Here is a 180,974-nt window from a genome sequence, read left to right as displayed (position 1 = left end):
TCCTCAAACGCCGGACAGGCTGAAAGATGCGCGCCAGCGCCCTTTAGGGGCGCGGGGAACTGCGCGCCAAACCCCCACCGGCCCCACAGCCAAACGAACCGGGTGGGTGGGGAATGCGGGGCGCAGCCCCCGTCCGTCGAAGGATCAGTTGGTGCCGCAGATTTTCAGGCCCACCGGGGTGCCGCACGGGAGGTGGCCGTGGGTGCGGATGACGTCCTGGCCGTTGCCGCGGCTGATGTAGGTGAGGAAGCTGGAGGCGAGGGAGTCGGCGGGCGGCTGGCCGTAGGTGTAGGCGTACTCGATCTCCCGGTACGGGTAGGCGGACGTGCCGTGTTCCAGGTCCTCCACGGACGCGGCGTGTCCGTCGAGGGTGAGCTGGTGCAGGCCCTTGTATCCGGTGGCGAGGTTCAGCTCGCTGTAGCCGATCGCCCCGGGCAACCCGGCCACGGTACTCAACACCTGCCCGGTGGAGTCGAGTTCGCACCGCACCACGGGCGCCGTCGCGTCGTCCTTGTGGACGCAGTCCAGGGAGGAGTTGGCGATTTCGCCCCGCCCCAGAACCCGGCGCTGAAAGACCTGGCGGGTACCGGAGTTGGCGTCCCGGCTGACGAGGAGCACGGGACGGTCGGGGCCGCCGAGCTGCTTCCAGTTCTTGATCTCGCCGCGGTAGAGGCGGCGTACGTCGGCGAGGGACAGGTTCCGCACGGGCAGGTCGTCGTTCACGACCAGGACGAAGACCGAGACCGCGACCCGGTTCTCGCGCAGTTGCGGGAACCCGCTCGGCTTCGGCCCGTCCGAGAGGGCGATGACGGGCGGCGCGCCCTTCGAGGACTTGGCGCCGGCCTCGCCGAGTTCACGCACCCCGGCCGTGCTCCCGTGCGCGTCGACCACGATGTCGGCGCCCTCGCAGTCCTGCTCGTACTTCTTCGCCAGCTCGCTCATCACGGGCGCGAAGGCGGTCGAGCCGGTGACGGTGAGCGTGCCCTTCTCGCAGCCGATCGGCGGCGGGGAGTCGTCCCGCAGCACGACGATCAGCGCGAGCGTGACGACACACGCGGTCAGCAGCACGGTGATCAGCCGGGCCGCACGGCTGAACAGGGGCGGCTGGTCGTCCGGTGTCGTACTGCGGTTGGGGCTGACCTCGCCGTCCCGCAGCCCGCCGATCAGCCGTATCTCGCGCCCCACGTCCCCGCCCGACAGCAGCACGAGGAGCTTGAAGTGCTCGCCCCGGTTGAGCGGGACGCGCGGGATGCGCAGGACGCCGTCCTCGTAACTGAGCCCCGCGGCGGGGGTGAAGTGGTCCATGAGGTGTTCGGTGCCGGGCGGCTGGGTGACGGACACACCGCGGATGGTGCGGTCGGTGAACACCGCTGTCAGACCGTGGCGTTCACGGCTCGTGTAGTCGTCACCGGCGATGCTCTGCGAACCGTCGTTCTCGATCCGCAGCAGCACGAGGGTGGCGTCCGTCATGCCCGGCGTCTCGTCGAACAGCCCGAGCCGTACGTTGGCGCGCCCCGAACGCACGTCGTCGCCTATCGGGTTGTCCATCTGCACCCGGTAGCCGATCCGCTTGCGCCGCGGCACCCGGCGTTCGTACCAGACCATCACCGCGGAGGCGACGACACCGATCACGGCGGTCCCCACGGCCACAACGTTCTCCGCGCTCAGCCACTCCATCGCGAGCCACTCCCCCGAGCCCAAGGTGCGGTCACCGTACGGCTCGAGGCGGGAACACCCGGCGTACGCCGGGTGAAGTTCAGCGGCCGTTCAACTGAACTGACGCGTCGTCAGCCACTCTTCGTGTAAGTCAACGACTCGCCCGAGCCCGTGTTCACCCGGCGCAGCCGCCCGTCGGGCAGAAGGGTGATCTCGGAGGCGGCGCCCGGGGAGCACGAGGAGATCGGTGCGCCGCCGGTGACTTCGGAGGGGCCGATCACCAGGGGACCCCCGGCGCCGGGGGCGGTGGTCAGTTCGGCCTGGAAGACGCAGTGGTAGGTGCTGCTGCCGGACGGACCGTCCGCGACGAGCGAGAGGACCGTGTCGCCCACCGCGCCCTGCTGGATGGTCAGTCGGCGGGTGTTGCGGCCCGTCGCGTTGTCGATGGAGGCGTCCCAGGTGCCGAGGAACCCCTCCGGGATCGTGCCGCCCTGGGATGTCCGGGGCGAGGGGGAATCGGAAGGGGAGGAGGAGGGAGTGGAGGAGGAGGGCGGGGGCGAGTCGGGGGAGGTCGGGCTCGTGGACGCGGCCGAGGACGCCTTCGCGTCGTCGGTGCCCTTGGCCGTGCCGCCCTGCATCAGCGCGTAGACGGAACCGCCCGCGCCGAGCGCGACGACCAACGCCACGACGATCAGGGCGGCGGTGGAGCGGCCGCTTCGGCGCGGCGGCTCGGGCTCGGGGACGCCCGCGGGGCCGTACGGCGTGGTGGGCATGCCCGGTCCGTACGGCGGCGTGGGGCCGTACGAGCCGGGCGCGCCCCAGCCGCCCTGCGGATAGCCGTACGCGGGCGGGCCCGTGGGACTGGGATGCTGCTGGGGATGGCCGTACGCCGGGTGCGCGGCGGGCGGTGCGGCCGGCGGGGCCGTCTGGTCGGCGCCCGCGACCAGCGTCGGGAGGTGGTCCGCCGAGGCCGGTCCTCCCGGCGGGGGCGGGGTGGCGGTGTGCTCCGGGGCGACCTCGGGAGCGGGGGTGGACTTGGACAGGTCCAGGGCCGCCGGGGCGGATCCCGGGGCCGGTTCCTGAGCGGGGGCGGTGGCCTGGCGCGCGGGCGGCGCCGGAGCCGGTGCGGGGCGCTCGTCCGGGTTCTCGGTGTCCAGCAACCGCACGGCGTGCCGTCCGAGTTGGGCCACCAGGGCGCTGGGCAGCCACGGGTCGCGGGAGCGTCCTTCCACGACGGTGTCCTCCGCGCCGATGCGCTCCAGGATCTCGTCGAGGCCGGGGCGGGCGGCGGGGTCCTTGCGCAGACAGTGCCGTACGAGGTCGGCGAGGCCCTCCGGTACGCCGTCCAGGTCGGGATCCTCCTGTGCGATGCGGAACATCATCGCGTGCACCCCGCTGTTCGCCGCCCCGAAGGGCAGGGCGCCGGTGGCGGCGTACGAGAGGACCGAGCCCAGGCAGAAGACGTCGCACGCGGGCGTGACGCGGTCGCCGCGGACCTGCTCGGGCGCCATGAATCCGGGTGAGCCGACGAGGGCGCCGGTGCGGGTGAGGCCGCCGTCGGTGACGGTCTCCAGGGCGCGCGCGATCCCGAAGTCGATGACGCGCGGGCCGTCGATGGTCACGAGGACGTTGGAGGGCTTCAGGTCGCGGTGGATGAGTCCGGCGGCGTGGATGTCCTTGAGGGCGTGGGCGAGTCCGGCCGCGAGGATGCGGACGGAACGTTCCGGGAGCGCTCCGTGGTCGTGGCCCACGACCGTCTGGAGGGAGGGTCCGGCGACATATCCGGTCGCGACCCACGGGACGGCGGCCTCGGTGTCCGCGTCGAGGACGGGGGCGGTCCAGAGGCCGCCGACCCGGCGCGCGGCCAGCACTTCCTGGCGGAAGCGGGCCCGGAACTCCTCCTGCGCGGCGAGTTCCTCGCGCACCAGCTTCACGGCGACGGTACGGCCCCGGTCGGAGCGGGCCAGATAGACGCGTCCCATGCCACCGGCACCGAGCCGCGCGAGCAGTCGGTACGCCCCGATCTGCTGCGGTTCCCCCGCCCCCAGCTTCTCCATCGTCGTGCCGCCCTCCCCCGTGCCGGTGCAACCGCCCGAGGCCGAGGATAGTGCGGCCCCACCAGGAGGTGGGTGGGGCGGTGTCTACGGTTCAGTAACAGCACCTGGCGTTTTCGTGACGCCCGTCGCGGCTCCGTCGATCTCGTCGAGAACCGCCGACAGTCGCTCCAGGATCCGTACGGTCTCGGCGAAGCCGTCCTCCCCGAGCGCCCGTGCCAACCGGTCGGCGAGGGTCGCGTGGCCGGGGCCGATCGCGGCGACGGCGGTGCGGCCGGCGGCGGTCGGGGAGAGCAGTTTGGCGCGGCGGTGGGCGGGGTTGGGCAGGTACTCGGCGAGGCCCTTGCCGACCAGCAGGTCGGCGACGCGCTGCACGCTCTGCCGGGTGATGCCCATGGCGCGGGCGATCCCGGCGACGGGGAGCGGCTCGGGGAGCACCGCGCCCAGTACCTGCCACCAGGCGGCGGTCAGCCCCGCGGGGCGGGCCAGTTCGTCCGCCACGGAGAGGAACTGGCCGTTGAGCCGGAAGACGCCGAGGGCGGCGCGGCTGAGGAGGTTCTGCCGTTCCCGGCTCATCGGGCGGCCTCCCCGGCGGCCCCTGAGGCCTTCTCCAGTACGGCGTACGCGGACGCGTCGGAGTCGTGGAACAGGCGGTACCAGGCGTCCAGGACCTCCCCCTCGTACACCCCGAGGAGCCGCAGGACCTCCCGGGCGAAGGCGACGGGCTCGGTCGGTCCGGCGGTGACGAGGTTGCCGTCGGTGACGGCGTCCGTGTCGACGTACCGCCCGCCGCCCCGGTAGCCGGTGGCGGCGAGGTAGAAGGACACGGCGCTGGTGTGGTCCCGGTCGTCGAGGAGTCCCTCGCGGGCGAGCCCGGCCGTCGCCCCGCAGATCGCGGCCACCGGCACGCCCGCGTCGAGGAAGGCGCGGGCCTTACGGGCGAAGGGGGCGAGGTCGTCGGAGCCCGCCGCGGTAGCGGCTGATGTCTCGGTCCAGAGGTCGGCGCCGGTGAGGATCAGCAGGGAACTGTCCTCGGGGCGGAGTTCGTCGAGCGCGAGGTCGGGCTGGATCCGGAGACCGCCGATCGTCGTCACCGGCTCCCGGGTGGGGCCGACGGTCCGGATCTCGCGGCCGGCGCGGGCCAGATACGCGGTGGTGTGACCGGTCTCCCAGTCGGCGTAGGTGTCGTAGACGGCGAGGTGGACGGGACTGCCGTGGCCGTTCGTCGCGCTCATCGCTTCTCTCCTCGCGTAGACCATGACGGTGCACTACGTCAGCATGCTGTCATTTCGACAGGATGCTGTCAATGAGCCGTTGTCGGCGGCCAAGCCCGACAGACTGTCGTGGAAAGCCCCCGGTCACAGACAGGACGCCGATGTCGCGCCCCCTCCGGGGACATTTACGCTTCGGCGCATGACCCCTCAGCCCAACCCCCAGGTCGGCGCCGCCGTGAAGGCCGCGGACCGCGCGCACGTGTTCCACTCCTGGTCCGCTCAGGAGCTCATCGACCCGCTCGCCGTCGCCGGCGCGGAGGGGTCGTACTTCTGGGACTACGAAGGCAAGCGGTATCTGGACTTCACCAGCGGGCTCGTCTTCACCAACATCGGCTACCAGCACCCGAAGGTCGTCGCCGCGATCCAGGAACAGGCCGCGACCCTGTCCACGTTCGCGCCCGCCTTCGCCGTGGAGGCCCGTTCGGAGGCCGCCCGGCTGATCGCCGAGCGGACCCCGGGCGACCTGGACAAGATCTTCTTCACCAACGGTGGCGCGGAGGCCGTCGAGAACGCCACGCGGATGGCCCGGCTGCACACCGGGCGTCCGAAGGTGCTCTCCGCGTACCGCTCGTACCACGGGGCCACGTCCACCGCGATCAACCTCACCGGTGACCCGCGGCGCTGGCCGAACGACAGCGGCGCGGCGGGCGTCGTCCACTTCTGGGCGCCGTTCCTCTACCGCTCCCCGTTCCACTCCGACAGTGAGCAGCAGGAGTGCGAGCGGGCGCTTCAGCACCTGGAGGACACGATCGCCTTCGAGGGGCCCGGGACCGTCGCGGCCATCATCCTCGAGACGATTCCGGGAACGGCGGGGATCATGACGCCGCCGCCGGGCTATCTCGCCGGGGTGCGGGCGCTCTGCGACCAGTACGGGATCGTCTTCGTCCTGGACGAGGTCATGGCGGGGTTCGGGCGTACGGGGAAGTGGTTCGCGGCGGACCACTACGACGTGACGCCGGACCTCATGACCTTCGCGAAGGGCGTGAACTCGGGCTACGTTCCGCTCGGCGGCGTCGCGATCTCCTCGGCGATCGCGGAGACCTTCGCCCGGCGGCCCTACCCCGGTGGGCTCACGTACTCCGGGCATCCGCTGGCCTGTGCCGCCGCCGTCGCCACCATCAACGTGATGGAGGAGGAGGGCATCGTCGAGCAGGCCGCGCGCATCGGGGAGACGGTGCTCGGGCCCGGGCTGCGGGAGCTGGCCGCACGGCATCCCAGCGTGGGTGAGGTGCGCGGTACGGGGGTGTTCTGGGCGCTGGAGCTGGTCAAGGACCGGGAGACCCGGGAGCCGCTGGTGCCGTACAACGCCGCCGGTGAGGCCAATGGGCCGATGGTCGCGTTCGGGGCGGCGGCGAAGGCGCGAGGGCTGTGGCCGTTCATCAACATGAACCGGACTCATGTGGTGCCGCCGTGCAATGTCTCCGAGGGGGAGGCGAAGGAGGGGCTCGCGGTGCTGGACGAGGCGTTGTCGGTGGCGGACGAATACACCGTGTGACGCGTGGGGGGGGCGTGCGGGGCGTGTGGGGCGGCTGCGGGTGGGTGGGGGCTGGGCGCGCAGTTCCCCGCGCCCCTTGGGGCGGGGCTTCGCCCCGCATGCGCCGCGCCCCTGGGGCGGGGCTGGGACCCGTCTTCTCCGGCCCCTGAAAGGCTCGCGTCCGCGTAAGGTGACCGTGCTTGTAGAGAAGCGCACGCACGTGCACCCGTACGCGATGAGGGAGCGAGAGACCATGCCCGGCACCGGCGGCAACGGCGCCGTAACCCGTAGCACCCTGCGGCAGCAGCTCGCGGACGCGCTCCGCGACGAGGTGCTGGCAGGCCGGCTCCGGCCCGGGCAGGCGTTCACGGTGAAGGAGATCGCCGAGCAGTACGGCGTCTCCGCGACCCCCGTCCGCGAGGCCCTCGTCGATCTGTCGGCCCAGGGCCTCCTGGAGGCGGACCAGCACCGCGGCTTCCGCGTGCACGAGTACTCGCTCGACGACTACCGCGGCATGATCGAGGCCCGGAGTCTCGTCACCGACGGGATGTTCCGGAGTCTCCTCGTGTCAGGCATGGCGCAGGCCGACGATCCGCGCACCCTCGCCGCCCTCGCCGGGGTCCGCCGCCGCGGCGAGGAGGCCCAGCGCGCCGCGACGGCCGGCGTCCTGAACATCCTCATCGGCTACGACCTGCGCTTCTGGCGCGAGCTGAGCGCCCTGTTCGGCAACGCCTACCTCGCCGACTTCCTGCACCGCCTGCGCGTCCAGTCCTGGGTGTGCACGGTGCAGCACCTGCGCCGGGTGGAGGATCTGAAGGGCCACCTGTGGGCGGGCCACACGGAGCTCGTGGACGCGCTGGCCCGCCGCGACCCGGGCGCGGCGCACGCGATCGTCGCCGCGTACAACGAGCACTCCCTCGCCCTCCTCGAGCGCCTGGCCGCCGGATGAGCGCGACGTGAGATCGTGGCGGGAGGCCTGTGCGTCGGTGCGACAGGTGGGCGCTCGGGGTGTGGGTATGGGATCCGCACGAGGGGGACCGAGGACGGGTCCCACCCATTACGCTTCCCTGACCACCGTGCTTCCCAAGGAGCTAGAGGAGCCGTCTGTTGGCATGTGACCTGTGGCTGGTCCCGCTCGTCGACGTGTTGTGCCACACCCCCGACAATCCCTTCGCCGAGGAACTGGCGCTCTACGACAAAGCGCTGGGCGAGGCCGGACTTCCGCCGGTCCCGGTGTACGCGTACATGCCGGGGCTTTCCGGCGACGTGGCCCCGGTCGCCGGATTCGACTACGACGCGCTGCACTTCCTGCGCCGGGCGTATCTGCTCCAGATGTGCGGCCTCGCGGTGACCCCGGTGGACGAACTGGGTGGCGACTACGAGCAGTTGCTGGAGATGTTCGAGACGAACGTCCAGCAGTCGCACCTCGTGTGGCACTACGACCACGCGGGCGCGTACGTCCCGGTCGACTTCCCGCACCCGCTCGCCAATGACGAACTCCTCGCCGGGGGCGGCCCCCTGGGCTCCTCCCAGACGCTGCTGCGCGAGCTGGAGTTCGTCGCCCCGTCGATCGGTATCGACCCGGCGAACCCGCCGGCCGCCCCGCAGCCGCCCATGACTCCCACGGAGCTGGAGGAACCGGCCGCGCCCGCCCCGTACGACGCGAGTCCGTTCGCGCGCGAGCGGCATGTGTGGCTCGGCCTGCACGCGGCGGCGACCCGCAGCCTCGCCCAAGGGTCGATGATCATCTTCAGCTGAGGCACACGCCGGCCGGACAGGGCCTGGGGATGAGGATGGGGGCCGTCGGCCGGGTGATCCGGTCGGCGGCCCCGGCCTCAGGAGAAAGAGGGCGCTACGGCTCAGAACACCGGCGTCCCGTCCTGTGTCAGCTTCCAGTTGGTGACCGCGAAGTCGGCCGGGTCGAGGGTGCCCTTGGACGTGACATAGTCGATCATCAGCTGGCGGATCTCGTTGGTGGAGCTGTACGCGATGTCGGCGGCCGCGATGTGCGGGTAGCCGCTGCCGCCGTTGGCGCGGTAGTTGTTGACGGCGACGACGAAGACCTGGTCGTCGGCGACCGCCACGCCCTTGTAGGTGAGGTTCTTGATGCGGGAGCCCTCGGCCTGCGCGATGTCGATGTCGTACTCGACCCCGGCGGCGGTGTCGTACATGTAGTCCCAGAAGTTGTTGGCGTTGGTGAGGGTGGCCGTGTCCACCTTCGTGCCGGACGCGAACTGGTGGTAGTACTTCGCCGCGTACTCCAGGTAGTCCTTGAGCTGGGCGCCCGTGAGCTTCTTGCCGTACAGGGTGTTGTCGTAGATGTAGAGCCCGGCCACGTCGCGGATGGTGACGTTGCCCGCCGGGATGTCGGCGGTGCGGCTGAAGGGCGCGGCGACGGAGATCAGGGGGAGGGCGGCGTCGGCGGTGGACAGGCCGGAGGCCACCGTCGCCATCTGGACCTGGTGGATGAAGTCCATCACCGGGACGTCCTTCCAGCAGGCCTCGGCCGCGGAGAGGTCCACGGTGCAGGTGCCCACCGGAGTGTTGACGTACTTCACCACCAGGTCGTGGTCGGCCTTGAGGAGCCTGGTGATCTCCGGGTCCTCCTCGACCGTGTTGCTGTTGAGGGTCTGCGCCTTGGTGCTCGTCACCTCCCACTGGCCGTGGTGGAGTTCGAGCTCGAAGTCGAAGACGGTCAGGCGCATGCCCCAGCAGTACGGCTCGGAGAGGACGACGTCCTTGCCGGTCTCCTCGTTCTTCACCGTGTACGACGAGACCTCGACGTGCGTGTGACCGACGAGGATCGCGTCGATGCCGGGCCTGCTGGGCGACGAGGTTCGAGGCATTCTCGACGTACGGCAGCTCACTGCCGTACGACGAACTGCCGTCCAGGCCCGAGTGGTCGGTGAGGAACACGACGTCGCAGCCGAGGGCCCGCATCCGCGGGACGTACTTCTTCGCCTGCTCGACGAGCCCGGTGAACGCCATCTTCCCGGAGACGTTGTCCTTGTCCCACAGGGCGATGCCCGGGTTGGTGAGGCCGAGGATGCCGACCTTGATGTCCGGGGCGCCGGGGACACAGATGCGCTTCACGGTGTACGGCTGGAAGGCCGGACGCAGCGTCTTGGCGTCCAGCGCGTTGGCGCCGAGCAGCGGGAAGTGACACTGCTTCTCGAACTTGCGCAGGGTCTCGATGCCGTAGTTGAACTCGTGGTTGCCGAGGGCGGCGGCGTCGTAGCGCATGGCGTTCATGGCTACGGCCATCGGATGCTTGGGGCCGTGCTTGCCGGTGGCGGGCACGATCGGGTCCACGCGGGCGTAGTAGTACGCCAGCGAGGTGCCCTGGATGATGTCGCCGGCGTCGACGAGCAGGACGTGCTTCTCGCCCTTGGCGGCGCGCTGCTGCTTGATGAGGGTGGCGACGCGGGCGACGCCCACGGAGTTGCCCTTGCTGTCCTTGTACGCCGCGTCCGTGTAGTAGTCCCAGTCGAAGACGTGACTGTGCAGGTCGGTGGTGCCCAGGATGGAGAACGACCAGGTACGGGGCGCCTTTTCGGGCTTGTGGTCCACGGTCCGGGCCTGGGCCGGGGTCGCGGCGACAGCCCCCGCGACCGTGACGGCCGCCCCGGTGACGGCCGACTTCTTCACGAACTCCCGGCGGTTCATGGGATTGACGGGCATACGTGTCTCCTGGGACTGGCTGGGACTTGGCTGACGGGAGCAACTGCGCGAGTCGTGCGGGGACTTCGGGCACTACACGCGTAGATGGTTGTCGGGTCCCAGCCGGTCGGGAACCAGGAACAGGCCATGTCCAGGTCAAGGATGGGCATGGCGTGGGCGGCGCCCTCGGGTCGGCCGAAGCTTCGCCGGGGGCGCCGTCGCGCCGTCGGCCCTACTCGACGACGCGGATCGTGCGGATGCCCGTACCCCGGTATCGGGTGGGGGTCCTGGTCAGGACGGGGCGGCCACGAGGCCAGTCGACGGTGGGCAGAGCGAGGTGCAGTACATGGGCGCCGCTCCAGTCCGGCTCACCCTTGTCGCTCTGCTCCTCACTCCCGGAGGCAGCGGTCCTCAGGCGCTTACCCACGGCGGCCGCCGCCGCGAAGTCGAGGCTCTCGATGTGGACGGACGGCAGCGCACCGACGTGTTCGGCCACTCCCGCCCGCTCGCGTTCGGCGACGGCCAGGCTGAGCGCCGGAACGTAGACCCGCAGGGCCGGGTCCTTCTCAGCCTCGACGACGAGCCGGGAGGCCATGCTGTTCCCCGCGCCGAGCGCGAGCGCGGCGGTGTCGTCGAGGATGACGGCGCGCGGCAGAGGGTACCGCTCCTTCTCCGTCACTGGACCTCTCCGATGCGTCCGGCCTCAAGGTCGGCCCACAGCTCCTCACCGGCCTTCTCGTCCTCCTCCGTGTACGGCCTGCCCAGGAAGTGGTCCTCGACGTACGCCCTGGTCTCCTCATACCGCTTCCGCAGCTCTTCCTTGGTGGGCGTGGCCCCGGCCAACTCCGTCACGAGGTCGCGCATGGTGATGCCGCGCTCCCGAGCCAGCTCCAGGAGGCGGTCCCGGACGGCGGGGTCGACCTTGATCGTGGTGTCAGCCATAACGCCAGTATACCGACGGTATACCGCCTCTGGGCGTGCGAGTGTGACGGTCATCGGCAGTCCGTTTCTCTTGGTTTCTCTCGGGGACCCGGCCGCACGGTTGCGCACCGGGAGTCTTCTCGGGCCCTATGCCAGCTCCGGTCGCCCACTCAGCAGCGCGCGGGCCAGTGCGGCGCCCCGCCGGGCGGACTCCCGGTAGGCGGTTGCACCGGGCCTGCGGAAATCGACGGTGTGGATCTCGACGGTCGTGACCGGAGCGGCTGTCGGATCGGACGGCTCAGCACCCCCGGACGGCGCGATCGGCCCGGACGGCGCGATCGGCTCCGGGGCCGCCGGGCGCTTGCGGCGCAGGCGGTCCTCGACGAGGGCGCGAGGCGAGTACACACGGGACGGCAGCCCCTGTGTCAGCGCCGACCGCACCTGGGCGCTCGTCGCGCCCCGCTCCCACCACTCCTCCACCAGCGGCGCGAGCCGCAGCGCCTCGGCGCCACCGAGGGCGAGCCGGGGTTCCGCGCGGCCGAGCGAGCCGAGCAGCTTCGCGGCGAGCGCCGTGCGCGCGGTCGGCACGACCTCGCGCTCACCCTTGCCGTTGCCCTCGGTCCCGGTTTCGGGTGGCGGGGAGGGAGGTTCTTGTTCCCGGGTCTTTTCTCCCGAAGGGAGAGCGCCCGCCCCGGCGACGTCCGACTCACCGGAGGCCAGGTTCTCGACTTTTTCGGGTTCACCCGCAGGGGGCTCGTCGTCGTACGGAGTGTCGAACACCTCATACACGGTGAAGAGTTGGCCCGACTCCCCGTCCTTGCGGACCACCCGTCGCAGATACCGGGATTCCTCCAGTTCGTGCAGGGCTGCCGCGATCCGCGCCCGCCCCTCCTTGCGCTGCTCGGCGAGCGTGCGGATGGTGGCGCGGGCGCCGTTCGGGAGGCTCAGGAGGTACGTCAGTACGCCTACCGCACACCAGGAAAGGCTCCGGTCGCGAAGGAGGGCGTTGCTGAAGACCGAAAAAGCGCGCGTGGGCGTCGTACGATGAATGCGCATCTGGAGGTGCTTCTCCTGGTGTCGAGCCCCCGGGTGTTGGCGCACCGCGGGGGCGTTTCGTTGGCGTGACTCTATGGGTACTCAGAGCGACCGACGCAAGCCGAACTCCCTTTTCCCTGGTGGACGTTCGCGTTCTTCACCCCTGGGAGTGAAGCGCGGAGCGCAGGAGCAGGTTGTGGACGAGACGGCCGTCGACGCCGGGGCCGTAGCGCCAGCTCAGGGGCCAGGTCCGGCCGCCGAGGGCGGGGACGGGGACGTACGAGATCCGATGCGGGGCGGCGGTGAGACGGGTGACTCCGTCGGGCCACGTGCGATGCGCGGTGCTGCCGACGGGGACCAGGAAGTACACCGCGCGGCACCCGTTCGCCTCCTCGACGACCGGGCCGGGATCACCACCCGACATCTTCGCGAGGGCGTCGGCGACTTGACGGCCGGTGTCGCCGTCCACACGTACGGCGTCGAACTGGACGCCCGCCTTGCGGAGTTGGATGCCGGCGACGGGGATCCAGTCAGGGATGAATGAGGGTTCGCGCCGCCAGACTCCCGTCCTGGTGGGCGCCCTACGGCGACGAGGTCGGCCCCGAGTTCGCCGAATACCTGGGGTGCGAGGAAGCTGCCACCTCCCTGCACGCCTACCATCCGGTCGTGATCCCAGGGCTGCTGCAGACAGCGGACTATTGCGCGGCGCTCATGCCCGGCATCCGGTCCCCGCAACGGTCAGCAGAACGGTCGAGTTGAGGCAGTACCGCCAGGAACGAGCCTTCGACGACACGGATGACGAGACGGGCATCGGCCGACTCTTCTTCGTGGTCGACGAGGCGGCACTGCGTCGACGCATCGGCGAACCGATGGTCATGCGCGGACAGTTGCGGCAGCTCAAGGACATCGCGCAACATCCAAGAGTGGATCTCCGTGTCCTGCCGTTCTCGGCCGGCGCCCACCCCGCTCTTCAGTCGCCCTTCGTCCTGCTGGGATTCGAGGACGACGATGACGTGCTCTACCTGGAGGGCTGGTCCGGCCGCACCTCCGTGCACGACCAACTGGAGATGGTCGCCCGGCACCACGAACACTGGGCGCAGTTGGAGACCATCGCCCCCGGCGGCGCCGAGGCGCTCGCACTGATCGACGAGGCCCTGGAGAGCTTCACCGGGACGTGAGCCCCCGGTCGACCGAAGCCGACCGGGGGTCCTCATCAAGAACGCGCCGAAGCGACGTACTGGCCCTACTGGATGAACGAGTTGATCTCGATCGTCTCGGTCCGGCCCGGACCGACGCCGATCGCGGAGATCGGGGCGCCGGACATGTCCTCCAGCGCCTTGACGTACGCCTGGGCGTTCTTCGGGAGGTCGGAGAAGGACTTCGCCTTGGTGATGTCCTCGGACCAGCCCGGGAGGTTCTCGTAGACCGGCTTCGCGTGGTGGAAGTCGGTCTGCGAGTACGGGAGTTCCTCGACGCGCTTGCCGTCGATCTCGTACGCCACGCAGACCGGGATCTCCTCCCAGCCGGTCAGGACGTCCAGCTTGGTGAGGAAGAAGTCGGTCAGACCGTTCACACGGGTCGCGTAACGGGCGATGACCGCGTCGAACCAGCCGCAGCGGCGGTCACGGCCGGTGGTGACACCGCGCTCGCCACCGATACGGCGCAGCGCGTCGCCGTCCTCGTCGAAGAGCTCGGTCGGGAACGGGCCCGAGCCGACCCGGGTCGTGTACGCCTTGAGGATGCCGATGACCCGGCTGATCTTCGTCGGGCCGACACCCGCACCGGTGCAGGCACCGCCGGCGGTCGGGTTCGACGACGTCACGAAGGGGTACGTGCCGTGGTCGATGTCGAGAAGCGTGCCCTGGCCGCCCTCGAAGAGCACGACCTTGTCCTGCTCCAGCGCCTGGTTCAGGATCAGGACCGTGTCCGCGACGTACGGCTTGAGCCGGTCCGCGTAGCCCAGCAGCTCCTCGACGACCTGCCCGGCCTCGATGGCACGGCGGTTGTAGAGCTTGGTCAGCAGCTGGTTCTTGACCTCGAGGGCCGCCTCGACCTTCTGGGTCAGGATCGACTCGTCGTAGAGGTCCTGGATACGGATGCCGACGCGGTTGATCTTGTCCGCGTAGGTGGGCCCGATGCCACGCCCGGTCGTGCCGATCTTCCGCTTCCCGAGGAAGCGTTCCGTCACCTTGTCGACGGTGACGTTGTAAGGCGTGATGATGTGAGCGTTTCCGCTGATCAGAAGCTTGGAGGTGTCGACGCCGCGCTCGTTCAGTCCGTTCAGCTCGGAGAACAGGACCGACGGGTCGACGACGACTCCGTTTCCGATCACCGGAGTGCACTCCGGCGTGAGGATTCCGGAAGGGAGGAGGTGGAGGGCGTACTTCTGATCGCCCACGACTACCGTGTGGCCGGCGTTGTTGCCGCCCTGGTAGCGCACCACATAGTCCACGGATCCACCGAGCAGGTCGGTGGCCTTTCCCTTGCCTTCGTCACCCCACTGAGCACCGAGCAGCACAAGTGCGGGCACAGGCGTACACCCCTTCCGGGCGGGGCATGTCCAAGGTCGGGGACGTACGCGGCTGGTTTTCGATACGGCTGCGTACGCCGGCGACCTCCTTTGGCCGCGACCGTCGGACCGGATGCCCCGGAATAGACGAAGCCCCTGGCGCAATAGCGCAAGGGGCTCTTGCACAAAGATGCTACCCGAGGAAGCGAGGCAGGACCGAGGTGGCGGCTTCCGACCAGCTCCTGGTGGTCATCGACCCGGTCGCCCGTCGGACGGACGGCGAGTCTGTACGGATCGCAAAAGACGTGCTCAGCGCGGGTGCGGCGACGAAAGTATGCCTGCCGGAAGGGCCCGAGGAATTTGCCCGGGCGCTGGCCCGGAGAGGTTCCCGGCGACCGGTCGTAGTGGGCGACGACCGTGCCCTCTTGCGCGCTGTGTCCCTTTTGCACCGACAGCGGGAGCTGGCCGGATGTGGGGTGTCGTTGGTGCCGGTGGGGGGTGTGCTGTCGCTGGCGCGGGCGCTCGGGGTGCCCGTCGGGGCCGTCGCGGCGGCCCGCGCCGTGCTCGACGGGGTCGAGCGGCGGCTCGACCTGCTGGTCGACGAGAGTGACGGGGTGGTGTTGGGGGCGTTGCGGATTCCGCCGGTGGGGGCAGGTGGGGGGATGAGGGGTGCCGAGGAGGTCGACATGGGCGGTGTCGGCGGTATCGGCGGTTTCGGAGATTCTGGCGGTTCTGGGAGCTCTGGGGGTTCCGGCGGCTTCGGGAGTTTCGGGGGTGGTGCTTCCGGGCTCGGGGGGCATGCGTGGCTGCGGACCTGTCAGTCACTGGTCCGTACGCTCGCGGCGCGGCCCGCGCGTGTGGCTTCCGTGCCGGGGCCCGGGCCTTCGCGGCTGAGGGTCGAGGTCGACGGGGTCACCCTGGTCGATCTGGATCAGCCGGTCGAGGCGGTGTCCGTGACGCCCGGCGTTGCCGGGGGTGCGGAGGTGGAGGTTCGGCCGGTTTCCGTGGGGGCGGAGGCTTCGCCGTTGCGGGTGGTGGGACGGCGGGTGACGGTGTCCGGGGCGGACTTTCGGTATCGGGCGGATTCTGTGGTGTCCGGGCCTGTGCGGACGCGGACGTGGACGGTTCGGGAAGGGGGATGGGGGCTTACTCTGCCGAGCTGAGCCCCCGGGGGTTTTCTCGCCCCCGCCGCCCCTACCCTCCCCCAAGCTCTCGGCTTCGCTCGAGCAGGGGGGACCCTCATCATCCCCAGGGGCTCCGCCCCTTCGACCCCGGGTGTGTTGGTCGACTGCGGGCTGGTGGGGGCTGGTCGCGCAGTTCCCCGCGCCCCTGAAAGCGGGGCTTCGCCCCGCCCCTTCAGCGCGTCCGGCACGCTACGGCTGGGGCAGTGCGGGGGTGGAGTCGTCCTTCAGGGATATGCCGGTGCAGCCGAGGTCGCGTGCTCTGCGCATCAGTGTCGCCAGCTTCGTCGCCGCGGCGGTGTGGGACAGGCCGAGGGGCGGGCGGATGTTGGAGAGGCAGTTGCGGTCGGCGTCCGTGGTGCGACCCGGGCGCGGGTCGTACGTGAGATACGCGCCGAGCGAGTCCGCGGCGGACATCCCGGGCCGCTCCCCGATGAGGACGACGGCCATCCCGGCCCCCAACACGTGCGCGATGTCGTCGCCGAGAGCCACCCGCGCCTGCTCGGCGAGTACGACGGGAGCGACGCGCCAGTCGGAGGGCAGCCGCTGTGTCGTCGCGCGCACGACGGCCGCCGCGTGCTCGTGCACCGCCCGGCTGGACAGCCCGTCGGCGACGACGAACACCACGTCCCAGCCGTCGCGGGGCAGATGCGCCCGGTCCACGTCGTGGAGTCTGCGTCCGAGGTCGGGGCGCTGGAGATAGGTGAGCCGGTCGGGGGCGGCGCTGCGCACCCGTATCGTCGCCGCACCCGCCAGCGCGGACGCCACCACGTCCGGGTCGAACGGCGAGTGCACCGCGTCCCGCGCGGCGGCGTGCGCGGCCTGCAGTTCGAGCCGGTGCCGCGTGGGCAACGCCGAGCCGGCCCGCCCGAGCCCGATCCGGGCCTGGGTGTGCCGACGCAGGGAGTTCCAGAGGGCGGTGTCCGAGTCCAGCGCCATTACCTGACGTTCCGTCATGCCGCCAGCCCCCGCCCGATCGCCGTCAGTGGATGCCCCGTACCCGCCACGTCCCGTATCCCGCCCCCTTCGTCCAGCAGGCCGATCCGCCCCAGCCACGTCTCGAACTCCGGTGCCGGGCGCAGCCCGAGCACCTCGCGCAGGTACAACGCGTCGTGGTACGAGGCGGATTGGTAGTTGAGCATGATGTCGTCGCCTCCGGGGGTGCAGATCACGAAGGAGGCGCCGGCGACACCGAGCATGGTGAGCATCGTGGCGATGTCGTCGTCATCGGCGTCGGCGTGGTTGGTGTAGCAGATGTCGAGGCCCATGGGCAGGCCGAGCAGTTTGCCGCAGAAGTGGTCCTCCAGGGCCGCGCGGAGGATCTGGCGGCCGTCGTAGAGGTACTCCGGGCCGATGAAGCCGACCACCGTGTTCACGAGCAGCGGGTCGTAGCGGCGGGCGACCGCGTACGCCCGCGCCTCCACCGTCTGTTGGTCCACCCCGTGGTGCGCGTCGGCGGAGAGCGCGCTGCCCTGCCCCGTCTCGAAGTACAGGGCGTTGGAGCCGACCGTGCCCCGAGCCAGCGAGCGCGCCGCCTCGTACGCCTCGTCCAGGAGTCCCAGCGTGACCCCGAACGAGGCGTTCGCGGCCTGCGTACCGGCGATGGACTGGAAGACGAGGTCCACCGGGGCGCCGCGTTCCATCAGGTCGATGCTGGTGGTCACGTGGCACAGGACGCAGGACTGGGTGGGGATGGAGTAGCGGTCGATCACTCCGTCCAGGAGGTCCAGCAGGTCCAGTACCGCCCGGGGGCTGTCCGTGGCCGGGTTGATGCCGATCACCGCGTCGCCGGAGCCGAGGAGCAGTCCGTCCAGCAGGGCCGCCGCCACGCCGGCGGGGTCGTCGGTGGGGTGGTTGGGCTGGAGGCGGGTGGCCAGGCGGCCAGGGAGACCGATCGTGGAGCGGAAGGCGGTGACGACCCGGACCTTTCGGGCGACCGCCACCAGGTCCGCGTTGCCCATCAGTTTCGACACCGCGGCGACCATCTCGGGGGTCAGCCCGGGGGCGAGTGCGGCGAGCGTCGGCGCGTCCGCCGCGTCCGACAGCAGCCATTCGCGCAACTCCCCCACCGTGAGGCCCGAGACGGGGGCGAAGGCCGCCGCGTCGTGGCTGTCCATGATGAGGCGGGTCACGTCGTCGGTCTCGTACGGGATCACCGGCTCGGCGAGGAACCGCGGGAGCGGGACCTCGGCCAGCGCCCACCGCGCGGCGACGCGCGCCTGCGCGGAGTCGGCGGCGAGCCCGGCGAGACGGTCGCCGGAACGCTCGGGGCTCGCGGCGGCGAGCAGCCCCGCGAGACCGGCGAAGGAGTGCGTCCGGCCGCCGAGGGTGGCGGAGTAGGTGCTCATGCCAGGGACCGTACGGAGGCGCGTCGGGCGCGGTCCACGATCCGGCGCAGAGTTAACAAGGACGTTCGCTCCACCCGGGCTCCTAAAGGTCTGGTTGACGCACATTTAACGTTCCGACCCGTGACAGGACTCATTTCTCGTGCAGCATTCCGGTTCGTAATCCACTCCGCTGCACCCAGGGTGCGGACGGCGAGCGACCACGGGAAGGGGCCACTCGATGGCAGTGCAAGAGGGCGTGGTCCCTGAGGCGGCGGGCACTCCGGAGGTCCCCGGAGGCGCAGTTCACCGGCTCAAGCCGAACGCGATCGGACTGCTGGGCGTGGTCTTCATGGCCGTCGCCACCGCCGCCCCGATCACCGCCATGACGGGCAACGTGCCCTTCATGGTCTCCGCCGGCAACGGCATCGGCGCCCCGGCGAGCTACCTCGTCGCAATGGTCGTCCTGGCCATCTTTGCGGTCGGCTTCACCTCGATGGCGAAGCACATCACGTCCACCGGCGCCTTCTACGGTTTCATCTCCTACGGCCTCGGCCGTACCGCGGGACTCGCCTCGGGACTCCTCGCGACCTTCGCGTACGTCGTCTTCGAGCCGGCCCTGATCGGCATCTTCTCGACCTTCGCCACCGGAACCCTCAAGGACCAGACGGGACTTGACGTGCCCTGGTGGGCGTTCGCGGTCCTCATGCTCGCCGTCAACGCGACGGGCACGTGGTTCGGGGTGTCCGTCGCCGAGAAGCTGCTCGTCGTCCTGCTGGCCACCGAGGTGACGATCCTGGCCGCCATGGCCGTCTCCGTCGCCCTGCACGGCGGCGGCCCGCACGGCTTCACCTTCGGCCCGGTCAACCCGGTCAACGCCTTCAAGGGGACCTCGGCGGGCCTCGGCCTCTTCTTCGCCTTCTGGTCGTGGGTCGGCTTCGAGTCCACGGCGATGTACGGCGAGGAGTCCCGCGACCCGAAGAAGATCATCCCCAAGGCGACGATGATCTCCGTCCTGGGCGTCGGTGTCTTCTACGTCCTCGTCTCCTGGATGGCCATCATCGGCAACGGCGAGAGCGAGGCCGTCACGGCCGCCTCCTCCTCGAACCCGCTCGCCCTGTTCTTCAACCCCACCGAGCACTACGTCGGTCACTGGGCCGTCGACGTCATGCAGTGGCTGATGATCACCGGCTCACTGGCCTGCGGCATGGCCTTCCACAACTGCGCCGCCCGATACATGTACGCACTGGGCCGCGAGGGCGTCCTCCCCTCGCTCCAGCGCACGATCGGCCGCACCCACCCCCAGCACGGCTCCCCGCACATCGCGGGCCTCGTCCAGACGGTCGTCAGCGCCGTCCTCATCGCCGCGTTCTGGCTGGCGGGCAAGGACCCGTACACCGGTACGTACGTCCTGCTCGCCATCCTCGGCACGATGGCCATCCTGGTGGTGCAGGCGGTCTGCTCCTTCGCGGTGCTGGCGTACTTCCGCAAGAACCACCCCGAGAGCAGGCACTGGTTCAAGACCTTCACCGCCCCGCTCATCGGCGGCCTCGCGATGCTCGGCGTGGTCGTCCTGCTGGTGTCCAACATGGGCGCCGCGGCCGGCACGGAGTCCGGCTCCCTCGTGCTGAAGGCGACCCCCTGGATCGTCGCCCTGATCGCGGCGGGCGGCGTGGCGTACGCGACGTACCTCAAGCGCCGCGCACCGCAGCGGTACGCCCTGCTCGGGCGGACGGTCCTGGAGGAGACCAAGGAGCGGTAGGACCCAAGCAGCGGTAGGACCAGGAAAGCGGCGGGAAAACATTTCTTCGGCGAGGGCTCTCAGCCCTCGCCGAAGTGCTGCTCCCGGTGGACCCGCCAGCGGTCCATCATCGACTCCAGCTCGCCCTCCATGAACTCGAAGAAGGCGAGGGTCTCCGCGAGCCGACCGCCCGCCGGGGTGTCCGCGCCCAGGCTGACGACGCCTTCGCGCAGCGCGTCCTCCCAGCGCTTGATGATCGCCTCACGGTTGGTCAGCGCCTCGTACCACTGGTCGCTGTGCACGCGGTACCGCTCCCGGCGCGATCCGGGTTCCCGCTCGCGCGACACCATGTGCACCTGCGCCAGATAGCGCACCGCACCGGAGACCGCCGCGGGGCTGATCCGCAGTTGCTCGCCCAGTTCGACCGAGGTCAGAGCACCGGTGTCCGAGGCGAGCAGCGCCCCGAAGACCCGGGACGGCATCCGGGGCATCCCGGCCTCCACGAGTTGCGCCGCGAAGTGCTCGACGAACCGCGAGACCGCCTCCGCGTCCCGGCCCACCGCTCCTGCCGCTTCCACCGCCTCCGGTTCTGCCATCCCTCGATTGTATCCGAGCATTTATACAATTCGTTAACTTCACAAATTTCTGAAAGAAGCGTACGTTCTCAGGCATGACGAAGGGCAGGGCCAAGGGAATGACGAAGGCCACGACGAAGGCGATCACCGTCTCCGGGCTGCACAAGTCGTTCGGCGGGACACACGCGCTGGAGGGTCTCGACCTGGACGTCGAGGCCGGCGAGGTGCACGGTTTCCTCGGTCCCAACGGCTCCGGGAAGTCCACCACCATCAGGGTCCTGCTGGGCCTGCTGCGCGGCGACGCGGGCGCGGCGCAGGTGCTCGGCCGGGACCCCTGGGCGGACGCGGTGGAGCTGCACCGCCGGGTCGCCTACGTTCCCGGTGACGTCACCCTGTGGCGCAACCTCTCCGGCGGCGAGGTCATCGACCTGTACGGGCGGCTGCGCGGGGGGCTCGACCCGGCACGCCGGGCGGAACTGATCGAACGCTTCGAACTCGACCCCACCAAGAAGGGACGCACCTACTCCAAGGGCAACCGGCAGAAGGTCGCGCTCGTCGCCGCCTTCGCCTCGGACGTCGACCTGCTGATCCTCGACGAGCCCACGTCGGGGCTCGACCCGCTGATGGAGGAGGTCTTCCAGCGGTGCGTCGAGGAGGAGCGCGACCGTGGGCGGACCGTCCTGCTCTCCTCGCACATCCTCAGCGAGGTGGAGGAGTTGTGCGACCGCGTCAGCATCATCCGCAAGGGCCGCACCGTCGAGAGCGGCACCCTCGCCGACCTGCGCCATCTGACCCGTACCAGCGTCACCGCCGAACTCGCGGGACCGCCCAACGGGCTGGCGCACCTGCCCGGCGTGCACGACCTGGACATCCGGGGCCACCGGGTCAGGCTCCAGGTCGAGACCGACAAGCTCGACGCCGTACTGCGCTCGCTCACCGACTCGGGCGTACGGTCACTGACCTCGACGCCGCCGACCCTGGAGGAACTGTTCCTGCGGCACTACCAGGACGACGTCCAGGGCGACGTCCGGGACGACATCGGGGGCGACGTCCGGGTGAACGGCGAAGGGACGAGGGCGCGATGACCACCGCGACCACCGCGACCACTGCCGTACGGGGTGGGGTACGGGCCCGGAGTGCCCGCCAACTCACCGGAACCAGAACGCTGTTGAGGTTCTCCCTGCGCCGCGACCGGCTGATGATGCCGCTGTGGGTCGGCGTGATCGGCCTGCTGGTGGTGTCCATGCCGAACTCCCTGAAGTCCATCTACGGCACCGCCGCCGAACGCGCCGACCTCGCCCGCCAGATGCTCACCAACAGCTCCCTGCGCGCCACGTACGGGCCCGTGTTCGACGACTCGCTCGGCGGACTCACCGCCTGGCGCATCGGCGGCTACGCCGGTCTGTTCGCCGGGATCATGAGCCTGCTCGTCGTCGTACGGCACACCCGCGAGGAGGAGGAGAGCGGGCGTCAGGAACTCCTCTCGTCGGCGATGGTGGGGCGCCGGGCCCCGCTGACGGCGGCGCTGCTGGCCGCACTCGTCGCCAACGGCGTGCTCGCGCTGCTCATCGCGGGCGGGCTGGCAGGGCAGGGCGGCGCCGGTGCGCTGGCCCTCGGGCTCGGCGTCGGGGGCGTCGGCATGGTCTTCGCCACCATGGCGGCGATCGTCGCCCAGCTCACCGAGAGCGCACGGCTCGCCAAGGGGCTGACGGGCGCCCTGCTCGGCGCGGCGTTCGTGCTGCGGGCGGCGGGCGACTCGTCGACGAACGACGGTTCCTCCGTGCTGACCTGGGTGTCGCCGCTGGGGTGGCTGGAGAACGAACGCCCCTTCGCTCACGAGCGGTGGTGGGTGCTGCCGCTGTTCGTCGCGGCCGTGCTGATCCAGGGCGCGGTCGCCTACGAACTCGCCGGGCGGCGCGACGTCGGGATGAGCTTCCTGCCGACCCGGCCGGGGCCCGCACGGGGGCGGCTCGGGTCGGCCGGGGCGCTGGCCTGGCGGCTGCAGCGGGGGGCCGTGCTGGGGTGGAGCCTCGGGTTCCTCGCCGCGGGGGCCGCGTTCGGCGGGATCACGAAGGGGGCCGCCGATCTCGTCGGGAGCAACGACAAGACCCGGCAGATCATCGAGCGGATGGGCGGGCAGTCCGGGATCACGGACGCGTTCCTCGCGGCGATGGTCGGCATGTTGGGGATGGTGGCCGCGCTGTACGTCGTCTCGTCGGTGCTGCGGTTGCACGGTGAGGAGACCTCACAGCGGGCGGAACCGGTGCTGGCGAACGCGGTGGGGCGACTGCGGTGGGCCTGCGGCCATCTGGTCGTCGCCTTCGGCGGCGCGGCGCTCATCATGGCGCTGGGCGGGCTCGGCCTCGGACTCGGGTACGGCCATGAGTTCTGGCCCGTGCTCGGCGCCTGCCTCGTCCAGGTCGCGGCGGTCTGGACGCTGGGCGGGCTTGCGGTCCTTCTCTACGGGGTCTCGCCCCAGCTGGCCCCCGGCGCCTGGGGCGCGGCCGGGGTGGCCCTCCTGCTGGGCTGGATCGGCCCCGCCCTGAACGTCCCCCAGGCCGCCATGGACCTCTCCCCCTTCGGTCACCTCCCCAAGCTGCCGGGCGGGGATATGGCATGGACACCGGTACTGATCCTGACGGCGATCGCGCTGGCCCTGACCGCCACGGGGCTGGCGGCGTTGCGGCGCCGGGACATGAGCACCTGAGGGCCGGCGCACGCGTGCCTGGTGCGGGGACCGGGGAACCCCGGGTCCCCGCACCACGTCCATGAGGGGCATGGGGCAAAGGATGCGGGCCGCGGGCGGTTGTCTGATCGCTGTCGTCGGCGCGGGGGCGGGGCTTGCGGTCTGGGCCGTCAACAGCCGCGACCGGTTCCAGCGGTTCGAGCAGGGGCCCGACTGGAGCGTGCTCTATGCCGAGTTGCCCCTGATGGTCCTCGGCGGGACGGCCGCCGCGCTGGGACTCTGGGCCCTGGGACTCCGGGCCCTCGGCCGACGGGTCAGAGCACGACGCTTAGCCCCTCGAGCCCGCGGATCACGAAGTTCGGCTTGCGCTCCGGCTCCGCGGCGAGGGCGAGCGTCGGTGCCTTCTCCAGCAGAGCGCCCAGGGACGCGGCCAGTTCGAGGCGGGCCAGCGGGGCGCCGATGCAGTAGTGAATGCCGGCGCTGAAGGAGATGTGGGGGTTGTCGGCGCGGGAGAGATCCAGACTCTCCGGGGACGCGAAGACCTTCGGGTCGTGGTTGGCGGAACCAAAGAGCAGGGCGATCTCCGCGCCCCGGGGAACGGTCGTGCCGTCGATCTCGATGTCGTCCAGAACCCACCGTTCGAAGAGCTGGAGCGGGGTGTCGTAGCGCATCAGCTCCTCCACCGCCGTGGGGATCAGCGAACGGTCGCCGCGCAGGGCCGCCAACTGGTCGGGGTTGCGGAACAGCGCCCACCACCCGTTCACCGTGGCGTTCACCGTCGCCTCGTGGCCCGCGTTCAGCAGCAGGACACAGGTGGAGATCATCTCCTGTTCGGTCAGGCGGTCCCCCTCGTCGTGCGCGGCGATGAGGCCCGAGATCAGGTCGTCGCCCGGCTCCTCGCGGCGCGCGGCGATCAGCTCCCGGAGGTACTCGGTGAACTCCACCGACGCCCGGACCGCCTTCTCCGCCGTCTTCTCGGAGGGGTTCAGCTCGTACATCCCGCAGATGTCCGCCGACCACGGCCTGAGCGGCGCCCGGTCCGCCTCCGGGATGCCCAGCATCTCGGCGATCACGGCCACCGGGAGCGGCTCGGCGACATCGGTGAGCAGATCCCCGCCGCCGGCCGCCACCAGGCCCGCGACCAGCTCGTTCGCCAGCCGGTCCACATACGGCCTGAGCCGCTCGACCGTGCGCGGTGTGAACGCCTTGGAGACCAGCCGTCGGATCCGCGTGTGGTCCGGCGGCTCCAGGTCCAGCATTCCGTGGTCGTTGAGGACGTGGAACGGCTCGTGCTCGGGCGGCGGGGCCGTCCGCCCGAAGTCCTCGTGCGTGTAACGGTGCTGGTAGGTCCGGCCCAGGCGCCGCTCCCGCAGCAGCGCCGACACGTCCGCGTGGTGCGGGACCAGCCACTGGTCGGTGGGCTCGTAGTAGTGCACCCGGCCGCGCTCACGCAGCTCCGCGTACGCGGGGTACGGGTTCGCCACGAACTCCGGGTTCCAGGGATCGAAGGCCGACGGTGTCCGCGGAGACTGCGAGGACTGCGGGGTGTGCGAGGCTGCCATGGGCGGACGCTAGCCCGACTCGGCCCCGCTGAACAGGGGTGTCCCGGCGGCCGAGCCGTCGGCGGGGACCCCCGTACCCCGCCATCGGCCCGGCCACCGCGCCCCCCGGTCAGGGGTCACCTGGGTCACCTGGGTCACCTGGGTCACCTGGGTCACCTGGGGATGATCAGCCGCGCCTCGTACGCGAACACCGCCGCCTGTGTGCGGTCCCGCAGGCCCAGCTTCACCAGGATCCGGCTCACATGGGTCTTGATCGTGGACTCGGCGACGAACAGCTGCGAAGCGATCTCCGCGTTCGACAGACCCTGGGCGATCAGGACCAGCACCTCCGTCTCCCGCTCGGTCAGCTCGCCGTAGGCCGCCTGGGCCGTGGCCGAGAGCCGCGGAGCGTCCGAGAGCTTGGAGAACTCGGTGATCAGCCGCTTGGTCACGGACGGGGCGAGCAACGCCTCACCGGCCGCCACCACCCGCACCCCGTCGGCGAGTTGACGCGCCGAGGCGTCCTTGAGCAGAAAGCCCGAGGCTCCCGCGCGCAGCGCCTGGTACACGTACTCGTCGAGGTCGAAGGTGGTCAGCACCAGCACCTTCGCGGCGCTGTCCGCGGCGACGATCTCCCGGGTCGCCTCGATGCCGTTCATCTCCGGCATGCGGATGTCCATCAGCACGACGTCCGGCCCGAGCTCACGGACCCGCTCGACCGCGTCCCGGCCGTTGACCGCCTCGCCGACCACCTCGATGTCCGGCATCGCGCCGAGCAGCACCGAGAAGCCCTCGCGGACCATCACCTGGTCGTCGGCTATCAGGACGCGGATGGTGCCGTTCGTCATCCGGACTCCTCCGCCGCCCGTAGCGGCACCGGCAGGAAGACCGTCACCTCGTAGCCCCCGTCGTCCGTCTCGCCCGTCGTCATCTCACCGTCCAGCATCGTGACCCGCTCGCGCATCCCGGTGATGCCGTGCCCCGCGCCGTGGGTGGACTTCACCAGGGTCGTGGTCTGCGCGGGGCCGTTGACTATGCGCAGGCCGAGCCCGCCGAGAACGTAGCCGATCTCGACGCGGGCCGTCGCGCCCGGCGCGTGTCGCAGGGTGTTGCTCAGCGCCTCCTGGACTATGCGGTACGCCGACAGCTCCACGCCCTGCGGGAGTTCGCGCACCGCGCCCGTGACCGTCTTCTCCACGCTCAGGCCCGCCTCCCGCACATTGGCGAGGAGCGCGCCGAGGTCGGCGAGGGTGGGCTGCGGGGCGTCCGGAGCCTCGTAGTCCGCGGCCCGTACGACACCGAGGACGCGGCGCAGCTCGGTGAGCGCCGCCACCGCGTTCTCGCGGATCGTGACGAAGGCCTGCTCCAGCTCGGGCGGTGGGTTCTCCACCCGGTAGGGCGCGGCCTCCGCCTGGATGGCGACCACCGACATGTGGTGGGCGACCACGTCGTGCAGCTCGCGGGCGATCGTGGTGCGCTCCTCCAGGAGGGTGCGCTTGGAGCGCTCCTGCGCCGTCTCCGTCTGGTGGGCGGTCACCTCCTGCTCGGCCGCGCGGCGTACGTGCAGGACGGTGACGACCAGGAGGGCGAGGGCGGAGAGGAACAGCAGCGGAGCCGCGTTGCCCCCCATGTGCCCGGCGCCGAAGAGGGACTCGGACATGAATCCGTACCACGCGGTCAGCACCCACATCCAGGCGGCGGTGCGCGGCCGCGTCCGCAGCGCCACGACCGTCAGCACCACCAGGTGGGTGATGAAGGCACCCTCCGACCAGGGCCATTCGCCCCAACTGCCGCTGAACACGGCCGCGACCGGTGTCGCCGCCATGGAGAACCAGAATGCTCCGACCGGCCGGACGAGCGTCAGCAGGACCGGGAGCAGCGCGAGGAGGCTGGGCACCAGACTCTCGATGCCGGGGCCGCCTTGGTTCGCGGTGCTCGCGACGGACATCGCGAGCAGCCCGCACGCCGTGATCACGGCGTGCGGAGTCCAGGCCGCGTACTCCCTGACGCGCTCGGGGAGGCGTCGGGCGAGCGGACCGTCCACCCGCATCCGCGGCAGGGGGCGGTAGGCGAAGGCGTCGTGGAACAGGTCCTGCCGCAGCCCGCGCAGGGCGTCCGCGGCCAGCCGGAACTCCGGGCTGCGGGGCTTGGCCCCGCCCGGCGGCTTCATCTGCGTCTGGGTCGTCTCGGTCACGTTCAAAACGGTAGGCCGCCTGCCGGGTCGCGGTCGTCACCAGTGAGAAGGGTCCTGCGGGATCCGTCTCAGGTACTACGGGTATCCCCAGGGTGTCCCCCAGGAGGGATCCGGGAGGGATCCGGGAGGGATCCGGGAGGGATCCGGGAGGGATCCGGGAGGGATCCGGGAGGGATCCGGGAGGGATCCGGGAGGGATCCGGGAGGGGACACCCGGGGGACGGGGTGGGCGCGCGAGTGCGCGGGCTCAGTAGCCGGACGGGCGCACGAGGCCCGACTCGTAGGCGAAGACCGCGGCCTGGGTGCGGTCGCGCAGGCCCAGCTTCACCAGGATGCGGCCCACATGGGTCTTCACGGTCTGCTCGGCGACGACCAGGCGCTCGGCGATCTCCGCGTTCGACAGGCCCTGCGCGATGAGGGCCAGCACCTCCGTCTCCCGCTCGGTCAGCTCGCCCACGCGCTGCTTGAGCGGGGCACGGGGTGTGGAGTCCAGGCGGGAGAACTCGGCGATGAGACGGCGGGTGATCCCGGGGGCGAGCAGCGCGTCGCCCGCCGCCACCACCCGTACCGCCTCGGCCAGCTGGTCGGCGGACGCGTCCTTGAGCAGAAACCCGGAGGCGCCGGCCCGCAGCGCCTCGTACACGTACTCGTCGAGGTCGAAGGTGGTGAGCACCAGCACCTTGATGTGCGGGGTCTCGCCGGTGATGCGTCTGGTCGCGTCGATGCCGCCGAGCTCGGGCATGCGGATGTCCATCAGCACGACGTCCGGGGCGAGTTCGGCGACCTTGGCGATCGCGTCCAGGCCGTCGACCGCCTGGCCGACCACCTCGATGTCGGGCTGGGTGTTGAGCAGCACGGTGAAACCCTGGCGGACCATCTGCTGGTCATCGGCGATCAGTACGCGGATGGTGCTGCTCGTCATCGGCTCTCGTCTCCTGTGCGGCCTGAACGATCGACGTCGGTGAAAGGGGGAGGGGAAAGGTCGGTGGAAGGGGCATCGCCCGTGACCGCGCCGTCGCGGGGCAGGAAGGCCGCCACCACGAACCCGCCGTGCGCGGTCTCGGAGGTCACGAGGGTGCCGCCCAGCATCGCGGCGCGCTCCCTCATACCGAGCAGCCCGTGCCCCGCGCCCGGGGACGGCGGAGCGGGACGCTCGGGCCTGGAGTTGATCACCCGCACCTGAAGCCCCCGCGGGAAGTGCCACAGCTCGACGCGGACCGCCGAACCGGGCGCGTGCCGCAGGGCGTTGCTCAGCGCCTCCTGGATGATCCGGTACGCCGACAGCTCCACGCCGGGCGGCAGTGGGAGCTGCTCGCCGGTGATCTCCGTGGTGACCTGGAGACCGGCGGCGCGGGTGTTCTCGACGAGGGCGTCGAGGCGGTCGAGCGTGGGCTGCGGGGAGTTGGGGGCCGCACCGGTGCCGGCACCGAGGCCGTACGGGTCCTCGAGGTTCTCGGAGCGCAGCACGCCGAGGACGCGGCGCAGCTCGGTGAGCGCCTCCAGGGCGTTCTGCCGGATGCCCTCGAGGTTCTCCTTCAGTTCGTCGGAGGGGTTCTCGACCAGGTGCGGGGCGACCTGGGCCTGGATGGAGATCACCGACATGTGGTGGGCGACCACGTCGTGCAGCTCGCGCGCGATCCGGCTGCGCTCCTCGAGGAGGGTGCGGCGGGCGCGCTCCTCCTCGGTCTGCGAGGCCTGTGCGACGAGCTGGGTGCGGGCCTCGCGGCGGCCGCGCAGGGCGATGCCGAGGAGGACCACCGCGGCGAAGACGACGACTGCGAGCAACCCTGTCGGGTGGTACAGCTGTCCGCCGATCAGACCCTGCATGACGTACGTCAGCAGGGCGGTCACGGACAGCGCGCCGATGGCCACCCGTGCGGGCAGCCGCAGGGCGAGGAGGAAGAGCACGAAGGCGTGCGCGATCAGCGCGGACATACTCCACGGCCAGTCGGGGCCCGGGGCTGGGAAGTCCACGGGGATGTCCATCATGTGCGGCTTGGCCGCGGCCGCGGCCGATACCGCGGCGCCGAGCGAGAGCCACCAGGCCGGCACCGGCCGCCACAGAGCCAGGACGACCGCCACCCCCTGCGAGGCACCCGTCACCACACCCAGCGGGAAGCCGATTCGGTAGGTGTCGTTCATCTGAGCTACCTCAGCGAGCCCGAGGGCGAGGGCGATCCAGCACAGCACGACGTGTGGCAGCCGACGCAGCCATCGGGGCCGGGACAGCGGCGGCAGCGGGGCGGCCGACGGTGAGGTGAGGTCGGCGAGGACCTCACGCAGGAGGCTGCGTGTGCGGTCGGTGTACGAGTCCCCGGACTCGGCGCTGGTCACCCGGTCAACCCTAGGCACGGCGGGCCGTTCGCGACCCCGCCGGACCACCACGACGGTGGACGCGGACGACCCGGGAGGGACGGCCGGACCGGCGGCGCGGACCCTGCTCGTAGGAGTGAAAGGCGACCCAGCAGACGCCGAGCGCGAAGGCGAAGACCGGAAGCCAGGCGAGGCGGGCAGCCACCCAGCCCGAACCGTCGGGAACCAGGTGCAGACCGGGCAGCCTTCCCACCAGCAGACCCACGGCGGTGACCGCCATCATCGACGTCTGGTGCCAGAGGAATATCGTCATCGCCGACAGATTGACCAGGGCCACCACAGCCCACGCCAGGGGCCGCCGCAACCACCGGCGCAACGGCTCACGCAGCAGAAGAGCGAGGCCGCACTGGGCCACGCCGAAGGTCACCGCGGCCAGCGTCGGCGGGTTCAGGTTCGAGACCGCCGCGCCCGGGACGCCGACCATCGACGCCGGGTAGCCGGCCCACGTCACCAGCACCGCGGTCGCCGCCGCGCCGCACAGGAGCAGCACCCAGCCCGCACGCCGTCGGTCCAACTCGCCGCGCGTCCAGGCCGCGCCCAGTGTGTACGGGACCATCCAGCCCGCCGCCACGTTCACCCAGCCGAGCCAGGACGGGCCGCCCAGTCCGAAGCGCATCAGGTCCACATGGAGAACGACGGCCAGCGGCCACAGCGGGTTGAGCCGGGTGAGCAGGGGCGTGGCGGCCGTCAGTCCCGCGAAGACCAGGAGGAACCACAGCGGGGACAGGGCGAGTTTGACGAGGGTGTGGACCGTGCCGACTCCCGTGCCCGACGCGAGCAGGCCGACGGTGGCCACCGTCCAGAGGGTCAGTACCGCGGCCACGGGTTTGAAGAGCCGCGTGAGGCGGGCGCGCAGCCACCGTCCGTACGTCGTGCCGCGCGCCCGCGCCGACGCGTAGCTCTTCGTCGCCACATGGCCGCCGACCAGGAAGAACACCGCGAGCGTCTGGAAGACCCAGGAGATGGGTGCCAGCCACGGCATGTGCTGCAACGGGCTCGCCGTGTGCAGCGCGCCGCCGTCCGCGACCAGGGCCGTCACCAGCCAGTGGCCCAGGACCACGCCGAGGATCGCGAAGGCGCGCAGGGCGTCGACCGCGCGGTCCCGCTCCGCGGGGGTGGCGGCGTCGATACGGCGGGCGCCGTCTCCCATGGCGTGGGTGACGGTGCGCAGGGCGGCCGTGCGCGTGATGGTGGAGGGGCGTATGGAAGTGGAGGGGTGCATGGGGGTGGCGGGGGGTGTGCGTCGCTTCGGTGCGGTCTGTGGGGTCGTTCGGCGGGTGGCTGCCTCTTCATGAACCGTCGACTCACGCACGGGTTACCTCCGAGGTGTCTCCGAGGACGATCCGGGCGAGGTTGTCCAAGGACACGGAGCCCGGTTTGAAGTAGTCGCTGTGGCCGCCGGTGCCCGCCGCGAAGACGTGGGCGCCGAAGGCCGGGGACACCGGGTCGGCGCCGAGGCCGACGGTGGAGCCGAAGAGATCGGCGTGGACGTGCGGCACGTTCACGATCCAGTCGTCGGCGCCTCGGGCCGCCCAGATCCGGGCGGAGGTGCGCAGTGCCGACACGGAGTCCGCGCCGGTGCCCGGGCTGCCGACGAGGGCGATGTCGTCCACGTCCAGCCCGCGTGCCGCGCGGCCGCAGACGACCGTGCCGTACGAGTGGCACAGCAGGGAGACGTGCGCCTTCTCGCCGACGACGCCCCGCAGTTCGCGTATGAACCGCTTCAGCGGCGGGGCCGCGTCCTCGGCGCGACCGGTCGTCAGGACCGTGGTGCTGACCGTGCCCGGTGTCTCGTAGCCGAGCCAGGCGATGACCGCCGTACGCGGACGTGAGCTGGATCCGTGGGTTCCGTGGCGATGGTCGAGGCTGTTGAGGTGGTCCTGGAGGGCCCCCGCTCCTGCTCGGAAGCGGCCGTAGGTCTCCAAGGTCGTGTCGGAACCCGGGACCAGGACCGCGACGCGGTCGGCGTGGGCGAGGTCGCCGAGGACCTCGACGGCCAGGCCCTGGCCGCGGCCGTCGAAGGTGAGGAAGTGGCGGGAGGGGGCGGCCATGGCGTGGTCCGCGGCGGCGCGGGTGCGGTCGCCGTGGGCGGCGGCCATGCGGGACGCCTCCGCGGCGTTCGCCCGGTTCGCCGTGTACGCCTTGTCCAGCGTCGCCGGCGTCGGCGGGGCGAGGGCGGCGGGGGCCGGGGCGGGGATCCGCGGGCGGGCCGCGGCGGAGACGGGGACGACCACGGCGGCCGTGACCAGGGCGGCGAGCAGGGTGCGGCTCAGGCGTCGGAGGAATCGGGCGCGGGGGGTGGGGGGTGGCTCGGGTGGCTGAGGTGGACCGGGCCGCTCAAGAGCCGGATCAGGTGGTGTTGTTCGGGCGGCTTTCGCCCTTCCCGCCGCGGGCGGCTTCCCCCGGAGCTCCATGGCGTCCTTCCCATCCGGTCCACCCGCTCATCGGGCGCCTCTGGATGGGAAGTTACGGATCGTGAGGTGTCGTTCGCGTCCCGCCAGGGAGCTCACCTTGGAGGTAGCTCTCAGGTACTACGGGTATGACCGGGGGACGCTACCAAGCCAGTTGGGCGATCTCCTCGGCCACCACCGCGCACGCGTCCGCCGCCGGGTCGATCAGCGGGAAGTGGCCCACGCCCTCCAGGAGCGTCAGGCCGACCACCTCGCCCGCCTTCGCCGCCGCCTCCGCGTACGACTCGGCGACCGCCTCCGGGACGATGACGTCGGTGCGGCCCTGCACGAGGGTCGTGGCGATGCCGGTGGGGAGCAGGAACGCCGGGTCGGCGTACGGCTGCCGCTCCGCGAACCTGGCCTCGCCGCCGAGGAGTTGGCGGGAGGCGCCGGAGCAGACGTTCAGCTTCTCGGCGACCGTGAAATCCGCGATCGGAGCGAGGGCCACGACACCGCGCAGCGGGGCGGGGCGGTCGATGCGCCAAGGAGCGTCGGCGGGCAGGACATGGCGCGCGGCGGCCCACAGGGCGAGGTGGCCGCCGGCCGAGTGGCCGGTGATCACCGTACGGCGGAGGTCCGCCCTCGGCAGGTGCTCGCGGGCGAGCGCCGGCAGCGCGTCGAGTGCGGCCGCGATGTCGTCGAAGGTGTCCGGCCAGCGGCCCGCGACCGGGCCCTCGCCGCCCTGCGCGGGGATCGCGGCGCCCCGGCGGTACTCCACGTTGGCCACGGCGAAGCCCCGGCGGGCCAGGAAGTCCGCGAACGGGGTGATGTGGCGACGGTCGTACGGGGCGCGCCAGGCGCCGCCGTGCAGGACGATCACCAGCGGGGCGGGGACCTCGGGGTCGGGTTCGCGCGGGGTGTAGAAGTCGATCAGCTGGTCGGGATGGTCGCCGTACGTGGCGGTGACGTCGGGGTCGACCGACGGGTGGGAGAAGGCCGAGGCCTCCTCGGCGGCGTCCCGTGCTGCGGCGTCGTCCGGCATGCTCCAACCTCTCAGCGGTGAAACGGATTTGGCGGACCAGGAGTGAATTCGGCCGTTGGCGGGGACGGTATCAGGCCCGTGACGTGCGTCTACACCCGGATGTCACGCTCGGTGAGGGGTAAACGGATCTGATGTTTCGTTACGCTGGGTGGGGTTACTTGAACGGCATTGCTAAGGAGTCCGTCATGTCCGCCGAGTCCGGCACCGTGGGTCGTGGCGAGCCTGACACCGTGGGTTCTGGTGAACCCGGCACCGTACCCGGCACCGTACGTCCTGGTGGGCGTACCGCCCGGGTTCGTGCGGCCGTGTTGCGTGCCGCGGGGGATGTACTCGCCGAGGAGGGGTTCGCGCATCTCGATCTCGCCGATGTGGCGCGGCGGGCGGAGGTCGGGAAGACGACGGTGTACCGGCGGTGGGGGTCGGTGACGGGGCTCATCGCCGATCTGCTGAGTGACATGGCGGAGCAGTCGTCGCCGCGTACGGAGACCGGGTCCGTACTCGGTGATCTGCGGGCCAACGCCGCGTTGGTGCGGCGGACGCTGGCCGATCCTCGGCAGGGGGCGTTGTTTCGGGCCGTCATCGCCGCGGCGACGTGTGATGTGCGTACGGCGGAGGCGTTGCGACGGTTCTACGACGTGCGGGTGAGTGAGTGGGTGCCGTGTGTCGAGGACGGGGTGGCTCGGGGGGAGTTGCCCGTGGGGACCGATGCGGCGATGGTCGTGCGGGCGGTGTCAGCGCCGCTGTATTACTCGTTGCTGACGGTTGGGGTGGTGCCGGACGAGGGGGCCGCCGTGCGGGCGGCGGAGGGGGCGTTTGCTGCGGCGGTGGCGGGGGTGTACGTCGTTGGGGAGTGAACCGGCGTGGGGGTCGGCCGGGGGTTGATCGCCCCCGCCGCCCCGACCCTCCCCCAAGCTCTCGGCTTCGCTCGAGCAGGGGGACCTCCATCATCCCCAGGAGCTCCGCCCCTTCAACCCCACCGGGGGCTGCCGCCCCCGAACCCCCGCATCGGCCTGAACGGCCTCGTCCTCAAGCGTCGGACGGGCTGGAGGTGCGGGCCGGGCCGGGGTGGGTGGGGTGGGGTGCGGCCTCGTCCCTCGAACACCGCACGGCCCGAGGCTTTTGGGGGCGCGGGGAACTGCGCGATCTGCCCCCACCGGCCCGCACCCGAACGACTGCGGCCGGGCGGGGATCCGGGGCGCAGCCCCGGCCCCAGGGGCGCGGGGAACTGCGCGATCAGCCCCCACCCAGCCGCGGGCGGACAAAGCGCCGGGCTACACCCCCTACCTCACCCTCCGCTCAGCGTCTCCCCCAGCACCCGCGCCGCCCGTTCCACGTCCCCGAAGCCCACGTACAGGGGGGTGAAGCCGAAGCGGAGGACGTCGGGGTGGCGGAAGTCGCCCACGACGCCCCGTTCGATCAGGCGCTTCATCACCTCGCCCGCGTCCGCGCAGCGCAGGGCGACCTGGCTGCCGCGTTCGGCGTGGTGGGAGGGGGTCAGGGACTCGACGCGCCCCCGGGGGACGTACGCCTCGACGCATTCCAGGAAGAAGTCGGTCAGGGCAAGGGACTTGGTGCGGACGGAGTCGATCGAGACGCCCTCCCACACCTCCAGCGCGGCCTCCAGGGCCAGCATGGAGAGGATGTCCGGGGTGCCGACGCGGCCCCGCAGGGCGCCCGGGGCCGGTTCGTAGGCGGGGCTCATGCCGAAGGGATCGGCATGGGAGTTCCAGCCGGGGAGCGGGGAGTCGAAGCGGGGCTGGAGGGAGGAACGGACGTAGAGGTACGCGGGGGAGCCCGGGCCTCCGTTCAGGTACTTGTATGTGCAGCCGACGGCCAGGTCGACCCCGTGGGCGTCGAGGTCCACCGGCAGTGCCCCGGCGCTGTGGCACAGGTCCCAGACCGCCAGGGCGCCCGCGTCATGGATCGCGGACGTGAGGGCCGGGAGGTCGTGCAGACGGCCGGTGCGGTAGTCGACGTGGTTCAGCAACACCGCCGCCGTGCGGGGGCCCACCGCCGACGGGATGTCCGCAGGTTCCAGGGGGCGCAGTTCGCAGCCGGTGAGGCGGGCCGCGGACGCCGCGATGTAGCCGTCCGTCGGGAACGTCGTCGCGTCGACGATGATCTCGTCACGCCCGTCGGAGGTCAGGGCGGCCAGGCGGACCGCTCCCACCAGGGCCTTGAAGACGTTCACGCTCGTGGAGTCGCCCACCACGATCTGGCCGGGGGCCGCTCCGACCAGCGGCGCGATGCGGTCGCCGATCCGCTCCGGCGCCGTCCACCAGCCGCTCTCCTCCCAGGAGCGGATGCGCATTTCGCCCCACTGGCGGCGCACGACGTCGTCGACCCGGCCGGGGACCGACGCCGGGAGCGCGCCGAGTGAGTTCCCGTCGAGGTACACCACGTCGTCCAGGACGAACTGCGCGCGCAGTTTGGCGAGTTCGTCGGAGGCGTCCAGCTCGGCGGCCCTGACACCCAGCTCAGAACGCAGTTCGGACCGCAGTTCAGACCGCTCAGACATGAGACCTCGCCGTCCACAGCTCGGGGAACACGTTCTTCTGCGCCCGCTTCTCCAGCCAGGCCACCCCGGCGGAGCCGCCCGTGCCCGTCTTCGCGCCCATCGCGCGGCGCGTCGCGACAAGGTGGTCGTTGCGCCATCGCCACACCAGTTCGGCGACGTCCGTCAACGCCTCACCCAGGCGGGCGAGTTCGTCGTGCTCGTCGCCCGCGTACAGGGCCGTCCACACCGCCTCCACCTCCGGCGAGGACTCGTAGCGCCGGGACACGTCCCGGACCAGCACGGACGTGGGGACCGCGTGGCCGCGGCGCGCCAGCAGCCTCAGGACCTCGTCGTAGAGGCTCGGTTCGTGCAGTGCCTTCTCCAGTTCCGCGTGCACGCGCGGCGCGCCCCGGTGCGGGACCAGCATGGACGCGGACTTCTCGCCGAGCAGGAACTCCATCCGGCGATACATCGCGGACTGGAAGCCGGAGCCCTCGCCGAGGGCCGAGCGGTACGAGTTGAACTGGGCGGGGGTGAGCTGGGCGAGGGGCCGCCAGGAGGCGTTCAGCGCCTCCAGCTCCCGTACGGACCGCTTCAGCGCGGCCACCGCGACCGGCACCCGGTCCTCGCGGAGCGCGTTCGCCGCGGTCTCCCACTCGTGGACGATGACCGTGAACCACAGCTCCATGACCTGGGTGGTGACCAGGAAGACCATCTCTCCGGGGTCGTCGGAGAGGGTGTGCTGGAGGTGGGTCAGAACGTCCGCCTGGACGTAGTCCTCGTACGGGGTCGTTCCTTGGAAGTCGAGATGCGGGGTCTCGGGCTCCTGAGCCTCGACGGGCCGAGCCTGCTGGGACGACATCGCTGTCTCCTGATGCGTACTCCGGGTAGCGGTCCGCCCCTGCCGTTTTCGACACGGGGGCCCCGGTCCCCACCGGGCATCCTCCACAATCGTCACCCGAAACCGCAAGGTCCGCCCGGTCACATCGACCAGGCGGACCCGTACGACCTGCGAGTACACCGGGATGGCTACACGACGGCTACACGACGGGTACACCCTGGGAGGGCTCGGCCACCCCGGGGCAGACTCAGCCCAGCGTCTGCGCCGCCGTCGGCGAGGAGTCCTTCAGGAACTGGCTGCAGCGCTCGTACTCCTCCTGCTCGCCGATCGTCTGCGCGGCGCGGGCGAGGGCGTGCAGGGCGCGCAGGAAACCGCGGTTCGGCTCGTGCTCCCAGGGCACCGGGCCGTGGCCCTTCCAGCCGCCCCGGCGCAGGGAGTCCAGGCCGCGGTGGTAGCCCGTACGGGCGTAGGCGTACGACTCGACGACACTGCCTCGCTCGAACGCGTCGTCGGCCAGCTGGGCCCAGGCGAGCGAGGAGGTGGGGTACTTGGCGGCGACATCCGCGGGCGGCGTGCCGTTCGCGAGGAGCTCGCGCGGCTCCGGGTCGTCGGGGAGGTGAGTCGGGGGCGGGCCCCCGAGGAGGTTCTCGTGAATCGTCATACGTTCCAGTCTGCGGCACCCTCCGGGGGTTGTGCCGTACGGGGTACCCGGCGCCCGGACAGCCGCCCCGGAGCCACTGCGGGCGGCCCCGCCTCCCGGTCTCACCGGGGCGGGGACGGGCGCGGGCGCGCGGGCTCCAGGGGCGGGGCCGTCACACAGCCGTGCGTACGGCACTGAGGGCGCCGGCAGTCGGGGGCCGGGCGGCGCACGATCGTGAAGGCCAGCACCGCCCCCACGACCAGCACCCCGGCGCACAGGGGCATCGCACGCCGGAAGGCGGCGTTGAAGGCGTCCGCCGAGCGGTACGCCTCCGGGCCCATCCCGGTCAGCAGGGGCAGCGCGGCCACCGCGATCAGTCCGGCCGCGCGGGCCGCCGCGTTGTTGATCCCGCTGGCCAGGCCCGCCCGCCCGGCGTCCACGGAGGCGAGGACGGTCGCGGTCAGGGGCGCGACCAGGGTCACCATGCCCGCGCCCATCACCACCAGCGCGGGAAGCACATCGCCGAGGTACGAGGCGTGCGGGCCCACCCGCAGCATGAGCAGCATGCCCGTCGCGCACAGCAGCGGGCCGACGGTGAGCGGGATGCGCGGGCCGATGCGCTGGGCGAGCTCGCCGGAGCGGGCGGAGAAGAGCAGCATCAGGACGGTCGTCGGCAGCAGTGCCGTACCGGCGCCCAGGGCCGAGTAGCCCGCCACGACCTGGAGCTGGAGCGCGGTCAGGAAGAAGAAGCCGCCGAAGGCCGCGTACACGCACAGCGTGACGAGGTTGACGGCCGTGAACTGCCGCGACGAGAAGATGTCCGGCGGCATCATCGGGTCGGGTCGGCGCCGCTCGACGTACACGAAGGCCACGCCGGCCGCCACGCCCGCGACCGCCGACACCCAGACCAGTACGGAACCGCTCGTGGCCTCGATCAGGGCGTACGTCACCAGGGCGAGCGCCAGGGCGCCGAGGACGGCGCCGAGGACGTCGAAGCCCCGGCCGTGCGCACGTCCGTCGGACGACTCGGGGACGTGGCGCACGGCGATGGGGGCGCAGATCAGCGCCACCGGAACGTTGAGCAGGAAGACCCAGCGCCAGCCGGGACCGTCCACCAGCCAGCCGCCCAGGAACGGGCCGACCGCCGCGCCGACGCCGCCGAAGCCCGACCACAGGCCGACGGCCCTGGCCCGGTCGTCCGGGTGGAAGGACGCCTGGATGATCGCGAGCGAACCGGGGGTGAGCAGGGCTCCGCCGATGCCCTGCAGGGCGCGGGCCGCGATCAGCACGCCCCCGGTCGGCGCGAGGCCGCACAGCAGCGAGGCGGAGGCGAACCACACCACACCGAGGACGAAGATCTTGCGCCGTCCGAAGCGGTCGCCGAGTGACCCGCCGAGCAGGATCAGGCCCGCGAGGGTCAGCATGTACGCGTTCACGGTCCACTGGAGTGCCGCGAGGCCCGTGCCCAGGTCACGGCCGATCGTGGGCAGCGCGACGTTGACGACCGTCGAGTCCAGCATGGCCATGCTGGAGCCGAGGACGGTGGTCAGCAGGATCCACTTGCCGGTGGGACTGGAGATCCGCACACCGGGACCCGGTCCCGCTCCCTCACCCGATGTCTTCTCCAGAGGCGCAGCCATACTTCGGAGCATACGGAAGGGCCCGGCACCGTGGGCGGTGCCGAGCCCTTTCTCGTACGGTCCGAACCAGGGGAACCCGGATACCGACCGGGGAAACCCGGGGAAACTACTTGAGCTTGTTGCCCGCGGAGCGCAGCATCTCGCACGCCTCGGTCACACGGCCCGCCATGCCCGCCTCGGCGAGCTTGCCCCAGGTGCGCGGGTCGTAGGTCTTCTTGGAGCCGACCTCGCCGTCGACCTTCAGGACACCGTCGTAGTTCTTGAACATGTGGTCCGCGACGGGACGCGTGAAGGCGTACTGGGTGTCGGTGTCGAGGTTCATCTTCACGACGCCGTTCTCCAGCGCGGTGGCGATCTCCTCGGCCGTGGAGCCGGAGCCGCCGTGGAAGACGAAGTCGAACGGGGACGGCTTGCCGTACTTGGCGGCGACGCCGTCGTTCAGCTCCTTCAGGAGGTCGGGGCGCAGGACGACGTTGCCCGGCTTGTAGACGCCGTGCACGTTGCCGAAGGACGCTGCCAGCAGGTAGCGGCCCTTCTCACCCAGGCCGAGCGCCTCGGCGGTGCGCAGCGCGTCGTCGACGGTGGTGTAGAGGGAGTCGTTGATCTCGTGGCTGACGCCGTCCTCCTCACCGCCGGTCGGGGTGATCTCGACCTCGAGGATGATCCTCGCGGCGGCGGCCTTGGCGAGCAGCTCCTGGGCGATGGCCAGGTTGTCGGCGAGGGTCTCGGCGGAGCCGTCCCACATGTGCGACTGGAACAGCGGGTTCTCGCCCTTGGCGACGCGCTCGGCGGAGATGTCGAGGAGCGGACGGACGTACGTGTCCAGCTTGTCCTTGGGACAGTGGTCCGTGTGCAGCGCGACGGTGATGTCGTACTTGGCGGCGACGATGTGCGCGAACTCGGCGAGCGCGACGGCGCCGGTCACCATGTCCTTCTTGTGCTGGCCGCCGAGGAACTCCGCACCACCGGTGGACATCTGGATGATGCCGTCGCTCTCCGCCTCCGCGAAGCCGCGCAGTGCAGCGTGCAGCGTCTGGGAGGAGGTCACGTTGATGGCCGGGTAGGCGAACTTGCCTGCCTTCGCCCGGTCGAGCATCTCGTTGTAGACCTCGGGGGTTGCGATGGGCATCTGTCCGCTCCTTGTATGTGCGGGTCTGCGTACCGCTGCTGCGGCACGACGGGACTGGTGCTTACGGCCCTGACCTAGGGGGGCGACGTCATCGTCGTCCCCATCTTTCCAGACTTGACCGGATGCTCCAGACACCCTGTCCGGGATACGGGACCCCGTGTTCCGCGGGGTCCCGTGCCGGGAGTCCTAGTCCAGGCCCAACTCGTCCTTGGAGTAGGCGAAGAGGTACGGCACTCCGGCGCCGGCCTCGATCTTCTCGGCGGCACCGGTCGCGCGGTCGACGATGGTCGCCACGCCGACGACCTCGGCGCCGGCCTCGCGCACCGCCTCCACGGCGGCGAGCGGGGAGCCGCCGGTGGTCGAGGTGTCCTCGACCACGAGCACGCGCCGACCCCGGATCTCCGGGCCCTCGACGCGGCGCTGCAGGCCGTGCGCCTTGGCGGCCTTGCGGACGACGAAGGCGTCGAGTCGCTTCCCGCGGGCCGCGGCGGCGTGCAGCATGGCCGCGGCGACGGGGTCGGCGCCCATGGTGAGGCCGCCCACCGCGTCGAAGTCCAGCTCGTCGGTCAGGTCGAGGAGGACCTGCCCGACGAGCGGCGCGGCCTCGCCGTCCAGCGTGATCCGGCGCAGGTCCACGTAATAGTCGGCTTCCAGACCCGACGAAAGGGTCACCTTGCCGTGCACCACGGCCTTGTCCTTGATCTGCTGCAGCAGCGCGCCGCGTACGTCACTCATGTCCGCCAGCTTAGAGGCGCCGCCAGCTCCAGGTCATGGTCGCCTCGAGGGGGTCGATGGGGGTGACCAGGCGCGGGTGGGTGTTCAGCCCGTTGGGCGGGCCGGTCTGCGGCTCGACGCAGACGGCGGCCTCCTGCTCGTCGTACACCACCACCCACTCCTCCCTGCTGGCGACCTTCAGCTCCAGCTGCCCCGGCCAGGTGAGCGTGACGTCGACGCCGTCGGGCATGCCGAAGCAGTCGTCCCAGGGGCTGGGCTTCGGCTCGATGCGGTGGCCGGTGGGCAGGTGGTCCGCGCCGCGTTCCTCCTGCCAGGCCGGGGTGAAGTCGACCTGGACGTCTTCTTCACCGAGGTTCCTGTTGAACCACGGGTGCCAGCCGACCTGGGCGGGGAACGAGTCCTCGTACGTCTCCACGGACATGGTGACCGTGAAGGCGTCCTCGGTCAGGGTGAAGAGCTGGGTGACGCGGCCGGGGTGGGGCCAGGGAGCCACGAGGTCGTACGTGATCACGGCCTCGGACTTGCCGGCGCGGGCGGTGCGCCAGGCGCCGTCCCGGGCGGTGCCGTGGATGGCGTGCGGTGGGGCGTTGAGCGGCATCTGCTGGATGGTGGCGCCGTCCAGGAAGCGGCCGTCGCGGATTCTTCCGCACCACGGGACCATCGGGAAACAGCCGAACTTCTGGCCCTGGCGCAGTAGTTCGGCGTCGCCGATTCGTAGACTTCCGATCCGTCCGCCGTTGCCGGGTGTGACGGTCACTTCCGCGTCGCCCGCGGTCAGCGTGATGTCTTCGTTACTCACGGAGTTGACCCTACTGGGCCGGATTCTTTGTTCGCCCCCGCCGCCCCTACCCGTCCCATCCCAAACCCGGGGGCTCCGCCCCCGGGTCCCCCGGGTGGGGTTGTCGACCACGGGACGGTAGGGGCCGGTCGCGCAGTTCCCCGCGCCCCTGGCGGGGCTCGGTCAGCGGCGTTTGCGCAGGGCTCGGGTGACGGCGATGGCCGAGGCCAGGGCGACGGCCGCGGCGGGGGCCGCCCAGCGGAGCGTGGCGCGGGCGTCGGCGGTCTCCGGCGCCGGGACGGGGGCGTAGCGGCCACGCGGCGGGGCGTGGTCCACCTCCTCCGCGCTGCGGCCGATCATCGTCCGCCGCGCATGCGCCGCCTCGGCCACGGCATCCTCCCTGTTCACACGGCTCGGGGCGGGCGGGGCCTGTTCCTCCTCCTCGAAGAGGGCGGAGGACTCGGCCTCCGGGGCGGGCTCGACCTCCGCTTCCGGCTCCGGCTTCTCCGGCTCAGTCTCCCGCTCCGGCTCGCGTTCCGGCTCCCGTTCCGTCGCGCCCTGTGGCGTCTCCGGCGCCTCCGCCAAGTTCTCGACGAACCGGTTCAGCAGGCGGTCCGTGGTCGCGGAGACCGCGTCCGGGGGGAGATCCGCCACGCGGCCGTCCGCGGTGGTGGTTCCGGTGATGGTGACGGTCGTGCCGCCGTCGGAGGGGGTGAGAGTGAGGGCGAGGGCGAGTTTCACGGTGCCGGGGCCGCGCGCCTCGGCGGCGTCGCCCTCGACGGCGTACGAACCGTCGTCCCGGGCGGTGACCCGGACCGTCCCCCGGTAGGTGATGGTGTGGCCGCCGACGCGGACTTTCAGGCGCCCGGAGACGGGCGGCGTCCCGGCGTCCTGCTGGAGTCCGGGGACCGCCCGGGCCACTCGTACGGGATCGGCCAGCGCCTCCCTCAGCCGTTCGGCCTGAACCGGAACGAACACCTCATGCTCCATGTCGGCCGAGCCTACCCAGGACGGCCCGCACCGCACCCTCGTATCCGGGGATTCGTCCGTCCGCCGTCTCAGTCGGCGTAGCGCGGATGGACCAGTGTGGAGGGCGCCAGGCCGGTTACGCGGGTACGCCAGGCGGCGTAAGCGTCGGCGGTGAGGGACGGCTGTGTGAGCGTACGCAGGCGCGGTCCGTGCGGGGCGAGGCGCAGGGGCGTGCCCGCGACGGAGGCGAGGATGAAGCCCCAGTCGCGGGGAGCGCTCGACGCGCCCGCCGTGCGGTCGGGGCCGGCCGCGAAACCGGAGTCCCGGCCGCCGACGCAGTAGGGGGCGGTGCGCAGACCGGCCGCCCGGAGTGTGGACTCGACCGTCCAGAAGACGCGGGGGCGGGAGGAGACGGGGCCCGCGTGGACGGCCAGGCGGCCACCGGGAGCGAGGACGCGGCGCGTCAGGCCGTAGAACTCCTGCGAGTACAGCTTGGTGCTCGCCGTGATCCCGGGGTCGGGCAGATCCGAGATGACCACGTCGTACGTCGACGTGGCCCCGCGCAGCCAGCCGAACGCGTCGGCGGTGAACACGCGCACGCGTCGGTCGTCGAACGCGTGCGCGTTGAGCGCCGACAGGGCCGGGTCGGTGCGCGCCAACCGCAGCACCCCCGGGTCGAGTTCGATCACGTCGACGCGGCGCACGCCCGGGTCGCGCAGTACCTCGCGGGTGGCGAGTCCGTCGCCGCCGCCGAGGACGAGCACGCGCGCGTGGGGGCCGTTCATCGCGGGGTGGACCAGCGCCTCGTGGTAGCGGTGCTCGTCGCGGCCGCTGACCCGCAGGCGCCCGTCGAGGAAGAGGTCGAGCGGGCGGCCGTGCGTGCCCCCGGTGAGCACGACCTCCTGGACACCGGTCTGCAGGGCGACCCGTACGTCCTTGCCGTAGACGGCGCGCCGGGCCGCGCGTTCGAAGTCGCCGACATGGGCGGCGGCCGCGGCGAGCAGGGCGAGGACCAGGACGTTGGCGATGAGCAGGAACCAGCGTCCGCGCCGGCTCAAGTCCCGGCGGAACAGGCCCAGTACGAGGGCTCCGCCGGCCAGCGCGTTCACGGTTCCGGTGAGCAGCGCGCCCTCCAGTTGCCCGAGGAGGGGGAGCAGGAGGAAGGGGAAGGCGAGGCCGCCGACGAGGGCGCCGACGTAGTCCGCCGCGAAGAGGTCCGCCACCGCACCGCCCGGGTCCTGGCGACGGATGCGCTGTATCAGCTCCATGAGGAGGGGGACTTCGGCGCCGATGAGGAGACCGATGGCGAGGGAGAAGGCCGCCAGGAGGTAGCGCGAGCCGCTCGTCCACACTCCGCCCCAGTCGCCGGTCCACGCGAACACCGCGTACAGGGCCATCGCGCTGCAGCCGCCGATCAGGGCGAGCGCCGCCTCGACCGCACCGAAGCCGGCCGCGGCGCGGGGGCGCAGACGTTTCGCGGCGAGGGAGCCGATGCCCATGGCGAAGACCATCACGGAGAGGACCACGGAGGCCTGGGTGACCGAGTCGCCGATCAGGTACGAGGCGAGGGCGACGAGTTCGAGTTCGTACACGAGTCCACAGGCCGCACAGACGAACACGCCCGCGAGGACCAGGAACCGCCCGATGCCCGGGCGGACGGGCAGCCGCGCCTGGCCCTGGACGCCCCAGGGCGGCGGCGCGCCGGGGGGAGCAGGCGCGTGCGGTTCGATCACGCGTGGAACGCTACGTCACGCCACCACGACGCTTCGTCACCCACACGTGTGGAAGTGTCGTCCCGATGTGTGGCGTCCGGCGCTGATGACGGGTTCGTCGGCGGCCGAAGCGGCGGGCGAATCGGCAGCCGAAGCACCACCCCCCTCAAAGCGCCCCCGCCGTCACGCGTACCCCCACCCTCGTGCGTGTCGCCACCAGCTGGCCGTCCTGCGGGTAGGCGTGCCACGTACGCCAGTGGACCTGCCCCTCGTGGCGCTGGGCGAGCAGCGCGGTGAAGGCGTGCGGGCTGCCGGGGAAGACGCCGGCGAGTCCGTTGGGGTGGTCGGAGACCAGGGCAAGTAACTCCTGCGCCCGCCCCGCGAAGGACCCGCGGGAGAGCGTCTCGACGCGCGCCGCGAACTCGTACTCCCAGTCGCCGACCCGCTTGGCCACCCCGAGCGGAAGTGGCGTGCTGCTGCCGGCGATGCACGCGACGGTTTCCGAACAGCTGCCCCGCTCCTCCTCCAGGAGGACCTGGTGGGACGCGCCGAGGAGCCGCAACTGCAGTCTGGCCCCGTCGAGTTCGAGGTCGAGGGTCGCGAGCGCGGGGAGCGGTTCGCGCCCCAGGGCCCAGGCGAGATCGGCCGCGCGCGTGTCGGTGTACGAAGTATTCAGGGTCGTGAGCATGGGTCGGCTCCGCTAGCACGCAAAAAGGGAGGTGGGGGTCCGGCGCACCCGGTCGGTACCTCGGTACCGGGGGATCGGCCCGGTCAGCCCGGTCTGCCCTGTGGGGAAGGGACGATCCGAGGGCTGCTTTGGTGTTTTAGAGGGAATCATGAACTGTGGCGCCACCACAGCGTTTTTACCCAACTTCGTAGGGTTTCCATCCCCCCGAGGGCTCCACAGTTCAACTGTTCAACTACGGCGTGCGCCGGGGCGCGCGGATCGAAGCGCCCCGGCGCACCGTAAGGGGCGCGGGGCGGTGACATCTTCGGCTCCGCCCCGCGGGCGCGACCAGCCCCCACCGACCCGCTGCAGAAGCCCCTTCCCCGGCCCCGCGCCCCACACCCCCGGCGAGGCTCAACTGCCTCCGCCGCACCCCCCGCCGCCCCCGCACGACGACCCGCCTCCGCAGGACGAGCCGCCCCCGCACGACGAGTGCCCACCGCACGAGTGACCCCCGTGGTGCCCGCCGGACGAACCGCTGCCGCAGGACGACGCGGCTCCCCCGGCCCCGCCGGCCCACCAGCTGCCGGAGCTGTCCGAGGACCTGCCCCGCGAGCGGCGGCCCCGCGCCGAACCCGACAAGTTCTTCGAGAGTCCGACCTTCTTCCGGCCGCGGGCGGCGGCACGCAACGACACGACGAACAGGATGAAGACGACCGCCAGGATGAAGCCGATGAACATGGCGTCACCCTCCTTTCGTTACCCCGAAGCGACCCCCCGTGGGCGCCTCGCTTCTTGCGTGCCAGGGGGATGCCCTCGCGTCTCACCGGCCAAAGCCGAGTTGAGGAAGTTCAGAGGGTTCCGCAGCGTCAGTGCCGGGTCGAAAACTTCCGTGAAAGAGGTGAGCGGCGGGGCAACCCTGCCCTCGCCTCATGAGTCACACACGCGCCACCTGTTTCACCTGTTTCCCATTGGTCCGGAAGGGGCCCCACTCTCTGTGATGACTCGTACCCGGCTGACCGCGCTGGCCGCGACGGCCACCCTCGCCGCCACCGGCGGCCTGATCACCGCCTCCCCGGCCTCCGCGGCCGTCACCTGCACCTCTCCTGTCTGGAAGGCGCAGTACTTCGGCAACTCCACCTTCAGCGGCACGCCGAAGCTGACCGCCTGCGACTCCGCCATCAGCGAGAACTACGGGTACGGCGACCCGAGCGGCGTGACACTGCCCAAGGACAACTTCTCCGTCCGCTGGGCCCTCACCCGGGACTTCGGCTCCGGCGGCCCCTTCCGGCTCTCCGCCGCCACGCAGGACGGCATGCGCGTCTACGTCGACGGCGTGCGGAAGATCGACCTGTGGAAGAACGTCTCCACCACCGCCCGCAAGACCGTCGACCTGACCGTCCCGGCCGGCAAGCACACGATCCGCGTGGACTACGTGGCCTGGACCGGCGTCGCCAACGCCGCGTTCACATACGCCCCACGCACCGAGGCCGCCGTCGACAAGGTCAAGCCGCTCGCCCCGACCGGCCTCACCGCCGCGTACGACCGGGACACCACGAAGACCACGCTGCGCTGGGCCGCGAACAAGGAGATGGACCTCGCCGGTTACCGCGTGTACCGCCGGCTGAGCACCACCCAGTGGGCGAAGGCCGGCGGCCCGTCGCTGCTGACCTCCCCGTCGTTCGTGGACGCGACGCCCGCCACGGGCCAGACGTTCCTGTACGAGGTCCGCGCCGTCGACAAGGCGGGCCACGAGTCCGCCGGCAGCCCCGACGCCACCGCCGCGACCGTGGACCGCACGGGCCCGGCGGCGCCGACCGGTCTCACGGTCACCAGCGACGCGTGGTGGGCCACGCTGGCCTGGCATGGGGGCGCCGACGCCGCGAAGTACGAGGTGTACGCCGCCTCCGCGGCCACCGGCCCGTTCACGCTGCTGGGCACGACGACCACGACGTCGTACCGCACCGACGCGCCCATGAACACCGCCCGGTACTACCGGGTCCGCGCCCTCGACGCGCTCGGCAACCCGTCGGCGTACGCCACCGTCACCGGCGACGGCGTCGACCGGACGCCACCGAAGTCCCCGACCTCCCTCGGCTCCGTCGTCCGCCCCGGCTCCACCGAGGTGTACTGGAAGCAGCCCGACGGCTTCTACGAGGACTTCGACAACGGCGGGACCTACCGCGTCTACCGCTCGCCCGGCAAGACCCTCGACCCGGCCGCGCTCACCCGCGTGACCTGCGCCGAGGGGAGCGACGCGACCAGCAGCGGCGGGGACTGCCACGACCTGGGCATGCCCGCGGGCACGTACGTGACGTACGCGGTCGCGGCGGTGGACCCGGTCGGCAACGAGTCGGCGCTGTCCGCCCCGCTCGTCGTCCGCACCGGTGACCGCGTCGCGCCCGGCCCGGTCACCGGCGTGAAGGCCACCCCGCGCGCCGACGGCGTGCTGGTGAGCTGGGCGGCCTCGACCGAGGACGACGTCGAGGGCTACGTGGTCCGGAACGGCACCCGGCAGGCGGACGGCACGGTCAAATGGCTCGGCACCAGCGACTGCTGGGAGGGCACGAGCGACCCGCTCGCGGTGCTGTGCGGCGACGTGCCGGACGGCGAGACGTACGTGTACTCGGTCGTCGCCAGGGACCGCTGGGGCAATGCGCTGCTCCCGAGCGACCCGAAGGTCACGGTCGTCGAGGCCACCGAGCTGGACGTCCGGCCGTCCGTGACGGTCACCCGGGACTGGGACCTCGGCACCATGGGCTACGACACCCTGAAGGGCGGACCCGGCGTGAAGGGGCCGTCCATCAACTGGGAGTGCACCAAGACAGCCGAGTGCGACACCATCGCGGGCTACCGGGTCAGCCGGTGGAACGCGGCCACGGAGGCGTACGAGCCGCTGCACGCCGGACTGCTGCCGACGGATACCCGTGCCTACACGGACACCACGGCCGCGCTGGGGACCACGTACTTCTACACGCTGGAGGCGGTGCGCGCCGACGGCAGCGTCGCGGGCACACACGTGTGGAGCTGCGTCTTTCAGGACCGCGTCTAGTCCAGGACGGCCGGGGACGGCTCTTCCCCTGCTCAGAGGTGGTGCCTTCGGTACCACCTCTGAGCAGGTACCGAATCGTGAACGTAAGTTGAGGAAGTCCAGAACTTCGGCGCAGGATGACCGGCATGACCTCCAACGGCCGCCGCCCCCTCCTCAACCGCCGACTCGCCGAGTTCGGCACGACGATCTTCGCCGAGATGTCGGCCCTGGCCCTGAGTACCGGGTCGATCAACCTGGGCCAGGGCTTCCCCGACACGGACGGGCCCGAGGAGATCAGGGAGGCGGCCGTACGGGCGCTGCGCGACGGGCGCGGCAACCAGTACCCGCCGGGCCCCGGCGTGCCCGAGCTGCGTACGGCGATCGCCGCGCACCAGAAGCACCGGTACGGACTGGCGTACGACCCGGACCGCGAGGTGCTCGTCACGGCCGGTGCCACGGAGGCCATCGCGGCGTCGCTGCTCGCGCTGGTCGAGCCCGGTGACGAGGTCATCGCCCTGGAGCCGTACTACGACTCGTACGCGGCCAGCATCGCGATGGCGGGCGGGGCCAGGATCCCGGTCACCCTGCGCCCGCACGAGGAGACCCGCGACGGAGTCACCCACCGGCGCTTCCGGCTCGACCTCGACGAGCTGCGCGACGCGGTCACCGACAACACCCGGCTGCTGCTCGTCAACACCCCGCACAACCCGACCGGCACCGTCCTGACCCGCGAGGAGCTCGGGGAGATCGCGAAGCTCGCCGTCGAGCGGGATCTCCTCGTCATCACGGACGAGGTGTACGAGCACCTGGTGTTCGACGAGGCCGAGCACCTGCCGCTGGCCTCCTTCCCGGGGATGCGGGAGCGGACGGTCACCATCGGCAGCGCGGGAAAGACCTTCTCCTTCACGGGGTGGAAGGTGGGCTGGGTGACGGGCACGCCGGACCTCGTCACCGCCGTACGGTCGGCCAAGCAGTTCCTGACGTACGTCGCGTCGGGGCCGTTCCAGTACGCCGTGGCCGAGGCGCTGACGCTGCCGGACACGTACTTCGCGGCGTTCCGTGCGGACATGCTGGCCAAGCGGGACGTGCTGGCGGCCGGGCTCACGGAGGCGGGGTTCAAGGTCTTCCAGCCGGCGGGCACGTACTTCATCACCACCGACATCCGGCCGCTCGGCGAGTCCGACGGCTTCGCCTTCTGCCGCGCGCTCCCGGAGCGCGCCGGGGTCGTCGCCATCCCGAACGCGGTCTTCTACGACCACCGGGAGGCGGGCGCGCCCTTCGTGCGGTTCGCGTTCTGCAAGCGTACAGATAAGTTGCGCGAAGCAAGCGAGAGGCTGGCTGAGCTGCGGAAACAGCACTGAAGCCCCGTCCACGCGCACGGGGGCAGCGCACGAACGGGGCTGTACCGGCCGCTGAGTGTTGCTCGCCGTCCGGAGGACCGGGGCCTACTCCTCCCGCGTCACGCGGGCATGGTCGGTGAACACGCGCCGGAAGAGTCCGTGACCAGTTTGGCCGGTGTGCCGCAGACACCAGTCCTGCGCCATTTCCTGATCTTCCTGCGGTCCGGACTCCTCGCCGCACCCGACCGTGACGCAAAACGCTTCGTACGTGATCCCGCCCTCTGGTGCATGCCGGATCGTGTGGGGCACGTACCGCAAGACTGCACGCGTCATAGACACTCCCCGCGAGCATGGTTACGGATCTCCACGTTCACGTCAGAGACGCGGGAAAGGTCCCCCCGCATCCTGGCTTCTGTGCGCTGTAAATCGAGTGCTAAGCACACCCGACAACCGGCCGTAGGTTCAGGTTCGGGCTCCAGCCGCAACGGCAACTCGACCGGTGCTGTGCTGTATCTCGTCGGCTCGGTCATACCCCGATGCTTCCGGCAGCGAGGGACTCCCTACAGGGACGCAACGGCCTAGTTTCACCGCCTTACTTGGCGACCCCCAGGAACTCAGCGAGTTTCCGCAGACCAGGGGGGTGCGCCGGTCCCGCCCAAAGGTCACTAACGATGGCCACCGCGAGCGTGTGATGGCGCATCCACGCCGGGGCGATCTGCCGCAACTTCTCAAGAGCCTTCACAGCACCTTCGGCATTGCCTAGGTCCGCGTGGGCCCGCGCCACGTCGAGCAGTAGCCATGTACGCCATGAGGGCGGCGTATCCGTGCTGAGGCGCATTCCCTTGGCCAGCGCTAGGGCTTCCTCGGGGCGCGCGTGCTGAACAGCGAGCCGAACGCGCTCAATGCGAACGGATGAGCGACTGAAGACGCTGACCATCTTCCCGTCAACAGGGGGCGGGAGTGTCGCCAGTCGGCGCGTCGCATCCTCGGCCGTCGTCATCATTTCCGAGGCTTTGGTGTAGTCGCCAGACCGGGCGGCGGAAGTGGCAGCGGACATGATGAGCCCACCCCACACGCGTACACCCTCGGCGGTATCAGCACTGTCCCGCTCAATGCCATCGGCCATGTGGACGGCGATTCCCTCGGCGTCATCTAGCCGGTTGGTCCGCTGGTACGTCCATGCCACCGAGTTCCCCACCATGGGAGCGAGTAGCGGGTCTGACGACTGCTCGGCAGCATTCATCGCGCGTTCGAGGGCCGAGAGCGCTAGATCATTCTTGCCCAGCCTCACAGCCAAGTGACCGGCTAGCTGTAGCGACTTGCCCAAGGCCGCCTGTCCCGCTGCTCTCTCGTCAACATTGCCCACGGCAGCAACGAAACGAGCGTCAGTGATGATGCCCGGTAGCACGTCCATAAGACGGCCAAACTCAGCATCGTGGTAAAGCGTCCAGGCATCGGCAATCTCGCGCCTGAGGAGCGGTAGGGACAGCCGCTCAGCGCCGTTCGGCTCGGGTGGTGGGGCGAACAGTGGCGGCATGATCGCGCGGCGCACAGCAACCAACTGAGGCGGGTCTGCTTCGCCGGTGGACGGCACGCCGGGCGGGTCCCCGAGTAGGGCCGTCAACTCCACGCCAAGCCCCCGAGAGAGAGCGTGCAAGGTCGGCAGTCGTGCGCTGTGCTTCCGCTTCTGCTCAAGTTTTCGGACAACGTCCACGGACACGCCTGAGCGCTCCGCCAACCCCTCTTGCGTCAGGTCTGCCAGTCGGCGCAGACGTGCCAGCCGGTCGCCCAGGTGCTCAGCCATGCCTTCGAGGCTACGCCGAGCATGGACAGCACGTCAGCGGCGCGGATCTACCAGGGCTGCCACACATATCTGACGGATCGCCAGGGCAATAAGGCCGCCGTACACCACCAGGCAAGCCGTAGCGACGGCACGGACTCTTCCGCATCGATCCTGCGCACCCGCCACGTCTACAAGTGGCACGGCGACGCCCTGAACTGGGTTGTCAAGAACCAACCGCACTGCCCAAAAGATGATCGATCAAAGGTGTCCGGAAGGTCACAGGGCACTTCCGCAGACAATTGGGACCGGGGCAAGGTGCAACGGGAAAGGGTCAAAGCGAGGACTTTGGCGGCACTCAGTGCCACGAATGGACCCGATGCCCGACCCCGAGTGCACTCTCCTGAGCCAAATAGGGGATGGTAGAGACAGTCAGGGAAATCAACAGCCGCGACCCGTGGGGCACTTGACGGAGGGGTAACGAATCATGAGCGACCGCAACGCCTCGGGAATCGATCGCAGTACGCCCGCACTAGACATCAGGATCGGTGGATTCCGCATGACCCTCCAGCGACTCCCGGTACGGCTACTGACGTTCCTGGCCACCTGTGTCGGATCTGCATTTACTGCATGGATGACAACCCGGTGAATCCGTTGGGCCCGAGTGTCACTCAGTTGCAGCCCAGTCCGATACGCGCTCGGGGAACTGGAATTCGTCGTCCCGGGAACGCTGGGCAGGCGCTCTTGACCATCTGCCTTCAAGGCCAGCAAGGTTGGGCCCATGGATGCAGGATTGGCCGCAGTACTCGGGGCGTTGGCAGGCTCGGTAGCGACGATTGGCGCAGCGCTGGCAACAGGTTGGGCGCAGCGGGAAGGCGCGCGTATTGCTGCTCGCTCAGAACATCGCCGGGAACGGAGAGGGCCACGCCACGCTGTCTACAGAGACCTACTGGAAGCGGCAACAACGTTCCACCGGGTAGTAGGTCACTATGAGTTCTTCGACGCAGAGGTGCCCGACGATCTGCACCTTCAGGAAGAAAATATTGCCGGTCTCTTGCAGAAGCAGGCGGCAGTCAAGAAGACCGCCATTGAGGTAGCGTTGGCAGGCCCCAAGGAGGTCGGCGAAGCCGCTATGAAACTTGCCACATGGAGCGATGACCTATTCATGTATGTGGCGGCGCTTACCGCTCTCGGCGACGCACGGGAGCCAGCAGATCAGCGAACTTGGAGATTCACTACCCAAAGAGCAACCAATGCGAGCAAGCGGTACGGACGCGCTTTGGAAGAGTTCGTCCCTCGTGCGCAAGCCGCGTTGGATGATGACGGCAGTCGGAAGTAAGCGCCCTGTACAGATGGGGCAGACATTTACGCGACGCATGGATCTGCCTTTCGCTGTTTACGTTCTTACGCTCTGTAAGGGGCCAGCCGGCTCGGATTTCTCATTTCTATGCAGTTCCGGCAGGATTTTGGCCCAGACCCCCGGGTCTGAATTTCGCAGCGGTGTCCCCTGTACGCGGGATTCTTGGCTACCCGGTAGATGTACTGCGGCGACCAGTTACCGCCGCTCGGGCATGGGATGCTGTCAGCGGTGAGGCGTGCTGCAATCTTCGGGGCGGTCGCTCCTTCGGAGAGCTGAGAAACAATCCGCCGGATCACGTCGGCTTTCGTCGGGCCGTCCGACTTTCCAGGGATAGCCAGGGTGTGGTCGGCGACGAGCTTCCGCCCTTTGGTCTTGCTCAGCCCGTAGGGAACGCGCGGGGCCAACCAATATCCCTGGTCCTTCGAGTAGCGCCATGAATCCGAGACGCGGCCCGAGAGCTGGTCGCTGAATTCCTTCGCATCTTCGGCGCGCCACATAATCATGCGGCGGTCCTTCTGTTCGCTCGTGTCGAGATTGTCAGCGCCGAAGAAGATTCGCCGACCTTCGAGCCGTTCCATGATGGTGAGAACGGCCAGCGCACCACGACGGCTGAAACGGTCCAGTTTGTACGACCAGAGGCAGCGAACTTCGCCGGTCTCCAGCGCGTTCAGCCCAGCGTCATAGCCAGGCCGCTTCACGTCCTTCGAGCCGCTGATGCCGTGGTCTACCCACACGTGGCGGGGCGTGTACCCGTTCCACTTGGCCCAGCGGATGCCGTCTTCGATCTGCTGGCCGACGCTCAGTTCTGTGTCCCACTGACCCTTACGGGCGACGGACTTCCGGGCATAGATGTCGAGATCCCCGTGCGGGTCAATCGTCTTGTCTGGCGTCGTCATCGGCCGGAACGTCGGAACGCTCACGGGCCCCCCTTGCGTCCTGGTGAGACCCGCAGGCGAGCGGGCTTGCTCGCACTAGAGGGCAAACACTTCCCGTTGCCGCTCATGTCTTCACCGTCTGCAAGCGGACCGAGGTGCTGGAGGAGGCGGCGGAACGGCTCCGCAAGGCATTCGCGCACTGACCGCCGCCCTACGGGGAGCTTTCGCGCCGGAGGCCGCCCGGTCACGGCCGTCATTCCGGCGCTTGCCGCGCTACAGGGACAGACGTACAACTTCTTGCACGTGAAGGGATGGCCGATCGTGAAGACCATGACGTATTCCGAGTCGCGCGCACGCTACGCCGAGGTGCTCAACGCAGTCACCGACGACCGCGAAGAGGTCGTCATCACCCGGGCCGGGCATGAGCCGGTCGTCATCGTCTCCCTCGAGGACTACGAGTCCCTGAAGGAGACGGCGTACCTCGCGGACATTGCCCGGAACGGCAACGAGGGATCGACAAACCGGACCCGCTCAAGCACGGATTCCAGGGCTACTGGTCGCGCCGCATCAACGACGAGCACCGACTGATCTACAAGGCCACCGAGGACGCCGTCCTGATCGCGCAGTGCCACTACCGCTACGAGAGCTGACAGGACTCAAGGATCGAGCAGGCCCGCGATGCGCGTTCGGCAGCGCCACCCTGCGCAGCTCCTCCCGGCCGGTCGCGGCCTCCGTCGTCCCGCGGATGACGTTCCGGGCCGAGGCCGACGCCACCGAGCGGACGGAGTGCTTCTCTGAGCCGGCCGAGGCGCCGTTGATCCGGTCGGTCGCCCGCCACGAGACGATCGCGCGGTGCCCTGGATGAGCGGCCGCATCACGCGACCCTGCCCGTCGGCGGACACGCTTCCCTCAGCGATCAACCGACGCTGTCTGGGCTCTGGCCTGCTCGCCCTCACGATTCTCGTGGCCGGTACGTGGACTTTCCGCTGAGTACAGGGAAGCCGCGGTCGCGGGGGAGACGGGTTCGGCAGGACGCGGTTCCGGGTGTTCGTACAGAGCGGTGACCTCCTCGACCATGCGGACGTTCGAGGGGGGGAGGCCGAGTCGGCGTTCCGCCCTGGACAGCCGACCACGAGCAGCAGGGGAAGCCATCGCGGAGGCCCCTTTCGCGCAGGCTCAGAAGCTTGTCAGCGTCCCCGGCAGGTTGAACGTCCGGGACGTCCCGTCGTCCAGGTTCACCACGGTCGCGGTGTTGTCCGAGACCATCACCCAGCCATCCCGCGTGTGCCGCAGCAGATACGAGTTGTCCATGCCCTTGACCGCCACGCGCCGCAGTTCACGCCCGCTCGTCCGGTCCAGCTCGATGAGGTCGCTGTCCTCCCCGCGGTTCACCGCGACCACGACGGCGTTCTTCGACGCCTGCACGGCATCGACCCGTCCGCCGTGCACACTCACCACCGTTGCCTCGTCCGCGTGCTTGAGGGTCACTTTCACCGTGGTTCCCCGGTTGTTCCCGGCGGGGGTACCGGCCAGGACCGGGGTGCCTGCCCGACATGCCAGTTGCTGCACCTGAACACCGCCGGCCCCGCCGGCCTGCCTGGTCCTGCCGGTGGTGAGGTCGAGCACACTCACCTTCGTGTCGGATCCCTGTCCGGTAGCCAGGCACACCGTGTCGCTGGACGGATCGGACGCCGCCAGCGTGACCGATCCCGGCACCCGCACGTCCCGGACCTTCTTCCACGTCTTCGCATCGCGTACCAGCACACTGGTGGATTCGCTGTCCGCCGTGGCAGCGCCCTGATCGCTTCCGGCGCTTTCGGAGGAGCCGTGAACGGCCGCGACCAGGCTCTTGCCCGGCACGAGTTCACGCAGCCGATCCGTAGTGTCATCGTCCTTCTCAGCCAGGGCGTGCCCGGCGGTGTCCAACGTGAAGAGCCGGTCCGGACGCTTTCCCTTGCGGGGCGTCGACAGCCACCATGTCCCGTCGGCCAACTGCACGAGCTGAGGAGCCTGCACGTCGTCGTCGCCGTCCTTCTGCGGCACAACAGCCAGCGCCTGCGCGTGGTGGGCCTCGGGATCGATGCCGACCAGCACTGTGTGTCCGGCGACGCTCGCCGTCACAAAGGTCTGCGATCCCTTCCAGTCCGTTCCCAACTCCACATCGTCGGAACCGGAACAGGAGGCCAGCAGGGCAGCGGACACCGCGAGCGCGGCGTACGACATCTTGCGCCGCATCACAGGGATCACCAATCCTTCATGGCTTCGGTGGGGGACATGCGCGCGGCACGACGTGCCGGGAGCACGGCGCCGGCGGCTACGACGACAACTGTGGCGACCGACAGGGAGATCAGCGTCGACGTCCCCGGCAGCGGCACCGCGTCGCGCACATACGGGGCGATGTCTCCGATACGCCGAAGACCGGCGGCCGCCGCGCTGGAGGCTCCCACCGCCAGCACCACACCGGCCGCGGCCGCCACCACCCCGGCGATCGCCATCTCCGCCACGAGCATGCCCATCACCGAGCGGCCACGGAAACCGACTGCCTTGAGAATGCCCACTTCCTGGGCCCGCTGCCGCCCCAGTGCACCCGTCACCGTGACCGCGCCGGCGAAGGCGAGCACGCCCAGGACGCCGAGCAGTACGTTCCCGGTCAGCCTGACCAACCGCAGCACTCCGGGAAGCGCCTGAAGCTGCTGCTGCAAGGTGACGGCCGGGTAGTTCATCCTCTGCACGGCCTTGAGCACGCCCGGTACCTGAGAGGCACTGTCAGCCACCACCGTCAGCTGATCCCAGCCCGACGTGCGCAGATAGTCGTCGGTCGTCTTGCCGGCCGCGGCCGCCGCCCACTTCACCACGGTGGCGTCGTCCGCATACGCGACGTCCAGGCCGTCGAACTGCCAGCTCGGGTCGTACAGGCCCACCACCTTCACCCGGTCACTCACCGTGTCCCCCACGCCGGGCCGCACATATCGGTGCGCGTCCACCGTCACCGTCCTGCCCACCATCGAAGACAGGTCCACCCCGTGTGTGGAGGCGGGGAAGACCACCTCTCCACGGTGCAGCGGGAACAACTGCTTGCGTATCGACTTGACCACGGGGGGCGTCAGCGCCTCGCGATAGGTCGTCGCGTACAGCAGATCGGCCCCCTCGGGGTTGTCCCGTACCGGCATGGACACCTGAAGCCTGTGCTGGACCGACTCCACGTGAGCGATCCCCGCCAGACGCTTCTCCGTCGCCTCCGTCAGCCGAGCCGTATCAGGACCCCCGTCCGGCGAGTCGACCGTGACCGACCGGTTCGCCGTCGACTCCCCGACCTTGCTGGTCGTCGTCCCCTGCGCGTTCGAGGCGATCCCGATCGCGCTCAGGCACACCGCGCCGACAACCGCGACCATCGCCACCAGCCCCAACAGCCGCCTGCGCAGCGCCTGTACGTTCCACCACGCCACCTGGAACAGGTTCACAGCTCACCCTCCCGCGAACCCCGGGAGTGCGCCCAGGAGCGGCCGTTGGTCTCGTCCTGTGCCGAAAGAGCCGCGTCCCGGCCCAGTCGGTGAACGATGTCGGCCGCATCCGCGACCGCCTGGTTGTGCGTGACGACCAGCACTCCCCGCCCGCCTTCCGCCAACTCCCGGAACAAGCCCAGCAACAGGGCCTCGCTCTCGGTGTCCAGGTTTCCGGTGGGTTCGTCGGCCAGCAGCAGCGGTGGATCGTTCACCAGCGCCCGGGCCAGCGCCACGCGCTGCTGTTCGCCCCCGGACAGCTCGCCGGGCCGGTGCTCGCACCGGTCTCCCAGCCCCACGCGCTCCAGCAGACCGCGCGCCCGGGCCTCTGCCTCCCGGCGCCTGCCGGTGTACGGAAGCAGGACATTGCGCAGGGCGCTGTGCTGCGGCAGCAGGTTGTAGGACTGGAAGACGAACCCCAGACGTCGGCGCCGTAGGTCCGCGAGCGCGCCGTCCGACAGGCCGCGGGTATCGTGGCCCTCCAGATCCACCCGGCCGGTGTCGGGTTTCGTCAGCAGCCCGAGAATGTGCATGAGGGTGGATTTACCCGATCCGGAATGTCCGACGAGCGCGGTGACACATCCCGGCGCGACAGCAAGATCGATGTCTTGGAGGACGTCGACCCGCTGGCCGCGCAGCGTATAGGACTTGCCCACCCCACTCGCCGTCAACAGCGTGCTCAAGGAGGTTCTACTCACTTTCTGTATCGAGGAGTCGTACGAGTTCTGTCTCAAGGAGTCCTGAGGAGCCCTACGAGGGCAGAGCCCCGAGCTTTCCGTCCAGTGCCTTGTCCAGGTCCCACACCGCCAACGTCGTCTTGAGGTCACAGCCGGGCTCGTCATCGGGTCGGTACAGGCCGGGCAGCCCCGGACAGCCCCTGTGCGCCTTGAACTGACCGGTGAGGTGTTCGACGAGGGACTCGTCGGCATGGCCGCCGAGCAGCAGGTAGGCGCGGACGATCACCGCACGGTCATAGACGCTTGCGCGAGGCCCCGGGTCGTCTGCCCACCGCCTGAGCGCGTCCGCGGTCAGCCAGCCGGGTATCCGGTCCCCCCGGCCGTCCTGGTGCAGGCCGACCACCAGCGTGGCGGCCGCCTGCGCACCTTCCAGACCGTCAACACTCCAGCGCGTGACGGAGGGAATCGGTACCGGTACGCCGGACTCCTCGCAGTTCCACACCGCACGCTGCCAGTCCGCCACGTTGTCCGCGGTGACCGTGGCCGGCACCGTCGACGGATCCTGGCACAGCGCAGCCTCCTGACGGGAAAGCGGCTCACCGCCGGCGCTGTGATCGAGCGCGGCCATGGTCAGCCGTGCGGCGCCGTCGCGGGGTGCGTCCTGGGAGCCGGCCTGTTTCTCGGCCGCGGCCAGCAGACGTTTGTCCCGCACAGTCCATCCGGCCACGCTCCGCAGCCGCTGCACGAACAGCGACGCGTCGGGCGTGCCGAGGTAGGAGGACGGGTCACGCACCGTTCCGTCCGGCATGCGCTCCCGCTCCAGGCGGCGGGTGACCGCCGGGAACGCCCTCTGGGGGCTGCCGGTGGCGCGCAGGATGTGCACCAGGCTGTAGAGCTGCTCGTAGTCGAGGCTTTCGACGTTGTGGGACAGGGCCTGCTGCCATGTCTTCCGGTTCACCTGCGGCTTCTCGCCGGCCGACTCCTGGAGCAGTACGTAGTTGTACGTGTCCTCCAGCAGGGTGGCGCGTTCCTGGTCCGGCCGCTCGGTGAACCCGCTCGCGTCCGGAGCTCGCATGGACGTCAGGGAGGCGGGGACGGGCTTGCCGAGCAGATGAAGGCAGCGTGCCAGGACCGCGGCATCGGCCAACGTAGGCTTGATTCCTGCCAGTTGGGCAAGCCAGCGGGCCGTGGCCACCTTGTCGGCAGCAGGAAGCTCCCCGAGGGATCCAGTGGCCGCCTCCACCTCCAGCGCGGCCCAGGTGGCACCGAGGCGCCCTTCGTCGCTCTTCTCCTCGAGCGCGGGATCTTCGTACCACCCCGTGCCGGTCCGCAGTTTCTCCACGCTCCGCGCGTCGCCCGGCCCCAGTACCCCCGACACCCCGGCGTCGCGCAGAGGGACAAGCCAGTACCTCCCCCACAGCGCAGAGGTCGTGACCGCGTCGGAGCGCAGCGCCGCGGCCGTCTTGGCGTCTACGGTGACCTTCGGCTTCGCGCCGGTCTCCGCCAGGATGCGCAGCGCGTAGGACTGGGCTTCGGGGCTGCCGCGCTCTTCCCTCAGGAAGGGGTGGTAGTACAGACCGTTGGCCTGGCTGACGAGGGTCTGCAAGTAGGCCGGTTCCGTGCTTTCACGGTGGCTGCCCTGCGAGGTGCAGGACGCGGCCAGCATCATGACGCAGGCCGAGGCAGCCGCCCACGTCGCCTTCCTCGCACCTTTCCTGGCGTGAGACATGCTTGTTCTCCCCCCGTAAGCGAACTCTGCCCCCGCCAGGAGGCGGGGGCAGAGACGGTCAGCTGGTGTGCGGCGTCAAGCGCGGATCAGGAGGCGCCGGCGTAGACGCACTTCTCCGTGAACTTGATGCGGCTGGTGATCTGGGCCGAGCCGCAGGACTTCGTCGACACGTACACGGTCAGCCTGCTGGGCTTCATCTGGCCGTAGGTGTCCGAGATCCACTTGTGCCCGCCGTAGTTCTTCCAGCGGACCGTGCCTTGCGACCTGCTGTTCATCGTCAGCGTCGCCTCAGGGTTCTTCGAGATCGTGAGGGAGACGCTGATTCCGTGAGCGGCCAGGATGGCCCGGTTCTGCACCCACTGGGCACTGTCGTGGGACCTGCCCTTGTACAGCTTGGTCGACGCCTTCCAGTCGCAGGCGGTCACGTACGCGCCACAGTGCCAGGCGTTCACCTGCATCTTGTGGCCGCCCGGGATGCTCCAGCTGTTGGAGGCCGACGTGGCGTGCGCGGGCGCGGCCGAGAACAGCAGCGCGCCGGCGGCCACCGCGGCGGCGCCGCCAGAGGCCAGACGCGAGAGGTTACGCATGATTTCTCCCCGTAGAAGTGGAAATACTTCCTTGACCATGCGCCCGGCACCGCAGTCGGCACCCGCACGCATGTTCAACAGATTTCTACGGCCTCGCCACGCCCGTCACCATCGCACCTTCGGGCACCCTGCCCTCCAGGGCTACCAGCCCAACTCAGCTCAGCTCCGCTTCGCGCACGTCTTCTGCTTCGTCAGACCCGACACGATCCCGGACACCTTCCCGATGACGGCGTCCTGGTCCTTGATCTGCTGCGACACCGTGACCTCGGCCGCAGGACTACGCCCGTACGACAGAACCGTCTTCACCCCGTCATGGGTCTTCCTCGCGTTCACGACCCAGTCGACGCCCTTCACCGACGTGCACGAAGCCGACTCCGGAACGTCCGAGATGTTCCCGCACCGGAGAACCACATCACCGTCTCCCCACACAGCCGTCCCCTTCTGGTCGGAATCGCTGCGCTTGTAACCCCCCAGCTTCTGTGGGGCCTTGCCCACCAGACCGGAGCACGCGGCACTGTCACCCCCCGGAGCCCCCGACACGTTGTAAGAACGCGACGAGGCCCCGCAGGCCGCAAGAGCGGCGGCACACACGGCGATCACACCGGCCTGTGCCAGACGCCGGGCAGAGGTCATCTCCATGAGTCATCCCTTGTCCAGGTAACGCAGCTATGGGTTCTCTTCGGCGAAGGCCGCCCGGGGTCAGTCCTCGCGGACGCTGAGCAGGTCGCCGGGTTGGCAGTTCAGTTCGCGGCAGATGGCGGTGAGGGTGGAGAAGCGGATCGCCTTCGCCCGGTCGTTCTTCAGGACGGAGAGGTTGACCACGGTCACCCCGACCCTGGCCGCCAGTTCGGAAAGGGTCATGCCGCGCTCGGCGAGCAGCCGGTCCAGGTGGACCTGAACCCGGTGTTCGTCCTCTGGCGGCATCAGACCAACCCCTCGGTGTCGGCGCGTAGCTTCGTGCCGCGCCGGAAGACCTCGCCCAGGGCCAGGATGAGGAAGGCGAGCAGGACGTACTCGCCGGTGAAGGTGACCGAGAAGGGGATCTGTTCGGCCATGGGGGTGCCGCTCACCAGCGCCTGCGTGGTGAGCGCCGGCAGCACTGGGGAGAGGACAGCCTGCACCAGCACCGTGAGCCCTATGACGCTCAGACGGCGGGCGTTCTTCGGCACGAAGACGTCGCCGTCGCGCAGGGTCCTGGCCATCTGGACGAGGAGGGCCAGGACGAGGAGCAGCAGCAGGCTGCCGATGACGTCCGGCAGCGCGAGCAACAGGCGCCGGGCCAGGTCGGGATGGGCGAAGACGAGGTCGGCCCGGTGGGTGCCGGTGAGGGTCATGCCGTGGCCCGCCACCGCGTCGGTCACGGTGCCCGGTACCTGGGTCGTGGTCGCGGTCTTGACCTCGCGGCTGTCCACCGGGTCGATGAGGCCGACCACCCCGAGGACCGGGACCAGCACCCCGAATACGCCGACGAACAGAGTGGCCAGGCCCAGAGCCACCTCGAGCAGTCGGTTGTCGGTCCGGCTCCACCAGGACTTCGTACCCATGGTTCCCCCTGTCGTCCGCAGCGCACATATCGCTTATCGATAGTATCGATAAGCGATATGTGCGCTGTCAAGCTCAAGGTGTGACGGCGGGCCGGACGGGCCTCACGGGAGGAAGGCGAACGAGATCCTCAGGGCCGGTCGGTGAGGCTGCCGTGATGGGCGTAGGCATAGAGGGCCGCTTCAGTGCGGCTGGATACTTTGATCTTGGTCATGAGGTTGGTCAGGTGTGCTTTGACGGTGCGTTCGGCGATGCCGAGCCGACGGCCGATCTCGCGATTGTCGGCGGCGTAGCCGAGCAGGGTGAGGACTTGGCGCTCCCGGGGGGTGAGGGAGGGAATGGCATGGAGGTCCCCGGGAGTGGGAGGAGCGGCTGGGATCGAGCTGAAGTCCTCTTGTGGTCCCGTTCTCTGGTTGTCCGTCGTGCGGTAAGTCACAGCGGTGGTCTCCCCGTTCGTTTCTGTCTGACCGCTCTAGCCGGTTGTCCCCTTGCTTTTGTCGGGCTGCTTGCCTGCCGGGGTTTCGGCGCCGGGCGGCCGTTGTGGCGGCACCGTGGTCTGGTCGATCGGGCTGCGGTGCCGCACGATAGTGCCCCCTGCACGGCGCGCCTCCATGCCGATACGGCTGGCAAATACCTTGTGGGCAGCGGCCGTTGGGGTCGCTCCCCGCGCCCGGAGACGCCCCAATCATGGGGCAGGGTGGTTAGTAAACGATCGATAAGGGCCTAAGTAAAGGGAGTTGAGGCAGTGTTGAGGTTGCCTCACGGGCAGATGTCCTTCGGTGCGATGCCCGATCGTCCAGTACCGCACGACGGAGCCACCGCCCCCGACCTGCGGATTCCGGTGCCTTGATTCCCTACACCACCTGGCGGGACGCCGTCCCGGTTCGCCTCACCGTGGGGCGGTCCCAGCTGGGGCGCTTGCGCCTGCGACTCCAAGCCGAGCGACTGTTGCCCACGAAGACATGGGCGGGATCGACGACGAAGCCGCGCCGTTCGGCGATCTCGCGGCAGATGCGCTCCTGGCGGTACTGAGGTTGCCCATGGTGGGCCTGTTACGCGACACGCGAATGAGTGCACGAGAGAGGCGTCACCTGGGTGACGGGCACGCCGGACCTCGTCACCGCCGTCCGGTCGGCCAGGCAGTTCCTGACCTACGTCAGCGCGGGCCCTTCCAGTACGCGATCGCCGAGGCGCTGCGCCTGCCGGACTCCTACTTCGCCGGATTCCGCGCCGACCTCCGCCGCAAGCGCGACCTGCTCGGCGACGGCCTGCGCGCGGCCGGGTTCCAGGTCTACCAACCCCAGGGCACGTACTTCATCACCACCGACATCACCCCCTTCGGCGGGAAGGCCGCCTACGCCTTCTGCCGATCCCTCCCCGAACGCTGCGGCGTCGTCGCCATCCCCAACTCCGTCTTGCCTCGCCGCGGAGAGTGATCGCGTGGTCGTCGGAGACCTGGAGCAACTCATCCAGATCCCGGGGAGGCCTCATGAGCCGGTCGGGATCGCAGGCGATGACGTGCCGGAAGCTGCAGTTCCGAGCCTCCCCAGACAGGTGGCCCCGGTCGTGCCACTGCCGCTTGCGGTGGGGCCTGGTAGCACGGGGGCCCGGGACGGTGGGGAAGGCGCGCCGAAGTGGGGGAAACCGCACTCGCCCAGGCGTGTAAAGCTCGCAAATACCCCGTAAGGGACGCACAGTTCGGGTGTGACCCACGCCAGTACCCTTCCGGCCCCCGCCGCCCCGAAGCCCGGCGACGGGGGGCACGGCCGTCCGGCGCGCCCCGCGCACGGACTGCCCCCTCTCGCGCAGGCGCTGGCGCTGTTCGCGACGGCGCGACTCGTCGGCGTTCTCGTGCTCGCCGGAACCGCCTGGGCGGGCGGCAAGCGCCCCCTCGCCCTGCTCGGGCGGTCCTGGGACTCGCTGTGGTACCTGGGGATCGCGGCGCACGGCTACGGACGCACGCAGTACTTCAGGCCCACCGTCGTCCACAGCGATCTGGCCTTCTTCCCACTGTATCCGGGGCTGATCCGCGCTCTCACGACGCTGACCGCGTTGAGCGGCGGCGCGGCGGGGCTGCTGGTCGCCTGGACCGCCGCCGCGGTCGCCGCCTGCGGGATCTACGCGATCGGGGCCCGGCTGCACGGCCGCGCCGTCGCCACCGTGCTGGTCCTGCTGTGGGGCCTGCTCCCGCACTCGATCGTGCTGTCCCTGGCGTACACCGAGCCCGTCCTCACCGCCTTCGCCGCCTGGTCGCTGTACGCGGTGCTCACCGAGCGCTGGCTGTGGGCGGGCACGCTGGCCGCGCTCGCGGGCATGTCGCGGCCGAACGGGCTCGCGGTGGCCGCTGCGGTGCTGGCCGCGGCGGCGTGCGAGGTCTGGCGGCGGCGCGGACGGGTTTCCCACAGGCTGTGGACGGGCGCCGCGCTCGCGCCGGTCGGCTGGGGCGGCTATGTGCTGTGGGTGGGCCGGCGCGAGGGAGACCCGTTCGGCGGCTATTTCGAGGTGCAGCGGCTGTGGGGCTCACGCTTCGACTTCGGCGTCGGCTCACTGCGCTTCGTCCGGCATCTGCTGACGCACGGCGACCGTTTCGTGTTCCCGATGACGATGGTGGTCGTGGCGGCGGCCGTGCTGCTGTACGCGCTGCTGATCGCGGACCGTGCCCCGCTGCCCCTGCTCGTGCACAGCGGGGTACTGCTGCTGATCGCGCTCGGCGGCTCCGGGTTCTTCGAGTGCAAGCCGCGCTTCCTGCTGCCCGCGTTCCCGCTGCTGCTGCCGCTCGCCCGGGCGCTGGTCCGGACGGCAAGAGCCCGGCCCTGGCACGCCGTCCTGGTGGTCGGCGCCCTGGCCGGGCTCTCGTTCGCCTACGGCGCGTATCTGGTCGTCATCGCGCACACGCCGTTGTAAAACCTGGTGGGAGGACTACTCCTCGTCGTCCTCGGGCTTCTCCTCCGCCTCGTTGACTTCCTGCTCGAGGCCGAGCTGCTCGACGAGCCACTTGTCGAACTCGATGGCGGCCCGCACCCAGCTGACCGTCGACGAAACGAAGTGCTCGAGGGCGACGCCGGTGCCGATCAGCATCTGTGCCTCGCCGATCAGGCGGACAGTGCCGTCGTCGTGCGTGTGGCTGTAGACCTTCGGCCACAGCGTGCGGCGGTTCCAGTCGTCGATGGACTCCAGCAGAGTCGGCTTCTCGTCGATCTGGTGCGGCCGGTCATAGAACGTCCGCACCGAGAAGACCTGCTGGTCCCCCTCGCCGCGGAACATGAAGTACGTACGGAACTCCTCCCACGGCGCCGCGAGGTCACCCTCGTCGTCGACGACGTACTTCAGCTCCATCTGATCCAGGAGCTGCTTCACGAGGTCCTGATCCGGGACGACGGGGCCCGCCGGTCCGCCGGGCTGCGGCTCGGGCTGGCCCCCGAAATTCGGAATCGAGGACGGGTCGATGCTCACCGTGTATTTCCCTTCGTACGGATGCTGCCATCCTCCCCCATCACGGGCGGTCAGTGGCAACCCCCACAGGCAAAGGCACGGACACCACCACCAGGAGTGTGTATCCGCTGCGGCCAGTGACGACGGCGCCGCCGGGACCGGCGCCGTCGACCGCTGAGAATCAGCCCGTCCGGGCTACTGCGCGACCCCCACGATCAGGCCGTCCCCGAAGGCGTCCACCCGGACCGTGTCGCCGTCCTTGACCTCGCCCGCCAGGATCTCCTTGGCCAGCCGGTCGCCGATCGCGGTCTGGACGAGGCGGCGCAGCGGCCGGGCCCCGTACGCCGGATCGTTGCCCTCGTCCGCGAGCCAGGCCAGGGCCGCGTCGGTGACCTCCAGGGTGAGCCGGCGCTCGGCCAGCCGCTTGGCGAGGCGACCGATCTGGAGCCCGGCGATGCGCTCCAGCTCCTCCTTGTCGAGGGCCGAGAACACCACGAGGTCGTCGAGGCGGTTGAGGAATTCTGGCTTGAAGGAGGCCCTCACGACCTCCAGGACCTGCTGCTTCTTCTCCTCCTCGGAGGTCAGCGGCTCCACCAGGAACTGACTGCCCAGGTTGGAGGTCAGGATGAGGATGGTGTTGCGGAAGTCGACCGTGCGGCCCTGTCCGTCGGTGAGCCGTCCGTCGTCCAGCACCTGGAGGAGGATGTCGAAGACCTCCGGGTGCGCCTTCTCGACCTCGTCCAGCAGGACGACGCTGTACGGGCGCCGGCGCACGGCCTCGGTGAGCTGGCCGCCCTCCTCGTAGCCGATGTAACCGGGAGGGGCGCCGACCAGCCGGGCGACGCTGTGCTTCTCGCCGTACTCGCTCATGTCGATGCGGATCATGGCCCGCTCGTCGTCGAAGAGGAAGTCCGCGAGGGCCTTGGCGAGTTCGGTCTTGCCGACGCCGGTCGGGCCGAGGAAGAGGAAGGATCCGGTGGGGCGGTCCGGGTCGGCGATGCCGGCGCGGGTGCGGCGTACGGCGTCGGACACGGCCTGGACGGCCTCGCTCTGACCGATGAGACGGCGGCCCAGCTCCTCCTCCATGCGCAGGAGCTTCTGGGTCTCGCCCTCCAGGAGGCGCCCGGCCGGGATGCCCGTCCAGGAGCCGACCACGTCCGCGATGTCGTCGGGGCCGACCTCCTCCTTGACCATGGTGTCCCTGGCGGCTTCCTCCTCCGCCTCGGAGGCCTCCTCCAAGTCCCGCTCCAGGGTGGGGATCTCGCCGTAGAGCAGCTTGGAGGCGGTGTCGAAGTCGCCGTCGCGCTGGGCGCGCTCGGCCTGGCCGCGCAGCTCGTCGAGCTTCTCCTTCAGCTCGCCGACGCGGTTGAGGGACTGCTTCTCCTTCTCCCAGCGGGCGGTCAGGCCCCGCAGCTCCTCCTCCTTGTCGGCGAGGTCGCGGCGCAGCTTCTCCAGACGCTGCCGGGAGGCGGGATCGGTCTCCTTGTCGAGGGCCAGCTCCTCCATACGCAGCCGGTCCACCGCGCGCTGGAGTTCGTCGATCTCGACGGGGGACGAGTCGATCTCCATGCGCAGCCTGGAGGCCGCCTCGTCGACGAGGTCGATGGCCTTGTCGGGCAGGAAGCGGGAGGTGATGTACCGGTCGGAGAGGGTGGCCGCGGCGACCAGCGCGCTGTCCGCGATCACGACCTTGTGGTGGGCCTCGTAGCGGCCCTTGAGTCCGCGCAGGATCGCGATGGTGTCCTCGACGGACGGCTCGGCGACCAGGACCTGCTGGAAGCGGCGCTCCAGGGCAGGGTCCTTCTCGATCCGCTCGCGGTACTCGTCGAGGGTGGTGGCACCGACCATCCGCAGCTCACCGCGGGCGAGCATCGGCTTGAGCATGTTGCCGGCGTCCATGGCGGAGTCGCCGCCCGCGCCCGCGCCGACGACCGTGTGCAGCTCGTCGATGAAGGTGATGATCTGCCCGTCGGAGTCCTTGATCTCGGCGAGGACGGTCTTCAACCGCTCCTCGAACTCACCCCGGTACTTCGCCCCGGCCACCATGGCGCCGAGGTCGAGCGAGACGAGCCGCTTGTTCTTGAGCGACTCGGGCACGTCGCCCTTCACGATCCGCTGGGCGAGCCCCTCCACGACGGCGGTCTTGCCGACGCCGGGCTCGCCGATGAGGACGGGGTTGTTCTTGGTGCGCCGGGACAGCACCTGCACGACCCGGCGGATCTCCTGGTCCCGGCCGATGACCGGGTCGAGCTTCCCCTCGCGCGCGGCGGCGGTGAAGTCCGTACCGAACTTTTCGAGCGCCTTGTACTGGCCCTCGGGATCCGGGGTCGTCACCCGGCGTCCTCCCCTGCTCTTCTGGAACGCCTCAAGCAGCTTCTTCGCACTGGCGCCCTGCTGGGAGAGTACGTCGCCGCTCGGGCCGCCCTTCGCGGCGATCCCGATGAGGAGGTGCTCGGTGGAGAGGTACTCGTCCCCGAGCTCCTTGGCCTTGTCGGCCGCCTCGGCGATGACGGCGAGCAGCTCGCGGTTGGGCTGCGGGGGCGCGACGGTGGATCCGGTCACGCTGGGCAGGCCGGCGAGTACGCGCTCGGCCGCGGCCCGTACGGCGGCCTGATCGGCGTCGACCGCGGCCAGCAGGTCGGTGATGTTCTCGTTCTCCTGACCACCGAGCAGCGCGAGCAGCAGGTGGGCAGGGGTGAGGTCCGGGTGCCCCTCGGACACGGCCCGGCTGGTGGCCGCGTTGATCGCGTCCCGGCTCCTGTTGGTCAGCTCGGCGTCCACGTTCGCGTTCTCCTCCTCAATACGACCCTGATGTACGGACTGACTCGCCCAACGTACACAAAGTTGAGTCTATTCCACTCAAGGACGGCCCGGGAAGCCATGGCGCGCACGGGTGGGGGTACATTTCCGACCATGAGCGCATACCCGGTGGACCCCCACGATCCCGACCCCACGTACCTCACCTTCTGGCGGGAACGCCATCTGTGCACCCTCACCACCCTCCGGGCGGACGGCAGCCCGCACGTCGTACCCGTCGGGGTTACATACGACCCCGAGGCGGGCCTGGCTCGGGTGATCACCAACAAGTCCAGCGCGAAGGTGGGGCACGTACTGGCCGCGGGGGCGCAGGGGGCGCGCGTCTCGGTCTGCCAGGTGGACGGGCGCCGGTGGGCGACGCTGGAGGGGCGCGCGAGGATCGCCACGGACCCCGCGCGCGTCGCGGAGGCGGAGCGGCGGTACGCGGAGCGGTACGGGAGGGTGCCCTCGCCGAACCCCGACCGCGTGGCGATCGAGATCACCCTGACCTCGGCAATGGGCCACGGCTGACCGGCCGGGGCACGGGATCCGGCTGCCCGGCCCCTGGCATGGGCCACGGCTGACCGGCCGGGGCACGGGATCCGGCTGCCCAGCCCCTGGCGCGGGGGGTCGGCCGACCGGCCGCGGGCGCGGAGGTTCGACCGACCGGTCCCAGGCGCGAGACCCGGCTGACCGGCCCCGGGCGAGGGAGTTTGGCTGCCTGGTCCCGGGCACGGGGGTTCGGCCGACCCATCCCGGGCGCGGGGTCGGTCGGCCGATCCCGGGCACGGGGGTGCAGCTGGCCGGTCCCGGGCGCGAGACCCGGCTGACCGCCCCGGGCGAGGGAGTTGGACTGCCCGGTCCCGGGCACGGGGGTTCGGCCGACCGGCCGCGGGCACGAGACCCGGCTGGCCGCCCCGGGCGTGGAATCCGGCTGACCGGCCCCGGGCGCGAGACCCGACTGACCGCCCCGGTCACGGGACCCGGCCGAGCGGTCTCGGTCCACGGGACCCGGCCGAGCGGTCTCGGCTGTGAGGCCCGGCTGATTTCAGCCGTTGTGGAGATGGCATGAAGATGGGCGGATACCTGGATCTTTCGCCCAAAACTGCAGCGGCGTCACCGTGTTCAGGTCACGGTGACGCCGCTGCGGGGGGAAGTACCTGCGCGATCTACTACGACGGGGGAATCGCGTCAGGCACTGCGGGGGGTGGCTGAGATGGTCCTTACGTCCGGGACTTCCGGCTCGGCCAGCTGGTGGTCACGCTGGTCGAGGTTCACAAAAATCATTCCGTACCGAATGGCACATCGCACGGGCTGCGGCGCGCCGCGCGGGCGCCGCAGACACCGGTACGCCCGGACGTCCTCGTCGTCGTCCCGGGTGACGACTACCGGCTCTCCGAACACCGTCACCATCAACGAGTCGCCAGTGTGGGGAATGGCGGTGGCCAGGTCGATGAAGTGCCATCCAGAGCGGTAGGCGGTGGCCATTTCTCGACGGAAGGAGCGGTCGTCGGGTGGAGTGGTCACGTCAGCCTCCAGCTCCCTCTGCCGTGTCCACGGGCGTGGTGGACACGGCGACCGCCGGCCACTTGCTGTCCGCTCGCATGTCGCTCTTCGTACCGGATAGGCCACTCAGAGCTCCGATGGCCACAACGGCAGAGAAGGCAGCGACAAGCACCGAGCGAAGCATTCTGTTACGCATAGTCGGCTTCGTCCTCACTTGAAGGTCCCCTCTTCCCCCGTCGGATACGACGATGGCTCATTCGGGCACGTCATGGCCACACAATCGGTGCATCATGTTCCTGCACGTTCAGGACCCTGGGGGGTGGAGATTTGGCAACGAATCGGACTAAAGCGACACATCCCCATGCGGTGACCGAACTGTGTGAGGAAGGTGGCCGACTTTATGCGCATGCCCTGCGCACCGGACGTATCGCCCGCGAAGACGTAAAGTCGGCTTCCTGTCTGATGGAATTGTCCCTTCTTCACCCTGATCCCGATGACCCGGACTGGCTGCGCCCCGTACCTCCGGCAGTCGCCCTGGCTCAACGGCTCAACCCCCTAGAGCAGGAGATAGCCGAGCGCAGGCGCTGGTCAATCGAACTGTCCGATGCTTTCGAGCCGTTCATGGCGCTCAGCACGCAGACGACGGCGACCACGCACTCGATCACGGTGCTGGAGGGCGGCGACCGCATCAACGCGGCGCTCAATCTGGCCACGGCCCAGTGCCAGACCGAGATGCTCACGGTCCAGCCGAGCAACCGGTTCTCCGAACGCAGCGTCCTCCAGGGGCTGGAGCGCGACCGGCCGCTGACCGAGCGCGGGGTGCGCATCCGGACGCTCTATCAGCACACGGTCCGCTACGACCTGGAGCGGCTGGCCTACGTGGAGCAGCTCTCGAACGGCAAGGTGGAGTACCGCACCATCGACGAGCTGGTCGAGCGCCTGATCATCTGCGACGAGACCGTCGCCTTCATCCCCACCCGCGACGACCAGCAAGTCGCCCTGGAACTCCGCAACCCGGGACTCGTCCGCTACCTGATCAAGGTCTTCGAGTTCATGTGGGGCCGGTCCGTCCCGCTGAGCGCCGGCGCCCCCTACGAGACGGCCCCCGACGGCATCACGGAGATCCAGCACTCCATCGCCAAACTCCTCGTGGAGGGGCACGTCGACGAGGCCATCGCCCGCCGCCTCGGCATGAACGTCCGCACCTGCCGCGCCCACATCGCCAAGCTGGCCACCGCCCTCGGCAGCGGCAGCCGGGCCCAACTCGGCTTCCTCATCGCACAGTCGGGGATCCTGGACCAGGATCGCTGAACGAGCGAGGAGGTGCACCACACATGACAGCCGAGGCACACAGCCACGGAGTGGACGAGGTGTGCGAGGCCGGCCGCACCTTGTACGAACGCGCGTTACGCAACGGCGGCGTACTCACCCATGAGGCCAGGGACGTCCCCTGCCTGATCGACCTCGGCCTGCTCCACCCGAGCATCGAGGACCTGGAGTGGCTGGAACCCACGGCGCCGGCCGTCTCACTCCACCAGCTGCTGCGCGACATCGAGGACCGCATCGCGGACGAGCGGCGCCGCGAGGCCCGGCTGGCCGCCCTGTTCGAGCCCCTCATGCGTATCGACGGCCGGCACACGTCGTCCGCGTCGGACACCCCGACGCTCAGGGTCCTCAGCGGTTCGGAGCGGATCAACCGGGCCATCACCGAGGCCATGGCCGAAGCGACCCGGGAACTCCTGTGCATCCAGCCCCACACCGGCCACACCGGTCGGCGGAGCGCGGTGGCGCAGGCCCGCTCCCTGACCCGCGACCAGGATCTGCTGAGCCGCGGAGGCCGCATCCGCACCCTCTACCAGCACACGCTCCGACACGCCCCGTCCCTCCTCGCCCGCTATGAGCAGCTGCGAGGCGACGCCGAGGCCCGTTCGCTCGACGAGGTCACCGACCGGCTCATCGTCGTGGACTGCGCCATCGCCTTCATCCCCGCCAACAAGGACGGCTCCCTCGCCCTGGAAGTCCGCCACCCCGCCCTCGTCGACTACTTCGTCACCACCTTCGACCGCCTCTGGCGCCTGGCCACCCCCATGTATCCCCAAGCCGTCCAACGCCCGTCCGTGAACGGCGTCACCCCACGCCAGCGCGCCATCGCCGGCCTCCTCATAGAAGGCCACACCGACTCCACCATCGCCGACCGCCTCGGCATGAACGTCCGTACCGCCCGCGTCCACATCGCCAAACTGGCCGCGACCCTGGGAAGTGAGAGCCGGGCGCAACTCGGCTATCTCATAGGCCGGTCGGGGATTCTGGATCAGGAACAGGAACAGGACCAGGAGCCGAGCCGGGAGCGGTGAGTGTCTGGAGTTCCGGGGAACGCGGCGGCCCGTCCAGCCCCGCCTGCGCGATCCGCACCCCCAACTGCGTACGACTCGCCGCGCCCAGGGTCTCCGAGAGGCGTGCGATGTGCGCCCGGCAGGTACGGACGCTGATTCCCAACCGCTCCGCGACCACCGCGTCCTGGTGTCCCTCCGCGAGCAGTGCCGCGATGGACCGCTCGCGGTGGGTGATGCCGTCGATGCCGGTCTCCGGGAGCGGCGCGGCGAGCGGGATCGCGAGCCGCCACAGCCGCTCGAAGACCGTGACCAGGTAGTCGACGAGGGCGGGGTGGCGCAGTTCCAGGGCGATCGTGCGGTCCGCGTTCGCCGGGATGAAGGCCACCTTGCGGTCGAAGAGGATGAGGCGCTCGACGACTTCGTCGAGGGTACGGGCCTCCGCCGCGTCGCCCATCAACTCCATGTAGTTGTGCAGGCCCTGGCCGTGCCGGGCCACGTGCGTGTAGAGGTCGCGCATGCGCACGCCCCGCCGGCGCATCTCCAGCGCCCGGTGCAGTCCCTCGGAGAGTTCGTCCTCGCGGCGGATGCCGCCGGGCTGCACGGTGAGCACCTCGGTAGCGCACGCCTCGGTCGCCTCGTCCATCGCGGCCCGGATCCGGGGCAGTCCGTCGAGGACGCGGATCGCCACGCCCTCCGTGGGCGCCTGGACGCGTCCGCCGAGACCGGCGTACCACTCGAACGCGGCCACCGCGTCGCCCACCCGCGTCTGGCTCGCGCTGACCTCCTCGTACACCCCGCGCAGCAGCCGTGTCATGACCTCCTGCGGCGAGGTCGGCACCAGCCATCCCATGTCGTCGGGGTCCGGATGCAGCAGCGCCAACTCGACAAGACAGGGCACCGTCTCGGCGTCCTCGCGCGGCACGCGTCCGCGCCGCACGGCCCGGGAGTACACCCGGTCCCCGGCCTCGCACAGTCGGTCAGCGCCGTGCGGATGCCTGTCCCTCCTGTGCCCGGCCATCTTCCACCCCTGGCTCCAGCATCCTCGCGATGCGACGCCTCCGCGCCGTCCGCAGCGCAACTATGCGCGGACCCGACCGCCATCGCAACACGGCTGCGCCCTTCGTACGCCCCCTCTCGCCCCTGTACGTACGGAAATATCCCCACCTCCGCACGGCGCTCTGCAACAAGATGACGGTGGTCGGGGTGCGCGACCCGGTGCCATGGTGGACCCGGTTCACCGGGGCGACACGGCGTCCTGGCCCGCCCTGGCCGGACACTCCTCGTCCGGCCAGGGCTCTCCAACCCCCGTCCGGATCACGCGAACTGCCGGAAATCGTCGAGTGCTCGGGACCACGCCTGGATCGAGTACCGGGCCGACGACGGGGCGGGCTCAGCTCCGCTTGGGCCCGGTGATCGCCTCGCCGATCACGAAACCCTTCGCGGGGCCTTCGGGGATGGTGACGTCGGTGCCGTAGTACACGCGGTGGATGTCTTCCCAGTCCGCCTTGTCGGGGCGCGGGCCGGTGCACAGAGTGACCGATCCCTGAGCGTCGTAATCATCGATGACGACATAGATCGGAATGCCGGCGCGAGCGTATTCGCGAAGCTTGCGGACCCGGTCCCGGTCCTGGTTGCGCTTACCCGGGGAAACGACTTCCACGATGAGGTAGACGGCCTCGGCCCTGACACCGAGGTCGTCCTCATCACCCCAGGGTTCCGTGTCCTCCGGCGCAACGAAGGCGTCGGGGATCCACGCCTTGCGCCTGTGGATCACGTTCACGTCCTGATGGCACGCGTATTCGCCACCGTCCAAGAACTTGTCCAGGGCCCTACGCACACGATTGGTGATCAGGCCGTGCGAACGGCGAGCGGTGGGCGACACCTCGATGGCTCCCTCGATGATCTCAGCGCGGTAGCCCTCGGGGAGTTCCATGGCCTTCCATGCCTGCCACAGGACCTCGTCGAAGTCGGAATCGTTCTCGGACTCGGTCCTGACCTCAGACATGGTCTCGGGCCTCTCGTGTGCAAGAGCGGTCATGGCGGCATCACCTCCTCAAGTGTGGGCTTGGCGTCCATGGGGCACAAGCAACGCGATCACGGTAGGTACGGCGACAGGGCCGACCAGGGGAACCGGCTCCGGGTCACCCGATGCGGTGAGGACGGAACGATCCGCCGAACTCCCCCTCGCCTCTCAACTCGAACCACACCCCCTTCGCAAACCGTCCCGCACGGTCGGCGGCCACGCCCCACAGGTCCGCGACCTCGGCGACCAGCGCGAGACCGCGGCCCCGGCAGGCGGTGGGGGTGGCCTCCGGCGTGCGCGGGGGGTCGTGACTCTCGTCGTACACGCTGACCCGCAGCCGGGCCGGGGTGAGCTGGACGCGGAGCATGGCCGTGCCCTTGGTGTGCAGGTGGACGTTGGTGACGAGTTCCGAGGTGCACAGGATCGCGGGCAGCACGAGGGGTGCGCGGTCGAGGGTGACGAGCACGGCGCGTACGAAGTCCCGGCAGACCTTGGGAGCGGTGGCGTCGGCGGGAGCGAAGAGGCTGTAGTCGTAGGCGAGTTGGGCAGGCCGGTGGGGCGCCCTGCGGGCAGCTTCCATGGGGGTTCGGCTCCTGTCGTACGCCCGCGATGGCATGGCCCGGATCCGGCTGGCCGACGGTCCGGGTGCGCTTTCGTTTGTGGGCAGGGGAGTTGGACGACTCCGGTACGGTTCCGGAGCGTCACCATTGACACACTCACAGTAGGGAACTTGGGAACACATTCGCAACCTGCCTCGGTGAATTGGCGGACCAACTCCCCCTGCCGAGGCAGACTCTCGCCTGACGACTGAGGAGACACCCCTTGGGAATGCGCACCACCATCAGCGAGCGCCAGCGCCGACTCGGACACGAGCTCAAGAAGCTGCGCGAGCAAGCAGGCTTGTCCGCCGGGGAGGCCGCCGAACGCATCGGCATGGGGCGGGGCCAACTGAGTCACATCGAAGCCGGGCGTACCTCGATCCTGTCGGACCGACTGCGGCATCTCTGTCAGGCACTGGGATGCGAAAGCGTTCCCCACATTGAATCGCTGGTCGCCATGTCCGAGGCAACCGGCAAGGGTTGGTGGAGCGCCTACAAAGGCAACATCGGTTCGGCTGCGATGAATCTCGCCGAACTGGAGGCCGGCGCGGTATCACTGCGCACGCACGAGGCGCTGTTCATCCCGGGCCTGCTCCAGACCGAGGCGTACATCCGCACCATTTTCTCCAGCCCCAAGCTGAACGTTCGCGACATCGACGAGGCCACCGCCTTCCGCCTGGAACGCCAGGCGATCCTCACCTCCGAGAGCGCTCCGGCCTTCCATGCGGTGATTCACGAAGCGGCGCTGCACATGCGATTCGGCGGCCCGACCGTCCTACGGGAGCAGCTGCTGCACCTCATCGAAGTGGCCCAACTGCCCAACATCACCGTCCAGATCTTCCCGTTCGGCGCTGATCTGGACGCCGCGCTCAGCGGGACATTCCTGCACACCATCACCCCCGTGCGGGAGCTGAGCACGATTGTGCTGGACCATCCCGCAGGCTCCTTGTACCTGAGCGAGGACGAACACCTCACCCTGTACGACACTATGTTCGACCGACTCATGGAGAGTGCACTCGCACCGATCGGCGCGCGCACGTCTGAGGAGCTCGCGACCAAGGACTCACTGGCCCTGATCCAGCACCTGCTCTACACGCTCTAGGAGCCCAACATGTCCCGTCTGAACTGGCAGAAGTCATCCTTCAGCGGTGGCCCGGAGAGCAACTGCCTCTACCTCGCCACCGCCCCCGACGGAACGATCCGCCTACGCGAGAGCGACGAACCCCGCACCGTACTCGCCGCCACCCCGGAGGGGCTCGCCGCCCTTCTCCAGCACCTCAGGCCGCGGCCCAGCTCGTGAGCAGGGCCTCGCGCGCGGCCCGCCAGGGCGTCACGCCGTCGCCCTCGACGCTCCCCCACTCCAGCAGCCGCCCCACGTCCGCCGTACCGTCCACGAACCGGTTCAGCAGCGCCACCGACAGCTCGTACTCGGACTGGACGTAGCCTCCGACGGGCGCGGTGTACACCGTCAGCTCGGCCTTCTCCTCGTCCGTCCGTACCTGGAGTTCGAACGCGGGCGGTGCCTGACCGCCGCCCATCGCCATGTCGAGGACCGTGTCCATCGCGTTGTTCACCAGCCACCGGGTACTGGAGCGCACCTGCACGTCGTGAACGGTGACCGCGCGGAGGTCCGCCCAGGACCAGAACCCCTCCTGGCCCGTACCCACGGCCTGAAGCCCCTCGGGGGTGAGCCGCACCCCGCGCCCGTACCCCTCGGGCTCGGCGCCCACGTAGACGCTTTCCTTGGTGATCCAGAACAGGCCGATCATGGTCACGGACGCCTCCAGCACGACGAGCACATCAAGTACGACAAACACGGTCCCCCTCTGAGACACCGGCGGGCCCGGATTGGTTCAGCCGGAACGTGAGAGTCAGGACGCGAGAGTCGGGACGCGAGAGTCGGGACTGTCGAACACGCGTGGTGACCGCCGCGTACCCACCCGTCTCCCTCGTCGTCCTGCTGTCCGCGCTCTAGCCCGGTTCGCCGTCCGGCGGCGCGTTCCGGTCGTCCTCGTCCTCGCCCTCCCGTAATCGCCGTAAGCGCGGCCGGTGCGGCATCAGGTCGCGTGTGCGGGACTCGCCCGCGCCCACCACGGGCAGCCGTAACTCGTCGGTCTTGTGGTGTTCCTGAGGGCCTTCGGCGTAACGGGAGCGGCGCTCGTCCTGGTGGTCGTGGTCCTCCGGCTGCCGCTCGGGGAAGCGGAGCAGTCGTGCCGGCGGCACGGGGAAGCCCTCGCTGTCCGGGTGCTGGCCGGGGCCGTTGGAGGGCTCGGGGCCGTCGGGCCGGTCGCCGTCGGACCGGCCAGGGGACGTCGCTCGGGCATGCTCGGTCCAGCCCGCACGGAACCAGGCCAGTTGGTCCCGCTGCACCTCGTCATCGGTGAGGATGCGCACGCTCTTCGTACCGGCCCGCCGGATCTTCTCCCCCAGCTCGATCAACAGGCCGCCCACGGTGTACGCCACGGCGTCCGGATCCGGTGCGGCGGCCGGTCCGTCTGCCTCCTCCTCCTCCTCCGGTGGGCGTGGATCACGTGCGTGCGAGTCGTGTGAGTCGTGTGAGTCGTGTGAGTCGTGCGAACCACGCGCACGCGGGTCGCGCGCCTGCGGGTCTCCCCCCTCGTGCCCGTGCCCCACCTGCACACCCCTCTTCACCGCTGCTCCGAATCCCCCTGCCGAAGCCTCACTCTCGTCTGCGTTCCTCCGGCAGGAACTGGCCAACCACCTTCACGAAAAGTTCTTGCAGCTCCGACGGCACCCCGAGCAGCCGTGCCGCCTCCGCCGGGCTGAGTGTCGCAGCCGGGCCCCCGGCGGTTTCGCCGATCCCCGGGTCGAGCGGAAGATCGTCCTCCGACAGCCGACCGGACCGGATCAACATGTCCCTCAAGGGAACGGCCAGAACCGTCGCCAACCGGCGCATCGTCTCCAGATCCGGCATGCTTTGCCGTTGCAACAGCCGACTGACCGCGGCCCGGTGGACCCCCGCGTCGTCGGCGAGCTTGGACTTGCCACCGCCCCGCGGGCTGTCGATGTCGTAGCCACGCCTGCGCATCAGTCCTTCTATCCAGACCGCGAACTCCTCCAGGCCGTCGGCCCTGGGCGTTCGGCCACTGTCGGCGCGATGGCCCTGGTCGTTGTAGGCGTTGGCCCACGAGCTTGCACCCATGCGGTGGCTCTCCCCTCGTCGCGAGGGAAGAGTACCGAGCGCGCGCGCACCTCTGGGAGTGCGCGCTCGCACGCATTCGTAAAGTTCTCACCTGCGCGGGCGCTCTCATTGCGGCATATGCGGCTGGTACGGGCGCTGTCGACACCTCCCGAGCGGACCCCGGCCCCGGCTCCGACCCTGATTCCGGTCGAGCGCGACTCCGGAGCGTAGTCACTTGCGCACGCGCTCGCACCATGCGACTCTGATCGCGCGTTCGCAACTGTCGAACATATGTTCCCACACCTGGGGAGGGGTTGCACGTGCCCAACCAGCCGACCGCATCCGCCACTGCCACGACCTGGCGCTTTCCCTCTGCACGCGAAGAACTGGACTGGCGCCGCGCCGCAGCCTGCGCCGATCTTCCCGAACACTCCGTGTTCACCCGCATCCTCTCCGAGGCCGAACCGGTATTGCGCGCCTGCAATCAGTGCCTGATCCGTCACGAATGCGAGGCGGTCGTCGACCCCTCGCACACGTGGTTCGACGGAGTGAGTGGGGGACGGCTGTGGCGCAACGGGCGCCAGGTGTCTCGTGCGATGCCGCAGGGCGCACTGGGGGGAGCCGCACGATGAACCGCGAACTGCCCGGCGCCGTCTGGATCGCCTCGCTCGTCCGCCGCTTCCCCGACCTCGTCGACGAGTTGGCGCCCGCTGCCCACGGGGGGCTGCGGGAGCGCCGCGGGGGCGGACCTGTCGCGGGGACGACGCTGCCCGTACGGCTGCACGTCTCGGACGCCGTACGGGACATCACCGACGGCGTGGTCGAACTGGAGGAGGCCGTACGGGAACGGCTCGGGCTGCGGGCCGTACCGCCCGCCCCCGTCCCGGTGCGGCTGCGCCGGATCGCCGGCCTGCTGGAGCGCGTCGCCGCGGACTCCGTCCTCGCCGCACATGTCGAGGACGAGAGCCGGCGCATGGCCGCCCGCTGCGCACGGGCGCTGGGCGACCCCGAACAACTGGTACGGCTGCCGGGCCGCTGCCCCACCTGCGACTCCGTCTCCCTCCGCGCCTTCCCGGAACGCGCCGAGGTGCGCTGCGTCAATCCCGTGTGCCGACAGGTACTCGAACCGGAGGCCTCATGAACTCCCCCCTGATCACCACCGAGTTGGCGGCGGACGAGGCCGGGGTCTCCACGGCCACGATCCGCAAGTGGGTCCAGCGAGGCCACCTGCGCCCGGCGGACACCCGGGGCCGACGCCGGCTGTATCGCCTGGAGGACGTGTTCGCGGCGGAGCGCGCGACGCACCGGGCGGGCAGGAACCGCTGACCGTCCCTCCCCACCTTCAAGGGCCCCGCCGCACGCTGCGGCGGGGCCCTCGTGGTCCTCGTGGTCCACGCCGCTGCTCCGACCCGGCGGGGCGCGCTGCGGGCCGTGCGCGATGTGCCCGAACATGCCGGATGAATACCCGCACCGAATAGACCAGTTGCACGATCCGAGCGGTCGCGTCACACTCGATGCAGCGGCAGAGCTGCGCCCACCCTCAGCGGGGGCGACGGACCTGCCGCTTTGTGTTGCCCGGAAACGGGCCCCCGCCCGGCACGAAGCCGGGCCCCGAAGGGAGCGTCCATGTGGCCATCCTGACCTTTCCCGACGCCGAGCAACTCGTCGTCGACTTCCTCAAGAACCGGGCCGAGCTGACCGGTGTCGTCGTCGACAGCCGGCCGCCCGCCGGATTCGACGGCACCCAGAAGGTCGTCCTCGTCTCGCACATGGGCGGCGCCTGGGTCGACGACCAGCATCTCGACCAGCCGCTGCTCGACCTGGAGGTGTACGGCCCGGACAAGCCCACGGCACACACCGTGGCACTGTCCGCCCGTGCCTGCGTGCTGGAGCTGGCCGACACCGTGTACGGCTCCGCGGCCGTCGTCGACGTCTCCGAGGCCGACGGGCCGCGCTGGCTGCCCGACTACACCCGCTCGGCCGCCAACCGCTACCGCTCCACGATCCGGCTCCTGCTGCGCCTCGGCTGAGCCCGCCCCACCTCGAACCAAGGCCTCACGTCCCACACAAGGAGTTCGCATGGCTACGAACAACGGCAAGGAAATCCGTGTCGCCGGTACCGGCCGGGTCCTCGTCGCCCCCGCCGGTACCACCGCGCCGGTCAAGTCCGACGACGCCTGGCCGGCCGGCTGGGTGGAGCTGGGGTACACCTCCACCGACGGCATCAAGCTCAACAAGAAGGACAAAATCGACCCGGTCGACACCTGGCAGTCGGCGAGCCCGGCTCGCTTCATCTACTCCGACCGCGATCTGACCGTGAAGTTCCAGCTGCTCCAGATGAACAAGAGCACGCTCTCCTTCTTCATGGGCATCCCGGCCACCAACATCGCGCAGACCTCGGTCGGCGGCACCGCGGTCGTGGACACCTACGAGTTCCTGGTCCCGAGCACCCCGGCCAAGGACGAGCGGGCGCTCGGCATCGAGTTCACGGACGGAACGGACGCCGTGTACCGCTTCATCCTGCCGCGCGGCCAGGTCACCGAGACCGAGGAGCTGGGCTTCACCCGGACCGGGTCGGTGAAGCTCGGCGTCACCTTCACCGCGCTGGAGGCGGAGACCGCCAACCGCGAACTGGCCAAGTGGATCATGAAGGACAAGGCGTACGCCGCCCTGTGACGGTCCTTCCGATCCACCTTCCGTGACGGGCGCCCCGTAGGGCTCGTCACCCGGGGCGGCGGGCTCCCCCACCCGTCGCCCCGGCCCCCATCCACGTACATCTGACAAGGGAGATCCCCCGATGGCCGGATTCAACGTCAACGCGGCCCGCGCCCAGCGCCTGGAGGCGTTCGGGCGCAGCTGGACCTTCGAACTTGATGACGACAGCTTCGAGTTGCCGACCGAGCTGACCCGTACGACCGCGCGCGAGCTGCGCGACCTCGACGACAACGACGTGGACGGGCTGCTCCACCTGCTGCTCGGGGAGCGGCAGTTCGCACGCTTCGAGAAGCACGACGTCACGATGCAGGACATCGCGGCCATCCTGGAGGCCTACGGCAAGGAGACGGGGCTGGGCCTGGGGGAAGACTGAGCCTCGGCGAGCTCGTCGAAGAGCACGCCGAGGCCCTGGAGGCGGATCTGCTCCGCCACTACGGGGTCGACCTGCTGGACTGGCACCGCGGCCACCTCTCTTCGCGCCGGCTGTCGGTCCTGGTCCGGCATCTCCCGAGGAACAGCGCACTGCTGAAGGAACTCCACGGCGAAGCCGCCGAGTGGACGGCGACCGACTACCTGCTCGCGACCGTGATCGACCAACTCGCGGAGGCGAACTGGATGTTCGCCACCGTCAACCGTGACGACGACAGCGAACCACTGGACTTCCCGGAACCGATTCCGCGGCCGGGAAACGAGTCGACCGACACGGAGCGCGGAGCATCGGGTGATACAGCCGGTGAAAAGGGCACTCCAACGGCGGACCAGCTTGTCCAGTTCTTCCTCTGACCGAGGTCAGTAGCTCAGATAGAGCAGGAATCCCGCACCGAAGAGGGTCTGCAGAGCGACCAGCACCCACAGCGAGAACCAGGCCTCCGAACGCGCATCGAGCTCGCGTCGACTACGCGCCCTGCGCCACGGAGCGCTCGGGTCGTACACGATGGGCGCCTCTTCGTCGGGAGTTCCCCAGACGGTGCCGCTCAGCGGCGAGATGTAGATGATCTCCTCTCCGGATTCCGTAACGAATTCAAAACTCGTGGAATACCGGTCTTCGGAGACGGAGACATTTCTACATCGACCCATCACCTCTATCCCGACTCTTTTCAGTCGCCGATTCACCCATAAGGGAATCAATCCGAACCAGAACAGGAAGGGCAGCGGGAAGAGAAACAAACAGAGGAAGACCCAGGCCAGCGTATCCATTCGGCAATGATGGCATGCGTCACCAGCGGCCACAAGTGCCTTCGGCAGCTCGGAGATTGACGTGGCAGGAACACCGGCAAACAACAACGACAGCGTCTGGTATTTCTGGACGAAGGACGAAGCGGACAAATTCAAGCACAAGCTGAACGGCCTGAGCACCTCGGTGGACGTCCTGAAGGTGGCAGCCGGATTCGCCGCGGTCGGATTCACCCCGCTCAAGATCGATGTCTCCGCGTTCAAGATGGACGAGAAGGGCATCGTCATCGGCGGAGTTCAGAAGTGGACCTGGCCGTACGCGCGGGACGAGAAGGCCAAGCTCGAGGCTCAGGACAAGAAGCTGCTCAGGTTGAGCGAGCGCGCGGAAGCGGCCGGCCGCAGGGCCAAGAACGCCGCGGACACCGCGCAGCGACTCCTGTCGAGGACGAGAGGCAACGCCAACTGGGCGACCGAGGCGGAACGCCGGCGCGCCGTCGATGTGGAGAAGGAAGCGACGAAGGCCCTCAAGAAGGCGACCGACGCCTATACGAAGGTCAAGCAAATGGCCGAGAAAGCAGAAGAGAAGACGAATCAAGTGAAGACCCAGCGGGCAACCATCAAACGCTCGATGGACGGCATGGGTGCGGACCTGGAACGAGTGCGGACCAAGTTGGATTCCATGGCTTCGGTGGCGGCCTGACCCACTCCGGCAAGAATCTAGATCAGTAAGGGATTCTCGTGACCGTTCAAAGCTCTTTCAAAAGGGCCGCAGAAAGCATCCGCGCTTTTCGCAACGAGCTGATCCTGACGGGTTCCGGCACGGACAAGACAAGTTCCGCGCTCGGCAAGCTGCGTACCGGTGCGAACAACGGCAGCACCGCCATGGGAAAGCTCAAGGGTGGACTGGGTGATGTCGGCGGTTCCCTCGACACATCCAAATCCGCCACCGACAAGTTCAAGACCTCCCTCGACAAGCTCAAGTCCTCCGCCGACAAGACCAAGGCCGCCCTCAAGGACGTGAAGAACCAGGCCGACGCGGTCGAGAAGTCCGTGGGGAAGGCCGGGAAGAACGCCGACAAGGGCGGGAAGTCCATGGGCGGCCTGGGGAAGGGACTCAAGGGGGCGTCCACCGCGCAGAAGGGGCTCAACCTCGCGATGCGTGCCAACCCGTTCGGGCTGGTCATGACGCTGCTCACCCCGCTCATCACGCAGTTCGTCAACATGGACAAGGTCACCGCCCTCGTCCGCAAGGGCCTCACGGCCGCCTGGAGTCACATCAAGTCCTCCTCGCAGTCCGCCGCGAAGATCCTCGGACCGCTGTTCAAGGGCGTGGTGAACGGGTTCCTGACCCCGACCCGGATGCTGGTGCGCGGGCTCAACGTCCTCATCGGCGGCCTGAATCACGTGAAGTTCAAGGTCCCTGGCTGGGTGCCCGTCATCGGCGGCAAGGGCTTCGCCTTCGATCTGTCCCCCATCCCGGTGCCGCAGCTCGCCCAGGGCGGCATCGTGCGCGCCCGCACCGGCGGCACCCTCGCCCTCGTCGGCGAGGGCGGCGAGCACGAGGCCGTCATCCCGCTGTCCCGGCTGGAGCGGATGCTCGGCTCCGGCGGCGGCCTACGCCGGCTCGCCGCCGCCGTCGAGGCGCTCGCCGACCGGCCCGTCCAGATCGACGTGGACTCCCAGACCATCGCACGCGCCGTCCAGCTCGGGCAGCGCAAGCTCGCCCGGAGGTGAGGCAGGGACATGGCAAGGAATCTCTGGATCGGCAAGCCCGGACTTCTCCGGGAGATCGACCAGGCGGCCAAGAGCTGGGACCGGTCGGCGGAACTCAACGTCACGGAGTTCAAGTCCCTGGAGGGGCGGATCACCACCGTGGCCCCGGCCCGTACCGTCCGCCGGCTCAAGTTCTCCTGGGACTCCCTCGCGCCCGACGACGCCCAGCACCTCTCCCGGCTCGCCCGCCGGATCAACGGGCCCGGTCTGCTGGGCAGCGCGCAGCCGTCGTACGGTCCGCTCGCGGTGCTCGACCCGGCCTCGGTGAACCTGCTCGACCCCTACCAGGCCGCCGCGCAGAGCGAGAGCAACGGCACCGACCACTGGTTCGCCATCACCGGCACCATGGTCGTCAGCCCCCTGACCGGGGACACCGTCGTCGCCGACTTCCAGGAGAACACCCGGATCGGCTGGCGGCACGGCGTGTGGACCGGCTGGCCGGTGATGCCCGGCATGCAGGTGTCCTGGCTGGTCCCGGCCGACTGGAACCCGGCACTCGCCACCGCCCAGCTCGACTGGAAGGCCGCCGACGGGGCATATCTCAGCACCTTGTCCGTGACCGGACCGACCGTCTCCGGGGTCGCCCCGGCCGGGGCCGCCTTCGTCACCCCGGTCGGCGGACCCGGCGCGGCCGGCCCCGCGGGGCTGGCCGGAGCCTGCCTGACCATCGGCGAGGCCCCGGCCGCCCACGCGCTCGGCGACGGCTGCCCGGCGATGTCCGTGACCGCGTACAGCGACGTCCCGTCCGCGCGGCTGCCTTACCGCAACGTCAGCGTCGACCTGGTGGAGGTGCGCGGTGCAGAACTCTGACGAAAGACTCGCCGCCGCGCTCGCCGCCACCGAGCGGATCCCGGCCCACTCCACCCGGCTCGGCGGCCGGGAGATGGGCGGCCAGGTGCAGTCCTGGAAGGTGGAGCGGGCCTACAGCACCGATCTGCCTGAGGCGCTGCGCGCCTTCTCCGGGAGCGCCTCGGCCCAGCTGGAGCTGTCGCTCGGCGGCAGCGGTGCGCCCGCGCCCCGGCTGTACTCGGCCTGGTCGGCCCGCGCCAGCGGCGACGTCGTACGGCCCGGGCAGTCCGTGGTCCACGCGGCGGGCGCGAACGACCGCACCGTCCCCGCCTTCCGCGGCGCCGTCCGGTCCCGCACGGCCGCGTCCGGCAGCGACACCGTCACCGTCCAGGCGCTCGACGGCGCGGAACGGCTGCGCGGACCCGCGCAGCTGCCACGGCCGTACCACGGGCTGCGCTACGGGCAGCCCGTGGCGACCGCGACCTGGTGCGTGGACGAGGTCCTGCGCCAGGGCGGCATCCACAGCTGCCCGCCGCCCCGCGCCCCCGGCGTGGCCGACGACACCACCCGGCCGTTCACCGCGCTCTACGCCTCACTGCACGGCGGCTTCAACGCCACGTACGGCCAGCCCGAGACCTTCCCGGCCCCGTCCGCGTACTCCTGGGTGCGGGACGGGGCGCCGTACGAGATGGCGCTGATGCCCAAGGCGGCCGGGCTCACGGCGTCCTGGATGCCACGCTCCCGCTTCGTCGTCGCGGGGAAGGTGTTCCAGGCCGAGCTGCACGTGAACACCGCCCTCGCGGTGGGCAACGAACTCGAACTCAAGCTGATCTTCGACCGCAGCGCCGGCGCGTACGGGAACTACGCCCTGAACGTCTACTTCGCCACCGGCGTCGTGAAGATCACCTCGGGCACGGTCGGCGGCGGCGGTCTGGTCGCCAGTTGGACCATTCCCAAGCTCGCCTCGCTCAAGGGCGTGTGGCACCTCGGGTTCACCGTGGACACCCGGGCCGGTGCCGTCGGCGGGAACACCCCGGCGACCGTGTACCCGCGGCTCACCGCACCCGACGGGGAGTACGTCACCCCGCCGACGGCCCCCTACACCTTCTCCGACGCCGCCTCGGTGCAGCCACCTTCCGAGCTGTACCAGATCAGTCTGAAGACCGACGTGGCCGTCGAGTGCCTCCAGGTCACCGACCGCTCCTGGCCGGACCTCGACTCGTACACCGCCGAGGAGTGGGAGCAGAAGGGCCGCTGGACCAAGGGCGCGGTGCTCGACGACGCGACGGTGCCGCTCTACGACGTGCCGAAGATCTCCGGCTCCCAGTGGGACGCCCTCACCGAGATCGCCCGCGCCACCATGTCCACCGCCGAGTTCGACGAGCAGGGCGTCTTCCGCTGGCGCGGGCCCGGCCGGTTCCGGACGGTGCCCGCCAGGCCCGACCTCACGGTGACCACCCGGCGCGACATCGCCGCCCTCACCGTCTCCGAGGAGATCGACGCCTGCCGCAACCACTGCGAACAGCCTTACCAGGACTGGACCGGCATCAGCCACACCTACAGCGACACCGTCACCGACACCGTCGTGCGGGAGGTCAGGCCGGGCGGCTGGGTGGAGGTCGCGTACGCCATCGCCGAGGAGGAACTCGACGTCGGCCCGCTCCAGATCGAGGACGACGTGGCACCCGTCGGCGGCCACCGGGTCCGTTTCGGCAGCGCGGCGGCCGGCGGCACCTCGGTGAAGGGCGCGGTGACGGTCAGCTCGCGGCGCGACGGCCCGAACTACCTCGTGCGGTTCGCCAACCACGGCACGGCGAGCGTCTGGACGGTCACCAAGGACGGCAAGCCCTCCGTGCAGATCGTCCCGCAGAAGCGCACGGGCGATCCCCGCCTGCGGTCGTTCGCCTGGTACAACACCACCAGCCAGACCGCCTACGGCAAGCAGGTCTACCAGGCGCCCGCGACCGACTGGGTGCAACAGCAGCAGGTCGCCTCGGACCTCTCGCACGCCATGCTCGACGCCGGCCGCTATCCGGTCCCGGTGCTCGGCGAGGTGGAGGTGCTGCACGATCCACGCATCCAACTCGGTGACGTGGTGCGGGTGGTGGACACCAGCGGGGCCACGCTCGACACCCTCGCCTGGGTCGTGGGCATCCGCACCACCTGCCAGGCGGGGGCCGCCCCACAACAGACGCTGACCCTGCGCGGTACCTCCTACAACGGCGTTCCGACCGACTCCGGGCTCACCCCCGACCCGCCGGTCGATCCGGAGTACGGCAACCAGCGGACGTACGCCCTGATCGACGCGCAGAACGCCACCCTCGACGCGCTGACCACCAGCAGGATCACCTACCGCGAACTGCTCAAGGCGCCGGGAGGTGCGGCATGAGCGAACTGCCCCCGGAAGAACCACGAGCGGAGGAACCACCGCCGGGGACCGCCGACGACGACGCGAACGTGGCGCATCCGGTCCCGGTCGACAGCGCCGCGGCACGCGACGGCGACGGCGGCACACCGGTCGGCTCACTCCCGCCGCCCCTGGGCGACTGACCGCCCCCTCGTCCCGTACGCGCGTCCCGTACGCGATCAGTCGTCCCGTACGCACCCCAGGATCCAGGAGGAAGCCGTCATGGCCCTGCTCACCCCGCTCGGCAGCCTGCCCTACCCGCAGCCGGCCGACGCCGCGAACATCCCCGTGCACATCCAGTCGCTCGCGGAGGCCGTCGACGGCCGCACCGTGCTGCGCTTCGCGGACGCCGCGACCCGCGACGCCAAGGTGACCGCCCCGGTGGCGGGCATGCTCTGCTGGCTCGGCACGCCCAAGCAGTACTGGTACTACACCGGCAGCGCCTGGACGCAGCTGGCACCCGGCCCGGTCCACAAGGCCAACACCACGGCCGGTACGACGACGTCGACGGCGTACGTGGAGACCCTCACCGGCTCCACCGGCGACCCGACCACCGTCACCTTCACCGCTCCGGCCTCCGGCGCCGTGCTCGTCTCGGTGGGCGCGCGCATCAGCAGCAGCGCGGCCACGGCCTGCCACATGTCGGCGAACATCCGCCTGAACACGACGGTCGCGCTCGCCGCCGCCGACACCCGCGCGGCACTCGTCGTGGGCACCAACCAGTGCTCCGCCACGACCCAGTTCCAGGTCACCGGGCTCACCGTGAACGGCGTCTACACCGCGACCGCCGCCTACAAGTCGGCCGCGACCACCAGCACCGCGACCTTCGCCAACCGATTCATCACCGTAACTCCCGTGATGTGAGGCACACATGGCCACACCCCTGACCGCCGACGCCCTCGCCCGCGCCCTGCGCGACGAGGGCGTCGTCCTATCCGAGAGCGGCAACTGGCGCACCCACAACCGCAACAGCCGAGGCGCCTGGGGCCCGGTCCACGGCGTCATGCTCCACCACACGGCGGGCACCGACAGCCTCCGCCTGTGCCGCGAGGGCACCGCGGACCTGCCGGGCCCGCTCTGCATCGGCCTGATCACCAAGGACGGCACCGTCCACCTGGTCGGCTACGGCCGCACCAACCACGCCGGTGCGGGCTCGACCGCGGTCCTGGACGCCGTACGGGCCGAACGGGCCGCACTGCCCGCCCCCGGACCGGACGCCGTGGACGGCAACGCCCGCTTCTACGGCTTCGAGATCGAAAACCTGGGCAACGGGCGTGACCCCTACCCGGCCGCCCAACTCACCGCCGTGGAACGGCTTTCCGCCGCGATCTGCCGCGCCCACGACTGGTCCGCGTCCAGCGTGATCGCGCACAAGGAGTGGACCCGCCGCAAGATCGACCCGTCGTTCTCGATGTCCGGGACGCGGCAACGGGTGGCGGCCCGGCTCGGCTCCCGCCCGGTCTCGTACGAACCCTTCCCCGGCGCCGCGTTCTTCGCGCTCGGCCGCCGCAGCCCGCTGATCACAGCCGTCGGCGAGCGACTGGTCGCGGAGGGGTGCGGGCGCTACTCGACCGGCCCCGGCCCGGTGTGGACGCAGGCCGACGTCCTGTCGTACGCGGCCTGGCAGCGCGGGCTCGGCTACGTCGGCGAGGACGCCGACGGCACCCCGGGCCGCACCAGCTGGGACAAGCTGCGCGTCCCGCGCACCTAGGGGGCCGGACGTACTCGAGAAGCACTGGAACACCCGAAAGGAGCCCGGAGATGAGCGACGCCGGCCGCAGAACCCTGCGTACGACACTCCAGACCCTGTTCGCTCTGATCACCGTCCTGCCGCTGGTCGCCGACGACCCGCTGATCCGGGACGTACCCGCGCTCACGGCCGTGGTGGGCGGCGCCGCGCTGCTCAGCCGGGTGATGGCGATGCCCGCGGTGGACCGGCTGCTGCCGGGGTGGCTGCGTGGGCCCTCCCGCGGAGAAACCGCCGATGCCGACGACTGAGGCCGAGAGCGTCGCCCTGGAACTGGAGCGGCTGCGCCGCTCGGTCGACGTCGGGTTCGCCACCACCCGCGGCGACCTCGCCCTCCTCCTGCAACGCGCCGACCAGACCGACAAGACCCTCGACGAGCACGAGTCCCGCCTCGACGCCCTGGAACGCACCCGCTGGCCCCTGCCCTCCCTCGCGGCCGCCACCTCGTGCACGGCGCTGGCGCTGACGATCTGGCAGTCGATGGGGCGCTGACCCCTGATCCGCCGAACGCGCGGGAACCCCTCGCCCAGGGCTCCCGCGCGTTCGTCAGGGAAATACGTCAGTGCGGGACGTCGGTGCAAGTCGTCAGTGCGGGAGCACGACTACTTGAGGTCGATCGCCGTGCAGTCCGCCTTGGTCGAGGCCGTGCAGATCTGCTTGACGGTGTAGATGCCGTCCTGGATCACCGTCTCCTTGATGTTCGCCTTGGTCAGGGCGACCACGGGCATCAGCTGGGAGGGGATCTTCGTGTTCGTGGGGCTGTCGACCTTGTCGCGGGTGAGCGCGTCGAATTCGATGCCACGCCCCTGGACCTTCGCCACGGCCATCTCGGCAGCCGCGGTGGCCTCATCGGGGTAGGACTTGTAGACGCTCATGTACTGCTCGCCCCGGACGATCCGCTGCACCGCGTCCAGCTCGGCGTCCTGGCCGGTGACCGGCGGCACCTTGCTGACGCCCATGGTCTTCAGGGCGTCGATGGCGGCGCCCGCGAGACCGTCGTTGGCGGAGTAGACACCGGCGATGTTGTTCAGGCCGATGGCCGAGATGGCCTTCTCCATGTTGGCCTTGCCGACGACCGGGTCCCAGTCCTTGGTGTCGTACGTCTTGGAGATGACGACCTTGCCGTTGAGCTCACCCAGGGCGCCCGACTTGAACTGCGCCGCGTTCGGGTCGGTGGGCGAACCGTTCATCATGACGATCTTCTTCGTGGAGGCGTTGGGGCCCAGCGCCTCCAGGAGGGCCTTGCCCTGCACCTGGCCGACGAGCTCGTTGTCGAAGGAGATGTACGCGTCGATCGGGCCCTGCGCCAGACGGTCGTAGGCGATGACGGGGATGCCCGCGTCCTTGGCCTTCTGCACGTCGCTCGCGATGGCCTTGGAGTCCACCGCGTCGACGAGGATCACGTCGACCTTGTCGTTCACCATCTGCTGGAACTGCTGGCTCTGCTTGGACGCGCTCTGCTCCGCGTTGGCGGATTCGACCTTGCCCTTGCCGTTGGTGAGCTTGGCGACCTGCTGCTCGATGATCGGGTGGTCGAACTTCTCGTAACGGGTGTTGGCCTTCTCAGGGAGGAGCAGACCAACCGTGATGTCGTCACCCTTGGTCGGGCTCGCCTTGGTGTCGCTGCCGCCGATCCCGTCCACGACACCGCAGGCGGCGAGGGAGACGGTCATCGCGGAGCAAGCCAGGGCTATGGCGGTACGACGAAGCCGGGTGTTACGAGTGTTCACATCAGGTGCCTTCCGGGCGAGGTAGCTGCTTTGCGACCCAGGTGGCTGAAAGCCAACGCGGCGATCACCTCAGCGTCAAGGAGTAACCACTTAACGAGATGGCAACAGCATTCTGTGTTCCCCAAGTGAACACGATGGGAAGGGGGTGCGCCGCCACTTCCACAGAACCCCTCTGATTGACTTGCGTCACTCGCTCCCCGGCGACATACAACCCTCCCCCACCTCCGGGAGTCTCGATGGCGGCCGCACACAACGCAGCACGAAACAGGGGAAGCATGAGGCCAGTTGGGCGGAGTGGGCCGGCGCTCGCCGCGACGCTGACGATCGCCACCCCCGGGGGCCTGCTCGCCGGCTCGGGGGCGCCCGCCTCCGCCGCGAGCAGCCGCGCATCACCGGTGTACAAGCGGCAGTTCTACGCGAACACCACTTTCTCCCACACACCGAAGAAAACGGACTGCGACGCCGCGGTCGGCGAGAACTGGGGCACGAAGGCCCCCGCCTCCGGCCTCCCGAAGGACAACTTCGGCGTCCGCTGGACCGTGACGAGGGACTTCGGTTCGGGAGGTCCCTTCGCCCTTCCCGTCAACGTCACCGTCCCCTCCGGCAAGCACACCCTGCGCATCGACTACGCCAACTGGACCGGCGCCGCCAACGTCTCCTTCGCCTACACCCCCGCACCACCGCCACCGTCGACAAGGTCAAGCCCCTCACCCCGAGCGGGACTTCCGTCTCGCAGTCGAAACTGGGTTCGCCGACCGCCACGCCCCGCGGGCTGCGGCTCGACTGGAACGGGGTCACGGGAGCGGTGTCCTACCGCGTCTACCGGGCGACGAGCGAGAACGGCGTGTACACCCGGGTGGGCAGTACGGACAAGCTCTCGTACCTGGACACCTCGGCCCTGGAGAGCGTCGCCTACTACTACCAGGTGACCGTTCTCGACGCGGTGGGCAACGAGTCCGCGCGTTCCGTGGCCGCCGCCGGCGAGCGCGAGGACCTCACCCCGCCGCCCGCCGTCACCGGGCTGACGGTCACCCCGACCGAGTACGGCTTCGAGGTGGAGTGGGACAAGAACCCGGCCACCGACCTCGGTCGGTACACCGTCTACTGGGGTGAGCTCTTGGGCGACGAGGGCGAGGAGCAGGTGTGCTCCGGGACGCTGACGGCGTATCCGCCGGTCGACACCACCTCGTACTCGTACACCACCCGCCCCGACGGCGACCGCGTCTGCTTCTTCGTCGACGCCATCGACACGTCCGGGAACTCCTCCTTCAAGCGGACCCGGACGGCCGTGGCCGCGACCGAGCTCGACACCACGCCGAGCGTACGAGAAGATCCACGAGACCTCGGCCGGAGCGTTCGAGTACTTCGACACCGGCGCGGTGAGTTGAGGAATGCCGAAGGGGGTGGAGAGGTCGACGACCTCTCCACCCCCTTCGTACGTGGGAGCTAGTCCGACTGCCTCTTCGGCCGCCAGACCACCAGCGCGCTCGTCTGCTGGACCTCCTGGTACGGGACCAGGTCGCGGCGGTACGAGGCGTGCACCGCGGCCTCGCGCTGCTGCATCGCGGCAGCGGCGCCGTCCAGGGCCGATTCCAGTTCCGCGACGCGGGACTGGAGGGCCGCCACCTGGTTCTCCAGCTCGATGATGCGCTTGATGCCGGCCAGGTTGATGCCCTCGTCCTGGGACAGCGCCTGCACCGTGCGGAGCAGTTCGATGTCGCGGGCCGAGTAGCGCCGGCCCCGGCCGGCGGTGCGGTCCGGGGAGACCAGGCCGAGGCGGTCGTACTGGCGCAGGGTCTGCGGGTGCAGGCCGGAGAGCTGGGCCGCCACCGAGATGACGTAGACCGGGGTCTCCTCGGTCAGTTCATAGGGGTTTCGACGACGGCCGTCCATCTGCTCATGCTCCCTTCGCGGCCTGGAACAGCTCCGCCCGTGGGTCCTCGCCCGCGGTTGCCTCGCGATACGCCTCCAGGGCGTCGCGAGCCTTGCCCGACACGTCCGTGGGGACCGCGACCTCGACGGTGACCAGGAGGTCGCCGCGCGTACCGTCCTTGCGGACGGCACCCTTGCCGCGGGCCCGCATCGTACGGCCGTTGGGCGTGCCCGGGGGCAGTTTCAGGGTGACCGGGGGGCCGCCCAGGGTCGGTACGCGCACCTCGCCGCCGAGTGCCGCCTCCGCGAAGGTGACGGGCACGGTGACGGTGAGGTTGTCGCCCTTGCGGCCGAAGACCGGGTGGGCGTCCACGTGGACCGTGACGTACAGGTCGCCGGCCGGGCCGCCCCGTTCGCCGGGTGCGCCCTTGCCGCGGAGGCGGATGCGCTGGCTGTCGCTCACCCCCGCCGGGATGCGGACCTGCATCGTGCGCGAGGACTTGGCGCGACCGCTGCCGTGGCAGATCTCGCAGGGGTTCTCCGCGATGAGACCGCGGCCCTTGCAGTCCGGGCAGGGGTCCGTGAGCGAGAAGCCGCCGCCGGAGCCGCGCGCGACCTGGCCGGTGCCGACGCACGTCGGGCACACGCGCGGTGTGCCGTTCGCGTCGCCGGTGCCCGAACAGGCCTTGCAGGGCGCCTGGGACGTCATCCGCAGCGGGACCGTCGCGCCGTCCACCGCCTCGGTGAAGCTGAGCGTCACCTCGGTGTCGATGTCCTGGCCGCGCCGGGGCTGGGTCCGCGTACCCGTGCCCGCGCCGCCGCGGTTGAACAGGCCCCCGAAGACGTCTCCGATGCCGCCGCCGAAACCACCGGCACCGCCCGCCCCGCCCTGGGCGCCGCCTCCGAAGAGGTCGCCCAGGTCGAAGTTGAAGTTGCCGCCGCCCGCGCCGGGACCCGGACGGAAGCCGCCGTTGCCGAAGAGAGCGCGTGCCTCGTCGTACTCCTTGCGCTTCTTGGGGTCTCCGAGCACGTCGTTCGCCTCGGAGATCTCCTTGAAACGCTCCTCGGCCTTGGCGTTGCCCTTGTTGGCGTCCGGGTGGAACTCGCGGGCGAGCTTCCGGTACGCCTTCTTGATCTCTGCCTCGGTGGCGTCCTTGGGGACGCCGAGGACCTTGTAGAAGTCCTTCTCGATGAAGTCCTTGGTGCTCATCCTCGACGCCCCTCCTCTCTCATGCGTTCAACGTCAGCCCTCGTCCGGGCCACCGCTCTCCTTGTCGTCGGCCGCCTCGGCGGAATCCTGGGAGTCCGCCTTGACGGTCTGCGCCCCCGGCTGGGGTTCGGCGACCGCCACCCGCGCGGGGCGGATGGTGCGCTCGCCGATGCGATACCCCGGCTGCAGAATCGCCACGCACGTCGTCTCCGTGACGTCCGGCGCGTACGAGTGCATCAGGGCCTCGTGGATCATCGGGTCGAAGGGCTCGCCCTCCTTGCCGAACTGCTGAAGGCCCATCTTCGCCGCGACGGTCTCCAGCGACTCGGCCACCGACTTGAAGCCGCCGACCAGTTCGCCGTGGTCCCGCGCGCGGGCGATGTTGTCGAGCACCGGCAGGAGTTCGGTCAGGAGGTTCGCGATGGCGATCTCCTTGACCGCGATCCGATCGCGCTCGACCCGGCGGCGGTAGTTCTGGTACTCGGCCTGGAGCCGCTGGAGGTCCATCGTGCGCTCGCCGAGCGCCGTACGGACCTGGTCCAGCTGTGCGGTCAGACCGGCCAGTTGTGCTGCTGATGCGTCCCCGGCCGGGGCCGCCGCCTCCTCCGTGGAGGGGGTGGCGGCCTGCGGCTCGGCGTCGTCAGGGGTGGCGCCGGAGGGGACGTCAGGCTTCTCTTCGAAGCCCGGGGTCTCCTCCGTCACGCGGCACCGTCCTTGCGGTCCTCGTCGACGATCTCGGCGTCGACGACATCGTCATCGGCCTTGGCCTGCTCGGCGCCGGGGGCACCTTCGGCGCCACCGGCGGCCTGCGCGGCCTGGGCGTCGGCGTACATGGCCTGGCCGAGCTTCTGGGAGACCGCGGCGACCTTCTCCGTGGCGGTGCGGATCTCGGCGGTGTCCTCGCCCTTGAGCTTCTCCTTCAGCTCGGCGATGGAGGCCTCGACCTCGGTCTTGACGTCACCCGGGACCTTGTCCTCGTTGTCCTTGAGGAACTTCTCGGTCTGGTAGACGAGCTGCTCGCCCTGGTTGCGGGTCTCGGCGGCCTCGCGGCGCTTGTGGTCCTCGTCCGCGTACTGCTCGGCCTCCTGGCGCATCCGGTCGACCTCGTCCTTCGGCAGCGAGGAGCCGCCGGTGACGGTCATCTTCTGCTCCTTGCCCGTGCCCAGGTCCTTCGCGGTCACGTGCATGATGCCGTTGGCGTCGATGTCGAAGGCGACCTCGATCTGCGGGACACCGCGCGGGGCCGGCGGCAGACCGGTCAGCTCGAACATCCCGAGCTTCTTGTTGTACGCCGCGATCTCGCGCTCGCCCTGGTAGACCTGGATCTGGACGGACGGCTGGTTGTCCTCGGCGGTGGTGAAGATCTCGGACCGCTTGGTCGGGATCGTCGTGTTCCGCTCGATGAGCTTCGTCATGATGCCGCCCTTGGTCTCGATGCCGAGGGACAGCGGGGTGACGTCGAGGAGCAGGACGTCCTTGACCTCACCCTTGAGGACACCGGCCTGCAGGGCGGCGCCGATGGCGACGACCTCGTCCGGGTTGACGCCCTTGTTGGCGTCCTGGCCGCCGGTCAGCTCCTTGACGAGCTCGGCGACGGCGGGCATGCGGGTGGAGCCACCGACGAGAACGACGTGGTCGATCTCGGAGAGGTTGATGCCCGCGTCCTTGATGACGTTGTGGAACGGCGTCTTGCAGCGCTCCAGAAGGTCCGCGGTGAGCTGCTGGAACTGGGCGCGCGTGAGCTTCTCGTCCAGGTGCAGCGGGCCCTCGGCGGAGGCCGTGATGTAGGGCAGGTTGATCGAGGTCTCGGTGGACGAGGACAGCTCGATCTTCGCCTTCTCGGCGGCTTCGCGCAGACGCTGGAGCGCCATCTTGTCCTTGGCGAGGTCCACGCCGTGACCGGAGCGGAACTGCTGCACCAGGTAGTCGACGACACGCTGGTCCCAGTCGTCACCACCGAGGTGGTTGTCGCCGTTGGTGGCCTTCACCTCGACGACGCCGTCGCCGATCTCCAGGAGGGACACGTCGAAGGTGCCGCCACCGAGGTCGAAGACGAGGATCGTCTGGTCGTCCTTGTCCAGGCCGTACGCGAGGGCGGCGGCCGTGGGCTCGTTCACGATGCGCAGGACGTTCAGGCCCGCGATCTCGCCGGCCTCCTTCGTCGCCTGGCGCTCGGAGTCGTTGAAGTAGGCCGGGACGGTGATGACCGCGTCCGTGACCTTCTCGCCCAGGTAGGCCTCGGCGTCGCGCTTCAGCTTCTGCAGGATGAAGGCGCTCATCTGCTGCGGGTTGAAGTTCTTCCCGTCGAGCTCGATCTTCCAGTCCGTGCCCATGTGACGCTTCACGGAGCGGATGGTCCGGTCCACGTTCGTGACCGCCTGGCGCTTGGCGACCTCGCCGACGAGCACCTCGCCGTTCTTGGCGAAGGCGACGACGGACGGCGTGGTCCTGGCGCCCTCTGCGTTGGTGATGACGGTGGGCTCGCCGCCTTCAAGAACGCTGACGACGGAGTTAGTCGTGCCCAGGTCGATGCCGACCGCACGTGCCATTTCAATTCCTCCAGCAATGACTTGAGTGGAACGGACTCAAGTGTGCACCACACTCATTGCTGGGTCAACAGACATGAGTCACGGGGGCTCAAGTCTTATCTCTTGCTTACACGCAGGTGTGCTTGCACATGGGGTCCGACCTGCGGCTTCACGGTCAACCGACTCCCGTACGAGGGGACATGCCGTCCCCCGTAAGTGGGGATCCGAAGCAGCGCGAGTACGGCGACACAGACGCAGCCCGCCACCCACAACGCCGCCGTCGCGCTCACCCATCCCATGTCGATCAGCATCCCGACGAGTGCAGCCGCGAAGCCGGTGACCCCCACGACGACCGCGGCGCCCTGGGGTGTGACGCCGAGGCGCCGCAGCCGGTGGACCAGATGATCGGGGGCGCCGCGCAGCAGCGGACGCCCGGCTCGCCGCCGCGACACCAGCACCAGTACGGAGTCGGCGGTCGCCACGGCCGTCAGCGCGAACCCGGCGCCCACGCTCGACCCGGCCGCCCGCCCGGTGTGCACCAGTACCGCCGCCGAGGTCAGCAGGAACCCGACGAACAGCGCGCCGCAGCGCCCCGGCACGATCCGGGCCGGGGGCCAGTTGTGCATCAGGAACCCGGTCAGCGCGGCGGCCAGCACGCTCAGCAGCGCCGCGAGCCCGTCCATGACCTCGGCGGCCGCGCAGCCGCTCAGCGCGAAGGCGGTCACCACCGCGACCGTCCCCATCACTCCGTCGGCGTGATCGAGCGAGGTGAAGGCATGGGTGGCGAGGGCGATCCAGCCGACGGCCACCGCCCCGGCCACCGGGCCGAGCTCGCCGTAGGGCACGGTCAGCGCGGCGGCGCCGGTCACGACGGCCGCCTGGAGCGGAACCCGCACAAGAGTCGGCGGGGGCCACAGGTCGGCGACGAGTCCGAGGGCACCGACCCCGATCCCGGCGGCCAGCAGCCGCCCGGCCGCCGGCCCCAGCGGCGCCACGTCCGTCCAGTCCCCGACCCCGGCGACGAACGCCGTGACCGCCACCACCGCGACCCCGCCGAGCAGCGGCACCGCGCGCGCCCGCCGCCGTTCGACCACGCCCAGGCGCAGGGCGAGGAGCCGCAGCAGGGCGGCGAGCAAGGCGGCGAGGAGCAGGGCGGAGGTGGCGGCGGCGATTCCGTACAGCACGCCGCCAATTTAGTGTTAAATGTCGCAAATACGCCGCATATAGCACGATCGGGTTTACGTGTCGGCCGGAGACCCCGGCAGTCGACGGCCGGTGACGTGCGCAACTGCCGGTCGGTGACTTCGGCGACTCAGGTGGACCTCAGCGACGCAGATCACCGCACCGCTGGCTACAGTGCGGCGGAAGATATGGGTAGTCTCAGACGGACTGCATAAGTTACCGCTTAGTAATCGGCTGAAGGTCGGCCTTCAGCTCCCTCCCTCGCAGGCCCGAGGAGCCCCCGAATGCAACTCGCCGCGATCATTGTGTCGCTGGTACTCGCCGTGGTCGGCGTGGCGCTGTTCTCCCGCGCCATCGCGCAGATCTACCGGTTCGTACGGCTCGGCCAGGACGTCCCCGCGGGCACCCGCACCGACGACTGGACCGCGCGCACCGTCACGGTGGTCCGGGAGTTCCTCGGCCACACCCGGATGAACCGGTGGGGGGTGGTCGGCGTCGCGCACTGGTTCGTGGCGGTCGGCTTCTTCTCCCTCGTCGCCACGCTGGTGAACGCCTTCGGGCAGCTCTTCCAGGCCGACTGGACGCTGCCCATCATCGGGCACTGGCTGCCGTACGAGATCTTCGTCGAGTTCATCGGCCTGATGACGACCCTCGGCATCCTCACGCTCATCGTGATCCGCCAGCTGTCCCGGCCCGACCGGCCTGGCCGCAAGTCCCGCTTCGCCGGGTCCAACGCCGGCCAGGCCTACTTCGTCGAGTCGGTCATCCTCATCATCGGCCTCGCGATCATGACCCTGCGCGGCCTGGAGGGTGCCCTCGCCGACGTGCACGGCTACGAGGCCGCGTACTTCGCCTCGTACCCGATCGTCGCCGTCTTCAAGTGGACGAGCGTCGGCACGCTCCAGAACCTGATCTACCTCACCGCGATGATCAAGATCGGGACGTCCTTCATCTGGATGATCACGGTCTCCCTCAAGACGGACATGGGTGTCGCCTGGCACCGCTTCCTCGCCTTCCCGAACATCTGGTTCAAGCGGAACGCGAAGGGCGAGACCGCCCTCGGCGCGCTGCTGCCGATGACGAGTGACGGCAAGGCCATCGACTTCACCGACCCCGGCGAGGACGACGTCTTCGGTGTCAGCCAGGTCGAGCAGTTCTCCTGGAAGGGCCTGCTGGACTTCTCCACGTGCACCGAGTGCGGCCGCTGCCAGTCGCAGTGCCCCGCCTGGAACACGGGCAAGCCGCTCTCCCCCAAGCTCCTCATCATGTCGCTGCGCGACCACGCCCACGCCAAGGCGCCCTACCTGCTCGCGGGCGGCGGCAAGAACATGGAGGGCGAGGAGAAGGCGTCGGCGGAGCAGCTGGCCGACGTGCCCGCCGCCGCGCTCGCCGAGGCCGAGCGCCCCCTGATCGGCACGTTCGAGGAGAACGGCGTCATCAACCCCGACGTGCTGTGGTCCTGCACCACGTGCGGCGCGTGCGTCGAGCAGTGCCCGGTCGACATCGAGCACATCGACCACATCGTCGACATGCGCCGCTACCAGGTGATGATCGAGAGCGCGTTCCCGTCCGAGGCGGGCACGATGCTCAAGAACCTGGAGAAGAAGGGCAACCCCTGGGGCCTGGCCAAGAAGCAGCGCCTCGAGTGGACGAAGGAGGTCGACTTCGAGATCCCGGTCGTCGGACGCGACATCGAGGACCTGTCCGAGGTCGAGTACCTGTACTGGGTCGGCTGCGCCGGCGCCCTGGAGGACCGCGCCAAGAAGACCACGAAGGCCTTCGCGGAGCTCCTGCACATGGCGGGCGTCAAGTTCGCCATCATGGGCGGCGACGAGAAGTGCACCGGTGACTCCGCGCGCCGTCTCGGCAACGAGCCCCTCTTCCAGGAGCTCGGAATGGAGAACGTCGCCGCGCTGAACATGGCCTTCGGCGAGGATGACGAGGACGAGTCGACGAAGAAGCCGAAGTCGGCGAAGAAGATCGTCGCGACCTGCCCGCACTGCCTCAACACCATCGGCAACGAGTACCCGCAGCTCGGCGGCGACTACGAGGTCATCCACCACACCCAGCTGCTCCAGCACCTCATCGACGAGGGCAAGCTGCTGCCGGTCACCCCGGTGGACGGCCTCATCACCTACCACGACCCCTGCTACCTGGGCCGCCACAACAAGATCTACACGCCGCCGCGCGAGATCATGTCGGCCGTCCCGGGCCTGCGTCAGCAGGAGATGCACCGCCACAAGGAGCGTGGCTTCTGCTGCGGTGCCGGTGGTGCGCGGATGTGGATGGAGGAGCGGATCGGCAAGCGCATCAACAACGAGCGCGTCGACGAGGCTCTTTCGCTGAACCCGGACATCGTGTCCACGGCCTGCCCGTTCTGCCTCGTGATGCTGACCGACTCGGTCAACGGCAAGAAGAACGACGGCCAGGCCAAGGAGTCCGTTCAGGTCGTCGACGTGGCCCAGCTCCTCCTCGACTCCGTCAAGACGCCGGTCGATCCGGCGGGGGCGGCGGAGGCGGAGAGCGAGCCCGAGCCTGAGCCGGTGAAGTAACCGAGCCCTCCGAGAGAACGACACCCCATGCCCCCGGTTCACCGGGGACATGGGGTGTCGTCGTTTCCGCCCCCTTTCGAGGTACAGCAATTGGCAGATCTGTGCCACCGAGACTTCGTCCAGGCGCGGTCGCGACCGCCGGGCCTGGCCCACATCTGCCTATCGCGGTCAGTTCGAAACACCACGACGCCGAGCCCGATCACACATGGGTCCGGCGTCGCGGTGGGGCGGTGTCCCGGGGCGACTTATGACGAGAAGCCACGGACACCGCGTCCGGGGGTGAGCGTAGGGGCGGCTACTTCGCGGAGCGCCTGTCGCCCGTCACCTTCGCGATCCACGTGAGGAAGTCACCCGGGTCGACGTTCGAGCCGTGGCCCTCGTCCCAGTAGTAGAGGTGATTGACGTCGTCACCCAGGTTGTCCAGCGCCGCAGCGAGGTTGGCGGACACCGTCAGCGAGGTGTCGGAGTCCTTCGTACCGAGGCGGATCCACCAGTGCCTCGACCGGCCGGGGTTCTCCTCCCCGATGTGATGCATCGGGTTCATCAGGTCGAGCTTCTCGGGGATGTCGCTCGCGACCCGCTTCGTGGCCAGGCCGGTGGTGTCGTTCTTCGCGCCGTACGCCGTGAAGTGCCGCGCCTCGGTGGTGCCGACGCCGAACTCGTTGTTCTCGCCCGCGGACAGGTCGAACGCGTCGAAGGCCGGTGTCGTCTTCTTCCGCGCGCCGACGTGGGTGAGGAAGTCGGCCCAGCTGAAGGTCGCCTTGCCGCCGGACCACGTGATGAACGTGTTCGCGGCCAGGTACGTCGCCCGGTCGGCCTCCGACAGCGCCGCCAGGTACTTCGTGGCGGACGGCTGGAGGTAGGTCTCCACCATGTAGTCGTCGTAGTTGCGAGCCGTGAGCGGACCGAAGCCGTTCAGACCCCGCAGCCTGAGAGAAGCCTGGTACTCCGCGAACTGGGCCCGCAGCGCCTTCGACACCGTCTGGTCGACGACCTTGCCGGTGCTCGCCGTGACGTTGGCGCCCCAGTTGAACTCGTACGCGCCGTCGGCGTGCTCGAGGTCGGTGATGGGACACCAGGCGCCGGCGGCGAAGATCGCGTCGGACGCGTCGGCGGCGCCGAGCTCCGTGAGGTACTTGTCGTAGATCGGGCTGTCGCCGGACGCGCCGAGCAGGGAGGACAGGGCGCCCCCCGCACTCGTACCGGTGGAGACGATCCGGTCGGTGTTGCCCGGGATGACGCCCTTGTTGGCGCGGACGTAGCGAACCGCGGCCTTCAGGTCGACGATGGCGGCCGGGGCGGTGCCGTAGTACGTGCCGGCGGAGTCGGTGAGGGTCCGGCCGCGCGCGCCGGGCTCCACGACGACGTAACCCGCCGCCAGGCCCAGCTTCCCGAGGTTGACCATCCCGCCCTGGGCGTTCACCATCGCGTTGCCGCCGGACTGCACCTCGCCCGTGCCGGCGCTGCTGGAGGCCGAGGGGCCGGCGGACGCGCTGGGGGAGGCACTGCCACCCGCGCCGCCCGTGGGCATGCCGCCGGTCATCTCGGCGCCTCCCACGCCGGTGGCGTCCGCCACGGACGACGGCATGTAGCCGCCCACCGAGTTGGCGAAGACGATCGGGGCGTTCGTCGCGTCCACGGCCTTGCCGTCGATCTTGACGGGGACACTGACGTTCAGGCTCTGGTACTTCGCGTCCACCGGACTGGCGACGTAGGTGACGGCCTTCCAGAAGTGGTACACCACCGTGTGGTCGGTGCCGTCGGCGTCCGTGATGGTCGTCGTCAGCTCCGTGTAGGCGTCCTTGTCGAAGACCAGGGAATCCGACGCACCCGAGGACTTCGAGCTCGTACCCGACGCGTTCGCGCTCAAGGCGAAGCCACCGGCCACGGCGACTCCGGCGGTCGCGCCGATACCCATCACGACGGTCCTGCGCTTCACTGCCCTGTGCTTCACAGAAAGCCTTCTCCCTGTTCGCGGCGACCATAAGGCGGCCGAAACGGCTGGTCAGGGGCTCGCGGGCCATTCTTCGCGCCGGGTGCCGCCCCCGTTGGTCCGGTCCTTGCGAACGTAAATTGAGCCGGTCACGATTGTCAACAATTCTGTAAAACTCATCGCTGGCACACAGCCCGCTGCGAGGTGGCGTCCCGCTCCGATTCCGCTCCCATCGAATCCGGCGCATCATGGCGAGGTTGTTGTCCGTGGGGTGGATGAGGTGAACGTGGGCGGGCGAAAAGCCGGTATACGGGCCGGAGCGGCGATCAGCTGCGTACTGCTGCTCGGGGGATGCGGCGACGCCGGGAACAACGGTTCCGCGCGACACGAACCCGTGACCGTCGCCAAGGCCCCCGCCCAACTCCCCGTCCCCCGTGGCAAGGGCAGCAAGTCCGCCGACGACTTCAACGGCGACGGCCTTCGCGACCTGGTCCTCAACGACCTGGTCAAGAGCCCCGACGACGCGCACGGCGACGACGCGGGCATCGGGATCGTCTACGGAACCGGAACCGGAACCACACATGGACTCGCGCCCGGCGCACGGCAGTTGCTGAACCCCGCGCGCCAAGCGGCCCGTACGAAGGGCCGGTCGCCCGCCGTCTTCGACGCGGAGGCGAGCTGCGACCTGGACAGGGACGGCTTCACCGATCTCGTCGTGTCGACGGACCCGCCGTACGACGGCCAGGGCCGGCCGCCCGTCCCTCTCCAGATCCTCTTCGGCTCCCCGGCCGGCCTCACCGGCAGGGCGGTCGAGCTGGTCATACCGGCGGCGGCCCGCGTCGGCGACGACTGGCCCGACCAGCCCGTGTGCGGCGACTTCGACGGCGACGGCGCCGAGGACCTGGTCGTGCACGCCTCGGACGGCCGACTCAGCTATCTGCGCGGCCCGTTCACCAGGAAGGGCGCCCCGCGCGCGGCGGGCAAGCCCCTCCCCTCACCCGGCACCGTGCCCACCGGCCCCGCCCTCGACGTGAACCGCGACGGCTACGACGACCTTCTCGTCCGTACGGCGGAAGGCCCCGCCACGTCCGCGCTCGTCCTCGGCGGCCCGGCCGGCCCCACCCGCACCGGCACCGCCCTGCCGAACGGCATCGACGTCGCCCTCGGCCCCTTCGGCAGGGGCCGCGCCCTCGACGCGGCGGTCGGCTCGATGGACGGAACGTCTCTGCGCTACGACCTCCCCACCGCCGTACGCGACAGCATCAGCACCCCCGGTTCGGTGCTGGACACAGGGGACTTCGACGGGGACGGCGTGAGCGAACTCGTCTCCAGCGGAGCGGAGTTGCGCATCCTGCGGGGTCGTACGACCGGACTGTCCGCGACGGGGATGGTGACCGTGCCGCCGCCGGCCCGGGGCACCACCCGGGTCCTGACCGTCGCCGACTTCACGGGGGACGGGCGGGCGGACCTGGTCGTGCGGACGTACGACGGGGAGACGAAGGACACGGTCGCGGTGTACGCGGGCAGCAAGGAGGCACTGGTGACGGCGAAGCCGACGGTCACGTTCTCCACGTCCGAGTTCCTGGGAATGGACTCCTGAACCACGAGTCGCCACCGGCGGTCACCAGCGTTACGACGACCTCGCCGTGGCCTCGGCGCACGAGAAGTTCGGCAACGACACCGACGCCGGTGGCCTCGCCGTCCTCCGGGGCTCCCCGAGCGGCCTCACCGGCAAGGGCGTGGCCATCGCCGACCCGGCTCCTCGCACGACTACTGGGGCAAGACCCTCGCCGCGGACGACTTCGACGGCGACGGCAAGGCCGACCTCCTCGTGGGCTCCTACGAGAACGGTGGCGACGGCACGGTCACCTACCTGCCCTCCAGCGGTACGAAGATCACCACGACCGGCTCCCACGCCATCTGGCCCGCCGACGCGGGCGTCTCGACGACGGGCACTCCGGCGTTCGGCGCCGACTTCGCGGACTGAGTCCAGCTGTCCTTCAGCCGGGCCCGCACCCACGGGCCCGGCTTGCGCCCTCCCGCGGAACCCGGGGCCATGCCCCCGTAAGGGACACCCGCGCTCCTCCCCTTAGGGGATGTCACAGCTCGGACCCAAACCCCCCTCCGATGGCCCGCACCCCGCACGTCATGGTGTGGGACCAGGTACGTTCGATTACGTGGCTGGATTCAGGATCGGACGCGGCCGGGACGACCGAGCCCCGCAAGCGCGACCGCAACAACACCGACCGTCGTACGGACAGCAGGCTCCGCAGGGAGGCCAGCAGCCGTACGGCTACCCGCCCGCGCCCTCGCAGCAGCAGCCGTACGGGGGTCAGCAGTACGGCGGCGGACAGCCGGGCGGGCAGCCGGGCTGGCCCCAGGCGAACGGCGGCGGCGCCGGCGGCCACGGCGAGCCGGAGTACTTCGGCGACGGTCACCCGCAGCAGGGCCCTGACCCGTACGCGGCGAACAGCCCTGGTCACACCCAGGCCTTCTCGGTCGGCGAGGACCCCTACACCCAGGGCGGGACCTACCGCGCCGGCCAGGCGGCGGCCCCGCCGATCGGCCCCCGTCTGCACTGGAAGGACCTGCTGAGGGGCATCGTCACGGCCCCCAACCAGACCTTCCTGCAGATGCGCGACTACACGATGTGGGCCCCGGCCCTGATCGTGACGTTCCTCTACGGCCTGCTGGCCGTCTTCGGCTTCGACGGCGCCCGCGAGGACGCCATAAACGCCACCCTCTCCAACGCCGTCCCGATCGTCCTGACGACGGCCGTGGCGATCGTCATCAGCACGTTCATCCTGGGCGTGGTCACCCACACCCTGGCCCGCCAGCTCGGCGGCGACGGGGCATGGCAGCCCACGGTCGGCCTCTCCATGCTGATCATGTCCATCACGGACACCCCGCGCCTGATCGTCGCCATGTTCTTCGGCGGCGACGCGTCCTTCGTGCAGCTCCTCGGCTGGGCGACCTGGGTCGCGGCGGGCGCCCTGCTGACCCTCATGGTCGGCAAGTCCCACGACCTCCCGTGGCCGAAGGCACTGGCCGCGTCGGCGATCCAGCTGATCGCGATCCTGTCGATCATCAAGCTGGGCACGTTCTAGCGAGGACGCGCGGTACGCCGCGTACGGTCGAGTACGCACGAGAGCCCCCGGCACGGAACCACTGCCGGGGGCCTTCTCCGTCCCTCGGGCAGCCGAACGGCCCCCGACCGATTCACCAGGTCAGGGGCCGTTCGGCCTGCGGAGACAGTTGCGGAACCGCAGGTCAGAGCGCTTCCTTGTTCGGCTTGGGCGCCTCTCCCGACTTATGTACCGGAGGCAACACACTCCAGGGGAAGTTGATCCAGTCGTCGGTCCGCTTCCACACGTACTCGCACTTCACCAGCGAGTGGGACTTCTCATAGATCACGGCGCTGCGGACCTCGGCGACGGTGTCGACGCAGAAGTCGTGCACGAGCTTGAGCGTCTTGCCGGTGTCGGCGACGTCGTCGGTGATCAGGATCTTCTTGTCGGAGAAGTCGATGGCGTTCGGGACGGGAGCGAGCATGACGGGCATGTCGAGCGTCGTACCCACACCGGTGTAGAACTCCACGTTGACCAGGTGGATGTTCTTGCAGTCGAGGGCGTACGCCAGTCCACCCGCGACGAAGACGCCCCCGCGGGCGATGCTGAGCACTATGTCGGGCTGGTACCCGTCGTCGGCGATGGTCTGGGCGAGCTCACGGACCGCGACCCCGAACCGCTCGTAGGTGAGGTTCTCCCGCACCCCGGACACGCTCATGTCCGCACTCTCCCCGCTCCCGCTCACACCTGGGTCCGATGGAAGTTGAGGAAGGACCGGGAGGCGGTCGGCCCGCGCTGGCCCTGGTAGCGGGAGCCGTACCGGTCGCTGCCGTACGGGAACTCGGCCGGCGAGCTCAGCCGGAACATGCACAGCTGCCCGATCTTCATGCCCGGCCAGAGCTTGATCGGAAGCGTCGCGAGATTGGACAGCTCCAGGGTCACGTGCCCGGAGAAGCCGGGGTCGATGAACCCGGCGGTGGAGTGCGTGACGAGTCCCAGCCGCCCGAGCGAACTCTTGCCCTCCAGCCGCGAGGCAAGGTCCACGGGAAGCGAGATCACCTCGTACGTGCTGGCGAGCACGAACTCCCCGGGGTGCAGGATGAACGGCTCGTCCCCCTCGGGCTCGACCAGCCGAGTCAGATCGGCCTGCTCGACGGAGGGGTCGATGTGTGGATAACGGTGATTCTCGAACACCCGGAAGTAGCGGTCGAGCCGCACGTCGATGCTCGAGGGCTGCACCATGAATTCGTCGTACGGGTCGATGCGCACCCGACCGGCGTCGATCTCGGCCCGGATGTCCTTGTCTGAGAGAAGCACGCCCCGAGGATACGCGGGGACTGTCAGCATTTCGCACAGTCCCCGCGCCCCAGGTCCTACCGCTGGTCCTGCTGCTGAGTCCTACCGCTTCTCGAGCGTGACCGGAACGACGCTCCGGAGCCGCGCACACCGCGGACACCGGACCAATCGACCGGGGCCGAGCCGCTCGGCCTGCTGCATCGGGAACGAAGCGGTGCTGAACACGTGCCCCTCGGCACAACGGACGACGGTGCGCTCCATCAAGTCCTCAGAGTCCCTTCCCCAAGAGCCGCGTCTGACTGACGACGAAAGCCACATTACGGGATGTAAGGGATGGCCCTCCAAGCGGCACTCCGGCCCCGCCCAGACCCTCTTCCATTCCCCCACCGTACGCCCCAACTCCGGCCCCCCGCACCCATGTCCAGCACCCGAAACGCGCACCGGCCCCTCGGCGTCAGCGCCAGGGACCGGCCATGAGGTAGAGTGAGCGAGCATTCGGCGCCGAGTAATCAGCGTCTTACGCGGGTGTAGTTTAGTGGTAGAACATCAGCTTCCCAAGCTGAGAGTGCGAGTTCGATTCTCGTCACCCGCTCCATGATGAAACCCCAGGTCAGCGACCTGGGGTTTGTTTGTTGTCCAGCCCGATTCAATTGCGAGACAGGACTGCTCTCCAGGAACAAGCAATCACGTGGCCGGCGTCTCGCCTGTCTTGTCCGCGACCCCGACAGCCAGCAGCGCCTCGTCCGCCGAGCCCAGGAAGTCGAGGGACTTCTTGTCGAAGACCCAGACCGTGCGGCCGTCGCGCTCCTTGAAACTCAAGCCGATGCCGGAGCGGCCGGTGTAGTCCTTGGCGTCGGTGACGACCGAGACGCCCGGGATCTTCGCGGCCGCCCGGTAGAGCGCGGCGTCCAGTTCGGGCAGGAGCGTGGCGTCGGGCAGCATGTCGCCGATCTTCTCCAGCGCCGCGCTCTCCCTGGTCTGCCCCTCCCCCTTCGTGCCGGCGTAGATCTTCTCCAGCAGCGAATCGGGGTCGGTGGGCAGCGTCTGAAGCTCACGGAACGTGGTGACGTTCGGGTCGGGGCTCAGCCTCATGTCGTGAGTGCCCTTGGAGTACGAGGAGAACGGATCCCGGGGCCGGAACGGCGGACCCACCAGCACCGTGACCCGGCGCAGTCCCGCGCGCTTGCCGTCGACGGCAGTCCAACTCGCTTCGCGCAGGATCCGAATGTCCTTTTCCGAGAACTTCATGGAGCCCTGAGTGCGGACATAGATGTACTGGTCGTCCCTGACGGGCACGGACTTCTTCGCGGCGGCGACCTCGGCGATGCGATTGAGGAGGTCGACCGCGTCCGTACCGGTCGTGGCGGTCTTGGATCCCACGGCGCCGCCGACAAGGACCGCGGCGACGATCGCTGCCGCCGTGGCGAGGGGTACGGCGATGACAGCGAACCGGCGGCGGGGGGCACGCGCTCGCCGGCCGGGTGCCGTCGCGATGTCCGGGAGTTCCGGGGCTTTCTCGGTGAGCTCTCTCATCAGAAGGTCCTTCAGCAGGTCGTGGCGGTCGCTCGTCAGGACCGGCTCACCCGGGCTCGGCAGCAGCCTGGCCAGTTCCTCGCGCTCTTCGGGGTTCATCGGTGCTTCTCCTGAGTCGACCGGGCCGTTTCGGGACGGCCACCCGGTACCTGTCCGGTGCGCGGGCCGAGTCCCGGCTTTTCCTGCTGAGGTGGAACATCGCGTATCGCGGCGGCACTTGGCTCCCCCGGGTACTTGGCCGGCTGCCCGGCGGACCTGCGCCGGGCCAACTCCGCCTCCGACAACGTCCGTAGACGCTGCCTCGCCCGGGCGAGCCGCGACCGTACGGTGCTCGCCGGCACGCCGAGGGCCTCGCCTGCGGCCGCGTAGCTCAGTCCCGACCAGACGCACAGTGCGAACACTTCACGCTCGGCTCTGCGCAGCCCGCCGAGCGCGGTATGCGCGGCAGCGAGCCGCTCGGCCTTCTCCATGCGCCCGACGACGTCGTCGGCGAAGTCGGGCAGGGTGTCACGGTCCGCCGGGCGGTCGAGGTGCCGGGCGAGCGCGGCGCTGTGCCGGCGGGCGGCGCGGCGCGTGTTGCGCAGAACGTTGGTGGCGATGCCGTACAACCAGGGGCGCAGTCCGTCGCCGTCGGGCACGTCGGCGTCTTCGTCCAGGGCCGCGGCTTCGGGTCTCAGCTTCTCCCTGAGCCGCCAGGCTTCCAGGAAGGTCAGGGACACCACGTCCTCCGCAGTGCCCCGGTCTGCCGACAGGCGGGCGGCATGGCCGTAGACGGCCCGGGCATGCGCGCCGAACAGTTCGGCGAAGGCTTCCGGATCGCCGGCGCGTATCCGGTCACGCAGGGAAAGTTCCACAACCAGCCCTGTCCGCTCGACACTCGTCGTCTCTGTGGCGACGATCACATCACGAGCGGATCCTCCAACTCGCCTCGTGCGCGAACGCAAGGACAGCCGGCCCGGCCGACGGCCATCCCTCCGGACCGGCGCCGTCCCAGACCCCCACGAACATCCGCCAGCCCCCTGGACCGGCCGCGTGCCCATAGCGTGCCCTTAAGAGCGGTCAACCACGGTCGACAGCGGTGCGATCCCGCACTCCCGACCGCTACGCCAGAGCACATACGACCAGGTCAGAAGCCATCAGCTCCACAAGCGCCATCGCTTCCCAAACTGAGAGTGCGAGTTCGATTCTCGTCACCCGCTCCATGGCGCCCTCGGGTACCTCTTCGAGGGTGCGTACCACCACCTCTTCCACCTGGGCGTCGGAGATGGTGCGGGGCAAGCCGGGACGTGGTTCGGCGCCCGCTGCTCGCCCCTCGGCCAGGAACTCGCCTCACGGATGGACGCGTTCACCAAGCACGGCGCCCCCCGGGAGAAGATCAGCACCCGCATCCGGTGTATCCGGTGGGAGCGGGGGTGCGTCGCAGGGAACGGCCGTCGTCCTTTCGGCCGGGACTCGGGTGTCACTACCGGCCGTTGTGCCGAGGTGGTTGGGCAGGCGGGAGAGGAAGCTCTGAGGAGAACAGCCGGTAGGGTCCGGCCGTCGCGGGAATCGAAGGAGCCCCCCATGAAGCGCATCGTCATCGCCCTGGCCACGGCCGCCGTGCTGGCGGGAGGCGTGGTGACGGCGTGGAACGTGTTCGACAACTCGTCGGTCGCCACCGCGGACGGAGCGGATCACACGGTTCCGCGCACGGTGGTCGAGAGGCTGGCCAAGGAGAACTACGGCATCCCCTTCGTCCAGGACGGCCCGCAGTCCGTGACCTGCCCGAGCGGGCTGCACGCGAAGATGGACTACACCGTGACGTGCACCGCCGTATTCAAGGGCGAGAAGAAGACGATGCTGATCTCCGTGACCGGGGTGAACGGCGACAGGGTGAGCTTCGACTACGGCCTGTCGAAGTAGGCGAAGTAGGCGGCTGTGAAGGGGAGTTGGAGAGCGAACGGTGTGGTACGGCGACTGGTTCAGCGGTCGCCGACCACACCGCGGCGCCATGCCCACGCGGCGATCTCCACCCGGTTCCGCAACCCCAACTTGACCTGGATGTTCGTCAGATGGGACTTGACGGTGGAGAGCGAGACGCAGAGCTCGGCGCCGATCTCCTGATTGGTCCGTCCGTCGGCGACCAGCCGGGCCACATCCAACTCCCGTTCCGTCAGCGGACCCGAGGACACCTCGCGGTTGGAGGCGGACCGTTGCTCGCCGATCCGCTTCAGGAGGCGTACGGTCACGGAGGGGGAGATCAGCGCGTCGCCGCGCGCCGCCGCGCGTACCGCCTCCACCAGCAGTCCGGGGCCCGCGTCCTTCAACAGGAACCCGCAGGCACCGTTGCTCAACGCCCCATACACGTAGTCGTCCTGGTCGAAGGTGGTCACGACCACCACGCGCAGCGGATCGACGGCCTTCGGGCCCGCGAGCAACCGAGTCACTTCCAGCCCGTCGAGTTTCGGCATCCGAATGTCGACCAGGCACACATCGGGGCGCAGCCTCCTGGCCAACTCCACGCACTCCGCGCCGTCGGCCGCCTCGCCCACGACCTCGATACCGAGCTGTGTCTGGAGGATCAACCGGAAGCCCGTGCGCACCATTTCCTGGTCGTCGGCGACCAGGACCCGGATCGCCGATCCGCCCGATCCGCCCGATGCGCCCGATGCGCCCGATGCGCTTGATCCGCCAGCGTTGGTCATGCGGGGGATCCTGCCACAGCCCCGCGCACCGGGAATTCCGCCGTCAGCCTCCAGCCGCCGTCCTCGGCCCGGCTCGCGTGGAGCGTGCCACCGACCGCCTCGGCGCGTTCGGTCAGCCCGATGAGGCCGAGGCCGCCGCGCCCGCCGAGAGGTTCGGCGTTCGGCGCCGCCGTCCGGGGCGGTGGTGCGTTGTGCACCTCGACCCGAAGCCGCCGGGCAGCCGCGCGATCGCCGCTGTCGCCGTGATCGCCGTCATCGTCCGACAGGGCGACCCGTACGGAGACGGACGGTGATCCCGGCGCGTGGCGGCGTACGTTCGTCAGCGCCTCGCGCACGACGTTCCGCACGGAGGTCTCCACCTCGGGGGCCGGCCGCGCCTGCCGGGCCTCGGCCGCGACCTGGAGGGTGGCGGGGGCGTCGCGTTCGGAAAACGTGGCGACCAGTTCGCCCAGTTCGGCGTACAGCTCCCCAGGCCGCACCGCCCGTGTGGCGTCGTCGCGCAGCACGCGCACCAGCTTGCGCATCGACTGCAGGGTCTCGGCCCCGGCCTTCTCGATGCCGCGCAGCAGCGGGTCCACCTGCTCGGGCGCGATCTCGCGGATCGCTTGGGCCGCCTGGGCCTGGACGACGATGCCCGTGACGTGGTGGGCGACGAAGTCGTGCAGTTCGCGGGCGAGTTCCAGGCGTTCGTTCTGGCGCGTTTCGGTGACGGCGCGGCTTCTGCGGTCGTCGAGGCTGCGGAGGTAGGAGCCGAGGCCCACGGCACCGCCCGTGAAGAAGATCAGGAGGAAGGAGAAGACCGAGTTGCCGCTCTCGTCGTGCATCCGCATCGGTGCCGCGATCACGGCAGAGGCGAGTGCGGTGCCCAGCGTGGCGGCCAGCCAGGGCTGCGGTGTGTCTCTCGTGGTGCGCACCAGCAGGAGCAGCAGGCACAGCGTCTCCAGCAGGCCCCAGTCGGCGATCAGCGACGGCTTCACGGACGTGAAGAGCGCCAGCGTCACCGCCCAGGAGACGAGCACCGCGGCACCCGCGCCCCAGGCCGGCGCGAGACGTCTGCCGGGCAGCAGCAGCGCGACGGCGGCCACGAGGCCCGGGGCCGGCCTCCACCATGCGCTGCCGCCTTCGAGTCCGGCGTCGGACGCGACGCCGGCCACGTCGACCACCCACAACAGCGCCATGACCACCCCCAGCGCGGTAAGGGCGGTGCGGTGGGGCAGCGGGGAGTTCCGGGTGTGATCGTCTGTGTCTCTCGCGTCTCGCACATCTCGCAGCGTAGGGGCGGCCCCGCCGTGCGGCTTCGGTCAAAAGGACGACGCGGCGGCTCCCAACCGGTCGGCCGGCCGAGGCTAAGGACCGCCGCAGGGGCGGATGTTGGTCCACATGACCCACAACACCTCTTGGCCGCCTACCGTGTTGAGCGGCATCGGCCTGTCCAAGTCCTTCGGATCCATCCGTGCGCTCGACGGCGTGGACATCGCCGTGCGAGCGGGCGAGTCGCTGGCCGTGATGGGCCCCTCCGGGTCCGGCAAGTCGACGTTGCTGCACTGCCTCGCGAACATCGAGCGCCCGGACAGCGGCCAGGTGCTGCTGAACGGCGAGCGCATCGACCAGTTGCGCGAGCCGCACCGCAGCGAGCTGCGCCGTACCCGCTTCGGCTTCGTCTTCCAGTTCGGGCAGTTGCTGCCCGAACTGCCGGCCGTGGAGAACGTGGCGCTCCCGCTGATGCTCGGCGGTACCTCACGCCGCGAGGCGGAGCGGCGCGCGCGTCAGTGGTTCGCGCCGCTGGGCCTGGAGGGCAAGGAGGACAGCCGTCCCGGCCAGCTGTCCGGCGGGCAGGCGCAACGGGTGGCGCTCGCACGGGCGTTGGTCGCGGGCGCACAGGTCGTCTTCGCCGACGAGCCGACGGGCGCGCTCGACCAGGCCACCGGGCAGGACGTGATCCGGATGCTGACGGAGGTCACCAGGACGCAGAACACGGCATTGGTCGTGGTCACCCACGACCGGTCGGTGGCCCGCTGGTGCGACCGTACGGTGCAGGTGCGGGACGGGCGGGTCGTACGGGATGCGGAGGCTGACGCGAGCCCGGCCTGGACCGGCGTGACGGCCGGCGTGACCGGCGGAGTTGTGCGATGAGGACCGCGAGGACCCTGGACCGCACCACCTGGACGCTGACCTGGCGGCTGCTCCGCGGTGGCGGCAGGCACGGCCGGCTCGGCGCCGGACTGTCCGTCGCCGCCGCGGCGATCTGCACCACGCTGCTGCTCCTGTGCGTCGGCGCCAACTTCGGCTTCGGCGCACGCGCCGCGCACGCCGACTGGCGTACCCCGGTCAAGGCCGGGCTCTCGCGCGCGGTGGCAGTGGAGGCGGTGGGCACCACCTTCGTCGGCGGTGAGCCCGTGACCGTCGTCGATGTCGCGGCGTTGCCGGGCCGGAGCGGCGAGGTGCCCGCGCTGCCCGGCATGCCGCGCTTCCCGAAGCCGGGCGAGGTGTGGACGTCGCCCGCGCTCGGCAGGCTGCCCGGCAGCGGGAACACCACCGGCACGCTCGGCCGCGCCGCGCTGGTCAGGCCCGGCGAGAAGGTGGCCGTCGTCGGGCACCGCGCCGACGACCCGGCGATGACGGTGAAGCGCGGCACCGACCCGCGCCGTCCGGGGGACATCGTCACGCCCACGCCCGTCGCGGACTTCGCGGGGAAGCGCACGGCGGACGGCCTCGGCGCGCAGTACCAGGCCCTGGTGAAGATCGCCACGGTACTGCTGATCGTGCCGCTGCTCGTGCTCGGCGCCTCCTCGGCCCGGCTGTCCGTCTCACGTCGCGACACCCGGCTGGCCACGCTGCGGCTGCTGGGCGCGGCGCCGGGCCGGATCGCGGGGATCGCGGTGGCCGAGGCGACGCTGACCGGTACGGCAGGGGCCGTCGCGGGCGCGCTGGGCTATGCGGTTCTGCTGCCGCTCGCGGCCAAGCTCCCCTTGGCAGGCGGAAGTTGGTACAGCTCCGACCTCTGGGTCGGTACGGGAGTCCTGCTCGCCGTACTCGCCGGCGTCGTGCTGATGGTGGCGGCGAGCGCGCTGGCGGGACTGCGGCAGGTGGTCGTGGGCCCGCTCGGAGTCGTACGCCGCTCGCGCACTCCCCGTATGAACGCCGTACGCGCACTGCTGTTCGTCGCCGTACTGCTCGGCTACTGGCAGCTGTCCAAGGGCAAGTCGATGGACATCGACGCGGTGGTGTACTGCTGCGCCGCCGTCTTCGCCGCACTGTCCGTCATCGGCCCCTGGGTGGTCGGCGTGCTCGGCACTCTCGTCGCCGCGTCGGCGCGGCGACCGGCGACGCTCCTGGCCGGGCGCCGCCTGCTCGACGACCCCAAGTCCGTGTGGCGCGCGGTGTCGGCGCTGACGCTGGCCGCCTTCGTGGCCGGTTTCTTCGCGCTGTTCAGCCTCGGCGGCGACTCGCCGTGGGGCAGCGCGGACCAGCTCGCGCTGTCCGTGCCGAAGGAGCGTGTCGCCGCCGTACGGCAGGAGGCCACCGCCCGCCTGGAACGCGCGGGTATCCACGCCTCCGTGGGCGCGGACGACGACTGGGTCGCCACCGGCGTGGGCGGCGGTGGCGAGCGCCAGGTGACCGCGACCGTCGCGGTCCCGGGCCGACTGGAGGCGGCGCGTGGCGTGCTCACCGGACTCGTGCCCGGCCAGTACCCGGTCACGGGCCCTGATGTCGCCTGGCAGTCACGGCAGTTCGACCGCGACTTCCACCTCGTGACACTGGCCGTGCTCGGCGCGAGCTTCGCCATCGCCATCGCCTCTACGGGCATCACGGCCGCCTCCTCCGTCCTGGACCGCCGCCGCACGTACGGCCTGCTTCACCTCGCGGGCACCCCACTACGCGTCCTGGACGCGGCCCGGCGCACGGAGTCGGTGCTGCCCGCTGCCGTGCTCGCGGGTGGCGCTGTGCTCACGGGGCTGTTCTGCGCGGCGCCGCTGACGCTCGCCGGGGGTGCCCCGCAGTTCGACGGCCCCGGCACCGCACTCCTCGCCGGCTGCCTGGCGCTGGGCTTCACGGGCCTGGCCGGCGCGAGCGCGGCGAGCCGCCCGCTGCTCCGCTCGGTCGCGAGGGAAGCGGGCCCACGCCCGGACTAGCCGGGACCAGCCGGAACTGTGTCGCCGACCTTGGCCGTGCTGAACGGTCTTGACGGGCTGAAACCAGACCAATCCACCTGTCATGGGCAGGTGTTGAACCCCTTATCACGAGAAGGTTCCCCCACGCCGTGCGCACAAGGCTTGATGCCATCTCCCTCACCGCCGTGCTGGTGACGGTCGGCGCGTTTTCCGCGACCGCGCCGCTCACCGCGTTCGCCACCGGCTCCGCGTTCGCGCTGGCGCTGGGCCGCAACGCGCTGGGGCTGCTGACCCTCGGACCGGTGGTCGCGCTGATCCGCCGGCGCGAGTTCAGGAAGGTCTTCCGCGGCGAGCGTTTTCTCGTGCGCAAGGAGCAACGCCGAGGTGCTCTCCTGGGTGCTCTCGCCGGTACGGCGCTGGCCGCGCACTTCGCCACCTTCATGTCCAGCACCCGGATGACCAGTGTCGCCATGGCGACCGCTCTGGTCGCCACCCAGCCCGTCTGGCAGGCCCTCATCTCTACGTTGCAGGGCCACCGGCTGCCGCGCGCGACCTGGGCCGGCCTCGGCGTCTCCGTGGCGGGCGCGGCGATCGCCAGCGGTATGGACGGCCGGGCGGGCACCCAAGCGGTCGTGGGTGACGCGCTCGCCCTCGCGGGCGCGATCGCACTCGCCGGCTACACGGCGATCAGCGAACAGGCCCGCCCCGATGTCAGCACGATGGTGTACTCGGTGCTGTGCTCCTCGGTGTGCACGGTGGAGCTGCTGATCCTCTGCCTCGTCACCGGAACGCCTCTGTTCGCCTTCAACGGTGGCACCTGGCTCGCCCTGCTGGGTCTGCTTATCTTCCCTCAGCTGCTCGGTCTGTTCTCCCTCAATTTCGTCCTCGGCCGGGCGCCGGCCACGGCGGTGAGCATATTGCTGCTGCTGGAGGCACCCATGGCCGCGCTCATCGCCTGGCTGTGGCTCGGCCAGCTGCCCGCCGCGACAGCGTGGCCCGGACTGCTCATGATCATGCTGGGGGTGACCGCGGTGGTGGTCGCGGACGCCCGGCGCGCGGATCCGGCGACGGACACGGACACGGACACGGACACGGTCACGGACATGGACACCACGGGCGAGGTACGTGGTCTCGTCGCTTTCCCGCAGCATCCGCTCCTCGCCCTGAACCACATACCCGGTGGCGACATCCACGCCTTCCTGTGGCGCGAAGCGCACAGGGGACGCTTCAGGGCGGTCGAGTCCACCATAAGAAAACTGGAGAACGAGGCTGTCCGCGTCCACGGCGCCAAGTCCGCCGAGGCCACGCACTGGATCGAGGTACGCGCCGTCGTCGCCCGTATCGCCGCGGACCACGCCCTCTCCGGCCGGCTGTGGCTGACCGCCGCCCGGTTCCACTCCTCTTCGGCACGCCGCGATCTCCCCAGCACCCGCACCTGCCTCGACCACGCCTACCAGGAGTGGCACGGCGTGACGGACGAAGGCGTCATCGACGAACTGGCCGCAGAGCTACGTTCAATGTGCCGGCAGGACCCGTACTACAGCACGGAGATGCTTGCCACCCTGGACAGACGCCTGCTGCACAAGTCCGTTCACTCCCATCAGGAGTGATTCGGACGCGGGTGTCTGGTCAACGGCGGATCTGTTGATCATGGAGACCCCAAGTGAGATGACGATCGAGGAAGAGCCCGTGGTCGAGTCGGTCGGTGCGGCCACGCAGGACGAGCAGTTGATCGCGATGCTGGTTGACCGGACCCGCGGTGGTGGCCTGCAACTGACGGGCGCGGCCGGGCTGTCGCAACAGCTGACCAAGGGGGTGCTGGAGTCCGCCCCGGTAGGCGAGATCGCCGATCACGTCGACTATGAGAAGCACGATCCGGCCGGGATGAACAACGGCAACTTGGTGGGGCCCCTCGAACAGCGCGAGCTGGGTGCTCGCCGTCGCGTGGACGAACTGCGAGAGGAGGCCGACCGCGTCCAGGCCAAGTCGGCCGTGGCCGAGCAGAGCGGAATCACAGCGTGGATCTTCCTTGCCGGGTGCGGCGCTATGGCGCCACACGAAGCCGTCCGGCCTCGTGGCGCAGCGCCCCCACGGTGGCCGTCACCTCGGGACGGCGGTTGCGGACCGTGACGGCGACGACGGCTCGGCCGAGCCAGGCGGGGTCGTCGACTTGGACGATCTGGACTCCGGTGGGGACCGCGGCCGCGGCTACTTCGGGGAGTACGGCGATGCCGAGACCGGTGGCGACAAGGCCGAGGCGAGTGGGCCATTCGCGGGCGGCGTAGGCGATCCGCGGGTGGTCGAGGGTCGGCCAGGCGCCGAACTGGGGGTCGTCACGGAGGCCCTTGCCGACGATCCAGGGTTCGTCCCTCAGCTCGGTCACCGGGACGGTTCCGCGGCCGGCGAACCGGTGGTTGGCAGGGACGGCGAGCAGAAGGCCGCCGTCGAGGAGCAGGTCGCGGCGCAGTCCCTCGAAATCGTAGGCGGGCAGGTCCGGTCCCACGCCGATCACTGCGACGTCGATGCGGTGAGCGCGGAGTTGGCGAAGCTGCGTGGGCGAGGACGCCTCGCCGAACTCGACGATCAAACCCGGGTGGTCGTTTCCAAGGCGGGCCAATGTCCTGGGAACGAGCACGGCAGCGGCCGAGGGGAACGCCGCGATGGCGACTCGTCCGGTGACGTGGTCCAGCAGTCCGGCGAGGTCTGCGCTGACGGCGTCGATCTCGTTGAGGGCCGTCGCGGCTCGGCGGGCGAGCATCATGCCCGCGGGAGAGGGGGCCACCCCGCGGGCGCCCCGGACGAACAGCGGTGCGCCCGCGGCGGCTTCCATCGCCGCCACCTGACGGGACACCGCTGACTGTGTGTATCCGAGTGCGTCGGCCGCGGCGGTGAACGAACCGGTGTCGACCACTGCCCGGATGACGCGGAGACCGGTGAGGGTGAAGTCGGCCATGCCGTCATCCTGACACATTCTGAAACCGCATGTCTCCTATGAAAGACCTTCGCTGGTGGAATACCTCGATCAGCAGCACGATGGAGGAGCAACAGCAAGCAATTGACGCACAGGGAGCACCAGCCATGGCGAAGACGTGGTTCATCACGGGCAGTTCGAGGGGGTTCGGCCGCGAGTGGGCAGAAGCGGCGCTCGAACGCGGCGATCACGTCGCGGCGACGGCTCGGGACGTCAGCCAGCTGACCCCTTTGGCCGAGCGCTATGGGGATGCGGTGCTGCCGGTCCGTCTCGACGTCACCGACCGCGCCGCGGTGCATGAGGCAGTGCAGCTCGCCCACTCGCATTTCGGTTCGCTGGACATCGCGGTCAACAACGCCGGCTACGGGCATTTCGGCATGGTCGAGGAGTTGAACGAGGACGACCTCCGGGCTCAGATGGAGACCAACTTCTTCGGCGCGATGTGGGTCACGCAGGCCGTGCTACCCCTCATGCGGTCGCAACGATCGGGAAGGATCCTGCAAGTGACCAGCGAGGGAGGCGTACGTGCATTCCCCGGCATCGGTGCGTACCACGCCTCCAAATGGGCTCTTGAGGGGCTGTCGGAGTCCCTGGCGCAAGAAGTGGCAGCCTTCGGCATCCACATCACCAATGTCGAGCCCGGCCCCTATGCCACCGACTGGCTGGCTCGCGGGGCGCGGCACAGTGAGCCACACCCGGACTACACCGAAGTCCGCGCGGCCACCGCACCGGATTTCGAGGTCGGCGACCCGCGCGCGACCCGCGACGCGATTCTTCAGATCGTCGATGCGGACCAGCCCCCGCTGAGGATCTTCCTCGGCAAGTCCTTCACCGACGTCGCCGGTCTCTACGAGGAGCGGCTGAGTACCTGGCGCCAGTGGCAGCCGGTCTCCCTGGCTGCGTTCGGTTAAGTCGCAGTGCCGGGTGTCAGTAGGGGGCGGCCCGCGGGCGAGGGTCTGCTCGGCGCTGTCGGGAGCGAAGGCGCCGTGTTCGATTCTCGTCACCCGCTCCAGATGAAGCCCCGGGTCAGCGGCCTGGGGCTTGTATTTTGCCAAGGGGTGTCCAGCAGTTTCCGGCGCACTGAGTGCAGGAAGATCGGGCACGTGGCAGGCACGGGCGCCGGGCAGCAGCTCCGGGCGTAACACGCCCACCCTTAGGAACCATCTGGAACATCCCGGCGAGCGGTGCCCAGCTCGCCGGCCTCACCGACGCGAGCGGCACTCCACCCGGCTGAGGGAGCGACTCGGTGTCGCCCGCTGCTCGCTCGGTTGTCCGGGAACCACTCCGGGATTGTCCTTGATCGGTAACCGACGCATCCCGTGGCCGCTGTTCCTCGTCCTGTCAGATGGTCGCGAGGTGACCAAGGAATCGGCGAGGAACTGCGGGAAAGCGGGGCGGACATGGCGCGGCACGGCGGGCAGGGCTGGTACGGCAAGGTGCTGGGCGCGGCGATCGGGGTGGCGTTGCTCGCCGCCGGTGCCTCGATATGGACCGCGCAGGCCGAGGCCGTGGGCGGTTCGTCGCCGAAGGCGACCGCGTCGGCCGCGCCGGGCAGTGGCGTCAAGGCGGTCGCGGTGACCATCGCGCATGCCTCGGACAAGGGGGCGCACGGCGTCAACATCACCATCGACGACGGCCCCGACCCCGTATGGACCCCTCAAGTGCTCGACGTGCTGCGGGAGTACGGGGTGAAGGCCACGTTCTGCATGGTGGGGACGCAGGCGCAGGCCCACCCGGACCTCGTGAAGAAGGTGGTCGCTGCCGGGCACCGGCTGTGCGACCACTCGGTGTCGCACGACACCACCATGGACAAGAAGTCCCAGGCCTACCAGTCGCAGCAGATCCTCGACGCCGAACGCATGATCACCAAGGCGTCCGGGGGCGTACGACCGATGTACTACCGGGCGCCCGGCGGGGCCTTCACTCCGTACAGCCGCACGCTCGCCGCCTCCCGTGGCATGCGCCCGCTGGGCTGGAACGTGGACTCCAAGGACTTCGAGCGGCCGGGTACGGACGCCATCGTCGCCACCGTCGAGCGGGAGTTGCCGGGCGGGCCGACGCTCCTCTTCCACGACGCGGGAGGCGATCGCGCCCAGACCGTCGAGGCCCTGCGCCGGATCCTCCCCCGACTCAAGGAGCAGGGCTACTCCTTCGGCTTCCCGGTGCGCTGAGCCCCAGCCCTGGTCGATACCGGCGTTAGAAGGGAGAACTCGCTCTACTGCGCGTCGCCCAAGAGCAGTTCCGTTCCATCCGCCATTCCCAATCGACTCGACTCGATATCGGCTTGGGCTGGCGGGAGTTGAGCCCTCGTCTGGTCGGATGACCCATCGCTCGGCTCAGGGGCACGGGGACACGGTGCGTGACAGGCGCGGCTCCGTTTCCGGGGCGGCAGGCCCTAGTCTGATCCCCGTGAGGCAGGCAGGCGCTGGGAAGGGTGATCGGCGATGACGCCCCTGAGCACCGGGGACCCGGAGTCCATAGGCGGGTACACCCTTCTCGGCCGGCTCGGGGCGGGCGGCATGGGAGTCGTCTATCTGGGAGTCTCCGCCTCGGGACGGCAGGTCGCGGTCAAGCTCGTACACGGCCCGTACGCCCAGGAAGAGGAGTTCCGGACGCGCTTCCGGCAGGAGATCGAGGCAGCGCGCAGAGTGAGCGGCGCCTTCACCGCGCCTGTCGTGGACGCCGACCCGGACGCCGACCGGCCGTGGATGGCGACGCTCTACGTGCCGGGGCTCAACCTCGCCGAAGTCGTGGAGAAGAACGGCCCGCTGAGCCAGCGGGAACTGCGCGCGCTGGGGCTGGGGCTCACCGAGGCGCTGCGCGACATCCAGCGGGCGGGCCTGGTGCACCGGGACCTCAAACCGCGCAACGTCCTGATGACCGAGGACGGGCCGCGCGTCATCGACTTCGGCATATCGCGGGCTTCCGACCACCAGAGCCTCACCACGACCGGGCGGATGATCGGCACTCCGCCCTTCATGTCGCCGGAACAACTCGCCTCTCCCCGGGACGTCACCCCGGCCTCGGACGTGTTCTCGCTGGGGTCGCTGCTGGTGTTCGCGGCCGTCGGCACGGGACCGTTCGACGCCGACAGCCCGTACATAACCGGCTATCAGGTGGTGCACGGGACCCCGGACCTCGGCGGCGTGCCCGAAGCGCTCCTGGGCCTCGTCGAGCGCTGTCTGGACAAGGACCCGGCCGCACGGCCGGAACTGACGGACATACAACGCATGCTCCAGGCGCTGCCGGAATCCGACGCCACCGGATCCCCGAAGACCGGGCAGTCCGCGAAACCCCGGCACCTCCCCACTTCTCGGAGCACGATCACCACCTCCGCGGGCGCCGCGACCGGCATCGGTACCGGCAAGCGACGCCGAGCCCGGATGCTGCTCACCGGCCTCGGTGCGGTGCTGGCCGTCACGGGGCTGGGTATCGGGGTGGGTGTCTTCGTGTCCGATTCGGACACCGCCACGGCCACGGCCACGGCCACGGCCACCGCCCATGCCGCGTCACTGCCCGACGGCTGGCGGCCGTGGCGGACGGAGCTGCGGTACGACGTGAAGGGCGTCCCTCTCGACTACGACACCCCTGGATGTGTGGCGGAGGGAAGCGCCCTGTTCTGTGGCGGTACGGGTTTCACGGCCGCCAGGATCGACGCGGCCTCCGGCCGCACCCTGTGGCGGACCGGCACCCGCCCTCAGGGGGCGCAGCCGATCGGCGTTCGCGACGGGCTGGTCTACATGTACGAGGAACCGGACGACAAGACCAGGCGCGTGGTGGCCCTCGACGCCGGTACCGGCCACCGGCGGTGGCAACGCGACATCAACCCGTCCGAGGATGCGGTCCTGTACGACGGCGGACTGCTGACCATGTCTCCCGACTACTCGTCGTTCGTGGCTTACGGGCCTTCCGGCAAGGAACTGTGGCGGGCGCCCTCGCTGGACGAGTACTGCACTCCGTCGGCGCTGGGAGGGCTCCCCTACGCCCTGTGCTCGGAGGGCAACGAGGCCGGCCAGGCCCCGGTCGAGCTGATGAAGCTCGGACCCGGCAGCCTGACCGAAACGGCCACACTGCCCAAGAAGGCGGAAGCGCTCGGCGCTGTCGGCGGGCAACCCCTGTTCCTCGCCCCCCAGACCGCGAAGGACGTGTACGAAGCCGGGTACGAACGGCCGTACAACGCGCTGCTGCGGGTGACCTCGGAGACCGGGCAGGTCAGACGGATACCGCTGGCACATCCGCTGACCGGCGCGGCCACCCTTGTGGACGGCGTCGTCTACTTCGTCCGGTCCGACGGGTCGGTCACCGCGGTGTCGGCGGACAGCGGCAGACAACTCTGGCAGAAGACCACGGACATGGAGAGTCTGTCCGCGCCCGCGGTGTCGGCGACGTACAAGCGGGTCTATTTCTCCAACCGCTTCGGCCGTCTGCTGGCACTGGACAGCCGCACCGGAACCGAGGTCTGGCGCACCTCCGCACTGGACGACCCCGGGGACAAAGTGCAGAGCTACCCGCCGCGAGTCCTGCTCGTCAAGGACGCGATCGTGGCGATGGCCGGCGACACGGCCTTCTCCCGAAGCCCTGACGGGCCCACCTGACCGGCCGAGGCAATCCCCGCGCGGCGTCCCCATGTGCGTGGTCGGCGTGCCAGCGGCCGACCCGTGGTGTGATCCGCTGGTCGATGATGTCGCGGAGTTGGCGACGGCCGGCGATGCCGAGCTTGGGGTAGGAGCGGTACAGGTGTGAGGCGACGGTGCGGGGGGAGAGGAACAGCCGGTCGTCACACGGGGCCAGGGCCTCGACACGTTCCGCGGCGCGCCCCGGCTGGCCGCCACGCCGCAGCATCCGGACACCCTCGTCGCCGCCGAGTCCGACGGCAACGACGCCACCCTGGCGGTGTACGACGTGAGTACCGGCCAGGCCGACGCACAGGCGAGGCGTGTTGATCCAGGGCCGGAAGGGTGCGCGAGCCTGCAGGACCTTGCCCTGACGCCGGACGCCGCGCGGGTTGTCGTCGCCTGCGCCTCGCCCTATTACCACCCCTCACGCTGCAGGTCCTGAACCACCCGCAGGTCCCCACCACCGTCACCGTGCAGGCACCCGCCTCGTCACCCCGGAATCAGAACCTCACCCTCACCGGAAAGCTCGACGCGCCCGTGAAGTTCGGCACCGGAAGCACCGTCGACATCTGGCGGCTCGACGACCCCCTGGCGGGTGAGGGCACGCTGATCGGGTCCGCGACCGTCGCCGCGGACGGCACGCACCTCTGACTGAGCTCTCAGAAGTCGGCCTTCACGACCGCGTACGCCGGGTCGTGAAGGCCGATTTCGTGCTGGGGGACCGCATGCGCCGGTCGGAGTGGCGCGCTGCGTCTTCGCGGGGCTTGGGCTACTTGATGTAGACGAGGCCGTCGGTGGTGACGGTGGGACGGCCGCTGGTGCCGACCACGACGATCTTGATGGTGTGCTTGGCGCTGCTGGACCAGGTCTTGGTCCAGATCGCCTGCCGGTACAGGCTGGTGGACGACTTCAGGTCGACGGTGGAGGTCTTGGTGCCGTCGACGTAGATGTACGCCTGGCCGGACCCGGCGGCGCGGGAGACGACCCAGGCGGCGGAGCGGCCGGTGAAGGTCCAGGTGAGGCTGGCGCCCTTGGAACCGCTGGAGTAGGACTGCCCGCCGAGGTAGCTGGTGGAGGAGCGGGGGGTCCAGCTGCCGGACTTCGTGGCGGCGGTCTCCTGCAGTATCACCGGGGTGTACGAGGGCGAGGACGTGCGGTAGTTACCGGCGTAGTCGTAGGCCCGCATCGACCATGTGGTGGCGGCGCCGGACTTGGCGGTGCGGTTGGAGGTGGTGGTGGTGGGGCCGAAAGTGGCGGTGGTGGGGGACAGCAGCTTCACCTCGCGCAGGGCCTTGTCGTCGGTGGCCTTCCAGCCGAGAGTGACCGGGACGGCGCTGGTGCTGACGGTGCCGGAGCGCAGGGAAAGCTTCGGGTTGGTGGTGAAGGTCGGTGCGGTCGTCTCCGCGACGACGGGCAGCGCGGCACTGGTCGCGGTCCTGCCGGACTGGTGCACGGCCCGCACGGCGACAGTGTGGCTGCCCAGGGCCAGGGTGACGGCGGCGGACGTGGCGGTGCCGGAGGTGGTGGCGACGCTCTTGCCGTCGACCAGCAGCTCGAACTTGGAGATCAACGACGCCGGTGTGGTGGCTGTCCAACGGACGGTGATGCCGCCCTTGGTGTAGTACGTCGAGCCCGAAAGGCCCGCGCCGTCGACCGAGCTGACCTTCAGTCCCTGCACCGGGCCGGATGCCCAGGTGCGGATGGTGGGCAGTTGGTCGTAGAGCAGGCCGCCGGGGCACTGTGTGTTGTAGCCGTCCCGGTGGCCGGAGATCCGCTGGAAGGTGTACTTGCTGCCCGCGGTGAAGTCGGTGCTGAAGTAGTTGTGCTGACTCGCGCCCGCCGTGAGCTGGGTGGTTCCGGCGGGATCGGCGCCGTACTGGCCGAGCTTCCAGGCCGCCAGGCGGGCGACTGACGCCAGCGTGGCGTTGGTGGCGCTGGTGGTGGTGTAGTCACCGAGCACCGCGACGCCTGCGGACTCCCGGTTCCAGCCGTAGGTGTGTGCACCGAACACCGGAAGGTCCACGCCGCCCTTGCGGCCCTCGAAGATCGTGCCGCATTTGTCGACGAGGAAGTTGTAGCCGATGTCCTTCCAGCCGCTGACCTGGACGTGGTACGCGTAGATGCTCCGGATGATCGACGGCGAGTCGGCGCAGGAGTAGTCGTTGGCCCCGTCGGTGTGGTGGACGAAGACCGCCTTCACGTCTGCGTTGTACTCCGGCGCCTCGGGGCTGATCGACTCGTCGGCACCCCAGTCGGCGCGCGAGACGATCGGCGGTTCGGGCACGGTGGACGGCGGCGCCGAGGGCGGCGCGCTGGACGACGTGCTCGGCGACGGCGACACGGAGTCCGTGGGGGACGCCGAGTCGGAGGGCGGGGCGGAGTCCGTGGGGGACGCCGGCGCGGAGGGCGGGGCGGAGTCGGTGGCCGCCGGCGTGGTGTCCGTCGCAGCCGGGGATGTGGTGGTCTGGCCGTCCGTCGGCGCGGCGGTGGTGCCGTCGCTGGGCGCGGCGGAGTCGGTGGGCGCGGATGCCGTGGCGCCGGGACTCTCATCGGCGACGAACGCGGCAGGCTTGGCCGCGGTACCGCCGGCCTTGGTCTCGGCGTCGGTCGCCACCCCTGGGTCGACCAGGTTGACCTCAAGGCCCTTGGGCAGAGCGGAGCCGCTGGTGCCGTTCTTGCGGATGACCTGCACCTGCATGCCGTCGGAGGGGCCGACCCACAACGGCTCGGACGCTGCGCGCACTCCGCCGTCGGGGTTCTCGAGCGGGTCGACGTTCAGTTCGAGGTCCTGCCAGGCGCTCCACTGGCCGGTGTCGAGGCTGCGGGTGCGTACCTGCGCCGTGCCGTCGAGCCGCTTGGCCGCCCCCGTCCAGGAGACGCCGAGCATCGAGAACTGCTCGGTGTCCGTGCGCGGCAGCTCCCGCTTGTCGCCTGTGCCGCCTTTCAGTGCGAGGTCGTACACCTTCACCGGCCGCTTGGCCCGGCCGGACGCGCCGGGATCGGCGGACGGGCTGGCGACGGCGTAGGTCACCACGCCCCCGCCTCCGAGGACCACCGCACCGAGCGTCAGCCACGCCCGTCGTTTCATGCTCAGCGGTCTGTACACATGCGACGTACGACGACCCACCACGTATCCACCCCTAGAAGGCCCGAAGAGGCCACAGAAAAAAGTCACACGAGGCACACCTGTCACACAGGTGGCCGCCCTCTACAGCGCACCGCGTCCGACGAACATCACGGGGCGAAAGGCCTCAGTGATGCAGATCACTGCGCGGGCGATCGGCTGATGCCTCCTGCCGTGGCCGGTGCTGTCGCGGTCAACGGCACTTGTGGCGGTGGCACTTGGAACCGGTTGCCGGGGCGCCCGGTGTGCGGGCGGCAGTGCTGGTCGTCCTCTTGCCGGTCTTGCCGCCCCGCTCGGCGGGGGCCGCGGACGGGGAGGGCGTGGGAGCGCCGGGCTCGTCGGTGCCGCGGCCGAGGGGGGCGGGCGCGGGGAAGGGGGCGTCGGGCAGGCCGGCGAGGGCGTCGCGCATGAACTGGGTCCAGATCTCGGTGGGGATGTCGCCGCCGAACACCTTCTGGAGGCCGCCGACGCCTGCCAGGGACTGCAGCTGTGGGTGGTTCGAGTCCTCTCGGAAGAGGACGACAGAGGTGGCGAGTTGCGGGGTGTAGCCGATGAACCAGGCGGAACGGTAGTCGTCGGTGGTTCCGGTCTTGCCCGCCGCGGTCCTGCCGAGAGCTTGGGCCTTGGTGCCGGTGCCCCGGGCGATGACGCCGCGGAGCACGTCGGTCACGTTGCCGGCGACCGCCGCCGGCAGGGCTCGCACGGGGGCGGGGGCGGAGAAGCCGGCCAGTGCCGAGCCGTTGTGGGTGACCTTCGTCACCGAGTACGGGGTGGCCTGCATCCCGTCGGCAGCAAAAGTCGCGTACACGCCTGCCATGCGAATGGCGCTCGGTGTGGAGGTACCGATGTAGAAGCCGGCGCTGGGGGCGGCGAGACTGCCGGGGCGCAGGCCGAGAGTCTGTGCCGTCCTCGCCACGTTTCCGTAGCCGACGTCCTCTCCCAGTTGCACGTACGGCGTGTTGACCGACTGCTCCATGGCCTTGCGCAGAGGGATGTAGCCCCAGCGCTGGGGGGTGTCGTTGTGCTGGTGGAGGAGCCCGGTGGGGTCCTTGGGGTCGGCGACGTAGTTGCCCTGCTGGTCCTTGATCTTGATGCCGTCGTCACCGTTGAACTTGCCGGCCGGGGTGATCGGCTCGGGTGACCTGCCGGGCCGCAGTACGGCTCCGTGCTGGAGTGCGGCGGCGAGGACGATGGGCTTGAAGGTCGATCCCACCGGGACGCCGGAGGTGTCGGCGTTGTCCGAGTAGTGGGCGTGGTCGAAGCCGGGGCCGCCGTAGACGGCGAGGATCCTGCCGGTCGTGGGTTCCACCGAGGCGGCTCCGACCTGGACGTCCCGGTCGACCGACCGGTGGGCGGGGTCGAGGCGTTGCCCCCGCACCGTGGCGACAGCCTTCGTCAGTTCCGCCGTCCTCTTCCTGTCGAAGGTGGTGTGGATCTGGTAGCCGCCCCTGCTCAGGCTGCTGTCGGTGATGGCCGGGTCATGTGTCTCGGCATACGACCTGGCGAGTTGGACCAGATAGCCGGTCTGGCCCGTGAGCCCTGAACCTCGGGTCCACTTCCTGGGTGTGGGGAAACCGGCGGCCGCGTACCGTGCCCGCTGCCCGGGTGTCAGCTTGCCGGTCTTCACCATCCGGTCGAGCACCCAGGACCAGCGTGCTTCCGCCTTTGCCCTGGCCGCGGGATCGGAGTCCGCGTACTGGAAGAGACTCGGCTCGTTGACCGCCGCGGCGAGGAAGGCTCCCTGACTCACGTCGAGCCTCTCCACCGGGAGGCCGTAGTACAGACGCGCCGCGGCCTGGATGCCGTTGGCCTGACGGCCGAAGAAGCAGGTGTTCAGATACCCCTGGAGTATCTGCTCCTTGGTCATCCCGGCGCCGATCTTGGTGGAGATCAGCAGTTCCCTGAACTTGCGTGAGACCGTCCGCGACTGGTCCAGGTAGGTGTTCTTGACGAACTGCTGGGTGATCGTCGAGCCGGACTGGACGGAGCCGCCCGCGGCCATGTGGACGACGGCGCGGAGGATTCCCTGCGGGTCGATGCCCGGGTCGGTGTAGAAGGAGGCGTTCTCCGCGGCGATGAAGTCCCACCGCACGTCGGCGGGTACCTGTGAGAGCGACACGTTCTGCCGGTTGACGCTGCCGTCGGTCGCCAGGACCGTGCCGTCCGACCAGTAGTAGACGTTGTTCTGCAGCAGTGTCGTGGGATTGGGGTCGGGGATGGTGACCGTGGCGTAGGCATAGCCGACGGCCGCTGCCGTGCCGCCGAAGATGAGCAGGAAGAGCGCCAGCAGTTGGCGCACCGACGGCAGCCAGCGGCGCGGGCCCGTCCTGCCCCGGCGCGGGTAGTCGATCCAGCGTTTCTTCTGTGGCGCCCTTCCCCGGGCACGGCGTGGCATGTCCTGTCGGGGGGCCTGGTCACGATGCGCGGCCCGGTGGCCCGTGGCGCGGTCACCTTCGGCACGCGTGCCGCCGACGGAGCGCTGCGGCGGTCGGCGCCGGTGTCCGCTCATGGGCTCTGATCACTGTCCTCTCAGTACGACTGCGGTGTCTTGGACGGTCCGGGCTGCCGGAAACCGGGGTAGGGGGAGGGCGGTGGAAGGCCGTCGTACAGCGCCGGCTGCCGGAGGGGGTCGTACGGCGCCGACCGCGGGCAGTCGTCGTCGCGGCCGCGAGCAGGAACGTTGCTTCGTCGGCGATCGGTCACATCAGGGCCTTGGATCACTTCGCGGGATGGTGGGACGAGCCGTTGGCACGACCCTTGTGGGTGGGGGTGGAGATGGGGGCGGGAGCGGCGGTCGAGGTCGGGGACGTGAGCCTGGTGGGCGCCGCGGTGGGCCCGGACGTGGCCGCAGGAGTGGCGGAGGCGGCGGTGGGACCGGGGGTCTTCTGCCCCGCAGGGCCGGAGTTCCGCTGCCCTGCGGTGGGACTCGCGGTCCCTGCGGAGTGGCCAGTGCTGGACGAGGCGTCGGGCGCGGCCGCCCGGGGCGTGGTCGAGTGCGTGGAGTCCGGCTGCGGGACGAACGGAGAACTGATGCCGGGTCCGCCCAGCATCGTGCTGATCAGCAGGGCGACGTAACCGCCGGCGGGGATCACGAGAAGCCGGGCGGCGCGGAGCACGCGGCGCCGGCGTCGGCGTCGGCCCGAGGAATCGACGAAGACCGGCCGCACCGACTCGTTCGCCGGAGTGTCCGGTTCCGGTATGGGGGCGCCGGTGTCGAACTCCGGGGGCGGCACGGTGAGGACGTCACCGTGGGGAGAGTCCCACGCTGTCGTGGCGGGGTCCGGTCCGGCCATGTAGGGATGCGTTCCGGCGGCGTGGGGGTCCGTCCCCGTCGCATGGGTGCTGTACTCCGGGTGCGTCCACTGCGCGAGTTCCACCGAGTCCCAGGACATCGTGCCCGTGTCCGTGCCGACGCTGCCGCCGTACCCGTAGCCGTAGGCATACGGGCGCCCGGCATCGCCGTACGGATCCTCGCCGTACGTCCCGCCGCCTTCGTCCATCCGCTGCACGAGTCGTGCCCCTGTCCTGGCCGACCGACGCGGTCGTCCGCATGGAAAGAGCGCACTCGGCCGGAAGTGTTACACCTCGGCCTCGCCGTGCGTACCTGCTCGACCGCAAGGAACGAGCCGGACGGAAGGTGGGCAATCATGACAACGGCTTGCCCAGGGCCCTACGCGCGCCTCAGGTCGGCAGCCACTTCACCACCGCGTCCCCGCACTCGGCCGTCTGTGCGTAGAACGCCCTCAACTCCCGGTGCGCCACCGCGAACGCATGCCACGTCTCGGGCTCCGCGGTCACGCCGCCGTACCGCGGCAGCAGTTCGGCGCGGGCGAAATCCCACAGCGCGTCGAAGTCGGCCATCGCCAGGAACCCGGCCACCCGGCGGGCCTGGGCCGCCGTCAGCACCAGGAACGGCGGCTTGTGCCGGTCGGCGCGGAACACCGGCCGACCACCGAGCACCACCTGGGTCTGGGGCCGGTCCTCGGCACGATGCGGGGGAGCGCCGGCGTAGATGCGTTCCTGGTCCAGATAACGCTTGTCCAGCTCCTCTTCACGATGCCGGCCGACCCGGCGTCGGACGGTCTCCGAGTCGTACTCGAAGAGTCGTTCGAACCAGGTCGTGCTGTTGCGCAGTGCGGGGGGCGGCACCGCTCGCAGACGGAGGTACGTACTCATGCCAGAGGGAGCGCACGGGGGCGCCGAAGCATTACGCGGCCCGACGGACCCCGTTCGGGGGAAGACACCTCGCGTAACGGATCGACCGCCGACCTCGCTCTCTTCGTATGTGACGACAGATCAGGAGACGAGACCCCATGCGGCGGCCAGGCCCGTGCGGTGGGCGGCGGACACGGTGGCGACGATGCGGGAGGGGGCACGGCTGCGCCTCGACTACTCGGCGTCCAGCCTGTGGCGCGTCGACCGGATGATCGACGACCTGCGGCGGGAGGACACGCCCTACGCCGCCGTGGAGAGCGTGCTGCGCGGCTTCGGGGCGTACACGGGTGAGGTGATCGTCCGCCAAACGGGCGCCGAGTGGTGGGAGGCGGACGGCCACCACTGGATCCGCACGACCGAGGGACGGCTGTGGGATCCCGTCGACGAGGCCCGCCGCTGCTTCACCGGAGACGGCTCGCTGCGGCTGCTGTGCCGCGACGCGACGGCGGGCGCGCCCGAACCCCGGGATCAGCGGCCGCGGTGAGGTCCGTGATCCGCGCCGCCCCTCTCCGTGCCACTCACGGGGGGAGTGAAGAGCGGCACGGAGAGAGGTCCGGGGGGCGGGGCCCTCGGCCTGCGCGGTACCGAACCCGGCACTCCCCCAGCGAATGGCCGGCACGAAACGTCACCCGACCGGGACAGTGCCGGTCGCGCCGCGTCTGACTCACCCCGGATCCACGGGGCGCCGAGGAGCCGTCAGGCGGACCCTGACGCCCGGCGCGGGCGCGTGTCCCCGGCGCGGTACGGCTCTCCGGAGCCGCCCGCGCCCGCCCTCGTGTACTCGGCGGCCGGCCGGCGGGCACCGGCGACGACTGAAGGGGCGCCCAGGCGTTGTGACACTTCCGTGAGGACAGACGCTGGTCACCATGGGGCCGTCGATGTGACCGGAGCACGGCGGACGGCACGCACTCGCCATGAACCCGGTACGAACGAGGACAGTCTTGGGCCAGGTACGGCAACCCCGGCGTGTACAAGCGTACGACGGGGAATTGGGCGCGGCGGTCGCGCGGGCCCAGGACGGCGACGAGACGGCCTTCGCGGTCGCATACCGGATCGTGCAGCCGGGCCTGCTCGGCTATCTGCGCGGCCTGGTCGGCGACGACGCGGAGGACGTGGCCTCCGACGCCTGGCTGGAGATCGCCCGTGACCTCGGCCGCTTCAAGGGGGACGGGGCCGGGTTCCGCGGCTGGACCTCGACCATCGCCCGGCACCGGGCGCTGGACCATCTGCGCCGCCAGCGCGTACGGCCCCGGCCAGGAGGGACCGAACAGGACGTACTGGACCTGCCCAGCCGGCACAGCACCCATGACGAGGCCCTGGAGTCCCTGTCCACCGAGCGGGCGCTGGAACTGGTCCGCGGGCTGCCGCGGGACCAGGCCGAGGCCGTGCTCCTGCGGGTCGTCGTCGGCCTGGACGGTCCCGCCGCCGCACGCGTCCTCGGCAAGCGCCCGGGAGCGGTGCGCACTGCCGCCCACCGGGGCCTGAAACGCCTCGCCCACCAACTGGGCGTCGCCGGTGAATCGGACAAGGGTGTGACGAATGAGGCTTCCCCCACGCTGGGGGAGTCGAAATGAACGACGCAGGCAACAGTGACCGACTGACAGGATCAGACTCGGAACGCCGAACGAATCGAACCGGTCGAACAGGAACGGAAGCGGACATGGGTGAACGGCTGGGCGGCCACGGAGTTCCTGGCCGTCGACGTGTGCACCCTGGCGGCGCCGCGTCCGACACGCGGGAGGCGCGTGACGCCGCCACCCTGGAAACGGAGCTGGGCGCCGTCCTACGAGGCCATCTCGACCCCGAGGCCGAGCAGCGGGCCCTGACCGCCTTCCGGGCCGCGCACGACACAGGCGCGCACCGGGCGCGTACCCGGCGCCGGGACGACTGGCGGCTGCCCGCGGAGCGGCGCGCCAGGCGTCCTGTGAAGCTGACGCTCGGCGTGGTGTTCGCCAGCCTCACGCTGGGTGGAGTCGCGGTCGCGACCATCGGTTCCGTCGGCTCGTCCACGGACGGTGACGGTGCCGGGCGGGGGACCGCACATCCGTCGGCGGTCGCCCCGGACCAGCCGGGCGGTGGGGCCTCGTCGGCGTCCTCCGGCGTCCCCGGACCGACGGACCGCCCGGCCACCGCCAAGGACACCGAAGCCCACTGCCGCGCCTACGAGCAGGTCAAGGACCGCGGCAAAGCGCTCGACTCGCGAGCCTGGCAGCGACTCGTCACGGCCGCCGGCGGCAAGGACAAGGTCGCCGCGTACTGCTCCGAGCAGCTGGCGCGGACGACAGCCGCGCCGAGCAAGACCACCGGCAACGGCGAGGCGGGGAGCGCCGGCGCCTCCGGCAAGGGCACCTCCGGCGGCACGGACGACACGGCCGGAAACGGCCGGGCAAGCGGCGAGAAGGGCAGCGGGAAGCACAAGTAGCCCCCGCCGTGCCCAGAACATGTCCTCGGTGTCCGGACCCTGGAGATCAGTTCTCCGCCACGCTGAACCACTCGGTGCCGCCGAGCAGGTGCTCGTAGACGGGACGGCCCCGACTGCCGCTGGTGCGGAACGGTATTCCGTGGTCGTCGATCCGTGTGGTTCCCTGACGGCCGCCGCTGGACCACTGCAACTCCACCCACCACTTCACATCGTGGGCACTGGCATGGGCGGTGATGTACAGGACCTCGGGATCGGACTGGCTGACCTTGTAGGGAAGACCGCGCTGGCCGGCCTTCGGCACGATGGTGGGGTGACCGGCGTCGAGGTCCGTGTCGAACGACCTCGTCTCCACGCCTCCGCCGCAGCCCGACGACCCCAGGTACGCGTTCCAGGCCGGGGGCGTGCTCGAGTTGACCACGCGGACGTGCATGGACTCGATGACGACGGTTTCGTCCCCGGTGCCCTGGACGGTCAGCGCCACCCGCTGCCGGTCGGCGGCGATGGCGCCGTGCGCCTTCACCCAGCCCGGCACGTCCTGCCCCATCACCGGCGGCGAGACTTCGTCGGGAGGCCGATTGATCAGGTACTTCCCCTCACACTGCGGGTCGTCCCAGGCATAGGTGCGGGTGCTCACCGTGAGCGGGACCTCATCGCTGTCCCGGGCGCGGCCCGTGTCGGTGCTGTGTACCGACGGCTTCGCGTCGGGCGTCCTGGGGGTTGGGGCCGGGGAGCGGCTCGGACGCGCGGAGGGGGACATGGACGCCGATGGGTGCAGCGTGGAGGCGGTGGAGGCCGGCTGTCCGGAGGAGGTCACGGTGTCGGCCGGCCGGCCGTTCTCCGCCAGGTCCGTTCCCCCGCCCTTCAGGTCGACCGTGAGCGCGGTGGACACGGCGACGACGACGGCGGTGCTCGCCGCGATCAGGGCCCACCGCCTGCGGGCGGTCCGGATGAGCGTCGGCGTGGGGCGAGCGAGGACAGCCGCCTCCGGCGACGGTTCGGCGACGGACCCGGGAGGGCCCCCCGGCTCGCTCTTGGATGTGGGCGCAGTCGCGGACGCGGTCGGCTGCGCCGGTGCGGGCGGGGGTGCGGTGTCCGACACGGCCTCCGGCCGGGGTTGGTCGGTGCGCCCCTGCGCGGAGCATGACTCCTGGCCCGAGTCGGACGTGGACGCTCCGGCCCGGTCCGCGGAGTCCCGGTCCGCGGAGTCCGGTTCCGAATCCGCTGCGGCCCGCCGGGCGCGTTCCCGCGCTGCGTCCGCCAGGACCCAGCGCCGGTGTAACTCGACCAGTTCCTCGGGAGTCGCCTTGCACACCCGGGCGAAGCGGGAGACGGCCGCGTAGTCGGTCGGCACTCCTTCCCCCTTGCAGTACCGGTGCAGCGTCGAGGTGCTCATGTGCGCCCGTTTCGCCAGAGCCTCGTAACTCAGCCCGGATCGCTGCTTCAACTCGCGCAGCAGCGCCGCGAAATCAGCAATCTCCTCAGCCGCCCCCACCAGTACTCCATTCCGTTCGACCTCCCAGGAAGGTCACGTTTCTCCAGTTCAGAGCCGGTGCGCGCATCCCAGCGTCCCGAAATTCCCGATGGAATGGCGGATGGGACACCGCATGGCACAGCCTTGGGCCATCCAAGCACGGCGCCTCGCCGGACACGGTGCTCGGCCCCGCTCAACTCCGCGTTCATGGCCGCCACTTCAGGCGCGCCGACGCGCACCACACGCAGCACGACCAAGACAAGCCCGACCGGCACACATCACAACCGGAAGACCATCTTCCTGATGTTCAGAGAAAGCAGTCCCGTCATGCGTAGCACCACTCGTTTCGTCTCCCGCACGGCCGCCTCCTCCCTGGTCGTCGCCGCCCTCGCGCTCACCGGAATCCAGGCCGCCTCCGCCACCACCACGAAGGCGTCCTCGGTCGTCACCTGCACCACGGCGAACACCAAGCTGACCGTCACCGAGGTGTCCCGCCCGATCAACCACCTGCTGCTCAAGGCCACCAACACCGGCACCAAGCCCTGCTACGCCTACAGCGCCCCCTTCCTGAGGGCCGGCGCCGACGCCCAGGCCCCGCTGCCGTGGGCCGACGAGACCACTCCGCAGTCCGTGCTGGTGCTCGAGCCCGGTCAGTCCGCGTACGCGGGCATCACGACGTACTCCCCCGACGGCGAAGGCGGCGCCAAGGAGAAGACCCTGGGCGTGATCTTCGCCGACAAGCAGGGCAACGCGACCAACACGGAGAAGACCCTGAAGCTGGCGAACGGCGGTGTCTTCTTCAACAGCGCCGCCACCGTCACCTACTGGCAGGACAACGCGGCGGACGCCCTCTCCTGGTAGCCACCCTGGCGCCCCACGACACAGCCACCGTCCGGCCGCACCGGGCCTCCCGCCTTCACCGGGGGGCGCGGTGCCGTCGGTGGCGGTACTCCGGAGATGCTGCGCGGTGCACTGGCTGCGCGCGCAACGTTGTCTGCGGGACCGGCGACCAGGTGGAGCCGTCGGAGACTGGATTGCAGAGCCTGTCGGTGGCGCTTAGCGTGATGTCCGAGACTCCAGGGGCTCTCGGGCGCGAAAGGTCACCCATGCCACAGTCCATGCGCGCGCTCGTAGCGGGAAAGGTGGGCGAGCCGGCCGATGTCCTGCGGCTGGAAACCCGTCCTGTTCCCACGCCGGAAGCCGGTCAGGCGTTGATCCGCGTGAAGGCGACTCCGATTCACGCCAGTGATCTGCACGTGCTGCGTGGCCGCTACGGTTTCTCCCCCGAGTTTCCCACTGTCGGGGGTCACATGGAATGCGTGGGCCGTATTGAGGCCCTGGGCCCGGATACCGAGGGGCTGAAGATCGGCGAGCGTGTGGTGGCCGTTGCTGTACCGGCGATACCCGGGCCGCATGTGGCCGGCACTTGGCAGGAATACCTTGTCGCCGATACACGAAGGCTCCTGCCGGTCCCCGACCATCTGAGCGACTCCAGCGCCTGTCAGCTCGCCGTCAATCCGTTGACCGCGCTGCTCCTGGTGACTCGCGAACTCGACGTACAGCCGGGTGAATGGTTGTTGCAGACGGCCGCGGGCTCCACCGTCGGCCGGCTCGTCATTCAGCTGGCCAGGCATCTGGGTATCCGCACGATCAATGTCGTGCGGCGGCGCGATGCCGTCGAGGAGATCAAGGCGCTCGGTGGTGACGAGGTCATTTGCACGCAGGACGAGGACCTGTTGCAGCGTGTGGCCGAGATCGCGGGATCGGCCGGCGTGCGCAAGGCCATCGACTGTGTCGCGGGCCATGTGGGTGCCCAGGTGTCCCAGGCATTGGCTCCGGGAGGAGAGGTCGTGGTCTACGGCGCGCTCTCCACCCACCAACAGACCGACCCGGCAGCGCTGACGATCCCGCTGTCGGCACGCTCGGTCATCTACGAGACCAAAGTGGTCCGTGGCTTCTGGCTGAACCGCTGGTTCGGCACTGCCTCACCTGCGGATGCGCTGCGCGCGCTGTCCGAGGTTCGCGGTCTCGTCGCCGATGAAGTGCTGAGCATCCCCCAAGGCGAGCCGTTCCCGCTCGAACGCTTCACTGAAGCCATCTCGTTCGCCGAAGCGCCCGCACATGGCGCCAAACCGCTCTTCGTCTTCGAGGACGGCCGGGACGAAGACGACAGGTAGGACGCGGCCCAGCTCGGGCACAGCGTTCCAGGAAGCCGGCGCCGACCTATCCTGCCCGAGGAAGCGGACTTCGACGGGCCCGCCGACGAAGCCTGAGCGAGGAACGGGCACATGCCGTCGAACGAGCCGACGGCCGTGAGACTGCCGCTGTCGTGGCGGTCTCACGGCCCGGGCGGTCGGGTCAGCGGGTGACCATCACGGCGTCCAGGGCGACGGTGGATCGTCCGGGCGTGCTGCCGGAGAGGATCCGCAACTGCACCTTGTGGGTCGTGATCGTGGTGCCGAGCGTGCGGGTGAACACCACTTGCCGGTAGGCGGTCTTCGCGGCGTAGGTGTTCACCGTACCGACCGTCTTTCCGTCCACCACGACCGCGAAGCGCCCGCCGTTCGACTTCCGGGTCGCCACCACGCGCAGTTGGGTGCCGTCCGCCGAGAAGGACACGTACGCGCCCTTGGCGGCGGAGGTGCGTTCGGTGCCCGACCAGGCGGCGGACGCCGCCGCCGACTTCCAACTGCCCGTGTAGTGCAGTGCCGTCGCACGGTCGTCGACCGGGATGCCGGTGGTCGCCGCCTTGCTCCAGGCGCCGGTCTGGCCGGCGTCGTCGTGAGCGCGGACGTAGAAGCGGTAGGTGAGTCCGGACACCGGCTTCACGGGGCTGCCCGCTTTACCGAAGACCGCGGTGGTGGCCGTGGTGCCGGTGCGCCAGGTCTGGAGCGGCCCGAGCTTCCATACACCCGCGCTGTCACGGGTGGCGACCCGCCAGCCGATGTCGTACGATTTCACGCCCGCGGTCTTCGCCGACCAGGTGACCGGCACGGACGCGGTGGTCGCCGCACTGCTCGCGACGGTCGGCGCGGTGACGGTGGCGGCGGGGGCCGCCCGGCGCAGGGTCACCTTGCCGGTGACGTCGGCCGCCGCCCGGCCGGTGACCGTGTCACGCACGGTCAGCGTCCAGGCGTACGCGCCCTCGGTGGCCGCTCCGCCCGTCTGCGTCGTTCCGTTCCACAGCGGTGCGACCTTGCCGCCGGAGGCGGTACCGGTCAGGGAACGCACCTGCGTGGTAGCGGACTTGAGGGTGAGCGTCCAGCTCACCGGCCGGTTGTAGGTCCAGGTGGGGGCCCAGGTGTCGGCCGATCCGTCGCCGTTGGGGCTGAAGCCGGTCGGGGCGGCGACCAAGGCGGCGGTGGGAACGCCCGCCCAGGTCACATGGGTGACGCCGGCGTCGTCCATCCAGGCCGCCCAGGGTGCGTCGCGGTCGACCGCCCACCGCTCGGCGGCAGCCGAGTCGGCCTTCTCCGGGAGGGCGAACAGGGGCTGCGCGGCGGTCGTCGTCCCGCCCAGGGGCTGGGCGTTCAGCGTGACGGCGCCGCCGTCCGTGGACTTGGTGAACGTGTAGAGAACGTCCGTGCCGAGGATCGGCGTGTGTACGGAGGCGTCCACGGTGGTGCCGGCCGAGCCGCGCGCCTTGAGCAGCAGACCGGTGGTGGAGCCGGCCCCGCAGGTGGTCAGCAGGATCCGGGAGCCGCGCACCTGGAGGCCGCCGGGAAGGCAGCTCACGGTGGCGACGGTGGTGGCGGTACCGGTGGCCAGGTCGGTGCGGCGGACCGACCAGGTGGACGTGGTGCCGTTGCGCACCGAGGAGTACACGGCGCCGCCGTTCAGCGCGGAGCCGGAAGGCACTCGCTGCATGTGCCCGTCGGCGAAGGTGTAGAGGAGAAGCGTGCCGTCGGCCGTGGTCGTCCTGTCCGACACCAGGACGCGCTCACCGTCGAAGTCCGCGACGGTCACCGCCGCGACGTTGTCATAGTTCAGCGGTGTGCCGACCGGTTTGCCGTCCTCGTACACCTGGAAATGGCCCGGCTCGGAGGCGCCGCCCTGCTCGACCAGGACCCGTCCCCCGGCTGCGGCCAGGGTCTGGTGCACCAGGCCGCCGGAGTAGGCCAGTACCCGGGAGGGCGTGCTCGCCGAGGCCCCGCTCGGGCCGGCCGACAGGCCCGCGCGGAGCAGGACCCCCTGCCGCCGGGAGGAGTCGTCGGCCGTGTAGAGCGCACCGTCGGACAGCGCCAGCGCGTCCAGTCTGGCGGGGCCGGCGGGGATCGTGGTGGCCTCGCCCGCGACGGTGGAGACCCGGCCGTCGGCGAGCGTCTGGATCGCGGCATCCACGTCGGGCCGGTAGAGCGTCACTCGCATCTTGCCGTCGTCGCCGACCGCGAGGTCGGTGAAGGTCCCGCCGAGGTCCTTCGCTGCCGTGGATCCGTCCCTGGACATGGCGAACAGCTCGGACGCCCCGTCCACCGCGCTCCACTGGTACCAGGCGAGGGTGTCCTCGCTGATCCAGCGCGCCCCGCTGACGGGCAGGGTGACCGTGGACGGGCCGTCCTCGGGCGCCGACCGCCGCCACTCGGTCAGGGTCGCCCCGTCGATGACCCCGACATGGCCGGGGGTGAACTCCAGGCCCTGCGGCAGCTCGTCGGTCGCGGGCTCGGCCACGGTGACCGCCCTGCCGGTGGCGAAGTCGACGTACACGATCTCGTGGTCCCAGCCGGGCGCGGTCCGCCGGAGCACCAGGGCGCCGTGTGCGTCCGAGGCGAGGACTTCGTACTGCTCGTCGTCGGACAGCAGCGTCCGGTCCGCGCCGCCGGGTGTGCGCAGCAGCAGGCGCACCCGGTAGGCGGAAGCGTCGTCGTAGCTCTGCTGGACGAGGATGCCGGCGCCGGCCTGCCCGCGGTAGCGCTCGTCCCCCGCGGCTCCCGAACTGTCGTAGGCGACCGGGAGAACGTCCTGGTCACCGGAGTCGAGATGGCGCAGGGTGACATGGTCGGCGAGCGCACCGTTCGGGTTGGCGGAGGTGGCGATGGCCACCACTCCGTCCTGGACGGACACCGTGTCGACGTTCACCGGTTCGCCGTCGTCCGCGAGCCGGCCAAGGTCCTGAGGGGTGCCTCCGGAGACGGCGAGCCAGCCGTGTGCCGGCGTGTCGGCGGAGGTCTTCTGACGCCAGACGACCGCTGGGCCGGAACCGGATATGTCGTCCGCGGCGGGCACGGAGGTCGTCCGCGCGGCCAGCGTGGCCGACACGTCGGTCGCGGGCACGGCGACGGCCGAGACCGGGATGACGGCCTGGGCCACGACGAACGCCGCGAGGGCGGCCACCGGGACAGCGAGGAAGCGGCGTCTGTGCGAAGGCATGGCAGCCCGATCTCTACTCGAACATCAAGGCGGGGATTCTCACACAGAGGTCCGTCCCGCCCAGCGACGGGATCTTCTTTCGCACCGAACAGAGGGCTTCGGCCTCATGAAGGGCTGCCGGGACGGATCGTGAGGTACATCCACTGGCTCCATACGCCGGTGGTCTGTGCGTCCTTGGTCGGTGGGGTGTAGTGGCCGCGGATCCGGTAGTGATCGTTGCTCGCGAAGAGCTTCGGGGCCCGGGTGTAGCCGTACCACCCGTCGCCGTACAAGGGCACGCAGCTCTGTGAGGTGGCCGGGCGCCAGGCCCCCGAGTAGTAGTGCTCGAGGTACACCGTCGTGCAGCCGCCGGACTGACGGGGAGTGACCTGGAGGTCGAGGCCCATGGTGACTTCGGACTTGTAGAAGACCTGGTAGGTGGTGGATCCGACGCGGGTGGTGGCAAGCGGGTACTGCATCGCCGTCCGGACCGTCGGCGTGAGGGTCGCACGGGTGGTCGCCGTACGCGGCGCGTAGCGGTAGTCACCCGCGAAGGCCGCGCTGAGGACGGTGTTGCGGGTGACCTTGTAGTACGCGACGAGGTTCCCGTGCGCGTCGACCTTGCCGCTCTTGAGCTGCGCCCGCGGCTTGCCCGCAGGCTGGTCGTACAGCGTCACGAGACGGGAGTTGTACGTGGCCCCCAGGTGCGCGGTGACCTTGACGGTCGCGCCGGAGTGGTACGACTTCGCGTCGGTCGTCACACTCAGGCTCGGAGTGGCTCGGGACACCTGTACCTTCGCCGACGCCGTGACCGGTAGGTAGGACGTGCCACCGTCGTAGGTAAAGGCGTAGGTGTTCGCACCGCCGACCTGCGGGGTGTCGTGGAAGGCGAAGCTGCCGTCGGCGGCGAGGGGCACGGTGCCCACCGAGTAACCCGAGGGGTGTGCCAGGTCCGTCTTGACGACGTGGACCGCGCCGGTCCTCGCGTGCGCGTGCGGCCAGGCCAGACGCCCGGTGACGGTCGTCGGCACGGCTCGGCCGGCGGTGGACGCGGCGCTCAGCGTCATCGTGGGCGCGTACTTCGCGACGGGCACGCCGAAGGTCTGGGCGGCCGGGCGGTAGTGGCCGCTTCCGGAGTAGTCGACGCGGAAGCTCAGTGGACCGGTGAGGGGAGCGGTGCCGGAGACGTAGTAGGAGCCGAAGAAGTCGGCCGGCGTGCGTCCCGGGGTGGTCGTCGGGTCCGGGATGAGCACGCCGTCCGGATCGGCGTCGTCGTAGCGGGTGATCCGTACGGCGCCCGGAATCATGGCTTCTCCGGCGTCGAGGCTGAGGGGCGAATCGAAGCCCGCCCGGAACGAATAGGCCTCGCCGGGGGCGAGCGGAGTGGTGGTCGCTCGTCCGTTGAGATGGACCCACGCCGTTTCCGGGTCACGCGCTGTCCGGAGCCTCGGTGTTCCCCCGGAGGCGTCCACGCCCACGGCGTAGAGCCGGCTCCCGTCCGGGGCCCAGGCGAGGCCGTGTACGGCCAGACTCACCGGATACCCGAATGTGTACTGCTCGTAGGAGCCCTCGCCCGTTTCCGGAAATGTCTCGAACGCGTAGTAGTTCTCGCCGCCGGCCACGGTGCCGTCCGGGGCCACGGCGACAGCACTGGGGCCCACCGGCGTGCTGAATCGCCCGTCCACCGCCAGATCCGAGGTGCGGTACCGCTGGTCGCTCGCGCGCAACCAGGACGAGACCGCCAGGTGCAGCCCGTCCGCCGTGACCGCGAAGTCGCTCAGGTCGGGGACGGGCAGCGCCTTCGCGGCCTGCCGGGTCAGCGCACCGCCCTCGGCCTGGTAGGTGACGAAGGCGGAGGTGTCGCCCGTCTGCACGGCGGCCGCGAGTACGCCGGAGGGGGTCGGGGTCGTCGCCAGCGTCGGCGACGCTGCCCAAGTGCCGGAATCCTGCCGCGAAGTGACCGCACCGGACCCGTCGACGGACCCGATGCCGCCGGCGCCTGCGGTGCCGTACCCGAACCAGAGAGTGCCCCCGGCGACGGCCAGCGAGTCCGGACGGGTGCCAGCGCCCGTGCCGTAACGAGCCGACTCGGTCAGGCTCTCCGTACTGATCGCCGCGATCGCGTCCCGGCCCGGGAGAGCCGCGTACAGTGCGGATCCGTCGCCGGAGAGGGCGAGACCGGTGGCACCCGGCTCACCACTGATCGTCGTAGGGTTCCCGCCGTCCAGGTCGGTGACGAGAATGCCGTCGGTGCCGGCGCCGCCGCTGATGAACAGGTGTCCGTGGCGGGCGTCCACGACCATGTGCGCGAAGTGCGCGATCGGCAACGGTACGTCCGACGCCGCGTACGAGTCGACCGCGCCGGGACCGATGACGGTCGTCAGTCCCAGGAGCAACGCTGCGGCGCTTGGCGGCGAGAATCGCACCAGTTTCATGAAAGGCCCCCACATAACCTTCACGATCAAGGAGCGCAACCTAGCACGGGGAAGGTCGCACCGCGGCAGGGGGCGGAGGTCGAGGGCCGGTCCGCGGCGCAAGCGCTGTCGCTTCCCAAGTCGACGATCTCCGCGGCATGTTGGGGCAGCCTCCCGCTGGTCGTGCAGGGGTGGATGGTTCCCGGCGGGGCGCTCCGGGATGGGCGGGTACCGGTTCACAGGATCTCGGCCGTCGCCTCAGCCGCGCCGGGTGAAACCGGAACCGGGCGCACGATGTGCACTCGGCCTCAGAGGGCGATCTTGCCGGGGCGAGCAGACAATGAGCACGAGGGAATCCGGTAGGTGATGCCCGCGAGGGAATCCGGAACATGGTGGCGCGGCTGAGGGCCGCCTGCCCCTCGGTCGAACGCCGGTCCCGGAAAAGGACTGATAGGTGATGTCGGACGAGAGAACCGAACGCATCGCGGATTTCATCGGGCCACTGATCGGGCCGCTACGGGTGGAACCGGGGTCGAAGGTGCGCCTGGACCGGGACTTCGACCCTCGCTACAGGGCCGGTCTGAAGAAGCGGGACGGGGTCGAGCTGCTGCGGACCGGTGTGTCGGTGCTGGCCGAGTACCAGGAGCGGCTGTCCGCCCAGGACACGTACGGCGTGCTGCTCTGTCTCCAGGCACTCGACGCCGGAGGCAAGGACGGGACGATCCGCCACGTGATGAGCGGCGTCAACCCCCAGGGTGTACGGGTCAGCAGCTTCAAGGTGCCCTCCACCGAGGAACTCGACCACGACTACCTGTGGCGTTACGCCCAGCGGCTGCCCACGCGCGGCGAGATCGCCATCTTCAACCGCTCGCACTACGAGGAGGTTCTCGTCGTACGGGTCCACCCCGAGAACCTGGTCCGGCAGAAGCTGCCGGGCGACACACTCGGGCCGGGCGTATGGGACCGGCGCTACCGGGAGATCAACCACTGGGAGCGCTACCTCACGGACAACGGGTTCAAGGTGGTGAAGATCTTCCTGAACCTGTCCAAGGAGGAGCAGCGCACCCGCTTCCTGAAGCGGATCGACCTGCCGGAGAGGAACTGGAAGTTCTCCGCGGCCGACGTCCGGGAGCGGCGCCGGTGGGATGACTACCAGTACGCGTTCTCCGAAATGCTGTCGGCCACGAGTACGAAGTGGGCGCCGTGGTACGTCGTGCCGGCGGACCGGAAGTGGTTCGCGCGGATCTGCGCGGCGGCGGTCCTCGCGCACGCCCTGATGGACATCGATCCTCAGTACCCCGAGGTGGGGGAAGAGACGCGGAAGGAACTGCTCGTCATCAACCGGGAGTTGGAGCAGGAAGCCCCGGCCGGGGCCCCGGCCGATCCGTACGTCTCCCGGCACCCGTCGGCCGCTCAAGCCACCGACCGGCCGACGAAGAAGAAGGCGAAGGCGAAGAAGCAGCACGGTTAGGAGACCTGTCGGATCGGCGGACGACCGGCCCGGACGCATCCGCGGCCACGGATCGGAGGCGGAGCGATGACGGTGCGGTCGGATTCCGTGGGAGAACAGCCGCGTGCTTCGGGGGACGGCTGGTGCACGCGCGCTCCCGAGGAGGTCGTAGCGGCGTTCGGCGTCGATCCCGCGGTCGGTCTCTCCGCGGCACGGGCCGCGGAGCTCCTGACCGCGCACGGCCCGAACTCGCTGCCCGAGGAGAGGCGCACTCCGGCCTGGCGCCGGTTCCTCAGGCACGGTACGGAGGCCACGGCGCGCGTGCGCAGGGACGGTACGGAGGCCGAGGTCCCCGCCGAACAGCTGGTCGTCGGCGACATCGTGCTCATCGCCGCCGGGGACCAGGTGGCGGCGGACGGACGGATCATCGAGGCCGGCGCCCTGCAGATCGACGAGTCGGCGCTCACCGGCGAGAGCGTTCCCGCCTCGAAGGACGCCCGCACGCTGCCGGGCCTAGGACGGCACCCGGCGACCAGCCGAACATGGCGTTCATGAACACCCCGGTCACCCACGGCAGCGGCGTACTCGTCGTGACCGCGACCGGCGCCGGAACCGAAGTCGGCAAGATCTCCGGGAGGCTGTCGGCCACCGAGAAGGAGGTACCGCCTCTCACCAAGGAGCTCGACGCCCTGACGCTGTGGATCACGGGGCGGCGGGCCTGACCATGATCGTGATGTTCGCCCTGGGACGGCAACGGGACCAGGCCTGGGACGTCCTGTTCGTCAGCGCGGTCTCGCCGGCCATCGCCGCCATCGCGAAGTGGAACGCCATCGTCAAGGAACTGCCGTCGGTCGAGACCCTGGCGTTCACGTCAGCGATCAACTCGGACAAGACCGGCACCTTGACGATGAACCAGATGACCGCCGTCGAGGTCGTCACTCCCACCGACCGGTACACCGTCTCGGGCACGGGCTACGGACTCGACGGGAGGATCCACCATGCCGCGGGGGCCTCCACGGGCTCGCGGTGCTGGTGACCCAGCTGGATGACCCAGCAGGACGGCTTCCGCCGCATCCTCGGGACGACGCAGATCAACGCGGGGCAGTTCGGCTGGGCGCTGCTGGCCGCCGTCGCGCTCCTGCTCCTGTGGGAACTGGGCAAGCTCCTGGCCCGTCGGTCGAGAGGCACCTGACGCGCTGACCGCTCACCTGCTACTTCTGATGATCCGGCCCCTCCGGGCGGCAAGACGGCCACTTGTCGAACGTCTCGTCCGGCGCGAGCCGGGACAGCGCCTCCGTCAGGCGCCGGCAGGCCTCTTCGATCTCACGGAGGGTGCGTTTCTGCTCGCTGATGACCGCCGAGAGCAGAAGGGCCGTCAGTGACACGGTGCCGTTGAAGGCCTGCAGGACGACCATCTTGGCGAGGAGATCGTGACTGGCGAACGGACCCGCCCCGGCGGCACCCGCGTCGATCGCGATCACGGAAGCGATCAACGCACAGGGCGCGGCGCCGACCAGCTGGAAGCGGAAGGCGGCCCAGATCAGGAAGGGGACGACGAGAAAGAGCAGGGCGAGCGTGCTGTGCGTGGCCAGCACACTGACCGCGGCCGTGCCGCCGAGCAGGGCGATCGCCTCGACCCAGCGCAGGACAGGTGCGCCGCGTGGCCATCGGACGGTGCGCGCGGCCAGCAGCAACGGCGCGATGACCAGGACCCCCATCGCGTCGCCCGTCCACCACACCGACCAGGTCGGCCAGAAGTCATGGATTGGCAGCGCGCCGGAGGCCACCAGGGCTCCCGTACCGACGGTCGCGCTGATCACCATCCCGCTCAGGGCCCCGAGGAAGACCAGCGCCAGAGCGTCCTGCAGCCGGTCGAGTGCGGTACGGAATCCCACACGCCGCAGGAGGAGGTAGGCGCAGACCGGGGCGAGCGTGTTACCGACCGCGATGGCGAGCACGGGGAGGATCGACGGCCCGAGCATCACGTTGACCAGGAAGGCCCCGAGGGCGATTCCTGGCCACATGCGAAGGCCCCAGAGCATCAGGACGACGACAGCGACGCCGGTGGGCGGCCAGAGCGGCGTGACCTGCCCTCGTACCAGTTGCTGCTCCAGCCCGATCTCGGCGCTGCCGTAGTAAGCGGCCGCGATGGCAGCCAGTTGCAGGCCCTTGACGGTGTACCGCCGGAGCCGCTCACCGCGCGTCGCATTGCTCATCCCCGCCCACCACAGCGATCACACCGGGCGAAGCGTGCCGCACCGGGGTCGTACCTGCCACGCATGCCGCTCATCTTTCGCCCTGCCGCTGTTCCTGGGACCCTCCGGAGCACCACTCGTCCCGGAGCCCTCCGTAACGAAGGACAAGGACCGCGGCGTCGTCGCTGTGGCCGGTGAGATCAGCCACCTTGATCACCTGCGCGGCCAGCTCATCGGGGTCAGTGTGACAGGCGCCGTTGACCAAGCCGGCCACCTGCTTGAGGCCTTCCTCGATCGGATAGCTGGGGCCTTCCACCACGCCGTCGGTGAGCAGCACGAAGGCGCCCACGCCCGTGAGCGGTCGGCGGGTCGACGGGTAGCTCTCGCCCGCCCGGATGCCCAGCGGCAGACCGCCGTCGTTCAGGACGATGTCGCAGCAGCCGTCCGCCATGGCCCAGACGGCGGGGACGTGCCCGGCGCGGGCGTCGGCGAGTTCGCTCGTGACCGGGTCGAAGCGCAGGAACGAACAGGTCACGAACAGCCCGTAGTCCATGGTGACGAGCAGGTCGTTGGTGCGCCGGAGCACCTCCGCCGGGTCCGTGGTGGCGATGGCGACGGCGCGCAGACAGGCACGCACCTGCCCCATGAGAGCCGCGGCCTCGACATCGTGGCCCTGTACATCTCCGATCACGAATCCCACCGAGCCGTCCGGCATGAGGAAGCCGTCGTACCAGTCGCCTCCTATGTCCAGGCCGTCCCGTGCAGGTGCGTACCGTCCCGCCACGTGCAGATATGGCAGGACCGGCAACTCGGCGGCGAGGACCTGGCGCTGCAGCGCGGCAGCGAGTTCCACGCGGGCCTGCTGGACCTTGATCCGGTCCAGTATCCGGCCGGTGAGATCACCGAGCGTGTTCAGCAGCTCTGCGGTCCCACTGGACGAATCGGTGCGGCGGCGGGACATGGCATCACGTTTCAGGTTTTGTCGCATTTGCGCCGTAGGTCACGAGTTCACGGTACCCCTGTTACCGGCAGCGCATCCTGCCGACGCACACCGCGCTGTCACTGCCACGACCAGCGAAAACGGAGCGCTGCGCTCAGTTCGTGGTCGGGACCACGGTGCCGAAGGAGGCGGCGGCGATCCGCTGGACGTAGCGAATCTCGGTGCCGTCGAGGTTGGTCGGGTTGACGGAGTAGACGACCTTGCGGGAGAAGTCGCAGGTGGCGAACACACCGCTGGTCCAGCCGGGGCGGGAACCGGTCTTGCCCCAGACCACGACACCGTTAGAGGCCGTCACCCTCATGATGCCCATGGACATACAGGCACGGCCGGCGTCGGCCTCGGTGCGGCACTGGCTGCTGTGGAAGCTGGGGACGTCGGGGACGGTGAAGAGCTCGGCCTGCTGGGCCGGCGGGAGGAAACGCCCACGGAAGAGAGCGGTCATGAAACGGTCGAGGTCGGCGGGAGTGGAGATCATGCCGCCCTCGGCCCAGGGCCAGGGGCTCTGTTCGGTGACGTCCACCGGGTGCGTGGTGCCGTCCGAGGACGTGACCGTCAGATAGCCGTGGGAGTGCGGGCCGGGCAGGCTCGGGTCGTCGGCGTCGGGGACGTAGGTGTCGTGCAGTCCGAGGGGCCGGGTGATGCGGGATCGCACCTCGTGGGCGAAGGTGTGCCCGGTGATCTTCTCGATGAGCAGGCCGGCGACGTAGTAGTTCATCCCGTTGTACTGCTGCGCGGTGCCCGGCGCGAACTGCATGGGTTGGCCTGCCATCAGGGCGACCACCTGCTGCGGGGTGAAGCTCCTGAGGCGGTTGGCGGCGAACCACTCGGGGCTGCCGTCGCCGAAGTCCGGACCTGCGGCACCGCGCGGCAGGCCGCTGGTGTGGTTGAGCAGCTGCCCGACCTCGACGGGCGGCAGGTCGGCGGGCAGGACGCCCGGAAGGTACTGCTGGACGGGCCGGTCCAGGTCGATCCGGTGATCGGCGGCGAGCTGGAGGACGACGGTGGCGGTGAAGGCCTTGGAGATGCTGCCGATCCGGAGGTGCGCGTCGAGCGGGACGCCCTGACCGGTCTCCAGGTCGCCCACGCCCGAGGTGCCCGACCAGTGGCCCGCGCTGCCGGTGATCCGCAGCAGCGCGCCGGTGACGTCCGCGTTCGGCAGGCCCCCGATGGCCGCCCGGAGCTTTACCGGGTCGAGTCCGGGCAGCGGCGCGCCGGTCGCGGCGACGGTGGCGGGCGCCGGCGCCGGGGTGACGGCGGAGGCGGGAGCGGCCGTACCCGCGGCCAGGGCGACCAGCACGGCGCCGGACGCGGCCACGCTGGACCAACGGGTACGGGCGGCAGAGGAGTTCACAGTGAGGCTCTCCAGAGTGGTGGCGGTCGGACCGGCGGCCTAACGGCCCGGCCACGAGTCTCTTCCGCCCCGACACCCCGGCTCATCAGGGAACGCCCCTGAGCAAACCCTGATCACACCCCGACAACTGACTGCGGGTCAGGAGAGGTCGAGGCCGTCGGCCACCTCGGCGGCGGTGGACGGGGTCGTGAAGGGGGTCGCGAAGGGGGTCGTGAAGGGGGTCGTGATCCGTGCGGACATGGTCACGGTCGCGCTCGCTTCAGGGCGGCCGCGACGGTGTCGCCGATCGGCGTGGTGGGGCGACCGATCAGACGTGACAACTCCCCACTCGTGAAAGCCAGTTCGCCCTGGCCGAAGGACGCGTCGGCGTCCGCCATGATCCCGGCGTACAGCTCGGGCATCCCCGCGCCGACCAGCAGGTCGACGTACGCCTCGACGGTGACCGGCTGGTAGGCGATCTCCTTGTCCGTCTGCCGGCCCAGCTCGGCGGCGAACTCCGCGAAGCTCCAGGCGTGGTCCCCGCTCAGCTCGTACGCCGTGTTCTCGTGGCCTTCGCCGGTGAGCACCGCCACGGCGCCGGCCGCGTAGTCGGCGCGGGTCGCGGAGGCGATACGGCCCTCGCCCGCGGCCCGGACCAGGACGCCGTGCTCGACCACAGTCTCCAGCCGGTCGACGAAGATCTCGCTGTACCAGTTGTTCCGCAGCAGGACGTACGGCAGGCCGGAGTCCACGAGCAGCTTCTCCGTCCCCCGGTGGGCCTCGGTGAGCGGCGCCTCGTGGGTGCCGGCGGCGCTGGTGTAGGCGACGAGGGCGACCCCGGCGGCCCGGGCGGCGTCCACGACGACCTTGTGCTGGGCCACGCGGTCCCTGGTCATCTCACTGCTGGAGATCAGCAGCACCCTGTCACCCGCCGTGAAGAGGCCGTCGAAGGTCTCGGGGGCGTTGTAGTCGACGATCGCGGTCCGCACGCCGTGGGCCGTGAAGGCGGCGCCCTTCTCCTCGCTCCGTACGAGCGCGGTGACCTGGTCGGCCGGGACCTTCTCCAGCAGTCCCTCGACGACCAGACGGCCGAGATGCCCGGAGGCTCCGGTGACGACAAAACTCATGAGGACAACTCCTTGGGAGAGGCGTGAAAGGACGCCGAAGGCCGTGAAGGGCGAGAAGGTCTCTGGCCAAGACCCTAGGAGTTTCTGTCACTCTGCGTGAGTACGTACTTTGAAGTACGGTACTGACATGGCCGTGAGCACCGGGCAACTGTGTCCCCAGCGCCTGACCCTGGAGCACGTCACCAGCCGGTGGGGCGTCCTCGTCCTGATCCGGCTCCTGGAGCGTTCGCACCGCTTCGCCGAGCTGCGCCGGGCGATCGACTCCACCGACTCCGTCGGCCCGGTGACCGAGAAGATGCTGGCACAGACCCTCCAGAGTCTGGAGCGGGACGGTCTGGTGAACCGCGACGTCAAGCCGGTGATCCCGCCCCACGTCGACTACTCCCTGACGGAGCTGGGCCACGAGGCGGCCGTACAGATCCGCGCGCTGGCACTGTGGACCAACGACCGGATGGACCGGGTGGAGCGGGCGCGGAAGGACTACGACACGGCGAAGGGCCGTGCCTGAACGGCACCCGGCCCCGGGCGGCTGTCAGTGCGGGAGGAGTTGCTGGCCGCCGTCGATGTCGTACGTCGCACCGGTGAGCGCGTCGTTGCACATGATGTGTACGGCGAGAGCGGCGACGTCGGCCGGGCCGACCACCCGTCGGATGGGAAGCGTGGTCCGCAGTTCCTCGCGCCGGGCATCGAGTTGGTCCCCCAACAACGAGGCCGACAGGGGTGTGTCGACGAATCCGGCGGCGATGAGATTGACCCGGACCGGCGCCATCTCGAGCGCCAGATTGGCGACGAGGGCGGGCAGTGCCGCGGTGGCGGCCGACGCGACGGCCATGCCGACACCGGGGCGTCGGCCGCCGGTGCCTCCGATGAACAACAGGGTGCCACCGGCGCGGATCTTGTCACGGCTGTAGAGGGCGACCTCGAGGGCCAGGGCGATGCGCTCGTCGAAGGCGCGGCGGGCGTCGGCGAGGTCCATGCTCTCCAACGGCATGTAGTAGGGGCCTCCGGCTGTGACCAGCACATGGTCGACCGGTCCGGACAGATCCTGGAAGAACCGCTGGAGGCGCTCGGTGTCGGTGGCGTCGAACGCGGCCGTGCCGGCGGGTTCCAGCTCCAGCGCGGCCTGCCGCAGCCGTTCGGGGTTGCGGCCGACCAGGACCAACCGGCCGCCGTCCGCACGTACCTGGCGGGCGGCCTCGAGTCCGATTCCCGCGCTGGCGCCGATGACCACGACCGTCCGGCCGGCGAGGTCGGACCGGCGATGGGTGCCGGGAACACCGGGTGCGGCGGTCATGAGGAGGGGCCGTCGTCGAGAACGGTCGCGGCATGGCCATGGTTGCTGTCTGTCATCCCTGCCTCCGGACATCAGCCTGGTTCTACGGTCGCGGGCACGTGGTGTCAGCGGCCGGGGGCCCGCTTCCTCACCTCCTGGAGCACCCAGCCGTTGCCGTCCGGGTCGCTGAAGGTGGCGTAGGAGCCGTAGTCGGCACGGTCGGGGTGCGGGCCGGGCACCCGTTCCGCCTCCCCGCCCTGGTGGGTGACCCCCTGGTCGCCGTGGCCGTGCTGGAAGATCCCTCCGGCGTCGTGGAACACCTCGCTCATCTCGACGCCTCGGCCGCTGAGCTCCGCGTGGGCCTTCTCGATGTCCGCAACGATGAGGTACAGGCCCCGGACCGAGCCGGGCTCGGCGGAGGTGACCCCCTTGCCGAAGATGACGGCGCATTCGGAGCCGGGCGGCGTGAACTGCACCACCCGGTAGTCGTCATCGGCGGCGTGGTCGGCGTCCATCCGGAATCCCGCCGCCTCGTAGAAAATCCTGGCCCGGTCGACGTCGGAGACGGGCAACACGACGACTTCGAGTTTCAGGTCCATGCGGATGTCCTTCTTCTCGACTCTTCTCGACGCACTCAGGTTCCTGATGAGGCGTCAAGAGTGATGTGGAAGGTGAGGTTCCGTACCGTCTTCCCGGCCGGGACGGTGTGGACATAGCCCCGAGCCGAACTGAAGGCACCCGAACCGCCGGTGACGGCGATGTCGATGGAAGGGGCCGGCGGGAGGTGGAGCAGCGCCTGCGAGGTGATCTGCCCCTGCGGCAGAGCGAAGGTGCCGACGCACTGGAGCTCGTCCGGATCGAGGTGGACATGGACGCAGACCACGCTGTGGTCGCCGATCTTCCGGCCGTCGCGGTACAGGTCCTCTGCGATGACGAGTTCGTCACCCCGGCTGAGCCCCTTCTTGCCCAGGTCGAGGGATTCCGACTGGGTCTGCTTGGCGACCAACTGGAATACCTGCGTGCGCTGTTGGGTGTCCGGTCGGCTGTGCGGGGTCGATGTCGCGGCCGACGCCGGCGGGGCGACGACGAGGGCGGCGGCCAGGCCCGCGACCGCACTCAGACAGCGCTGACTGATCCTGCGCATGGTGGGTCTCCCACAGGGGCGGAGATGTGCCCTTCGTTCCTAACGTACCGGTTCGTACGTCCCGTCGCGCGACGTCGCCCACGGGGTCGCCGACAGCTTCTCCCCCAGCGGGGCGGGCAGCGGGGCGGCGTTCGCTACGTGGCTCGCCAGCCGGGTTCGAGGCGGTCGAGGAGGACGCGGAAGGCCGCGTCGGCCTCGTCCCAGTCCCCGTCGACCACGGGTCCGACGATCAGACCGAAGCACGCGTCGACCAGGAGGACGGCCTCCGCGCGTGCTCGCGCCTCGGGCAGGCCCATGTCGCGGAAGACGGAGGTGAGCAGGCCCGTCCACTCGGCGAGAATGTTGCGCATGACGGGTCCGTACCGGTCGGGACGGAGCAGGCCGCTGATCATGATCTCGAGATAGAGGGGGAGCGCGGCACGCATGTCGGGGTCGGCGAACTGCCGCCAGACCCCCTCCATGAAACGGCGGACCCACGCCGGGTCCCTGGGAGCGTCGTCGGCGCCGAGCAGGCTCCGGGTGCGCAGGAGCGGTCGCCGCTCGTCCAGGGCGAGCGCCTCGGCGACCATGCGTTCCTTGGTGCCGAAGTAGTACAGGAGCATGCGGTCGCTGGTGCCCAGGGCCCGGGCCAGCGGGCGGAGGGACAGGTCCGCCAGGCCATTGCGGATCATGTACTCGCGGACCTGGTCCAGCAGGTCGCGTCGTTTGGCCGGGTCGGGCGGGCGCGGCATGGAGGCTCCCCGTGCGGTCGGAGGTGCGTTGTCCGATTCATTGGTTTTTGCCGAGGTATTTACTGTAGCGCCCGCTACGCGTATATTTGAAATGTAGCGAGCGCTACGCGAATGCGGGGCCCGGCATGCCGGGCCCGGTCACCGGCGCAGCCCCGCCGCCGCGGCAACCACGGCCGCCGACGCTCCAGAAGGGACTGATTCGCCATGGCCTTCCAGGCCATCGGCCTCACCGCGACCCCGCGCAGGGGACTCATCGCCCGGCTGTGCCGCCGCCGACAGGAGGAGTCGGGGCGCAAGGCCGCATTCACCTCGTGGTTCGCCCGGCAACAGGCCCTCTGGTCGCGCACGCTGGCACCCGTACGCCCCTTTGACGCGCCTCGCGGCCGTGCCACCGACTGGGACGCCTCCTGGCCCCTGCCGCGGGAGCTGACCTCGGTCCGCCAGGGCCGGCGCCTGGTGACCGCGCAACTGGGCGAATGGGGTCTGCAGGACCTGGCCGACACGGCCGAGCTCCTGGTCAGCGAACTGGTCACCAACGCCCTGTGCCACACGCGCGGCCCGCTGCGGCTCAACCTGCAGGTGCGCGACTCCCGCCTGCGGTGCGAGGTCGAGGACACCGACCCCACCGGGCCCGTACGGCGTGTCGTCGACGCCGACGCGGAGGGCGGGCGCGGCATCGACCTGCTCGATCTGCTCGCCGAGGCCTGGGGCAGCATCGCTACCGCCACCGGCAAGACCATGTGGTTCCAACTGCCGGCGGAGGCGTCCTCGCCGCAGGAGTCAACCGCCCGCGACTGAGCCGGTGCGCGGCGCCGACCGTCGATCAGGCGGTCGCGACCGGCCGCGCCTCCCTCTTGCGGGCGCGGTAGGCCGCGGCCTTGATCCTGTTGCCGCAGGACTCCATGCCGCACCACTGCCGACGCATGCCTCGCGAGCGGTCGATGTAGATCCGGGTGCACTCCGGGTTGCCGCACTCCTTGAGCAGCGGCACATCCGGTCCGCCCAGCAGCTCGACGGCGAGCCGCGCCACGGTCGACAGCGCTTCTTCCGGGGTCGCCGCCGTCCAGCGGCCCGCCGGGGTGAGCTGCGGTGTCGCCGCGGCGTTCCGGGCTGCGGCGTTCAGCACGGCCAGGGCCTCGTCGTCGTACGCGTCGCCCAGCCGGCGGGCGGTGACCAGCGCGTAGACGGCCTCCCGCACCGCCGTCGCCCGCCCGACGTCGGAGTCCTGGCTCCCGGAGACGGAGTCGACCACTCCGGACTCCAGGTACCAGGCGTCGAGGCGGTCCGGCGAGGCGAGCATCTCGAACCGCAGCGAGCGGCGAGCGCGGAGTGTCGCGGCGAAGTCGAGCGCCGGGTTCCCGCAGACGAAGGCGTGATCCAGATTCACAGTCACCATCTTGACAGGTGATGCGCGAGGCCGGAACATCTGGGCATCATCACCAGTTGAGTAGGTGACCGGTCGATGTCGCCGACCGGGGTGCACCTACCGAAGCGAGGTACGCGAGATGACACAGACGGAGCGGACGAAGACGGCCCCCGACGCCGCGGAGGCGGCACGCCGTGCGCGGTTCGGCACGCTGCCGGAGCGCGTGCGGGCCGAGGACACGGTCGAGGAACGGCCCGCCACGGTGCCCGACCCGGCCCGAGACGCGTACAACGCGGACGAGTGGCTCGTCCGTTACTGCCTGTGAACAGAGAGGAGTCCGCGATGACGACGAGAACACCACAGGTCCTCAGAGCCCTGACAGCGATCGTGGGGGTGCTCGTGATCGGCTTCGGCTGTTTCACGCAGGTCTTCTGACAGCGTTTCCGACAGCGCAAGGTTTCCCCACGCCCTCCCGCGCGCCGCGTGTCCGGTGATCCGTTACGCTGACCGCCGCTGACCTCAGGGGGAGACATGTTCGGCAGGCGGCTGCTGGTGGCCGGAGCGACCGCGGTGCTCATAGCCGGGCTGGGCGCGTGCGGCGGTGGGGGCGGGGGCGACACACGCGGCGTGGACCAGGGAGCCGTGACCGATGCCGGTCAGAGCGGTGCGGGCACCGTCCAGCAGCCCTCGCCGAGCCCGGACACCGTCTCCGGACTCAAGGACTCGGTCCACCACCTCGCCGCGAAGACCACCAGGGCCACCCGCCCGCACCTGGTCAAGAAGTGCACGTCCGCCACCAGGCAGGTCAGACACACACAGCGCACGGGCACGGGCACGCACAGGACGACCCGCACCTGGTACACCACGGAGCGGTACCAGAGCTGCAAGAAGGTCCGCGCGGGCACCGAGACGTACACACGAACCGTTCGGCCGCAGCGGTGGTGCGTGAGACTCGACGACGTCGACGGCGACACCGCCAGGGACGACGTCTGGTACCAGGTCACCCAGGCCACCTACGCCGAAGCCCGCGGCGCGGACGAGCACGCCCGCATGGACTTCACCCCGAGCGGGACCGGCTGCTGATCATCCGCTGAAGCGGATGACACCCGGGCCGTGATCCCGGGCCTTGATCCACACCCGCCCCCACCCCGCCGGACAACCCGGTTTCAGGGCGGTTTCGCCATGTTCTGAACAGTTAACTGTAAAGAACCTTGACAGACAATTGGTCTAGTCCAACCATGGTCCCTGTTCGCCCTTGGTCATGGAGAGCTCTCCGGCGTGTGCCGACCGGTGGACATCGCACGAACCTTTCCGGATTCCCGCTGTCCCACCTCCTCTTCCTTCACCATGGGAGCGTCAATGAGACGATCTGGGCCACTTCGCGCGCTGCTGTCCGGCGCCACCGCGACCGGTCTCGCAGCCGGGCTGGTCGCGCTCGGCGGAGGCGGCGCGCTCGCCGCGGAGCGGGCACCCGCGCATGCCGCGCGGCACATGCCCGCGCATGTGGTGGCGCCGTACTTCGAGGCGTGGACGGGCGAGAGCCCCGCCGCGCTCGCCGCCGAGTCGGGCAACAAGTACCTCACGATGGCCTTTCTCCAGACGGCCGCGGCGGGCTCGTGCACCGCGTACTGGAACGGCGCCTCCACCCAGCCGATCGCCAAGGCCACCTTCGGCAGGGACATCGCCGCGATCCAGGCGCGCGGCGGCAACGTCATCCCGTCCTTCGGCGGTTACAGCGCCGACACCACCGGCACCGAACTGGCCGACAGCTGCACCGACGTCGACGCCATCGCCTCGGTCTACGAAAGCCTCGTCAAGACCTACGGCGTCACCCGGATCGACCTCGACATCGAGGCCGACTCCATCAACAACACCGCCGGGATCGACCGCCGCAACAAGGCCGTCGCCAAGGTGGAGCGCTGGGCCGAACGGACCGGCCGCAGCGTGCAGTTCTCCTACACCCTGCCGACCACCGCCACGGGCCTCGCACCCAACGGCGTGGCGCTGCTGCGAAACGCCGTCGACAACGGCGCGCGCGTGAACGTCGTCAACATCATGACGTTCGACTACTGGGACGGCGCCACCCACGACATGGCGGCCGACACCAAGACCGCCGCGTCCGGGCTGCACGACCAACTCGCCGCGCTCCACCCGAAGAAGAACCCGGCGAAGCTCTGGCACATGATCGGCGTCACCGAGATGCCCGGCATCGACGACTACGGCCCGGAGGAGACCTTCACCCCGCAGGACGCGGTGAAGGTGGAGAACTGGGCGGTCGCCAAGGGCATCGACACGCTCTCCTTCTGGGCCCTCCAGCGCGACAACGGCGGCTGCGTGGGCACGGCCGGCGCCAACTCCTGCTCCGGCATCGCCCAGGACACCTGGACCTTCAGCCACATCTTCGAGCCGTTCGCGCGGGGCATCCGCGTGGGCTGACGGGGCCGGTGGGCCGTGGGGCGTGACGACTCCGTCACGCCCCACGGCATCGGTCGCACAGGGCACCGACGGGGAGGCCTCGCTCCGCCACGCCGTGCGCGCATCACCCCATCCGGGTCGTACGCCGCGCTCGAATGGCGGGATGATGGTCGGCATGCGCATCCGTATCGACGCCGTCGACCTGCCCGGCCGCAGCTGTCCGGCCCCCGTCGGCAGCGGCGCGCCGACGTACGACAACATCCACGTGGCCGTACAACGCCGGGACCGTCCGGCCGAACTCCTCGAACCGCAGCCCGGCGACGCCGCGTCCGCGAGCTGGACCCTGGAGTGCACCGCGCTCGCCTCGCCGACCGGCACGGACGTCAAAGGGCCCTACGTGCAGGACCGTCTGGGCCGCCGGTTCATCTACCTGTCGTGGGGCACGGTCGACGACTCGGGCGTCTTCAGCATGTTCCGGCGCGCCAAGCTCCTGCTCGACGTCGTCCCCGCCGAGGTGCTCGCCGCCGCCGCGCGTGAGGGCCTGCTGGTCGGACGCCTCGGCCTGACCGACGCCCACGGCAACCCCCTGTGCGCGCGGGTCGAACCCCCGCACATCACATGGACCGCCGAGACATGGACCGCCGAGTCCGCCTCGTAGACACCCAGGGTGCGGACGTCGGCCAACCAGGCCGGAGAGCAGGCCTGTTGAGGACCCTCAGCGGGTCGCGGTGCCCTGGTCGACCGGGCGGGCCGACGCGGCCTCGGGCGCGCTCTCGGACCGGGGCGCGGCGGAGGGCACGGTGGAGGGTGCGGTGCCGTCGTGCTTCATGGCGCCGGTCTCGCTCTTGAGGATGCGCATCGACTTGCCCAGCGCGCGGGCGGTGTCGGGCAGCTTCTTCGAGCCGAACAGCACGATGATCACGATCGCCACGATCAGCAGGTGCCAGGGTTCCAGTCCGTTGCGGAGCATCCCGCCCACCTCTCCCCTTAACTGTTGCTACGTTGCGCAACTTTACAACCATCGGGCGGGGCCGAGCGTCCCCTACGTATGAGTCGGACGGATGAGAGCACCCATGTGACGACCAGCGACCAGGCGCGGCCGCCGCGCCGCAGACGGGGCCCTCTGCGGATCGCCCTCGTCGTGGCCCTGTCCGTGCTCCTGCTCGGCACGGCCGGACTCGGCTGGATCTATCTGAAGCTGAACGGCAACATCGACACCTTCGGCGCCGACGGTCTCTCCAAGGACCGGCCGGCCGGTTCGACGAAGGGCGAGAACGTCCTCGTCATCGGCTCGGACGCGCGCACGGACGGAAACAGCGCGCTGGGCGGCGGCGACAAGGGCGACATCGGCCGCTCCGACACCGCGTTCCTGCTGCACGTCTACGCCGACCACCGGCACGCCGTCGCCGTCTCGATCCCCCGCGACACACTGGTCACCCTCCCCCCGTGCAAGCTCCCGGACGGGAAGTGGACCAGGACGCGGCCGAACACGATGTTCAACGAGGCGTACTCCGTGGGGCAGACGGCCAAGGGCAACCCGGCCTGCACCCAGAACACGGTCGAGAAGCTGACCGGCCTGCGCGTCGACCACACCGTCGTCATCGACTTCAAGGGCTTCGCGGCACTGACGCGGGTCGTCGGCGGGGTGAAGGTGTGCCTCCCGCAGGACGTGTACGAGAAGGACCTCAACCCCAACCGCGCCACCCGGGGCGGGCTGCTCTTCAGGAAGGGCGAGCAGAACCTCTCCGGGCAGCGGGCGCTGGACTACGTCCGTATCCGGCACGGCATCGGCGACGGCTCCGACATCGGCCGCATCAAACGCCAACAGGCCTTCGTCGCCAGCCTGGTGAAGAAGGTGAAGAGCGACGGGCTCACCGCCACCGGACTGCTGCCGCTCGCCGACGCCGCGACGAAATCGCTGACCGTCGACCCGGGGCTGGGCACGGCGAAGCGGCTGATCTCGTTCGCGATGTCCCTGAAGAACATCGACCTCCACGACACCAAGTTCGCCACCATCCCCTGGCGCTACCAGGGGGAGCGGGTCGCGATCGTCCAGCCGGACGCCGATCAGCTGTGGGCCGCGCTCAAGGCCGACCGCACCCTCGACGGCACCGACGCCGGTGGCAAGAAGGGCGAGCAGGGCGGGCAGACCGCCACCGCGGCCACCTCGCCCGGCACCGCCGCGGAGGTCTCGGGGGACGGTATCGACGTCGCCGTCTACAACGGCACCACCACGCGCGGCCTGGCCTCGCGCGCCGCGACGGCCCTCACCGAGCACGGCTTCACGGTCACCCGTACCGCGAACGCGGTCGACCGGGACCGCGCCGACACGGTGATCGAGTACGGCGCGGGCCTGCGGGCCCGGGCCCAGACGGTCGCCCGGCTCTTTCCCGGCGCCGAACTGAACTCGGTGCCGGGCGCGGGCGTCGACGTCGTCCTGGGCCGGACCTACGCCGCCAAGGGCAGCACGTCGGCGCCGGCCGCACGCGCGTCCACGCCCACCGCCCTCCCCACTTCGGTGGCGCGTGACGCGCGCTCCGCCGACGACGACGTGTGCTCCAACCTGTCCTACGGATAGACCGCGTCCGCCGGAGACGGAGTGGTCTCGGACGAAGGGGTGGCGGACGAAGGATTGACGGGTGAAGGGGTGGCGAGGGAAGGAGTGGCGGGGGAAGGAGTGGCGGGGGAAGGAGTGGCACGCGGAGGGGCGACGTGCGAAGGGGTGACGTGCGAAGGGGTGGCCTGCGGGGTGTTGGCCGCCCGCACGATGACGTAGAGGGCCAGGGCGAGGACCAGCAGAGTGAGCCACCGCCACCGCGTCCAGGATGCGGCCATGTCCCGCCTTCTCTCTTCCGCCCGTTCACCGGTGCGCCGAGGCGATTCGCTGGAGGGAAGAGTAAGCCCGCGTCACCCTCCGGCGTGGATGCGCTCGCCGCGCGCCCCTTGATCACTGTGCGAGATCCCGCCGTCGTACTCCGAGCGACGGCGTTCGTAGCGTGACCGTGCGGCCACCAGCCCCACCGCGTACAGGCCGAGGACCGCGGCGAGCAGCAGGTAGTAGAGGGCGGGCAGTGCGGTCATGCCCAGCGGCGGGCCGAGCGGGGAGAGCGGCAGCGCGAGGCCGGCGGCGGTGAGGGCGGCCGCGCCCCAGCCGACGGGACCCGGTTTCCGCCGGCCCTCGATTCCCCGGCGGCCGAGCCGCAGCAGGAGCATCACCAGGGCCTGGGTGAGCAGGTTCTCGGTGAACCAGCCGGAGTGGAACACGGACTCGTCGTTCGCCGTCCCGGGCCCGTGCGCGGCGAGCGCGAGGACGCCGAAGGTCGCGAGGTCGGCGACGGCGTTCAGCAGGCCGAAGCCGGTGATGAAGCCCAGCAGGTCGCGCGAGCGCAGCACGGTGGGGCGCTTCAGGGTGCCCGGCGCGGGGCGGTCGTAGGCGAAGGCGAGCTGGACCGCGTCGAAGCACATGTTCTGCACGAGGACCTGCGTCGGCAGCATCGGCAGGAAGGGCAGCAGGATGCCCGCCGCGAGCATCGCGATCACGTTGCCGAGGTTGGAGGAGAGGGTGACCCGCAGATAGGTGCCGATGTTGCCGCTGGAGTAGCGGCCCGCGGTGATCGCGTGCGAGATCGCGGTGAGGTCCTTGTCGGCCAGCACCACGTCGGCGCTCTCCCGGGCCAGGTCCGTGGCGTCGCGCGGGCAGATCCCGACATCCGCGGCGTGCAGCGCGGGCAGGTCGTTGACGCCGTCGCCGAGGTAGCCGGTGGCGTGTCCGCGTGCGCGCAGTGCGACGGTGATACGCGCCTTGTGCTCGGGCGTGCAGCGGGCGAAGACGGTGGTGCGGTCGGCGAGTTCGCCGAGTTCGGTGTCCGTGAGACCGTCGAGGTCGGCGGCGGTGCGTACCTCCCCGGGGTCGAGGCCCAGGTCGCGGCAGGCGCGGGCGGCCGTGCCCGGGTGGTCCCCGGTCAGCACCCGTACGGCGACGCCCCGGTCGGCGAGCACCCGCAGCGCGTCGGCCGCGCTCGGCACCAGCGCGTCCCGCAGCGTGACGAACCCCTCGAAGGTCAGGTCGCGTTCGTCGGCCGGGGTGTAGTCGCGGTGGCGGGCGGGGCGTACGGCGGTGGCGACCGCCAGGACGCGCAGCCCGTCGTCCGTCAGCCGGTGGGCGCGGGCGAGCAGCCGTGTGCGCTCCCGCGGATCCAGCGCACAGCGCTCCAGTACGGCTTCGGCGGCACCCTTGACCAGGAGGGTGTGGGAGCCGAGGGTGCCGGGGGTGCGTACGACGGCGGTGGTGAGGCGGCGTACGGGATCGAAGGGCAACGCCGCGATCCCGTCGTACGCCATCAGGTCGTCCTCGTCGGCCGTGTGCAGGAGCGCCTCGTCGAGGGCGTCGGGTGCGGGCAGGTCGGCGAGTTGCAGGGTCCACCAGGCGGCCGCGGCCGCCCGGCGCAGTACCTCGGGCGCGTCCTTGCCGTCCGCGTCCAGCGCGCGGTCGACGACCGGCCGGTCCTGGGTGAGGGTGCCGGTCTTGTCCACGCAGAGCACGTCGATGGCGCCGAGGTCGTGGAGCGCGGGCAGCCGCTTCACGATCACCCCGTGCGTACGGGCCAGCAGCGACGCCCCGCGGGCCAGACAGGTCGTGATGATGACCGGCAGCATCTCCGGGGTCATCCCGACCGCCACCGCGACGGCGAACGGCAGGGTCTCCAGGCCCCGCCCGCGCAGGGCCGCGCCCGCCATCAGGACCAGCGGCGGGGTGAGCAGCATGAACCGGATGAGGATCCAGGAGATGCCGTGCACGGACCGGTCGAAGGCGCTCGCCTCCCGCCGCCCCGGGTCCCGGTGGCCCTCGGCGAACCGCGTGTGCGCGCCGGTCGCCACGACCACGGCGGTGCCGCTGCCGGAGGCGACACTGCTGCCCTGGAAGCACAGCTGCGGCTGCTCGAACAGCTCACCCGCCGTGGCGCCCGGCGCGTCGACCGGGTACTTGGCGACCGGCGCCGACTCTCCGGTGAGCGCCGCCTGGTACACGGTCAGCCCGCCGGCCCGCAGCAGCCGTACGTCGGCGGGGACCAGGTCGCCCGGACCGAGCCGGATCACATCCCCCGGCACCAGCTGGTCGACGGGGAGGTCCTGGTCGGTGGGTGTCGCGTGCGCGTCGGTCCTGCGCAGCACGGTGGCGGTACTGGCGACCAGGTCGCGCAGCGCCGCCATCGAACGGTCGGCCCGGTGCTCGCCGGACGACCGCAGCGCACAACTGACCACCACCAGTACGGTGATCACGCTCGCGGTGCCCCAGGAGGCCACGAGCGCCGAGACCAGGCCGAGGCAGAGCAGTACGGCGGTGAACGGATCCCGCAGACTGCGCAGGAACCGCTCGAACCAGGGAACGGGCCGCCGGGCGGGCAGGATGTTCTCCCCGAACCGGGCGAGGCGTGCGTCGGCCTGCGTCTGCGTCAGCCCCCGCGGGCCGCTGTCCAGCCGCCGGAGCAGCTGGAGCGCGGTCGGCTCGCCCGGTTCGGGGAGAACATCCTCCCCACCCGAAGTGTCGTGAAGGACCCGGGGTTTCTCCGCCGCCGGGCCGTCCGCGGGGACGGGGCGCTCGGCGCCCCCTCCCGCCGTCGCGGACGTCTCAGTCACCGATCCCGCGCAGCCTGCGTACGGGTGCCGATGCCTCCTCGGCCCGTGCGGCCAGTTGTCCGACCATCACGCGCACCACGGTCACGACGTCGGGATCGTCGACGTAGTAGACCTGTCGGCGGCCTTCGCGCCGGGAGCGGACGAGGCCCGCGAGCTTCAGCTTCGACAGGTGCTGGCTGACGGCGGGCAGGGCGCCGCCGACGCGCTCCGCGAGGTGGGTCACATCGCTCTCGCCCTGCGCGAGGGCCCACATGATGTGCAGCCGGTGCGAGGAGGCCAGCAGTCCGAACGCGGCGGCCGCGTCCGCCAGCACCTCGGCGGGCGGATCGTCGAAGCCACCGGCGTATGCCGTCACAGTCTCTTCTCCCGTTCCGCCCCGGGCATCCGTGCCCGCGTCCGCGCCGACCCAGTTTAGGCGTCCGGCCCCGGGGCGCCGCCGCCGAGTCGACGGCTCCGGCTCACGGCGCCGAGTCCTTGGTTCCGGTGGCTGCCCGGTAGGCCTGGGTGGGGGTCATGGCGACGCCGTCGAGACTGACGGTCTTGTAGGGGCTGACCTTGGCGCAGGTCTTGGACTGGTCGGCGGTCTCGGCGTGGGCGTCGGCGGTGGCGGTCTTGGTGTCGGCGGGGGCGGGGTAGGCGGTGCCGCTCGTCCAGTCGGTGCCGATGACCAGGGTCAGGCCGGTGCCGGTGGCGTCGCTCTGCTTGAGGTGGGAGGACGGCAGGCCCAGGGCCTTGGCGGCGGTCTGGGCCTCGGCCTTGTGCCCGCTGCCGTAGGTGAGGGTGGTCGTGGACGTGGTGCCGGCGGCGTTGCCGGTGGTGGTGCCGGAACTGAAGCCCTTGTCGAGCAGGGCGGTGGCGACGGCCGAGGCCCGGCCGGTGACGGTGGTGCCGTTCTCCACGGTGACCGCGATCTGCGCGGCGGGGACCGCGGAGGCCGTGGCCGGGGCCTTGGCTGTCGCGGAGGCCGGGGCGGTCTTCTTGCCCGACGCGTTGGTCAGGGACTGGTCGTTCGCGATGGTGGCGAACAGGCTCCGGGCCGTGGCGGCGGGCACGAGCCGGTTGCTGTCACCCGGGTCCGGCGCCGTCTGCATGGTGGTGAAGGTGATGCGCTTCGCCGGGACCTTGTCCACGTCGGCGGCGAGCCCGATCAGCTTCCTGACGCTGCCCAGGCCGGTGTCGACGGTGAGGGCCTTGGTCGCGGCGTCGGCCAGGCGGTAGACGGCGGTGGGGTCGGTGAGGGTGCCGGCGCTCTTGAACTTGCGGATCATCGAGCTGAGAAAGATGTGCTGGGAGTAGGTGCGCCCCAGGTCGCTGCCGTCGCCGAAGCCGTGCCGGGAGCGGACGAACTCCAGGGCCGCGACGCCCTTGAGGGTGTGCGTGCCCTGAGCGAGTTTCAGGTGCGAGTAGGTGTCGTAGACGTCCTTGTCCACGCAGGCCGACACCCCGCCCACCGCGTCGGACATCTTCACCACGCCGGAGAAGTCGAGCTTGACGAAGTGGTCGATGGGGATGCCGGTGAGCCGGTGGACGGTGGCCACCTGACAGGCGGGCCCGTACTGCAGGGCGCTGTTGACCATGCCGGTGTAGCCGTTCGTGGAGACGCCGGTCTCGGTGTCCTTGCAGGCGGGGACGGTGGTCACGGTGTCGCGGGGGATGCTCATCACGGTCGCGTTGGAGCGGTCGGCGGATATGTGCATCACCATCTCCACGTCCGCGTTGGACCCGGACTGCACACCGGTGTGTGAACAGCCGCCGCCGAGCTTGCAGTCGCTCGCGTTGGTACGGCCGTCGCTGCCCACCACCAGGAGGTTGATCGGGGTTCTGCCGAAGGCGTCGGCCTTCTCCTTGCCCGCGCTGTCGCCCGAGCCGTCGGTCAACGGGACGCTGTGGAGATTGCCGTTCAGATGCTCGTAGAACCACCACCCCACCCCCGCGGTGGCCAGGACCAGCACCGACAGCGATATCGCGGCCGTCCGCAGGATCCGCCTGCCCCGGCCCACGGGCCGGGCCCGGCGCCCCGCGCCGACCTTGGGACGCGCACGGGATCCCGTCCGGGAGGGCGCGGAACGGGAGGGCGCGTAACCGGAGGTCGCGTAGTCGGAGGTCGCGGAACCTGAGGTGTGGCGCTGCCGGGGCAGCCCCCGTGCGTGGCTGCGTGTGGCGTTGCCGGCGGGGGCGTCCCCAGGGTCAGTCATGTTCGCACTCCCACGAAACGGTCGGGCCGTTCAGGCATACGTCAGGCGTTGCGGGGACGCCTCACTTGCACGGTTGCGCAATATAACAACCCAGCCCGAGACCCGACGCGGCTCCCACCCACCACCCCTTGAGAGGGCTCCGGACGCGGAGGCGTTCCGACGTCCCCGGTCGCCGGTCGCCACAGCGGTCCCGACTCATGACCGAGATGTGGTGAAGTCGTGGTGAGCGACGGGGCCCGGGCCCGCTATGTTCGGTGCGATCATCCGAGTTCGGAGCTGGCGTGCAGAAGACAGACGAGCGGGCCGTGGGGGCGGACGAACCGTCCACGGAGGCGGACGTGGCCGTCGTGGTCCCCGCGGCGAGGGCGAGTGCCAGAGGTCCCCGGCGCGACTGGCCCCGCCACTGGCCCCTTCTGCTCGGAGCGTGCGCGCTGTCCGGGCCCGCGCTCTACGTCCTCAGCCGGTGGATGGAACAACCGGCCATGCAGGCCTGGCGGACCGTCGCTCTCGCCGTCACCGTGCAGGCGCTGCCGTTCCTGCTGCTCGGCACGGCGCTGTCCGGCGCGATCAACGCGTTCGTGCCGGCCCGGGTGTTCACCCGGCTGCTCCCCCGGCGGCCCGTGCTCGCCGTCCCGGTCGCCGGAGTCGCCGGAGTCGTCCTGCCCGGCTGCGAATGCGCGTCGGTGCCGGTGGCCAACAGCCTGATCGGCCGGGGCGTCACCCCGGCCGCCGCGTTCGCGTTCCTGCTCTCGGCGCCCGCCATCAACCCGGTCGTGCTGACCGCCACCGCCATCGCCTTCCCCGGCCACCCCGAGATGGTGGTGGCCCGGCTGCTCGCCTCGCTCGCCACCGCCGCCGTGATGGGCTGGCTGTGGCTCTTCCTGGGCCGCGACAAGTGGCTCAAGCCTGTCGTACGGCACACCGGGCACCAGCCCGAGCAGAGCCGCCTGCGGGAGTTCCGGCGCGGCTTCCAGCACGACTTCCTGCACGCGGGCGGCTTCCTGGTCCTCGGGGCCATGGCGGCGGCGACGTTCAACGTGGCGGTCCCGCGCACCGTGCTCGACGCGTTCTCCGGCTCTCCCTGGCTGTCGGTGCTGTTCCTGGCCGCGCTCGCCATCCTGCTCGCGGTGTGCTCCGAGGCCGACGCGTTCGTCGCGGCCTCGCTCACCGGCTTCTCGCCCGTCGCCCGGCTGGCGTTCATGGTCGTCGGGCCGATGGTCGACCTGAAACTGATCGCCCTTCAGGCGGGCACCTTCGGCCGGGCCTTCGCGGTCCGTTTCTCCACGGCCACGACGGTCGTCGCGATCCTGTGCAGCGCGCTCATCGGAGGAGTCCTGCTGTGAAACGCCCTCTCCAGGTGACCCTGCTCGTCCTCAGCGGCCTCGGTCTGCTGCACGCCTCGCTCTTCACCGACCTGAGCCTCAGGTTCGTCAAGGAGGGGATGCGTCCGATGCTGGTCGCGTCGGGGGTGCTGCTGCTCGTGCTGGGCGTGGCGGAGGCGTGGTCGCATCGGAAACCGGCCGACGAGGACGGACACGATCACGATCACGAAGATACGGACGCGGAGCGGCATGGGGACGCACACGGCCACGACCACTCCACCGTGCCCCGTATCGCCTGGCTGCTGTTCCTGCCCGCGCTGAGTCTGCTCTTCTACGCCCCGCCGGCCCTCGGCGCGTACACCGCCGCGCGCGAGGCGCCCAAGGCCGTCACGGAGCAGAGGTACTTCGATCCGCTGCCCGCGACCTCGCCCGTCCCGCTGACGCTCACCCAGTTCACCAGCCGGGTGCAGCAGGACCACAAGCGGGACATCGGCGGCCGTAGCGTCCGGATGACCGGTTTCGTCACGCCCGGCAAGGGGGCCGACGGCTGGTACCTGACCAGGATCATCTTCACCTGCTGCGCGGCGGACGCCCAGTCCGTGAAGGTGCGGATCCACGGGGCGGCGGCCCTGCCCGCCGACACCTGGGTGACCGTCACCGGAACGTGGCACCCCGGCGGAAAGCTGGGCACGAGTTCCGCCCCGGCCGCGCTGGACGCCCGTACCGTCAAGAAGGTCGCCAAGCCGGTGAACGCGTACACGGACGCCCTCCCGCTGTTCTAGGCCCTGTCGCTACGCCGGCCGCACCAGGCCCACGTCGTACGCGAAGATCACCGCCTGGACCCGGTCCCGTACGCCGATCTCGGCGAGGACGCGGCTGACGTGGGACTTGACGGTGGACTCGGCGAGGGAGAGGCGGTCGGCGATCTCGGCGTTGCTCCAGCCGGAGGCGATGGCGGTGAGGACCTCGCGTTCGCGGTCGGTGAGGGCGTCGAGCCGGCGCTCCCGCTCGGGGGTGTGCCCCGGGCGTCGCTCGGTGTAGGCGTCGATGAGTTTGCGGGTCGGGCCGGGGGCGATCACGGCGTCCCCGGCGGCCACCGCACGGATTCCGGCGACGAGTTCGTCGGGCAGGGCGTCCTTGAGGAGGAAGCCGCTGGCCCCGGCGCGCAGCGCGGCGTAGGCGTACTCGTCGAGGTCGAAGGTGGTCAGGACGAGGACGCGGGAGCGGCCGCCGGACTCCACGATGCGGCGGGTGGCCTCGATGCCGTCCATGCCGGGCATCCGGACGTCCATCAGGACGACGTCGGGACGCAGTTCGGCGGTCGAACGGACCGAAAGCCGACGGGAGACGGCCGCAGGTCACGCCCGTACGGGACGGAACCGCCGCCCTGTTTCTCAGGAAGTTCCCAGAACCCCGGGTCCGCCGGGGTCCTCTCGGGTCCGCCGGGTCTTACGGACCCGTGACGTGACGGGCGCGGTACTGCCGTGCGCCGCCGTCGCGGTCCTAGCGTTCGGCGTATGCGAGTACTGGTCACCGGCGGTGCCGGGTTCATCGGGTCCCATGTCGTCGAGGCGCTGACCGCGCGGGGGCACGAGGCCGTCGTGTTCGACCTGCGCGACGGCCTGGACGTACGGGACGCCGAGGCGGTCCGCGCGGCGCTGGCGGGCGTGGACGCCGTGTGCCATCAGGCGGCGATGGTGGGGCTGGGGAAGGGGTTCGACGACGCGGTCGAGTACGTGTCGCGCAACGACCTCGGCACGGCGGTGCTGCTCACCGCGATGGCCGACGCGGGGGTGCGCCGCCTCGTGCTCGCCGGGTCGATGGTCGTGTACGGCGAGGGCGCGTACGGGTGTGAGTGGCACGGGCCGGTACGCCCCGGGCCCCGGACCGTCGCCGATCTCGACGCGGGGCGGTTCGAGCCCCGCTGCCCGCGGTGCGGCGAGGAACTGACACCCGGCCTGGTGCGCGAGGACGCTCCGGTCGACCCCCGGAACGTGTACGCGACGACCAAGCTGGCCCAGGAGCATCTGGCGGCGGCCTGGGCCCGGTCGACGGACGGTTCGGCGGTGTCACTGCGCTACCACAACGTGTACGGGCCCAGGATGCCGCGCGACACCCCGTACGCGGGCGTCGCCTCGTTCTTCCGGTCCGCGCTGGCCCGGGGCGAGGCGCCGCGGGTCTTCGAGGACGGCGGGCAGCGAAGGGACTTCGTGCACGTACGGGACGTGGCCGCGGCCAATGTGGCGGCCCTGGAGGCGGGTGCGCCCTCCGGGGCCCTGACCGTCTACAACACCGGGAGCGGCGAACCGCACACGGTCGGCGAGATGGCCCGGGCCCTGGCCACCGCCCACGGCGGCACCGAGCCCGTGGTGACCGGGGAGTACCGCCTCGGCGACGTACGCCACATCACGGCCGACTCCGCACGGCTGCGCGCCGAGCTGGGCTGGAAGCCCGAGACCGGCTTCGCGGAGGGGATGAGGGAGTTCGCGACGGCGAGGCTGCGCGAGGAGTAGCTGCGCGGGGAGCAGGGGAGTGGCGGCCGGGGTCCGCGCCTCACGCCCCCGCCATGGGCAGTGTGACCTCGAAGCGGCAGCCGCCGGGGACGTTGTGGACGGCGGCCCGGCCCTGGTGCGCCTCGACGATGCCCCGGACGATGGCCAGGCCCAGGCCCGCCCCGGCGGGGGGCGTACGGGCATGGGTGCCGCGCCAGCCGGTGTCGAAGACGCGCGGGAGGTCCTCCTCCGGGATGCCGCCGCAGCCGTCGGTGACGGACAGGACGACCCCCGTGTCCGAGCGCTCGGCGGCGATCGCGACCGTGCCGTCGGCCGGGGTCCGACGGATCGCGTTGACCAGGAGATTGCCCAGCACCCGGCTCATCTCCTTGCCGTCCACCTCGACCGGCACCGGCTCGATACGGTCCCCGACCAGGCGTACGCCGTACTCGCGGGCGAGCGGGTCCGCGCCCGCGAGGGCGTCGCCGACGAGGTCGTAGAGGGAGATGCGGGAGGGCGACAGGGCGAGGGTCCCGGCGTGTATGCGGGAGAGTTCGAAGAGGTCGCCGACCATGTCGTTGAGGCGTTCCACCTCGGTGCGGATCTGCCGGAGGTAGCGGTCCGGGTCGACGGCCACCCCGTCCTCCAGCGCCTCCGACATCGCCCGCAGTCCGGCGAGCGGGGTGCGCAGGTCGTGCGAGATCCAGGCGACGAGTTCACGGCGGGAGCTCTCCAGCGCGCGTTCACGGTCGCGGGACTCGGCGAGCTTCGCGCTGGTCGCCTGCAACTCCCGGCTCAGCGCGGCGAGTTCGGCGGTCGCCGCGCCGTCGGGGGCCGCGAAGTCGCCGCCGTCGCCGAAGGAGCGCGCGGCGAGGGTGAGCGCCCTGCTGCGGGCCACCACCCAACGGCCCAGCAACAGCGCCGTCGCCAGGGACACCACCGCCGCCATGGCCACCACGGTCGTGACCACGCCCAGGTCGTGCGAGGACAGGAACATCGCCCAGGCGACGGCCAGCGTCCCCGCGAGCATCGCGGTGACCGCCACGACGGCGACGACGGCGAGGGACACGGTCAGCGACCGCCGCCGGATCAGCCACAGCGTCCCCGCGCCGAGCAGCCCGGCCACGGCGGCGCCGAGGAAGGCGTACAGGGCGATGAGCAGCATGTCGTGCGTGGAGTGCACGGTCTGCATGGCCTGCGTGACCTGCATGGAGCGCATGGAGGTCACGGAGTGCACGGAATGCAAGGAGCGCATGGTCAGACCGCCTCTTCGCGGGGAGTCGGGGCCTCGCGGGGCGTGGGCTCCTCGAAGCGGTAGCCGACCCCCCAGACCGTCTGGATCAGTCGCGGTCTGCCCGGATCCTCCTCGACCTTGCCCCGCAGCCGGCGCACGTGGACCGTGACCGTCGACAGATCGCCGAAGTCCCAGCCCCACACCTCGCGCATCAGGTCCTCGCGGCTGTACGCCCGGCCGGGATTGCGGAGGAAGAACGCGAGCAGGTCGAACTCGCGGATGGTGAGGGCGAGATCCTCGCCGTTCCTGGTGGCGCGGCGGGCGTCGGGGTCGACGGCGAGACCGGCCAGCCGGAGGGGGCGCGTGCCCGCGGTGGGGCGGCTGCGGCGCAGTACCGACTCCACCCTCAGGACCAGTTCGCGGGGGCTGAAGGGCTTGGTGACGTAGTCGTCGGCGCCCACCTCCAGGCCGAGGATCCGGTCGTCCTCGTCTCCGCGCGCGGTGAGCATGATGACCGGCACGGGCCCGTGGCCGCGCATCCTGCGGCACACCTCCAGGCCGTCCATCCCCGGCAGCATCAGGTCCAGCACCACCAGGTCGGGCCAGTGCGCGGCGGCCCGGGCGAGCGCGGCGGGTCCGTCCGCGGCACGGTCCACGACGTACCCGGCGCGGTCGAGGTAGCCGGAGACCACCTCGGCGACGGTGGGGTCGTCGTCGACGACGAGGACGCGGGCGCTCTGCCCGGGCCCGCCCGGGACGGGTCCGGTACCTGCGGATTCGTACGGCTGCTGCATGAATCCAGCGTCCCACCGGCCGCACCCGCGTGCCGCGATCCCGCCGCGACGTCCGTGTTTCGTAAGGACCTGAAGTCCGATATCTCCCTTTCGCGTTCGTAGGGTGAAAGCCGTGACGACCTCTCCCCAACCCGAGCCGGACAAGGCCCCGGACACGGATCCGGCGCCCGTCGACGTGGGCCTCCCCTGTCCGGTCGACGCGGTCCTTCCCTGTCCGGTCGACGTGATCCTCCCCTGTCTGAACGAGGCCGAGGCCCTCCCCTGGGTCCTCGGCCGCGTCCCCGCCGGGTGGCGCGCGCTGGTCGTGGACAACGGCTCCACGGACGGCTCGGCGGAACTGGCCCGCGGCCTCGGCGCGACCGTCGTGCGCGAGACGCGCCGCGGGTTCGGCGCCGCCTGCCACGCCGGCCTGCGAGCCGCCACCGCCGACATCGTGTGCTTCTGCGACTGCGACGCCTCGCTGGACCCGGCCCGGCTCCTGCCCTTCGTCCAAGAGGTGCGGGACGGCGAGGCCGACCTCGTGCTCGGGCGGCGCCGCCCACAGGGCCCGGGCGCCTGGCCCGCGCACGCCCGGGCGGGCAACCTCGCCCTCGCCCGGATGCTCCGCCGCCGCACCGGACTGCGCCTGCACGACCTCGGCCCCCTGCGTGCCGCCCGCCGCGAACCGCTGCTCGCCCTCGGCCTCACCGACCGCCGCAGCGGCTACCCGCTCCAGATGGTCGTGCGCGCCGCCGACGCCGACTGGCGCGTCACCGAGCACGACGTGCCGTATCTGCCGCGCACCGGCGCCTCCAAGGTCACCGGCACCTGGCGCGGCACCTGGCAGGCGGTACGGGACATGCGCCGCGTCCTCGCCGAGCCGCCCGCGCCGTCGCGCCACGCCCACGCCGCCCCCACCCCTTCACTCGCCTCCACGGATTCCCGTTCCCAGGGAGGAACCAGCCAGTGACGACGCTTCTCGTCATCGCCAAGGAACCGCGACCCGGACGGGTCAAGACCCGCCTCACCCCGCCGTTCACGCCCCGGGAGGCGGCGCTGCTCGCCGAGGCGTCCCTCGTGGACACCCTGCGCGCGGTGGCGGCGACCCCGGCACGGCGCCGGGTGCTCGTGCTCGACGGAGCGGTCGGCGACTGGCTGCCGGCCGGCTTCGACGTCGTACCGCAGTGCGCGGGCGGCCTCGACGAACGGCTGGCCGCCGCCTTCGCGGGCTGCGCCGGGCCCGCGCTGCTCATCGGCATGGACACCCCGCAGGTGACGCCCGCGCTCCTCACCGTGGACTTCGCCGGCTGCGACGCGTACTTCGGCCCGGCCGAGGACGGCGGCTTCTGGGCCCTCGGGCTCGCCGCCCCCGATCCGGAGCTTCTGCGGGGCGTGCCGATGTCGACGCCCACGACGGGCGCGGTGCAGCGGGAGCGGCTCGTCGCCGCCGGGCTGCGCGTGTGCGACCTGCCCGGCCTCCGGGACGTCGACACGGCCGCCGACGCGGAGGCGGTCGCCGCCCTCGCGCCGCCCGGCAGCAGCTTCGCCGCCGAGCTCGGACGTCTGCGGACGGCCACCGGACGATGAGCACCGCGCACGGGACGACGACACCACCGGGGGTGCCCGGCCCGCGCCCCTGGTCCGCCGACCCCTACTCGGACGCCCTGGTCACCGGCCGGGGCCCGCTCTTCCTCCGGCGCACCGACGGCTGGCTGCTGCCCCTGGAGGTGGAGCGCTGGTGCGCACGGGCCGACGCGGTGGACCTGACCGTGCTGGGGCGCTGCGAGGGGGCCGTGCTCGACGTGGGCTGCGGGCCGGGACGGCTCGTCGCCGAACTCGCCGCCCGGGGGCGGCCCGCGCTCGGCATCGACGTCAGCGAGGCGGCCGTCGCGCACACCGCCCGGCTCGGCGGACAGGCCCTGCGGCGCTCCGTCTTCGAACCGCTCCCCGGCGAGGGCCGGTGGGACACCGCGCTCCTCCTCGACGGCAATGTCGGCATCGGCGGCGACCCGGCCGCCCTGCTCCGCCGGATGGCCCAACTCCTCACCCCCGGCGGACTGTTGATCGTCGAGACCCTAGCGGACGTGGACGTCGACGAACGGGTCAGCGTCCACATCGTCCGGGTCGCCGACCCCCGGACCACGGCCGGGCCCGCCTTCCCTTGGGCCCGCCTCGGCACCCCGGCGCTGCTCCGGCACGCGGCACGCGCGGGCTGGCGCCGGGAGGGTCAGTGGTCGGCCGGGGGCCGCTCGTTCGTCGCCCTGCGCAACCGCGACGGACGCGACGGCCCGGACGACCGCGATGACCGCGACGACCGGAACAGCCGCAGTACGAGCAGCGCCGCCGAGCCCCCGAACAGCACCGCTGTGATCAACAGCCAGCGGGCCAGGAAGCCGTCGCCCGAGAGCCCGGTGGCCAACCGGTAGTGCTCCGCCATCTGCCCGCTGATCAACGGAAACCACATCAGCAGCAGAAGCGCCGAGAACGCCGCCGGGAACCGGACGTAGACCGTCCACTCCCGGCGGCCGACCGCGCCGAGCCCCCTCGCCACGGCCCGGTCCGCTCCCGCGTACAACGGAACGAGCACCAGGTCGTGGAGGACCGCCGCGCCCACGAACCACAGCGCCACCCCGAACCAGTCCCCCGCGAGCAGCCGCACCCCGGCGTACCCGGCGAGCGCGAACGAACAGGCCAGCAGCAGGATCTGCAGCGGACTGCCCAGGACAGGCTTCCCGAACGGCCGTCGTATCACAGGTCGCCACCTCGCCGGCCGTCGCATCTCAGGTCGTCGCATCACAGTTCTCCGAACGTCATCCGGGCCACCCACTTGGTGTTGAGCACGCCGGGCGCCGCGGGGACGATGATCCGCGCGGGATAGCCGTGGTCGGGGGTCAGGTCCTCGCCGTTGGCGAACAGGGCCAGCAGGGAGCGCGGGTCGCGCACCTGGTTGTAGCGCAGGGCCGCGTGCCGGAAGGCCCCGTGCCGCTGCAGCGACTCCACCAGCACATCGGGCGCCGCGCCCTCCTCGTATCCCACGAGCGCCGCGAGGTCCCGCAGCCGCACCCCCCGCCACCACTGGTCGGAGGTCGACCAGCCCTCCACGCAGGCGATGGGCAACGCGGCGCTGTGGAGCGGGAGTTTCAGCAGCTCGTCCCGGCTCAGCCGGACCGTGCGCCCGCGCCCCTCGACGACCAGCCGCCATGTCTCCCCGGACGTCTCCCGCATGTCGATGCCGACCGCCTCGGCCGTCTTGTTGATCTGGAAGCCGCCGGGTCCGCCGCCCGGTTCGGGGCCGCCGTGCGGCACGAGTACGGCCGTCTCCCGCAGCGGCCCGTCGAAGCTGCGGCCCGCCGTCGTGGCGAACAGCAGCAGTGATCCGCCGCCGACGACCCCGAGGGCGCCGCGCCGCGAGACGGTGGGCGGGGCGGGGTCCGGTGCCACCAACTCATCATCCGTCCGCGGACGTTGACCCTCGTCGCGGAGATGACGCAGATTGCGCAGCGCCATGGGCACCCTCAGCACGGCGTGTGCCACGAACGCGGCGAAGAACACCCAGGCCCCGTAGAAGTGCAGCGGATAGAAGGAGCCGGGGAAGATGTAGTCGAGCTGGATGTTCAGCACGCCGGTGGTGAACTCGAACAGGGCGCCCCCGACGAGGAGGAGCAGCGAGATGCGCTCCAGCGCGTGCGCGAGCGACCGGGCGGGCGGCAGCGTGAACAGTTTCGGCACGACCGACCACAGCTTCGCCAGCAGTACGGGGATCAGCGTGATCCCGAGCGTGACGTGGACGCCCTGGGTGAGGCGGTACAGCCAGGACGGGTTCGTCGGCCAGGAGAAGAGGTAGAAGCCGAGCAGACCCTTGTCCGGGGTCATGTCGTTCACCGGTGAGAGGTCCGGGTTGTAGGCGGCGTACGACACGAGGCCCGTCAGGAACAGCACCGTGATCCCGCCGAGCAGGACGACGCCGAGCACCGAGGTGAACCAGGGGCCGCGCAGTGGGCTGCGCCAGAACGCGGGGGAGGAGGGAGAGCGTGGCATGCCCCGACCGTAGGACGGCGGCACCCCCCGAACGGCTCCGCGAACCATGACGAAACTCTGACGTCCACTCCTGCGGCGGCTCCGGCGGCCGGTCCGCGGCCTAGCGTGCTGATGTGAACCGCGATCTTCCCCAGGGCCCTCCCCAAGGCCCTCCCCAGGACCTTCCCCAGGGCCTTCCCCCGGAGCTCGACCGGCGCCACGACCGCCGCCGCGATCCGCTCCTCGACCTGGCCGCCGTCCTCGCCGCCGCCCTGCTCGTCACGGCGGCCGCGCTGGTCGGCACGTCGATCGAGCGCCGCCACCACACGCTCTTCGTCCGCTGGCCTCCCCTGTTCGCCCAGTGGGAGCCGCACCTCGGCCCCGGCACCCCGGCCGCGCTCGCCGTGGCCGTCGCGGTCGTCGCGTACGGGCCTCTCCTCGCCACGCGGCTGCCGTGGCGGGCGCTGCTGTGGGCGTCCTGGGGCACCGCCGCCGCCTGGACGTTCTCCCTCGCGCTGGTCGACGGGTGGCAGCGGGGGATCGCCGGGCGGCTGACGGCCACGAACGAGTACCTCACGGTCGTCGACCGCTTCCACGACATCCCCGCCACCCTGCGGGACTTCACCCACCACATCGTGAGTCACTCCCCCGCCCCCTGGCCCGCGCACATCGCCGGCCACCCGCCGGGAGCCACCGTCACCTTCGTGCTCCTCGACCGGGTCGGGCTGGGTGGCGGCGGCTGGGCGGGCGTCTGGTGCGTCGTGGTCGGGGCGGCGGCGCCGGCCGCGGTCCTGGTCGCCGTACGGGCGCTGGCCGCCGAGGAGCTCGCCCGCCGCGCCGCCCCCTTCCTGGTCCTCGCCCCGGCCGCCGTGTGGGTGGGCGCCTCCGCGGACGGCTACTTCGCCGCGGTCGCCGCCTGGGCCGTCGCCCTCCTCGCCCTCGCGGTCACCGGACCCAGGCCCCGGGCGACCGGCCTCGCCGCCGGGCTCCTCCTCGGCCTCACCGCGTACCTCTCGTACGGCCTGACGCTGTTCGCCGTGATCGCCGCCGCCGTCCTGCTGCTCGGCTCCCGCCGACTCCGCCCCCTCCCGTACGTCCTCGTCGGACTGGCCGTCGTCCCCCTCCTGTTCACGCTGCTCGGCTTCAACTGGTGGGAGGCATACCGCCTGTTGGTCACCCGCTACTACGAAGGGGTCGGCGGCGTACGGCCGTACGGCTACTGGGTCTGGGCGAACCTCGCCTGTACGGCGCTGATCGTGGGCCCGGCGACGGTGGCGGGCCTGCGCCGAACGGTCGCGACGGCCGTACCCGAAGGCCCCCGCGCCCTCCGTCACCCACACGCCCTCTCCCCCGAGCCCCGCCTCGCCCTCCTCGCGCTCGCCGCCCTGCTCGCCCTCCTGGCCGCCGACCTCTCCGGCATGAGCAAGGCGGAGACGGAACGGATCTGGCTGCCGTTCGCGATGTGGCTCCTGCCGACCTGCGCGTTCCTGCCCCGCCCCCGCGCCTGGCTCACCGCCCAGGCCACCCTGGCCCTGCTCCTCAACCACCTCCTGCTGACCGGCTGGTGACACCAGGAGCGAGGACCGAGTTCAATCCAGCTGCGCCCCGCGGGCCGGGCGTCATAGCCTCCCCCGCATGACCGACCACCCCCTCGTCCCCGACGACTTCGCCGTCCCCACCGGACTGATCACCCCGCACTTCCGTCTGGAACCCCTGGGACCTCGGCACAACGCCTCCGACCACACCGCCTGGTCCGGCAGCGTCGAACACATCCGTGCGACCCCGGGCTTCGAGGACGGGGCATGGCCCCCCACGGACGGAATGACCCTGGAGGCGAACCTCGCCGATCTGCGACGACACGCGGACGACTTCGCTCACAGACGCGGATTCACGTACACCGTCCTCGACACCGAGAGTGGCGAGGTGATCGGCTGCGTCTACATCTACCCGTCCCGCGACCACGCCCACGGCACCGACGTGAGCTCCTGGGTCCGAGCGGACAGGGCCCACCTGGACGCGCCCCTGCACGAGGCCGTCACGGCCTGGCTGACCGCCGACTGGCCCCTCGACACCTTCACCTACCGGCCCCGCCCCCGTCGACTCCCCTGACAGCCGAACGGCGGCGGGCCGGGGCGGTCGGCGGCGCATCGGGGGAAAGGCGCTGTTCAGTGCCGTACCGGGGAGGGAGCGGGGGGCGCGGCGGGGGCGGGCGGCGGTTGCGGCGGGGGGTCGTGGATCTCACGGTGGGCCCAAGCAGAAGCAGTCGTCGAAAGGACCACGTATGCGTGCCCACATATCCGGCTCCCACGTATCCCGATCCGGCATGTCCCGATCCCGCATGTCCCGATCCGGCATGTCCCGATCCCGCGGAATCCTCCTGCCGCCCCTGGTCGGCGCCGCGCCGGCCTGCGGCCCGGTCGGCAGGGCCGAACACGACGCCGTGTTCCACCCGCTGCTGGACGTACTGTCCGCCGTCGCCGAACGGGGCGGCCGTCTCGACGCGGCCGAGGCCGCCGGTTTCACGCGCGCCCTGGAGACGGCGAACGCGTCTGTCGAACGGCGACTGAAGGAACGGGCCGGGGTCGCGGTCGCCGAGCCGGTGACGGTCGCCGATCCGGTCGCGGATCTCCTCGCCCAGCTCCAGTCGACGGTCGACGGGCTGGTCAAGGCCCTGACGGGGGCGCTGGGCACGGTGACCGGCCTGCTGTCGCCGGTGGTCGGGGTGGTCACGGGGCTCCTCGGAAGCGGACTGTCCGGGCTTCCGGCCCTGCCCACCGCGGGAAGTCCGGCGACACCCTCGCGCTGACAAGCGCCCCGGGGCCGGAGGGACGTCAGCGGGCGAGGGACTTGGCGTCGCCCATGACGATCACCGGGTGCTGGGCGGGATCCAGCGTGCGCATCAGTTCCCTCATGTGTTCCTGCGCCAGGCTCACACAGCCGTGCGTGGGGCCCCCGTGGTCGACGTGCAGCCAGATGCCGCCACCCTTGCCAGCGCCGAGCGGGCGGGTCCAGTCGAGGGGTGAAGTGCCCGGCACATGGTTGTAGTTGATCGCGACGACGTAGTCGAAGGAGCCGGCCAGCGACTCCCCCTCGAAGCCCGTGCCGGCGATGGTGAACCCGAACGACCGGTCGTAGGGCAGCTTGGTACCGGGGTCGGGCCGGAGTCCGCCCGCGTCGGTGAGGCTGAACACGCCGATGGGCGAGCGGAGATCACCGGCGTGATGGTCGTCCGTCCAGCCCTTGAGGGCGTTGTGGGCCGGCCAGGTCGCTCCCCGCTCCCAGCCCGCGCCCGTACGCCGGTACAGCGCCACCTGCGACACCGGGGAGTCCTTGCTCCGGCCGGTGACCAGGACGACCTGCCACGCGTTCCCGGGTATCCCGGCCAGCGTCGCGGGGCCGACACCCGGCAGCCGCGCCGGTACGACCGGCACGACGGACTCCGCGCTGTCCGGTGCGGGCCGCCCGGGTCTGGCCTGCGTCGTACCGGGGGCGCCGGTCGGCTCCCGGGCACCGCCGGTCGATTCGGCGCGGGCGCTCCCGCATCCGGCGAGCGTGACGGACAGGACCAGAGCCCCGGCGGCGATCAACGGCGTACGGAGACGCTGTCGGGGGGAGGCCGGGCGACGGGTGAAGGAAGCCATGATCGTCAGCCTGGGGGTGACTTGTGAGGAACTGGTCAGCTCCGCCCGGCGGGGTGAGCCTGACGCGAGCACGGATGTGCCCGGAATGAGCGTTTCGAGAAGATAAAAGCCCTTGCTCACATCCCCCGGGTAGGGTGGCGGAAATGGAGATCCGCCAAGCGACGGCCGGCGCCGCCCTGCCGGAACCCGTACGGGACGCCGTGAACACACCGGCTCCACTGCCGCCGCCGGCCGAAGCCGGGGCGCTGGGCGACGCCGACTGAACCGCCCGAAGACCACTCGACCCACCGGCACCGCACGCCCACTGCCGCCCGTCGCCCCCACAACCCCCGCAACCCCCGCAACCCCCGCAACCCCCGCAACAGGAAAGAACATGCCCCTTCCTCACCCCGCCACCGCCACCGCGACCACGCCCGCCACCACCCCCCTGGCCGTCACCGCGCCCCAGCCCCCGGAGGGAGCCGCCGCCGACATCCGGCTCATCGTCACCGACATGGACGGCACGCTCCTGGACGACGCCAAGCGCATACCCGACGGCTTGTGGTCGCTCCTGGCCGAGCTGCGCCGACGGGGCGTGCTCTTCTGCCCGGCGAGCGGCCGTCAGTACGCCACCTTGGCCAAGGAGTTCGCCGACGCGGGGCAGGGCATGGTGTTCATCGCCGAGAACGGCACATACGTCGTACGGGACGGCGTGGAGCTCAGCTCCGACCCGCTGGACCCGTCCGTCGCCGCGCGGATCGTCACCACGACGCGGGGGCTGCGGGCCGAGGGCGTGGACGTCGGCGCGGTGGTCTGCGGCAAGCGGTCCGCCTACGTCGAACGGACCGACGAAGCGTTCCTGGCCGAGGCCAGGCAGTACTACACCCGGCTCCAGACCGTCCCCGACGCGACCGCCGTCGACGACGAGATCCTCAAGGTCGCCCTCTTCGACTTCGGACCGGTGGAGCGGACCACCGCCCCGGCCCTGCGGCCCTTCTCCTCGACCCACCAGGTCGTCGTCTCCGGCGAGCACTGGGTCGACATCATGAACGTCACCGCCGACAAGGGCGCCGCCGTACGCCGTCTCCAGGACGACCTGGGCATCACACCCGCCCAGACGATGGTGTTCGGCGACTACCTCAACGACCTCGAAATGCTCGACACCGCCGAGTGGTCCTTCGCCATGGCCAACGCCCACCCCGCCATCATCGACCGGGCCCGCCATCTCGCCCCGTCCAACAACGACAACGGCGTCCTGCGCACGATCACCCGCCTGCTCCACCTGCCCCCCATGTGACCGCGGCCGATCAGCCCTCCACCACCCGCCGCGCACCGACCTCGCTCGGGTACTCGCGGACGGTGAACGCGGCGAGGACCCAACCGACGGCGTACGCGAGAAGGGCCGGCAGGACGGGTGCCGCGATCAGGAAGAGGATGCGGCCGGCAAGGGCCAGCCCCGTGGAACGGCGGGTCTGGTCACGTTTGCGGCCGCGGGCCTTGCCGGGGGTCGGCGGGTCCAGGAGGTCCCTGCGGTGGCCCCTGCGCTGCACCACCCACCCCCAGACCAAGGCCACACAGGAGGCGGCCACCTGCGCCCAATCCCACACCGTGCGCACGCCCGACGACAGGTCGCCGCGGAACGACTGGTAGAGCACGAGCGCGATGTAGCAGGCGAAGGCCAGCACGGCGAACCACAGGACGCCCCCGGAGGCACGACGCAGCCAGTAGCGCGCCCCACGCTCGTACCAGGTGGTGCCGAGCCCCGACAGGGACGGGATCCGGGCGGGGGCTCCGAGTGGCGGCGAGCCGGACGATCGTGTGGTCACGCCGAGGATCCGTGCTCCTGCAACCAGCGCCGAGCGCCGACCTCGCTGGGGTACTCACGCACGGTGAGCCAGGCGACCAACCAGCCGACGATGTACGCGGCGAACGCCGGCATGACGGGCGCCGCGAGGATCACGAGGCCCCGGCCGGCGGCGACCAGCCCGGGCGCACGCCTGTTGTGGTCGCGCTTGGCCTGACGGGTCTGCTCGGGGGTGGGCGGGTGCAGAAGGCCTTCACGGTGGCCCCGGCGCTGCTTCACCCACCCCCAGACCAGGGCCACGCAGGCGGCGACCACCTGCACCCAGTCGCACACGGTGCGCACGGTGGGCGGCATCTCACTGCGGAACCCTCGGTAGAGGCTGATCGAGAAGAAACAGACCATGGCCATCACGATCAGCAGGAAGACCGTCGTACGGGCACGGCACAGCCAATAGAGCGCACCGCGCCTGTACCACGTGGTCCCGAGCTTGGGCAGGGCCGGAATATGGGCGGGGGTCCCGAGGGCGTGAACCTCAGAAGATGCTTTTGACGCCATGCCAGATGTCCTTCGCCATTCGTACGCCGTCGTCCCCGGTCTCCGTGAAGACGTGGCCCGTGCCGGTCAGCACACCATCGACTACGCCGTGGTCGTGGATGTCCTCGCTCCAGTGCTCATGGAAGGAGTGGTCGAGGAGACTGGTCGCGCCCACCGCGGCCACGACCCCGACGCCGGCCAGCGCGACCGCGCCTTCGACGGGCAGCGCGGCCACAACACCCGCGCCGACGGCGACACCGCCGAGTGCGGCTCCGCCGTCGACAACGACGGAGTGCTGCCAGGACCAGCCCTTGTCGTGGTCGTCCTTCGCCTCCACCAAACCGCACGCCGCGGCCGCGGCGACGTCCAGCACCGGGACCTCCTTGAGGAACTCCGGCAGCGCTTCGAGGCTTCGGCCGACGCGCAACGCCTCGGCGGCGTCGGCCAGTTTGATGTTGAGAGCCCGGTCGTAGGGGAGCCTGGTGCTGCCGTGGTCGGCGCGGGCGATGTCCTCTTCCAGCGAGTCGACCTTCGTCATCGCGTCGCGGTAGGCGCTCTTGGCGGGGAGGTCCTTGGGCAGCGCGCGGCCTGTCTTCTGGAAGGCCCTGCGCTCGGCGCGGAGTTCCTTCTTGGCAGCCCGCTCCTCCTCCTTGGCACCGTCGATCAGTGTGCGGGCCTCCTTGCCGCCGGCTCGGGCGTCCTCGGCGTCGTACGCGTACAGACCCCGCAGCATGTCGGCAAGGGTGATCTTGTCGCCCGGTGACACCGACGCGGTGACCTGGGCGTACAACCCCCGCAACTTGTCCGCCGCGACCAGTCTCGCGTGCTGCGCCGTATGCAGGATCTCCGTGCGCACCTTGTCGTACTCGCCGAACGCCGAGATCGTCCGCTGTTCGTCGGCGCTCGGCGGATCGGACGTGACGAACTGGAGCGGGGCGCCCTGGGCGCCCATGGGTACGCCCTTCTTCACGGCGATGTGCTCGGCGTTCTGCAGGGCGGTCTCGCAGGCGGACAGTGCGCCGACGAGGGTGTCGAGAATGTCGCCCGCGTCGTGGACGAGGCCCGCGAAGGCGCCCGCCGTGAGGGCGTCCTCGCTCCAGGCGGCGCGGAAGGTCTCGGCCGCGTCGCCCTTCCAGTTCGCGTCGCCGACCAGCTCCTCGACGGCGCTGCTGAGCGGATGGACGACGTCCTCGAGCTTCTTCTTGGCGTTCTTGTACGTCTCGGCCATCGTGCGCAGTCCACCGATGTCGCCGCCGACCCAGCTGTCACTCATCAGCCGTCCCCCACCATCAGGTCCTCGAACAGACCGTGTACGTCGATGTCGTGCCGCTGAAACGAGTCGCGGGCGTACGTCACCTTGTCGCCGTGGTCGTCCAGCCGGTCGGCGAAGCCGGTGTGCAGGGCGACGATGAGGTCGGCGACCTCCTTGATGGCGTGGTCGAGGCCGCTGTCACCGCCGCTGACGACGGGCGGGGCGACCTGGTCGTGCAGGTTCCGGTAGTGGGTGGCCTCGTCGTGGAAGGTCTTGGACATCGAGGTGAGGTCGCTCAGGACCGCCTTGAAGTCGGGCGGCATCAGCGCACCTCCCGTGCGTAGGCGGCCAGATCGTCCGGCAGCCAGTTGCGGTGTCCGGGCGCGACGCGCGGGTCGACGCGGACGGTGACACCGTGCTCGCGCACTCCCTCGGCGAGCGGCCCGATCGACGTGGCGACCCACGGCTGGGCCTCGCCGAGCGCGGCCACCAGCCGAGCCGGCGTGGTGAAGGCGAAGGCCACGGTCCCGTCCGTGGGGTGCTCGAACAGTTCGTAGGCGATGAAGGGCACGCGGGTGGGGCGGCCGGAGGCGTCCAGCGCGTCGACGTAGCGCGGATGGGCCGGGACGAGCACGGGGGTGTGGTAGGCCGGAACGCTGGGCTTCGGGGTCTGCCGTCCCTCGGCGTCCGGCCGTACCGGCGGCTTCGCCTCGGCGTAGTCGAGCAGGCGCGAACGACGCGGCTCCGGGTTCGACGAACGAGGTTCCAGGGCCGAGGAACCGGCCTCGGCCGACGGCTCGGCCGGCCCGGTCTCGGCGTAGTCGGAAATGTGCGACCGTATCGGCGTCCCCACCGCCGTCACCTCTTCACTCTTCGCTCTTTGCGCTGGACGTTTCGGCGCGCTCACCCTAACGACCGGCTCCTAGGGCAAATCCCGCTATGTCAGGCGGCCGAGCCGTGTACATGCCGAGTGCATGCCTTCTGCATACCGACCGCATACCGACCGCATGCTCAACCGATACGGCCGCTGTGACCCAGCTCTCATCTCCGTCGTGCAGCAGACGAGGGGGCTGCCCCGTCGTGGAGGGGTGACAGGAAGGGAGGAGCGTGTGGATCTGGCAACCGAGTGGAAGCTGGGCGCCGAGCGCGGCGGGACCGAGCCGCTGGACATGGACTTTCCCGCTTTCGTCGCCGCCCGGTCGGCCGCCCTGTTCCGTGGCGCCCTCGTCTTGACGGGAAACCGCGAAGCCGCGGAGGACCTGCTCCAGGAGACCCTGGAACGGACCTGCCGCAAGTGGCGCACGATCGCCGCCAAGGACGCCCCCGACGCCTATGTGCGGCGGATCATGGTGAACCTGGCGAACGACCGTTGGCGAAGATTCCGCCGCACGACCCCGCACCCCGACAGCGGCGGCGACCGGGCCGCTCCGGGGGACGAGTACGGGCAGATAGACAGCAGGGACCAGCTCGTTCGCGCCCTTCAGCAGCTGCCGATGCGTATGCGCACGGTCGTGGTCCTGCGGTACTTCCACGATCTGTCGGATGCGGAGATCGCAGCCGACCTGAAGATCTCGGCAAGTACCGTACGGTCCCAGCTCGCTCGTGGGATCGAGAAGCTGAGAAGCCAGTTCCCCGCGCTCCCCGGCCCTTCACCGCAGCGGCCCACGGAAGGAAACCGATGACTTCACACGATGCACGGCCTTCCAGCCGCACCGGTTACACACCCTTCGAAGAGGAACTGGTGAACGCCATGAACGCATTCGCGAACTCCGCCGACGCGCCGACCGTCGACACCGTCGGCATCGTGCGCAAGACCCGCCGCAAGCGCGTCACGGCCATCGCGGGTCTCGCCGCCGCCCTGATCGTGGCCGGCGGCGGCACCGCCCTGGCCACCGCCGTCTCCAACGGATCCAGTCCCGCGAAGCCCGCCGCCGCGGCCACCGCGACCGGCAACGACGCCACCAACGTGCTGCTGAAGGGCAGCAAGTTCCCGCTGGAGTTCGCGGGCCTCGACCTGGACTTCGCCAAGCAACTGCTGCTGAAGGGCCAGCTCAAGCTCGGCACGGTCGGCAAGGTGGACTGCGGCAAGAACGGCAAGCCGGGCTCGGTCCACTCGGTCGACCCGCACAGCCCGAAGACCGTGTCCATCGGCGCCACCATCAACCTGACCCTCTGCGCCGGCTGATCCAAGGCACCTCAACCGCCCCCGCCCCGGTCGTCGCGAGCTCCGACGACCGGGGCGGACGACAGAGGAGTGTGCCGAAGTGTCATGAACGGTCGGGACCTCGTCAGGTCAACGCCAACCCCCTGGCCCGCCGCCCTCCCCCCGCGTTCGATGGAACGCGGATACCCGTGTCGACGTACGCCGAGGGGTGAGCGAGCGATGGGCGAGGGAGAGCGGCGGCGGGTCGTCGTGGGGGTGAGCGGTTCGCCGGGGAGTCTGGCGGCGCTGCACCGGGGCGCGTTCGAGGCACGCCGCACCGGCGCCGCGCTGCTGGTCGTGGGTGCCTGGGAACCGCCGCGCGGCGCGCTCGCCCACCCGAGTTCGATGCTCGCGCCGCCGATGACCGAGTTCCGGCAGATGGCGGACGACCGGCTGCTCACCGCCCTCGCCACGGCCTTCGGCGCCGACGGGCCCGGGGTGCCGTGCCGGGGGCTGGTCGTGTGGGACCGGCCGGGACGCGCCCTGGT

General features: G+C 70.4%; 172 protein-coding genes, 1 tRNA gene and 7 pseudogenes (1 of these 180 only partly in view). 80 read left to right on the top strand and 100 right to left on the bottom strand.

Translation table 11 applies throughout. The annotated features are described in order from the left end of the window. Window positions 1-144: 144 nt before the first annotated feature. The 4 genes from ACZ7M3_RS25890 to ACZ7M3_RS25875 form a co-directional block, all read right to left on the bottom strand. A complete protein-coding gene (locus ACZ7M3_RS25890) occupies window positions 145-1,677 on the bottom strand; it encodes a substrate-binding domain-containing protein (protein WP_472065904.1) in 1,533 nt (510 codons plus the stop codon). Between the two features lie 110 nt (window positions 1,678-1,787). Further along, window positions 1,788-3,713 (bottom strand): serine/threonine-protein kinase, encoded by a 1,926-nt coding sequence (locus ACZ7M3_RS25885; RefSeq protein WP_472065902.1) that lies wholly within the window; start codon window positions 3,711-3,713, stop codon window positions 1,788-1,790. Between the two features lie 84 nt (window positions 3,714-3,797). Further along, a complete protein-coding gene (locus tag ACZ7M3_RS25880; RefSeq protein ID WP_472065900.1) occupies window positions 3,798-4,286 on the bottom strand; it encodes a MarR family winged helix-turn-helix transcriptional regulator in 489 nt (162 codons plus the stop codon). Beyond that, complete coding sequence (locus tag ACZ7M3_RS25875; RefSeq protein WP_472065898.1) at window positions 4,283-4,945, bottom strand: type 1 glutamine amidotransferase family protein; 663 nt, start codon at window positions 4,943-4,945, stop codon at window positions 4,283-4,285. Before ACZ7M3_RS25875 ends, ACZ7M3_RS25880 begins: the two co-directional genes overlap by 4 nt. 178 nt (window positions 4,946-5,123) lie before the next feature. Between ACZ7M3_RS25875 and ACZ7M3_RS25870 the strand changes: the two genes are divergently transcribed. The 3 genes from ACZ7M3_RS25870 to ACZ7M3_RS25860 all read left to right on the top strand — a co-directional run bounded on the left by ACZ7M3_RS25870 (window position 5,124) and on the right by ACZ7M3_RS25860 (window position 8,216). Further along, window positions 5,124-6,479 carry an aspartate aminotransferase family protein gene (locus ACZ7M3_RS25870; RefSeq protein WP_452965764.1) on the top strand — a complete coding sequence of 452 codons (1,356 nt, stop codon included), beginning with the start codon at window positions 5,124-5,126 and terminating at the stop codon, window positions 6,477-6,479. Window positions 6,480-6,711: 232 nt separating this feature from the next. After that, window positions 6,712-7,407, top strand: coding sequence for a GntR family transcriptional regulator (locus tag ACZ7M3_RS25865; RefSeq protein WP_261688416.1), 696 nt, complete (start codon window positions 6,712-6,714; stop codon window positions 7,405-7,407). Window positions 7,408-7,565: 158 nt separating this feature from the next. Next, window positions 7,566-8,216, top strand: a complete 651-nt coding sequence (locus ACZ7M3_RS25860) for a hypothetical protein (RefSeq protein WP_472065896.1) — start codon at window positions 7,566-7,568, stop codon at window positions 8,214-8,216. A 101-nt stretch (window positions 8,217-8,317) separates the two neighbouring features. On the opposite strand, the pseudogene ACZ7M3_RS25855 reads toward ACZ7M3_RS25860, so the two are convergent. The 5 genes and pseudogenes from ACZ7M3_RS25855 to ACZ7M3_RS25835 all read right to left on the bottom strand — a co-directional run bounded on the left by ACZ7M3_RS25855 (window position 8,318) and on the right by ACZ7M3_RS25835 (window position 12,612). After that, window positions 8,318-10,139, bottom strand: a pseudogene (locus tag ACZ7M3_RS25855) (bifunctional metallophosphatase/5'-nucleotidase). A gap of 211 nt (window positions 10,140-10,350) precedes the next feature. Then, window positions 10,351-10,797, bottom strand: coding sequence for a PIN domain-containing protein (locus ACZ7M3_RS25850; protein WP_472065894.1), 447 nt, complete (start codon window positions 10,795-10,797; stop codon window positions 10,351-10,353). Beyond that, window positions 10,794-11,060 carry a cupin domain-containing protein gene (locus ACZ7M3_RS25845; protein ID WP_472065892.1) on the bottom strand — a complete coding sequence of 89 codons (267 nt, stop codon included), beginning with the start codon at window positions 11,058-11,060 and terminating at the stop codon, window positions 10,794-10,796. Before ACZ7M3_RS25845 ends, ACZ7M3_RS25850 begins: the two co-directional genes overlap by 4 nt. Before the next feature lie 126 nt (window positions 11,061-11,186). Further along, window positions 11,187-12,095, bottom strand: coding sequence for a hypothetical protein (locus tag ACZ7M3_RS25840; RefSeq protein WP_472065890.1), 909 nt, complete (start codon window positions 12,093-12,095; stop codon window positions 11,187-11,189). 136 nt (window positions 12,096-12,231) lie between these two features. Then, window positions 12,232-12,612, bottom strand: coding sequence for a hypothetical protein (locus tag ACZ7M3_RS25835; RefSeq protein WP_472065944.1), 381 nt, complete (start codon window positions 12,610-12,612; stop codon window positions 12,232-12,234). 2 nt (window positions 12,613-12,614) lie between these two features. Here ACZ7M3_RS25835 and ACZ7M3_RS25830 point away from each other — a divergent pair. Next, a pseudogene (locus tag ACZ7M3_RS25830) lies at window positions 12,615-13,252 on the top strand (DUF5753 domain-containing protein). A 65-nt stretch (window positions 13,253-13,317) separates the two neighbouring features. Here ACZ7M3_RS25830 and ACZ7M3_RS25825 read toward each other — a convergent pair. Next, the gene (locus ACZ7M3_RS25825; RefSeq protein WP_388515851.1) at window positions 13,318-14,604 is read right to left on the bottom strand and encodes an adenylosuccinate synthase; all 1,287 of its coding nucleotides are present in this window, start codon (window positions 14,602-14,604) and stop codon (window positions 13,318-13,320) included. A 200-nt stretch (window positions 14,605-14,804) separates the two neighbouring features. On the opposite strand from ACZ7M3_RS25825, the gene ACZ7M3_RS25820 reads away from it, so the two are divergent. After that, complete coding sequence (locus ACZ7M3_RS25820; protein WP_472065888.1) at window positions 14,805-15,746, top strand: diacylglycerol kinase; 942 nt, start codon at window positions 14,805-14,807, stop codon at window positions 15,744-15,746. A gap of 210 nt (window positions 15,747-15,956) precedes the next feature. On the opposite strand, the gene eutC is transcribed toward ACZ7M3_RS25820, so the two are convergent. After that, window positions 15,957-16,721 (bottom strand): ethanolamine ammonia-lyase subunit EutC, encoded by a 765-nt coding sequence (gene eutC / locus ACZ7M3_RS25815; RefSeq protein ID WP_472065886.1) that lies wholly within the window; start codon window positions 16,719-16,721, stop codon window positions 15,957-15,959. Beyond that, a complete protein-coding gene (locus ACZ7M3_RS25810; protein ID WP_472065884.1) occupies window positions 16,718-18,112 on the bottom strand; it encodes an ethanolamine ammonia-lyase subunit EutB in 1,395 nt (464 codons plus the stop codon). Before ACZ7M3_RS25810 ends, eutC begins: the two co-directional genes overlap by 4 nt. A 217-nt stretch (window positions 18,113-18,329) precedes the next feature. On the opposite strand from ACZ7M3_RS25810, the gene ACZ7M3_RS25805 reads away from it, so the two are divergent. Further along, window positions 18,330-19,850, top strand: coding sequence for an APC family permease (locus tag ACZ7M3_RS25805; protein WP_472065882.1), 1,521 nt, complete (start codon window positions 18,330-18,332; stop codon window positions 19,848-19,850). 59 nt (window positions 19,851-19,909) lie between these two features. On the opposite strand, the gene ACZ7M3_RS25800 is transcribed toward ACZ7M3_RS25805, so the two are convergent. Beyond that, entirely contained in the window at window positions 19,910-20,425 is a 516-nt protein-coding gene (locus ACZ7M3_RS25800; protein WP_388515843.1) for a GbsR/MarR family transcriptional regulator, read from the bottom strand. A gap of 98 nt (window positions 20,426-20,523) precedes the next feature. Here ACZ7M3_RS25800 and ACZ7M3_RS25795 point away from each other — a divergent pair, with 98 nt between their 5' ends. After that, window positions 20,524-21,489 (top strand): ABC transporter ATP-binding protein, encoded by a 966-nt coding sequence (locus ACZ7M3_RS25795; RefSeq protein WP_472065942.1) that lies wholly within the window; start codon window positions 20,524-20,526, stop codon window positions 21,487-21,489. Beyond that, window positions 21,486-23,111, top strand: a complete 1,626-nt coding sequence (locus tag ACZ7M3_RS25790) for an ABC transporter permease (protein ID WP_472065880.1) — start codon at window positions 21,486-21,488, stop codon at window positions 23,109-23,111. The genes ACZ7M3_RS25795 and ACZ7M3_RS25790 overlap by 4 nt, the downstream gene beginning before the upstream one ends. Before the next feature lie 293 nt (window positions 23,112-23,404). Here ACZ7M3_RS25790 and ACZ7M3_RS25785 read toward each other — a convergent pair whose 3' ends face one another. The 9 genes from ACZ7M3_RS25785 to ACZ7M3_RS25745 all read right to left on the bottom strand — a co-directional run bounded on the left by ACZ7M3_RS25785 (window position 23,405) and on the right by ACZ7M3_RS25745 (window position 32,629). Then, window positions 23,405-24,652 carry a cytochrome P450 gene (locus ACZ7M3_RS25785; protein ID WP_472065878.1) on the bottom strand — a complete coding sequence of 416 codons (1,248 nt, stop codon included), beginning with the start codon at window positions 24,650-24,652 and terminating at the stop codon, window positions 23,405-23,407. A 9-nt stretch (window positions 24,653-24,661) separates the two neighbouring features. Next, window positions 24,662-24,808, bottom strand: coding sequence for a hypothetical protein (locus ACZ7M3_RS25780; RefSeq protein WP_472065876.1), 147 nt, complete (start codon window positions 24,806-24,808; stop codon window positions 24,662-24,664). Further along, entirely contained in the window at window positions 24,805-25,479 is a 675-nt protein-coding gene (locus ACZ7M3_RS25775; protein ID WP_095853451.1) for a response regulator, read from the bottom strand. Before ACZ7M3_RS25775 ends, ACZ7M3_RS25780 begins: the two co-directional genes overlap by 4 nt. Next, window positions 25,476-26,825, bottom strand: a complete 1,350-nt coding sequence (locus ACZ7M3_RS25770; RefSeq protein WP_472065874.1) for a sensor histidine kinase — start codon at window positions 26,823-26,825, stop codon at window positions 25,476-25,478. The genes ACZ7M3_RS25775 and ACZ7M3_RS25770 overlap by 4 nt, the downstream gene beginning before the upstream one ends. A 246-nt stretch (window positions 26,826-27,071) precedes the next feature. Next, a complete protein-coding gene (locus ACZ7M3_RS25765) occupies window positions 27,072-27,746 on the bottom strand; it encodes a response regulator (protein WP_054231356.1) in 675 nt (224 codons plus the stop codon). Beyond that, entirely contained in the window at window positions 27,743-29,158 is a 1,416-nt protein-coding gene (locus ACZ7M3_RS25760; RefSeq protein WP_472065872.1) for a sensor histidine kinase, read from the bottom strand. Before ACZ7M3_RS25760 ends, ACZ7M3_RS25765 begins: the two co-directional genes overlap by 4 nt. Window positions 29,159-29,168: 10 nt before the next feature. After that, a complete protein-coding gene (locus ACZ7M3_RS25755; protein WP_472065940.1) occupies window positions 29,169-30,347 on the bottom strand; it encodes an acyltransferase family protein in 1,179 nt (392 codons plus the stop codon). A 154-nt stretch (window positions 30,348-30,501) separates the two neighbouring features. Next, window positions 30,502-31,611 carry an alpha/beta hydrolase gene (locus ACZ7M3_RS25750; protein WP_472065870.1) on the bottom strand — a complete coding sequence of 370 codons (1,110 nt, stop codon included), beginning with the start codon at window positions 31,609-31,611 and terminating at the stop codon, window positions 30,502-30,504. A gap of 139 nt (window positions 31,612-31,750) precedes the next feature. Next, the gene (locus ACZ7M3_RS25745) at window positions 31,751-32,629 is read right to left on the bottom strand and encodes an alpha/beta hydrolase (protein ID WP_472065868.1); all 879 of its coding nucleotides are present in this window, start codon (window positions 32,627-32,629) and stop codon (window positions 31,751-31,753) included. 185 nt (window positions 32,630-32,814) lie between these two features. Between ACZ7M3_RS25745 and ACZ7M3_RS25740 the strand changes: the two genes are divergently transcribed. After that, a complete protein-coding gene (locus tag ACZ7M3_RS25740) occupies window positions 32,815-33,483 on the top strand; it encodes a TetR/AcrR family transcriptional regulator (RefSeq protein WP_472065866.1) in 669 nt (222 codons plus the stop codon). A 431-nt stretch (window positions 33,484-33,914) separates the two neighbouring features. Here the strand turns inward: ACZ7M3_RS25740 and kynU are convergent, their stop codons facing one another. From kynU to ACZ7M3_RS25690, 10 genes are all read right to left on the bottom strand, one after another. Continuing rightward, window positions 33,915-35,147: a kynureninase gene (gene kynU / locus ACZ7M3_RS25735; protein ID WP_472065864.1), complete on the bottom strand. Its 1,233-nt coding sequence runs from the start codon at window positions 35,145-35,147 to the stop codon at window positions 33,915-33,917. Then, window positions 35,140-35,988: a tryptophan 2,3-dioxygenase family protein gene (locus ACZ7M3_RS25730; RefSeq protein WP_351295065.1), complete on the bottom strand. Its 849-nt coding sequence runs from the start codon at window positions 35,986-35,988 to the stop codon at window positions 35,140-35,142. The genes kynU and ACZ7M3_RS25730 overlap by 8 nt, the downstream gene beginning before the upstream one ends. A gap of 226 nt (window positions 35,989-36,214) precedes the next feature. Next, window positions 36,215-36,628, bottom strand: coding sequence for a DUF3151 domain-containing protein (locus tag ACZ7M3_RS25725; protein WP_472065862.1), 414 nt, complete (start codon window positions 36,626-36,628; stop codon window positions 36,215-36,217). A 101-nt stretch (window positions 36,629-36,729) separates the two neighbouring features. Beyond that, entirely contained in the window at window positions 36,730-38,247 is a 1,518-nt protein-coding gene (locus ACZ7M3_RS25720; RefSeq protein ID WP_472065860.1) for an MFS transporter, read from the bottom strand. A 106-nt stretch (window positions 38,248-38,353) separates the two neighbouring features. After that, window positions 38,354-39,376 (bottom strand): class II fructose-bisphosphate aldolase, encoded by a 1,023-nt coding sequence (gene fbaA / locus ACZ7M3_RS25715; RefSeq protein ID WP_472065858.1) that lies wholly within the window; start codon window positions 39,374-39,376, stop codon window positions 38,354-38,356. 186 nt (window positions 39,377-39,562) lie between these two features. Beyond that, window positions 39,563-40,111 carry an orotate phosphoribosyltransferase gene (pyrE, locus tag ACZ7M3_RS25710; RefSeq protein ID WP_095853461.1) on the bottom strand — a complete coding sequence of 183 codons (549 nt, stop codon included), beginning with the start codon at window positions 40,109-40,111 and terminating at the stop codon, window positions 39,563-39,565. Between the two features lie 10 nt (window positions 40,112-40,121). Beyond that, entirely contained in the window at window positions 40,122-40,910 is a 789-nt protein-coding gene (locus ACZ7M3_RS25705; RefSeq protein WP_472065856.1) for an aldose epimerase family protein, read from the bottom strand. 162 nt (window positions 40,911-41,072) lie between these two features. Then, window positions 41,073-41,879, bottom strand: a complete 807-nt coding sequence (locus ACZ7M3_RS25700; RefSeq protein WP_472065854.1) for an SRPBCC domain-containing protein — start codon at window positions 41,877-41,879, stop codon at window positions 41,073-41,075. A gap of 68 nt (window positions 41,880-41,947) precedes the next feature. Next, window positions 41,948-43,591 carry a polyamine aminopropyltransferase gene (locus tag ACZ7M3_RS25695; protein ID WP_472065852.1) on the bottom strand — a complete coding sequence of 548 codons (1,644 nt, stop codon included), beginning with the start codon at window positions 43,589-43,591 and terminating at the stop codon, window positions 41,948-41,950. A gap of 145 nt (window positions 43,592-43,736) precedes the next feature. After that, window positions 43,737-44,258: a DUF2617 family protein gene (locus tag ACZ7M3_RS25690; RefSeq protein ID WP_472065850.1), complete on the bottom strand. Its 522-nt coding sequence runs from the start codon at window positions 44,256-44,258 to the stop codon at window positions 43,737-43,739. A gap of 979 nt (window positions 44,259-45,237) precedes the next feature. On the opposite strand from ACZ7M3_RS25690, the gene ACZ7M3_RS25685 reads away from it, so the two are divergent. After that, window positions 45,238-47,289 (top strand): PA14 domain-containing protein, encoded by a 2,052-nt coding sequence (locus tag ACZ7M3_RS25685; RefSeq protein ID WP_472065848.1) that lies wholly within the window; start codon window positions 45,238-45,240, stop codon window positions 47,287-47,289. A gap of 116 nt (window positions 47,290-47,405) precedes the next feature. Next, window positions 47,406-48,629 (top strand): pyridoxal phosphate-dependent aminotransferase, encoded by a 1,224-nt coding sequence (locus ACZ7M3_RS25680; protein ID WP_472065846.1) that lies wholly within the window; start codon window positions 47,406-47,408, stop codon window positions 48,627-48,629. 84 nt (window positions 48,630-48,713) lie between these two features. Here ACZ7M3_RS25680 and ACZ7M3_RS25675 read toward each other — a convergent pair whose 3' ends face one another. Together ACZ7M3_RS25675 and ACZ7M3_RS25670 are read right to left on the bottom strand one after the other, a co-directional pair. Next, the gene (locus ACZ7M3_RS25675; RefSeq protein WP_472065844.1) at window positions 48,714-48,941 is read right to left on the bottom strand and encodes a DUF7848 domain-containing protein; all 228 of its coding nucleotides are present in this window, start codon (window positions 48,939-48,941) and stop codon (window positions 48,714-48,716) included. 259 nt (window positions 48,942-49,200) lie between these two features. Beyond that, window positions 49,201-50,412 (bottom strand): helix-turn-helix domain-containing protein, encoded by a 1,212-nt coding sequence (locus tag ACZ7M3_RS25670; protein WP_472065842.1) that lies wholly within the window; start codon window positions 50,410-50,412, stop codon window positions 49,201-49,203. Between the two features lie 757 nt (window positions 50,413-51,169). Here ACZ7M3_RS25670 and ACZ7M3_RS25665 point away from each other — a divergent pair. Continuing rightward, entirely contained in the window at window positions 51,170-51,727 is a 558-nt protein-coding gene (locus tag ACZ7M3_RS25665; RefSeq protein WP_472065840.1) for a hypothetical protein, read from the top strand. Between the two features lie 65 nt (window positions 51,728-51,792). On the opposite strand, the gene ACZ7M3_RS25660 is transcribed toward ACZ7M3_RS25665, so the two are convergent. Further along, window positions 51,793-52,668: a recombinase family protein gene (locus ACZ7M3_RS25660; RefSeq protein ID WP_472065838.1), complete on the bottom strand. Its 876-nt coding sequence runs from the start codon at window positions 52,666-52,668 to the stop codon at window positions 51,793-51,795. Between the two features lie 276 nt (window positions 52,669-52,944). Between ACZ7M3_RS25660 and ACZ7M3_RS25655 the strand changes: the two genes are divergently transcribed. Continuing rightward, the gene (locus ACZ7M3_RS25655) at window positions 52,945-53,211 is read left to right on the top strand and encodes a type II toxin-antitoxin system Phd/YefM family antitoxin (protein WP_472065836.1); all 267 of its coding nucleotides are present in this window, start codon (window positions 52,945-52,947) and stop codon (window positions 53,209-53,211) included. Further along, window positions 53,190-53,273 carry a hypothetical protein gene (locus tag ACZ7M3_RS25650; protein ID WP_351536717.1) on the top strand — a complete coding sequence of 28 codons (84 nt, stop codon included), beginning with the start codon at window positions 53,190-53,192 and terminating at the stop codon, window positions 53,271-53,273. The genes ACZ7M3_RS25655 and ACZ7M3_RS25650 overlap by 22 nt, the downstream gene beginning before the upstream one ends. A gap of 526 nt (window positions 53,274-53,799) precedes the next feature. Here the strand turns inward: ACZ7M3_RS25650 and ACZ7M3_RS25645 are convergent. From ACZ7M3_RS25645 to ACZ7M3_RS25605, 9 genes are all read right to left on the bottom strand, one after another. After that, entirely contained in the window at window positions 53,800-54,846 is a 1,047-nt protein-coding gene (locus tag ACZ7M3_RS25645) for a hypothetical protein (protein ID WP_355615428.1), read from the bottom strand. 20 nt (window positions 54,847-54,866) lie between these two features. After that, window positions 54,867-56,084, bottom strand: a complete 1,218-nt coding sequence (locus tag ACZ7M3_RS25640; RefSeq protein ID WP_168509846.1) for an FtsX-like permease family protein — start codon at window positions 56,082-56,084, stop codon at window positions 54,867-54,869. Further along, window positions 56,081-56,806, bottom strand: coding sequence for an ABC transporter ATP-binding protein (locus ACZ7M3_RS25635; protein ID WP_472065834.1), 726 nt, complete (start codon window positions 56,804-56,806; stop codon window positions 56,081-56,083). The genes ACZ7M3_RS25640 and ACZ7M3_RS25635 overlap by 4 nt, the downstream gene beginning before the upstream one ends. Before the next feature lie 67 nt (window positions 56,807-56,873). Next, the gene (locus ACZ7M3_RS25630) at window positions 56,874-58,529 is read right to left on the bottom strand and encodes a hypothetical protein (protein WP_472065832.1); all 1,656 of its coding nucleotides are present in this window, start codon (window positions 58,527-58,529) and stop codon (window positions 56,874-56,876) included. 86 nt (window positions 58,530-58,615) lie between these two features. Further along, window positions 58,616-59,116, bottom strand: coding sequence for a hypothetical protein (locus tag ACZ7M3_RS25625; RefSeq protein ID WP_099942548.1), 501 nt, complete (start codon window positions 59,114-59,116; stop codon window positions 58,616-58,618). A 159-nt stretch (window positions 59,117-59,275) separates the two neighbouring features. Further along, a complete protein-coding gene (locus ACZ7M3_RS25620) occupies window positions 59,276-59,755 on the bottom strand; it encodes a DUF3515 family protein (RefSeq protein ID WP_067374156.1) in 480 nt (159 codons plus the stop codon). Window positions 59,756-59,815: 60 nt separating this feature from the next. Next, complete coding sequence (locus ACZ7M3_RS25615; protein ID WP_067374159.1) at window positions 59,816-60,040, bottom strand: helix-turn-helix domain-containing protein; 225 nt, start codon at window positions 60,038-60,040, stop codon at window positions 59,816-59,818. Next, window positions 60,040-60,660 (bottom strand): DUF2975 domain-containing protein, encoded by a 621-nt coding sequence (locus tag ACZ7M3_RS25610; protein WP_472065830.1) that lies wholly within the window; start codon window positions 60,658-60,660, stop codon window positions 60,040-60,042. Before ACZ7M3_RS25610 ends, ACZ7M3_RS25615 begins: the two co-directional genes overlap by 1 nt. Before the next feature lie 128 nt (window positions 60,661-60,788). Next, on the bottom strand, window positions 60,789-61,094 hold the full coding sequence (locus ACZ7M3_RS25605; RefSeq protein WP_355304362.1) for a helix-turn-helix domain-containing protein: 306 nt from the start codon (window positions 61,092-61,094) through the stop codon (window positions 60,789-60,791). A gap of 650 nt (window positions 61,095-61,744) precedes the next feature. On the opposite strand from ACZ7M3_RS25605, the pseudogene ACZ7M3_RS25600 reads away from it, so the two are divergent. Both ACZ7M3_RS25600 and ACZ7M3_RS25595 read left to right on the top strand, forming a co-directional pair. Further along, window positions 61,745-62,073: pseudogene (locus tag ACZ7M3_RS25600) on the top strand (aminotransferase class I/II-fold pyridoxal phosphate-dependent enzyme); the annotation flags it as partial. 289 nt (window positions 62,074-62,362) lie between these two features. Next, window positions 62,363-63,562, top strand: coding sequence for a hypothetical protein (locus ACZ7M3_RS25595; RefSeq protein WP_358734102.1), 1,200 nt, complete (start codon window positions 62,363-62,365; stop codon window positions 63,560-63,562). A 15-nt stretch (window positions 63,563-63,577) separates the two neighbouring features. On the opposite strand, the gene ACZ7M3_RS25590 is transcribed toward ACZ7M3_RS25595, so the two are convergent. Then, entirely contained in the window at window positions 63,578-64,111 is a 534-nt protein-coding gene (locus ACZ7M3_RS25590) for a YbjN domain-containing protein (protein WP_266432058.1), read from the bottom strand. A 174-nt stretch (window positions 64,112-64,285) separates the two neighbouring features. Then, window positions 64,286-66,871, bottom strand: a complete 2,586-nt coding sequence (gene clpB / locus ACZ7M3_RS25585) for an ATP-dependent chaperone ClpB (RefSeq protein WP_472065829.1) — start codon at window positions 66,869-66,871, stop codon at window positions 64,286-64,288. Between the two features lie 132 nt (window positions 66,872-67,003). Between clpB and ACZ7M3_RS25580 the strand changes: the two genes are divergently transcribed. After that, complete coding sequence (locus tag ACZ7M3_RS25580) at window positions 67,004-67,417, top strand: pyridoxamine 5'-phosphate oxidase family protein (RefSeq protein WP_472065828.1); 414 nt, start codon at window positions 67,004-67,006, stop codon at window positions 67,415-67,417. Between the two features lie 660 nt (window positions 67,418-68,077). On the opposite strand, the gene ACZ7M3_RS25575 is transcribed toward ACZ7M3_RS25580, so the two are convergent. Beyond that, the gene (locus tag ACZ7M3_RS25575; RefSeq protein ID WP_179436836.1) at window positions 68,078-68,374 is read right to left on the bottom strand and encodes a Rieske (2Fe-2S) protein; all 297 of its coding nucleotides are present in this window, start codon (window positions 68,372-68,374) and stop codon (window positions 68,078-68,080) included. Window positions 68,375-68,719: 345 nt separating this feature from the next. Between ACZ7M3_RS25575 and ACZ7M3_RS25570 the strand changes: the two genes are divergently transcribed. Next, on the top strand, window positions 68,720-69,703 hold the full coding sequence (locus tag ACZ7M3_RS25570; protein WP_095853470.1) for a helix-turn-helix domain-containing protein: 984 nt from the start codon (window positions 68,720-68,722) through the stop codon (window positions 69,701-69,703). A 23-nt stretch (window positions 69,704-69,726) separates the two neighbouring features. Further along, a complete protein-coding gene (locus ACZ7M3_RS25565; protein ID WP_472065827.1) occupies window positions 69,727-70,746 on the top strand; it encodes a helix-turn-helix transcriptional regulator in 1,020 nt (339 codons plus the stop codon). Here ACZ7M3_RS25565 and ACZ7M3_RS25560 read toward each other — a convergent pair. From ACZ7M3_RS25560 to ACZ7M3_RS25550, 3 genes are all read right to left on the bottom strand, one after another. Beyond that, on the bottom strand, window positions 70,679-71,743 hold the full coding sequence (locus ACZ7M3_RS25560; protein WP_067374186.1) for a helix-turn-helix transcriptional regulator: 1,065 nt from the start codon (window positions 71,741-71,743) through the stop codon (window positions 70,679-70,681). The two genes, ACZ7M3_RS25565 and ACZ7M3_RS25560, sit on opposite strands and share 68 nt — an antisense overlap. Window positions 71,744-72,115: 372 nt before the next feature. Further along, window positions 72,116-72,763 (bottom strand): Uma2 family endonuclease, encoded by a 648-nt coding sequence (locus ACZ7M3_RS25555; RefSeq protein ID WP_382183432.1) that lies wholly within the window; start codon window positions 72,761-72,763, stop codon window positions 72,116-72,118. Between the two features lie 103 nt (window positions 72,764-72,866). Then, window positions 72,867-73,328 (bottom strand): ATP-binding protein, encoded by a 462-nt coding sequence (locus ACZ7M3_RS25550; RefSeq protein WP_472065826.1) that lies wholly within the window; start codon window positions 73,326-73,328, stop codon window positions 72,867-72,869. Between the two features lie 248 nt (window positions 73,329-73,576). Here ACZ7M3_RS25550 and ACZ7M3_RS25545 point away from each other — a divergent pair, with 248 nt between their 5' ends. Together ACZ7M3_RS25545 and ACZ7M3_RS25540 are read left to right on the top strand one after the other, a co-directional pair. Further along, on the top strand, window positions 73,577-74,449 hold the full coding sequence (locus ACZ7M3_RS25545; protein ID WP_472065825.1) for a helix-turn-helix domain-containing protein: 873 nt from the start codon (window positions 73,577-73,579) through the stop codon (window positions 74,447-74,449). A 9-nt stretch (window positions 74,450-74,458) separates the two neighbouring features. Further along, a complete protein-coding gene (locus tag ACZ7M3_RS25540) occupies window positions 74,459-74,647 on the top strand; it encodes a DUF397 domain-containing protein (RefSeq protein WP_472065824.1) in 189 nt (62 codons plus the stop codon). Here ACZ7M3_RS25540 and ACZ7M3_RS25535 read toward each other — a convergent pair. The 3 genes from ACZ7M3_RS25535 to ACZ7M3_RS25525 all read right to left on the bottom strand — a co-directional run bounded on the left by ACZ7M3_RS25535 (window position 74,625) and on the right by ACZ7M3_RS25525 (window position 76,396). Next, a complete protein-coding gene (locus ACZ7M3_RS25535) occupies window positions 74,625-75,164 on the bottom strand; it encodes a hypothetical protein (RefSeq protein WP_472065823.1) in 540 nt (179 codons plus the stop codon). The genes ACZ7M3_RS25540 and ACZ7M3_RS25535 overlap by 23 nt on opposite strands. A 154-nt stretch (window positions 75,165-75,318) precedes the next feature. Then, window positions 75,319-75,810 (bottom strand): hypothetical protein, encoded by a 492-nt coding sequence (locus tag ACZ7M3_RS25530; RefSeq protein ID WP_472065822.1) that lies wholly within the window; start codon window positions 75,808-75,810, stop codon window positions 75,319-75,321. 217 nt (window positions 75,811-76,027) lie between these two features. Continuing rightward, a complete protein-coding gene (locus ACZ7M3_RS25525; protein ID WP_472065938.1) occupies window positions 76,028-76,396 on the bottom strand; it encodes a helix-turn-helix domain-containing protein in 369 nt (122 codons plus the stop codon). Between the two features lie 413 nt (window positions 76,397-76,809). Between ACZ7M3_RS25525 and ACZ7M3_RS25520 the strand changes: the two genes are divergently transcribed. From ACZ7M3_RS25520 to ACZ7M3_RS25490, 7 genes are all read left to right on the top strand, one after another. Next, a complete protein-coding gene (locus ACZ7M3_RS25520; protein WP_472065821.1) occupies window positions 76,810-77,121 on the top strand; it encodes a WhiB family transcriptional regulator in 312 nt (103 codons plus the stop codon). Continuing rightward, window positions 77,118-77,630, top strand: a complete 513-nt coding sequence (locus tag ACZ7M3_RS25515; protein WP_472065820.1) for a hypothetical protein — start codon at window positions 77,118-77,120, stop codon at window positions 77,628-77,630. Before ACZ7M3_RS25520 ends, ACZ7M3_RS25515 begins: the two co-directional genes overlap by 4 nt. After that, complete coding sequence (locus ACZ7M3_RS25510) at window positions 77,627-77,815, top strand: MerR family DNA-binding transcriptional regulator (RefSeq protein WP_351294971.1); 189 nt, start codon at window positions 77,627-77,629, stop codon at window positions 77,813-77,815. Before ACZ7M3_RS25515 ends, ACZ7M3_RS25510 begins: the two co-directional genes overlap by 4 nt. 302 nt (window positions 77,816-78,117) lie before the next feature. After that, window positions 78,118-78,519 carry a hypothetical protein gene (locus tag ACZ7M3_RS25505; RefSeq protein ID WP_121415501.1) on the top strand — a complete coding sequence of 134 codons (402 nt, stop codon included), beginning with the start codon at window positions 78,118-78,120 and terminating at the stop codon, window positions 78,517-78,519. A 49-nt stretch (window positions 78,520-78,568) separates the two neighbouring features. Continuing rightward, window positions 78,569-79,165 (top strand): phage tail tube protein, encoded by a 597-nt coding sequence (locus tag ACZ7M3_RS25500; protein WP_095853481.1) that lies wholly within the window; start codon window positions 78,569-78,571, stop codon window positions 79,163-79,165. A 121-nt stretch (window positions 79,166-79,286) separates the two neighbouring features. Further along, on the top strand, window positions 79,287-79,577 hold the full coding sequence (locus ACZ7M3_RS25495; protein WP_452965889.1) for a hypothetical protein: 291 nt from the start codon (window positions 79,287-79,289) through the stop codon (window positions 79,575-79,577). A 242-nt stretch (window positions 79,578-79,819) separates the two neighbouring features. Further along, the gene (locus ACZ7M3_RS25490) at window positions 79,820-79,987 is read left to right on the top strand and encodes a hypothetical protein (RefSeq protein WP_472065819.1); all 168 of its coding nucleotides are present in this window, start codon (window positions 79,820-79,822) and stop codon (window positions 79,985-79,987) included. A gap of 6 nt (window positions 79,988-79,993) precedes the next feature. On the opposite strand, the gene ACZ7M3_RS25485 is transcribed toward ACZ7M3_RS25490, so the two are convergent. Further along, window positions 79,994-80,401: a hypothetical protein gene (locus ACZ7M3_RS25485; protein WP_355304334.1), complete on the bottom strand. Its 408-nt coding sequence runs from the start codon at window positions 80,399-80,401 to the stop codon at window positions 79,994-79,996. Window positions 80,402-80,462: 61 nt separating this feature from the next. Here ACZ7M3_RS25485 and ACZ7M3_RS25480 point away from each other — a divergent pair, with 61 nt between their 5' ends. The 9 genes from ACZ7M3_RS25480 (at window position 80,463) to ACZ7M3_RS25440 (ending at window position 87,585) form a co-directional block, all read left to right on the top strand. After that, window positions 80,463-81,077 carry a hypothetical protein gene (locus ACZ7M3_RS25480; protein WP_355615397.1) on the top strand — a complete coding sequence of 205 codons (615 nt, stop codon included), beginning with the start codon at window positions 80,463-80,465 and terminating at the stop codon, window positions 81,075-81,077. Window positions 81,078-81,115: 38 nt separating this feature from the next. Further along, window positions 81,116-82,111 (top strand): hypothetical protein, encoded by a 996-nt coding sequence (locus ACZ7M3_RS25475; protein WP_355615394.1) that lies wholly within the window; start codon window positions 81,116-81,118, stop codon window positions 82,109-82,111. A gap of 9 nt (window positions 82,112-82,120) precedes the next feature. Further along, on the top strand, window positions 82,121-82,960 hold the full coding sequence (locus ACZ7M3_RS25470) for a hypothetical protein (RefSeq protein WP_388395548.1): 840 nt from the start codon (window positions 82,121-82,123) through the stop codon (window positions 82,958-82,960). Next, window positions 82,947-85,328, top strand: a complete 2,382-nt coding sequence (locus tag ACZ7M3_RS25465) for a hypothetical protein (RefSeq protein WP_472065818.1) — start codon at window positions 82,947-82,949, stop codon at window positions 85,326-85,328. Before ACZ7M3_RS25470 ends, ACZ7M3_RS25465 begins: the two co-directional genes overlap by 14 nt. After that, a complete protein-coding gene (locus ACZ7M3_RS25460; protein ID WP_355304324.1) occupies window positions 85,325-85,489 on the top strand; it encodes a hypothetical protein in 165 nt (54 codons plus the stop codon). The genes ACZ7M3_RS25465 and ACZ7M3_RS25460 overlap by 4 nt, the downstream gene beginning before the upstream one ends. Before the next feature lie 79 nt (window positions 85,490-85,568). After that, window positions 85,569-86,210: a hypothetical protein gene (locus ACZ7M3_RS25455; RefSeq protein WP_393019947.1), complete on the top strand. Its 642-nt coding sequence runs from the start codon at window positions 85,569-85,571 to the stop codon at window positions 86,208-86,210. A gap of 7 nt (window positions 86,211-86,217) precedes the next feature. Next, on the top strand, window positions 86,218-87,057 hold the full coding sequence (locus ACZ7M3_RS25450; RefSeq protein WP_472065817.1) for a peptidoglycan-binding protein: 840 nt from the start codon (window positions 86,218-86,220) through the stop codon (window positions 87,055-87,057). A gap of 50 nt (window positions 87,058-87,107) precedes the next feature. Next, window positions 87,108-87,344, top strand: a complete 237-nt coding sequence (locus ACZ7M3_RS25445) for a putative antibiotic biosynthesis monooxygenase (protein ID WP_097225262.1) — start codon at window positions 87,108-87,110, stop codon at window positions 87,342-87,344. Then, window positions 87,331-87,585: a hypothetical protein gene (locus ACZ7M3_RS25440; protein WP_095853492.1), complete on the top strand. Its 255-nt coding sequence runs from the start codon at window positions 87,331-87,333 to the stop codon at window positions 87,583-87,585. Before ACZ7M3_RS25445 ends, ACZ7M3_RS25440 begins: the two co-directional genes overlap by 14 nt. Before the next feature lie 110 nt (window positions 87,586-87,695). Here the strand turns inward: ACZ7M3_RS25440 and ACZ7M3_RS25435 are convergent, their stop codons facing one another. Further along, window positions 87,696-88,823, bottom strand: coding sequence for a sugar ABC transporter substrate-binding protein (locus ACZ7M3_RS25435; protein WP_472065816.1), 1,128 nt, complete (start codon window positions 88,821-88,823; stop codon window positions 87,696-87,698). Between the two features lie 805 nt (window positions 88,824-89,628). Here ACZ7M3_RS25435 and ACZ7M3_RS25430 point away from each other — a divergent pair. Beyond that, window positions 89,629-90,273 (top strand): hypothetical protein, encoded by a 645-nt coding sequence (locus tag ACZ7M3_RS25430; protein ID WP_472065815.1) that lies wholly within the window; start codon window positions 89,629-89,631, stop codon window positions 90,271-90,273. Here ACZ7M3_RS25430 and ACZ7M3_RS25425 read toward each other — a convergent pair. The 5 genes from ACZ7M3_RS25425 to ACZ7M3_RS25405 all read right to left on the bottom strand — a co-directional run bounded on the left by ACZ7M3_RS25425 (window position 90,270) and on the right by ACZ7M3_RS25405 (window position 95,617). Then, a complete protein-coding gene (locus ACZ7M3_RS25425; RefSeq protein ID WP_054231331.1) occupies window positions 90,270-90,716 on the bottom strand; it encodes a heat shock protein transcriptional repressor HspR in 447 nt (148 codons plus the stop codon). The genes ACZ7M3_RS25430 and ACZ7M3_RS25425 overlap by 4 nt on opposite strands. 4 nt (window positions 90,717-90,720) lie before the next feature. Continuing rightward, on the bottom strand, window positions 90,721-91,905 hold the full coding sequence (dnaJ, locus tag ACZ7M3_RS25420; protein ID WP_054231330.1) for a molecular chaperone DnaJ: 1,185 nt from the start codon (window positions 91,903-91,905) through the stop codon (window positions 90,721-90,723). 33 nt (window positions 91,906-91,938) lie between these two features. Next, window positions 91,939-92,607, bottom strand: coding sequence for a nucleotide exchange factor GrpE (grpE, locus tag ACZ7M3_RS25415; RefSeq protein ID WP_355304315.1), 669 nt, complete (start codon window positions 92,605-92,607; stop codon window positions 91,939-91,941). Continuing rightward, window positions 92,604-94,454: a molecular chaperone DnaK gene (dnaK, locus tag ACZ7M3_RS25410; RefSeq protein ID WP_067374231.1), complete on the bottom strand. Its 1,851-nt coding sequence runs from the start codon at window positions 94,452-94,454 to the stop codon at window positions 92,604-92,606. The genes grpE and dnaK overlap by 4 nt, the downstream gene beginning before the upstream one ends. Window positions 94,455-94,549: 95 nt before the next feature. After that, window positions 94,550-95,617 carry an MraY family glycosyltransferase gene (locus ACZ7M3_RS25405; protein ID WP_472065814.1) on the bottom strand — a complete coding sequence of 356 codons (1,068 nt, stop codon included), beginning with the start codon at window positions 95,615-95,617 and terminating at the stop codon, window positions 94,550-94,552. Between the two features lie 282 nt (window positions 95,618-95,899). Between ACZ7M3_RS25405 and ACZ7M3_RS25400 the strand changes: the two genes are divergently transcribed. Beyond that, a complete protein-coding gene (locus ACZ7M3_RS25400; protein WP_472065813.1) occupies window positions 95,900-98,167 on the top strand; it encodes a (Fe-S)-binding protein in 2,268 nt (755 codons plus the stop codon). A gap of 295 nt (window positions 98,168-98,462) precedes the next feature. On the opposite strand, the gene ACZ7M3_RS25395 is transcribed toward ACZ7M3_RS25400, so the two are convergent. Beyond that, the gene (locus ACZ7M3_RS25395; protein WP_472065936.1) at window positions 98,463-100,085 is read right to left on the bottom strand and encodes a subtype B tannase; all 1,623 of its coding nucleotides are present in this window, start codon (window positions 100,083-100,085) and stop codon (window positions 98,463-98,465) included. Between the two features lie 301 nt (window positions 100,086-100,386). On the opposite strand from ACZ7M3_RS25395, the gene ACZ7M3_RS25390 reads away from it, so the two are divergent. From ACZ7M3_RS25390 to ACZ7M3_RS25380, 3 genes are all read left to right on the top strand, one after another. Continuing rightward, window positions 100,387-101,700 (top strand): FG-GAP repeat domain-containing protein, encoded by a 1,314-nt coding sequence (locus tag ACZ7M3_RS25390; protein WP_472065812.1) that lies wholly within the window; start codon window positions 100,387-100,389, stop codon window positions 101,698-101,700. Between the two features lie 231 nt (window positions 101,701-101,931). Continuing rightward, window positions 101,932-102,087, top strand: coding sequence for a hypothetical protein (locus ACZ7M3_RS25385; protein ID WP_472065811.1), 156 nt, complete (start codon window positions 101,932-101,934; stop codon window positions 102,085-102,087). 109 nt (window positions 102,088-102,196) lie between these two features. Further along, window positions 102,197-103,207, top strand: a complete 1,011-nt coding sequence (locus tag ACZ7M3_RS25380; protein ID WP_472065810.1) for a Yip1 family protein — start codon at window positions 102,197-102,199, stop codon at window positions 103,205-103,207. A 163-nt stretch (window positions 103,208-103,370) separates the two neighbouring features. Here the strand turns inward: ACZ7M3_RS25380 and ACZ7M3_RS25375 are convergent, their stop codons facing one another. Further along, complete coding sequence (locus ACZ7M3_RS25375; RefSeq protein WP_097225268.1) at window positions 103,371-103,886, bottom strand: phosphoribosyltransferase; 516 nt, start codon at window positions 103,884-103,886, stop codon at window positions 103,371-103,373. Window positions 103,887-103,909: 23 nt separating this feature from the next. Beyond that, a complete protein-coding gene (gene dcd, locus ACZ7M3_RS25370; protein ID WP_261688281.1) occupies window positions 103,910-104,485 on the bottom strand; it encodes a dCTP deaminase in 576 nt (191 codons plus the stop codon). Between the two features lie 500 nt (window positions 104,486-104,985). On the opposite strand from dcd, the gene ACZ7M3_RS25365 reads away from it, so the two are divergent. Next, window positions 104,986-105,059 (top strand) — tRNA-Gly (locus ACZ7M3_RS25365). Between the two features lie 89 nt (window positions 105,060-105,148). On the opposite strand, the gene ACZ7M3_RS25360 is transcribed toward ACZ7M3_RS25365, so the two are convergent. From ACZ7M3_RS25360 to ACZ7M3_RS25350, 3 genes and pseudogenes are all read right to left on the bottom strand, one after another. Further along, window positions 105,149-106,096, bottom strand: coding sequence for a CU044_5270 family protein (locus ACZ7M3_RS25360; RefSeq protein WP_472065809.1), 948 nt, complete (start codon window positions 106,094-106,096; stop codon window positions 105,149-105,151). Next, window positions 106,093-106,851: an RNA polymerase sigma factor gene (locus tag ACZ7M3_RS25355; RefSeq protein ID WP_472065934.1), complete on the bottom strand. Its 759-nt coding sequence runs from the start codon at window positions 106,849-106,851 to the stop codon at window positions 106,093-106,095. The genes ACZ7M3_RS25360 and ACZ7M3_RS25355 overlap by 4 nt, the downstream gene beginning before the upstream one ends. Window positions 106,852-107,182: 331 nt before the next feature. Continuing rightward, a pseudogene (locus ACZ7M3_RS25350) lies at window positions 107,183-107,290 on the bottom strand (IS630 family transposase); the annotation flags it as partial. A 270-nt stretch (window positions 107,291-107,560) separates the two neighbouring features. Between ACZ7M3_RS25350 and ACZ7M3_RS25345 the strand changes: the two are divergent. Next, window positions 107,561-107,899: a DUF4333 domain-containing protein gene (locus ACZ7M3_RS25345; protein ID WP_472065808.1), complete on the top strand. Its 339-nt coding sequence runs from the start codon at window positions 107,561-107,563 to the stop codon at window positions 107,897-107,899. A 59-nt stretch (window positions 107,900-107,958) separates the two neighbouring features. Here the strand turns inward: ACZ7M3_RS25345 and ACZ7M3_RS25340 are convergent, their stop codons facing one another. Further along, window positions 107,959-108,582, bottom strand: a complete 624-nt coding sequence (locus ACZ7M3_RS25340; protein WP_472065932.1) for a response regulator — start codon at window positions 108,580-108,582, stop codon at window positions 107,959-107,961. 95 nt (window positions 108,583-108,677) lie between these two features. Continuing rightward, window positions 108,678-109,943: a sensor histidine kinase gene (locus ACZ7M3_RS25335; RefSeq protein ID WP_472065807.1), complete on the bottom strand. Its 1,266-nt coding sequence runs from the start codon at window positions 109,941-109,943 to the stop codon at window positions 108,678-108,680. Between the two features lie 118 nt (window positions 109,944-110,061). On the opposite strand from ACZ7M3_RS25335, the gene ACZ7M3_RS25330 reads away from it, so the two are divergent. From ACZ7M3_RS25330 to ACZ7M3_RS25315, 4 genes and pseudogenes are all read left to right on the top strand, one after another. After that, window positions 110,062-110,814, top strand: coding sequence for an ABC transporter ATP-binding protein (locus ACZ7M3_RS25330; RefSeq protein ID WP_472065806.1), 753 nt, complete (start codon window positions 110,062-110,064; stop codon window positions 110,812-110,814). Then, window positions 110,811-112,814, top strand: a complete 2,004-nt coding sequence (locus ACZ7M3_RS25325) for an FtsX-like permease family protein (RefSeq protein WP_472065805.1) — start codon at window positions 110,811-110,813, stop codon at window positions 112,812-112,814. The genes ACZ7M3_RS25330 and ACZ7M3_RS25325 overlap by 4 nt, the downstream gene beginning before the upstream one ends. Before the next feature lie 128 nt (window positions 112,815-112,942). Further along, window positions 112,943-114,403 (top strand): DMT family transporter, encoded by a 1,461-nt coding sequence (locus ACZ7M3_RS25320; RefSeq protein ID WP_472065804.1) that lies wholly within the window; start codon window positions 112,943-112,945, stop codon window positions 114,401-114,403. 58 nt (window positions 114,404-114,461) lie between these two features. Next, window positions 114,462-114,692, top strand: a pseudogene (locus ACZ7M3_RS25315) (IS256 family transposase); the annotation flags it as partial. Window positions 114,693-114,837: 145 nt separating this feature from the next. Here the strand turns inward: ACZ7M3_RS25315 and ACZ7M3_RS25310 are convergent. After that, window positions 114,838-115,746 (bottom strand): LysR family transcriptional regulator, encoded by a 909-nt coding sequence (locus ACZ7M3_RS25310; RefSeq protein ID WP_472065803.1) that lies wholly within the window; start codon window positions 115,744-115,746, stop codon window positions 114,838-114,840. A 125-nt stretch (window positions 115,747-115,871) separates the two neighbouring features. On the opposite strand from ACZ7M3_RS25310, the gene ACZ7M3_RS25305 reads away from it, so the two are divergent. From ACZ7M3_RS25305 to ACZ7M3_RS25290, 4 genes are all read left to right on the top strand, one after another. Next, the gene (locus ACZ7M3_RS25305; protein ID WP_472065802.1) at window positions 115,872-116,675 is read left to right on the top strand and encodes an SDR family NAD(P)-dependent oxidoreductase; all 804 of its coding nucleotides are present in this window, start codon (window positions 115,872-115,874) and stop codon (window positions 116,673-116,675) included. A gap of 489 nt (window positions 116,676-117,164) precedes the next feature. Next, the gene (locus tag ACZ7M3_RS25300; protein ID WP_472065801.1) at window positions 117,165-117,935 is read left to right on the top strand and encodes a polysaccharide deacetylase family protein; all 771 of its coding nucleotides are present in this window, start codon (window positions 117,165-117,167) and stop codon (window positions 117,933-117,935) included. A 273-nt stretch (window positions 117,936-118,208) separates the two neighbouring features. Next, on the top strand, window positions 118,209-120,359 hold the full coding sequence (locus ACZ7M3_RS25295; protein WP_472065800.1) for a protein kinase domain-containing protein: 2,151 nt from the start codon (window positions 118,209-118,211) through the stop codon (window positions 120,357-120,359). A gap of 492 nt (window positions 120,360-120,851) precedes the next feature. Next, window positions 120,852-121,031 carry a hypothetical protein gene (locus ACZ7M3_RS25290; protein WP_472065799.1) on the top strand — a complete coding sequence of 60 codons (180 nt, stop codon included), beginning with the start codon at window positions 120,852-120,854 and terminating at the stop codon, window positions 121,029-121,031. 118 nt (window positions 121,032-121,149) lie between these two features. Here ACZ7M3_RS25290 and ACZ7M3_RS25285 read toward each other — a convergent pair whose 3' ends face one another. From ACZ7M3_RS25285 to ACZ7M3_RS25270, 4 genes are all read right to left on the bottom strand, one after another. Then, on the bottom strand, window positions 121,150-123,468 hold the full coding sequence (locus ACZ7M3_RS25285) for a peptidoglycan recognition protein family protein (protein WP_472065798.1): 2,319 nt from the start codon (window positions 123,466-123,468) through the stop codon (window positions 121,150-121,152). Between the two features lie 229 nt (window positions 123,469-123,697). Next, window positions 123,698-126,013, bottom strand: coding sequence for a transglycosylase domain-containing protein (locus ACZ7M3_RS25280; RefSeq protein WP_472065797.1), 2,316 nt, complete (start codon window positions 126,011-126,013; stop codon window positions 123,698-123,700). A gap of 208 nt (window positions 126,014-126,221) precedes the next feature. Beyond that, window positions 126,222-127,013 (bottom strand): hypothetical protein, encoded by a 792-nt coding sequence (locus tag ACZ7M3_RS25275; RefSeq protein WP_472065796.1) that lies wholly within the window; start codon window positions 127,011-127,013, stop codon window positions 126,222-126,224. 172 nt (window positions 127,014-127,185) lie between these two features. Further along, window positions 127,186-127,680, bottom strand: coding sequence for a DUF1877 family protein (locus ACZ7M3_RS25270; RefSeq protein WP_472065795.1), 495 nt, complete (start codon window positions 127,678-127,680; stop codon window positions 127,186-127,188). A gap of 109 nt (window positions 127,681-127,789) precedes the next feature. Between ACZ7M3_RS25270 and ACZ7M3_RS25265 the strand changes: the two genes are divergently transcribed. From ACZ7M3_RS25265 to ACZ7M3_RS25255, 3 genes are all read left to right on the top strand, one after another. After that, entirely contained in the window at window positions 127,790-128,203 is a 414-nt protein-coding gene (locus tag ACZ7M3_RS25265) for a hypothetical protein (RefSeq protein WP_472065794.1), read from the top strand. A gap of 457 nt (window positions 128,204-128,660) precedes the next feature. Beyond that, window positions 128,661-129,293: an RNA polymerase sigma factor gene (locus tag ACZ7M3_RS25260; protein ID WP_382121137.1), complete on the top strand. Its 633-nt coding sequence runs from the start codon at window positions 128,661-128,663 to the stop codon at window positions 129,291-129,293. 86 nt (window positions 129,294-129,379) lie between these two features. Then, window positions 129,380-130,141: a hypothetical protein gene (locus tag ACZ7M3_RS25255; protein ID WP_472065793.1), complete on the top strand. Its 762-nt coding sequence runs from the start codon at window positions 129,380-129,382 to the stop codon at window positions 130,139-130,141. A 46-nt stretch (window positions 130,142-130,187) separates the two neighbouring features. Here ACZ7M3_RS25255 and ACZ7M3_RS25250 read toward each other — a convergent pair whose 3' ends face one another. After that, window positions 130,188-131,633 carry a helix-turn-helix domain-containing protein gene (locus tag ACZ7M3_RS25250; RefSeq protein ID WP_472065792.1) on the bottom strand — a complete coding sequence of 482 codons (1,446 nt, stop codon included), beginning with the start codon at window positions 131,631-131,633 and terminating at the stop codon, window positions 130,188-130,190. Between the two features lie 306 nt (window positions 131,634-131,939). Here ACZ7M3_RS25250 and ACZ7M3_RS25245 point away from each other — a divergent pair, with 306 nt between their 5' ends. Beyond that, window positions 131,940-132,473 (top strand): DUF4232 domain-containing protein, encoded by a 534-nt coding sequence (locus tag ACZ7M3_RS25245; RefSeq protein ID WP_472065791.1) that lies wholly within the window; start codon window positions 131,940-131,942, stop codon window positions 132,471-132,473. A 257-nt stretch (window positions 132,474-132,730) separates the two neighbouring features. Next, a complete protein-coding gene (locus tag ACZ7M3_RS25240; protein ID WP_472065790.1) occupies window positions 132,731-133,789 on the top strand; it encodes a zinc-dependent alcohol dehydrogenase family protein in 1,059 nt (352 codons plus the stop codon). Between the two features lie 181 nt (window positions 133,790-133,970). On the opposite strand, the gene ACZ7M3_RS25235 is transcribed toward ACZ7M3_RS25240, so the two are convergent. Next, window positions 133,971-136,979 (bottom strand): hypothetical protein, encoded by a 3,009-nt coding sequence (locus ACZ7M3_RS25235; protein ID WP_472065789.1) that lies wholly within the window; start codon window positions 136,977-136,979, stop codon window positions 133,971-133,973. Between the two features lie 104 nt (window positions 136,980-137,083). After that, window positions 137,084-139,393 carry a hypothetical protein gene (locus ACZ7M3_RS25230; protein WP_472065788.1) on the bottom strand — a complete coding sequence of 770 codons (2,310 nt, stop codon included), beginning with the start codon at window positions 139,391-139,393 and terminating at the stop codon, window positions 137,084-137,086. 436 nt (window positions 139,394-139,829) lie between these two features. Here ACZ7M3_RS25230 and ACZ7M3_RS25225 point away from each other — a divergent pair, with 436 nt between their 5' ends. From ACZ7M3_RS25225 to ACZ7M3_RS25215, 3 genes and pseudogenes are all read left to right on the top strand, one after another. Continuing rightward, window positions 139,830-140,843 carry a polyphosphate kinase 2 family protein gene (locus tag ACZ7M3_RS25225; protein ID WP_472065787.1) on the top strand — a complete coding sequence of 338 codons (1,014 nt, stop codon included), beginning with the start codon at window positions 139,830-139,832 and terminating at the stop codon, window positions 140,841-140,843. Window positions 140,844-140,909: 66 nt separating this feature from the next. After that, window positions 140,910-141,837: pseudogene (locus ACZ7M3_RS25220) on the top strand (P-type ATPase actuator domain-containing protein); the annotation flags it as partial. Window positions 141,838-141,867: 30 nt separating this feature from the next. Beyond that, window positions 141,868-142,014 carry a hypothetical protein gene (locus tag ACZ7M3_RS25215; protein WP_472065786.1) on the top strand — a complete coding sequence of 49 codons (147 nt, stop codon included), beginning with the start codon at window positions 141,868-141,870 and terminating at the stop codon, window positions 142,012-142,014. A 19-nt stretch (window positions 142,015-142,033) separates the two neighbouring features. On the opposite strand, the gene ACZ7M3_RS25210 is transcribed toward ACZ7M3_RS25215, so the two are convergent. The 4 genes from ACZ7M3_RS25210 to ACZ7M3_RS25195 form a co-directional block, all read right to left on the bottom strand. Further along, window positions 142,034-143,038 (bottom strand): MASE1 domain-containing protein, encoded by a 1,005-nt coding sequence (locus ACZ7M3_RS25210; RefSeq protein WP_472065785.1) that lies wholly within the window; start codon window positions 143,036-143,038, stop codon window positions 142,034-142,036. Window positions 143,039-143,108: 70 nt separating this feature from the next. Beyond that, window positions 143,109-143,978 (bottom strand): PP2C family protein-serine/threonine phosphatase, encoded by an 870-nt coding sequence (locus tag ACZ7M3_RS25205; RefSeq protein WP_472065784.1) that lies wholly within the window; start codon window positions 143,976-143,978, stop codon window positions 143,109-143,111. Window positions 143,979-144,111: 133 nt separating this feature from the next. Then, window positions 144,112-145,368, bottom strand: a complete 1,257-nt coding sequence (locus tag ACZ7M3_RS25200; RefSeq protein WP_472065783.1) for a serine hydrolase domain-containing protein — start codon at window positions 145,366-145,368, stop codon at window positions 144,112-144,114. Window positions 145,369-145,610: 242 nt separating this feature from the next. Next, window positions 145,611-146,474, bottom strand: coding sequence for an SDR family oxidoreductase (locus ACZ7M3_RS25195; RefSeq protein ID WP_472065782.1), 864 nt, complete (start codon window positions 146,472-146,474; stop codon window positions 145,611-145,613). A 127-nt stretch (window positions 146,475-146,601) separates the two neighbouring features. On the opposite strand from ACZ7M3_RS25195, the gene ACZ7M3_RS25190 reads away from it, so the two are divergent. Then, the gene (locus tag ACZ7M3_RS25190) at window positions 146,602-146,982 is read left to right on the top strand and encodes a winged helix-turn-helix transcriptional regulator (RefSeq protein WP_351294783.1); all 381 of its coding nucleotides are present in this window, start codon (window positions 146,602-146,604) and stop codon (window positions 146,980-146,982) included. A 24-nt stretch (window positions 146,983-147,006) separates the two neighbouring features. Here ACZ7M3_RS25190 and ACZ7M3_RS25185 read toward each other — a convergent pair whose 3' ends face one another. From ACZ7M3_RS25185 to ACZ7M3_RS25170, 4 genes are all read right to left on the bottom strand, one after another. Beyond that, window positions 147,007-147,768: an SDR family oxidoreductase gene (locus tag ACZ7M3_RS25185; RefSeq protein WP_472065781.1), complete on the bottom strand. Its 762-nt coding sequence runs from the start codon at window positions 147,766-147,768 to the stop codon at window positions 147,007-147,009. Between the two features lie 104 nt (window positions 147,769-147,872). Then, window positions 147,873-148,346 carry a VOC family protein gene (locus ACZ7M3_RS25180; protein WP_472065780.1) on the bottom strand — a complete coding sequence of 158 codons (474 nt, stop codon included), beginning with the start codon at window positions 148,344-148,346 and terminating at the stop codon, window positions 147,873-147,875. Between the two features lie 35 nt (window positions 148,347-148,381). Next, a complete protein-coding gene (locus ACZ7M3_RS25175) occupies window positions 148,382-148,891 on the bottom strand; it encodes an allene oxide cyclase barrel-like domain-containing protein (protein WP_472065779.1) in 510 nt (169 codons plus the stop codon). Window positions 148,892-149,025: 134 nt separating this feature from the next. Next, window positions 149,026-149,622, bottom strand: a complete 597-nt coding sequence (locus ACZ7M3_RS25170) for a TetR/AcrR family transcriptional regulator (protein WP_472065778.1) — start codon at window positions 149,620-149,622, stop codon at window positions 149,026-149,028. A 204-nt stretch (window positions 149,623-149,826) separates the two neighbouring features. Between ACZ7M3_RS25170 and ACZ7M3_RS25165 the strand changes: the two genes are divergently transcribed. Further along, window positions 149,827-150,420 (top strand): ATP-binding protein, encoded by a 594-nt coding sequence (locus ACZ7M3_RS25165; RefSeq protein WP_472065777.1) that lies wholly within the window; start codon window positions 149,827-149,829, stop codon window positions 150,418-150,420. A 25-nt stretch (window positions 150,421-150,445) separates the two neighbouring features. On the opposite strand, the gene ACZ7M3_RS25160 is transcribed toward ACZ7M3_RS25165, so the two are convergent. After that, the gene (locus ACZ7M3_RS25160; protein ID WP_472065930.1) at window positions 150,446-151,009 is read right to left on the bottom strand and encodes a CGNR zinc finger domain-containing protein; all 564 of its coding nucleotides are present in this window, start codon (window positions 151,007-151,009) and stop codon (window positions 150,446-150,448) included. Window positions 151,010-151,127: 118 nt separating this feature from the next. On the opposite strand from ACZ7M3_RS25160, the gene ACZ7M3_RS25155 reads away from it, so the two are divergent. The 4 genes from ACZ7M3_RS25155 (at window position 151,128) to ACZ7M3_RS25140 (ending at window position 154,061) form a co-directional block, all read left to right on the top strand. Continuing rightward, window positions 151,128-151,313, top strand: a complete 186-nt coding sequence (locus ACZ7M3_RS25155) for a hypothetical protein (protein ID WP_472065776.1) — start codon at window positions 151,128-151,130, stop codon at window positions 151,311-151,313. Window positions 151,314-151,519: 206 nt separating this feature from the next. Beyond that, a complete protein-coding gene (locus ACZ7M3_RS25150) occupies window positions 151,520-152,071 on the top strand; it encodes a hypothetical protein (RefSeq protein ID WP_472065775.1) in 552 nt (183 codons plus the stop codon). 276 nt (window positions 152,072-152,347) lie between these two features. Then, window positions 152,348-153,424 carry a chitinase gene (locus ACZ7M3_RS25145; protein WP_472065774.1) on the top strand — a complete coding sequence of 359 codons (1,077 nt, stop codon included), beginning with the start codon at window positions 152,348-152,350 and terminating at the stop codon, window positions 153,422-153,424. 154 nt (window positions 153,425-153,578) lie between these two features. Further along, window positions 153,579-154,061, top strand: coding sequence for a DUF5990 family protein (locus ACZ7M3_RS25140; RefSeq protein WP_472065773.1), 483 nt, complete (start codon window positions 153,579-153,581; stop codon window positions 154,059-154,061). Window positions 154,062-154,118: 57 nt separating this feature from the next. On the opposite strand, the gene tatA is transcribed toward ACZ7M3_RS25140, so the two are convergent. After that, window positions 154,119-154,373: a Sec-independent protein translocase subunit TatA gene (gene tatA / locus ACZ7M3_RS25135; protein WP_450425737.1), complete on the bottom strand. Its 255-nt coding sequence runs from the start codon at window positions 154,371-154,373 to the stop codon at window positions 154,119-154,121. A gap of 78 nt (window positions 154,374-154,451) precedes the next feature. Here tatA and ACZ7M3_RS25130 point away from each other — a divergent pair, with 78 nt between their 5' ends. Beyond that, a complete protein-coding gene (locus ACZ7M3_RS25130; protein WP_472065772.1) occupies window positions 154,452-155,981 on the top strand; it encodes an LCP family protein in 1,530 nt (509 codons plus the stop codon). Here ACZ7M3_RS25130 and ACZ7M3_RS25125 read toward each other — a convergent pair. From ACZ7M3_RS25125 to ACZ7M3_RS25110, 4 genes are all read right to left on the bottom strand, one after another. Next, entirely contained in the window at window positions 155,972-156,238 is a 267-nt protein-coding gene (locus tag ACZ7M3_RS25125) for a hypothetical protein (protein WP_472065771.1), read from the bottom strand. The two genes, ACZ7M3_RS25130 and ACZ7M3_RS25125, sit on opposite strands and share 10 nt — an antisense overlap. A 72-nt stretch (window positions 156,239-156,310) precedes the next feature. Then, window positions 156,311-159,040: a magnesium-translocating P-type ATPase gene (gene mgtA, locus ACZ7M3_RS25120; RefSeq protein WP_472065770.1), complete on the bottom strand. Its 2,730-nt coding sequence runs from the start codon at window positions 159,038-159,040 to the stop codon at window positions 156,311-156,313. Next, window positions 159,033-159,395 carry an ArsR/SmtB family transcription factor gene (locus tag ACZ7M3_RS25115; RefSeq protein ID WP_472065769.1) on the bottom strand — a complete coding sequence of 121 codons (363 nt, stop codon included), beginning with the start codon at window positions 159,393-159,395 and terminating at the stop codon, window positions 159,033-159,035. The genes mgtA and ACZ7M3_RS25115 overlap by 8 nt, the downstream gene beginning before the upstream one ends. Window positions 159,396-159,498: 103 nt before the next feature. Further along, window positions 159,499-161,235, bottom strand: a complete 1,737-nt coding sequence (locus tag ACZ7M3_RS25110; protein ID WP_472065768.1) for an LCP family protein — start codon at window positions 161,233-161,235, stop codon at window positions 159,499-159,501. A gap of 281 nt (window positions 161,236-161,516) precedes the next feature. Here ACZ7M3_RS25110 and ACZ7M3_RS25105 point away from each other — a divergent pair, with 281 nt between their 5' ends. Both ACZ7M3_RS25105 and ACZ7M3_RS25100 read left to right on the top strand, forming a co-directional pair. Continuing rightward, window positions 161,517-162,578, top strand: coding sequence for a permease (locus ACZ7M3_RS25105; RefSeq protein ID WP_472065767.1), 1,062 nt, complete (start codon window positions 161,517-161,519; stop codon window positions 162,576-162,578). Continuing rightward, a complete protein-coding gene (locus ACZ7M3_RS25100) occupies window positions 162,575-163,339 on the top strand; it encodes a TIGR03943 family putative permease subunit (RefSeq protein WP_472065766.1) in 765 nt (254 codons plus the stop codon). The genes ACZ7M3_RS25105 and ACZ7M3_RS25100 overlap by 4 nt, the downstream gene beginning before the upstream one ends. Before the next feature lie 9 nt (window positions 163,340-163,348). Here the strand turns inward: ACZ7M3_RS25100 and ACZ7M3_RS25095 are convergent. Beyond that, window positions 163,349-163,891 (bottom strand): annotated as a pseudogene (locus tag ACZ7M3_RS25095) (LuxR C-terminal-related transcriptional regulator); the annotation flags it as partial. 183 nt (window positions 163,892-164,074) lie between these two features. On the opposite strand from ACZ7M3_RS25095, the gene ACZ7M3_RS25090 reads away from it, so the two are divergent. Beyond that, window positions 164,075-165,070, top strand: a complete 996-nt coding sequence (locus tag ACZ7M3_RS25090; RefSeq protein ID WP_472065765.1) for an NAD-dependent epimerase/dehydratase family protein — start codon at window positions 164,075-164,077, stop codon at window positions 165,068-165,070. Between the two features lie 40 nt (window positions 165,071-165,110). Here ACZ7M3_RS25090 and ACZ7M3_RS25085 read toward each other — a convergent pair whose 3' ends face one another. Beyond that, window positions 165,111-166,241 carry a sensor histidine kinase gene (locus ACZ7M3_RS25085; RefSeq protein WP_472065928.1) on the bottom strand — a complete coding sequence of 377 codons (1,131 nt, stop codon included), beginning with the start codon at window positions 166,239-166,241 and terminating at the stop codon, window positions 165,111-165,113. Window positions 166,242-166,306: 65 nt separating this feature from the next. After that, complete coding sequence (locus ACZ7M3_RS25080; RefSeq protein WP_472065764.1) at window positions 166,307-167,077, bottom strand: response regulator transcription factor; 771 nt, start codon at window positions 167,075-167,077, stop codon at window positions 166,307-166,309. A 175-nt stretch (window positions 167,078-167,252) separates the two neighbouring features. On the opposite strand from ACZ7M3_RS25080, the gene ACZ7M3_RS25075 reads away from it, so the two are divergent. The 3 genes from ACZ7M3_RS25075 to ACZ7M3_RS25065 are packed head-to-tail and all read left to right on the top strand — an operon-like array spanning window position 167,253 to window position 169,482. Continuing rightward, the gene (locus ACZ7M3_RS25075; RefSeq protein ID WP_472065926.1) at window positions 167,253-168,026 is read left to right on the top strand and encodes a glycosyltransferase family 2 protein; all 774 of its coding nucleotides are present in this window, start codon (window positions 167,253-167,255) and stop codon (window positions 168,024-168,026) included. Continuing rightward, window positions 168,023-168,643 (top strand): TIGR04282 family arsenosugar biosynthesis glycosyltransferase, encoded by a 621-nt coding sequence (locus tag ACZ7M3_RS25070; protein ID WP_472065763.1) that lies wholly within the window; start codon window positions 168,023-168,025, stop codon window positions 168,641-168,643. The genes ACZ7M3_RS25075 and ACZ7M3_RS25070 overlap by 4 nt, the downstream gene beginning before the upstream one ends. Next, window positions 168,640-169,482: a class I SAM-dependent methyltransferase gene (locus ACZ7M3_RS25065; RefSeq protein WP_472065762.1), complete on the top strand. Its 843-nt coding sequence runs from the start codon at window positions 168,640-168,642 to the stop codon at window positions 169,480-169,482. Before ACZ7M3_RS25070 ends, ACZ7M3_RS25065 begins: the two co-directional genes overlap by 4 nt. 367 nt (window positions 169,483-169,849) lie before the next feature. Here the strand turns inward: ACZ7M3_RS25065 and ACZ7M3_RS25060 are convergent, their stop codons facing one another. Beyond that, complete coding sequence (locus ACZ7M3_RS25060; protein WP_472065761.1) at window positions 169,850-171,094, bottom strand: molybdopterin-dependent oxidoreductase; 1,245 nt, start codon at window positions 171,092-171,094, stop codon at window positions 169,850-169,852. Between the two features lie 113 nt (window positions 171,095-171,207). On the opposite strand from ACZ7M3_RS25060, the gene ACZ7M3_RS25055 reads away from it, so the two are divergent. The 3 genes from ACZ7M3_RS25055 (at window position 171,208) to ACZ7M3_RS25045 (ending at window position 173,879) form a co-directional block, all read left to right on the top strand. Beyond that, a complete protein-coding gene (locus ACZ7M3_RS25055; protein ID WP_472065760.1) occupies window positions 171,208-172,641 on the top strand; it encodes a hypothetical protein in 1,434 nt (477 codons plus the stop codon). Window positions 172,642-172,708: 67 nt separating this feature from the next. After that, entirely contained in the window at window positions 172,709-173,182 is a 474-nt protein-coding gene (locus ACZ7M3_RS25050; RefSeq protein ID WP_472065759.1) for a GNAT family N-acetyltransferase, read from the top strand. Window positions 173,183-173,426: 244 nt separating this feature from the next. Next, complete coding sequence (locus ACZ7M3_RS25045; protein WP_472065758.1) at window positions 173,427-173,879, top strand: hypothetical protein; 453 nt, start codon at window positions 173,427-173,429, stop codon at window positions 173,877-173,879. Between the two features lie 25 nt (window positions 173,880-173,904). Here the strand turns inward: ACZ7M3_RS25045 and ACZ7M3_RS25040 are convergent, their stop codons facing one another. Beyond that, on the bottom strand, window positions 173,905-174,714 hold the full coding sequence (locus ACZ7M3_RS25040; RefSeq protein ID WP_472065757.1) for a L,D-transpeptidase family protein: 810 nt from the start codon (window positions 174,712-174,714) through the stop codon (window positions 173,905-173,907). A 373-nt stretch (window positions 174,715-175,087) separates the two neighbouring features. Between ACZ7M3_RS25040 and ACZ7M3_RS25035 the strand changes: the two genes are divergently transcribed. Beyond that, on the top strand, window positions 175,088-175,990 hold the full coding sequence (locus ACZ7M3_RS25035) for a Cof-type HAD-IIB family hydrolase (protein ID WP_472065756.1): 903 nt from the start codon (window positions 175,088-175,090) through the stop codon (window positions 175,988-175,990). A 10-nt stretch (window positions 175,991-176,000) separates the two neighbouring features. Here the strand turns inward: ACZ7M3_RS25035 and ACZ7M3_RS25030 are convergent, their stop codons facing one another. The 5 genes from ACZ7M3_RS25030 to ACZ7M3_RS25010 are packed head-to-tail and all read right to left on the bottom strand — an operon-like array spanning window position 176,001 to window position 179,136. Then, window positions 176,001-176,519 (bottom strand): hypothetical protein, encoded by a 519-nt coding sequence (locus ACZ7M3_RS25030; protein ID WP_472065755.1) that lies wholly within the window; start codon window positions 176,517-176,519, stop codon window positions 176,001-176,003. Continuing rightward, window positions 176,516-177,052, bottom strand: a complete 537-nt coding sequence (locus tag ACZ7M3_RS25025; protein WP_472065754.1) for a hypothetical protein — start codon at window positions 177,050-177,052, stop codon at window positions 176,516-176,518. The genes ACZ7M3_RS25030 and ACZ7M3_RS25025 overlap by 4 nt, the downstream gene beginning before the upstream one ends. Beyond that, the gene (locus ACZ7M3_RS25020) at window positions 177,030-178,304 is read right to left on the bottom strand and encodes a WXG100 family type VII secretion target (RefSeq protein ID WP_472065753.1); all 1,275 of its coding nucleotides are present in this window, start codon (window positions 178,302-178,304) and stop codon (window positions 177,030-177,032) included. The genes ACZ7M3_RS25025 and ACZ7M3_RS25020 overlap by 23 nt, the downstream gene beginning before the upstream one ends. After that, on the bottom strand, window positions 178,304-178,606 hold the full coding sequence (locus ACZ7M3_RS25015; RefSeq protein WP_075031705.1) for a DUF6317 family protein: 303 nt from the start codon (window positions 178,604-178,606) through the stop codon (window positions 178,304-178,306). Before ACZ7M3_RS25015 ends, ACZ7M3_RS25020 begins: the two co-directional genes overlap by 1 nt. Then, window positions 178,606-179,136: an SAV_915 family protein gene (locus ACZ7M3_RS25010; RefSeq protein WP_472065752.1), complete on the bottom strand. Its 531-nt coding sequence runs from the start codon at window positions 179,134-179,136 to the stop codon at window positions 178,606-178,608. The genes ACZ7M3_RS25015 and ACZ7M3_RS25010 overlap by 1 nt, the downstream gene beginning before the upstream one ends. Before the next feature lie 256 nt (window positions 179,137-179,392). On the opposite strand from ACZ7M3_RS25010, the gene ACZ7M3_RS25005 reads away from it, so the two are divergent. The 3 genes from ACZ7M3_RS25005 to ACZ7M3_RS24995 all read left to right on the top strand — a co-directional run. Then, window positions 179,393-179,965 (top strand): SigE family RNA polymerase sigma factor, encoded by a 573-nt coding sequence (locus ACZ7M3_RS25005; protein WP_472065751.1) that lies wholly within the window; start codon window positions 179,393-179,395, stop codon window positions 179,963-179,965. Further along, window positions 179,962-180,468, top strand: coding sequence for a hypothetical protein (locus tag ACZ7M3_RS25000; protein ID WP_472065750.1), 507 nt, complete (start codon window positions 179,962-179,964; stop codon window positions 180,466-180,468). Before ACZ7M3_RS25005 ends, ACZ7M3_RS25000 begins: the two co-directional genes overlap by 4 nt. Before the next feature lie 198 nt (window positions 180,469-180,666). Beyond that, window positions 180,667-180,974, top strand: the 5' portion of a protein-coding gene (locus ACZ7M3_RS24995) for a universal stress protein (RefSeq protein ID WP_472065749.1). The gene runs 229 nt beyond the window's last position; 308 of the gene's 537 nt are visible here — the first part of the coding sequence; it begins with the start codon at window positions 180,667-180,669; the stop codon falls past the right edge of the window.

Source organism: Streptomyces sp. NPDC111656 (assembly GCF_055656965.1).
Note: the sequence above shows the minus strand (reverse complement) of the source record. Positions and strands in the feature narration are given on the sequence as shown.

Excerpts from the sequence above, each read along its gene's own strand:
- ACZ7M3_RS25890 (WP_472065904.1), bottom strand. The coding sequence starts at position 1,677 with ATGGAGTGGCTGAGCGCGGAGAACGTTGTGGCCGTGGGGACCGCCGTG.
- ACZ7M3_RS25885 (WP_472065902.1), bottom strand. The coding sequence starts at position 3,713 with ATGGAGAAGCTGGGGGCGGGGGAACCGCAGCAGATCGGGGCGTACCGA.
- ACZ7M3_RS25880 (WP_472065900.1), bottom strand. The coding sequence starts at position 4,286 with ATGAGCCGGGAACGGCAGAACCTCCTCAGCCGCGCCGCCCTCGGCGTC.
- ACZ7M3_RS25875 (WP_472065898.1), bottom strand. The coding sequence starts at position 4,945 with ATGAGCGCGACGAACGGCCACGGCAGTCCCGTCCACCTCGCCGTCTAC.
- ACZ7M3_RS25870 (WP_452965764.1), top strand. The coding sequence starts at position 5,124 with ATGACCCCTCAGCCCAACCCCCAGGTCGGCGCCGCCGTGAAGGCCGCG.
- ACZ7M3_RS25865 (WP_261688416.1), top strand. The coding sequence starts at position 6,712 with ATGCCCGGCACCGGCGGCAACGGCGCCGTAACCCGTAGCACCCTGCGG.
- ACZ7M3_RS25845 (WP_472065892.1), bottom strand. The coding sequence starts at position 11,060 with ATGGCTGACACCACGATCAAGGTCGACCCCGCCGTCCGGGACCGCCTC.
- ACZ7M3_RS25840 (WP_472065890.1), bottom strand. The coding sequence starts at position 12,095 with ATGCGCATTCATCGTACGACGCCCACGCGCGCTTTTTCGGTCTTCAGC.
- eutC (WP_472065886.1), bottom strand. The coding sequence starts at position 16,721 with ATGACGGAACGTCAGGTAATGGCGCTGGACTCGGACACCGCCCTCTGG.
- ACZ7M3_RS25810 (WP_472065884.1), bottom strand. The coding sequence starts at position 18,112 with ATGAGCACCTACTCCGCCACCCTCGGCGGCCGGACGCACTCCTTCGCC.
- ACZ7M3_RS25805 (WP_472065882.1), top strand. The coding sequence starts at position 18,330 with ATGGCAGTGCAAGAGGGCGTGGTCCCTGAGGCGGCGGGCACTCCGGAG.
- ACZ7M3_RS25800 (WP_388515843.1), bottom strand. The coding sequence starts at position 20,425 with ATGGCAGAACCGGAGGCGGTGGAAGCGGCAGGAGCGGTGGGCCGGGAC.
- ACZ7M3_RS25795 (WP_472065942.1), top strand. The coding sequence starts at position 20,524 with ATGACGAAGGCCACGACGAAGGCGATCACCGTCTCCGGGCTGCACAAG.
- ACZ7M3_RS25790 (WP_472065880.1), top strand. The coding sequence starts at position 21,486 with ATGACCACCGCGACCACCGCGACCACTGCCGTACGGGGTGGGGTACGG.
- ACZ7M3_RS25785 (WP_472065878.1), bottom strand. The coding sequence starts at position 24,652 with ATGGCAGCCTCGCACACCCCGCAGTCCTCGCAGTCTCCGCGGACACCG.
- ACZ7M3_RS25775 (WP_095853451.1), bottom strand. The coding sequence starts at position 25,479 with ATGACGAACGGCACCATCCGCGTCCTGATAGCCGACGACCAGGTGATG.
- ACZ7M3_RS25765 (WP_054231356.1), bottom strand. The coding sequence starts at position 27,746 with ATGACGAGCAGCACCATCCGCGTACTGATCGCCGATGACCAGCAGATG.
- ACZ7M3_RS25755 (WP_472065940.1), bottom strand. The coding sequence starts at position 30,347 with ATGGGAGACGGCGCCCGCCGTATCGACGCCGCCACCCCCGCGGAGCGG.
- ACZ7M3_RS25750 (WP_472065870.1), bottom strand. The coding sequence starts at position 31,611 with ATGGAGCTCCGGGGGAAGCCGCCCGCGGCGGGAAGGGCGAAAGCCGCC.
- ACZ7M3_RS25745 (WP_472065868.1), bottom strand. The coding sequence starts at position 32,629 with ATGCCGGACGACGCCGCAGCACGGGACGCCGCCGAGGAGGCCTCGGCC.
- ACZ7M3_RS25740 (WP_472065866.1), top strand. The coding sequence starts at position 32,815 with ATGTCCGCCGAGTCCGGCACCGTGGGTCGTGGCGAGCCTGACACCGTG.
- kynU (WP_472065864.1), bottom strand. The coding sequence starts at position 35,147 with ATGTCTGAGCGGTCTGAACTGCGGTCCGAACTGCGTTCTGAGCTGGGT.
- ACZ7M3_RS25730 (WP_351295065.1), bottom strand. The coding sequence starts at position 35,988 with ATGTCGTCCCAGCAGGCTCGGCCCGTCGAGGCTCAGGAGCCCGAGACC.
- ACZ7M3_RS25725 (WP_472065862.1), bottom strand. The coding sequence starts at position 36,628 with ATGACGATTCACGAGAACCTCCTCGGGGGCCCGCCCCCGACTCACCTC.
- ACZ7M3_RS25720 (WP_472065860.1), bottom strand. The coding sequence starts at position 38,247 with ATGGCTGCGCCTCTGGAGAAGACATCGGGTGAGGGAGCGGGACCGGGT.
- fbaA (WP_472065858.1), bottom strand. The coding sequence starts at position 39,376 with ATGCCCATCGCAACCCCCGAGGTCTACAACGAGATGCTCGACCGGGCG.
- pyrE (WP_095853461.1), bottom strand. The coding sequence starts at position 40,111 with ATGAGTGACGTACGCGGCGCGCTGCTGCAGCAGATCAAGGACAAGGCC.
- ACZ7M3_RS25700 (WP_472065854.1), bottom strand. The coding sequence starts at position 41,879 with ATGGAGCATGAGGTGTTCGTTCCGGTTCAGGCCGAACGGCTGAGGGAG.
- ACZ7M3_RS25690 (WP_472065850.1), bottom strand. The coding sequence starts at position 44,258 with ATGCTCACGACCCTGAATACTTCGTACACCGACACGCGCGCGGCCGAT.
- ACZ7M3_RS25685 (WP_472065848.1), top strand. The coding sequence starts at position 45,238 with ATGACTCGTACCCGGCTGACCGCGCTGGCCGCGACGGCCACCCTCGCC.
- ACZ7M3_RS25680 (WP_472065846.1), top strand. The coding sequence starts at position 47,406 with ATGACCGGCATGACCTCCAACGGCCGCCGCCCCCTCCTCAACCGCCGA.
- ACZ7M3_RS25675 (WP_472065844.1), bottom strand. The coding sequence starts at position 48,941 with ATGACGCGTGCAGTCTTGCGGTACGTGCCCCACACGATCCGGCATGCA.
- ACZ7M3_RS25670 (WP_472065842.1), bottom strand. The coding sequence starts at position 50,412 with ATGGCTGAGCACCTGGGCGACCGGCTGGCACGTCTGCGCCGACTGGCA.
- ACZ7M3_RS25665 (WP_472065840.1), top strand. The coding sequence starts at position 51,170 with ATGGATGCAGGATTGGCCGCAGTACTCGGGGCGTTGGCAGGCTCGGTA.
- ACZ7M3_RS25645 (WP_355615428.1), bottom strand. The coding sequence starts at position 54,846 with ATGTCGTACGCCGCGCTCGCGGTGTCCGCTGCCCTGCTGGCCTCCTGT.
- ACZ7M3_RS25630 (WP_472065832.1), bottom strand. The coding sequence starts at position 58,529 with ATGTCTCACGCCAGGAAAGGTGCGAGGAAGGCGACGTGGGCGGCTGCC.
- ACZ7M3_RS25625 (WP_099942548.1), bottom strand. The coding sequence starts at position 59,116 with ATGCGTAACCTCTCGCGTCTGGCCTCTGGCGGCGCCGCCGCGGTGGCC.
- ACZ7M3_RS25620 (WP_067374156.1), bottom strand. The coding sequence starts at position 59,755 with ATGGAGATGACCTCTGCCCGGCGTCTGGCACAGGCCGGTGTGATCGCC.
- ACZ7M3_RS25615 (WP_067374159.1), bottom strand. The coding sequence starts at position 60,040 with ATGCCGCCAGAGGACGAACACCGGGTTCAGGTCCACCTGGACCGGCTG.
- ACZ7M3_RS25610 (WP_472065830.1), bottom strand. The coding sequence starts at position 60,660 with ATGGGTACGAAGTCCTGGTGGAGCCGGACCGACAACCGACTGCTCGAG.
- ACZ7M3_RS25580 (WP_472065828.1), top strand. The coding sequence starts at position 67,004 with ATGAGCGCATACCCGGTGGACCCCCACGATCCCGACCCCACGTACCTC.
- ACZ7M3_RS25575 (WP_179436836.1), bottom strand. The coding sequence starts at position 68,374 with ATGGCCACCGCCTACCGCTCTGGATGGCACTTCATCGACCTGGCCACC.
- ACZ7M3_RS25565 (WP_472065827.1), top strand. The coding sequence starts at position 69,727 with ATGACAGCCGAGGCACACAGCCACGGAGTGGACGAGGTGTGCGAGGCC.
- ACZ7M3_RS25560 (WP_067374186.1), bottom strand. The coding sequence starts at position 71,743 with ATGGCCGGGCACAGGAGGGACAGGCATCCGCACGGCGCTGACCGACTG.
- ACZ7M3_RS25555 (WP_382183432.1), bottom strand. The coding sequence starts at position 72,763 with ATGACCGCTCTTGCACACGAGAGGCCCGAGACCATGTCTGAGGTCAGG.
- ACZ7M3_RS25550 (WP_472065826.1), bottom strand. The coding sequence starts at position 73,328 with ATGGAAGCTGCCCGCAGGGCGCCCCACCGGCCTGCCCAACTCGCCTAC.
- ACZ7M3_RS25545 (WP_472065825.1), top strand. The coding sequence starts at position 73,577 with ATGCGCACCACCATCAGCGAGCGCCAGCGCCGACTCGGACACGAGCTC.
- ACZ7M3_RS25540 (WP_472065824.1), top strand. The coding sequence starts at position 74,459 with ATGTCCCGTCTGAACTGGCAGAAGTCATCCTTCAGCGGTGGCCCGGAG.
- ACZ7M3_RS25525 (WP_472065938.1), bottom strand. The coding sequence starts at position 76,396 with ATGCGCAGGCGTGGCTACGACATCGACAGCCCGCGGGGCGGTGGCAAG.
- ACZ7M3_RS25515 (WP_472065820.1), top strand. The coding sequence starts at position 77,118 with ATGAACCGCGAACTGCCCGGCGCCGTCTGGATCGCCTCGCTCGTCCGC.
- ACZ7M3_RS25510 (WP_351294971.1), top strand. The coding sequence starts at position 77,627 with ATGAACTCCCCCCTGATCACCACCGAGTTGGCGGCGGACGAGGCCGGG.
- ACZ7M3_RS25500 (WP_095853481.1), top strand. The coding sequence starts at position 78,569 with ATGGCTACGAACAACGGCAAGGAAATCCGTGTCGCCGGTACCGGCCGG.
- ACZ7M3_RS25495 (WP_452965889.1), top strand. The coding sequence starts at position 79,287 with ATGGCCGGATTCAACGTCAACGCGGCCCGCGCCCAGCGCCTGGAGGCG.
- ACZ7M3_RS25490 (WP_472065819.1), top strand. The coding sequence starts at position 79,820 with ATGTTCGCCACCGTCAACCGTGACGACGACAGCGAACCACTGGACTTC.
- ACZ7M3_RS25485 (WP_355304334.1), bottom strand. The coding sequence starts at position 80,401 with ATGGATACGCTGGCCTGGGTCTTCCTCTGTTTGTTTCTCTTCCCGCTG.
- ACZ7M3_RS25470 (WP_388395548.1), top strand. The coding sequence starts at position 82,121 with ATGGCAAGGAATCTCTGGATCGGCAAGCCCGGACTTCTCCGGGAGATC.
- ACZ7M3_RS25460 (WP_355304324.1), top strand. The coding sequence starts at position 85,325 with ATGAGCGAACTGCCCCCGGAAGAACCACGAGCGGAGGAACCACCGCCG.
- ACZ7M3_RS25455 (WP_393019947.1), top strand. The coding sequence starts at position 85,569 with ATGGCCCTGCTCACCCCGCTCGGCAGCCTGCCCTACCCGCAGCCGGCC.
- ACZ7M3_RS25450 (WP_472065817.1), top strand. The coding sequence starts at position 86,218 with ATGGCCACACCCCTGACCGCCGACGCCCTCGCCCGCGCCCTGCGCGAC.
- ACZ7M3_RS25445 (WP_097225262.1), top strand. The coding sequence starts at position 87,108 with ATGAGCGACGCCGGCCGCAGAACCCTGCGTACGACACTCCAGACCCTG.
- ACZ7M3_RS25440 (WP_095853492.1), top strand. The coding sequence starts at position 87,331 with ATGCCGACGACTGAGGCCGAGAGCGTCGCCCTGGAACTGGAGCGGCTG.
- ACZ7M3_RS25425 (WP_054231331.1), bottom strand. The coding sequence starts at position 90,716 with ATGGACGGCCGTCGTCGAAACCCCTATGAACTGACCGAGGAGACCCCG.
- dnaJ (WP_054231330.1), bottom strand. The coding sequence starts at position 91,905 with ATGAGCACCAAGGACTTCATCGAGAAGGACTTCTACAAGGTCCTCGGC.
- dnaK (WP_067374231.1), bottom strand. The coding sequence starts at position 94,454 with ATGGCACGTGCGGTCGGCATCGACCTGGGCACGACTAACTCCGTCGTC.
- ACZ7M3_RS25400 (WP_472065813.1), top strand. The coding sequence starts at position 95,900 with ATGCAACTCGCCGCGATCATTGTGTCGCTGGTACTCGCCGTGGTCGGC.
- ACZ7M3_RS25395 (WP_472065936.1), bottom strand. The coding sequence starts at position 100,085 with ATGGGTATCGGCGCGACCGCCGGAGTCGCCGTGGCCGGTGGCTTCGCC.
- ACZ7M3_RS25380 (WP_472065810.1), top strand. The coding sequence starts at position 102,197 with ATGTCACAGCTCGGACCCAAACCCCCCTCCGATGGCCCGCACCCCGCA.
- ACZ7M3_RS25375 (WP_097225268.1), bottom strand. The coding sequence starts at position 103,886 with ATGAGCGTGTCCGGGGTGCGGGAGAACCTCACCTACGAGCGGTTCGGG.
- ACZ7M3_RS25360 (WP_472065809.1), bottom strand. The coding sequence starts at position 106,096 with ATGAACCCCGAAGAGCGCGAGGAACTGGCCAGGCTGCTGCCGAGCCCG.
- ACZ7M3_RS25345 (WP_472065808.1), top strand. The coding sequence starts at position 107,561 with ATGAAGCGCATCGTCATCGCCCTGGCCACGGCCGCCGTGCTGGCGGGA.
- ACZ7M3_RS25340 (WP_472065932.1), bottom strand. The coding sequence starts at position 108,582 with ATGGTGCGCACGGGCTTCCGGTTGATCCTCCAGACACAGCTCGGTATC.
- ACZ7M3_RS25330 (WP_472065806.1), top strand. The coding sequence starts at position 110,062 with ATGACCCACAACACCTCTTGGCCGCCTACCGTGTTGAGCGGCATCGGC.
- ACZ7M3_RS25325 (WP_472065805.1), top strand. The coding sequence starts at position 110,811 with ATGAGGACCGCGAGGACCCTGGACCGCACCACCTGGACGCTGACCTGG.
- ACZ7M3_RS25310 (WP_472065803.1), bottom strand. The coding sequence starts at position 115,746 with ATGGCCGACTTCACCCTCACCGGTCTCCGCGTCATCCGGGCAGTGGTC.
- ACZ7M3_RS25305 (WP_472065802.1), top strand. The coding sequence starts at position 115,872 with ATGGCGAAGACGTGGTTCATCACGGGCAGTTCGAGGGGGTTCGGCCGC.
- ACZ7M3_RS25300 (WP_472065801.1), top strand. The coding sequence starts at position 117,165 with ATGGCGCGGCACGGCGGGCAGGGCTGGTACGGCAAGGTGCTGGGCGCG.
- ACZ7M3_RS25295 (WP_472065800.1), top strand. The coding sequence starts at position 118,209 with ATGACGCCCCTGAGCACCGGGGACCCGGAGTCCATAGGCGGGTACACC.
- ACZ7M3_RS25285 (WP_472065798.1), bottom strand. The coding sequence starts at position 123,468 with ATGAAACGACGGGCGTGGCTGACGCTCGGTGCGGTGGTCCTCGGAGGC.
- ACZ7M3_RS25280 (WP_472065797.1), bottom strand. The coding sequence starts at position 126,013 with ATGAGCGGACACCGGCGCCGACCGCCGCAGCGCTCCGTCGGCGGCACG.
- ACZ7M3_RS25270 (WP_472065795.1), bottom strand. The coding sequence starts at position 127,680 with ATGAGTACGTACCTCCGTCTGCGAGCGGTGCCGCCCCCCGCACTGCGC.
- ACZ7M3_RS25255 (WP_472065793.1), top strand. The coding sequence starts at position 129,380 with ATGGGTGAACGGCTGGGCGGCCACGGAGTTCCTGGCCGTCGACGTGTG.
- ACZ7M3_RS25245 (WP_472065791.1), top strand. The coding sequence starts at position 131,940 with ATGCGTAGCACCACTCGTTTCGTCTCCCGCACGGCCGCCTCCTCCCTG.
- ACZ7M3_RS25240 (WP_472065790.1), top strand. The coding sequence starts at position 132,731 with ATGCGCGCGCTCGTAGCGGGAAAGGTGGGCGAGCCGGCCGATGTCCTG.
- ACZ7M3_RS25235 (WP_472065789.1), bottom strand. The coding sequence starts at position 136,979 with ATGCCTTCGCACAGACGCCGCTTCCTCGCTGTCCCGGTGGCCGCCCTC.
- ACZ7M3_RS25230 (WP_472065788.1), bottom strand. The coding sequence starts at position 139,393 with ATGAAACTGGTGCGATTCTCGCCGCCAAGCGCCGCAGCGTTGCTCCTG.
- ACZ7M3_RS25225 (WP_472065787.1), top strand. The coding sequence starts at position 139,830 with ATGTCGGACGAGAGAACCGAACGCATCGCGGATTTCATCGGGCCACTG.
- ACZ7M3_RS25215 (WP_472065786.1), top strand. The coding sequence starts at position 141,868 with ATGACCCAGCAGGACGGCTTCCGCCGCATCCTCGGGACGACGCAGATC.
- ACZ7M3_RS25210 (WP_472065785.1), bottom strand. The coding sequence starts at position 143,038 with ATGAGCAATGCGACGCGCGGTGAGCGGCTCCGGCGGTACACCGTCAAG.
- ACZ7M3_RS25205 (WP_472065784.1), bottom strand. The coding sequence starts at position 143,978 with ATGTCCCGCCGCCGCACCGATTCGTCCAGTGGGACCGCAGAGCTGCTG.
- ACZ7M3_RS25195 (WP_472065782.1), bottom strand. The coding sequence starts at position 146,474 with ATGAGTTTTGTCGTCACCGGAGCCTCCGGGCATCTCGGCCGTCTGGTC.
- ACZ7M3_RS25190 (WP_351294783.1), top strand. The coding sequence starts at position 146,602 with ATGGCCGTGAGCACCGGGCAACTGTGTCCCCAGCGCCTGACCCTGGAG.
- ACZ7M3_RS25185 (WP_472065781.1), bottom strand. The coding sequence starts at position 147,768 with ATGACCGCCGCACCCGGTGTTCCCGGCACCCATCGCCGGTCCGACCTC.
- ACZ7M3_RS25180 (WP_472065780.1), bottom strand. The coding sequence starts at position 148,346 with ATGGACCTGAAACTCGAAGTCGTCGTGTTGCCCGTCTCCGACGTCGAC.
- ACZ7M3_RS25175 (WP_472065779.1), bottom strand. The coding sequence starts at position 148,891 with ATGCGCAGGATCAGTCAGCGCTGTCTGAGTGCGGTCGCGGGCCTGGCC.
- ACZ7M3_RS25170 (WP_472065778.1), bottom strand. The coding sequence starts at position 149,622 with ATGCCGCGCCCGCCCGACCCGGCCAAACGACGCGACCTGCTGGACCAG.
- ACZ7M3_RS25165 (WP_472065777.1), top strand. The coding sequence starts at position 149,827 with ATGGCCTTCCAGGCCATCGGCCTCACCGCGACCCCGCGCAGGGGACTC.
- ACZ7M3_RS25155 (WP_472065776.1), top strand. The coding sequence starts at position 151,128 with ATGACACAGACGGAGCGGACGAAGACGGCCCCCGACGCCGCGGAGGCG.
- ACZ7M3_RS25150 (WP_472065775.1), top strand. The coding sequence starts at position 151,520 with ATGTTCGGCAGGCGGCTGCTGGTGGCCGGAGCGACCGCGGTGCTCATA.
- ACZ7M3_RS25145 (WP_472065774.1), top strand. The coding sequence starts at position 152,348 with ATGAGACGATCTGGGCCACTTCGCGCGCTGCTGTCCGGCGCCACCGCG.
- ACZ7M3_RS25140 (WP_472065773.1), top strand. The coding sequence starts at position 153,579 with ATGCGCATCCGTATCGACGCCGTCGACCTGCCCGGCCGCAGCTGTCCG.
- tatA (WP_450425737.1), bottom strand. The coding sequence starts at position 154,373 with ATGCTCCGCAACGGACTGGAACCCTGGCACCTGCTGATCGTGGCGATC.
- ACZ7M3_RS25130 (WP_472065772.1), top strand. The coding sequence starts at position 154,452 with ATGAGTCGGACGGATGAGAGCACCCATGTGACGACCAGCGACCAGGCG.
- ACZ7M3_RS25125 (WP_472065771.1), bottom strand. The coding sequence starts at position 156,238 with ATGGCCGCATCCTGGACGCGGTGGCGGTGGCTCACTCTGCTGGTCCTC.
- ACZ7M3_RS25110 (WP_472065768.1), bottom strand. The coding sequence starts at position 161,235 with ATGACTGACCCTGGGGACGCCCCCGCCGGCAACGCCACACGCAGCCAC.
- ACZ7M3_RS25090 (WP_472065765.1), top strand. The coding sequence starts at position 164,075 with ATGCGAGTACTGGTCACCGGCGGTGCCGGGTTCATCGGGTCCCATGTC.
- ACZ7M3_RS25085 (WP_472065928.1), bottom strand. The coding sequence starts at position 166,241 with ATGCAGACCGTGCACTCCACGCACGACATGCTGCTCATCGCCCTGTAC.
- ACZ7M3_RS25080 (WP_472065764.1), bottom strand. The coding sequence starts at position 167,077 with ATGCAGCAGCCGTACGAATCCGCAGGTACCGGACCCGTCCCGGGCGGG.
- ACZ7M3_RS25065 (WP_472065762.1), top strand. The coding sequence starts at position 168,640 with ATGAGCACCGCGCACGGGACGACGACACCACCGGGGGTGCCCGGCCCG.
- ACZ7M3_RS25060 (WP_472065761.1), bottom strand. The coding sequence starts at position 171,094 with ATGCCACGCTCTCCCTCCTCCCCCGCGTTCTGGCGCAGCCCACTGCGC.
- ACZ7M3_RS25050 (WP_472065759.1), top strand. The coding sequence starts at position 172,709 with ATGACCGACCACCCCCTCGTCCCCGACGACTTCGCCGTCCCCACCGGA.
- ACZ7M3_RS25045 (WP_472065758.1), top strand. The coding sequence starts at position 173,427 with ATGTCCCGATCCCGCGGAATCCTCCTGCCGCCCCTGGTCGGCGCCGCG.
- ACZ7M3_RS25040 (WP_472065757.1), bottom strand. The coding sequence starts at position 174,714 with ATGGCTTCCTTCACCCGTCGCCCGGCCTCCCCCCGACAGCGTCTCCGT.
- ACZ7M3_RS25035 (WP_472065756.1), top strand. The coding sequence starts at position 175,088 with ATGCCCCTTCCTCACCCCGCCACCGCCACCGCGACCACGCCCGCCACC.
- ACZ7M3_RS25025 (WP_472065754.1), bottom strand. The coding sequence starts at position 177,052 with ATGGCGTCAAAAGCATCTTCTGAGGTTCACGCCCTCGGGACCCCCGCC.
- ACZ7M3_RS25020 (WP_472065753.1), bottom strand. The coding sequence starts at position 178,304 with ATGAGTGACAGCTGGGTCGGCGGCGACATCGGTGGACTGCGCACGATG.
- ACZ7M3_RS25015 (WP_075031705.1), bottom strand. The coding sequence starts at position 178,606 with ATGCCGCCCGACTTCAAGGCGGTCCTGAGCGACCTCACCTCGATGTCC.
- ACZ7M3_RS25000 (WP_472065750.1), top strand. The coding sequence starts at position 179,962 with ATGACTTCACACGATGCACGGCCTTCCAGCCGCACCGGTTACACACCC.